Origin of the sequence: Pseudomonas sp. IT-P74 (genome assembly GCF_949768175.1) — a bacterium.
Classification (GTDB): Bacteria; Pseudomonadota; Gammaproteobacteria; order Pseudomonadales; family Pseudomonadaceae; genus Aquipseudomonas.
Map to the genome: position 1 here is coordinate 275,373 of NZ_CATKQD010000011.1, position 225,783 is coordinate 501,155.

The following is a 225,783-nucleotide window of genomic DNA, read 5'->3' on the forward strand; positions in this document are numbered from 1 at the left end:
GATCCAATATGTCAGTTAGTACCTGCGACAGATACTCTCATAAAGCAATGAACTTTTGAAACCCACCTTTGCGACTTTCTAGCAATAGCAAATGAAATAACGCTAAATTCCGCAGATCATTTCTTGACAGGAAGCGCAGTACATCCCTTAAGCCTGCTCAAATTTGATCAAAACAATCCGCCTAAAGTGGCAGGTTCCCAGTTCATGATCACCAGTTCAAAACTTACCTCAGATTGGGATTGCCGCTGGTTTGCTGTGGTATACCGAATATCCACGGTTTCAAGGTGAAAGCCCGCAAACACCCGCCGAATATCCGGGTGGTTGTTGATGCTGACCATCACCTTGCCCTTGCTGCGACGCATGAAATCGGCCATCCGCTCGTAGTTCTCAAACGAAAAATCCACCCCGTAGCCAGCAGTCTTCCAATACGGCGGGTCCATGTAGTGAAAGGTATGAGCGCGGTCGTAGCGTTCGACGCACTCGAGCCAAGGTAGGTTTTCCACGTACGTGCCAGATAGGCGCTGCCAGGCGGCCGAGAGGTTTTCTTCGATCCGTAGCAGGTTGATAGCCGGACCATTGGTCGTGGTTCCGAAGGTCTGCCTGTGACCTTGCCAGCGAAGGCATGGTGCTGCAGATAGAAAAATCGCGCGGCGCGCTGAATGTCGGTAAGGGTTTCGGGGCGGGTCACCTTCTGCCACTCGAACACCTGGCGCGAACTGAGTGCCCATTTAAATTGGCGCACGAACTCTTCGAGATGGTTCTGCACGACACGATACAACGTCACTAGGTCGCCATTGATGTCGTTGAGGACCTCAACGGGTGCCGCTTGGGGCCGCATGAAGTACAGCGCTGCCCCGCCGGCAAAGACTTCGACGTAGCTTTCGCGTGGCGGAAAAAGTGGAATGAGGCGGTCGGCCAGACGGCGTTTACCGTCAATCCAAGGAATGATGGGAGTAGACATAGAGAGCAAGATTTTTACTGTATGAATAAACAGGCGCTAGGCTCGCCGCGCTTCGTGCACGGAGTAAGAGCCTTGGCTGGACTTTCAGGGACAATCTACAGGGACGGCGTCCGATCCGCATGTTGGCGCATTCGGATTGGCCGCTCTTTTTCAAACATTCAAATAGAGGTTTTCCGTTCTCCATTTCCTTGCGATTTGCTGCTAGTGACCTAACATCAATCAGCCATCACACAGGAGTTCAGTAATGTCGAACGGAATATACGAAGTCAGATTCAAATCAAATCGCCCTGATAGTGGGGGCGGTCTAGTCGTAATCAAGGATGGATCGGTAAACGGCGGAGACGCCAATTACCTTTACCAAGGGAATGTTCCGACTGCGTCAGGAAAATTTTCGGAGCAATTCAAAGTATCACTTTGGAAACCAGGAAATACCAATGTCACTGGACACGATAATTTTATCCTAGATGCGACAGGCGAGATCAATTACGAAAACGGGACAATTTCTTTGTCCGGGACGGTTGTGGGCGATTCTCGTATGCGCGTGGAGCTCGCTGGCAACAAAATCGCTCCAGCTGTTTAACTCCACGCTTTAGTGAACTCGATAGCCGAAACATCAGCTATCGAGTTTTTCGTGACGACGATACTTCATTCGCGCAAGCCTGACAGGCCGCCTGGGCAATCAACTCTTGATCTCCGTTGTCGGTGATTCCGATAATTCGTTGAGCATGCGCTGGGTCAAGTTGGGTGCTTGTGGGGGCATGAACCAAGCCGCCAACTGGGGAACACCTGACTACACCGCCGAGGGCGGGATCAGTGGCAGTGCAGCCAGACGGCGCATTACGCCTCCGCTCAGATGCGCTAGCCAACATTGTGGAATCCAAGACCCTCTACCAACGCTCTTTTCCCGATTTGTCTTCACTCACTACCGGTCGAGTCAACATTATCCAGCGCCCGATTCACCAACAACTCCCCCACCACCGCCAGTTGCTGAATCGACAGCGCCAGACTGCGTGTTGAACCTTCGAGCTTGCAAGCCAGGTCAGTGGTCAAGACGTTCAACGATGCCAGGGTTTCGCAGGCGTGACACAGGAGCGTTTCAGTATCGACGTTGGGCAGAATGGTGAACACATGGCAGACGGGATCAGCGTGATTCGGGTTTCGCAGACGTTTGCTGACCACCCGCTGAGAATCAGCGGAGAGTTGACCAAGATCGAGAGAACCGGAAGCCGTTGCGGTTTCCGGAGGATCAGGCGTGATCTTTTTCATCGTGTGAGTTCCTAGAATTAACCAAAGGAACTGCCAGCATCACTTCCACATGATGGGGTGGCAGCTGTGCGCAGGTGTGGAAGACCGGGGATCTAGGAACCCGGCGCACCCGAAAGTGCCCCGCGCACAGCCGCCATAATTTAACAGCAGACATGAAAAAAGCGCCTGCCTAAATTCAGGTGGCGCCTGTGCGCCTAGATCTTGTGAAGGGCTTCCACACCCTTGTCGCTGAATTTGCAGCGACGGAGGGAGGTTAACTGGGTGATCAGAGTGAGGGCAATATGGGCAATGTGGACGCGATTTGAGGGAAATCTCCTACTTTTTCGTGATGTTTTCAACGCAATACCCATCACCGGCTCAATCGTCCTGAGGCACGCCCAAGTCCCGCCGCCCCATTCCTGATAAACTCCCCACCTCCCAGCCTCACCGATTCCATATCCCCCATGTCCGTAACCACCGCCACACCCGCCCCGCTCTCCCGCCGTTTCTCCGTCGCGCCGATGATGGATTGGACCGATTTATTGCCAAGCGCTAGAAAATAAAGACCCGTAATGACCACAAAAAACCTTCGTACCAGTTTCGTACCAACAGTATTTGCACACCATTGAATTCCGCTTCCTCCCTCATCACCCGTAGCAATTTTTAAGCAACCGTTTTCGGCTCCAATCATGAGCACTGTCGCTGCTGTCCAGTGCCCTGCTTGCATTTGGAACCAGCTTCCGTCAACCCATCCGTTCCGTGAAGCCTTCAAGCTGCTACGCTTTCCTTTTTCACAGAAGAAGCGCTATGCCGGACACAGACTTGCTCCCTTCCCTACTGTACAAAATCAATGAAAATCAGCTCGCCTTGGAAGCTGCCATTTTGGAGCTTTCAAATTGGGTTGAGGAGCGTGGCTCGACCGAGGTCGCCGACAATGTCCGCGGGGCTTTGGCGGCAATCGACCGCAATGAAGAGTTCATCAAGTTGACGCTTGCGGTGTTGATGACGCCAGAGTAAACCGCGACGGTACGGGACATCTTATAAATCACAGCTACTGAACCAAGAGGCGTGTCACCATGGACGAAATAATCCACCAAGTTTTTGCACTTGGCCGAATTCAACCACAGGGAATCCAATTTTTAGGCACGTGCTTCACCGTGGCTACGGATGGTAGACTTGCAACTGCAAACCATGTACTTGGCAATAACGCTCAAAACCTCGTAATCGCACTTCCGAAAATCAACAGTTTTAACGACTATCAGGATACTACAAACAACCGATTTGAAGTGGTACCTTTAGATATTGTAGAAGTAGACCCCACTCGTGACATTGCAATACTAAAGATAAGGGATGCATCCACCAAATTCGTTACACCAATCGGTTCTCTAGATGAAATAAAAATAGGAGAAAACCTTGAAATATATGGTTTCCCACACTGCCCAGATGGAAGGAACGTTTTAACCTTCCAAGCGACAACACTCGGAGCAAAAATACTATTAGAATCTAGCAGCATAAAATCAAAACATGCGGTTCTTAACGTTCAGGCGCGGCCAGGTCAATCGGGCTCCATGGTTCTATCGAGAGAGACTGGACGCATAAGCGGCATTCTGATTGGCGCATACATCCCAGGTGGCGGCGCCGTTATAATTGGAAACGTTAATCCATCTGCAATACATCAAACAACACACATCATTTCAGCCCATTACATAAGAGATATGCTATGAGCGAGCTAGTAGAGGTTTCGTTTAGCCTTGATGAAACTCTTGCAACTCTCAAACCATACCAGAAAAATACAATAGAACAGCTGATAGAGAAGTATGGAGAAGAAGGCGCAGCACAACAATGGCTTGCCGCCAGTGGCGTCAGTGGCACGGAGAAGTTTGGTGGCGAACGGTTAGACTCTCGCCCCTTCTGGGATAGCCTCTCGTATGAATTCCAGCTATTCATCTGCGGAGATAAGAAATACAAAAGCGACCGAGAGAAGCTAATGGAATACGGAAAGCCAACAGCCGCACTTGCAGTAACGTTCATTAGCGGCCTTATTGCTGGCACATTAGGAATTGCCGCTGCAGCAATAACCCCAGTCATTTCGATTCTGTTAGCAATTGTTTCAAAGATGACTGCCAACGCTTGGTGTGCAACTAGAGTGGGCAAGGAGGCCTGAATCTCCCAGGCTGGTTATCACCCCGATTGTGTTGGAGTACTAACGAAAAAAAGCCCTACAGCCCCTAGAATAAAGGGCTGTAGAGCTTTTTTGACATATCGCGATTATTGTTCATTTGGCATTAGATGGCATTGGTTGGCGTACGATTTGCCCCATTTTTGCCCCATAGAATTTTTGAGAGCAGCACCTCGTCACCTTCCACTTGCTCGATGATCAAAGCCTAACAAGCATTGAGTACTACGCAATTGTCCAACTATCTCCAGATCGTTCTGCCAATCTGCAAGCCCAGGTTCCTCTCAATTTCTGCTGTTACGCTGAAATCACCATGGAGGACTCCCGATGCCCAACTCTGACCTACTCCCTCCTCTTCAGCTCAAGATCAACGAAAATCAACTCGCTCTAGAAGCTGCCATCATGGAACTCACAAACTGGGTCGAGCACCAGGGAGCCGCAGATGTCGCCGAAAACGTTCGTAGCGCCCTGGATGCTATCGACCGCAATGAGTAGTTCATCAAGATGACGCTCGCAGTGATAATGACACCGGAGTAAAGGCATTCGACATCACAGACCTGAGATTTGCCCTGGCTAAGCCGTGCGGTGCCAGGGCGGTTCAACATCGTGGCGCGAGCTAGGTGACTTTGCTATCACATAGACTTAACAGATATCACTTCCACATATCTGAATTTTTTCCTCGCCACCTTTAAAGCTTCTTGCTCCGCCAGGAGGGTGCTAAGCGTATCGGCCTCATGGATAATCTCGTGTGTTTCACCTTCAAATACATTTCCCACCTTTAGGGTGACCCTTAGCCTCGGTGTGAATGCTTTCGAAACCCTCTTTTTCGTCACCGCCTTTGCTGGCGACACAATCACGACATCCGAGTGGATTTCTTGCACACCGGAGTTACTAGCCGGCATAGATACCTCGGCATTACCGAACAGCGCTCGGCGCATTTCATCTTCCGTCAGTTCTTTATTCATGCTGTGTCTCAGAGCGTTGATTTGTGCAACCTGTCCGATTCTATCAGCATGGCAGATGTCAGCAGTATCCAGCTGCGGGGATGGACTCGTAGCGACCTTGGCCCCGTAAAGCTTACGACTTGCCGTTTAGCATCAAGGCAGGTGTTCCCAACAGGCAAAAATCGGCCAACTTCTGCCTTTGGCCAACGGCAGTTATGGGTCGATTTTAGCCGGTCGTGGAGGACAGAAATCGGCTATCTCCGGTCATTTGTAGCGGACATAGAATCGCCAACGCGACTCGCTTCAGGTACAGATCCTTGCCATAAGAACGTACCCAAGCGTACAGGATTCAAACCTCCTCCGTCTCAATCCCACATCTGTCGCATTATATGTCGCTGATAATTGAACACCTGCGACAGATTCCCGCGAGACCGCAAAGCTGTTGCCACAAGACGCGAGTGAGTATTCGCGTAACTTTTGACACTAGCGACTGCAACCAAAACTCAAAGAACTCAAAGCAATTGCCAGCAGTCTGCGATCGCTACTATTGGCGGTAGTTGCGTTTGGCAGATCAAGATCCAATCTGATAGTATTTTTATCGCTAGCAATCAACCTTCCAATGTTAATTACACTTTCAAACTGACCACTTAGCTTCTCTTTATTTGCCTCGACCCCATTTATATAAGCTGTAACTAGCTGCTCACCTAAAGCCATTCCGCTAATTTTAACAAATGGATTACAGTTTTCAGGGATACTGTCTATTTTAAAAATAATGTTTGATTTATACCCTTCGGTCCATAAGCGCCCTTCCCCCCGCACTGACCACCCACTTGAAAATAAAACCTTATCGGTATCATAACGATAGCTCTCGCCAATGAAAACCGTTGATAGCTTTATATCGGACAACTTTTTAAAAGAACAAAGATAAGGACTATATTTAATATTAGTATGCACCTCTTTACAGCTGTAGATATCACCATAAAACAAACTATTTAGATAACTGATTTTAGCTCGAGGATCTACCTTAGAGTCTCGAGGATCTACTTTAGAATACTGTAAAAAATACACCTTTGATTTATCCGATATTTCAACCACCTTAGGATCAACTGGGATTGCATATGGCCTTATTACATACCATGGCTGAGAGTACAAACTCGCGAAACGAATATTTGACGATTTCAATTGCGGAGAAAGATAAGAAAGCTGAGGATCTACATAGAAAACAATATCCACGCTATCTTCACCAATCACATCGATTAAGTCACTCTTGTAAAAATCATCTTGCCATGCTCGCCTACCCCAATATGGGTACTCCGTGACGCAATACAATAACCACGCCGCCGCCACTATCGACAATAGTTTTAGAGAAAAGTTTTTTTGTCCAAAAAAAACTGAAACCCCAATTAGAAAAATCACTCCAGACAGCATCTCAAGAACAACAAGATATCGGTATATCCGAAAAATCAAAATCCATGTAAACCATGTCACCAAGAAAAAAAGCACTATGGAACATTGTTTTCTTGTGAGAAATCTCTTTCGAAGCGAGGCTGCAACAATTAATGCAAGGCCAATGTATGCCAACAAGAATCTTCCATCCCGAAGTTCTTTGGCTTCAGAGAAATCACTAGCAGTTAGCCAAACATATGGAAGCGATAAATAATAAGGAATTTGTTTAAACTCAAAAGAACCAAAAGACTTCCATTCGCTAGCGTAATATGGTGATTTAAAAATATTGTTTGCCAATGGAAATATTGGATTTCCAACTGATTCAAAACGCAAGATCATGAACAGGCCATCTGCAAGTAAAAAACCAAACCCAGCGCCTACACATGCAAAAATTATAATTCTTAAATTAAACTTGCCACATACAAATATTGTTACCAAGAGCCCAATTACATATGAAAAAGCGGTAAGCTTTAAGCCGGCAGCAAAACCAATAAAAATCCCTGCGGCAAAAAAAGCCCAGCCACCCCCAACCTCAATATTTTTCACGACAAGAAAAAGAGCAACCAATACTAATAAAGCTGTTACATGCTCATTTGAAAATAATCCAAACAAAGAAACGGTCATTGCGCCTGTGGCACCAATGGCAACAGCTGCAATGGCACTTAATTTATATCTATCTACCTCAAACGAAAAGCTGGCTAGCAAATAGCAAAAAAGGATCGCTAGAGAAAACAAGACAGCATGAAAGGTAGCGCCCACATATGGATGCACCGAAAAAGCCTTGTAGTTTACAATATCTATAAGTGGATTTAAATATGTATGGAACTGGGCCACCGCCCCAAAATCATATGATGAAAAATTTAAAGCGGCCCAACCTATAAAATAGTGATAGTTAATTGTATCAAAGAAGCCATCCATCCCAAGTGTGTAGTGCAAAAAAACAGCGTAAAAAAACCCCAGCACCAAGACAAATAAATAGCTTAACCGCTGCCCCGACTGCGCTACAATAACCGAATCAGTTTTCATTATAAAACCCAAAACATGCTTTCAATAAAACGGCAAGAACTTGAAAGTTACCCTTCACACCACTTATCTTAGTCGGCACTTCACCTTTTGGGTAACGTCGAACTGTCGCAAGTTCTATACAGTTATAGCCCAGCTTGGGTGCACGATAAGACAGATAAGCCAGCAGCTCGTAAGTCATAAACACATCACGAAACAGTGCGATTTTTGGGTCCAGCAACAGTTTACGACTATAGGCGCGAAAACCCTGTGTGGTGTCCGTCCATTTAAAACCAGACGAGATACTCAACATTGGAGCATGGATAAAACGAATCGCGAAGTCTCGCGATTTAGGGGTGTTCTCGGCCACACCTCCCGCGACGAAGCGCGAGGCCTGCACAAAATCAACGCCCTGTTTCAGCGCGTCAATAAAGCGTGATATAGCCTCAGGATCATCCTTGTCGTTACCATCAATAGTAACAATGCCCTCATAGCCCTGGTCGAGCGCAAAGGCATAAGCGCAGCGAAGCTGGGCACTCAGTTTTCCGGGGGCCGTCTTGACCAGCAACCCCCGTACACCGACCAGTTGTAATGCTTGCAACTCCAGCGAGCCATCCGTGGTGCCGCCATCAACAATGATGATGTCGGCAATACTTGCTATTTTGAGCGCCTCCATTCTAGCCAGTAGGCTCTTGATTCGGTCACCCTCATTGATGACAGGGATCACTACGCACCAGGAGTGCTGACGGCCAAGCCAGAGTCGAGTGTCAAAGGAGGGTACTTGCCAAGTTTCACGGGCCGCAGAAGCAATATCAGGAGAGGTCATTATGTTTACCGTCAAGCCACGCGAGCTGTAATCAGCCCTACGCCGGCGATTACCAATACGATCCCTGCCCCTGTAGTCCAGTGGAAGGATTCACGAAAAAAAACGACCGAAAACAGAGCAACAGTCGCCACAGCTCCGGCGGTCAGAACCGGGTGTGCCACATTCAACGGCAGACGCGCCAAGGCAGCGGCATAGAGCAAAAAGGCCGCACCGTAAAGCCCAAGCCCTAGCCAAAATGGCCAATTACTCAACGCCGTCATGGGGTCGTTGAGGGAGGGAAACTTGCGCGGGGGCATCATGGCCATCTTCACCAGAACGCTGGCGGAAGCATTGGAGAGAATGCCGAGAATGAGGATCAGCCACTTCACGCTCATACGCCCACCTCAACGTCGGTCCTGCGGTAATGCTGTGTCGCTATCCGAAGGGCTCGTTCAATCGATACCACGTGCGACTCATCCTTAGTCGCCACCATTTCAATAGATACAATATGAGAGGGCAGGTACTGAGACAGCGCGGCAGCCATCAGTCTGTGCTCGGTGCAACCATCGCCCAAAGGCACCAAATCTGGCTCGCTGGCATGTATATGCCCAATCAACGCGACGCTGCCGTGCAAGACCATTAGAGGATCTTCGCGGTTAATAGTGAGTGCTCCGGTATCTAATTGCATCTGAATGGCTGGATGCGCAACGCACCTCACCACCTGAGCAGTCTCCGCACTGGTGGTCATAAAATTTGCGCCGTAACAGGTGGGGTTGGGCTCAAGACAGATAGTCACCCCGGAATCCTGAGCGATATCCCCTAACTGCCGGAAAAAAGGAATCGCAATGTCCAAAGCCTCTTGATCATTCAACCCACTGCGATCACGATTCTTCGGTGAGCCAAAGACTACCCGAGTTGCCCCCAGGCCAGCGCCGATACGGCATACCGCCTCCAGATGCTTTAGTAGTGCCGCCTGGCTTTCTGCGGAGCCAAAAACATTTAGCCCCGTGGTGCCGAACAACAGCGCCTGCATGCCGGTGATCTCAATACCGCGCTCAGCCCACCAATCTTTGACTTCAGCAATATCCCCATTCGTAGCTTTGGCAGGTTCTGGAAAATACTTACCAGGCGCGATATCTATAGCATCAACCGCAAACCGCTGAAGCAGCGTAGCGACCGCTTCATCTTCGGCGGTGTCCCACGCAATATTGGAAATCGCCAACCTCATGCACTTATCCCCACATTGGCTTTAATCGTGAGCGGCTCAGACTGCGCGTAGGCCCTAACCGCCAGGATCGTTTCGCGGGCGCTGTATTGATAGCCGCCCGACGCACCAAATACTTGGGCGTGTTTGGTCTGCAGGTCATAGGTCGCAGCGGGGTTGGCCAAGGTAAGGGTGAAGGATTTACCGAACCCCTGTTGGGAAATGTCCTCTACACTAACGGGCTCTGCGGTGAGGTGAACCAATTTCAAACCAGCATTGAGTGCCGTTTGAATGTCAAACCAAAGGTTAACCATCGGGTAGAACTGGAACACCCCCCGGCTATCAATTGCCTGAAGGTTGTTGTCATTCAGAAAATCGAAGATGACGTTCTTGCGCAGACCTGGGCCAACCAACCCTGGCAGACGAACAATCAGGTGGTTCGGAAAATGCTCTTCAACGAATGTCTCCAGCAATCGACGATGCAGACCATAGGCATGCAGGCCCGACTCATCGACGGGGGTGTCCTCGTTAACGCCTATGGGATTCTTAAAGACATCCACCGTACTGATCAAAATAAAAGTTTTGCACTGGATAGTTTTGAGGTGCGCGATCAGCTCCTCAATTTTTTGTCGATCTGCTTCTGGCTCCCGGTTGGCGATCCACTTTTGCGCGGGAGCACCGGCACACACTACCGTATCAAATGATTGATTATCGATATCGCCAATATTGGTTGAGCGATAAAGCGATGTGAAAGTTTCCTGTTTAAGAAGGGTACCGCCCACGTAACCCGAATAACCAATAAGCGAATTAAACACTCACCCCTCCAAATGTAGGTTTTTCTTGATCACTGATACCGATAATATTTTCAGCTTCAAGCGTTTCAAGAACGTCATAAATATTGTCAATTTTACCGCCAAGCACCGAATAACAGCCTTGCAACTCTGCGTGCTTCTCAAAAAGGATCGGCCTTCCGTCATCGCCCTCGTTCTTGATCAAAACGGTTTTAATTTCGAATAACGAGTCGATGTGCTTGGCTTTCAATACTTCAGGAATATACCGTCCAACGTCTCTAACCATCCGATCCACGCGGGTATCGCGTTCGTAATGGTGCAGTTTTTCGTAAGGGTCAACACCTGGCTGGTCATTCCAGTGCATGTGCGGCGTATAGCGAACATGGGACAAGGTATGCAGTCCACGCGCGGGGAAAGGCATCATTGAGAAGAACGGGCCATCCATCACAGTGATACCCAACCCACTGAGTGATTCGGGCATCTGCATCAGGGCCATTTCTGTAATTTCTTGCTTGAGACCGGTACTAACACCGGGGAAATCGCCCCTAATCTGATTAAGGCCGCTATAGGTGCAGTTGAATACATAGCGACAGTTGATTACTTCCTGGTCCCCCTGTTTCATCTCGGCCACAACCTGCAACGGCAGTTGTGCCCCTTTCAAGATCGCGGTCACCCGTGTTTGATAGCGGATCTGCACCCCGCTTTCTTTCAGCTCGCGCTCTGCCCAGCTCGCTAGCTGTGTGGTGTCAAATGCATATTCTCTGACCAGGTACACATCTTCGATAAGACGGGGTTCAAATAAGGACCGCAACACAGGATCTGCTGGCTCGAAATCCGCCCCAATTTCCCGACAAAAACGTTCGAACTGTTTGGCCGTGACTTTCGAGTTTCGCCGGGCAATAGCGTAGAGCTTGGTGAAGTCTTGCTTCACAGCGAGCGGCCAGTCCCGTACAAATTTTGGTAGGTTTACCCGACTTCGATAAGCGGTCGTGAAACTGCGCGGGTAGTGATAGCCGTTATGCACACGCGCCTGATTGTTGTAAGAGGCACGCATCAGCAGCGCCGGTTCTCGTTCAATCAGCAGGATGCGCTTAAGGCCACGTTGCTTGGCCAAATACACAGCGATAGCCGCACCGTAGAACCCTCCCCCAATTATCACTGCATCCTGACTGGATTGGCTTGGATCGAGGCGTAACATCAGGAAACACGTTCAATGGTCGGGGGTATCGCCTTTGCTGAATCTGACACAACTTCTTCGATGTTCAGCTTTTCAAGCCGGGTCATGCGGGCACTGGTGAACTCTTGGCCTACATGATAAAGCGGGCCCTCATTCGACAGGCTGGCCATGTTCAGAATGTATTCACCTAATACCAGCAGAACGAGCGAGATCAGAAAGAACATGCCCGAGTGTTGCAGCGAAAAGCTGATCCAGCCTGGCGCAACATCGGTTTTTAATATGCCAACCGCGAGTACATAAATGCAGTACACCAGGTTGGCAACGGCTCCAAACAGGGAGAGCGAGGTCACCAAACGCATCGGCGCACGCGTAGTCGAGACCAGCAAGCGCATGCCACGGTCGATGCTCTCGCCCAATCGCTTGGGCCGAGATGCCTGCGGCGTGGAACTGTAGTTCAGGTAAGCACGCGCGAATCCACCCGTTGCGGGAAGGTGCCTATAAGTCATCGCCGGTTGTGGATGCTGCAGGATGAAATTGATCACCCGCTTGCTTAGAATGCGGTATTGCGGCGCTTCTTTGGCCAGATGGACACCATTGAAGCGATTGTAGAGGCTATGAAACACGGCGTTAGCCCCACGATAAGCAAGGCTCTGCGCGGGCTTTTGCGCATTATTAGCAAAAACCACATCAGCCCCCCTGACCGCTTCATCTAGCATATTAGGGACAAAGCTAATGTCATCGGCCAACGGATCGACAACGACAACGAAATCACCAAGCGCATTCTCCAGCCCAACCCACGAGGCGGTATCCGCATCTACCTCTTTGGTCAGGGCATACACTTGTAAATTGGCCAATCCGTTTTCAGCGGTCAGCCGCTTCAACACTAAAATGCTGTCGTCATCTGAGGCGTTATCCACCACAATCAATTCATAATCATCGACGATGCCCGCAATGACAGCCACCGCATTAGACAGGATACTTTCAATACTTGCTGACTGGTTTCGTACTACAAACACGGCAGACAAAAAACAGGGAAACAAGGGCATGTCTGTACTCTTAAAATGGATTACTTAAAATCTTGCCCTGTTAAAATAGAAAGCGGAGCCATTCCGAGCAAAAAATGGGCTCCATTTTATCGCGGGCATGGACAAAGGGCCAGTATTATCTGACCTCATAGTGATATCATTGCGAGCTTGGCTCTAGCGTTCTAGGAAAATACCAAGGGACACTCAGAACAAACCACCCAACGCCGCCGGCTCCCAGTTCATGATTACCAGTTCCCCGCTCACCTCAGCTTTCCCTTGCCGCTGATTGGTGTTGCAGTAGCGGATGTCCAGCGTTTCAAAATAAAAGCCCTCGAACACCCGCCGGATGTCCGGGTGGTCGTTGATGCTGACCATCACCTTGCCTTTGCAGCGGCGCATGAAGTCAGCCATCCGCTCGTAGTTCTCGAATGGGAAATCCACGCCATAGCCGGCGGTCTGCCAATACGGCGGGTCCATGTAGTGGAAAGTGTGCGCCCGATCGTAGCGTTCGGCGCATTCGAGCCAGGGCAGGTTTTCCACATAGGTGCCGGACAGGCGCTGCCAAGCAGCCGAGAGATTTTCCTCGATGCGCAGCAAGTTGATAGCTGGCCCGGTAGTCGCGGTACCGAAGGTCTGCCCGGTGACCTTGCCGGCAAAAGCATGGTGCTGCAGGTAGAAGAATCGGGCGGCGCGCTGTATGTCGGTAAGGGTTTCGGGGCGGGTCATCTTCTGCCACTCGAACACCTGGCGCGAACTAAGCGCCCATTTGAATTGGCGCACGAACTCTTCGAGGTGGTTCTGCACGACGCGGTACAGCGAGACCAGGTCGCCGTTGATGTCGTTCAGCACTTCAACGGGCGCGGCCTGGGGTCGCATGAAGTACAGCGCGGCACCACCGGCAAAGACTTCGACGTAGCATTCGTGTGGTGGGAAAAGCGGAATGAGGCGGTCGGCCAGGCGACGTTTGCCGCCCATCCAAGGGATGATGGGTGTGGACATAGAGAGCAAGACCTTTACTGTATGGATAAACAGGCGCTAGGCTCGCCGCGCTTCGTGCACGGAGTAAGAGCCTTGGCTGGACTTGCAGGGACGATCTGCAGGGACGGCGACCGGGCTGGATGTTGACGCATCCAGACCGGTCGCTCTTTTCACTTCGGTGCTGAGACTTCTTTGGCATAGGCCTGACAGGCTGCCAGGGCGATCAATCCTTGGTCGCCGGCATCGGTGATGCCGATAATTCGTTGAGCATGCGCTGGGTCAAGTTGGGCTCTTGTGGGGCCATGAACCACGCCGCCGATGGCGGGGGTGGCTGACATTGCGCAGCCGCTGGCTGAATCGGTGGCGTCGAGTAGGACTGACAGGCGCAGATCAGCAGTGGCAAGGCGGTCGCGCAGGCGACTTTGATCACGTTGGGCATCACTCAAGACTCGGTAATGGGTTTGTTCACTGGCGGAAAGTCGCTGCTCCAGGGCCAGACGCTTGTCCTGCTCGGCACGCTGTTGCGCGGTCGAGGCCAGGGTCAATTGGTTGAGGGTCTCGGTGTGCAGCCGGGCCTGTTCGGCGAGTTGCTTACCATAGCGCCAAGCCTGGACCTGCCAGGCCGACGCGGCAGCGCCACCCGCGACTGCAACCAGGACGCTGCCGACTACCAACACTCGATACGGTGCCGGGATCAGGTCGACGAGACGCATAACACCGCCCTCGCCCGCTCCCACAACTGCTGTCGATCCGCCAGGCCATTGAGGCCGCCGTTGATCTTGCGGGTGATTGCCTCGAACTCGTCCCGATCCGCCAGCGTACTCAGTTCACGTATCCACCAGAACCACGCGGCTGACTCGGCCGCCCATTGCGGCAGTTCCAGCAGCTCAGGGGTGCGCAGTAGGCGTTCATCACCGAACAGCGCCAAGCTGCAGCGCAGGTAGTTGCTGTGGCCGGTGATCTGGATCAGGCCGCGACCGCGATAGCGCTGGCCATCGCCGTCGGCTTCCGGGGTGTTGCCCAGCCTGACGGCCAGATTGCCGGTGTCGTATTTGCTCAGGTACTGATCGCCACCCAGTTCACGCACGTACTGCAGTTGACCGGATTCGTGCCCGACCTGCGCGAGAAACGCCGCCTGACGTTTCGGCGTGTTGATTTGCCGGTGGATCATGGCGGCATTTAGCGCGGATACAAAAACGCCCGCTTGGCGGCGGGCGTTGGGCATGATGCGTTGGAGTTGTTGTTCAGTTAACGGCATTCGCTTGCTCCTGTTTCTGTGACGGAGAACACTGCTATTGATCCAGTTGCACGACCTTCAGGTCTTGTGGTGGTTTTTTCTTGTTGCCCTTGGCCTTGGCTTTGCCCTGCTTGCCGCCATTGCACTCCACCGTGGTCGACCAGCCGGACTGGGTGTAAACCTGCTCGACCGAATCCGTCAGGTACTCGCCGTCGAGCCCGTCCTTGAAGCCCTGGGCATTGATCGACCGTTCGGCGAAGATGTCCGTACGCCCGGGCATCTCCAGACGCACACCGGCGCCGGAGCGATTGAACGCGGCCAAGCGGGCCTTGGCCGCCGCCTCGGCAGCGGTTTTGTTGGGGTAGATATGCCGGTCGGTGTGCACCGCCGGCAGGCCGTTGGGCACGTCGTCGTTGTCCAGCGAGACCACCACCAGCTTTCCGTTTTTTTTGTCCTGATGTTTGGTCGCCACCGCTTTGTGTGCATTGCGATCCCCCAACCGAAACTGCCAGCGGCTGACATCGCTGCGCGTCAGGGTGATGGCGCCGAAGGCCTTGCCGCTGGCACTCTGGCCACCTTGGCGTGGCATCACCAGCAGCTTGCCCTCGGCCACCTTGGCGGTACAGTCGTACTGTTTGGCAAGGCGGGTGAGGAAGTTAAAATCGGACTCGTTGAGCTGATCCGCCCGGACCACTTTGGTCGACACCGGACACCCCGGCTGCCAGCCGTTGCGCGCAGCAATGTCGGTCACGATGGTCGACAGCGGCACGTTCTCCCAACTGCCACTGCGGATGGTCTTTCCGGTGCCGCGCATGTCACTGGCCTTGCCCTTAATCACCAGCGTGTCCGGCGGTCCTGAGATCTCGATCTCGTCGACCACGTAACGCCCTAGACGGGCCAGCGCCGTTTCGGCGTAGCCGAGGTAGACCTCGATGGCGCTGCCGCGTGACGGCAACGTCACCTGGCCATCGCGATCATCGATGCGCAGTTCGAACTCGTCGGATTCCATCCCGGGCTTGTCCAGAGTGCGCAGCTGGATCAGCCGGTCATTGATCAAGGCCGTGATGTCGGCGCCATTGGCGACGATGCGAAACCTGGGGGTCATGGAATTTTTCCAAAAAAAAACCCGCACAGGGCGGGTATGAAAGTAAGGAGCTTGAGTTATCAAGCGGCCGGAGTGTAGACCATCAATCCCATAGCGTGACCTGATCCTGCACAGGTGTAGCCAATTCCGGCAGGGTGATCACCACGCCGGCGCGATAGGGTTGCGGCTCATCGGCCAAGCCCTGATTGGCATCCAGCACCGCCTCAACACTGCCGGTCAGATGGCCATAAAAGTTATGGCAGATGGTGTCCAGCAGATCCCCGTCAGACGTTCTGCATGTCGTCGCCATAGCGTACAAACTCCAGAGTGAACCCTTGTTTACGCGGAATCCCGCCGTGCATCAGCGCCCCCTGCTCTTCCGAGATGGTCTTCAGGCACCAGGTACCCATGACATCGCCATAGCCCGTGGTCAGGGTTAACGGCTTCAATTGCGCGCCAATGCTGCGCAAGGTGTCGAGCTGCTTCAGCCCCCCCTTGAAGCCCGGATAAATCGTGCCCTTCAGGGTGATTTTCTCTTCACCGATGCCCACCGCCTGCTGCGCCGGCCGACGCGACAGCCGCTCTTGCGAGGCCCAACGAAAGTCGGTCGACCGCGACAGCTCGTCGAAGGCCGCCGTGTCCAGGTTGAAGTAGTACGGTTGCGCTTTGGGATCCTGCGGCTGAATGATCAGCAAGTGCGGAAACGGTTTTACTGCTTCCGGCGCCGGCGTGGCATCGGTGGCAAACGTACTGGTGGGCACGATGTTGGCCAGCGACGGGCTGACCTTGCCGGCGATCTTGTTAATCGCCGTTGCCGCCTTGCCCGCCTGCTCCTTCAGCGTGCCCATGCGTTCCTGCACTTCCGCGGCGGCCCGGGTAGCCCGCCCGTAGGTGGCCACCACCTGCCCAACTTTGGCTTGCGCCGCATTCACGCCACGCATCACCCGCTGCAGCTTGGCGCCGATTGCCGGCCCCACGAACGGAATACTCTCCAGCTCGGATGCGGCACCGGTAATTTCACTGATCGCACCATTGATCGGGCCGAGCATGCCGTCCGCACTGCGGCGTCCGGACTCCCCGGCTTCGACTAGGTACTTGAGGCCAGCCTGCAATTGCTCCATGTAAGCCATGGGTTCTCCTTACAAGTGCGGTTCATCGAACAACTGGCTCGACGCGTTCTGTTTCGCGGCGTCGGCCATCATTCGCTGCATGTGCGGCATCAGGTCCTGAGCCAGACGCTGTGGATCCTTGACGTCGCCTTGCACCGTGACTGGCATGCTCAGGGAGTACTGGAACTGCTGATCCACTTTGGTGGGTGCCGGTTTCTCTGGCTCTTTGGGCTGGATCGTCATCGCCGCTGGTTTGATCGGCGCCGGCGTCGCCAGTGCGCGGGCGACGTCACCCAAGGCCGGAGTGGGAGGTGCGGAACTGGGCGCCATCAGTAGCGCGCCGGGCTCGTTCGCCCCATTGAAAGATCGTCCCATGCTGGCCAAGCTCGGCACCACTGGTCCGGGCCTTGGCGCCATCAACAATGGCGTTGTCGGTGCTGCAGGCTTTTCGTCCTCGCCACCAAACCACGACTTGCCTACGACCCCACCCAATGCGGTGCCGCCCATGCTGCCCAAGTACGCACCGACCAAGCCACCAATCGCGGTACCAATAATGGGTACCACCGAACCGATGGCCGCCCCGGCAGCGGCGCCAGCCATGGTGCCCGCCAGTGAACCCGCTGCCGCACCGTAACCTTCGGCTTTTTGATCCTTCGTCTCGGCATTCAGGTAGGTGTCGACGGCCATGCTTCCCGCCTCCAATAACGAGCCGCCCGGGATCACTTTGCCCACCTTGCCGACCTTCCCCACCGTTCCGGCCACCGCCGCCACTTTGGCCAGCACCCCGCCGGTTGGCGGCAGCGGTACAGGAGGACGCGGCAAGGGAACAGCCGGCCGAGGCAACGGCACCGACGATGGCTGAACGGGTACCGCAGGTCGCGGCAATGACACCGACGCTGGAGGCACAGGCACCGGTGGCCGTGGCACAGGTACCGGCGCGAACGGCCTGGGCACGGACATTGGCGGTCGCGGTACCGGTGTGGCCGGTCGTGGCACCGGTACCGGTGGACGGGACGGACTGCTCGGCCTTGGCGGCGTGGCAACCCGACGCCGCCGCGAGGCAGTGCGAGGAGCCCCGCGAGCCCGGCGCCGAGTCTCAATCGCCCCCCCGCCACCGTCGCCCATGGCCGCCGCGTTCACTACAAACACTTTCCTGATGGTGCCGTCTTCCAGACCGGCTTGCACCCCACCGTCGCCGGTGGCCTCCTTGGCAAGTGACACCACCTTGAGCCCGGTCGCTACCAGATCGAGACCACCGGTTTTCTTGCCCTCTTGTCCGTCAGCGGTGTCACTGACCTCAGGCGCCCCCTTGAAGGCCGCGACCGCCTTTAACCCCGTCTCGACCAGGGACAGGGCCTTAGCCGCTTTGCCCTTGGGCTCCTTCCCTGTGGCGACTTGGTTGCCGTCCAACGAGTTGGTGACAAAGACCTTTTGCACCTCGCCGGACTTGCCTTTGCCCAGTGTCCCTCGCGCCAGGTTGAGCAATCCCTTGCCGATCTTGAACGAGCTGACAGCCGTCTGCAGCGCGAGCAATCCACCCCCGACCGCTGCAATACCGGTGACCACACCGGGCGAACTGTCCGCCAGCGCGGTGATGCCCCTGGTAACTTTGGTCAGCGCTTCCGCCACGGTATCCGTCACCGGCCGCAAGGCGTCGCCCACGCTGCGCATGGCATCGTCCATCGACTGCGCCATTTCCGCCCACTTCTGTGACGACGATTCACGCCGCTCGGCGAGGTTTTTGTCGAGGATGCCCGAGGCTTCGCGCGAATCGCTTTTCAGCTGGCTGTACAGCGCCTTGTTCTGCAGGTAGGCCGACAGCGCGGCCTTGACCTGCATGTCGGCGAACAGGTCGCCGGTGCGCAAGGCCTCCTCCAGCGACGCCATCATGGCCTTGGCCTTTTCCGGATCCGCCTCCTGGCTGATCTTCGACGTCGCTTCAGCCATCAATGCCGCCCGTTTCGGGTCGGTGGCCTGAATGTACTTCTGCGCCAACGCCATGCTCGATTCCAGCGTCGACATGCCGTTTTGCAAACCGGTCTGCATCGAGCCCTTGTAGTCGATGCCGGCCTTTTTGTAGGCCTCCACGGTGTCGGTCGAACCGATCTTGCCCATCCAGTTTTTGAGGTTGTTCGCCGCCTCATCGGCACCGCCGGCGGTTTTCATCTGCACCTGCAGCATGGCGCCCAGCTGCGTCACAGCGTCCATGCCCGTGATGTTCAGGTTGCCCATGTTCGACAACAGCTCGGGGAACCAGCGGGCCATATCGACCGCCTCGAAGCTGCCGGCCTGTCCCTGAAAGGCAATGGCTTCGAGCGCCTGCTGCATCTGTTTGGCGTCGGTGATCTTGGCGTTCTGCCCCAGGGCGTTGATCATCTTCGCCGTGTCGGCGCCGTTCGAGCCCTGGCCCACGGCAAACTTGGCCGCGACCGGTGCATATTCCAGCGCCTTGGCCAGGTCCATACCGGCCCCGACCAACTGGTTGACCACGTCGGCAACGTCATTGCGCGCCATGCCGGTGTCGCGCGAAGTCTCGATGATCTTCTGCGACACCTGCTTTTCTTTCGGATCGTTGGCAATCCCGGCTTTGATCGCGATGTCACGGACAATGGCCCCGAAGTCGGCACTGACCTTGGTCGCAATGCCCACCGTCGCCACGCCGGCCACGGCCTGACCGACCGTGCTTTTCATCCCGGCCTTGCCGGCATCGATCTGCTGGTAACCCTTGGCCTTGAGTTCCGCCTTGTTCGCGGATTGCCCCAAAGAGCGGTAGGCCTTTTCTAGACGACCGACCTCGATGCCCTGTTTCTTCAGGCTGTCGAGGTTGGAATTCAGGCGACCCAACAGTTTGGATGCCCCAGCGGCACCGCTGTCGTGGGCCTTTTTCCATTCATCGCGCAGGCGAATGGTGTCACCAATGGTGCGCTGCAGCACCCGCGCTTTGTTGCCTTCCGCTTCCAGGCGCTTGATGCGCCCGGTGACCTCATTGAACGCGGCGCCGACCGTAGGACTGACGGCCCCGCCGATCACCAACCCGAGGGAGAGTTTGTTCGCCATGTCATGGCTCCCCTGTGCACAACATTACCGGAAGCGGCTCAATCCGTGAGCCACCAGACCATCTCGGAGAACGGCATCGACTGAATCTCGGCGGCGGAAAATCCGGTGTCCGCTGCGAGACGTTTCGCGACCATCTTCATCACCCCTGGATCAAACCCCGTCGTCTTGCTCCAGGCGAAAATAGCCGGCCTGCAGGCGGTTGTAGTCCACCACCTTCAGGCCCTCCAGATCGGCGATAGCCGCACCGGCCAGTTCGGCGAACAGCACCAGTTCGCGCTGCTCGTCGTCACCGCCTGCCGCCCGATCCGCCGCCCGCACTTCGCGCACCGTCGGAGAACGTAGGGTCAGCTTGTCGATCTGCACGCCGTTGATCTCGCTCGGGCAGGACAGGCTGACCACGGCGTTTTCGGCGGTGACCGACAACCAAGTGGGGAGCGCTTTCGAATAGTCGGCGTGCGGCACCAGGTTCGAATAGGCAGCCTGCAGGCGGCGATAGTCCACCACCTTCAAACCCTCCAGATCCTTGAGGCCCGCCTCGGCCAGGCTGGCGAACAGCTGCAGCTCGCGCAGTTCGTCATCGTCACCGGCGGCTCGGTCGGCGGCACGGACTTCACGCACCAGCGGCGCGCGCAGAGTCAACGTATCGACCTTGACCCCATTGACCTCGCTCGGCCGCGAGAGGGTAATCACCGCGCGATCCGTGGTGATCGACAGCCAGGCCGGCAGCTTATTTGCAGTTTGCATGGTCATCCGGTTCTATTCCCTTAGAGGCCGAGTGCGGAGCGCACTTCGGCGAGCTGGTCTATGCCGTCGATCACCTGAATACCGGCGATCATGTCGATTTCGTACATCACGCGGCCGTCGATTTCGAGCTTGTAATACACCGGCGCGATGGCGTGTTTGATCTCCGCCGGATCACCGGCTTTCCAGTCACCGAGGTCGACCTCTTTCAGCAGACCACGCAGGGTCGCCACGACCGCCGTGACTGCGCCCTTGTGGCCACGAAAGGCACCACGGAACGACGCGTTGAACGCCGAGCCATCGGCCAGACCGAAGTGCTTCAGCGACTCTCGGCGCACGCCCTTGGTGACAAAGGTCGCTTCCATCTTTTCCAGGCCCTGAGCCATCTCGATGGCACCGGCCATACCGCCGGCCCGGTACTCGTCGGTTTTCACCGTCAGCTTGGGCAGGGTCAGGCTCGGCACGTCACCGGCAAAGTTCACGCCGTCGACGAACAGGTTGGTGTTGAACAAGGTTTGAGGAATCATCTAGCGCGCTCCTTAAGCGTCGAGGACTTCGGTCAGCCACTGGTTGGTGACTTCGATCAGGAAGTTCGGGTTTTCCGCCGGCGGCACGTCGGTGAAGCGAATGCGCCAATACACCTTGCCCTGCTCGATCTGGCTGGCGGTGTTGAGTTCGGTGTCGGCGAACACTTCGAAGTTGATGATGGCGCCGGCGTTTTTCTGATCGCGCATAAACGCGTCCAGACCTTCGGTCACTTCCTTGACGTAGGTCTTGGTGATCGAGCGGTCGACCGCCCATTTGTGCCCTGCCTGGATTGCATCCATGAGGATGTCGCAGGTGCGCACTCGGGTGACAAACGACCATTTCGGGTCGCTGGACAGCGTACGGTTGCCCCACAGGCGATAACCGCCGTCGCGAATGATCGTCGCGATGAATGCGTTGTTCAGCAGGTTGGCCCGGCACGTCTCGTCGCCGTCCAAGTATTCGATCGGCCGCGTGGTGCCGGTGATGCCGACAAACTCCTTGTTCGACGGCGACGCCCAGTAGCCGTAGTTGGCATCGGTCCAGGCGAACAACCCAGCGACCCAGGCCGAGCCCGGGGCATCGACTGTCGCACTCACGATCGCGTCCCAGAACTGCACACCCGGATCGACCATGTAAATACGCTTGCTGCCGAAGTTCTCGGCATATTCCATCGCCGCCTCATCGGTGGTGTTCGGGCCATCCACGATGGCGATTGCGCGCAGCTTGCCGGCCAGGGCATCCATGGCAGTCGCCACCGCCTGGGTGGCGGAATGCCCCGGAGCAATCAGCAACTTGGGCTGGGCGTTGTGCACGCTCTTGCCGTCGAGCAGCGCCTGCAAACCAGTCCGCTGACCGGAGGCCAACACGCCACCGATGATGGCCGACGTTTGCAGCGCTTCGTCTTCAAGCTTGGGTACGCCCACCGCGACGATCACCGCCTTGGCGCGCACGTAGATGGCCGCTGCCGCCTTGGCGATCGCCGAGCCGGCACCGAAGGCGGCAATGGCTTCGCGCTCGGTGGTGATCAACACCAGGTCGCCGGCCTTGGCCGTGCCGCCGCCGAGCACGCCCGGGGTGAAGGTGTCGCACAGGCCAATGATCGAGGACGACGGCAGCGAGATAGTGCGCGCCCCCGTGTCGATCAGCGAAGTCGTGACGCCGTGAAAAAAGGAACCACTCATAGTCAATCTCCAGATACGAAAAAGCCCCGCATGAGCGAGGCTGTTAGGGGTGATCGTGTGTCGCGTAACGGAAAAGAAAACGCCCCGTCAGTGCGGGGCGTTTATTGGGTTTGCTCGACCAGCCAGGGCGGCGCGATCGGGCGATGATCCACCATGGGGAACTCGGTGCCTTGCGGCCAGTCGCGCAACTGTCGGCGATACGTCAACAGCTCGCTGTACTGCTCGGCCGTGAGGGTGGTCGCCAGTCCTTCCTCGATCTCGTCACGGTGCCGGGTCGCGACGCCATCCGTCTCCGACAGCAGCCCGTCACGCCAGGTGCGCTCGGTGGCGGCCTGTTCCTCCAGCGACGGCGGCGGCGGATCGATCAGCACCGGGTACCCATCGGCGTCAGGGTAGACCAGCTTGCTATCAGCTCGGGGTGCCGTTAACTCAGCATACCGCTCATCCGTAAGCTCTTTTGCGCCCTCCGGAATGGTGCAATCAGGGCTGCCGATTTCACCGTGAGAATTAGTATCAAAAAAACCGCCCCGCGTTTCGTTGACGCGACAGTAGAACCAAGTCATTGATTAATACCCCACAGCCACATAATCGAACTGATAGTTTGCATTGGTGCCTCTTATAACCTGCGCACCCGTCCGATCTTTCCCCTGATGGGAGTAAGTCGCTGCCATCCCACTCGACCCGGTAAAGATCAGGGCGACACAGGCCACCGGGAAGGCGGTGGGAAGCGTCAAAGGAATTGAAGTCGCCGTCGAGGCGTTGCTGACACTGCCAACTTTGATCGACAGACCTGGGAGTTGTTGGCTTGAAAACGTCGCCCCAAGGAGATAGATGAAATCGGCGTTTTGCCCAAGACCACATGTTGACAATGTGACCTGCCAGATAAGGCTGGAGATCGCCACCAGCGTCAGGCTTTGCCCCTGAAGAAGTGCGACAGAACCAACGTTCCCGGTTGCAACGTGGTTAAGTGTTGCGCCAGCGCCCGGCGCTATCGTCATAGGGTTACTTGCTGCGAAAACTCCAATCGCTGTGCCGTTTCTAATGCCCAGGCTCGCTGGCGTCGGAAGCGTGAATGTCATCCCGACACCCGTAACAAACAAAAGATTTCCGGCATCCGCAGCCGTGGCGGAGCGAGAAGCCGCTATCGCGCCAAAACCGCTATAGCTGCCCAGCGCGCGCTGCACAAACTCCGTGGTGGCGAGCAACTTGCTGCTATCGAACTGCGCTGGCGTGCTCGTCGCCGTGGGACTGATCAGGGCCGGCGCGTTGATCGGCGCAAAGCCTTGCGTCACGTTCTGAAAGGTCAGCGACGTGGTGCCGACCACAATCGCGCCATCGGTGGTCAACTGCCAACGGGTGTCAGCTTGCGTGGTGCCCTGCTCGACCGACGTCAGCAGCGCCGAGGTCACTTCGGCGTTGCTGTCGGCATCAGAAGCGCGCTTCCACGCTAGGCCCGCCACCAGCCAAATGCCATTATCCTTGGCCACGACCTGGTTTTTCACCAGCACGCGATCACCGGCCGCTAGGGCCACGCCGTCGACGGTCTGAAGCCCCGACAGCACGATGTTGGCCGTGGTGGCCACGCGCACCGATTGCTTGCTGTCGAGCTTATTCAGCTCTTCCATGATCCGCGTGTCGACGTAGTCGCGGGTCGCCAACACCACCGCCGGGTCAATCTTCAGCGTGATGTTGCCGGTGCTGGCCACGATGAAATTCATCCGCACCACTTGCGTGCGACCCGAGCCTTGCGAGAGCACCGGCTTGAAGCTCGGCGCACAGTTGGCCACCGCCACCAGATCACCGTCCGCGTCGTAAAGGCCGATTTCGCGAATCCACCACCCGCCCTCATCAGCCGGGATAATCTGCTCGGCGATGATCACCGCCGCATTGTTTGGATCGACGCGCACCTGATTCAGCGGCCGGCGCCGGCGCTCATTGATCAGGCTGGTTTGCGCCGCGCTGGGGATAGGGTCCGTATTGTTGGCATCCCCCACGCCCATTTGAGCAAACGTCCAGGCAACGCCGAGCGCGTCGGCATTCGCCTGCTTGGCCATCCCCACATTCGTGAGGGTGGCGAAAAACTGCGAATTCGCATCAATCATAATAAACGTCCAGGGTGTCTATGGAGTGTTCGCGGCCAACCATGCCGAGGGTGCCGCTGACCTCGATGTCATGCGCAACCGGTGGGTAAACGTCGATTTCGTCGCCTTCGTAAACGCTGACCGCGACGTTCAAAACGCCTTGGCTTTCGAGGCTGATCGCCAAGCCCGTCAGATGGCGGGTCACCGGCTTGGCGTCGTCAATCAGGCGTTCCAGCTCCTGATACATTTCCTCGGTGATCCCGGTGTCCAGCACGCCGACCTTGAGCGCGAAGGTGCCCGGCACCCCCTCCGGCACCATGTTGAACCACTCGATAATCTCGATCAGGTAGCCCAGGGGCTCGACAACCCGGCGCATCGCGCCGATGGTGCCCTTGTGGGCATGGATGTAATAAGACGCCTTGATGGCCGCGCGTTTGGTCGCCTCGCGCCACCGGTAATCCCAGCGATCGACCGACCAGGCCCACGCCAAATACGGCAGCAAATGCACCGGGCAGGTGTCGGCGTTGTAGAGCGTGCGCAGCGGGACAATCGTTTTTTCGTAGAACGCCGCCTCCAGGGCGCGCTCCAGTTGCGTGCTATTGCTCGGCAGTAGGCTGTTCATGTCAGACCGCCAGATTTACGGTGACTTCAGTGCAGTACGCCGCCTGGGCCTTGGTCGGGGCCAGGTCCACCCAGCCAACCAGCTCAACCCGAGACACGCCGGCGATATGCAGTTGCGCGTCCACCGCCGAACGCGCCACCTCGACCCCCAGGCGCTTGCGCGGATTGATCCAGGCGTTAACGCGACTTTTGGCCTCCGCCAGACTGGCGTCCGCCTCAGGCCCGACACTGCTCATGTGCAAAATGGCATCAATGCGATAGTCGATAATCTGCGCGCTTTGCACGGTCAGACGATCGCCCAACGGCCTGACGTCCTCGTCACTCAACTCCGCCGTGACCGTGTCCAACAGCTCAGGACTGGCCACGCCTTTGCCCTCGGAACTCAGCACCGTTACCGTAACGTTGCACGGCGCTGGGCTTTCCGCCGAGGCATCAGCCACCAGGCCAGACGCATTGCGCGCGTGCAAGATGTAGCTGGCACGCGGGCCGGCGGTAGTCAGCCCCTCGAAGGCCAATTGAATGCGCTCGCGAAACGGGTCGTCCTGCTCCTTGATTTCCGGCACTGGCGGCACGGCCAGCAGATCCTCGGTCTGAATAACCAGGCGCTTCAGGTTGTAATTGGCCCCGAGCTGATCGAGGTCGCCGCCAATGGCATGTGCCAACAGTAAGGCCTTCGCCCCATCGTTGACCCGGGCGCGGTTGCCGACCTTCTGGTAAGCCGCCACCTCCAGCACCTTGATGACCGGATCGCTTTCCAGCGCAGCACTCCAGTTGTCGCCCATGTAGCCGCGAAAGACCCCCAGGCCTTCCTCATACATTGTTTCGAAATCCAACGGTTCCAGCACGCTCGGCGCAGGTAGCGACGACAGATCAACGATGCTCATACGCCCACCTCCAACAGCACGCCGTCGCCTTGATACTTGCCGGCGATTCTCAGATTGATTTTCCCGCCGATCACCGAAATGACCCGCACCTGGTCCAGCTTCAAACGCGGCTCCCAGCGCCCCAAGGCCCTGGCGGCTTCCGCCTGCACGGAGCTTTTCCAGCCTGCGTTAACCGGCAGGTCGACAAAGCGCGGGAGCGTGCTGCCGTACTCTGGCCGATGCCGCCGGCTGCCCAGTGGCGTGCCCAGAATGTCGCCGATGGACTGCCGCAAATGCTCGATGCCGGAAATGGGCTGGCCGGTGTGGCGATCCATTCCGATCATCGCGTTACTCCTTCAGCAGTTCGAAATCGTCATGGGCTTTCAGAAACTTGATCGCCTCGATGTCGGAGCCCGGGATCTCGACCAGGCCCTTCGTCACCGGCAGGCTGCGCTGGCTCTCCGACAGGATCAATTGACGGGAGGTATAAACTTTGTCGCGAAACTTCATCGACGTCGAAACCGGTACCGATGCCGGCTGCGGCAACGGATCAGGGCTCGCTGGTAAATCGGTTAAAGGTGTATCGCTCTTGGCCATGTGTTTGCTCCAGGCGTAAAAAAGCCCGCACGGGCGGGCTGTCGTGGGTTGAAATTAATGCGTGTGGTGGTTGCTGTTGCCGGTGGCGTCGATGATTGCGCCGGCACTGGTGATGCCCTTCGTGACGTGTAACGCGCCGTCGATCAACACTGCTGCCTTCAGGTTGATGTTCCCGGCGGTCACGTTGACGGCGTTGTCCGTGACGACCACCTCCGTGCTGGCGACTTTGATGGTCACCGTGCCGCTCGGCAGGGTGATGCTGTAACTCTTGGCCGCCCAGTCGTAGATCAGCGAACCGCCATCATCAAAGCGCCAGACTGCCACGTGATCGCGGTTGTCCGGCTGGCCACCGGCATCGCCGTAGAGCCCAGGAATGAAGGTGCCCATGCCGGCCTGGCCGCTTGGGTTGAACAGCACCCCCTGCTCGTTCAGGCTCGGTGCCCGCCAATGCCGTGCCTTGCCGGCCGCCAGACTATGCCAGCGCACCCAAGCGCTGACCCAATCACCGGACTGCACCCGAACAGTGGCGGTCGCCAAATCCACACCGACCACCACGCAAGGCATCAGCATGGCGGCAATCATGCGGTCATGTTCAGCAAGAGCGAAACTCATGGCACGTCATCCGCGGGAAAGAACTGCTCTTTGGTGTCGTTATTCAGACCAAACCACAGTGAACCCGGTTGCTCATCGGGCCACGGCCACTGCTGCGGGCCGAGGTAAATCTGCTGACTCCATTCCACCAACCAAACGGTGTAGCCGTCCAGTTCGGGCCGGGTCCAATCCTGCCCGCCCTGAATGAACACCGCCGGTTCAACCGCAAGCCCCCAGGTCTGCGCCCGCAAAATCACCGCAAGCTGGGTTGCCAGTTGCACGGCCTGCTGATGATGGAGCAGCTTGATTGGATCGACGACGATGCGTGCCTCGAACCTGCACACCAAGGTCGTTTCCCCGGTGCCGATATCGACGCCCGGTTCAATCTCGGCCATCTCCAGAAACACCGCCGGCAACGCCACACGATCTTTAATGTTCGGCCAGGCTGTCACCGCACACACTCCCGGTAACCTCGCCAGCAGTTGTTGCTCAATGGCCCGGTAAAGCTGATCCAGGCTAAAAGGCTCTTCCGACACGGCGCTAACTCCTCAGGTACTTTTGCAGCTCGAAATTGAGTTCCTGCTGCAGGATCTGCAGCAATCGTTCGTCCGCCTTGCGCACCCAGCTTTCGAAATGGGGACGCGCCTGCTCCAGGGACACCTTGGCCTTGGCCAATGGAAACCGGCTGCCATTTTCAGCGACCCACCCCGAACTCGGCCCGCGCCCTGAGGACACCGTACTGTCGGGATAGTCGTCCGCATCGAAGTGTTTGCTCGCCGTGCGGATCCAGATGTCAGGTTTGTTGCCGTAGACCTGTTTGAGGAACGCACCCTGGTAACGGCGCCCGGCCACTGACACACCGCTGCTGGTCTGCCGCGCGCGGCCGATCCGGCTGGACTCGATGGCGTTCAAGCCAAACCACAGCTTGCCGCTCATGGCCCCGCCGGTGACCGGGTAGCTGCGCAACCGTTGACGCACCGCCGCGACAGCGATGCGCTCCTGCCGACTGACTGCCCGGGCGATATGCGTACGCAACCAACCCAGCGTCTTGTTGATCGCTCGACGATGTGCGGCGGCGGCCGCCTTGGGCACCACTTTGGCGAAGTCCTGGAACGCTTTCAGATCCGTCGACGAAGACTGAAGGGTGACCATTCCACCGCCGGACGACGACTTGTAATAGCTACCAATGCTCATGCACGCATCCTCAGGATCAAAGCGACCAAACCGTCACCGCTCGGTTCCAGCTGCAGCAGGTCGTAGTCACCACCACCGTCCAGGGCCGGTAGGTCGATACTGACCAACAGGCCCGGCTCCAGGCCGAGGGAATCGCTGACCCTGATTTCAAACCGAGGCTCACGCAACCCGGTGTTGAGCTTGCCGAACTTCGGCTGCAGCCAGGGCGCCGCGAACATGCCAAGCACCGGCTCATCCCGGCCTTCGATCCGCGCACTGTCGCCCAACGTTTCGAACACCACCGCGTCGACCTCGGCGACCAGGTCGCGAAAGGCCACGGTCAGAGTTCCAGGAGGATCTGCGCGAGCGGGCGCGTGCACAGGTGCAGCGGGTTGGACTGAGCTTCACCGGCCATGCCTTTGTTGAACGGCAGCGGCTCGATCTTGCTGTAGTACGGCACGCCTTCTGTGTTGACCGTTTCCATGTAGTCCGCCGGCGCAAACACCGAGATGTACAGGTCCGGCACACCTTCGGGAATCAGCAGCGCCTTGTCGTCGTGGATGAAGGTCACACCGGCGATCTTGCCGCGATAGCGCTCCCAGACGATGCCGCCGAACTCGAAACTTTCGCGGGCATCGCCACGCAAAGCAGCGGCCTGCTGACTGTTGAGGTAAGTCTCTTTGACCGACTTGTGGACCAGCAGCTTGTTCCAAAAATTCTTGCCGCACAGCGCACGCGAGCCCGTGCTGGTGATACTGCCCAGGGCTTCCTCCTGCAGGTCCAGCGCATCACCACACTTGACGCGAAGTTCGGTGTCCGGACTGTTCAGCCCCATGGACATTTTCTTGCGGGTCACACCAAAGGTTTTGTAGATGTCGAGCAAGACGGTGGTGCCGTCCGCGTCGAGGATTTGGCCGTTCAGCGCACCCATACGCTGGAATTCGTGCGTGGCATCGAGCTGTCGACGCGCTTTGGCCAGGCGCTTGTTGACCACGTCCTGCACTGCCTGCAATTCAGAACGGGTACCGAAGGCTCGAATGCCCTGGATCTCGTCGGCCTTGATCGCAAAGCGCTGCGGCAGGTGCACGGTGTTGAACGGAATCAGGTTGCGCTTGGTTCCGCTGACCACCAGGCCGGAGGTGCCGCGTTCACCGGCTGGCACCAAAGCCAGGGTGTCGCCGTCTTTTTCGATCTGTACCGTCAGGGTGGTGATGCCCTCCTCCTGGAACAGGCCCAAGCTGCTGATGCGGCCCGGCAGATATTCCTGTTCGTTGATGGCGGCGGTCAGCGAGGAGACCGAAAACGCATCGTCGTTAAAGATTTCAATGTCAGCCATGAAGCAATCTCCAGAATGCAAAAACCCGCACTCGGCGGGTTGGGTCATCAGGTTGACCGTCTTAACGAACGATCAGGAAGTGAGTGGCCAACGCCTTTTCAGCAGCAGGATCCAGCCCCGTCAGATGGGCTTCGCTGACTTCAGCCAGCCGCACCACTGCCCGCCCGCGTCGGACCACATCCGACTCGCCCAACGGGCCGTAGAGAATGGCGATCGCGTTTTCACTGCCGTCTTCCGCGGTCGGGTTGTAGGGAGCGAACTCGCCGGTCAAGCTGACCAGGCCGAGGATCTGCCCCGGTTCCAATGCAGGACCGGCAGCGACATTGATGGCTTCGCGGGAAATGGTGCCCGCCGCTTCGGACAGGAGAAATTCGCCTGCATGCATCGGCTCTCGTTGGATACTCATCGTCTTGCTCCTGTTGCGGGTCGGGATTGACCGGCCTGCGCGGCTTGGCGCGCGGACCAGATGGAAGGTTGATCAAGTTGTTTGGCCTGCACTTTAGGTGCAGGGTCATTGTCCAGCGGCAAGCTGTTGTCAATTTCAAAGCCCTTGCCGCTGCTGACGATTTTGTCGAACAGACGCGCTCGGACCGCCGCCACGTCCAGGCCCGCCGCGACATACTCGACACTGAACTCGGGTAAGCGTGCAGCCACACAAAGGTCGTTCACAGCCTTGGCCCGCGTCAGGCCGGCCTGGACGATTTCTTCGCTTTCAAGCCGGGTGGAGCTGAGCAGCGGCTCGACCAGGTTGCTGATACCCGACTCGGTGCATCGCTGGGTGATCATCAGGGCCAGCTTGGCCGAGTCGACCACCGGCGGTACCAAGGGCGGATCGGCGGGCTCCAACTCGGGATCCGGTTCGGGCGGCTCGTCCAACTGGGCGAGCAATTCGGCTGGCGCATGCTGGTAACGCTGCAGCACGGCCCCTTGGCCGAGGCAAGCCTTTACCTTGACACCGTCACCGACTTCATCGGCCAACCCCAGGGCCACCGCTTCATTGGCGGTCAACCAGGTTTCGGCAGCGACCAGGCGCCGCAACTCCTCCTCATCGATGTCCGGCGCCTTGGCTTTGTAGGCCGCAATGATGGCTTCCATCGTCTGATCGAGGACGTCGGCCACCTTGCGGAAGTCTTCGGCATCGCCGGCGGCGTAGGTCCACGGGTTGTGAATCATCAGCATGGCGTTGGATGCGATCACCACGCGGTGCGCACCGCACACCGCCACGCTGGCGGCACTGGCCGCCAACGCGTCGATGCGACCGGTGCAGCGCTCGCCCAAACGCGACAACGCGTTGTGCATCGCCAGCCCGTCGAACAGGTCGCCGCCGATGCTGTTGAACGCAGCGATCACCGGCGAAACGCCGTCGTCCATGGCGCGCAGGTCTTGCACAAATTGATTGGCGGTAATGCCCCAGGCGCCGATCTCGCCGTAGACGAAGACCTCGATCACCCGCTCGGTAGCCTCGCCGCTGGCCTGCAGCGCGTACCAGGTCTTGTCCTGCACCTGCACGCGTTTGCCCGCCCGGTTATAAACGCGTGGCCGCGCCTTTTTGCTCATGGTTGCTCCTTGTCGTCGACGGGGACGAACGCTTCAAGAGTGGTGTAATTGAGGCCAAGGGCTGTAGCCCTGGCCAGATCGGCGGCGTTTTCGGCGTCGACCGTTTCAGCGTCATAACCGGTGCGCAAGACCATCTCACTGCGCGAAGCGAAGCCGGCCTGCACTTCCATTCGGCGCGCCTGTACGTCCTGCACCGGTTGGATGTAGGCCCAGCCTTGCGGTACCCAACGGGTGCGCAGGTATTCACGGCGCCGCTGGGCGTAGTCATCCAGCTGGAGGACACCTGACAGCACCGCCATGTCCATCCACGCCGCCCGGACCGGACGGCACAGCTGATGCACGTACACGCTGAACTGCAGCTGCTCCAAACGACGGCGAAACTCGTTGAGTACCACCCGCAGCGCCCGGTCGTTGACCTCGCGCATGTCGCCAGTGAGGATTTCGTATGGCGTCCCGGTCCCTGCTGCAGCTGCCATCAGCTGCTGACGCATGAAGTCGGGATAGTTGTTGCCGGCGTCCGGTGGTTTGGAGAACTCGACCTCTTCACCCGGCCCCAGTTCCTGCATGGTGCCGGGCTCCAACGCGACCATCGGCGTGAAGCCGTCGCGGTCCAGGCTCAGCGGCTGGCCGGTGACCGGGTCCCTTGGCACGGGGCCGGAGTCCGGGGCTGGCCGGCTGATAAAACCGGCAAACAGGTTGGCCACCTCCTGACGAAACAGCACCGCGTCGTCGTAGTTGTCGAGGCTGCGCAGGCGCTTCAACACCGGCGACAAGCGCGGTACGCCGCGCAACTGGCCCGGTTCGACCGGTTCAAAGATGTGCAGCACCTGCGCCGCCGGCACTCGCACAAGTTGGTTGTAGCCGGCGTTCAGCGACGAGGCATCGCGTGGATGCGCCAGGTACATCCAGTACGCCACGCGCTTGCCTCCGGGCGTGAATTCGATGCCGGCCCGGATGAAGTTGCCGTCACGGGTGGTCTCGAACTTGTCATGCGGAACAAATTCCGGGGCCAGGATTTGCAGCTGCAACGGCACCGCGAGGCCTTCGTCTAGGCCACGCGGACGCAACCGAACAAAACACTCGCCCGAGGTTTCCACCGTGCGGGCCACCAACGCCTGCTGACCGTTGAAGTCAGTGCGCTCATCGGCATCCGACTCATCGACCCAGTCGTCCCAGAGTTCCTGCAGCAATTTGCGCAGGGCTTCGTTGTCGGTTTTCGGTCGCGGTGTGATACCGGTACCGATCAAGTTGCTGACACGCTTGTCGATCACGTTGTAGGCATACGGGTCATTGCGAACCGCTGCCCGCGACCGTGAGCGCAGATTGCGCAGCGCCGGGGTATTGATGCTATTGATCCCGTTGTCCGGCGCATCCCAGCCAGTGGAGCGGCGGCCCTCTCCGGCGCCTTCGTAACTGGCCTTGATGTTCGACGGCAACACGAATCCGTTACGGGTGAGCGTCGGATAGCGGGCCATTAGAGTCCTTTGCCTCCGTGGCAAAGCCGAACGACGCGAGAGCGCGGCCCGACGGAGTTCACCAGTGAAGTGCGGATCTCGTCGCGCGCTTTGAGCAGCTCGTCGACAGAGCGGTATTCCACGGTACGGTCGGTGTAACGCACGGTTTTTTCACCGCGCGCGATGGCTGCCTCAACCGCATCGAGGTGCTTTTGGGTAAATGACATATCAGCGTCTCTTCAGGTAACCGCTGCTGGAACTGCGGCGTTGAGGTGGCGATGCTGCAGGTCGTGATGGCACGACGGGAGCAGCGGGTTGCGGAGCCGGTTGTGGTACGACAGCGGGTGTCGTCTGCCCGGTATTGCTGAGGCGCTCGCCCTGAACGGGCTTAATACCCATGGCCTCATCGAACAGACCGGACTGCGCCAGGGACTGACGCACCCGCTCCCAGTCGTGTTCCTTGTACCGATTGAGGCCCAGGTAATGCGCCATCGCCAGGCAATACACCATCAGGTCGAGCGCTTCGTTGCGCTCGGCCTTGCCTTTGACCCATTCGATACGTTTGTGGCCACGGATGTAGCGCGCCACCTTGCGCTCCGCGACGCACTGATCGAAGAAGTCGTCGGGCAGGTCATTGGCGAAGTGCAAGGCACCCGGGCCGGCTTCGAATGGATAGCGGTTGTAGATCCAGTCCTTTGCCGTGTCGGTACCGACGAACCACAGCTCGGCGCCGTTGCGTTCGGTCTGGCCCTTCCAGGTCACGTCGACCATGGACGGGCGCTGAGCAATGACCGGTTTGCCGGGTTTGCTCGCCCCCTTGATGGCGAACACATTGCGCCAGCGGCGCACGCGGCAAAACTGGTACACCTCGTCAGTGTGGTGGCCACCGGAGTCGACCGCCACGGCGAGAATGCCGAGACCGACACCGCATGGATGGCGGTACTTGGCCTTGAGTAGTTCATCCAGTGCGGCCCAGGTGCGCTCATCGGCGGGGTCGCCCGAGACAATCTGGTAGTCGATGACCCAGCGCTCCATGCCGACGCCCCAGCCCATCGCCATGAACTCCAGGCGATTGGCCTGCACGTCGACGGCACCGGTGATCATCAGCACCGCCGCCGGCATCGACCCCAGTCCGAAGAGTTCCAACCGTGCCCGTTTGCGCAAGGTGTCGGCCTTGGTTTGCTCCTGCGCGCTGTCCCACACTTTGGCCAGACGGGTGTTATAGAACACCTGCATGGGTTCCAGATCGCCTTTGGCCTGGGCCTTTTTCGCCTTTTCAAACTGCTTGGCCAGCGACTTCCAGTCCATCCAACCGAGGGGCGAATACAGCGCGTTGAGGTGGAAGCCTACCGTCTCGCCGTCGCCTTCGGCATGGCCACGCCACTCGCCGTTGGCGAGCATTTCGCCCTTGTGGAACTCCTCAATCAGCACGTCGCAATCAGGACCGACGCACTGGTAGTGCACCACGCTGAAATCCTTCGAGTAATGCAGGCGCTCCCATTCCAGGGTTTGCATGTGGCCGCAGCTCGGACACGGCACGTAGTAGTGACGCTGGTCACTGCCATCGAACAGGTCGGAAATTCGCGACGCACCCTTGATCGTGGGTGAGCTGGAAAAGTAGAACTTGGCGTTGCGACCGAAGGTACTGCCCCGGGTTTCGGCCAGCTCGATGGGATCGCCCTCCTCGCCAATGTCCACTTCCCAACGGTCGATCTCGTCGCCGTACACGTAGCGCGCCGACAGCTCCGACAAGTTGGCCGCCGAGCCGGCGGTGGTGACGTACAACGTCCCGCCCTCGAACTCCTTGGTGTCCATGGTGTTGCGCGAGTCGCGGGAGCGGTTAGCCGCGACACGCTCGCGCAATACCGGTGTTGCCTTGATTGTTTTGCCGATCCGAGACGACACCCGCTTGGCCAGGCCCAGACTGGGCAACAGCGCCAGGATGTTCGACGGCGCCATGTGCATCAGGCCACCGATCCAGTTCAGACCAATCTGGGTTTTCATCAGTTGCGACGCGACCATGGTGATCACGCGCTTGCACGGGTGAGCCGGCGACAGGCAACGCATGGGTTCGCGGGCATACGGTGTGCGCGAGGTCCGGTACTGGCCGGGCTCAGCGGCGCCGGTGTCACGCGGGATCCGCATGTACTCATCGGCCCACTGATCGATCCAAACATCCGGGTCGGGCCGCAGCCCACGGAAATACGCCTCGCGGTACACCTCTGCACCGTCCGGAATGTCCGTGGGCATAGGTCAACTCGTAGTCAGTGCGTGTTCAAGGTCCGCTGAGGACATGCGCTCGGCATCCTCCAGCGAGCGACGGATCGCCGCCGTCAGGTGCTTTTCGATTTCCCAAGGGTCTGTCATGGACGCCAGTTCGGGAGCCAGCTGCGGCGGCATGCCCAGCAATTGATCGCGCAGCATGCGGCCAGCGTTGTAGGCGCCCGTCTGGACCGCCGTCGCGAACACCAGTGAGCCTTTGGCCTTGTGCAACTCGATCTCGGCGAGCTGGGCCAGGTTGTGTTCGCGCAGGGCACGCGCTTTCTGGAAGTCCGGCAACTGCCCGGACGGGGTAATCACTGGCGGCGCAGCCATTGAAGTTGGTTCGACCTGGCTGGACAGCTGACTGTACACGTCACGCTGCAGCCGATCCTGGTGGTGCCGATCAGCAACGGCGGCCTTGCTGGGGTCAGCGGTGTCGCGAATCAACGCTTCGCTGGCCGTGACATCGACCTGTTTACCGTCGGCGGTGAGCACCAGACGGTTGTTGTTTTTCAACCAGGTGATGTAGCTGGGTGCCCTGCCGATCCGAGCCGCGAAGGCGCTCTTTGACAGGTAAATTGGTTCTGTCATAAGCCCTCCTTTTCAACGGCTTTTCAATGCAAACCTTTCAATTTCAATGGATTGAATTTCAGTAAGCTGGCAACCCTGCCGCTAACACTTTCCCGCGGGTTTCCGACCCCGTACCCGCCGGATAACCCCAGGGTCCCCGGTGACTTTCGGGCGACCCGGGCGGGAAACCTCACCCCTGTTCGCCACCCGCTGGCGGCACCTCGCAGACCCCCAGCCGCTTGGCCGCCCAGCGTTCGTACAACCCGATGGCGACATCGGCGCCGGCCATCGCGGTCAGGCAACCCAAGCTGCCCGCCGCCCAGATTGACATGCCGGCAGCGATCATCAACATCATCGCCGACACCCCGCAGGCAATGCAGGCACCGGACCGCAGCGCCAGGCGTCGCAACAATACCCAGCCCCGCGCCCCATCCTTGTCCGCCCGCCACATCTCGCCCGACACGCCGCCGACCAAAGCCAGGACGATCACTAACCAGATTGGCATCTCTGCCAGCGCTTGCTGCTCGTTCGTCATCGCCCTACTCCATAAACGCAAAAACCCGGCGCAATGGCCGGGTTTGGTGTGAGGTGCCTGCCGCTCTTTGCGGTCGCACCTATCGAAGATGGGTACTTTTTACAGGTGGATTCCGGTGGCAGCAAGCGAGTTTTAATGCCATGGATCAATATGGGTACAACACGGGTATAACGCGGGTACAACGGAGGGACAACGCATTCATTCGGCTATTGCTTCTGGTGCCCGGTCCTACTTGTCCCACTATCTTAAGTCGAAGTAGGACAGCTACAAGCGCCTAAATTCGGGGCTCTGCCCTACTGTCCTACCTTATTTAACTTTTCCTTGTGTATAGAGAGAAAGCTAAAAGCACGCATGCGCGCCATGGGCGCGGCTACGTGCCCGCTATGCTTACGTGTGCATGGTGCGGGCAAAGGTTGGACAGTAGGACAGCCCAACAACGGCGCGGTCTGCACCTGTCCAACTGCCTTAAATGGCAGTCGGACAAGGCCGGACAGTAGGACAAAGGCACACGGAGCAACGCCAGGGGTCATGCAGCCTTCCCCATCAACAGACCAGCGATATGCAGATGCGCTTCATGCAGACGCTGATAATAGGTATCGCGACTGCAACCACAGTGGGTGTACTTCTGTGACAGAAAGCTTTCGTGGTTGCAGTAATGCTCCCACACCACCACCGACAGCTGCGCCGGCAGATGCTTGTTGACGATCAGCTCAATATCCGCCGACTCGTCCAGCAGCACCCGACTCCCCCGCGTGCCACGTATCAGCTCGCCCTTGCACTCCATCAACATGGCAATCATGTTGCCGCCACTCGCCCCACCATAGGTTTCAGGAATTGGCGAATGCAGATCCTGCGCCCAAAGCTTGAGCATCTCATCAATTCGCTTAATCAAAGCAAGGCTCCTCTACCACCGCCTGCTGCAATGCGGACGCTCGCCCCCACGTTGCGGGCTTCTGATAGGCCCACTGGCGGACACCGCTTTTTGCCAACGCAGGCATACGCTTCTTGCGCCAGCCCAGCCGGTGCATAATCGCGCCGACTCGCATCTGTTCAGGCTTACCCCAATGGCCGAAGTCCAGTTTGAGGGCCTGCGTTAGGATCTCGTTGCCGGTAGCGGTCTCGCCGAGCTGCGACTCTTCCAACCAGGTCAGAATTGGCCCTTCCCACTCGTCCACCACAAAGCGCTCGTCCTGTGCCTCGGCGAACATCCACGACTCGTCCTTGGTCACCCACCAGATATCGCCGGCCTCGAAACAGAACACCGCCTCTGCCCACAGCTGATCGCGGATCTCACGCAGCTTTTCCAGATCGACCTTGTTGCAGAACACCGGCCAGTAACGCCGGTTGCCCGTGGCGTCCTTGAGGTATTCCTCTTGGTTGGTGGTACCCACGAATACACACTGGCGTGGCACGTCGTTCGTTCTGCGGCCGTAGCTCTCTCGGTAGGTGTCGGTGGAGGCCGAGAAGAACTGCTTGGCCTTGGTGCTTTCGGCTTTGTTGAAGCTGTCCAGCTCCCCCAGTTCGACGATCCACTTACCGCGTATCGCCTGGAAACTGTCCTTGTCGCCAAGGGCAAACGGCGTGTCCATAAACCACTCGCCACCGAGAATGCCCATGGCGGTGGACTTACCCTCACCCTGTCCGCCTTCGAGGATCATCACCGAGTCGGCCTTGCAGCCTGGGCGCATGACCCGAGCCACTGCCGAGATCGGCCAACGCTTACCAACCTTGGCTGAATATTCACTGGCTTGGACCCCCAGCACATCGGTCAACCAGCTTTCCAACCGAGGCACGCGGTCCCACTCCAGCTTCTCCAAATACTCGCGCACCGGGTGAAACGAATGGTCGTGGGCAACCACGCTGACCGCTTCGATCACATGGGACGCCTTGACCCGCAGGTTGTATTGCTGCGCGAGCCACTTCATCACCCGCATGTCATCGATGTCTGCCCAATCGCCGGCACCGCCTCCAAAAGGGGCTGACCGCAGTTTGACGATCTTGGAGCTGAACACGCTGTAACCGATCACACCGGCCCAGCGCTCGTCATTGCCTAAGATCAGCTCGACATTCTGCATGTGTGCGATCAGGGAGCCGTTTTCAGTGCGAGCCAGTTGATCCTTCCAACCACCAGCTGCAGGAGGTTTGACCACCGCCAACACCTGACGGCGGACAGCCTCCAAACCTTCGGCAATGTGCAGGTCGTTAAAGTCGGTCCACTTGATCTCACGCTCGCCCGAGAAGACGGGCCCGACCACCTGGCCTCCGACGATCAACGCCGCGTTGTTGGCCTTTTCTTCACCTGGGTTCCAAGGCTCGCCATTGGGGCGTTTGGTTTTCCAGTCATCGTCCCGGCAGAGGATCAACGGACAACCGGGGAAACGCTCACGCATGGCCTTGGAGACCGGTAGCAGGTTGCCCGCATCGAAGGCGATAGCGACTGTCAGCGACGTCGCCATGTGCAGGCTAGCGCCCGTGGCGTAGCCCTCACATACCAGCACCGGCTCCCCCGGTTCAGGGTGCGGGCCGATCAGATGGAATGCGCCCTCCTTCGACATACCAGCGGGCCAATAGGCCTTGTCGCGCCCGGTGTCTTCTTGCTTTTCCGGGAAGATTACCTGCAGGCCAACGATCTGATCCCGCACGTTGCACATAGGCACTAAAAATGCGCCAGTACGGGGCGCATAGCGAACTTTGAAGCCGACGATCTGCTTTCGATCTAGGTAAGCACTTTTGCCCTTTTCTGGCATGCGCTTGAACAGGCCTGCTGCACGGTTGGCCGCTCGACGTGCAGCGTTGGCCGCGATCTCAGAGGCCTTACGCTTGGCCTCTTCCTGACGCGCGCGCATAACCTCGCGCTCTTCGGGACTCATACGACCGGCCTTGACCTTGATTTTCTGGGTCTCTCCGGAGCGCCAGTCGCCGAAACTGCCGAAGATCAGTGTTTCGTTCTTTTCGGTGCGGTGCTCATGGACCACATACCAACCGTTTTTTTCCTTGCCCTTGTCCTGGGAGGTTTTGCAGCGGGTCAGTTTGCCGAATACCAACGGTTGCTCAGGTTCGAGGCCGTAGTCTGCGAATTGCCCCAATACCTCATCGAGCATGGCGGGCCTCCCGCGCTTCGTCGATGGACTGACAGCTCAAGCACTGAGTGCAACCCAGTTGAGCCAACCGGCGTGGCTCAGGAATAGGCTCGTCGCAGCTCTCGCAGAACAGAAACGAATGCGCCGCCAAGGCAGGCTTGGCGGCGTTACGTGCAGCAAGGGCCTGATCAAGACGCTCCTGCACCAGGTCATTGGCAAAATCAGCGATATCAGCCAAGGTCTGCACCCCGCGTTTTCTGATTGACGTACGCGGCGCGGTTGAACATTCCTAGAAGCCCTTGGATGCCGCGAAATACCTGCTGACGTATCTCGGCCAACTCACCATCATCCACCTTGCCGTCGCCAATGCTTTTGGCCCAAACCACAGTCAGATCGGCCACTTGGCGAAGGTATACAGCGATACCAGTGGTCAAGGTCTCGGGCATATCGTTGGTGTAGGCTTCGGCCAATTCCTGCCAGACCGTGTCGCCGACCAGCGCATGCACGGCATCGAGAATACGGCGGTCCTTGGTCAGCTCCAGGATCTCGCCGAACTCCTGAATGTTCACGGAGTGGCTGGGATGCGTGGGAGATAGCTTGTGCTGCAGCGTGGTGGCGTTTCTGCCGGTGGTGGCGGCAATTGCAGCGGCGCCGCCGGGATAGTCCCGAGCAGCATGGTAAAGCGCTAGATCGAGCGGCAATATTTCCCGCTGTGCCCGGTCTACTGAACTCAGAGCGATTCGGCTCATGGCATTAATCCTTGAAAGTTGCCAGTGCCGCGCGACATGCAGTGGTGATACATTTGCCGCGTGGCTTGAAAGGGCCCAAACGCCGGCTAGATCTTCAGGATCAATACCGGCACCGTGCCGGGGCGAACAATCCGTTGTTCACCCCTGGCGCAACAGCTGCCCAATCTGTGGTGGAAAAGGCAGCAACACCAAGGCTTCCGAGCCTTGGAAAGCGCGGTAAAAATCGACGGTTTGCATGTGGTGTGCCCGTCTATCTTTATCGCGACCCGACAGCGCTGTGGTGGTGCGTGCCGGGAGGAACTGGGCGGCCCTTGGGTCGCCTTTTTTCTAAGCAGCTTGTACAACACTAATGTTTTCAGGAGCCGGGAATATCTCTGGCAAATCCGGCCGCAACTCATGAGGCAGAAGAGCCCCTAAAAGCGCTTTCGCAAGTGGACGAACCTGAGCAACCGGTACTCCCCTACGTCGCCAATTAAAAAAGCGCTGAGGGCTAACCCCACATTCTCGGGCTAATTGCGATGGACTTTTACCGGTCCCCTCTGCGACCCGCACTATCAAATCGAACACCTGATCAGGCGTACTCATGACGTCACCTACACAAACAAAATGAATGACACAACCAAACAATACGTTTGTTATCATTTTTATGCAAGGGCTGTAACATTCTGTTTATGAGCAAACAATCGCAACTCCTAAAAGGGCAGCGTTTCCGTCAGGCACTGGATGATTCCGGACTCTCCGGCGCGGAACTCGCCCGAGTGCTTGACCTGGAAAACGACCAGAACATCACAAACTGGAAAGCTAGGGGCGTACCTGCATATATGGTGGGCGAAGTCGCGCTTACTTTGGTCGTGGAACGAGAATGGCTGGAAGGAAAAGATGTTCCTATGAGGACCGCCACCACGGAACGTTCCAGCCCGCCGCGCACCGCCAATGGCTCCCCCCTTTACGTCCTCGAGCCGCTGGCCCCTTGGGACTCCGACACACCATTAGATGACGACGAGGTCGAGTTGAGGCTTTACAAGGAAGTCGAACTGTCCTCCGGACCAGGGAAGGTTGCGCGCACAGAAGTCCAGGAGATCACGGGACCAAAGCTCCGTTTTTCGAGGGCCACCATGAGGACCTGCGGAGTGGACCCTTCAAATGCCGTGTTCGCAACCAATAGCGGCAACAGCAACCACCCGCTGATTCTTTCGGGCGCAACCGTCGGTATCGATACAGGCATGACAAGGATCATTGACGGGGAAATTTACGCTATCGATCATGACGGCCATTTCCGCATTAAATTTCTTCAGCGCACCCCCACTGGATTAAAAATGAAGAGTTTCAATGCTACCGAGTATGCTGACGAAGATTACGACTTCGATCAGATCATGGCTCAACGAGTGTTAATTCTGGGTCGAGTTTTCTGGTGGTCATCCATCCGGCCTTTGAAGGGACCATCTTTAATCTGAAACCAAACAAAATGTGTTGACCAAAAACCAAACAAATTGTTTACTTGCCTCACTCTTCCACCACAGAGCGAGGCAACACCATGCACACCACAGCCACCCTGCACGTCCATCCAGCCGCTGCTAGCCCATCCCGCATCATGGAAGTCCGCCGCCTAGCGCAATACCTGGGATGCGCGTTCATTCCCCACAAACCCAAGCTGGCGGCCCGCGCCGCACCTGCACCGTTTGATCCGAACGGCGGAGGGCACGCAGCATGAGCAAGTTCAAACTCGACAACCGCACGCTGCAACTGCTCAACGCCCAGGTCAATCTGAGCGAGACGTTCAATCACACTCTGCGGTCGACGCCACAGCGCGAAGCACTGGTGTTTCGCCTGAAGGTTGAGCGCAGCACAATTGACACCCTCTTCACCGTAGAACTGGGCAGCGAGCGCCACACGCTGACCTTGCAGAACGAAAAAAAGATGCACCTCAAGCTGGCCGACTTTATCGAAGAGATTGCCAACGGCCCTATCGACCCCAGCGATACCGCCGACCTACTGAGTATCCCCCACGCTAGTCGCCAATACGCACAGTTTGATGTCGAGCACCGGCAGCAGGTGTTCGAGCTTGTGCGTACCGGCGGCGCATTGAGTCTCGACATGGGTTTCGATCTCCCCATCCACGTCGCCATCCATCGCACCCAAACGCGCCCAGGCGTTACCACCATCATGAGCATCGGCGTAAAACGTCCGCGCACGAAGTGCTTCACCGTGTGCGGTAGCGATGTCGAGATCTACGAGCAAGTAGCCGAATCCATCAACCATTTGGCTGCCGTGGCGACGCCTGCCGCGCATGCAGCCTAGGAGGCCGAGATGGAACGTAGCCTGGAAAAAGCCGCGAAGTACTTCGGCCTCACTCGACCCAAACTGATCGCGCTCATGCGCGAGAAAGGCCTTCTCAACGACCGCCGCCTGCCGGCATTCCCGGTTCGCGACCGCGAGTACCTGCGGATCAAGGACGGCACCTGGTACCACGAAACCGCTGGCATGCAATACAGCCAGTCGACCAAGGTCCGGCAAGCCGGCATGCGCTGGCTAGCCGAGCAACTGGGCCTCGAACTGCCCGCGATTCCGGTCGACAACCGTGACGTGGCCTAGGGAATACGCCCGCCAGATCGTCGCCATGCGCACACGCGAGGAGCGCAACGCCGCGCTCCTCGAAGTGCCTGAACATCTGCGGGAGCTAACCAAGCGCCACTGCCTGAATGCCTGGAATCACCCATCACGACTCAAACGCAAGGAGGCCGAGCTAGCCCATGAGTAATGCCAACCAAACACCGCTGCGACTACTTCCCGCACCGGACAGCTCCACCGTCGAGATGCTGCACCAAATCTTTGGCGATGTGCTTATCCCTCTTGAAGAGCTGCGCGAACGTTACTTCAGAAACCTCAACGAGAAGACGTTTTCGGAGGCCATCAACAGCGGACGGATTCAACTCCCGGTGACGACCATCGACGAAAGCGTGAAGGCTTTGAGGTATGCGCATATCAAACACGTTGCCGCCTTGATCGACATCCGCGCCTACAAGGCAGATGAAGACATGCCGCGACCATCAACCAGCAAACCGGAGGCGTGACATGTCACTTCTCAGCCAATGCCGACACTGCCGAGCGCCACTATCAGCAGAGGAAACAGCGAACCGCCTTTGCGGTGAGTGCTGCTTCCTCGCGGTCGACTACCGGCGTTACGACGCCTTACTCGATGAAGGTTACATGCAGTACCAGGCCAAGCTGATGTGCGGGTTGGCCGACCCACCCGATCCTGACGACGAATAGACAACCCTCAAGAGCTGCCACCACCAGCCAAGCGAAACAACTAGGAGCACACCACATGACTGCAATTCAGATCTGCGCACTGATCATTCTTATCCTGCTCGTTGGCCTCACCTACTGGGCCGGCTATCGCGGCGGCCTGATCGACGGCCGCGTCGAGGGTATCGATGAAGGTATGGCCATTCAGCAATCCGACAACTCGCAAACCGTCCGCAACTTGGAGCTTTCGCTCGACCAGGCAAGGGATCACCACAAGCAACTGTACATCCATTATGAGCGTGCGCTGGCCGCATCGAAACTGGGTGAATCAGAACGGCAAACCCTGTTGGCCATCGCCGAAAAACTCAGGATCGCCGCTGAGACATTCGCTGCATTTCGCACCGGTAAAAAACTGGAACGAGACGCTATTGCTCTACGTGAGCAAGCGCTAGCCATGGCCGCCTTGCTGGAACCAACAGAGCAGGAGGCCGCAGCATGAACCGCCCCCTCCTACGCCTCACACCTCAAGCGGCCGGTGAACTGGAACAACAGCTGACCAAGGCCTCGACTGAGCTTCGTGAAGCGACACGCTTCCGAAAAGAGTTCAACCGACAGCTGTCCACGCTGATCGGCCATGACGCCCTGCGCAAACTGAACAAAGACACCAAGAACGCTTTGCTATTGGCGGACCTGGTCAAGGAGGCCGCATGAGCCAGATTCTCACCGCCACCGGCAAGCGCTTTGACCTGTACGAACCAGATGCCGACTTAATCGACCCACGTGACATCGTCCATTCGCTGGCTCACCTGTGCCGTTTCAACGGCCACACTCGTGAGTTCTACAGCGTGGCGCAACACAGTTGCATGGTCGCAGACCTGGTGCCCGAACAGGACAAGCTGGCGGCCCTCCTCCACGACGCGGCCGAGGCCTATATCGGCGACATGGTGCAACCGCTGAAGCAATGGATGCATGCATACCAGGACGTCGAGCAATGGATCTGGGAGCGCATCTGCACCCGCTTCAACCTCGACCCAGAACTGCCAGCCTCTGTCCGCCACGCCGACCTAGTCGCCCTAGCAACTGAGCGCCGCGACCTGATGGCTGCCGACCCGACCACCTGGGATTGCCTGATCGGCATCGAACCCACGGCCGAAACGATCCGCCCATGGTCAGCCACCGAAGCCCGGCTCACGTTTCACCAGCGCCTGATGGACCAACTCGCTATCGAACACCGGAGGAAAGCGGCATGAAGATGGAACAGAACACCATCAAGACATCGACCGCTTTGCTCCGCAACGCCAATGGAGTCGACGCACCAGACACAAACAGTCTCTGCTGCGCAGCAGCAGGCATTATTGCCTCTTTCAGCGCCACTGCCGAGGCACTTATACCCCACGAAAAGCTGCGCGGGGCAGCGCTCGCTGATGCAACGCTAACCGCTCAGCAACGCCCGCCCGCGCAGCCTGTCGTGGGGTATATCCACGTTTCAGGCTACGCGGATGCCTTGCCTGAATCGGAAGCTGGCCGGCGGTACTGGACTGTGAGCCCGCATGCAGGGAGCAAATCATGACATCGATCTTCACCCCCACTCCAATCGTCATCTCCGTGACCACCCAGTTCGGCCTTGATCTTGCCGGCGAGATCCGCGTCGACCTGTTCGCAGGCGGTGGAGGCGCAACCATGGGTCAGGAAATGGCAACAGGCAAGACGGTCGACATCGCGATCAACCACAACCCCAAAGCCATCAGCATGCACAAGCGCAACCACCCGAGCGCAGAGCACTACATCACCGACGTGTATGAAGTTTGCCCACGTAAGGCCACGCGCAACCGCCCTGTAGCACATCTACATGCAAGCCCCGAATGCACCCACCACAGCCTTGCAGCAGGGGGCCAGGCACGTAGCAGCACCAGCCGCTCGCTATCGTGGGTAATCGTCAAATGGGCAGGACAGGTCAAGCCGCGCATGATAACTATGGAGAATGTCTGGCAGATCCTGCAATGGGGGCCGCTGATAGCCAAACGATGCAAAGTGACAGGGCACGTGGTCCGCCGTGATGGAAGCGTGGCAGTCGCAGGCGAACGTGTTCCGGTACAGGACCAGTATTTGGTGCCCGATCCGAAGCGCAAGGGTCAGACCTGGCGCCGCTTCTTGCAGATCCTCAAAGGCATGGGTTACGACCTGATGCACGGAAAGCTCAAGGCTTGCGATTTCGGGGCCGCAACCACCCGCGAACGACTGTACATGATCGCTCGATGCGACGGCACACCACTTCGCTGGCCAGAGCCGACTCACTTCAAGACCCCGGCCAAGGGCCAGAAGGGCTGGCGGACAGCCGCCAGTTGCATTGACTGGTCAATCCCTTGCCCGAGCATCTTTCTCAGCAAAGAAGAAGGCCGTGATGCAGGTGTACGTCGCCCGCTGGTGGCCAAGACCATGGAGCGTGTGCGTAAAGGCGCACGCCGCTATGTCCTTGAACACACCGATCCGTTCATTGTGAGCGTCAACCATTCAGCTAACGATTTGGCGCGCTGCCAGTCGGTTCAAGATCCGACCAAGACCATAACTGGCTCACACGGCTTCGCTCTGGTAACGCCACAACTGGCACCATTCCTCACCGAACACGCCAATGCGACCACCCAACGCAATATGTCAGCCGACGCACCACTGGGCACCATCTGCGCCAAGGTAAAAGGCGGGCACTTCGCGTTGGCGGTGGCCTACATCGCGCAGCACAACGGAGGGTTCAACGAAACACTGGGCCGACACCCGAAACAACCTCTGACCGCCATCACTACCACAGGCAGCCAACAGCAGCTGGTGACCGCGAACCTGCTGACCTTGCGAAAAAATTGCGTAGGCATTCCGATGAACGAGCCGGTCTCAACCATTTGCGCGGGTGCTGAGCACCACGCACTGATCGAGTATGCACTCGCACCGGAAGCTGAAGAAGGCGCTCTACGTGTAGCCGCGTTTCTTATGGGCTACTACGGCAGCGACAATATCTATGACTTGCGTGACCCGGCCGCAACAATCACCACACGGGATCGGCTGGCTCTTGTGACTGTCATGATCCGGGGAACGCCATACGTGATCGTCGACATCGGTATGCGCATGCTCACGCCTCGGGAGCTGTACCGCGCCCAAGGCTTCCCCGATAACTACGTGATCGACCATGGGCACGATGGCGTCAGATTCAGCAAGAAGGACCAGGTGCTAATGGTTGGCAACTCAGTATCACCATGGCCGATGATGGCCCTGATCAACGCTAACGCAGATCAGGACGAAGATGAGTTGCTGGAGGTGGCAGCATGACCAGACTCCGCCGAACCGTTCGAATCCGCCGCGGGCAAATGCCGCCTCTCGATCTACCAACCATTTGCGACAAGTGCAACAAGTCGCGGGCGCACGGTAACCATGAACAATGCAGCAAATTGCGCCAGGCCGAAGGCATCACACGGCGTGCAGGAGGCAACTCATGAACACCGCCTTCATCCTGATGGCGCAATACAACGGCAGGGCGATCATCCCGCTGGAACAGGTGTGCAAGGATTACTTCACACACCTAACCACTGATATGTTCCAGCGCAAGGTTATGGCCGGCCAGATCAAGATCCCAATCACTCGCCTCGAATCGAGCCAGAAAAGCGCGAAGGGAATCCACATCACCGATCTTGCAGCCTACCTCGATCTGCAAAGGGAAGCCGCAGTCAAGGAATGCAACCAACTCAACGGATACCGCCGAGCCAGTTAACTTACTGCTTGCCCCAGGCGCCCAGCTTTACGGGCGCCTGAATGATTTTCTCTAACCACGGCCATTCGGCATAGTGGTCACCCCTCCCACGTAGATGTGTGTATCTACGCAACGAGTTCCAATCCCGATGTCCGGAAACACTGGCCACTCGGGGGATATCCCAATCCATTTCAAATAACCGACTCACGCCATCGTGCCGCAGATCGTGGAAGTGGAGATCTTCTATCTCCAGAAACTTGCATGCCTTCGCCCAAGCCGTGGAGATTGATGACGAGTTGTACGGGAAAATTTCCGCACGTTCTTTTGGCATGCTCTGCAGAATTCGCCAGGCTTCATCCGGAAGATTGCACCAAACATCGTTGCCGATTTTCTGGCCGGGGTTCTTCATGTCTCGCACCATCACCCGCTGACGCTCGTCATCGACGTCTACCCACAGAGCTCGGCTGATTTCATCCTGCCTACGAGTGGAAAATAACGCGAAACCGATGACCTTAAGCATGTTGATCGAACTGGGGCGGCGCTGCTGCATGCCGACGAAGTACTCCAGCAGCTTATCCAGTTCGTCCTTGGTCGGTCGCCGGTCACGCTCTCGGCTCTTCATGTTGTAGCCCAATTTCCTCAGGACTTTTCGAGCATCCGCCATTGCGTGGGGGTCTACCTCATATCCCCAAGCGGGCCGAGCAATCGACAGGACAGCCCCAAGATGGGCCAGATCATTGCCGGCGGTCTGTGGCTGAACGCCACCGCCCTCTTTGCTCATTCGCCAGAGCGCAAAGTCAACCAACCGCTGGCTGCTGATATCGGAATCAACGGTTTGGCCAAACTCCGACGCTGCAATGGCATTGAGAGTGGCTTCTTTGGTTTTACCCAACGGTCGAACTTTCTCCATCTCATCCAGATACTGCTTGATCATGTCCTGGACGGTGACACCCTTGCGGTTCGCTCGCTCAATTGCACCAGGTTGATCCAGCTCGGCCTCACGTCGCCGCACCCAGGCTTGAGCAGCCTGTTTCCGGGCGAAGGTCTGGCTCTCTTGGTAGACTTGCGCTCCGTCGCGGAACAGGCGTATTTGTGCCGTGTAGCTGACTGAGCCATCGGTGCGTTTTCGTGCTCTGATCGTTGCCATAGTCGACTGGTACAATTCCGAAAGTGATTGGTACATTGTACCAGCGCTCTCGAAAAAACGCCTGAAAACGCCTAAAAACACGCTATAAACACGTTGAGCAAAATGGTACTAAACGCCCACTCCAGCCCAGTAAACTCAAGCCCTGCGCTATCTAGGCGGTTCTCCGTTGCCCCCATGATGGATTGGACCGACCGCCACTGCCGCTTCTTCCTGCGCCTGCTGTCGAAAAACGCCCTGCTCTACACCGAAATGGTCACCACTGGTGCCCTGCTCAACGGTGATCACGAGCGTTTTCTGCGGCACGACGAAGCCGAGCACCCGCTGGCCCTGCAACTCGGCGGCAGTGTCCCGCTGGACCTGGCCGCATGTGCGCGCATGGCGCAGGAGCATGGTTACGACGAGGTGAACCTGAATGTCGGATGCCCGAGTGATCGGGTGCAGAACAATATGATCGGCGCGTGCCTGATGGGGCATCCGCAGTTGGTGGCCGATTGTGTGAAGGCGATGCGGGATGCGGTGTCGATTCCGGTGACGGTCAAGCACCGTATCGGGATCAACGGGCGGGACAGTTACGAGGAGTTGTGTGATTTCGTCGGCACGGTGCGCGATGCCGGGTGCACCAGTTTTACCGTGCACGCGCGGATTGCGATTCTGGAGGGGTTGTCGCCGAAGGAAAACCGCGACATCCCGCCCCTGCGTTATGACGTGGCGGCGCGGCTGAAGGTGGATTTTCCCGAGCTGGAGATCATTCTCAACGGCGGGATCAAGACGCTGGAGGCCTGTCACGAACATTTGCAGACGTTCGACGGTGTGATGTTGGGCCGCGAGGCGTATCACAACCCTTATGTGATGGCCGAGGTGGATCAGCAGCTGTTCGGCAGCACGGTGCCGGTGATCACCCGTGCCGAAGCACTGGCGCAGCTGCGGCCGTATATCGCTGCACACATCGACGCTGGCGGTTCGATGCACCACATCACTCGCCATGTGCTGGGGCTGGGCACCGGGTTCCCGGGGGCGCGCAAGTTTCGGCAGTTGTTGTCGGTGGATATCCACAAGGCCAAGGAGCCCCTGGCCTTGCTGGATCAAGCTGCGGAGCTGCTTGAAGGGCGCTAATGCCCGGTTGTTCTCGTCACTTCAGCCAGGCGGTTTGATCCGCCTGGCTCGCCTGTCAGCCGGCGGTCGCCGCCGTCCAGTTCACCCATCCGAATGCCCAGGTTGCCAGGATCAACAATCCGAAAACGATCCGGTACCACGCGAAGGCGGCATAACTATGGTTCGCAATGAACTTGAGCAGGCCGCGTACGGCGATCATGGCGAAAAAGAACGCCGTGACGAAGCCCAGGGCGAAAACCGGCAGGTCGCCAGCCTGGAACAGCTCTCGGTACTTGTAGCCTGAATACACCGCCGCACCGACCATGGTGGGCATCGCCAGGAAGAACGAGTACTCGGTGGCTGCCTTGCGCGACAGGCCAAACAGCAAGCCGCCGATAATGGTCGATCCGGAACGGGAAGTGCCCGGGATCATCGCCAGGCATTGCGCAAAGCCTACCTTCAGTGCATCCGACCAGCGCATGTCGTCGACATGGTCCACGTGCACCACGTGGTCCCTCTGCTCCGCCCACAACATGACAATACCGCCCACGACCAATGCGACTGCCACGGTGATCGGGTTGAACAGATAGTGATGAATCTGGTCGGCGAACAAGACACCCAGAACCACGGCCGGAAGAAAACCGATCAGCAAGTTCAGGGTGAATCGTTGTGCATTGCGTTGGGTCGGCAGTCCTTTGACGATCTCTGTAATCTTGCGGCGAAACTCCCAGACAACGGCAAGGATTGCGCCCAGCTGAATAATGATATTGAACGCCATGGCGCGTTCACCGCCAAATTCCAGCAAGTCCGCAACAATAATCTGGTGGCCCGTACTGGAGATCGGCAAAAACTCAGTCAGGCCCTCTACCGCGCCCAGGATCAACACTTTGAAAAGGGTCCAGAAATCCATCAATCCTCCGTCAGACCGTTCTGCGGGAACGATCCGTCAACTGCACTCAGATATTGAGTAGCTCAAGCAAAACATTCGAGACATCCACACCCATTACCTGATGTAGCAAGGGAGAATATGTCTTATCAAAAGACACACTCAAGCCATGTTAATAATCGTCCGGGTACGAACAGCTCGGAAATATATTTAGCTATTTAGTAGAAAAAAGTCTCGCCACTCAATAAAGTGTGATCGCTCTCACACTAATTATGTGTCTTACTGGATTCAGCACCTTGGCATGAATGGTGGCACGCAGTGGGCCAAACAGTGGCAAAAGGACACAAAAAACAAATCGCCATCGTTTCAAAATAGTGGCACAATTCCATATTGCCACCATCTAACGATGATATTTCACTAGTTCAGCTCGCCGAGAAAATCAACTAAAAGCTTGAAAAGCTTAAATATTGTTAAAAAACTCGGGAGCCACGTCTAAAATTCGCGTAAATGTTACCAATTGTCAGTCACAGATGAGAACCGGTGCTTTAACATCCCGATGTCAGCACCTATTCGAGTCAATGCATGATGCTTACAGGGAACTTAGCGACTAGAAGCCAGCGCCAGACAAACGATGAACCCGGAGTTCTCACTCTGGGTCGTACCCGTGGCGTGGCTGAACATTTTAGAGCGCTAGTCGCAAGGCATGTGCGGACCGATATGGCACTAGAGGCCAACTCCTACACTAGTTCATTCAAGAAGAATGAACGCTCTGGTTCGTATCGCGCCATCTTCATCATCATCGACAGCCCCCAGGCCCTCGAGGAAAGCCTCGCGCTAGTGGAAAACCTGCGCACCGGCAACTTGAAACCCATCATTTGCGCGGTCATCACGGGCCGGGGCGCCTACAACAAGATCAAGTACTATCTTGCGGGGGCCGACTACTGCATCAAGTTCAATACCCTTTCCGATGAAAGCTCTGAGTTGCTTACCGAGTTCTTCAACAGTGAAGAATGGCAAAGAGATATCAATTTGATATTGGACCCGACCCGTATTTGTCTACTGGGTACCAACAAGAAGCTGGACATCTCCTTTGCAGAAATGAAGATCCTCGAAGCCTTCGCGCAAACCAGTAACCACATACTAAGTCACGATGAAATCGCCAACATCATGGGGCTCAACACCAACTTTTATGACCCCAGGGCACTGGAAAAGTCGATCAGCCGCCTTCGTGGAAAAATCAAGGACATGTATGGCACAAACGCCATCCAGAGCATCCGAGGGCATGGTTACCGGTTGATGAGGGGGCTGATCTCAACCCCCTGATACACAGAAGAGATGGCGCTTTAGTATCAACTAATCAGGCGATTTCCTTAACGACAAAAGTCTAGACTTCATCGTTTTTTTTGTATTTCATACCAAAGGCATTTATCGATTCCATGACCGTGGCAACATCGAACCATAACAATAAAAGTTTATTCTATAGCAGCAGATCGAGTGGAACCTATCGAGGGCCAAATTTGGGCCCAGACCCTGCCTTTCGACCACTTCCCAGGGAGTCATTGCTCCCCTGCCGATCATCTTTTCGCCAAATTTGGTGTGTACTTCAGGAGAGAGACATGGAAACTAGTACAACCCTCCCAAGGAAATACTTTGTCGTCGTGACCCACAGCACTACGTCGCAGCGTGAACTTGAAACCATCCTGTCCAGTGAGCGCTTCAACTCGTTTGGCACCTCCCAGGCACAAATGTTTATTGAAGGTGCTGCGTCGCCCTCTTCCGCTCCCGTGCTGATGGAGTTCCGCTACCCAAGCGTTTCAAGGAAAAACGTTGCGCGCAGTATCGAGCATGATACACAGCGACTATTGGCCACCCTGGAGTCCGAATGGCTGGCAGCGCAATCGACGAATCCATTCCACAGCATGCCGACAACAGCCGGGGCAGCCAACGATATTGCGCAAACAATCGAGGGCGACACGCCATACAGCGAAGCCTGGCAACTCGACAAGGATCAAAGCGTATTGGTAAAAGAGGGCGTCGAGATCAGCCTGACCGGATTGGAAGCTGCACTGGTAAAGAAAATGCTGCACCATGAAGAGCGTGTCGTCAGTCGAGACGAACTGATCCTCAGCATCGGCAGGGAGCCGGAACAATACCGCGGCCTGGAAATGTGCCTGAGTCGTCTGCAAGACAAATTCAAAAGTGCCAGCAATGGTGAACGGCTGTTTCGTGCAGTAAGAAATCGCGGCTATTGCCTGATCCAGGAAGTCGTGGCGTAAACACCTCCACCTTTAACGAATAAAACAAACAGAAACAGTGCGATTACAACAATAAAAAAGCACTCTGTTTGGTTTCAACCTCCGCGCCAGTCAGACCGCCCTCATCCCCACCCCTCCTACAATACCAAAGACCACTCTAATTATTCACCCCCTTCCATTCGACCTTTTCTAACGCTCGGCTTTTTCTAAAATACTGATAGTTGGCACTTTGCCATCTTGTTAGAACTCGTCAGACAGCATCTCCGCCAATAACTTAGTCTATTGACTGACGACAGTTCGGCATATCGACGTTGTTGCCTCAGGACACTCGCTCTAACAACAATAATAAGTCTGTTTAACAACTCGGATTTCAACTGTCGAAACCTGAATGGACGTCTTTTGGGGATATTGTATGGATCTTACTCTTGGTATCAATCGAAACACCGGCCTCAAGGGACTTACCTTTTGGGGGCAATGGGCGCTGGCACAGGGCTTTGTAGTTTCCCTGTTGTTCATACTTGCCGAGCGGCACACTGGAACGGTCGAGTTCTATTACAGAATGTGCGCAACGCTCGCCGTACTGGCCTCGGTTCCGGCTTATACGTTCAGTGGTGTGTACCGCAAAAGAGACAATTATCTGTCAGGGCTGGGACGCCTGTTCATGGGCTGGTCCATGACGATGGCGGCACTGGCCTGCATCGCGTTTATCTGCAAGGCCGATGAGCTGTTTTCCCGACAAGTCATCCTGGGTTGGGCGGTGTACGGCTTCCTCGGCCAGGCGTTGCTGTATGCGCCGCTGCATGCGTTCTCGAAGTTCTACCAGCGGTCACGTAAAAGCGAGCATAAAACCCTGATCGTCGGCACCGGTGAACTGGCGCTGGGATTGGCGAACAAGCTGAGCGACCTCGAAAACCTGCCGTTGGTGGGCCTGGTCAGCAACGGCGCCCTTCCTGCCCTGGAGCCGGGCGCACCGCGCATCGTCGGTGCCCAGGAGGACTTGCTGGAACTGATCAAGACCCATGACATCCGTCGTTTGTACATCACGCTGCCCCTGTCGGAAGCGGCAAAAATCGAAGCCCTGTACGTCGATTTGCTGGATGCCAACGTTGACGTGGTCTGGGTGCCGGACTTGAACAGCCTGACGCTGCTCAATCACTCGGTGAAAGTCGTGGACGGCCTGCCGGCGATCTACTTGAACGAAAGTCCGCTGACCAGCCGGCCCACTGCCGCGCTCAGTAAAAGCCTGGTGGAAAAGAGCGTGGCCCTGCTGGCCATTATCCTGTTGAGCCCGGTGTTGCTGGTCATTGCCCTGGCCGTAAAGCTCAACTCCCCCGGCCCGGTGTTCTTCAAGCAGGACCGCCATGGCTGGAACGGCAAGGTGATTCAGGTCTGGAAGTTCCGCTCCATGCGTGTGCACGACGACCATGAAGTCAAGCAGGCCAGCCGTAACGACTCGCGTATCACCGCCGTCGGACGCTTCATCCGTCGCACTTCGCTGGACGAGTTGCCGCAACTGTTCAACGTGCTGCAAGGACAAATGGCGCTGGTCGGCCCGCGCCCTCATGCCATCGCGCACAACAACTACTACTCCGGGAAAATTCTCGCCTACATGGCGCGCCACCGAATCAAACCGGGCATCACTGGCCTGGCGCAGATCAACGGTTGCCGTGGCGAGACCGACACCATCGACAAGATGCAGAAGCGTGTCGAGATCGACCTCAAGTACATCAACAACTGGTCGTTGTGGCTGGACCTGAAGATTCTGGTGAAGACGCCGTTCACCTTGTTGTCGAAGGACATCTACTGACGGTTTAGGGCTGCACAAGGCAACACCGCAAGGGGACGCAAGTCCCCTTTTTCGTCGCTGTGAATCGGCAGATTTTTTCTCCCTGCTACCAGAGCAAGAGCATCCAGCGACCAATCGTCTCAGGCAAACCCGGTGAAACAGGATTACAGTTAGAGCACACCGTCGGACAAGAACGGTGGCTTTAAACCGGACCTCTGAGGAACACCGTATGCCGTGGAAAAACTCCAAGTCGCGCTACAGCACCGTATCGATCGCGCTGCATTGGTTGATGCTGGTCCTGCTGGTGCTGGTTTACGCCTGTATCGAGTTTCGCGGGCTCTTTCCCAAGGGCAGTGGTGGGCGCACGCTGATCGTAGAATCACACTTCATGCTCGGCCTGACCGTATTCGTTCTGGTCTGGCTGCGATTGTTCGCGCGCAGCCTCGGCCCGGCGCCGCAGATCTTCCCGGCCTCGCCGCACTGGCAAACGACGCTGGCCAGGCTGATGCACTGGGCGCTGTACATTTTCATGATCGTCACGCCGATTCTCGGCTGGCTGGTCACCAGCGCCAAAGGCAATCAGGTGATGTTCTACGGTTTCGACCTGCCGATGCTGGTAGCGGAAGACAAGGACCTGGCCAAACAACTCCAGGACTGGCATGAGCTCGGCGGCACTATCGGCTATTGGCTGATCGGCCTGCATGCCGCGGCCGGGCTGTATCACCACTATGTAGTGGGTGATAACACCTTGCTGCGGATGATGCCCAAGCGGGTGAACCGCGACGCCTGAGACCAATGAACTCCAATGTGGGAGCGAGCTTGCTCGCGATGAGGGTGTTGCATTCGGCGCATTTGTCGACTGATACACCTCCATCGCGAGCAGGCTCGCTCCCACATTGGTTTTCGGTGACTTTCAGACTTGTGAGTTGAACCCCCGCCGCCCTTGCAAGCCGCCCGTGTGGACGAATATCAGCCGAGTGCCCCGGGCGAACTTCCCCGCCTCGACTTGTTGCTTGAGGGCCATGAGTGCCTTGCCGGTATACAGCGGCTCCAATGGAATGCTTCCCGCCTGCTCTGTCTGTTCGATAAAGTCGAGCAGCAGCGGATCAACCTTGGCAAACCCGCCGCGACTGGCCTCGAACAGCTCATACACTGCATCGATCAGCCCCGCTTCCTGCACGATCCTCTCGACCTGCTGCGCCACCCCGTGGTCGTCAGGCACCGCCAGGGCACCGTACACCGGATGATCCCCCGCTTCGGCCAGCACCAGGCCGGCCAGGGTTGTGCCGGTTCCGCAGGCCAGCCACCAGCCGTCGTAGTCACGCCAACCCAAGCCCTCCAGTTGCGCGCAAACGCTGGCCCGCAGTTGCATGCAGCCCAGGGCGCCAGGCAAACCGCCTCCCCCTTCAGGCACCGGATGCAACGTCGGGTAGCGGGTTTGCCAGGGTTGCCAGAAACCCTCTTCATGCCTGGCTCGATAGCCTGCGTAACCGAGCCAGTGCAACTCCATGCCGAACGCCTGCAAGTCCTTGACCGTCGGGGTTTGCTGCGGATGCCCGCGCAACAGGCCGACAGTGGCAAAGCCCAGGCGCTTGCCCGCCGCCGCCAATGCGTGGAGGTGATTGGAGTGCGCACCACCGAGACTGATGATGCCCTCGGCACCCAGGCGTTCGGCGGTCTTCAGGTGTTCGATGAGCTTGAACCATTTGTTGCCACTGATCAGCGGGTCGATCTGGTCCAGACGCAGTACCGCTACTTCGATGCCGGCTTGAGTGAGCCAGTCGAGATCAAGGCGTTGGAGGGGAGCCTGGGGTAGCCAGGTGGAGAGAGGGAGAAGCATTGGCGCCTGATTGAGCTAAAAAAGAATTTACATTCTAGTCGCTCAAAGACAGCCATCGCGAGCAGGCTCGCTCCCCCACTGAATCTGTGTCGTTCAGCAGATCGAAGGTGGGAGCGAGCCTGCTCGCGATAGCCATTGGTATGCTGAGCCTGCTATTACAACTGCGCCGCCAACCGCGAACCCTGATTGATCGCCCGCTTGGCATCCAGTTCTGCCGCAACATCCGCGCCGCCGATCAGGTGCACACTCTGCCCCGCCGACACCAGACCGTCATGCAATTCGCGCAGCGGATCCTGCCCGGCGCAAATCACGATGTTGTCCACTGGCAGCACCTGCGGCTCGCCGGTTTCGCCGATGCGGATGTGCAGGCCTGCGTCGTCGATCTTCAGGTATTCGACACTGTTGAGCATCTGCACCTGCTTGTTCTTAAGGCCCGTGCGATGAATCCAGCCGGTGGTCTTGCCCAGGCCGTCGCCGACCTTGGACGTCTTGCGTTGCAGCAGGAATACCTCGCGGGCCGGCGCATGGGGTGCCGCCTTGATACCCGCGACACCGCCGCGCGCTTCAAGATGCGTATCGATGCCCCATTCTTTCCAGAACGCGGCGCGATCCTGACTGGTGGCGACACCTTCATGCACCAGGAACTCGGAGACGTCGAAACCGATACCACCGGCACCAATCACCGCGACACGCTTACCGACAGGTTTGCGCGCCAGGATCACGTCCAGGTAGCTCAGCACCTTGGCGTTTTCCACCCCTGGAATGGCCGGCACGCGCGGCGCAATGCCGGTGGCCAGAATGATCTCGTCGTAACCGCCCTCGACCAGCCCGGCCACGTCGACGCGGGTGTTCAGGCACACCTCGACATTGGTGGTCTGCAACTTGCGGTTGAAGTAGCGAATGGTTTCGTAGAACTCTTCCTTGCCCGGAACGCGCTTGGCAATGTTGAACTGACCGCCGATCTCGCTGGCCGAATCGAACAGCGTCACCTGATGGCCACGCTCGGCGGCCACGGTCGCTGCAGATAAACCGGCCGGACCGGCACCGACCACGGCAATTTTCTTCAACTGCTGCACCGGCAGATAGTTGAGCTCGGTTTCGTGGCAGGCACGCGGGTTGACCAGGCAACTGGTCAGCTTGCCGCCGAAGGTGTGGTCGAGGCAGGCCTGGTTGCAACCGATGCAGGTGTTGATTTCATCGGCACGGCCTTCAGCGGCCTTGTTGACGAAATCCGGGTCGGCGAGGAACGGCCGCGCCATGGACACCATGTCGGCATCGCCGTCGGCCAGGATCTGCTCGGCCACTTCCGGGGTGTTGATACGGTTGGTGGTGATCAGCGGAATATTGACCGAACCTCGCAGCTTGGCCGTGACCTTGCTGAAGGCCGCGCGTGGAACTTTGGTGGCGATGGTCGGAATCCGCGCTTCGTGCCAACCGATACCGGTGTTGATGATGGTCGCGCCGGCCTGCTCGATGGCCTTGGCCAGTTGAACGATCTCTCCCCAGGTGCTGCCGCCTTCGACCAGGTCGAGCATCGACAGGCGGAAAATGATGATGAAGTTCGGACCTACCGCTTCACGCACGCGACGCACGATCTCCACCGGCAAGCGCATGCGGTTTTCGTAGCTGCCGCCCCAGCGGTCGGTACGGTGGTTGGTGTGGGCGGCGAGGAACTGGTTAATGAAATAACCTTCGGAGCCCATGATTTCCACGCCGTCGTACTCGGCGGTTTGTGCCAGTACCGAGCAGGTAACGAAATCGCTGATCTGCTTCTCGATGCCTTCCTCGTCCAGTTCCTTGGGCTTGAACGGGTTGATCGGCGCCTGGATCGCGCTGGGCGCAACCTGTTTCGGGCTGTAGGCATAACGACCGGCATGGAGGATCTGCATGCAGATCTTGCCGCCCGCGTCATGCACGGCACGGGTGACGATACGGTGCTTGAGCGCCTCTTCTTCGGTCGTCAGCTTGGCCGCGCCGGAATACACGCCACCCTCGTCGTTCGGGCCGATACCGCCGGTAACCATCAGGCCGACACCGCCACGGGCACGCTCGGCGAAGTACGCCGCCATGCGCTCGAAGCCACCCGGTTTCTCTTCAAGGCCAGTGTGCATCGACCCCATCAGGGTGCGATTGCGCAGCGTGGTGAACCCCAGGTCCAGCGGAGCCAGCAGGTGCGGGTATTGAGCGGCGGTCATCGGTAACTCCACATCGAGCGATCACGGAAAGTGCAGGGGCTCTGTGGCCCCCATCAGTCATGTTCGACAGACTAAGAGTCGCACCGCCATCGCTCAATGACCGTAAGTTACAACTTATTGATCAAAATGAGCAGAAACTCAGTACCGGCCTAGCATGCGCTTGCTACTGCCCGCGCAGGCGCAACGTAGTCGTCCTGTTGTTTCGCTCGCTGGGTCAACACCAGCATCGTCAGGAACCCGAGCGCAATCAGCAGCGGATAAGCCATCAACAGTTCGGAAAGGGAATACTTCCAGGCCAAAGGGCGCCCGACTCCCAGCATGGCGGCATACAGCCAGGACACTGCCGACAACGACCCGCAGGCCAACGCCATCATCCGTGCACTGAATCCGAGATTGAGCAAGGAGCCTGCCTTTTTCAGGGCCGGCAGTACCAGGCGATGCAACAGGACGCCGTTGTAACTAAGCAACGCCACAATAATGACTTTGGCTTGAAGCTTTGGATTCAAAAAGTAATCGGCTCCTTTACCCAGGTAATCGATACCGACGACAGCGACACCCGTTACCCATAACGCTATGAGTGCAACGATGACAGACTTCTGAAGACTTTCCATGTGAGCATTATCATGCTCAGTAAATACTTTCCGTTTTAAAAGGTCCCTGACCATCGCAACATCACTGGTCAGCACCAAACCGATGGCCACACAACACGCCACCAAATGAACGTAAATAACGCCCAGACGCAAAAACTCCAGGAATTCCTTATTTTCCAGCAGACTCATAATGGTATTTATCGCCACGGTAATTTCTCCACCTTATTCGAGAGTACGGATCGACCACTTGACAGAATCTTTAATTATTAAAAACCCTGTACGACCTTACTTCTAAAAGATAAGCCAAATCATGGACTCGGCACTGTCAACCTCATTGACGCACTTGGAAAATCAATGACCGGTTGGTTTATTGCCTCCCTGAGTTTCAGATAAAAAATCCCCATTTGCTTTCACTGCATTTGAGATTCCATTTCCACTTCTTTTTTTGCAATCGCGGAGGCAAGTCATGGCTGACGTGCTCAAGGATCAGAGGCCGCAGACGCTGCAATGTTCATTTTTCGCACAAACCACCGACAAACGGTGCACAGCGCAAGTTCGCCTGACGCTTCAGCAATGAGTAAACTTCCGCGCTATTGCCCACGACAACTGGCCTGCTTGACTAGATGCACTTCGACAATTGAAAATTGGATCCGCTAGTTGTTATACATCTCACAACTCGCGCTATAGCGAGCGACTCTCATCCAGAGCAAACTTCAACTGCGGATTCACCGTGATCCAGCCACCCTTTCAGGTAGACGGCAACGCAGGATTAACTGAAACAGACAGGATGCCAATCAGGTCAGTTAATTGTCAGCGAATAAAACTGTGCACAGTCAAACCCTATCGAATGGAAAGTACATTAAAACGGAATACCCGCCAGTTGTGGTTACGCTCAAAACCCGAAGTAGATAAATGCCGTAGCTGCCACGATACCCCATGCGACCAACGCCATTACCGTTGAGTTTTGCGTCGACCAGGATTCGTCCAATCGCTGCAAGCCGAACTTCGAAAATCCGGCCTGGTCATAACAGTAATGCATGATCGCCCGGTAGGTATATCGCAGGCCGGCCAACAGAAACAGGGTAATCAGGCCAAGGAAAAGTGCATGCCTGAAAGCCGGTTTAACCAATGGCGCAAGGTGATCCTGTTCGCAAGCAACGCTATCGACTTCCACAACGGTTATTCGCTGATAGTCCGCCGAAGACCGCTGTTGGCCAATCTGAATCACCGCCTGTTGCTCCAGATCCAGCGCCTGGTACTTCCAGAGCGTTGATGATCCTTCCCGGCAGTAGGTAAACGCAGCAGGACTTGAGACGGCGATAATACAGGCGTCGTTGATGCCCATTTCTTTGAGCGTTTGCGTGGCTGATCGGGTGAAGTCCAGGTCGAAGAGCGGAGTGACCCCGCTGGCAGATGCCGCGACCGAAACCAATAGGCTGCTCAAGAGGCAGATGGCTGAAATGTTCAAGGCCGGGTTTCCTTTTTCCATTGTTTCTTTGATTTCGCAGTTCGGTTCCAACCTGCTTTGATGAGTTCCAGTACGCTGCTGGCACCCCGATAGCTAATGGGCAATCGAATGGAAGGAGAAAGGGAGGGCATCCATTGCCCTCCCCTGCGCTGTCCATGCTCCCTGCGACAGTACTGACCAGGACCTCAAGTGGCCAGAATGAAGTCCGTCTGATCAACGGCCGCGCTGGCGACACCCACAAGGCGGATGGAGTCCGCCCCGATCCCCACCATCGTGTCCGCCCCGTCAGCCGTTATGCTCACGTTGGCCGCGAACGTCGCACTGGTGATCCCCAACCCCGTGATGTTGAGCAAGTCGTGCCCTGCGACCAGATTGGCTCCGAAGTTAAAGATCGCATCGGTGCCGAAACCCGCGGCAGCAAACACGAAGGTATCGTTGCCGCCGATACCGCTACTCAACAGGTCGTTACCACCACCACCGGTGAGCACGTCGTTACCCGCACCACCCACGATCGTGTTGTTGAGCGTGTTACCCGTGCCCGCGAAGTTGCCGCTGCCGCCGAAGAACAGACTCTCGACATTGGCACCCAGGGTGTAGCTCGAGAGCGAGGTCCAGACCGTATCGTTACCGGCACCGGCGGCCTCGGTCACCACGTCCCCAGCGGAGGTGACTTCGTAGACATCGTTGCCGATACCGCCGGCCATCGTGTCGTTGCCGTTACCACCGATGAGAGTGTCGTTACCCGCACCGCCCACGAGCGTGTTGTCGAGCGCGTTACCGGTGGCCCTGAAATTGCCGCTACTGCCGAAATACAGATTCTCGACGTTGGCACCCAGGGTGTAGGTCGCGAGCGAGGTCCAGATCGTGTCGCTACCGGCACCGGCGAGCTCGGTCACTACGTCCCCAACGGAGGTAACCTCGTAGACATCGTTGCCAATACCGCCGGCCATCGTGTCGTTACCGTTACCGCCGATGAGAATGTCGTTACCCGCACCACCCACAATCGTGTTGGCGAGCACGTTACCGGTGCCCCTGAAATTGCCGCTTGCGCCGAAATACAGATTTTCGACGTTGGCACCCAGGGTGTAGGTCGCGAGCGAGGTCCAGATTGTATCGCTGCCGCCACCGGCAAGCTCGGTCACCACGTCCCCAGCGGAAGTGACTTCGTAGATATCGTTGCCGATACCGCCGGCCATCGTGTCGTTACCATTACCTCCGATGAGAATGTCGTTACCCGCACCGCCCACGAGTGTGTTGGCGAGCGCGTTACCGGTGCCCCTGAAATTACCGCTACCGCCGAAATACAGATTCTCGACGTTGGCACCCAGGGTGTAGGTCGCGAGCGAGGTCCAGATCGTGTCGCTGCCGCCACCGGCGAGCTCGGTCACCACGTCCCCGACCGAGGTGACTTCGTAGATATCGTTGCCGATACCGCCGGCCATCGTGTCGTTACCGTTACCACCGATGAGAATGTCATCGCCCGCGTCACCATTGATGATGTCGTTGCCACCCTGGCCGTTCATGAAGTCGTTGCCGTCACCTCCGCTGGCCACATCATTGCCCGCCGTGCCGATCCATGTGTCGGCACCGACGGTACCGGCAAACACAGTACCGACGAGTACCGGGGCCGTGGCGTCGGATGCGATGCTTTCGGTCACACCGAAGTCATCCACGAAACTGACCACCACGCGCACTTGATCGCCGACCTGAGCCTGACCAAGCGTGAACGTGCTACTGGTGGCTCCGGCGATGTTGACGAAGCTGACCCCGTTGGTCTCCTGCCACTGGAAGGTGAACTGCGGATTGCTGAGGCCATCGACGTCGACGAGGGTCGACAGGTTGGCGGCCAGCACTTCGTTCAGGAACGCAAACCCGAGGATGCCCGGCCCTGCGATCGGTGCGTTGTTCGCCGACGAGTCGACGATCTCCAGCGTACCATTGGCATCCTGATACACCGCCCGAACACGGATGTTCAGACCGGCGACATCGTCCGCCACCAGATAGGAGGCGCCGGTCGCCCGTGAAGCCTCGCCTGCGGCGATAAAGGTGATGTCCTCAAAGATGCCCGAACCCGGGACGTTTTCGACCTGCCAGTAGTAAGACACGGCCCCGGTAATCGCACCGGTCACATTGGCCACGCCCTGGTTGTTGGCGTCGCGTACCGTCTGGCTGCTGACGCGCAGCAGCTGGCCGGCGACAGGCGCATCGACACGAGCACCGGTGGTAGCATCGAGGATCGCCAGACGCCCCACAGGAGCGCTGTTCGTGGCGGTGCCAACACCGGAGGCCTGCGCCTGGTCAGCGAACTGCAGGCGCTCGATGCCCGTCAGGCGATCGACGCCATCACGCCCTGCAACCAGGTCGGTCACGATGACAGCGTTGCCATCGACAGTGACGGTGTACTCCGACGCATTACCGGAGAACACCGCAGTGTCGAAGTCGTCAGTGCCGGTCAGGATCTCCCGCACGATGACCAGTTGGCCCGGGTTGTAAGTACCGTTCAACATCGCCTGGACCATCGGCCCCATGCTGTCGAACGTGGCGATTTCCGCACCGGTGCCATCAGCATTTGCCCGTACGCTGATGCGTACGTTCAGCCACTTGTCACCGTCGATGATGTCGTCGCCACCGCGACCTTCAATGAGGTCGCTGCCGCTGCCACCGAGGATGATGTTGCCGCCGTCGAAGAACGTCGCTCCGACCGGCAGCAGACCCGCCAGACCGTTGATCAGGCTGATGTTGGTCAGCACACTGCCGGTTGCACCCGCGGTGGGTAGCGATGTCGCATCTGTGCTATCGCCGCGCAGGAAGTCACCGTGGGACGAGCCCGACAGACCTTCCATGATGTCGAAGCGCACCAGCGCCGAGGCTCCCGAACCCGGCATCGGTGGCACATCGAAGAAGCGGTCGCTGAAATCGATGCTAACGCCTTGGGCGAGATCCTTGAAGGTCGCCCAGTCATAGCCCGAGCCGCCGATATAGCGGTCACCAAAGCCGAGACTGCCGACCATGATGTCGTCACCGCCTTCGCCGTTGAACTTATCGTTCTCGCCGCCGCCGATGTAAACATCGTGGCCGATCACAGGGTCGTTGCCCAGCGGGTCGAAGTTGTCGCCAGGCGCACCGTCCGAGGTGCCCTTCTCGATCCAGTCGTCGCCTTCGTTACCCATGTCCTGTTCGTTGGCTTTGCTGCCCAGGATGAAGTCATTGCCCTGGCCACCAATGGCCTCGGAGGCGTCCTCACCGGTAATGATGAAGTCGTTGCCGAACCCGCCAATGATCAGGTTGACGCCGTTGCCTCCGTGCAGCACGTCGTTGCCGTCGCCACCCTGGAGGTTATCGTCGCCGCCGGTGTCGGTGATGATGTCGTCGCCGTCGCCACCGCGCAGTTGATCGTTGCCGTCACCGCCGTCGATGCGATCGTTGCCGCCATCACCCCAGACCGTGTCATCGCCTTCACTGGAGATGAGGATGTCTGCGCCGTCTGTGCCACCCAGCACGATGTGCTCGGCACCTGTGTACTTGATGTAGTTGGTGTCCGCCCCCACGGTCAGCGGGTTGTCGCGGAACACTACCTGCTCGCCGTTCGGGCCGAGCGGGTCGGCGGTGAGCAGGCCTTCGTTGAATTGCCTGCCCTGGTCCACTTCCAGATAGAACCCCGGATCCGAGAACACCAGGCCCGGCAAGTGAGTGGCCGACGTGTTGGCCATGATCAGCTTGGCGAACGAGTTGCTTTCAAGTTCGGCATTCATCGACAGGCCAGAGGTACGCTCCAGGTAGTAGAAGCGGTCGCCGTCCTGCAGTTTTTCCAGCTGGTTCTCGAACACGAAGTTGAAGGTCGAGCCGAGCATGCCGCCGAACGGGGTTTTCGCTTCGGCCAGACCGCCGATCCAGAGATCGATGGCATCGACGCCAGTGACCGTCACGTTCCTCAGATCGTCGGTGGTGCCCAGCACGCCATCCGTGCCGGCCAGCGTTACGTTGGCAAAGGCACCCGTGCTGTTGAGGAAGTCCAGACGGTCAGCCGGTGCGCCCACACCACCGAATACCAGCGCCAGAGCTGCCGCGCGCTTGCCTTCCAGTGTGGTCGCCGCCGTGATCGTGTCATGCGTGCCATAGGCCGCGATGAAGTTGATCAACGACTCCGGGTGTTTGAGGTACTGCACCAGATCGACCCAGCTGGTGTACGGCTTGAGTTGGGTATCACCGGTCTGGCTGTAGATGTCGCGGCGGATCGCGTTGAGTGAGGGAATCCCCACGTCGCGGCCACGGGCGATGTTGATCGCCGGCAGGTCGAGCGGTAGGCCGAGCAGGTTATTGCGCAGCGCCTCGGTGACGAACTCGTCGATTTCGTTACCGGCTTGCCGAGTCACCCCACGTATGATCGCACTGGTCGCATCCTCTGGCGACACGCCACTGGCGGCGTACGCCAACGGGTTAAGGAACGCCGCGATCAAGCCCAGTTGCTGATCGGGATTAGCGCTGGCCGGATCGCCTATCACGTTGAAGTCGATATCGAAGCGATCGACGGTCTCGGTCAGCATCGAGTGGCCAAACCGGTACACGGTGTGGGCGAACTCGGCGACGATCGAGGCATCGAGGTCGACGTCGTAGACCTGGGTCGGTGCGAAGAACAGGTCGACTCTAGGCTGGATGGTCCGCGCAAACTCCTCGAACACCAGGTGCTGATACTGCATTTCGGTGCCGAACTTGGCCGCCTGGAACAAGCGCTCGCCATTCCACTGCAGCGCATCGAACTCGGCCTGGGTGGTTGGCAATGCCGCCACCGGATTGAGCAGCCACTCGTTGAGGAAGGCCACGTCACCCGAGTCGAGCACGGTGTCCTTGGTCTGCTGGACCAGGCGGTTGTGCTCGGAGTGGAAGATCGCATGCACCGCGGTCAGGCCGATGTTCTCGTTGACCCGGCCGTCGCCGGCGATGTAGTGAGCGTCGAGCAGTTCGTTGTCATAGGTCAGGTTGTTGCCGCCTGGGCCAACGGGCTGAGCATTCCCGACAAGGGTGTCGGCATCCGCCTGCAGAACCCCGCCGGTAACGACCGGCACGGCGTTGTGGGCGATGTCGTTGAGGAAGGCATGGCTGGTGCGCACCGCGTTCACGAGGCTTACCGGACTGGCCGGATTGCCTTCGACAAGCGTAGTGACGTCATCGGCGTTGCCGGCAATGCCGTCCGCCCCGTTGTTGACCCGAATGACAACCTGCGGGAAGCCGTTCGGCCCTTTGATGAAGTTGCCATAGGCGTCAGTCGCCAGCAGCGGGCCGCTGTCGATATCGGCATCGGTAAGGTTGATACCCAGGATGTCGCGGGCTTGCGCCTTGACCACCTTCCAGGTTGCCATGCCACCGATTTCGACGTCGTCCGCGGTACCAAACGTGCCATCCACACCCAGATCACGGTTGGTGATCAACCGGCCAGTCGCTACGGGGCCGTTGGCGGTCAGTTCATAACCGCGCAAGAACACCTGATGCGACGGGTGCGAGCTATAGGTCTGGTTCTGGTCCACGAACGGCGAGGTGGTGTTGGTGTGCTCATGGATGTCGTCGGCCGTACCAAGAACGCCATCCGCCCCTGGCTGGTTGGTCGCGCGAGTGAGGACCATGAAGTTCGTCGGGCTACCTGGCACAAACAGCGGATCATCCGGTTGCAGCGGGATAAACACGGTACCCGAACCGCCTTTGGTCACCAGGTCCAGACCATGATCGAAGAACTGCCCGAAGAAGGTCATCCAGGCGTTGAACGGCGCGGACAATCCCGCATCCGGCGCGGTGTTTTCGATCAGGTACACATCGCGGTCGTCGGCCGTACCGAACTGTCCATCCAGCCCGGGGCTGGCAACAATCTGTACGCCGTCCTTGAGCACGTCGTCGTTACCCACTGCACCGAAGTTGAGCACACCGTCCAGGCCCGGGTTGAATGCCGTGGCATAGGCCGCCGGGTTGTTCGCCGTCTGGTCGACGATCAGGTTACTGATGGTGCGCGGCTGCGAGTCAGTCACAAGGCCGCTGCTCTGCGCATACGACGTTCCCCCTTCCGCCGGATTGAAGACCGGATCGGTCAAGCGCGGAAAGAGGTTATCGGCGGCACCAAACTCGGTGTGGTTGTTGCCGTTGAGGTTCATCAGGTTGTTGTTCGACCCGTCGACCGTACGCAGTCCCAGCGGCGCGCGGATGTTCGGGATCAGCGAGAGGATGTCCTGGCCGGCCGCATCCGCCTCGGCAATCCTGATCTGGTCAAGAATGAAGTTGAGGTCGGAGCGGACCATGTGCAGGCCCGCGCCACCCGCGGTGGCATCGACTACAGGTACCAGTGGCGTTGGCGTAACCGGTGCACCGGCAACGATGGCAGCCGTCGGCGTGGAGAACAGGATCTCCGTGGTGCCGTGACCGTCCTGATAGATCGCCTTGACCCGCAATGACAACCCGGCGAGGTCAGGAGAGACCTTGAACGCAGTGCCGTCGGCACTCTGGAACGCCAGGTCGCCAGCCGGCAACAGGATGATATCCTCAAATACGCCGCTGCCTGGAGTGGCCTCGAACTGCCAGACGTAGGACACAGAGGAGTTGGTGATCAATCCCTGCGGATTGCCCGCCGCGACGTTGTCGCCATCGCTCACCCCGGCCACGCTGACCGTCAGTAAATCGCCCACGGTAATCGCGCCGCCGTTGCCATCCGCGACAGTCGGACTGCCATCCGGTTGGGCATTGAGACCGTCCACCAGCACTTGCTGGTTATCGGCGAACTGCAGGCGTTCGATATGCAGCAGCGTATCGATGCCGTCTCGACCCGCGACGCTATCGGCCACTGTCCAGACATCGTCCGTCACATCGTTCGTGCCACGATCGTCGACAGTGACCGCATACTCGGCTTCAAGCCCGGAGAAAATGGCGGTGTCGAAGGCCGCCCCGCCAGTCGAGGTGCCAGGCATGATTTCCCGCACGGCCTTGAGCTGACCAGGGTTAAAGGTGCCGTCCAGCATGAACGGGATCATATCGACCATGCTGTCGAAGGAGGCGATCTCGGGGCCGGTATGGTTGACATCACCAGCGGCATAAACGGCAATCCTGACGTTGATCCATTTGTCGCCATCGATCAGGTCATCGCCGCCACGGCCTTCGATCAGGTCACTGCCATCACCGCCGAGGATGATGTTGCCGGTGGCAAAACCGGTGACCGGCAATCCGGCATCGGCCAGGAACTGGTCCAGTCCGCGGATCAACGCGACATTGGTCAGCGCACTGCCCGTGGTACCACCGTGGTTGATGATGGTGTCCGCATTGACATCATCGCCCTTGAGCACATCGCCGAAGCTCGAACCGGACAAGCCTTCGACCTCGGCAAAACGGTCGAGAATCGAGGCTGGCGAGGCACCGACCGGATTGAATACGCCGGCATTCTGGTTTGGTGTATTGCCGTGGGGCTGCGCCAGCGCGGCCATGCTCAGGTCAGCCGTCACGCCGACCCGGTCATTCTTGTAGCTGATCCAGTCGAAACCGGACATGCCGTCCATCTTGTCCTGGGCATCGCTGCCGATAAAGATGTCGTCGCCACCCTCGCCGATCATCTCGTCAAAGCCGCCACCACCGACAAAGATGTCGTTGCCGATCACATCGTCAGTGAGCAGTGGCGCGAAGTTATCGCCAGGCGCACCGTCCTGGGTGCCCTTCTCGATCCAGTCATCACCTTCGTTGCCGGTCGGTGGCAGGTTGGTCTTGGCACCGAGGATGAAGTCGTCACCCTGGCCGCCGAAGGTGGTGGTGATGTCTTCGGTGGTGATGATGAAGTCCTGACCATCGCCACCCAGGATCAGGTTGCCTGCAGCAAGCATGCTGCCGGCCACGATCACATCGTTACCGGCATTGCCTTCCAGACGGTTGTCACCGAACGAGTCGCTGATGATGTCATCGCCATCGCCACCCAGTACCGCATCGTTGCCCGCACCGCCTTCGAGGCGGTCGTTGCCTGCGTCGCCGTAAAGGGTGTCATCGCCGTCACCGGAAATGATGATGTCATTGCCGGCGGTGCCACCCATGACGATATGGTCTTCACCGGTGTACTGCAGATAGTTGGTGTCCGGACCCACGGTGTCGGGGTTGTCGCGAATCACAAGGGACACGACTTCGACGCCGTTGATCAGGATGCCGCCAATCGGGTCGGCACGGCCATCCACGCCAAGGCCGGTGAACTGAGAGGCCTGATTCACTTCGAGGGTGAACGTCGGCGTCAGGAACACGGTGTTCGACAGGTGGGTGACATCGGTGTTGAGCATGATCAGCTTGGCAAAAGAGTTGTTTTCCAACTCGGTGCCGAAGTTCAGGCCCGCGGTACGCGACAGGTAGTAGAAGCGGTCGCCGTTCTGCAACGCCTCCATCTGGGTTTCAAACACGAAGTTGAAGGTCGAGCCGAGCATGCCGCCGAACGGCATCTTCTGTTCGGCGAGGCCACCGACCCAGAAGTCGATGTCGTCGACGCCCGTGACCGTCACACCGGTCAGGTCATCGGCAGTACCCAGTACCCCATCCCTGCCGGCCGTCGTTACGTTGGCGTAGGCACCGGTGCTGTTGAGGAAGTCCAGGCGGTCAGCCGGCGAACCCGCAACATTGAATACCAGCGCAAAGGCTGCAGCGCGTTTGTCTGCCAGCGTGAGCGCCGCCGTGATCGTGCTATGGGTGCCATAGGCCGCGATGAAGTTGACCAGCGACTCGGGGTGCTTGAGATGGTCAACCAGGTCAGCCCAACTGATGTACGGCGTGAGTTGGCTGTCACCGGTCGATGCGTACATCTCCCGACGCGCTTCATTCAACGTGGGGATACCGGTGTCGCGACCGCGCGCCAGGTTCAGGGCCGGCAAATCGAGCGGCAGACCTAGCAGATTGTTGCGCAACGCTTCGGTGACGAACTCATCGAGTTCGTTGCCGACCTGGCGGGTCACACCGCGAACGATCGCCCCTGCCGCCTGGTCCGCAGTCACCCCGCTGCCGGCGAACGCCAGCGGGTTGAGGAAGGCCGCGATCAGACCCAGTTGCGAGTCCGGATTGGCCGGGTCAGTGAGCAGCGGATTGAACGCGGGATCGAAGCGATCGACGGTCTCGGTCAACATCGAGTGACCGAAGCGGTACACCACGTGGGCGAACTCGGCGAGGATTGCCGGGTTGATCGAGGTGTCATAGCCGCTGGGCGCAAGGAACTCGTCGACCTGCGGCTGAATGGTCCGCGCAAACTCCTCGAACACCAGGTGCTGGTACTGCATCTCGGTGCCGAACTTGGCGGCCTGGAACAGGCGTTCGCCATCCCACACCAATGCCGCGATCCCGGCAGGTGTAGTCGGTATCGCGGTCACGTCGACCGCCAGCCACTCATTGAGGAAGGCCAGGTCGCCGGCGGCAATGAGGGTGTCCTTGGTTTGCTGGACCAGGCGGTTGTGCTCGGAGTGGAACACATGGTGCACGGTGGTCAGGCCGATGTTCTCGTTGACCCGGCCGTCGCCGGCAATGTAGTGGGCGTCGAGCAGTTCGTTGTCATAGGTCAGGTTGTTGCCGGTAGGGCCAACGGGCTGCGCATTGCCGACAGCGATGTCGGCGTCCGCCTGCAGAACCCCGCCGACGACGACCGGCGCGGCATTGTGGGCGATGTCGTCGAGGAAACCATGCCCGGTACTCACGGCGTTGGCCAGACTGATGGGAGCTGCCCGGTTGCCTTCGACCAGTTGAGTGACGTCGTCAGCCGTGCCGGCGATGCCGTCGGCACCGTTGCTGATACGAATCACCACCTGCGGCATGCCGTTCGGCCCGCGGATGAAGTTGCCGTACGCATCGGTTGCCAGCAATGGCACGTTGTGCACGTCGGCGTCGGTCAGGTTGATGCCCAGAATGTCACGGGCCTGGGCCTTGACCACTTTCCAGGTCGCCATGCCGCCATTTTCGCTGGCGCCATCATCGGCGGTGCCGAACAGGCCATCGGCGCCGAGGTCGCGATTGGTAATCAAGCGCCCCGTTGCAACAGGATCGCCTGCCGCGTTGAGCACGTATTCACGCAGGAACACCTGATGCGAGGGGTGCGAGCTGTAGGTTTGGCTCTGGTCGACGAACGGCGAAGTGGTGTTGGTCTGGCCATCATCGACCGTGCCGACGACTCCGTCCGCGCCCGCGGTACGCACTGCACGTGACAGCACCATGAAGTTGGTCGGGCTGCCCGGTACGAACAACGGATCGTCCGCCTGCAGCGGAATGAACACGACGTCGGTCGCGCTCTTGGTGACCAGGTCGAGACCGTGGTCGAAGAACTGGCCGAAGAAGGTCATCCACGAGTTGAAGCTGGCGGTCAGGCCGACGTCCGGCGACACGTTGGGATAGAAGAACACATCCTTGTCATCGGCCGTGCCGAACACGCCATCGAGCCCGGGGCTGGTGACTATCTGTACGCCTTCCTTGAGTACGTCGTCATTACCCACCGTGCCGAAGTTGAGCACACCGTCCAGGCCTGGATCGAACGCTGAGGCATAGGCCGCCGGGTTGTTGGCGGTCTGGTCGACGACCAGGTTACTGATAATCCGTGGTTGCGGATCGATCACCGTGCCTGTTCCGGCGTATTGCGGCGATAGAAAGGAAGGATCGAGCAGGCGCGGGAAGTCAGCGTCCGCGGCGCCAAAATCACTCTGGCCGGTGACCAGGTTGTTAAAGCTGCCATCGACGGTACGCAGGCCGAACGGCACCTGAGAATTGGGAAGCAAATCAATGAGGCTGGTGCCGGCGGCATTCGCTTCGGCGATAAAGATTTGCTTGAGGATGAACTCCAGGTCCGACTTGCTGAAATTGGCCATTTTGGATTGCCCTCGATCTGTCTGGGTAAAGGCGCGGGACGAGAAAATCCTCCCGCGCCAAGTCAAGTGCTGGCTTGCGCAGTTTGTTGGTTGTGTTTTTTTGCGAGAGCTGGCGTTACCCGGGACCCGGGATCAGCGCCTGGAATTCGCTATATGAATTGCTCGCCGGGCGATCAGGCAGAGCGGATTCGAGCCCTGGGCGGGCCATGGAATCTGGAAGTGAAGGCAAACGTCCTGGAAAGCCCCTTCCCTCTGCAAAAGAACGAAATGATCGACATGATTCTGCTCCTCTCGGGAAAATCACCGCGCCTTGCGCTGCCAAAGCGATGGCAGGCTTCAGGCGGGCGGGCCCCCCGATAACTAAGACTAAAGTTCCATAGCAAATCTTTGTCAATATTACGTCGTTAAAACTGACGACTGGTGGTAGGCATCCCAACTAGCTGTTTTTAAAAGATATATAGAAAGTTGTGTGTTGGTATAGAGCGAAATGTTATTTCAGACTGTTTCACCGCCACCTACGCTGCTGCATGAGGGAGCAACGCAGCGATTTCGGAAGACTCGCCAACCCTAGAGCGACCAGCCTGCGTGTCCATAAGCTGTTTACAGGACTACATTTACTGTTAGCTGTTGCGCCCCAGGGGCAATCGGCTTTTCGCAGTGGGAGGATCAACATGCCCAAGCAGTCGAGCATCCGTTCCGAACTGGCCGACGCGCTCTTTCGCCTGCGCCGCAGTTTTTATTCGCTGGCAGCATTCAGCGGCGTCATAAACGTCATGATGTTGACGCCAGCTATTTATATGCTGCAGGTCTACGATCGAGCCCTGGTCAGTCGCAACGTTACGACGCTGGCGATGTTGACGGTCCTGGTGGTGGGCCTGTTCCTGCTGATGTCCACGCTGGAGATGGTCCGCACCCGCGTGCTGATCCGGGTCGGCAACTGCCTCGACATGGATCTCAACCGACGCATTTTCACCGCTGCATTCGAGCGCAACCTGAGCCGCGCCGGAGGTAACCCGGCCCAGGCCCTGCAAGACCTCGCCCAGGTTCGTCAGTTCGTCACCGGCAACGCCCTGTTCGCTTTCTTCGATGCACCGTGGACGCCGATCTACCTGCTGGTCGCCTATCTGATCCACCCGATACTCGGACTGATCACGCTGATCGGCTCGCTGATTCTGGTGGCCCTGGCCTGGCTCACCGAGAAGGCGACACAGAAGCCGCTGGCCGAAGCCAATCAGGCCGCCATGTCTTCCTCCCTATACGCCAACAACAACCTGCGCAACGCCGAGGTCATCGAGGCCATGGGCATGCTGCCGTCGATCAGCAAGCGCTGGTTCCAAAGCCATTTGCGCATCCTGGAAATGCAGACCCTGGCCTCCGACCGCGCCGCCTTGATCAGCAGCACCGGGCGCTTCGTGCGGATCACTTTGCAGTCGCTGATCCTCGGCGCCGGTGCGCTGCTGGCGATCGAAGGCAAGATCACCCCGGGGATGATGATTGCCTGCTCGATCCTCTCCGGCCGCGCACTGGGTCCGGTGGAACAGGTCATCGCGTCGTGGAAGCAATTGCTCGGCTGCCGCTCGGCCTGGGGCCGGCTCAACGAGATGCTGCAGGACTATCCGCGCCGGCCACCGAGCATGTCGCTGCAGCGGCCAATGGGCATGCTGGCGGTTGAGAATGTGTATGCCGGCGCCCCGGCTACCAACAACACGATTCTGCGCGGCGTGAGCTTCAGCCTTGTCCCCGGCGAAAGCCTTGGCATTATCGGCCCGTCCGCCTCGGGCAAATCCACCCTCGCCCGCCTGCTGGTCGGCGTCTGGCCGGCGCAGGCCGGAAAGGTGCGCCTGGACGGTGCGGACATATTCAACTGGAACAAGGGCGAACTTGGCCCCTGGCTCGGCTATCTGCCACAGGACGTGGAGCTGTTCGAGGGCAATATCGCCGACAACATTGCGCGCTTTGGCGAAGTGGACAGCGAAGCGGTCATCCGCGCCGCCAAGATCACTGGCGTGCACGAGATGATCCTGCGTTTTCCGCAGGGTTACGACACCCGCCTGGGTACTGATGGCAGCCCGCTTTCCGGCGGCCAGAAGCAACGCATCGCCTTGGCCCGCGCGTTGTATGGCGAGCCCAATCTGATCGTGCTGGACGAGCCGAACGCCAACCTCGACGACGTCGGCGAAAAGGCCTTGGTCGATGCTCTGGCCGAACTCAAGGGCCGTGGCGCGACCGTCATTCTGATTTCTCACCGTCCCAACGTACTCTGTGCCGTCGATAAGGTACTGATGCTGCGCGACGGCAGCGTGCAGATGCTCGGCACGCGCGATGAAGTATTCGCAGCGCTGCGCAAGGCCAGTGTCATCCCTGCAGGCGCGTCGACTCCGCTGGCCTCCGTCAAAGCACGGGAGTGACCGATCATGCAAATGAGCCAACATACCGAGATGATTACAGCCGGTTCCAGGAGCGTGGTAGACCTGGACGTTGGCAAACCCGCGCGGTGGGGCGTGTGGCTGGTGCTTGCCGGCTTCGGCGGCTTCCTCCTGTGGTCATGGCTGGCGCCGCTGGATGCCGGCGTGGTAGCGACAGCCACGGTCAAGGTCACCAGCAATCGCAAAGCCGTGCAGCACCTGAGCGGCGGCACCGTGGAGGCCATTCTCGTTCGCGAAGGCGATCTGGTGACAAAAGGCCAGGAGGTGGTCCGCCTCGATTCGTTGCGTGCCCTTGCCGAACAGGGTGCGGTCAGCGCTCAGTACATCGTCAGCAAGACGGTGGAAAACCGCCTGGAAGCGGAACGTGACGGTCGCGATGTAGTGAACTTCGATCCTGAACTGCTCAAGCGCTTCCAGGATGACCACCGCCTGGAAGCCGCCATGGACCTGCAACAGCGTCTGCTCGACACCCGGCGCGCCGGTCTCGCCGGCGAAATCAGCATCCTGCAGGAGAACCTGGCGGCGTCGGCCGTGCAGCTCAAGGGCCTGCAGCAGGTCTATAGTGCCCGCGCCTCGCAGATCAGTTTCCTCAACCAGGAACTGCAAGGCACCCGCGTGCTGACGGCCGAAGGCTATGTGCCGCGCAACCGCCTGCTTGAGCTGGAACGCAGTAATGCCGACCTCTCCGCCGGCCAGGCCGAGAACCTCAACAACATCGCCCGCGTGCGCAGCCAGACCACCGAAATCAAGCTGCGCATCCTGCAGCGCCAACACGACTACCTGAAGGAAGTCGAATCGCAGTTGACGGAAACCGCCAAGGAAAATACTACCCTGGCCGACCGCTTGCGCGCGCTCGACTATGAAGTGACACACACGGTGATTCGGTCACCGATCGATGGCATGGTCCAGGCTTTGAGCATCGCCACCGTCGGCGGGATCATTCAGCCCGGCTTCAAGATCATGGAGATCGTTCCAGTCAACGAACCCTTGCAGGTCGACGCGATGATTCCTGTGCAGGCCATCGACAAGATGGTCCCCGGCCTGCCCGTGGACATTTCCTTCCCGGCCTTCAACCATGCCAAGACACCAAACATCCCCGGCCGTGTGATGACCATTTCCGCCGACCGCCTGATGGACGAGGAAAGCAAGCAGCCGTTCTATCTGGCCCAGGTGGAAGTCACCCCCGATGGCATGGGTCTGCTTGGCACCAATCACATTCGCCCCGGAATGCCCGCCAGCGTCACCATAAAGACCGGCGAACGCAATATGTTGAGCTATCTTCTTAAACCAATGCTCGAACGTGTGGACAGCTCATTCAAGGAACAATGAAATGGATCGTCATTGCCTGCTCTTCTGCCTGATGGGGTTGGCCTTGCCGGCCAACGCCATGGACCTCAAGCAAGCCTGGGACCTGTTGCAGTTCCAGGGCCCCATCTACCAGGCCGCCATGCATGAAAAGGAGGCCGGTGGGGAAAACCGCGCCATTGGCACGGCCGGCCTGCTACCGCAGATCAACGCCTCGGCCTACGACAACAAGGTCAATGGCACGCAACGCCAGAGCGGTATCGAAAGGGATCTCGACTACGACTCCAAGGGCGCCAACGTGCGCCTGCGCCAGCCGCTGTTCAACAAACAGAAAATGGCCGAATACCGTCAGGGTCAGCAGCGTGCCGACTACAGCAATGCGGTATTCGATGCCAAGAGCCAGGATGCCGCGGTGCGCCTGGCCGAAAGCTATTTCGACGTGCTCCTGGCCAGCGAAACCATCACCCTGGCCAAGTCCAAGCTGACCGCCTTCGAAGAGCAACTCGCCTCGGCGAAACGGCGCCTGGAACTGGGGGCCGGCACCGTCACCGACGTCGACGAATCGACCGCTCGCCGTGACCTCGCCGAAGCCGAATTGATCGAAGCGCAAGACAACCTGGTCAACGCGCGTCGCAAGCTCGAAGAATACATCGGTGAAACCCCCGAATCGCTGACCACCTTGCGTCCGAGCTTCGATACACCACCGCTGCTGCCGAGCAACCTGCAGGACTGGCTGGTCAAAGCCCAGGTCGATAGCCCGTTGCTCCATGCGCGCCGGTACAGCCGCGACCTCGCCGAAGAAGAAGTGAACCGCGCCAGGGCCGGCCACTGGCCAACCCTGGATTTCGTTGCCGGCTACACCGCGGGTGAGAGCCAATCCCTCTCCGAGCTGAATCAACGCAACCGCTACGGTTCGATCGGACTGGAAGTCAACATCCCGATATTCGCCGGTGGCGGCGTCAGCGCGTTGACACGCCAGGCCAGTGCCAATAGCGACAAGGCCACGGACGAACTCGACGCCGCGCGACAGGAGGTCATCACCGGAACCACCCGCGAATATCAAGGCATCCTGAGCGGAGCCAAACGCATCCGTGCCCTGGAGAAGGCCGTGGCGTCCAACGAACGCTCACTGGCATCGTCACGCAAGGGCTTCAAGGAAGGCGGCACCAGCACCAACTCGGATGTCCTCAATGCAGAAGAACTGCTCTTCGTTGCGCGCCACGATCTGTTCGATGCCAAGTTGCGCTATTTGATGTCACGCCTTCGCCTGGCCTCCTCGGTAGGCAGCCTGGGCGACGACGATATCGACCAGATCAACAACTACCTCGGCCCGGAATTGCTGGTCACCAATTGACGCTCACTTGCCGGCCGGTCGCGCAAAATGATGGCTGACCGGCGTTCCACTAAGCTCTTGATTCCCTTTATGCTCGATCCGGTTCCAAATCAAAAGCCACGCCCGGCTCCAGGCTGTAAACTGTTTCCCCATGCGCAAACTTTTGTACCTGACATTTTCCATGGCGTTGCTCGCCGCCCTCACGACCTACGCGATGTGGGCCGCAGACCGGCCGGTGGGTCATTACCTTTCGGACCTGCGGATCAGCCTGGCTGTCGACCAGGGCACGCCCGCGGACCGAGGCAATCTGTTGGGCATCCAGCCCGAACTGTTTCCTACCGACTATCAAAGCCCCGAGCGTTTGCACCGCAAACTCGCGGCCTATCTGCAAGCAGCCCGGGACCAGGGTTTGCTGAACGGCAAGACCGTCGTTGTGTTGCCGGAGCACGTCGGTACCTGGCTGATGGTCAGCGGCGAGAAAGATGAGCTGTATCAGGCCAGCACCCTCAAGGAGGCCATGAACTGGCTGGCGGTGAGCAATCCCCTGAAGTTCGCCAAGGCGTTGATCGGTGCCGAAGGCGGCAATCGTCTGGACGATGCCCACCTGCGCATGAAAGCCAAGGCAATGGCCAGGGACTACCAGGCATTGTTCGGAGGTCTGGCCAGGGAGTTCCACGTGACACTGGTGGCGGGCTCCATCGTGTTGCCCGAACCGAGCATCATCGACGGCACCTTGAGAATCGGCCGCGGCGCGCTGTACAACAGCAGCGTGGTGTTCAACAGCGAAGGCCTGCCGATCGGCCAGCCCCAGCGCCAGATACACCCGTTCTTCGCGGAACAGAACGGGATCAAGGCGAACGGCGAGCACTCGCTCAATGTCGTTGATACCCCCGCGGGAAGGCTGGGCGTATTGATCGGCCACGACAGCTGGTACCCGGAAAACTACCTCAAGCTCAACGACCAAAGCGTGCAGCTGGTTGCGGTACCGGCCTATGTTGCCGGCCGTGGCACCTGGGATCAACCGTGGCGCGGCTACAGGGGCTCGTCGGCGCCGGCGTCGGTCAACTTGAAGCCAGGGGACGTCAGTGAAGGCCAGGCCTGGCAGCGCCTGACCCTCACGACCCGGATGCCGGCCAGTCAGGCGGTCGCTGGCATGAGTGTGTTCCTGCGAGGTCGGTTCTGGGACCAGGGCAGCGCCGGGCATAGCTTCCTCAGCAGCAATGGCCAGCACTTTGCCGATGGCAACGCCCATGGTGCGCGCTTGCTGAACCTCTGGTTGTAAGCCATGAATCCACAGCCGATGCGCCTCGGCGATCTGTCGGTGGGCTTTGTTCATAGCCTGGCCGATGCCGTGCGCAGTCATGGCGTCGATCCGCAGCCGCTGCTCGATCAATACGGTCTCGATGCCGCGCGCCTGAGCGAAGCCGGTGCCCGGTTGTCGATACCGCGCTACATGCGCCTGGGCCACAGCGCCATTCAACTGACCGATAACCCTGCCCTTGGCTTGCGCATGGGGCGGCTCAGTCGCCTGAGCCAGGCAGGCCTCGCCGGGGTCACCGCCGCCCAGGCGCCGACGGTACGTGAAGCCGCGCGTTGCCTGATTCGATTCGAAGCCTTGTACGGCTCCAATTATCGGGGCCAATCAAGCTTTCACGAAGACGCCCAGGGCGCCTGGCTGCGCTTCTATTCGATCAGCCCCTACAATGCCTATAACCGCTTTGTGGTGGATTCGATCATCGCCGGATGGTTGCAGCAATTATCCAGTGTCAGCCCTGCCCCGCTGCACGCCGAACGCATCGAGATCGAATTCGAGGAGCCCGGTTACCGTGCGGCCTATGACGTGCTGGGTGATTGTCCGATTCAGTTTGGCGGCGAGCGCAATCAACTGCGCTTGAGCCTGGCAAGTCTCGCCCAGCGCAATCCCGAGCATTGCCCGAGTACCTGGAGGCATTTGCTGCAACTGTGCGAGCGGGAACTGGAACAACTGACACGCACCCGCAGCCTGCGTGAACGCATCATCGCGCTGCTGGGACCCTTGCTCAATGGTGGCCGGGAGCCCGACCTGCAGGAGGTGGCGGCACGCCTGAAGCTGCCCACCTGGACCTTGCGCCGCAAGCTCGCCGATGAGGGCACACAATTTCGTGCGATTCTCAACGACACCCGTCGCGACCTGGCCATGACTTACATACGCGACACCGAACTGGCGTTCGGAGAGATCGCCTACCTGCTGGGTTTTGCCTCAGCCGAAGCCTTTCAACGCGCATTCAAACGCTGGAACGGGCAGACACCCGGCGAATTTCGCCGCAGCCATCGCCAATCCGCCTGATGCCTACAACTCGGTAGCGTCTTCCGCTGGCTCCAGTGGATCCAGTTCAAACGCTTGGTACTCGAGCAGCTCTTCTTGATAATCGTCCATTTTTGAATCTCCCAACCCATACTGAAAAAACGTCTGAATTAATGACCAGTTCCCTGAGCATAAAGTGCCCGCGTGAAAGAAAAATGACGCGGACACGACACTCTGTCGCTACTGAATAAAACGTAGCAGCTGGTCAGGAATTTATCATTGGTTTTTTTAGCGCAAGGCCGCAGAACAGCGGACCTCGTTGATGAGGGTCAATCTTTTGGCTGGCCACGGGATCGGGTCATCTGACCCGATCCCGTGACGTTTCCATCACTGGCCGGAGGCAGGCATCGCCGGGATGGGTTCGCTCGGCGGTGGCAAGTCACTCGGGTTCGACGGTGGCGTGACGATTTCCTGGAACGATGCAGGCTCTACGTGCTCGGTCGGCGTGATCGGCGCCGCTTCAGGAGGCGGGGCAACCGGCTCGGAGGCCGCTGGAACGGCTTCAACGGGTGCTGGTGCAGCAGGCTCTACAGCGGGAGTCGCTGCCGGGGCAGGTACCAACGGTGCCGGTGCTGCCTTGGCTTCAGGCATGCCCAGGTCCGTTTTCGGCTTTTCGGGGATGTGCGCAGCCTTTTTCGCTTCCGGCGGCAGGAACAGCTCGACCAGTGCGAAGAAACGCTCGTAGAACTTGGCAGACGATACGGTTTCGCTGGCGACCTTGACCATCGAGTCATCGGAGGAGCCGATCGGCATCGACACCGAGCCCAACACACCGACACCGAGACTGGCGGAGTTGTTGGTCTTCTTCAGCGCATAACGATCCTGCAGGGCATTGGCGAACACGGTCGCGTGGTGCCCTTCGCTGCCGTCATCGGCGCAGACCACACTGAAGCTGATCTCCATGTGATTCTCGCCGGTCTGCTGGAAACTCTTGTGACCGCTGACCAGCTTCGGATCGTTGCTGGTGATGATGTAACCCTGACTGAGCAAGGCGCGACGGGCGGCTTCACAGCTCTGGGTATCGGTGACCGGATAGTTTCTGGAAAAGGTACCTGAGTCGTCGAAATTCTCATGCTCATAGATGGCAGCCTTGTTCGATGAACAACCAGCCGCAGTGGCAAACACGGCTGCCAGCCCGACAACCCGCATGGGAAGTGATTTAAACATTGAACATCCTGAGGAAAACGGTTCGGGGCATATTGTGCAACAGATCGATGCTCAGCGGAGCATCGATCTGTCTTATTACGGTTACAGGCTGATTGACCCCGGTTTTGCGTAAAAGTCACCGCGGCAAATGACGTACGGCGCACAACAAAAAAAAGACCCCGGTCTTTCGGCCGGGGTCTTCTGTGCAGCGCTAAACCTGGTCAGGCATCAGTAACGCTTGATCTCCGCCTGGCTTTCCAGCTGCTTGCGATAGGCCGCGAAGTCTTGCTGGCCGATGCGCGAAGCGAGGTAGCGACGATACTGTGCTTTCTCTTCTTCAGTCGGCGCCGCGGCTTCGTTCACGCCATTGAGGCGCACGATCATCAGGCTTCCATCAGCCAGCGTCACGCTGGTGAAGGTCGGCTTGTCCTTGGCCACAGGCTTCGCCATGCGGAACAGCGCTTGCAGCACCGCCGGGTCGACACCTTCCTGAGCACGGGTCGCCGCCTCGGTGACTTTCCAGGTCTGGCCGTCGATCGCCTGATCCAGCGGGGTCTTGCCGTCGCGCAGACTGGCAATCAGGGCGTCAGCCTTGGTCTTGGCATCGGCGCTGGCGTGTTCCTTGGCCAATTGCACACGGATCGCGGCAGAAACGCTTTCCAGCGGCAATTGCGAAGGCTTCAGGTGCTCCTTGGCACGCAATACGACCACGGTTTCCGGATCCAGCTCGATGGCGGTGCTGTTCGCACCCTCATCCAGCACTTCCGGGCTGAACGCAGCCGTGATCACGGCACGGTTGGCGGCAATACCCTCACCGCCTTCACGGCCGAACGGCTTGGACGTATGGACGGTCAGTTTCAGGTCCTGCGCCGGCTGAGCCAGATCGGAGGCTTCGAACGAGGCGTCTTCCAGTTGCTTGGTCGCCTCGACAAACCGCTGTTCGACCTGCTGGGCCTTCATTTCGCGGGTCAGCTTGTCTTTCAGGCTGGCGAATGTCGGAACTTCTGGCGCTTCCACGCCCAACAGCTTGATCAGGTGGAACCCGAAATCGGTACGCACCGGCGCGGAAACCTGATCCTTGGTCAACGAATACAGGGCTTTCTCGAACGCAGGGTCGTAGACGCCAGGACCGGCATAACCCAGGTCACCGCCGTTGTTCGCCGAACCCGGATCCTGGGAGAATTCCTTGGCCAGCGCCTCGAATTTCTCGCCCTTGGCCAGACGGGCCTGGATCTCTTCGATCTTCGCCTTGGCTTGCGCCTCGGTGGTCTTGTCGTTCACTTCAATCAGAATATGCGCCGCCTGACGTTGCTCGGACAGGTTCGCGATTTCTTTCTGATAGGCCGCCTGCAGGTCTTCGTCATTGACGCTGACCTGATCGAAGAAGGAAGCCTTCTTCAGCTCGAGGTAATCGATGACCACCTGATCCGGCGTCATGAATTCCTTGGCGTGCTCGTCGTAGTAAGCCTTGACCTCATCGTCGGTCAGCTTCACCGCTGCCGGGTCGGTCTTGATGTTCAGGGAGGCAAAATCGCGAGTCTGTTTTTCCAGACGGGCAAAGGCCAGTACCTGTGCGTCGGTCACGAAACCGCTACCGGCCAGGCCGGCACGCAGCTGACCGATCAGCATTTCCTGAGCCATCAGTTGGCGGAATTGCATGCGGGTGTAGCCGAGTTGGCGAATCACCTGGTCGAAACGCTCGGAACTGAACTTGCCATCCACCTGAAAGTCAGGCGTTTGCAGGATGACCTGATCCAGAGCCGCTTCGGAAAAAGCGAATTTCGAACTTTCTGCGCCTTGCAGCAGCAGCTTGCGATCGATCAGGCCCTTGAGAGCTGACTCGCGCAGCATTTTTTCATCGAGCAAGGAAGCATCGAAATCCTTGCCCAGCTGTTGCATGAGCTGGCGGCGTTGCATATCGACCGCCTGGCTCAGCTCGTTCTGGCTGATTTCTTCGCCATTGACCTTCGCCGCTTCATTCTTGTTCGTCGTGGCCTGAAAAATGGCGTCGAAACCGGTCAAAGCCATCAGTGCAACGATGACCCCGATAATAGTCTTGGCAATCCAGCCTTGTGAATTGTCCCTGATATTCTGCAGCATGCGTCCCCCAGAAACGGTTGAACTTCAAAAATTAGGCAACCGTGGAGCGTGGGTAGAATCCGGATAGAAGAAAGGCGCATCCGAGGATGCGCCTTCTCGTAACTGGCGGAGCGGATCGAGGGGCTCGAACTGGCGACCCTCGGTGTCTTGAACCGGCGACCTGCAGACAGGACTGCCGCTCCGCTGCCAAGTCAGGCATGACCCCGACCCGGATGGGTAAAAACCTGAATCGAACTTAGTTGACAGCTTCTTTCAGTGCTTTACCGGCTTTGAAACCTGGTTTTTTGGCTGCTGCGATTTCCAGCGTCTTACCGGTCTGTGGGTTACGACCAATGCGAGCCGGACGATCAGTTACGGAGAAGGTACCGAAACCAACCAGAACAACAGAGTCGCCAGCCTTGAGAGCGCCAGTGACGGATTCGATTACAGCGTCCAGCGCACGGCCAGCAGCAGCTTTCGGGATATCAGCGGATGCAGCGATAGCATCAATCAGTTCCGACTTGTTCACTCTAAGTCCCCTTATATCTATTTGAGTATGATTCTAAGTTTTTTTGGTGAAAGCAAAAACGAGTGCTGAATGGCCTACAGACACTTAAGAGCCGCTTTATAACAAGGGCTCTAAAAAGCTGTCAAGAAAGCCCCCCAGGCAAATACGTACTAATGCGTGCTAATTCTTTCCTTAGAATCTGCGTCACGTTTCTCATCCTTCGCGACTATCTCCGGAGCCACGTCCGGCAAGGGCTCCGGCGCGTATTGCAACGCAATTTGCAGGACCTCGTCAATCCATTTAACCGGTTTAATCTGTAGATCCTGCTTGATATTGTCCGGAATCTCTTTGAGATCGCGCACATTCTCTTCAGGAATGATCACCGTCTTGATTCCGCCGCGATGGGCAGCCAGCAGTTTTTCTTTCAAGCCACCAATGGCCAGGACCTGGCCACGCAGCGTGATTTCGCCGGTCATGGCGACATCCGCGCGCACCGGAATGCCGGTCAATGCCGATACCAGGGCCGTGCACATGCCCACGCCGGCGCTAGGGCCGTCCTTGGGCGTCGCCCCTTCCGGCATATGGATGTGCGTGTCGCGCTTCTCATGGAAGTCCAGGGGAATGCCCAGGCTCTTCGCCCGGCTGCGAACTACGGTCAAGGCAGCGGTGATCGACTCGACCATCACGTCACCCAGAGAACCGGTCTTGATCAACTGGCCCTTGCCCGGCACTACCGCGGCTTCAATGGTCAGCAGTTCGCCGCCCACCTGAGTCCACGCCAGCCCGGTCACCTGACCGATCTGATCCTGCTGCTCGGCCAGGCCGTAGCGGAATTTGCGCACGCCCAGGAAGTGCTCCAGCATGTCTGCGGTGACCTTCACCGAAAAGCGTTTTTCCAGCGCATGCTCCTTGACGGCCTTGCGGCAAACCTTGGCAATCTGGCGCTCCAGCCCACGCACACCGGCTTCACGGGTGTAGTAGCGGATGATGTCGCGGATCGCTTCCGCATCAAACTCCAACTCGCCTTTCTTCAGGCCGTTGGCCGTAATCTGCTTTGGCGAAAGGTATTTGACGGCGATGTTGATCTTCTCGTCTTCGGTGTAGCCCGGCAGACGGATCACTTCCATCCGGTCCAGCAACGCCGGCGGGATATTCATCGAGTTCGAGGTGCACAGGAACATCACATCGGACAGGTCGTAATCGACTTCCAGATAGTGATCGTTGAAGTTGTGGTTCTGCTCGGGATCGAGCACTTCCAGCAACGCCGATGCCGGATCGCCACGCATGTCGCTGCCCATCTTGTCGATTTCGTCGAGCAGGAACAGCGGGTTGCGGACACCCACTTTTGTCATCTTTTGAATCAATCTTCCTGGCATCGAACCGATGTAAGTACGGCGATGACCACGAATTTCCGCCTCGTCACGCACACCACCGAGGGCCATGCGTACGAATTTACGGTTGGTGGCGTGAGCAATCGACTCCGCCAGGGACGTTTTACCCACCCCGGGAGGACCGACCAGGCACAACACCGGACCACGAATCTTCTTCACGCGCTTTTGCACGGCGAGGTATTCAAGGATGCGTTCCTTGACCTCTTCGAGGCCATAGTGGTCGGCATCCAGAATGTCTTCTGCACGCGCCAGGTCCAGGCGTACCTTGCTCTGAGCCTTCCACGGCACCTGAACCAGCCAGTCGATGTACGAACGCACCACAGTCGCTTCCGCGGACATCGGCGACATCTGCTTGAGCTTGTTCAGCTCGGCCGTCGCCTTGGCCAGTGCGTCTTTCGGCAGGCCGGCAGCATCGATACGCTTTTTCAGCTCTTCGACTTCGTTGTGACCTTCGTCGCTGTCGCCGAGCTCTTTCTGAATGGCCTTCATCTGCTCATTCAGGTAGTACTCGCGCTGACTGCGCTCCATTTGTTTTTTGACGCGGCCGCGAATGCGTTTTTCGACTTGCAGCAGATCGATCTCGGCATCCAGCAACGCCAGGACGTGCTCGACCCGGGCCGACAAATCGATGATTTCGAGGATTTCCTGCTTCTGTTCGATTTTCAATGCCATGTGCGCGGCCATGGTGTCTACCAGGCGGCCTGGCTCATCGATGCTGTTGAGCGACGACAGGACTTCAGCCGGGACTTTCTTGCCCAACTGCACATATTGCTCGAACTGGGACAGCAAGCTGCGAACGAACACTTCCGACTCGCGCTCTGGTGCTTCGACTTCGTCGATCAGGGAGACTTCGGCACGGCAGTGGCCGTCCACTTCGCTGAAGCGCTCGACAGCGCCCCGCTGCTCGCCTTCGACCAGAACCTTGACCGTTCCGTCAGGCAGCTTCAGCAGCTGCAGAACGGTGGCAATCGTACCAACGCGGTACAGGGCCTCTTCACCGGGATCGTCGTCAGCCGGGTTTCTCTGGGCCAGCAGAAGAATCTGCTTGTCACCCGTCATCGCAGCTTCGAGGGCTTCGATGGATTTCTCGCGCCCCACGAACAGCGGGATAACCATGTGCGGATAAACCACGACATCACGCAATGGCAGGAGAGGCAATTCGATGGTTGTCTTCATGATTTCGCCTCTACGGCGGCCATAAGGCCGGAAACAGATGGAAGTAAGCTTGAAACCAAGATGGGGGCTGCTCTGGAAAAAAACAAGCGGATAAAAGTACGACTTAAAAGATTGCCGCTGATGGCAGCGTTTGTGATGGTCCGGACACATCCGAAAATCAGATGGGTTGTCAGCTCGCCTTCGCCGGCAGGCCAGCTCCCACAAAAGCAAAGGGGCCCGAAGGCCCCTTCTTTGTACCGGCTGCGCGACGCTTAAGCGTCTGGCGCTGCCTTGGCAGCAGGCTCACTGTTTTCGTAGATATACAGTGGCTTGGACTTGCCCTCTATCACGCTTTCATCGATCACTACTTTGCTCACCTCCGATTGCGAGGGGATTTCATACATAGTGTCGAGCAATACACCTTCGAGAATCGAACGCAGGCCACGGGCACCGGTTTTACGCTCCAGGGCGCGCTTGGCGACCGATTTCAGAGCGTCGCTGCGGAATTCCAGATCCACGCCTTCCATCTCGAACAGCTTGGCATACTGCTTGGTCAGGGCATTTTTCGGCTCGGTGAGGATCTGCATCAATGCAGCCTCGTCGAGCTCGTCCAGCGTGGCAAGTACCGGCAGACGACCAACGAATTCCGGGATCAGACCGAACTTGACCAGATCGTCAGGCTCGACTTCACGCAGGGACTCACCGACTTTCTTGCCTTCTTCCTTGCTGCGCACTTCTGCGTTGAAGCCGATGCCGCCCTTGGTGGAACGGTTTTGAATAACCTTTTCCAGACCAGAGAACGCACCACCACAGATGAACAGGATGTTACGGGTGTCGACCTGCAGGAACTCCTGCTGCGGATGCTTGCGACCGCCTTGTGGCGGAACGGAAGCGACCGTGCCTTCGATCAACTTGAGCAGGGCCTGCTGCACGCCTTCACCGGAAACGTCCCGGGTGATCGACGGGTTGTCAGACTTGCGCGAAATCTTGTCGATTTCATCGATATAGACAATGCCCATCTGGGCTTTTTCCACGTCGTAATCGCACTTCTGCAACAGCTTCTGAATGATGTTCTCGACATCTTCACCCACGTAACCCGCCTCGGTGAGGGTGGTTGCGTCGGCGATGGTGAACGGAACGTTCAGCAAGCGGGCCAGTGTTTCGGCAAGCAGGGTCTTACCCGAGCCTGTCGGGCCGATCAGCAGGATGTTGCTCTTGCCGAGTTCGACGTCGTCATTCTTTTTGTCACGCTGGTTCAGGCGCTTGTAGTGGTTGTACACCGCTACGGCCAGAACCTTTTTCGCACGCTCCTGACCAATCACATACTGATCAAGGATGCCGCTGATTTCTTTAGGCGAAGGCAATTTATGCGCGCTGCTTTCGGCCTGTGCTTCCTGCACCTCCTCGCGGATGATGTCGTTGCACAGGTCGACGCACTCGTCGCAGATAAAGACCGAGGGGCCGGCAATCAATTTGCGTACTTCATGCTGGCTTTTGCCACAGAAGGAGCAATAGAGCAGCTTGCCGTTGTCCTCGCCGTTGCGGGTGTCAGTCATTCGTTCGATCCAAATCCGATAGGCTTGCAACACAAGATGAAGGCTATTGCGGGCTTTTTCAAGCCCGCAGGTGTCGGACCCGCCGACCAACCTTATTTTGAGCTGCTTATTTTAAGCAGGACGCTGGCTGATCACTTCATCGATCAACCCGTACTCACGCGCGGCTTCTGCACTCATGAAATTGTCGCGATTGGTATCACGCTCGATTTCTTCGAGAGTGCGCCCGCTGTGCTGGGCCATCAGCGTGTTGAGACGCTCACGAATGAAGAGAATTTCCTTGGCATGGATTTCGATATCCGACGCCTGGCCCTGGAAACCGCCCAGTGGCTGGTGAATCATCACACGCGAGTTCGGCAGGCAGTAACGCTTGCCTTGTGCACCGGCCGTCAGCAGGAACGCACCCATGCTGCACGCCTGACCGATACAGGTGGTCGCCACGTTGGGTTTGATGAACTGCATGGTGTCATAGATCGACATGCCCGCCGTCACCGAACCGCCCGGGGAGTTGATATAGAGATGGATGTCCTTGTCCGGGTTTTCCGCTTCAAGGAACAGCAGTTGCGCACAAATCAGGTTGGCCATGTAGTCCTCTACCGGACCAACCAGAAAGATCACCCGCTCCTTGAGGAGACGCGAGTAGATGTCGTAGGCGCGCTCGCCACGAGCGGACTGCTCGACAACCATCGGGACCAGGCCGCCTGCGGCCTGGATATCAGAGTTCTGCTGAATATACGAATTACGGAACATGCTCTGCAGTCACTCCCAAATAGTTATGTCTTGAATACGCATAAGCCAGCTCGAAGGCTGGCTTATGGTGTTTGCTTCTTACCGCAAAAGTGATCAGTCGGCTTGTGGAGCTTCTACCGGCTTGACCGCTTCTTCGTAAGAGACCGATTTGTCGGTCACGCTAGCTTTCTGCAGAACAGTATCCACAACTTGCTCTTCCAGCACAACCGAGCGAACTTCGTTCAGTTGCTGGTCGTTCTTGTAGTACCAGGACACAACTTGCTCAGGCTCCTGGTAGGCCGAAGCCATTTCCTGAATCATCTCGCGAACGCGGGTTTCGTCAGGCTTGAGGTCGAATTGCTTGACCACTTCAGCCACGATCAGGCCCAGCACTACGCGGCGCTTGGCTTGCTCTTCGAACAGCTCGGCCGGCAGTTGGTCAGGCTTGATGTTGCCGCCGAACTGCTGGACAGCCTGCACGCGCAGACGGTCAACTTCGTTGGACAGCAGAGCCTTTGGCACTTCGATCGGGTTGGTGGCCAGCAGACCGTCCATTACCTGATTCTTGACCTTGGATTTGATCGCCTGACGCAGCTCGCGCTCCATGTTCTTGCGAACTTCGGCGCGGAAGCCTTCCAGACCGGTTTCCTTGATACCGAATTGAGCGAAGAACTCTTCGGTCAGCTCTGGCAGCTTTGGCTCGGAAACGGTGTTGACGGTCACGGTGAACTCGGCGGTTTTGCCAGCCAGGTCCAGGTTCTGATAGTCCTCTGGGAAAGTCAGGTTCAGAACGCGTTCTTCACCGGCTTTTGCGCCAACCAGGCCATCTTCGAAACCAGGGATCATGCGGCCGGAACCCAGAACCAGCTGAGTACCCTTGGCGGAACCGCCAGCGAACACTTCACCGTCGACCTTGCCGACGAAATCGATATTCAGCTGGTCTTCGTTTTGAGCGGCGCGATCGGCCACTTCGAAACGGGTGTTCTGCTTGCGCAGGATGTCCAGCATCTTGTCCAGATCGGCATCAGACACGTCAGCGCTCAGGCGCTCTACGGTGATACCTTCGAAACCGGCAACGGTGAACTCAGGGAACACTTCGAATACGGCTACGTATTCCAGGTCCTTGCCCGCTTCCAGGGATTTTGGCTCGATCGAAGGCTGACCAGCCGGGTTCAGCTTCTGCTCAACCACAGCTTCGTAGAAGGAAGACTGGATCACGTCGCCTACCGCTTCCTGGCGAGCGTCGGCACCGAAACGGCGCTTGATTTCGCTCATTGGCACTTTGCCTGGACGGAAGCCAGCAATCTTGGCCTTTTGGGCGGTCTGCTGCAGACGCTTGTTGACCTGGCTCTCGATGCGCTCAGCCGGCACGGTGACGCTCATGCGGCGCTCAAGAGCAGTAGTATTTTCAACAGAAACTTGCATGGATATTCCTCGTTGCACAGACGTTAGCCGGCCGTTTCCGACCCCAGAATCAAGGGCATGCATTCTAGTGGGTCAAACTCAAGAAGTCACCCTACTGAAAACGGGTAAAAACGCAGCAGGCAATTTATAGGTGCGAATGCACGAATGCACCTCGCCCCGATGGCAAATACAACCAATCACGCCAGGGCTCTGCGCCAACCTTTCCATATATAGAGGAGGTCGCCAATCATCTCCCTGACAGCCGAACTCGCAAGCAAGGCCGGCGGGCAGGACCGCATCATCGAGAAACATAAATACGACGAAACGCCCTGCCCCTGCGACCCGGAACCTGCGGCCGCTGAAACAAAAAAGGCGCCAGACTTTTCAATCTGGCGCCTTTCGAAATATGGGGTGGACGATGGGGATCGAACCCACGACAACGGGAGTCACAATCCCGTGCTCTACCAACTGAGCTACGCCCACCATATTGCCTGTTAAAGAAGCCAAACAACTTCTTTATCAAGCTCCAGCCAGGCCAACGACCTGAGTGAAGCTTTAATTGGTGCGGATGAAGAGACTCGAACTCTTACGCCTCGCGGCGCTGGAACCTAAATCCAGTGTGTCTACCAATTCCACCACATCCGCGGGTGAAGCCTTTAAAGCAAAGGCGCCAGACTGTTAATCTGGCGCCTTTCGAAATATGGGGTGGACGATGGGGATCGAACCCACGACAACGGGAGTCACAATCCCGTGCTCTACCAACTGAGCTACGCCCACCATATCGCGTTACTTGTGCCAAAGCTGCCTAATGGCGCACCCGGCAGGACTCGAACCTGCGACCATCCGCTTAGAAGGCGGATGCTCTATCCAGCTGAGCTACGGGCGCCTTGTTAGCTGTAACCTTGGAGGACTACAAACTAAGTGCTTTCCAGTCTCGCAGAACCGTAATCCCGCTCAACCTTCCTAACCAGTGCTAGGCTGTGCCCGACAAGTGCGACGAATAGTATAGAGCCACCCGAAGGTCGTCAAATCCTTTTTAAAAAAAATTCATTTAATTAAAGGAGTTAGGGGAATTTGCAGACCAAGCGCCTTTGCCCTCACCGCATGACATGCGAGAATGCGTTCTCTTTTTTTCCCCTCTCGATGGTTAATCACGCGCAATGACTGCACAACTTATCGACGGCAAATCGATCGCCGCCAGCCTGCGCCAGCAGATCGCCCAACGTGTCACCGAGCGTCGCCAGCAAGGCCTGCGCACGCCCGGCCTTGCGGTGATCCTGGTCGGCAGCGATCCTGCCTCTCAGGTTTATGTCTCGCACAAGCGTAAAGACTGTGAAGAGGTCGGCTTTCTATCCCAAGCCTATGACCTGCCTTCGGAAACCACTCAAGAAGCGCTGACCGAGCTGATCGATCGCCTGAATGACGACCCTGCAATCGACGGCGTCCTGCTTCAGCTTCCGCTTCCCGAACACCTGGACGCGTCCAGGCTGCTGGAACGCATTCGTCCGGACAAAGACGTCGACGGCTTCCATCCTTATAACGTCGGTCGCCTGGCCCAGCGTATCCCGCTGCTGCGCCCATGCACCCCCAAAGGCATCATGACCCTGCTGGAAAGCACCGGTGTCGACCTTTACGGGATGGATGCCGTGGTTGTCGGCGCGTCCAATATCGTTGGCCGTCCGATGGCCATGGAATTGCTGCTGGCCGGTTGCACCGTGACGGTCACCCACCGCTTTACCAAGGACCTGGCCGGCCATGTCGGCCGTGCGGACCTGGTCGTCGTCGCCGCCGGCAAGCCGGGCCTGGTCAAGGGCGAGTGGATCAAGGAAGGCGCGATCGTGATCGATGTCGGCATCAACCGTCAGGAAGACGGCAAGCTGGTGGGTGACGTGATCTACGAAACCGCCTTGCCCCGCGCCGGCTGGATCACTCCTGTACCGGGCGGCGTAGGCCCGATGACCCGTGCCTGCCTGCTGGAAAACACCCTGTATGCCGCCGAAACCCTGCACAGCTGAGTTACACCGCGGACGCTGACAGCGTGACAAGGAACCCCGCCCTGGCGGGGTTTTTTTTGCCTGCGAGAAACACCGACCGCCCGCCGGAAAATGACTTTTTTTTCATGTTTCTCAGGACTTTCACCCGTTACTTGAACAACCATCGACAGTTATTCAGCCATACTCCAGAATGTCGCGCTTTTTACGAAATAGCCCGTTACAAAACGGCTTATCAACACCTTACGAGTCTGCCAGCGTGAAAATCCGTCTTTCCATCCTGAGCCTATTTTTTGCAGTTACAGGGACTTTCATCACGCCAATCGCCAGCGCTGGCGAAACCACCGCCGCGCCTCGGGATACCTCGCAACTCAAACTCGCTTCCGGCAGCTCTTTACTGCTGGATATGCAGACCAACAAAGTCATCTATGCCAGCAATCCGGACGTTGTCGTCCCCATCGCGTCCGTCAGCAAACTGATGACCGGCCTGGTCGTGGTTGAAGCCCGACAAAACATGGATGAATACATCAACATCAACATCAGCGACACACCGGAAATGAAAGGTGTGTACTCCCGGGTCAAGCTCAAGAGCGAACTGCCGCGCCGGGAAATGCTGCTGATTGCCCTGATGTCATCTGAAAACCGGGCCGCCGCAAGCCTGGCCCACCACTATCCGGGTGGTTATGCCGCGTTCATTGCTGCAATGAACGCCAAGGCCCGGGCCTTGGGCATGACCAATACCCATTTCGTCGAACCGACAGGTCTCTCGCCGCGCAACGTTTCGACCGCTCGTGATTTGAGCAAACTGTTGATCGCCGCGCACAAGTACCCGCTGCTGACCGAGCTGAGTACAACCAAGGAAAAGACCGTTTCGTTTCGCAAACCGAACTACAGCCTGGGTTTCCGCAACACCGACCATTTGGTCCGCAAGCCGGACTGGGACATCCAGCTGACAAAAACCGGTTTCACCAACGAAGCAGGTCACTGCCTGGTGCTGGTGACCCGAATGAGCAACCGCCCGGTGGCCCTGGTGATCCTTGATGCCTATGGCAAGTACACCCACTTCGCCGATGCCACGCGCATGCGTAATTGGGTAGAGAGCGGAAAGAGCGCGGAGGTGCCTTCCGTGGCCTTGCAGTACAAGGCAGACAAGAACCTCAAGCAGCGCCAGAGCGGCGTGGTTGAAGCCTCGAAGTAACCTTGCTGCAAACCCATGAAAAAGCCCCGAACATCCGGGGCTTTTTTTCGTCGCAACGTCAGTCGTTGGGCAGCGGCATCTGGTCGTCATCCGGGATGCCGTCGCCAGCACTTGGATCCCTCCACCCCTTCGGCTTTCCAGTGGGCACCACCGTTGGCCGCGCCAGGGGATCCCTCAAAGGGCTGTCGGGGTCCATCACCGGATCGGTGCTTTGCTCGGGAGTCGTGGGGACGGTTTCCGGACGTTTGTCGTCGAAACTGGAATCGGTAGACATACACACCTCCATTGAACCTAAGGCTTCAGGTTGCCCAGTGGATCATAGGGCTTGGCCGGTGCCTTGGGGTTGTCACCCGGCTTCACGTCCCTCGGTGCCTTGGCGGGCCCGATCGGGTCGACCTGAGGATCGGCAAGGTCCGGAGAATCGGGATCGAAACCCAACTCATCGCCAGACGAATGTTCAGACGAGTGCGGACCGACGGGGGTTGTGGAATCAGCCATGGGAGCCTCCTGATCTTGGCCCGAAGTGATGTTGCGGGCCCTTTAGATCAGAGGCTGGCGGTGGACAATGGTGCCCGGCGGGTGACCAACGGACTTACTGGCTGGCCAAGGCTTTTTTCGCCCTGGCGGCGGCCTGCTCCTGACCGGCCTGGGCCAGATCGTTGGCGGCCTTGAGCCATCGCTGCTGATCGACCTGGGCCGGGATTTGCGTCGGTTTCTGGATCAGCACCGCCCAACCACCGGCGTCCTTGAACGCCGACTCGAAGGAGCTGAAGCTCATCAGTTCGCGGCGGTTCATCCCGGCACGCAGCAGCACGGTCTGCTTCTGACGGTTGTAGCCGGCCAGAATGGCGTATCGCGGTTCGGCCCACATGGCCGAGCCTTCGGTAAAGCGCACCATCACCGGATAACCGGCGGCGACTTGCGTCAACAACGCCGCCAGGTTGCTGTCGAGGGGATAAACGACCATCCCGTACTCCCGGGCCAGGTTCTGCATGTTCTGTTGTAATTGGGCTTCGCCCCCTGGCAAATGCAAGGGTTTGTCGAGCAGTCCCGGGGTAATCACGATGCCCTGCTGGGACAGCATGCTGGCCAGCACCTGCGGCCCGCTTTGATACGCATCGCCCCGGTAGAACCGGCCACTGAGCTCGACACGCTCGGGCAAGCGCTTGATCTCGGGCGCAACGCTCCCGGCACAGCCCGCCAGGCTTGCCACGCAACCAGCGATCAGCATGCTCGACAAAATTCGAGAAAATCCCCGCACCATCATCTCTCTCTTGTTCAGGTTCAGACGCCAGGCAATCCCATTCCCGGCTTGGTCGTCGATCATAGGTCGCCGCGCCGCTACGGTATAGCTCTAAACGGTAGTGGAGTGAATTCGATAGAGCGAACTGGTTGGTGACAGGCGACTTTCGGTCAATAGCCTGAAATGCAGCAACGGCTAGACTGTTCCCTGAAGAGACGACAGCGAAGCGTGAGTGCCCAAAGAAGGGCAAAGAGGAGGCACAGATGAGCCTGACCATGATCATTGTAATGTTGGTTTGCGGCTGGCTGGCGGTCGCCGCCGCCATGCTGTGGGGCGTGCTGCGCATTACTCGCCGCCACCATCACCCTGTCCGGCCGGCCCCTGCGCCTGAAGCAGACAAGACGCCGAACCAGCCCGCCAACGCTCACTGACCACACCTTTACCCCAAACCAACAAAAACGGCCGCCTGCACTCCTTCGAGTTCAGGCGGCCGTTTCCTTTAGCGTGGGTCAGGCCTCAGTGGCTGCCCGCTTCTCCCTGGACCGACGGGACATCATGTTCAACACCTCGATCGCAGCCGAGAATGCCATGGCCGCATAGACGTAACCTTTCGGTACATGGGCGCCAAAGCCTTCGGCAATCAGCGTCATGCCGATCATGATCAGGAAGCCCAGGGCCAGCATCACCACCGTCGGGTTGTCGTTGATGAACTTGGCCAGCGGATCAGCCGCCAGCAACATCACCAGTACCGACACCACCACCGCGATGACCATGATCGGCAAATGCTCGGTCATGCCGACAGCGGTAATGATGCTGTCGATGGAGAACACCATGTCCAGCATCAGGATCTGACCGATCGCGGCAGCGAAGCCCAGGGTCACGGTCGAGGTCGCCGACTTCGGATCTTCCGGCGCCGGGTCCATGCTGTGATGGATCTCGGTGGTCGCCTTCCACAACAGGAACAGGCCACCGGCAATCAGGATCATGTCTTTCCAGGAAAACGCGTGGCCCAGGATCTCGATCACCGGCGCAGTCAACTGCACGATGAACGCGATGGTGCTCAGCAAGCCCAGACGCAGGATCAACGCCATACCGATACCAATGCGCCGTGCGCGCTGGCGATTGTGCAAGGGCAACTTGTTGGTCAGGATCGAGATGAAGATCAGGTTATCGATGCCGAGCACGATCTCCATCACGATCAGGGTGGCAAGGGCGACCCAGGCGGTGGGGCTGGCGGCAAGTTGTAAAAGGTAGTCCATGGGTCAGTCCTGACTCGTTGTAATACGGTTTAGATTTCCTGGGAGGAAGATTCGGTTTTTTCCGATTCTTTTTCCGATGATTCTTTTTTGCTGATCAACCCGCTGGTGGCGTCACTGAGCGCTTGCTCGGCGGCCTTGTGGGTATCGTCAATCGCCTGTTTGGCGCTTTCGGCAGCCTTGCCCATCAATTGTTGCGCGCTTTTCTCGGCCTGGTCGCAACCGGCCAGTACCAGTAAAGACGTGATCAGCAGTGCCGTGGCTTTAAGCTTCATGATGCTTTCCTCGATAGAACGAACGGGACCTAAACGATGGCCCGTTGATAGCGATGCATTCTAGGGAAGCAAACACTTCAGGAAAATTCGTATTTTCAGCGGTTATACTTCGTTTTTTACGAAGTGTTAGAGATCATGCTCAACTATCGGCAATTGCATTACTTCTGGGTGGTGGCCAAGACCGGCAGCATCGTGCGCGCCTGCGAGCAGCTCAATCTCACGCCACAAACCATCAGCGGGCAGATTTCATTACTGGAACAGACTTTTGGCATCGAGTTGTTTCAGCGCGTGGGACGTCAACTCGAACTGACCGAGGCCGGCCGCCAGGCCCTGCCCTACGCCGAACAAATGTTTCAGCTGGGTGGCGAACTGGAACTGATGCTGCGGGCACAGCCCAATGAACAGCAGATCCTGTTTCGCGTCGGTGTGGCCGACGTAGTGCCCAAGTCCATTGTCTATCGCCTGATCGCACCGACCATGGAACTGAGCGAACCGCTGCGCATCACGTGCCGCGAAGACAAGCTTGAACGTTTGTTGGCCGACCTGGCGATCCAGCGCCTGGACCTGGTGATATCCGACAGCCCGATGCCGTCGCACCTGGACATCAAGGGCTACAGCCAGAAACTCGGTGAGTGCGGGATCAGCTTCTTCGCCACCCCTGAGCTGGCGGCCCGTTACGGTCGCGACTTTCCGCGCAATCTGCACGGTGCGCCGCTGCTGATTCCCGGCCCGGAAACCGTGGTGCGCAGCCGTTTGCAACGCTGGTTCGCCGAGCAGCAGATCCAGCCAAAAATTGTCGGAGAGTTCGACGACAGCGCCCTGATGCAGGCCTTCGGCCAATCCGGCAGCGGGATCTTCATCGGCCCGAGCGTGATTGCCGATGAAGTGCAACGCCAATATGGCGTGGAGGTGATTGGCCAGACCGACGCGGTGAGCGAGTCGTTCTATGCCATCTCAGTGGAACGCAAGGTCAAGCACCCCGGCATTGTCGCCATTACCGAAGGTGCCCGACGCGAGCTGTTTACAGCGCTGTGATTTCTTCGCGCGGCTTGAGGGTCATCAGGGCGATGGCCAGCAGGATCGACGCCAGAATGAAAGCGGCGGCTGCAAAGCCAAGGCCTTGCAGACCGACGCTGTCGATCACCCGACCACCGATCATCGCGCCCAAGCCAATACCGAGGTTGGCCCCGGCAATGTTCAGCGACGCGGCGAAGGCCGGCGCTTCGGGCGCTGCTTTCATCAGGCGCACATGGCTGACCAGGAACAACGCCGCCTGGGTCACACCCCAGATGCCCATCGCCGCCGCCAGACCGAGGGGCGAATGGATGTTCGGCACCAGCGCCACCAGGCCGGCAATCATGAATGCACAGAACATCATCGACGCCATCAGCGGATGACGATCCACCGCCCGGCCGCCCAGGGAGTTGCCGATCAACCCCACCGCGCCAAAGCCCATCAAGCACCAGCCGACCACGGTGCCGTTGAAGCCGGCCAGCCGCTCGAGAATGTCCGCCAGATAGGTGTAGGCGGTGAACATGCCGCTGAACACAATCACTGACAGCAGCACATGACCGAGCATAAGCGGGCTGCGCAGGATCTTGAACTGCGAGCGAAAGCTCACCTGATGCTGGTGCAGGTGGGTCCTGGGCAGATAGATAAACAGCAACAACGCCTTGGCAAAGGCGATGACCGCCAGAATCGCGAAGGCACTGCGCCAGCCGAACGCATCGGAAATCAGCGTGCCTACGGGAATGCCAAACACCGTGGCGCAGACGATGCCGAAGCCGATCTTGGCGATGGCGCGACCGGCGTAATCCGGCCCAACGATGTCCACCGCCGTTTCGCTGGCCAAGGCCCAGAACACCGGCAGCCCCAGCGCCGGGATCAAGCGGGCGAACGCCATCACCCAGATATTCGGCGCCAGCGCCGCGAGCGTGTTGGCCAGGCCAAACATGATCAGCACCGAGATGAACAGCTTGCGGCGCTCGAAACGGGCGAAATACGCCGTCAGGAACGGCCCGAACGCGGCCACGGTGAAGGCGAACAGGGTCACCAGCAGGCCGGCCTGCGGGATGCTGACCTCCAGATCCCGGGCGATGGCCGGCAACAGGCCAACGATGACGAATTCCGTGGTCAGCACCGTGAAACCGGCGGCAGACAACAGAAGAATGGGCAACAGCATGCAGAACTCCAGAAAACGACGACACCAGCGATAGCCCGAAGGCCCACTGGCAGACATGAAAATGAGGATGGCGAATCTTAACAGAGTGTTTTCGGATGCGGTTGCACGAACCTGCAATTCGCGTTGAATGCCAGGGTGGCAGTTCGTCACAGGTCTGAAAGATCGTTCCTGCGCTGTGATAAAGTCCGCGCCCTGTAAAACGTACACCCAGTGTTCGTCGGCCATTTTTGGCGTCGATGTCACGATCCTCTTCGGTTTCCTGCGGGCTGCATGCGCGGTGAAACCTTGCACTTATAAAAAATCAGAGATGCCGTTTTATGACTGCTTCATCCCCTTCTCTATTGCACCGCCTTAAACGCTTGAGCCTGGTCACACAGATCGTGATCGGCCTGATCGCCGGTATTGCCCTGGCGCTGATTGCCCCCGACATGGCGAAGTCCACGGCGTTCATCGGCAAAGTGTTTGTCTCGGCACTCAAAGCCGTCGCGCCGATTCTGGTGTTCGTGCTGGTCATGGCGTCGATTGCCAACCATAAGCACGGTCAGGAAACCCATATCCGGCCGATTCTGTTCCTGTATCTGCTGGGTACTTTCGCCGCGGCCGTGGTCGCGGTGGTTGCCAGCATGACGTTCCCGTCGAACCTGGTGCTGTCGACCCAGGACGTTGCGGTCACAGCGCCAGGCGGGATTGGCGAAGTGTTGCAAAGCCTGTTGCTGAGTGTGGTCGACAACCCGGTCAGTGCCTTGATGAACGCCAACTTCATCGGCATCCTGGCCTGGGCCATCGGTATGGGCATTGCCATTCGCCATGCTGGCAACACCACCCGTGAAGTACTGGGCGACCTGTCCAACGGTGTGACTGTGATCGTGCGAGTGGTGATTCGCTTCGCACCGCTAGGCATCTTCGGCCTGGTGGCCTCGACCCTGGCCACTTCCGGTTTCGGCGCCTTGATCGGTTACGCGCACCTGCTGGCCGTGCTGCTGGGCTGCATGCTGTTCGTGGCACTGGTGATGAACCCGCTCATCGTGTTCTGGAAGCTGCGCCGCAACCCATACCCGCTGGTGCTCACCTGCCTGCGCGAAAGTGGCATCACGGCGTTCTTCACCCGCAGCTCGGCAGCGAACATTCCGGTCAACCTGGAGTTGAGCAAGCGACTGGGCCTGCACGAAGACACCTACTCGGTATCGATCCCGCTGGGTGCGACCATCAACATGGCCGGCGCGGCAATCACCATCACCGTGCTGACCCTGGCGGCGGTGCACACCCTCGGTATCGCCGTGGACATCCCCACCGCGATCCTGTTGAGCGTTGTCGCGGCGATCTGCGCTTGCGGCGCCTCGGGTGTGGCCGGTGGTTCGCTGTTGCTGATTCCGCTGGCGTGCAGCCTGTTCGGCATCCCGAGCGAAATCGCCATGCAGGTGGTGGCGGTCGGTTTCATCATCGGCGTGTTGCAGGACTCGGCGGAAACCGCGCTGAACTCCTCCACCGACGTGCTGTTCACCGCGGCGGCCTGCCTGGGTGAAGAGCAGAAAGCCGAACGTCTGGCCTGACACTCACCCGCTGTAGGAGCGAGCTTGCTCGCGATGGACGTTAACGATAACGCTGGCAGCCTGACACCCCGCGGCGTTCTCTGGCTCATCGCGAGCAAGCTCGCTCCTACAAGTACCTGGCCGGTTTAGAACGCGCCCATGTAGTCGCGCTTGCCCACTTCCACGCCGTTGTGGCGCAGCAGTGCGTAAGTGGTGGTGACATGGAAGAAGAACTGCGGCAGGCCGTAGGTCAGCAGGTAGGACTGGCCGCTGAAGCGCTTCTCTTTAGGCGTGCCCGGACGGGTGACGATCTCGATGCCTTCCTTGCCGTTGATCTGCTCTGGCGTGAACTCGCCGATGTAGGCCAGAACCTTGGCGATCAGTGCTTGCAGCTCGGCGAAGGTGGTTTCAGTGTCGTCGTACTTCGGCAGTTCGACTTCGGCCAGACGCGAAGAAATGCCTTTGGCGAAATCAACGGCGATCTGCACCTGACGCACCAGCGGGAACATGTCCGGGAACAGGCGCGCTTGCAGGAAGGCGTTAGGGTCGATGTTTTTTTCGGTGGCGTGGGCTTCGGCCTTCTTCAGTACATCGCTCAGGGCGTTGAGCATTTGCTGGAAAACAGGGATGGAAGCGTCGTACAGGGAAATGGTCATGACAGGTCTCGTGTGGTGACTGGAGGGAAACGTCGGCCACCTGTAGGAGCGAGCTTGCTCGCGATGGACTCAAGCGCAACGCGTTTATCCAGAATCAACGCGTTATCGTTAACGTCCATCGCGAGCAGGCTCGCTCCCACAGGTGGTCGGTTTTGGAGCGTGGGCCGATTATAGCCATGCACGCCCCTCCCCGGACCGGACTTTTTTAGCTGCCGTAAACCTTCGCCGCCGGAACGGCCTGAGTCATCAGTTGCGCAATCGCCTCACCCATCTCGCCGACCGCCCAACGGCCCTGGCGATCCAGTTGCGGGCCACGACGCCAGCCGTCGGCAATGGACAACTTGCCGCCCTCGACTTCGAACATCTGCCCGGTCACCTCGGCGGAAGCCTCGGAGCCCAACCACACCACCAGCGGCGCGACGTTTTCCGGGGCGAAGTAATCGAAGCCCTCTTCAGGCTTTTTCATGGTGTCGGCGAACACTTGCTCGGTCATCCCGGTGCGCGCGGCCGGTGCCAGGGCGTTGGCGGTGATCCCGTAACGGCGCAGTTCAGCCGCCTGCACCAACGTCAGCGAGGCAATACCGCCCTTGGCCGCCGCGTAGTTGGACTGACCAATGGAACCCTGCAACCCGGCGCCGGAACTGGTGTTGATGATCCGCGCATCGACCTTGGCGCCGCCCTTGGCCTGCTCGCGCCAGTACTTCACGGCGTGGCTGGAAATGCAGAAGTGGCCCTTGAGGTGCACGGCCACCACGGCATCCCAGTCGGCTTCGCTGAGGCTGGCGAACATGCGGTCGCGGCAGATGCCGGCATTGTTGACCACCACGTTCAGGTCGCCGAAGGTTTCGATGGCCTGGCGCACGATCAGCCCCGCCGAGTCATAGCGGGTGATGTCGTCGCTGTTGGCCACGGCACTGCCGCCCTGGCCGAGGATTTCACCGACCACGGCCAGCGCCGCTTCGCGGTTGATGTCGTTGACCACCACTTTCGCGCCTTCGGCGGCGAAAGCCAGCGCGTAGGCGCGGCCCAGACCACCGCCGGCACCGGTGATGATCACCACGCGGTTTTCACAGGTTTTCATGTTCTACATCCTTCAAATTCATCACGGGTCGACACAATCCCCTGTAGGAGCGAGCCTGCTCGCGATGGTCGTTAACGAATACGCGGGGGTATCTGGATAACCGCGTCGTTCTTGAGTCCATCGCGAGCAGGCTCGCGCCCACAGGCTCGGTGTGCATCCTGGGTTACAAGCGTTCGATGATGGTCACGTTGGCCTGCCCGCCGCCTTCGCACATGGTCTGCATACCGAAGCGACCGCCGCTGCGTTCCAGTTCATGCAGCAAGGTGCACATCAAGCGGGTGCCGGTGGCGCCTAATGGGTGACCAAGGGCAATCGCGCCGCCGTTGACGTTGGTTTGTTCATGGGGATAACCAGTCTCTTTGAGCCAGGCCATGGCCACCGAGGCGAAGGCTTCATTGATCTCCACCCGGTCGATGTCTTCGAGCTTCATGCCGGCGCGCTTGAGTGCGTAAGCGGTAGCCGGGATCGGCGCGGTGAGCATCCAGATCGGGTCTTCGGCGCGCACGCTCAGGTGATGAATGCGTGCCCGTGGCGTCAGGCCGTAACGCTTGAGCGCCGCCTCCGAGACGATCAGCATCGCGCTGGCCGCGTCGCAGGTCTGGCTCGACACCGCGGCGGTCACCCGGTCACAGCCGAACAGGAATTCCAGCTCCGCCATTTTTTCCAGACTGGTCTGGCGCGGGGTTTCGTCATGCATCACTCCGGCCAGTGGCACGATCTCGCGGTTGAAACGGCCTTGCTCGATGGCCTGCAAGGCACGTCGATGGGACTCCAGCGAATAGGCTTCAAGCTGGGCCCGGGACAAGCCCCACTTTTCGGCAATCATCTGCGCCGAACGGAACTGGGTCGGCGGTTGCGCGCCATAGCGCCGCACCCAGCCTTCAGAACCGCTGAACGGATCGGTGAAGCCCAGGGGCTCGGCAGCGATCATCGCCGAGGAAATCGGGATCTGGGTCATGGTTTGTACACCACCGGCGACGACCACGTCCTGAGTGCCGCTCATCACCGCCTGGGCGGCGAAGTGCACCGCTTGCTGGGACGAACCGCACTGGCGATCGATGGTGGTGCCCGGCACCGCTTGCGACAGGCCGGCCGCCAGCCAACTGGTGCGGGCGATGTCACCGGCCAGCGGGCCGATGGTATCGACACAGCCGAAGATCACGTCGTCGTAATCCTCGTCGGGAATGGCGTTGCGCTCGACCAGCGCGCGCAACACATGGGCGCCCAGGTCGGCGGCGTGGATCTGGCTCAGACCACCCTTGCGCCGCCCGGTGGGCGTGCGCAGGGCGTCGACGATATAAGCTTCAGGCATGGTCTACCTCGGTGAAGAAATTGAAATCTGGTATTGAAAGTGCCGAAAATCCTGTGGGAGCGAGCCTGCTCGCGAAGGCGGTGTATCAGGCAACATGAATAGTGAATGTGCCGGCCTCTTCGCGAGCAGGCTCGCTCCCACAGGGATATAGTCACCCTTAATGACTGGTTAGAACGTACTACCCGCTCCCAGCGCGAGCTTGCCGTCAAACAGCGCCGCGCGAATTCGCCCTTTGTGATACCCGCGATCACCCCAGACCTTGTCCAGGGCCCAGGCGCGTTTCATGAACAGATGCAAGTCGACTTCCCAGGTGTAACCCATGGCGCCATGGGCCTGGATGCTGTTCTTCGCCGCGAGCATCGCCGCTTCCGCCGTCGCCAGCTTGGCGTGGGACACCAGCACGTCCTGCCCCGGCTGCTGCTCGGCCAGCGCATAAGCGGCGCGGTACAGCGGGCCTTTGGCGAACTCGATCTGCACCGCGACGTTGGCCATCAAGTGCTTGACCGCCTGGAACGAGCCCACCGGTTTACCGAACTGTTTGCGCTCGAAGGTGTAGTCCACCGCCAGGTCGACCATGCGTTTGGCCAGCCCGAGCAATTGCGCGGCACTGGCGAGGGCGCCACGGTTGAACGTGGCCGTCCACAAGCGTCGGCCCTGCTCACCGCAGGCAACGCAAGTGGCGGGAGTTGGCGTCCACTCGACCTGGAACAATTGACGGCTCGGATCGACCGACTCGTTGCGGGTCAGGCGCACGGCATCACGCTCCAGCGCATGCACCTCATCGCCATGGGCCAGCAACAGCAGATCGGCGACATGGGCATCGCTGACCAGCGGATTACCCGGCTCGGCAACCGCGAGACGCGCACGGCCCTCGGCCACTCGCGACAGCCATTTTTGTTTGAGTGGCGCGTGTTGCTCATCGAGAGCGGCGAGCATCGGTACGCCGATCAGCATGGTGTCCACCAGCGGTTCGGGCAGCCCGGCGTAACCGCATTCCTGGGCGATCAGCACGACGTCCAGCTCATTCATGCCCATGCCGTCCTGCGCCTCGGGCACGGTCAGGGCGGTCAGGCCCAGTTCCACCAATTGCGCCCAGAGCTGATCACTGCGCCCGCTGTCGCTCTGCCACAGTTCGCGGATGCGTTCCGGGGTGACTTCGTTGATCAGAAAGCTGCGGACGTTGTCCTGAAACAGCAGTTGGTCGCGGCTGAAACTAAAGTCCATGGTCTATTCCTCAGGCACGCGGCATGCCGAGCATGCGTTCGGCAATGATGTTGCGCTGGATCTCGTTGGTGCCGGCGTAGATCGGCCCGGCCTGGGCAAACAGGAAACCTTCCAGCCAATGGCCGACGTCACCAGCGGCCGGGGCTTGCGGCAGCAGTTCGCCGCGCAGGCCAAGAATGCTCATGGCGGTGTCGTGCATGCGCTGGTCGAGTTCGGACCAGAAGATCTTGTTGGTCGACGACTCCGGCCCGATCTTGCCGCCCTGCACCAGTTGCGAAGCGGTCATGTAGGTGCTCAGGGTGTAGGCCTCGGCATCGAGCCAGGCGCGCATCACCGCTTCAACGATGGCCGGGTCGCGGTCGGCCTGCTCACGATTGGCCAGGTACAACTGCACCAGGCGCTTGGCGGTTTCCTGGAAGCGCGCCGGAGAACGCAGCAACAAACCACGCTCGAACCCGGCAGTGGACATCGCCACGTGCCAGCCCATGCCTTCGCCACCGAGGGCGTTTTCCACCGGCACCTTGACGTCGTCGAAGAAAATTTCGGCGAAACCCGGCAAGCCGTTGAGCTGCGGAATCGGCCGCACGGTAATGCCCGGCGTGTCCAGCGGCAGCAGGATGAAGGTCAGCCCGTGGTGACGCTGGGACTGCGAGTCGGTCCGGAAAATGCCGAACGCCCAATCGGCCCACACCGCGCGGGTCGACCAGGTCTTCTGGCCGTTGATCACGTAGTGATCGCCCACCCGCTCTGCCTTGGAACGGATCGCCGCCATGTCGGAACCGGCGCCCGGCTCGGACCAGGCCTGGGCCCAGATGTCTTCGCCGGTGGCCATGCGCGGCAGAAAGCGTGCCTTTTGTTCAGCGCTGCCGTACTCCATCAGGGTCGGGCCGAGCAGGAAAATGCCGTTCTGGTTGACCCGTGCCGGCGCTCCGGAGCGGTAGTATTCCTCTTCGAAAATCAGCCACTCGATCAGGTCGCAGCCGCGCCCGCCAAGTTCGGTCGGCCAGGTGACCATGCCCCAACGGCCTTCATTGAGCCTGGCTTCCCAGGCGCGGTGCTCGGCAAAGCCCTGTTCGGTGTCGAACGATTGCAGCGGTTCACTCGGTACATTGGCCGCCAGCCAGGTCCGTGCCTCGGCACGAAAAGCCTGCTGGGCCGGGGTATAGGTCAGGTCCATGGATATGCCTTCAGCCGTTGAATCGGGCATCGCGTTTCTCGACGAACGAGTCGCGTGCTTCCTGAGAGTCCAGTGAGCGGTAGGCTTCGAGGGTGAAGCCCTGCTCCCAGCGGTATTTGTCTTCCAGATTGCCGTCTTCGATGCCGCTCAACGCCTCCTTGGCCAGGCTGATCATGCCGGGGCTCTTGGCGGCGATGGTGCGGGCGATCTGCAACGCGGCTTCACGCAGGTCTTCGCGCTTGACCACCCGCTCCACCGCACCCAGGCGGTAAGCCTCGGCGGCGTCGATGGCCTCGCCGGTGAAGTACATGTGGCGGACTTTCTGCACCGGGAACAGGCGCTGCAAATGCGCACCGCCGCCCATGGCCCCGCGATCCACTTCCGGCACGCCGAAGGTGGCGCACTCGGACGCGACAATGATGTCGGCGGCGCCGCAGATGCCGATGCCGCCGCCCAATACGAAGCCGTGCACGGCCACGATCACCGGTTTCGGGTTGCGGTGGATGGCCTTGAAGCTGTCGTAGTTGCCCTTGTTCACCGCGACGATCAGGTTGCCGTCGGCGGCCAGTTCCTTGATATCGACCCCGGCGCAGAAGCCGCGACCTTCGGCACGGATCACGATCACCCGCACCTCGCTGTTGCGGCCCAGGCCCTCGATCTCGCTGGCGATATCGGCCCAGCCCTGACTGCTGAAGGCATTGACCGGTGGCCGGTCGAACACCAATTCTGCAATGCCGCTATCAATACTCACGCTAAATGGTTTCATGCCTTTCCCCTTCACGACACACGGCGGCACAGCTCGCCCAGGCGCGTTTCGGCGTCGCGGACGATCTGTTCAATCAATTGGGCGCAGCTGGGCAAGCTGTCGATGGAGGCGGCGATCTGCCCGGCAGGCAACACGCCGGCAGCCGGCTGCCCGTCGACCATGGCTTTCTGGATCACCATCGGTGCGTTGGCGGCCATGATGCTTTGCGCGGCGGTCAACTCTCCGGCACCGCGCATCTTCAGCGCGCTGGTCAGCAGTTGGGTCAGGCTCATGCCGGTGTGGCGGCGGTAGGCCAGGCCACTTTGCAAGGCCAGCAACAGGTGCTTGAGGCCGCCGCTGTTTTCCAGCTGGTTGAGCAATTCGTTGCGGATCATCCGTTGCGGCATGCCGTCGATGGCGCGGCTGATGATGATCGCCGCCGGGTCCTTGACCGCCAGGTATCGGGCCAGGGTCGCCTGGGGCACCGGGCTGTCGGCGCACATCAGGAAACGCGTGCCCATGGCGATGCCTTCCGCGCCATAGGCCAAGGCCGAGACCAGCCCCTTGCCATCCTTGAAACCACCGGCCGCCACCACGGGCACCGACACGGCATTGACCACTTGATCGAGCAACAACGAAGTCGGCACGGACCCGGTGTGACCACCGCCCTCGCCGCCCTGCACGGTTACCGCATCGGCGCCCATTTCCACGGCTTTCTGCGCATGCTTGAGCGCGCCCACGGTAGGAATACACACCACCCCGGCATCCTTCAGGCGGCTGATCATTTGCTTGCCCGGCGAACGGCTGTAGCTGACCGCCCGGACTTGGTGGCGCAACACCAGCTCGACGATCTCGCCGGCATTGGCCTGGTACATGTGGAAGTTCACCCCGAACGGCTGATCGGTCAGGCGTCGGGTTTCGATAATCGCCGCTTCCATCTGCTGCGGTTCGATGGTCGCCCCGGCGAGAAAACCGAAGCCACCGGCATTGCCCGTGGCCGCCACCAGTTTCGGGTCGGCGACCCAGCCCATGGCGGTCTGGATGATCGGATAACGGCATCCGAGCAGTTGTGTTAAACGGGTATTCAACGAGATCGCCATGTTCACGCCTCGCCCGTTTTGCGCTGGGAACTGGCCATGGCCTTGGCGTCGTAGCCGCCGAGACGGTCGCCGGACACCAGTTCATTGTGGGCATGGGCGAAGTGATGCAGGCCGAACACCATGTCCATGGTCGCGCGCTTGCCCATCAGGTCTTCGGCGTTGTTCACCGCTTGCTTGCTCAGTTGCAGGCCCAGGCGCGGCATCTGGGCGATGCGCCCGGCGATGTCCAGGGTCTGTTGCTCCAGCTCGTCGCGAGCGACTACCCGGTTGAGCATGCCCATCTGATAGGCACGCGGTGCCGGCATGCGCTCGCCAAGGAACAGGAATTCCTTGGCGATACGCGGATTGAGTTCATGCACATGGGCGAAATACTCGACCCCGGGAATGCCCATGCGCACCACTGGATCGGCGAAGTAGGCATCCTCGCTGGCGACGATCAGGTCGCAGACCCAGGCCAGCATCAGCCCACCGGCAATGCACGCGCCCTGGACCATGGCGATGGTCGGCTTAGGGATTTCGCGCCAGCGGCGGCACATGCCCAGATAAACTTCATGCTCCCGGGCATAGAGAAACTCGCCGCCCGGTTTGTTTACATGGTCGTACCACAGGCTGACGCGGTCGAAGGTCTTGTCGACGTCGCGGCCCGGGGTGCCGATGTCATGCCCGGCGGAGAAATGCTTGCCGGCGCCACGCAGCACAATGACCTTCACTTCATCGTCATCGCAGGCCCGGCGAAACGCCGCGTCCAGCGCATAGGTCATCTGCGAGTTCTGCGCGTTGTGGAACTCGGGGCGGTTCATGGTGACCAGGGCCACCGCGCCACGCACCTCGTACAGCACCACCTCGGCCTGATTGTTATCGTTATCTTCAGCCATCACTTTTCTCCGCAACGCGTTGCTCAGCGTTGGCCTGGCGGGTTGTCTTTGAGTTGCAGGGCGCGCAGGTTGTGCGGGTCCAGACGCTGGATCAGCTGCAACTGCTCGGCCGTCGGTGCTGCCGTGATCGGGCAGTCGTCCGGCACGTGCAGTTCGAAGCCGGTGTTGTCCTGGACTTGCGCCGCCGTCACGCCGGGGTGCAGTGAGCGGATGCGCATCTGCCGCTGCGGGCCCTGGAAATCCAGGACGCAGAGGTCGGTGATGATCAGGCGGATATCGATGTCGTCCAGCGACCAGCCCCGAGCCAGGCGGGCCGGGTTGTAGCCGACCGAGGCGACCATATCGACCTCGCCTTCGACGAACACCCGACGGTTATGGCTCGGCACGCAAAACGAGTTGGCGTGGCTGATCGAGTTGCCGGGAAAACCGCGCACACCGAGCATCTGCGCCTTGGGTTTGGCGTAGTCGCCGATGCAGGAAATGTTGGCCTGACCGTAACGGTCGATCTGGGTCGGGCCGACCAGGGCATGGCGCTTGCCGCCCCAGACGTTGTCGAAAATCCGCGAGAAACCCATCCAGCTGTCGCGCTTGGGTTCATAGCCTTTGCGCGCGCCCAAGGGCACCGGCTCGGCAACCATGTAGGCTTCGGAATCGGTCATCAGCAGCTGCGGGTTGCTGGTCAGCATGGCCAAGGACGCGGCCAGACGCGGGATCACGCCGATGCCAGAGGCCAATACTTCGCCGTCTTCGCGCCAGGCTTCGCAGGCCGCGCAGATCATCAACTCAGCGAGGCTGTAATCAGTAGTGCTCATCGAAAGGCTCCTTAGAAAATCGGCAACGGCAGTTCACGGATCGCAGCCAGGCCGCCAACCTTTTCCAGATACTGTTCGTGGGTGCAGTCGACGTAGTCGCGGACATAGCCCTGCCAGCCATCGGCCGCCTGGACCGTGGCGTTGTAGGCCTTGAAGTGCGCGACATCGAAACCGTACAGCGGCGCGCAGGACGACGGATGCGCCCCGCCCGGCACGTGGGCCACGGCGGTGGTCAGGTTGCGTTCCCAGAACACTTGGTGGACGTGGGCACTGTCCTGATGGAAGTAGTCGCTGTCGACCAGCTCATCGCAGGTTACGTAGCTGTGGGTCGCGGCACGTACGAACAGGTCGTCCATGTAGTGATCCGGACCGCTGATCTGGCACACGCCGCGTTTGTCGGCGCGGTCGACATGCACCAGCGCCGCGTCGAGCTTGAGCGCCGGCATGGCCACCCAATCCTTGCCATCGGCGTACGGCGAGGCAATCAACTTGATCTGGCGGTTGTGGCGCAGCACGTCAGTGCCCAGGCCCACGGCGGTCGGAGTGAACGGCACATTCATCGCCGCCGCCCGCAGGCCGAGCAGCAGCATGCCTTCATCGATCTCCATCACTTCCAGCGCCGCTTCCTGGCGCACCTTGCGGAAGTACGGCTCCAGCGGAATGAAATCCAGGGACACGAAGGCGAATATCAGTTTCTTGATCTTGCCGGCGGCACAGAGCATGCCGACATCGGCACCACCGTAGGCGACCACGGTCAGGTCCTTGAGGTCCGAGCGCAGAATCTCGCGCACCAGCGCCATTGGCTTGCGACGCGGACCCCAGCCACCGATACCGATGGTCATGCCGTCACGCAGTTGGCCGACGATCTCGGCGGTGCTCATTTGCTTGTCCATCGTCTTGTTCCTCATTGGCGACCGACACTGAAGTCGTGGCCCCAGTGGCTGACCACGGTGCTTTCGAACGGCGTGTGGCGATCCCAGTCGACCACCAGGCCATCGCAGCCGTACTCCAGGTCAAACCCGGACGGGGTCTTGATATAGAAAGAAATCATCTGGTCGTTGGTGTGCTGGCCGAGGGTGGCCGACAGCTTCACGCCATTGGCGTGGACGCGATCCAGGGCGCGGCCGACTTCGTCCAGCGCGTTGACCTCGACCATCATGTGCACGCAACCGTGGGGCATCGGGCACTCGAAAATCGCCAGCGAGTGGTGGCGGCCGTTGTTGCAGTGCAGGAAGTGGATGCGTTTTTGCGGCTCGGCCGGGTCCGGGGTGAAGCGGACTTTCATCAGGTCCGACAGGCCGAAACCCATCACCTGTTCGTAGAAATCGCGGCAGCGTTCGAAGGCCGGGGCTGGCAATACAACGTGGCCCATGCCGAGGTCGTTGGTAACGAACCCTTTGACGCCAACCGGCGAAACGAAACGGGCGAAGTCCTGCAGCGGGCCCCAGAAAATTTCGTGGCGATTGCCATCCGGGTCGCTGAAGTGCACCAACTCCTGGACCTTGCGCAGCTCGGCCTCGGCCGCTGTGCCACGGGTCACTTGCACGTCGGCCTGTTGCAACTCGCTGACCGCCTGTTCCAGCGCCGCCTTGCCGGCCACTTCCCAGCCGCAGGCACCGAAGCTGTTTTCGGCATTCTTCTGCACGAGGATGCGGTAATGACGTTCGTCCATTTTCAGGTACAGACGCTCATCATCGCCGCTGACCATCATGCCCAACACCTGGCTTGCGTAGTGGCGCCATTGCGCCAGGTCGCTGGACAGCAGGGTGACGTAACCCAGACCACGGATATCCATGGATGCACTCCTCGTTTTTCTCAGGCGGTGTCGCCCTTCGGCTGGTGCCGGGGGAGACTTTATGTAGGGCCTATTCAAACGGGTTCGGCGAGGGGCAACATCGTCCAATGGGACTAGCGGAAATGATGGCTTTTGATGCAAAAAAACCTGTGGGAGCCAGCCTGCTGGCGATAGCGGTGTGTCAGGCAACATGGATGTTGAATGTCAGGCCGCTATCGCCAGCAGGCTAGCTCCCACAGGGGGCAGTGGTATGGCGGGTTTATGCGGCTGGTTCGATTTGGTCCAGCACGCGGTTTGCCGTGATTTCGGCCAGCATCACGCTGTTTGAAATGCCTGGCAGGACATTGCGCGATGAACCTTCCAGATGATCGACCAGGTAATGAACCATCACATCCACCGAGGCCAGCGTCTCGACCAGATAGACCACCAGGGTTTCGGTCGTGGCCCCGGGGTCGACGATGAACAGCGTACTGATTGTTCGAGGGGTGGCGCGGATGTCGGCGTTTGAGGGGATGCGCTCGGTTTCCGGCGGATTAGGTGAAGGTTTGACCATAGTTGAATGCTCCAAAATGTGGAGCCGTCACCTACTTGCGACTAAACAAGAGGGGTGGCAGCTGTACGCAGGTTAGTCGACCGGCGGAGCACGAAACCGGCGCGCCCGAAGGCGCCCTGCGCACAGCTACCATGAAGTGCAGGGCATGAAATGGCCTGACTGTTTGGGATGCAAATGCGCTTCGTGTCACAACGGGCGACTAAACCCGATCACTGATGAGCAGTGACGCGAATCAAGTTACCGAGGGGGTCCAGGGCGCACAAGCCGGCGGATTCTGGCGTACCTGTAGGCAACGACGCAAGGCGTTGTAGCTTTCATCAAGTAACACTGACAGCCGTTAAACAGGCGCTATCTATAGGCCAAAAACCTGTAGGAGCGAGCCTGCTCGCGATGGTCGTCAACGATAACGCTGGAAACCTGACACCCCGCGGCGCTCTCCGGTTCATCGCGAGCAGGCTCGCTCCTACAAGGGGTATGCGGTGTTCAATCTTATTCGGCAGGCATAAAAAAACGGGCCTTGGGGACCCGTTGGAAAGTGGGCCTGACGTCCATGCCAGGCCTGAAATGCGATCAAACTGTGGGAGCCAGCCTGCTGGCGATGGCGGTGTGTCAGACAACATGGATGTTGAATGTAAGACCGCTATCGCCAGCAGGCTGGCTCCCACAGGGGTTGCGAGGTTTGACCCGCATCAACCCTTACGGAAGTGCGGAATCACCTTCTCGCCAATGTTCTTCAAAGTCTCCAGCTGCGCCCACTGCGGCACGGTGCCCATCTGGCAGATGAACAGGATTTCGTCGGCGCCGGCATCGATCAAGCGCTGCACGTAGCCGATGCAATCCTCGACGGTGCCGTAAGCATGGTTCGGGTTCATCATGGCCATGGTCGGGTCGGAGAAGTCGACGCTGACTTCTTCCGAGGCAAAGCGCGACTTGATTACGCTCTGGCCGTTGCCGTCGACGAAGGTGTCGTCCTTCCACTTCTCCGGGTCCGGACGCTCGCCACCGCCGTACCAGTAGCCCAGGGATTCCATGAAGTAACGCTGGCCACGGATACCGATGCGGCGCGCTTCTTCGTTATCTTCCAGCACGATGGCCGGGCACAGCGCGGCGATGTGACGGTTAGGGCGGAAGCCCACTTGCTTCTTCTCGTCACGGTTGTCGTAGGCCGTGTGATACACCTCGACCTTCTTGGCGATCTCTTCCGGGCCACCGAAGCCCAGCACCAGCGCGCCCATGCCACGACCGCCGGCATTTTTCAGCGACTCGGTGTTGGTGCATGCCAGGTACATCGGCGGGTGCGGATCCTGGTACGGCTTTGGATGGATCGGGCGCTTGGGGATCTGCACGAAGTCGCCGTTGTGCTCGATCTCGTCCTGCACGAACATTTTCGGAATCAGGTACATCATCTCGTCGATCTGCGGCTGCAAGGTCGCCAGGTCGTAGCCGAAGGTGCCGGCTTCCTGCTGAGTGCCGCCCTTGCCCACGCCGAAGTGCACACGGCCCTTGGACAACAGGTCGAGGGTGGCGATGCGCTCGGCGACTTTCACCGGGTGGTTCATCGCCGGCGGCAGACAGACCACGCCGTGGCCGATGCCGATGCGTTCGGTTTTACCGGCCACGAACGCCAGCATGGTTTCCGGCGCGGACATGTGCGAGTAGTTGCTCAGCGCGGTGTGTTCCACGCACCAGAAGGTGTCGAAGCCGAGCTTGTCGGCGAGCACGGCCTGCTCGACGGTGTCTTCGAAAATCTTGCGGTCGCCTTCGCGGCTGGAGTCCACCGTCTGGGCTTCGTAAATCAGGGAAAATTTCATGGTTGATCCTTGTGCTTATTTGGATGCGCAGTCGGCGCCGTAGACCTTCGCCTTACCGCCAATGCTCGTGCATCGACGGGGCGCTCGAATCACGCAAACGGACTAGCTGATTCATGCGTAACTGTCAGAGGAAAAAGTCGCTGCTGTCCTGACCCATGCTGACCCCGCCGAGGTTCCAGGCGTACTTCGCCGGACTGTTGGCGACGTGGGCGCGACCGGTGTGAATGTCGCGGAACGCACGGTTGATCGGATGGCTGCGGAAGATCGTCGAAGCACCGCTGTTGAACATCAGGTCGCCCACAGTCTTGGCGCACTTATCGGCCACCAGTGCCGAGTCGTATCGCATCTTCACCCGCTCGGGCATGCTCAACGGCTCACCCTTCTGCGCGCGCTCCAGCATCAGGGCGAAGTTGCGATGCAGCACGGTCTTGCACTCGTCGACGCAGACCATGGCATTGGCCAACGCCGATTGCGCAGCCGGGTCCTGGACCATCTTGCGCCCGTCATTGACCCCGACCCGGGCACGGTTGTGCTCGACAAACTGATCCACCGCGCCTTGCAGGGCACCGATGGCCGACGACGAAACCGCACGCACGAAAATCTGCCCGAACGGCAGGCGGAACAACGGTGCGGTGTTCACCGCATTGCCCGGACTGTTCTGCATGAATCCGTCGAACGCGCGATGGGTGCGGTACTCGGGAACGAAGGCGTCTTCCACCAGAATGTCGTGGGAACCGGTGGCTTCCAGACCCATGACGTTCCAGTTGTCGAGGATCTGGTAGTCGCTGCGCGGCACCAGGAACGTCCGATAATCCGGCGCCCCGCCCGCCTCTGCCGGCGGCACCAGCGCACCGAGGAACACCCAGTCGCAATGCTTGCTGCCGGAAGAAAAGCCCCAGCGACCGCTCAACTTGAAGCCACCCTCGACCCGCTCGACCTTGCCCACCGGCATATAGGAAGAGGAGATCAACACGCTGGAGTCGCTACCCCAGACATCCTGGGCCGCGCGGTCGTCGAACAACGCCAGTTGCCAGTTGTGGATCGCCACCACCCCCAGCACCCAGGCCGAGGACATGCAGCCTTCGGCAAGGGTCATCTGTACGTCGAAGAAATCCTTGGGCTCCAGCTCATAGCCTTCCCAACGGGACGGTTGCAGGATGCGAAAGAACCCGGCGTCCTGGAAATCCTTCAGGGTTTCTTCAGGCAACTGCCCGGCTTGCGCGGCATTCAGGGCGCGTTCACGCAGGATCGGCACCAACTCGCGGGCACGTTGGCTCAGACGCTGGCGAATCAGGTCTTGGTTGAGCATTTTTATTGTTCTCCTTTGTTCACCCCATCCGCCGGGGCGCGCGTGCAACGGGGCGGGTGTAGCGCCCCTACACTGGCATTCAAACAATGCGCAACGCGGCGGGCATCCCTCAAACGGACCATGTGGTTTTGGGACAACAGTTACTTGGGGTACATCTGAAAGAGGTGTGTTGGTTGGCAGGCCGCCATCGCCAGCAGGCTGGCTCCCACAGGGATTAGCGTCGTACACAAAATCAGTGAACAACCACCAACCCTGTGGGAGCCAGCCTGCTGGCGATGGGGCCGGCACATTCAACATTGAAATGGCCTGATGCCTAGTCCCCTCGGACGATGTTTGCGCTAGACGTCAGCGCAAGAATCCATCGCACTCCCCAACCAACAAAAAGGCCCAGTGCGATGAACGACGTCAATCTCAAAGCCGACATGCTCCAGGCCATGCGCCGCCTGGCCAAGTCAGTCACCATTATCAGCACCAGCAACGGCACCGAACGCTTCGCCATGGCCGCCACGGCCGTTGACTCCCTGAGCACCGAGCCGCCATCGCTGCTGATCTGCGTCAACAAGACCGCCTCGCCCCACGCCGCACTGGCGACCGGCGCCGACTTCTGCGTCAACATCCTCGGCGTCGAACAACAAGACCTGGCCAACCTGTGCAGCGGTGCAATCAAAGGCGAAGCGCGCTTCGACCGTGGCAACTGGCTGACCAGCCCCGGCGGTATTCCTTACCTGGGTGATGCGCAGTCGGCAATCCTCTGCCGCCAGGACGGCCACTTCAGCTACGGCACCCACACCGTGTTCATCGGGCGCATCCTGCAGATCCACACCACCGCCGAAATCACCCCGCTGGTCTACCTCGACGGCAGCTACACCACCACCGCCAAACCCGCACCTTCTCTCGCTGCTGCTGGCTGAGGCCCGAACATGGACAGCCTGAACCGGTTGACGGCGTTGCGAGTGAACAGCGCCGACCAGTTGCCATGGGACGACCGCTGCGACTTGCTGATCGTCGGGTTTGGCGGTGCCGGCGCCTGTGCCGCCATCGAAGCCAGCGCTCGCGGCTTGTCGGTGCTCGCACTGGATCGCTTCGAAGGCGGCGGCGCCACGGCACTCAGCGGTGGCGTGGTGTATGCCGGCGGCGGTACGCCGTATCAGCGTCAGGCTGGCTACGAAGACAGCAGTGAAGCCATGTTCAATTACCTGCGTCAGGAAGTCGGGGAAGCCGTCAGCGGCGAAACCCTAAAGCACTTCTGCGACGGCAGCCGCGAGCAACTGGCCTGGCTGGAGCGACAAGGCGCGGCCTTCGAGGCCAGCGTGCCACCGCATAAAACCTCGTACCCGAGCGACCAGTACTATCTCTATTTCTCCGGCAACGAAGCCGTGCCGGCCTATGCCGCCAGCGCCAGGCCGGCGCCCCGTGGCCACCGCACCCAAGGCCCGGGTATGTCCGGCGCCAGCCTGTTCGCCCCGCTCAAGGCCAGCGCCTTGCGTCATGGCGCACGCCTGCGCAGCCAGTGCGAAGTGCGGCGACTGGTGCTCGACCTCGACGACAAGGTCATCGGCGTCGAAGCCTGGCAACTGCCGTCGGGCAGCCGCGCCGCCAAACAACATGCGCGCCTGTCGCGCTGGACCGCTGCCATTCATATGTACGCTCCGGCATTGGCCGACCGCTTGCGCGCCCGGCAGCGTCGCATCGAACAGAGCAGCGCCATTCGGCAATTGATTCGCGCCGAACAGGCAGTGCTGCTGAGCAGCGGCGGCTTTATCTTCAATCGCGATCTGGTGCGCCAACACGCGCCGCAATACCTGGCCGGCCTGCCGCTGGGCGCCACCGGGTGCAATGGCAGCGGCATCGCCCTGGGCCAGAGCGCCGGTGGCAGCGTGGCGCGGATGGACAAGGTCAGCGCCTGGCGTTTCATCAACCCGCCACTGGCCTGGGCCCGCGGGCTGATCGTCAATGCCCGCGGACAGCGTTACGCCAACGAAGAAATCTACGGCGCGACCCTCGGCCACGCCATGGTCGAAGAGCAGGATGGCCGAGCCATTCTGGTACTCAACCGTGAGCTGGTGCGCGAAGCGCTGCGCCAGGTCGGCCCGGGCAAAGTCTGGAATTTCCAGCGCCTGCCGGTGCTGCTCAATCTGCTGTTCAACGCCAAGCGCAGCAACAGCCTGGCCGGGTTGGCCAAACGCTGCAACCTGCCGCCGGAACTGCTGCGCCAAAGTGTCGAACGCTACTCCCGAGCAGCACGCGGTGAGGTCGCCGACGAGTTCGGCAAGTCCGCCGCGATGCTCGCCAACCTCGACCAGGGTCCGTGGTACGCCCTCGACCTGTCTTTCGACAGCAAGCTCTTCCCCTGCCCGGTCATCACCCTCGGCGGGCTGAAGGTCTGCGAGGCCAGCGGACAGGTGCTGGACCACGCCGGCCAGCCAATAAACGGTCTCTACAGCGCCGGCCGTAACGCTGTCGGTGTCGCGTCCAACCTTTATGTCTCCGGCCTGTCATTGGCCGACTGCATCTTTTCCGGTCGCCGGGCTGCCGCCCACGTGGCCGACCAATTCGCACTTCAAACCGCACGATCAGGAGAACAACAATGCAACGTGTAGAAGGCAAAGTCTGCATCATCACCGGCGCCGCCAGCGGCATCGGTCGCGAAGACGCCCTGCTGCTGGCCCGCGAAGGCGCCAAAGTGGTGCTGACCGATCTCAACGAAGAGGCTGGCCGTCAGGTTGCCGCCGAGATCGGCAGCAACGCGCTATTCATCCGCCACGACATCGCCAGCGAAAGCGATTGGCAACACGTGGTCAAGACCACCGTCGAACACTTCGGCCGTCTCGATGTATTGGTCAACAACGCCGCGATCCTGGCCCTGGGCAGCATCGAAGACACCACGCTGGAACTGTGGCAGAAAGTGCAGAAGATCAACGGCGAAGGCTACTTCCTCGGCTGCAAGTACGCGATCCAGGCCATGAAGGAAACCGGCGGCGGCTCGATCATCAACATGTCGTCGGTGGCGGCCTTGGGCGCAATGCCGATGTTCTGTGCCTACTCGGCGTCCAAAGGCGCAGTGGCGGCGATGACCCGCTCCATCGCCTTGCACTGCAAGCAACAGGGTTACCGCATCCGCTGCAACAGCGTGCACCCCGATGGCGTGAACACGCCGATGACCCAGGCCCTGGCCGGTGGTCAACCGATCCCGCAGGAAGCGCTGGACCAGGACCCGATGAACCGAATGGCCGCGCCACGGGACATTGCCAACGTGGTGCTGTTCCTCGCCGCCGACGAGTCGCGATTCGTCAACGGTGCCGAGATCCGCGTCGACAACGCCCAGCTGATCAGCGGGCTCTGAGGTCGAGGTGAACATGGGCACGCAACAACAGAACCTGACCCCGGCCGAACACACGACGGGAAGTGTCTCATTGCAAGTGTGCGCGGTGATCGACGAGACCGCCGATGCGCGCTCGCTGGTGCTGGACGTACCGCCAACCCTGCGTGAGCGCTTTCGCTACAAACCGGGCCAGTTCCTGAGTTTTCGCGTGCCCTTGGCCGGCAAACTGTTGACCCGTTGCTATTCCATGGCCAGCTCGCCCCTCGCGGACGCGCTGCCCAAGGTCACGGTGAAACGGGTCGACGGCGGCCGGGTGTCGAACTGGATGAACGAAGTGCAGGTCGGCGACTGGCTGGAAGTACTGCCACCGGCCGGGTTTTTCTGCCTGGACCCGCAGGCGGACACCGAAAAGCCCCTGGTCCTGTTCGGGGGCGGTTCGGGCATCACCCCGGTGTTCTCGATTCTCAAGTCGGTGCTGCACAGCAGTCGGCGGCCGATCAAGTTGATCTACGCCAACCGCGATGAAGCGTCGGTGATTTTCAAGGACGAGCTGTGCCGGTTGATCAAGGCGCATCCTGATCAACTGCACGTGGTGCACGTCCTCGATTCGGTGCAGGGTTTCCTGACGGACCATCAGGTCCGTCATCTGCTGCGCGGGTCGGCCGGCGGCGACTACTTCATCTGCGGGCCGGGACCGTTCATGGACACCGTGGAGCGCGCGCTGCTGGCACTGGGCGAAGCGGCCGAGCGGATCCATGTCGAACGTTTCGTCTCACCGCCGGACCCCGACGAACTATTGGCCGAAGAAGCCCTCGCCCGCGAGGCAGCGATGGGTTCGCAGTGCAAAGCGCTGATCGTCGAACTCGATGGCCAGCAACACGAAATTACCTGCCAGCCGGGCGACACCCTGCTGCAAAGTTGCAAGGCCGCCGGCCTGGATGTGCCGTCGTCCTGTGAAGAAGGTTTCTGCGGCGCGTGCATGTGCGTGGTCAAGGAAGGTGAGGTTCAGTTGGCGCGCAACGATGTGCTGACGCCCAAGGAACTGGCCGACGGCTGGACCCTGGCCTGCCAGAGCCGACCAACCGGCGCCAAGGTACACCTGAAATTCCCCGATTGAAGATACTAATCCCCCTGTAGGAGCGAGCCTGCTCGCGATGGACGTCAACGATAACGCGCCCTGTCTGAATGACCGCGGTGCCCGGGCGATTTTCGCGAGCAGGCTCGCTCCTACAGTTGAAATGTGCCGGTCTTGAGATCTGTTGCTTAGTCTCATTGGACGATCACCCAGGCCCGGTCAGCGGTTAGACTCGGCCACAGCATTAGCCCACAACAATAAAGAGGTGCAGTTATGGCTCGTTTGCAGAATAAGGTCGCGGTGGTCACCGGCGGCGCTTCGGGGATCGGTCTGGCCTGCGTGCGCCGTTTCGCGGCCGAAGGCGCGCAAGTGGTCGGGCTGGACATCGGCAGCGCACCGGCAGACTTTCCCGGCCTGTTCATGACCCTGGACGTGCGCGACGAAGCGCAGGTGCAGCAGGTCATGCAAGAAGTCATCAACCGCTTCGGACGCATCGACGTACTGGTCAATGCCGCTGGCGTCGCCGACCAGGGCAGCGTGACCCAGACCACCACCGCCAACTGGCAACGGGTAATGGACATCAACCTGACCGGCAGCATGCTCACCAGCAAGTACGCGCTGGCGTCGATGGTTGAACAACGCAATGGCTCGATCATCAACGTCGGTTCGATCTTCGGCCTGCAAGGCTGCGACGGCAACGTGGCCTACAACGTGTCCAAGGGCGGCATCAACCAACTGACCCGCTCGATGGCCATCGACTACGGCTACGCCAACGTGCGCGTCAACGGTTTGTGCCCGGGCCTGATCGAAACGCCGATGACCAGCATGGTCCGTGACAACGACGCGTTCCACGCCTTCTTCGCCTCGCAGCATATGCTCAGCCGCTCCGGGCAACCGGAAGAAGTGGCCAACGTCGCGCTGTTCCTGGCCTCCGACGAAGCGTCCTTTGTCAGCGGCCAGATGATCGCCGTGGACGGTGGTTTCTCCGCCGGTCGCCGTTTCGCCCCGCCCGCCCAGTAATTCGTTATCCGGCCGGGCGCCCTGCCCGGCCTACTCCCTTTTTCGCAACTGTCTTCTAACCGGGGAGGCCCCATGCCGCCTGTCGCCACCGCACTGACCATCGCTCAACTGTTCGCCAACGCTGCCCAGGCCTACGGCGATCGCCCGGCCATCGAGGACGCGGGCCACGTCATCAGCTACCGACAACTGGACCAACTGCGCCGCCAGGCTGCCCGCGCACTGCTGGCCCTCGACGTACAGGTCGGGGACCGCGTGGCGGTCTGGGCACCCAACGTGTGGGAATGGATTGTCGCCGCCGGTGCCCTGCAAAGTGTCGGCGCCGCCCTGGTGCCGCTCAATACCCGGATGAAAGGCAGCGAGGCCGGCTACATCCTGCGAGAAAGCGGCACCTGCGTACTGTTTGCCATCGGCGAGTTTCTTGGTGCGGACTATCCCGGCATGCTGGCGTCCGAGGATCTGCCTGAGCTGCACCACATCGTCAGCGTACGCGGTGCCAACTCAGGCACCCTGGCCTGGGAACGGTTTATGGACCTGGGGATCGACGTGCCGCACCTGGCCCTGCGTACCCGCGAACAGAGCGTTGGCCCGCAGGCCTTGTCCGACGTGCTGTTCACCTCCGGCACCACCGGCAAACCCAAAGGCGTGATGACCAGCCACGGCCAGAACCTGCGCATCGTGCGTGACTGGAGCGATATCGTCGGCTTGCGCGAGAGCGATCGCTACCTGATCGTCAATCCGTTCTTCCACTCCTTCGGCTACAAGGCCGGTTGGCTGGCGGCGTTGATGCGTGGCTGCACTCTGCTGCCGCAGCAAGTGTTCGACGTGCAGGCCGTGCTCGAATGCGTGCAACGGGAACGCATCACCGTGTTGCCCGGGCCACCGACGTTGTATCAGTCGTTGCTGGCCCATCCGCAGCGCAACGAATTCGACCTGAGTTCCTTGCGCGTGGCAGTGACCGGGGCGGCGGCGATTCCCGTGGAGATGATCCACCGCATGCGCGACGAACTGGGCTTCGCCACCATCGTCACCGCGTATGGCCTGACGGAAGTCTGCGGTTTCGCCACGATCTGCCGCGCCGGTGACTCTGCGGAACGGGTCGCCAACACCAGTGGCCGGGCGATGCCGGGAGTTGAAGTGCGTTGTGTCGGCAGCAGCGGTCGCAGCCAGCCGGCGAGCGTTCCCGGTGAAGTGCAGATTCGCGGCTACAACCTGATGCAGGGTTATCTGAACAACCCCGAAGCCAGCCAGGAAATTCTCGACGCCGACGGCTGGCTGCACACCGGCGACATCGGCATGCTCGACGAGCAGGGTTACCTGCGCATCACCGACCGCCTCAAGGACATGTTCATCACCGGCGGCTTCAATGTGTACCCGGCGGAGATCGAACAGTGCTTGCTGACCTATCCGGGCGTGGCCCAGGCAGCGGTGATCGGCATTCCCGATGAGCGCATGGGTGAAGTGGCGATGGCGTTCCTGCTGCCCGCACCAGGTGTGGAAATCGAACAGGCGCGGTTCCTCGCCTGGTGCCGCGAGCAGATGGCCAACTACAAGGTTCCGCGCCGGGTGCAGGTGCTGCAGAAGATGCCGATCAATGCGGCGGGCAAAGTGACCAAGAATGTGTTGCGCGAGTGGGCACTGCAGCCCGCAGACTAAACGCAATCCCTGTAGGAGCGAGCCTGCTCGCGATGGTGTGTCAGTCGACATCAATGCAACTGATAGACCATCGCGAGCAGGCTCGCTCCTACAATGTTCGAGGGTGTACACAGATTTCGCGTCCGACACAGATCAACTGTGGGATCGAGCTTGCTCGCGATAGCGTCAGGTCAGTCAACATAGATGTTGAATGTTCTGCCGTCATCGCGAGCAGGCTCGCTCCTACAGATTTTTGTGTATGACTGGACGGCTCAGACCACCCGCGCCGGATGCTGCTGGCGCGGGTTGCCGAGCATGGCGCGGTGGGACGGTGGCTGGCGGCCTTCGGCTTCACTGATGCCGTAGCCGGGGGCGATTTCGGCGGTGATCAGGGTCTGCCCGGACAACGCCATCAACTGTGGATCATTGAGCAAGGCATGAATCACCCGCCCGTTGAACTGTGGGGTTTCAGCGTGAGCCAGGAACGCCTGGTACTGCTCGCCATGCTGCTCGCCGGCAATCTTCGTGCGTTCGGTCAGTTGCGGGCCGAGCCACAGCGATAACGCCGCCACACCCTGCCCTTCGAAATCGATCGCCATGTCCGCCGCCAGCTTGTCGACCCCGGCCTTTTGCGCGCCGTACGCCGGGCCATGCATGTAGCACCCGGCACCGAATGACGAGGTAAAGCAAATCAGCCCCTGGGCACTTTTCAGCAACAACGGTGCCGCGTAGAAGCTGGCGATGTAAGCCGAGCGCAGACCGACGTCGAGAATGCGCACCAGCTCCAGCGGTTTGGCCCAGAACGGCCCCGGTTCGATCAACCGGTCATGGATGAACGCGGCGTTGTTGACCAGCAAATCCAGATGCCCGCTCTCTGCTTCAACGCGGGCAAACAGTGCCTGAACCTGCGCGTCATCGGCGTGGTCACAGACCACCGCGATACCGCGTCCACCGGCAGCGGTAACCGCAGCGGCGGTGTCCTGCAACGAGCCGCGCAAGGCATGCCCATACAAAATCGACCCGCCTTGCGCCGGAGCACGACCGGTGACATACACTGTCATGCCCGCCGCCCCGAGGGCCAGGGCAATGCCCTGCCCGACTCCGCGACTGGCGCCGGTCACTACGGCGACCTGTGGATGCTGGTTGTTCATTCGACACTCCCGAACAAGGTTTTCGCCGACGCGGTTTCGCTCTGGCGTTTGATGTGATTGGCGGCCAGGTAACCGAAAGTCATGGCCGGGCCGATGGTCGAACCGGCGCCCGGATAGGTGCGGCCCATCATTGAGGCGGCGCTGTTGCCGATGGCGTACAGGCCGTTGATCGGTTCGCCGTCTTCATGCAACACGCGGGCGTGCACGTCGGTCAGCAGGCCACCCTTGGTGCCGATGTCGCCGGCGTCGATGCGCACGGCATAGAACGGTCCCTTGAGCAAAGGCGCCAGGCACGGATTGGGTTGCACGTTCGGGTCGCCGTAGTAGCGGTCGAACAGTGATTCGCCCTTGTGGAAATCCTCGTCGACGCCCTGCACCGCCATGCCATTGAAGCGCTGCACGGTGCGCACCAGCCCGCCAGCGTCGACACCGATTTTCGTCGCCAGTTCTTCCAGGCTCGACGCCTTCTGGAAGTAGTCGCGCAAATGCTCGGGCAATTGCCAATCGCGCTGGGCATAGCCCGGCAGCAACGCACCGCACGGGTATTTGCGGCGGAACTCGGCGTCAAACACCATCCAGCACGGCACGCTCGCGGCACCTTCGCGGTTATTGGCGTACATCGCGTAAACGATATCGGTATAGGGCGCGGCTTCGTTGACGAAACGCTCCCCCGCCGCGTTGACCATCACGCACCCCGGTAACGTACGTTCAACGAACAAGGCGCGCTGTTTTTCTTCCCCGCGCACGTAAGTGGTCGGCGCCCACCAGCTGTGCTCCATCAACGCGGTTCGTGCGCCAATGGCCTGACCCGCGCGGATACCGTCGCCGGTATTGTTCGGCGGCGTGGCGCTCCAGTTCACCTGGGACGGCTGCGGCAGGTACTGCTCGCGCATCGCCTGGTTACGCTCGAAACCACCGGCGGCAATGATCACCCCGTAACGCGCCTTGACGTTGAGCAACTGACCGTTGCGATTGACCCGCGCCCCGCCGACCCGGTCATCAACCAGCAATAGTTCTTCGAGCGCACAGTTGAGCCACAGCGACTTGCCGCGATCGAGCAACGAACAGCGCAAGGCGCCGATCAAGGCATTGCCCAAAGTCAGGAAACGGTCGCGACGGGACAAGCGTCGGCCTTCGCGATCACGCCAGTAGCGCCACATCACCCGCAGGGTCAGGCGCAACCAGCCGGGCCCACGGCACAACAGCACTTGCGCCTCTTTCATGGTCATCGCCATGCGCCCCATCATCAGGGTGCCGGGGGACGGTGCGCGCATGCGCAGGAATTCTTCGCCGAGTTCGGCGGCATCGAACGGTTGCGGATCCATCGAGCGATAGCCCGGTTTGCCGCCCTCGACTTCCGGGTAGTAATCGGCGTAGCGCGGTTGCGCCTCGAAGCGCACACGGGTGTGTTGTTCCAGGTACTCGACCATCTCCCGACCGTGCTCGACATAGGCTTCGATGCGCCCGTCATCGATCTCGCCATGGGTCACGGCGCGGATGTAGGCAATCGCTTCGGCCGCCGAATCACTGCCGCCGATCGCATTGATCCGGTGGTTGTTGGGGATCCAGATGCCGCCGCCGGACACCGCCGAGGTACCGCCGTACTCGCCGCTCTTTTCGATCAGCAGCGCATTGAGGCCCAGGTCGTGGGCGCGCAGCGCAGCGGTCATGCCCCCGGCTCCCGAGCCAATCACCAACACATCACAGCACTCATCCCATTTGATCCCGGCAGCGTTCATGCGATCACCCTTGTTCAGCGCCCATCAGGCAGAAACCGCCACCGCCGGATCTTCGCCCGGTGCAGTCGGTCTCGGGATTGTTCGCCGCGCGCGCCGGGTGTTCATCGTCCGATAAGACTAAGGCCAGGCCTGGGGCCGCCCCGTACAAATCGCTTAGTCCGCTTGGACGATGTTGCGCGCAAGTCGTGACTCCATAGTCGCCCACAGCACCAATCACCCCCCTGAAATGCAGGTCGGGCAGGTCTGACCTGGGCCATGAGGACGACATGATAAAAACAATAATCGCCCCACCAACACAGCACCCTCGCACACAGCTTGTTCTATTGATGCTGGCTGGTGGACTTAGCGCTCACGTTAACGCCATGAGCTTTCAGCCAAGCGAAGACTTGAGCATCGACTGGGACACCACACTGACGTACAGCCTCGCCTGGCGGACCGAGTCTCGCGATCACAAATTGACTGCCAATGCCAACGGCAACGACGGCGACAACGCGTTCGACAAAGGCAGCCTGATCAACAACCGCAGTGGCTTTCTCACCGAAGCCAACATCAAGTGGCAGGACGACTACGGCGTGTTCGTCCGGGCGACGGGCTTCTACGACAACGTCTACGATCAGGACAACGACAACACCACCGGCACTTCCAACTGCTTCGCCGGCGGCCATTGCAGCAAGCCTGACCGCTTCTCCCAGGACACCATCGACCAGCACCGCAATGAACTGCGCATGCTCGATTACTACGCCTATGGCACCTGGGACCTGGGCGGCCATGCCTTCAACGCGCGCCTGGGCAACCAGGTGGTGAGCTGGGGTGAAAGCCTGTTCTATCCGGGCATTTCCGCGGCCCAGAGCCCGGTGGACGCGACCAAGGCGACCACCCCGGGCGTCGAGGTCAAGGAAATCCTGCTGCCGGTCGGCCAGCTGTTCACCCAGTTCGCCCTGACCGAAAGCCTGGATATCCAGGCCTACTACCAATACAAGTGGGAAAAGACCGAGCTGTTCGGCGTGGGTAGCTACTTCTCCACCACCGACTTCATCGACGAGGGCGGTTTCAACGACGCCTCCGGTTTTGTCACCCGTCTGAAGGACGACAAGCCGAGCGACAGCGGCCAGTACGGTGTGGCCTTCACCTACGCCGCCGAGTCGCTGAACAACACCGAGTTCGGCCTCTTCTATTCGCGCTATCACGACAAGACGCCGTCGCTGGATTTCGCGACGAACCTGGGCCGCTACCAGGTGCGCTACTTCGACAACATCGACCTGTTTGGCGCGAGCTTCGCCACCGTGCTGGGCGACGTCAGTTGGGCCGGTGAAGTCAGCTACCGCGACGGCACGCCGGTGATGGTCGACAACGGTTTCTCCAGCCCCGTGCGTGGCAAGACCGTGCAAGCGCAAACGTCGATGATCTACGTGCTCGGCCCGACCGCCTTCGCCGACAACACCAGCCTGACCGGCGAGCTGGTCTACAACACCGTGGTCAGCAACGACAAGTCGCAGCCGGTGACCCTGGCGCCGGGCTTCGCGCTGCCGGGAACCGACAGCCTGGTCTACGACCGCGATGCCTGGGGCTACACGGTGCAGGCGAACTTTGACTACAACGACGTGTTCAGCGGATGGGACATGTCGGTGCCTGTCACCTTCAGCGCCGCCGCTCACGGCGACAGCTCGATGGTCGGCTCTATCAACGCCGGCCAGAACGATAACCGCGCCAGCATCGGCAGCTCGTGGCGCTACCTGGGCAACTTCACCGTCGAGGCCCGTTACAACGCCTACCTCGGCAGCGCCAACAACAGCCCGTTGGCCGACCGCGACAACGTCGCGCTCAACTTCAAGTACCGGTTCTGATTCCCCTGTCGGAGGAGCACAGCATGTCCAGATTCACCCAAACCTTACTGAGCACGGCATTGACCGTCGGCCTGCTCGGCAGTGGCCTGGCCTACGCCAAGGTCAGCCCCGAAGAAGCCGCCCGCCTGGGCCAGGACCTGACCCCGATGGGCGCGGAAAAAGCCGGCAACGCCGACGGCAGCATCCCGGCCTGGTCCGGCAAATGGCTCGGCCTGCCGCCAGGCCTCAAGTTTGACGGCCCCGGTACGCCATACCCGGACCCCTATGCCGCGGAAAAACCGTTGTTCGTGATCGACTCGAAGAACATGGACAAGTACGCCGAGAACCTCACCGACGGCCAGAAAGCGTTGCTCAAGCGCTACCCTGACACCTTCAAGATCCCGGTGTACCCGAGCCACCGCGACTTCCGCGTTGACCCGAAACTGGTCGAGGCGGTCAAGCACAACGCCGTCAACGCCGAGCTGGCCAACGACAACAACGACACGAAAAACGCCTGGGCCGGTTCACCGTTCCCGATTCCCAAGAACGGCAGCGAGTTGATGTTCAACCACACCCTCGCCGGCCGCGCCGCCGCCGAAGAGGCCAACTACCGGCAGGCCGTGGTGTACTCCAACAAGGAGCGGGTACTCGAAGAGGTCAACTACAAGATCTTCTCGATCTGGTCCAACCCGGACCGAACCCTGGAGACATCCAACGGCATTCTCACCAACTTCCTGATCACCACGCTGGAACCGGTGCGCAAGAAAGGCGAGATCGTCGTCGGTCACGAGTTCATCAACCCGACCGCCTCCCCGCGTCAGGCCTGGCAGTACAGCCCCGGTCAGCGCCGGGTGCGTCGCGCGCCGACCGTGGGCTACGACTCGCCGACCGGCGCCGGCGGTTTCCGCGTGTACGACGAAGACCGTTTGTTCAACGGTGCCCCGGACCGCTACAACTGGACCATCGTCGGCAAAAAGGAAATCTACATTCCTTATCACAACTACAAGATCGATGATCCGAGCGTAAGCACCGATCAGATTCTGGCCACCACCGGCCATATCGATCCGCAGTACATGCGCTATGAAAAACACCGCGTCTGGGTGCTGCAAGCCACCCTCAAGGAAGGCGCCCGCCACGTGTACGCCAAGCGTGTGATGTACCTGGACGAGGACACCTGGGCCGCGACCCTGGCCGACAACTACGACAGTCGCGGCCAACTCTGGCGCACCAACATGCAGACATCGATCTACGCCTACGAGATGCAGCGTTACCACGCTCGCCTCGGGGTCTATCACGACCTGATCGCCGGTTCGTATCTGGTGGACCGGATGCTGATCGATCAGAAACCGGCGAAGCTCAACGCCACCGCCTTCACCGAAGACGAGTTCACCCCTGGCAACCTGCGCAAACTCGGCACCCGCTAAAACCTCAGCGCCCCGACCGATTCATTCGGTCGGGGCGTTATGCTTTTCCAAATCTGTAGATTTCACGGAAGACTGCCCATGAACAAACTCCTCACCGGCGTCATCGCCATGGCCAGCGTTGGCCTGTCGATGCACGCCAATGCCCTGAACATCCTGCTGACCAACGACGACGGTTGCCGTGCACCCGGCATCGATGCGATGTACCGCGCCCTGACTGCTGCCGGGCATAAAGTCACCCTGGTCGGTCCGTTGAACGACAGCAGCGGCATCAGCGCCGCCAGCGTGGTCGTACCTGGCCAGGCCCTGGCGGTGACCGAACTGGCGCCGGGCAAATTTTGCGTCGGGCCACCGCAGGGCTACACCCCGCCAGCCGGCAAGACGTCCGCCATCGGCACGCCGGTGGATGCAGTCAACGTCGGCCTCGATGTGATCCTCAAGGATTCGCCGCCGGACCTGGTGGTATCGGGCAGCAACTTTGGCGAAAACGTCGGCCCGCTGACGCAGATGTCGGGCACCCTCAACGCCGCCGTTCGTGCCATGTTCAAAGGGGTTCCAGCCGTGGCGGTGTCAACGGCCATCGACATGGACCTGATCATCCGCGACCAGCAGGCCGGCTACCGCAAGACTCTTGGCGCCATGGACGACACGGCGCGCTTTGCCGTGAAGGTGATCGAACAGGCGAGCCTGACCGGCGCCGAAGCCAGACAGGCCTGCGCCAAAAGCAAACACTCGTGTGAGCTGAACGTGCTCGGCCTGCCAGGCGTCAACGGCCTGAACCTCAACTACCCGCCCCTGAAACCCGATGAAGTCAAAGGCGTGAGCTTTGCGCCGATCGGCAACTGGGATCGGGTGAACTTCACCTCACAGCGCGGCGCCGACGGCGTGGTCCACGTCAACCTGGCCCCACCGTCGACACCGACCGAAGTCCAGCAAAAGGCCGATGCCTATCAACTGTGGCAAGGCCACGCGGTCATCACCGTGATCGACGGCAACATGACCGCGCCGCAGGCAGTGCAGGATCAGGCGAAGGAGATGTTGCAAGGCATCAAGCCTTAAACCGACGCATATCGACCGGCAAGTTCAACTCGACGTCTCTTGTTTCTGAATGACTCGTAGGACATTTCCTGTTCGTACCCGGACACCTTGAATTCCGTCGCTGCCCCGTTAGTTTGCGCTAGCCCGGCTCACACCCGAGCCAGTGCAAACCATCGAGCAGCAGCGCCTCCCTCACCGGGGGTGCCAAGGACACGGAGTTCGAATCATGGCTGAAGGATATTTTATTTGTCTGGGCGACTGGACCAGCTGCGGTGGCAAGGTGCTGGACGCCAAAGCAGACGTCGCGATGTTCGACGTCGCCCTTGCGTGTGAGGGCGATCCGGTTTCCTGTGGCGCGAACAACAATATTTACGTGATCCTCGGCGGTGTCCCGAGTATCGACAGCGACGGAAGACTGGTGGCCGGTACTCTGGACAGCTACAGCAGTTGCCCCTGCAGCGCCAGGCTGATCCCTTCGATACTCGATACCACTTATGAGTCCAGCGATGACGCTGAGGCACTGACTTCCAAAACAGTCGCACAGCCGGCAACTTACGCTCCTGCCTATTATTCAACGACCGCACGGGCACCGGTCTCCCCAAAACCGCCATCGGGATGGGTGCAGAAACAGCCGACACCCAACAAAATCGGCATTGCACTGCGCATCGGCGTGTTTTTCGACGGTACTGGAAACAATGCCGACAACACCGCACTCGGGCTGGCTTGCGGGGCCCACCATGCCATCCTGCCTGAAGATCTGGAGGCCAGTTGCAAGCCGTATATGAGTGATCCGGGGAGTAGTTATGGGAATGATGTGACCAATGTGGCAAAACTCTGGGACCGCTACCTTGAGTCGAATGAGCTCCAGGATGATGCACGGAGCAGGTCGGTACAGCGCAAGCTTTATGTGGAGGGTATCGGTACGCGGGCCGGTGAAAAGGACAGCCTGATGGGTTCCGGAACAGGGCGAGGTGAGACTGGTGTTATTGGGCGAGTTCAGCAGTCGTTCGGATTTATCAGTACCTTTATCGATGAGGTTGTCAGGGAAAACCCGGACGGCGAAATCACCTCACTGACCTTCGACACTTTCGGCTTCAGTCGCGGTGCAGCCGCCGCCCGTCACTTCGCCAACGAGGTGGCGCTGGGCAGTCAGGGACTGCTGCAAAGGGTTCTGATCAACAATGCACAGGGCTTCAGTCGCCAGTTCCTGGGGCAGTATCACCGCGACATCCATATGGGTTTTATCGGCCTGTTTGACACCGTCGCCTCCATTGCCGGTATCAGCAACCTGGGCAATGTCCAGAGTTCGGTCGCTCCGGGTTTGCGCCTGCATCTGCCCCGCTCCCTGTTTTTCGATGTTGTACATCTGGTAGCCCGCGATGAGCATCGCGCCAATTTCCCCTTGAGCCGGGTCGCACCCGATCATCCAGAAATTGCCTTGCCCGGGGTGCATTCGGACATCGGTGGCGGCTACCTCGCCGAAGCCCAGGAACGCGTACTCGTTGGCCCGATGCAGGGTTTGACCGTAGCCCAGGGCACGGATGTCAGGAGCACGTCGATCTACCGTGTTGCGCGGCAGCACAGGGCCAACATGATCGCCCAGGGTTGGCCGGCCGACATGCTGGAAATTGTCACCCCCGAGCCAAGGCTGCTGCCCCCCGACCTGCAGGACCGTGCAAGCGCGCGGGAGCAACGGGTTTACGCTGGCTTGCAACTTACGCGCTCGGTCCGGGGCGAGCTGTCGCGTGTGTATTTACGAGTAATGCATGCGCTGGCAAAAAATACAGGTGTGCATTTCAAGGACTTCCCCGACACACCGGATTATCACATTCCACCGGAGCTACAACCGCTTTGTGACCGGTTTGTAGCGGGTGACTATCGACTCACTGCAGCCGAGGAAACGATGCTCAAGCGTCGCTACATCCACACATCGGCACACTGGAATCACCCGCTGGATAAAACCGGGCAACGCGAAGCCAGGCTTCTGTACATCAATGCGCCCACCGCCGATGCCGTACGTGTGCAGCACCCTCACGCACCACGCGGAGGTCAGGGATGATGAAAAAATGGATGACCCTCACGGGCCTTTTATTCCTCGGCGGCTGCCAGGCCACCGATCCGTTGTCAGCTGAACACGACCCGCACTCGCCTTGGTGGAGCATTGATTTTCAAGGGCCGTCGTACATGCTCGGCTGGGTCGAAAACAGTACTGCAGAAGATATAAACGGCAAATTCTTCAACAATCATATGGGAGGAGTAATCGGGACTGACACCGCATTGGAGGGCTCGGAGGCCGCTCGTGGCTGGCACCGGGCCGGAGGTAATGTCAGGCCCGTGACCGGCGCCGCACTGCCCAAGCGCATCTTTGTCCGCTGGCAATCGGTCGTCGAACCCCAAACCTACAAGGTCTGGGTCGACATCCCCGAGCAAGCACGCGAGATCATGCGCACATCCATCAGTCGACGCTGCCCGGACACCCTTCGATCTCCCTACCGGGCCTCGCTGACTCTGGGCCTGGCCCCGGGCGGCGTGGTGCAGGTATGGGTGCGTGACAGCTGTCATGACGCAATCAAGGTCGCCCGGGCTCAGGCCGAGGTCGAGCCCTTGGGTCCGCATCTGGGTAAGTCCAATGGACACTACTACCCACAATCCGAGAAATCGAAGCGCTACATCGAACGCTACGGCATCCCCTATGGCAGTTGGTAACCCTCCACTGCCACTCCGAGGCCAAGGATGATGAAAAGATTGATGGCCCTCATGGGCCTTTTACTCTTCGGCGGCTGCCAGGCCACCGACCCGCTGTCAGCTGAGCGCGACCCACACTCGCCCTGGTGGAGCATCGCATTTCAGGGGCCGTCATACATGCTTGGGGAGGTTGAGTTGCGTATTGTCGAAGATATCAACGGTCAATTCTTCCGTCGCCCCGGGGGAGGTTCCATAGGGACCGCTACTCCTGAAGACGGTACCGAATCCGCTCACGGTTGGCCGAGAGTGATTGCAGGAAGCGTCATGCCCGTGACCGGTGCCGCACTGCCCAAGCGCATCTTTGTCCGCTGGCAATCGGTCGTCGAACCCCAAACCTACAAGGTCTGGGTCGACATCCCCGAGCAAGCGCGCGAGATCATGCGCACATCCATCAGTCGACGCTGCCCGGACACCCTTCGATCTCGCTACTACGCCTCGCTGATTCTGGGCCTGGCCCCGGGCGGCGTGGTGCAGGTATGGGTGCGCGATAGCTGTCATGACGCAATCAAGGTCGCCCGGGCTCAAGCCGAAATCGAGCCCTTGGGGCCGAGCCAAGGCAAGAATGAAGGCCGGTACGCCTACACTCTCGACGAGAAAGTTCAGCGCTACATCGAACGCTACGGCATCCCCTATGGCAGTTGGTAACCCTCCACTGCCACTCCGAAGCCAGGGATGATGAAAAGTCTGGCAGACGACGCCCGGCGCACGCCCTCTCCCACCGGTTTATGGGCTTGCATTAGCCTATCGGTTGAAACGGCACGAATTCCGTCACTTCCAGGTCGAACCCGGACACGGCCTTGTACGGTACCGGCGAGCTCATCAGGCGCATTTTGCGTACATTCTGGTCGCGCAGGATCTGTGCGCCGATGCCCAGGGTCCGTTGTGGAAACTGCGGTGTGCGCTGCTTGCCGCCACTGCGCTGGCGCAACTGTTCAAGCACACCGTCGGCGCTTTCCTTTTGGGCCAGTAACACCAGTACGCCGTTACCGGCGGCGGCGATGCTCGCCAGTGAGCGATCCAGGCTCCACTGCTGCGCCCCGCTCTCGCTTTCACACCCCAGCACATCGCGCAGCGTCTCGATGCCTTGTACCCGCACCAGCACCGGTTGCGTGCTGTCGATCCGGCCCTTGACCAGCGCCAGGTGCAGCGCGCCCTGGTAGGTGTCCTGATAGGTCGTCACGCGGAACTCGCCGTGGCGGGTATGCAAGGGATATTCGCCGCCGCGCTCGATCGTGCCTTCATGCAGGATGCGGTAGTGAATCAGGTCGGCGATGGTGCCGATGCGCAGGCCATGCCGATGGGCAAATTCATGCAGCTCGGCACCACGGGCCAGTTCGCCGTCCTCGTTGAGAATGCCCACCAGGGTTGCCGCCGGTTGCAGTCCCGCCAGGCGCGTCAGGTCGCACGCGGCCTCGACATGTCCGGCCCGCTGCATCACGCCACCGGGCAAGGCCTGCACCGGGAAGATATGCCCCGGCTGCACCAGGTCCGTCGGGCCGCTGGCCGGGTCGACCGCGACCTGGATCGAACGCGCCCGGTCCGCCGCCGAGATACCCGTGGACACCCCGGTGGCGGCTTCGATCGAGCGGGTAAAACCCACGCCATGTTGCGCCCGGGAGTTGGGCACCATCAGGTCCAGGCCCAGCGCACGGCAGCGCTGCTCGGTCAGGGCCAGGCAAATCAGCCCGCGCGCCTGCACCGCCATGAAGGTGACGGCCTCGGCCCCGGCCCGTTCGGCGGCCATCAGCAATGAGCCTTCGCCGTTGTGTTCGTCGTCGGTGATCACCACCATCTGACCTGCACCAATGGCCTCGATCAGTTGCGGTACCGTGTTGAAAGCCAGGCCGCTCATTTGAGCGCCCCGCGCAGGTCGGTCGCCGCATCGGACAAGGCGCGTGCCGCCCCTTCGACAAATGCAGCCATGCTGATAAAACCGTGGATCATGCCGTCACAACGCTGTACCCGCACAGGCACACCGGCCTCGCGCAAGCACTCGGCCATTGCCTCGCCTTCATCACGCAACGGGTCGAATTCGGCGGTGATCAGGGTCGTTGGCGGCAATCCCGCCAAGCTCTCGGCGCGCAGTGGCGAGGCCAAAGGATCATCCGCCTGCCCGACGTCTTGCAGATATTGCTGCCAGAACCAGCGCATCATCCCGGCGGAAAGCAGATAGCTTTCGGCAAAGTCTTCGAAGGACTGAGAGTCGCAACCTGCGTCGGTAACGGGATAGAACAGACACTGATAGCTGATTTTCGGCCCCCGGCGCTGTACCGCCAACTGACTGACCGCCAACGCCAGATTGCCCCCGGCGCTGTCCCCGGCCACGGCCAGTCGACTGCCATCGACCCCAAGTTCGGCGGCATGTTCGACCAGCCAGCAGGTGGCCGCATAACAATCGAGGGGCGCCGCCGGGAACGGGTTTTCGGGGGCCAGTCGGTAGGCAACGGACACCACCACCGCCTCGGTCTGGCGGGCCAGCGAGCGGCAGAGATTGTCGTGGGTATCGAGATTGCCCATGACAAATCCGCCGCCATGGAAAAACACCAGCAATGGCAGATCAGGTTGTTCCGATGGCCGGTACAGGCGTGCGTCCAGTTCACCGTCCGCGCCGGCCACCCGCAGGTTGCGCACCTCGCTCATCGGTTCGCCGGGGATCGCCGGCAGCAGGTTGTCGGAGAACTGCCGGTACTGAGCCGCATCGACCAGACTGAAATCGGGCTCCGGGATGTCGCGAAACTGCTGGAGAACCCCAGCGATCTGCTTATCGAGCGGCATGGGCATCGTCCTCTATATCGGCCATTTGAAACTGCGGATTGGTCTCGCCCAGGATGCTTTGCACACGGCGCTCCAGAGCCGGCTTGAAACCCTTGTGGGGCAGGATCCAGAAACGCTTTTGCGCGACGGCGGCGAACACCTGCGCGGCCAGCTCCGCCGGGGTCATGCCCTGGCGAATGGTGCTGTCGAGCAGTTGACTGAAGTCGGATCCGGCAGTGTCCACCACCTGGTTCGAGGCCATGATTTCACTGGCCACCGGCCCCGGGCACAGCACCGACACCGACACCGGCGCACCGATCATTGCCAGTTCGTAATGCAGGGTTTCCGAGAGCGCGACCACAGCCTGCTTGGTCACGTTGTACGGTGCCATCAGCGGACTGCTGACCAGCCCGGCAAGGGACGCCGTGTTGATCACATGGGCCGCCCGGCCCTGGCTGAGCAACAGCGGCACAAAACTGCGAATGCCGTTGATCACGCCATTGAGGTTGACGTCGAGCATGCGCTGCCATTGCGCTTCGGTGATTTCCCAGCTGAAACCGGTCTGCATCACCCCGGCATTGTTGAACAGCAGGTCGACCCCGCCAAAGTGCTCGACAGCCCGATCACGCAAGCGCTCGACCTGCTTCGCATCACCGACATCGGTGACGCAGGCAATCGCTTGCACACCGCAAACCTTCAATTCGTCGCACAGGGCTTGCAGGCCCGCTGCATCCCGATCCGCCAGCACCAGGCGCATGCCCAGCGTCGCCGCGTGTTCGGCCAGGCCGCGGCCAATACCACTGGCGGCCCCGGTAATCACCGCTACCGGCCCTTGTTCATTACTCATCGCCAACTCCTGCCATGGGTCCAATGGCACCAGTAGAGCGGGCCTACTTAACGCAGCCATCGTCCATTCAGACGATGCCCGCTTTTACAGGGGCGGCAGAATCCGTTACATGCGCCAACCCCGTGATCCCTTGGGAGAATAATAAGATGAGTACCCTGCACCGCATCGAAGCCAAACTGCTGGAAGACCGCTACGCCCGCGGCTGGCATTGCCTGGGCCTGGCCGCGCAATACCGCGACGGCAAGGCCCACCGCCTGGAGGTGTTCGGCACCCGCTTGGTGGCGTTCCAGGGTGAAGACGGCGAACTGCATATCCTTGATGGCTACTGCCCGCACATGGGCGCCGACCTGAGCACCGGTTGCGTTGAAGGCAACTCGATCCGCTGCCCGTTCCACGCCTGGCGCTGGGGCGCCGATGGTGTTTGCGATGACATCCCTTATGCCAAGCGCATTCCGCCACGGGCCAGGATCAAGAGCTGGCCGATCATGGAAGAGAACCAGTTGCTGTTCGTCTGGAATGACCCCGAAGGCAACCCGCCGCTGCCGGAACAACGCATTCCGCGCATCGACGCCTGCTACAGCGACGAATGGGCGGCATGGGAAGTTGCCGAATTGCAGATTGGCACCAACTGCCGCGAACTGATCGACAACATCGCCGACATGGCGCACTTCGGCACCGTGCACGGCGCGCCGGTCGAAGAGTTCATCAACATCTTCCAGGGCCACCTGGCCACCCAGATCATGCGCGCCCGCAGTGAGCGCCTGTCCGGCGACAGCGTGCTGACCACCGAAGCCACCTATTTCGGCCCGGCCTATCAGATCACCGAGATGAACGGCGCCATGAACGGCCAGCCGATCCATTCGATCCTGCTCAACTGCCACGTGCCGATCGATCTGGACAGCTTCACCCTGCGCTACGGCGTGCTGGTGAAGAAGATCCCGGGCTTGAGCGAAGAGCAGAACCAGGCGATGGCCAAGGCCTACGTAGCGCAGGCGCAGGCAGCCTTCTACGAAGACGTGGCCATCTGGCACAGCAAGACCCGCGTCGACAACCCGTTGCTGTGTGACGGCGACGGTCCGGTCTACCAGTTGCGCCGCTGGTACGAGCAGTTCTACACCGACGTCCAGGCGCTGTCGGCGGACGTTGCCGAACACAAGAAGTTTGTCGTGCGCGCCAGCGAACGGGTCTGACGCCAGCGGCTTTTCGCCCGCCCCGGGCCTGACCGGCAGCCGCCGGTCAGGCCCTGAGCCCGAGCGTTGCAAGGAGTCGATACCGGCGCTTATTCTCGGCCACCGCCAACGCTAATAATAAAAACGGTTTTTCCCTATGCAGCAGAGCCTCAGCCTCGATACGTTCAGTGATTTGATCGGCAACCTCTATCAGGGTCCGCTGGAAACCATTCCCTGGGCGACTTTTCTCAATCAGCTCAATGTGCATCTGAACAGCAAGTACGTGACCTTCATCCTGCGTCCGCCCAGCGCCCATGTGGACGGCCTGATGGTCAACACCACCGGCACCTCGACCGAGGCGACCGCGTCGTACAACAAACACTTTTTCAGCCTCGATCCGTTTGTCGACCTGCCCAACCGCCAGGTCGTGACCCTCGCCGAGTTCGTCTCCAACGACGACTGGCAGAATTCCGAGTTCTATAAGAACTTCCTCGAACCGGTGGACGTGTTCCACATCCTCGGTGCCGACATCAACACCGTCGACGGCGCCCAGTGCCGCATTCGTATCAGCCGCGGACGTGACGACAAGCCGTTCGGCAATGAAGAAAAGGCCATGCTCACGCATTTCATTGCGCACCTGGAACGCTCGATCAAGATCCACATGCAACTCAACCGCATCGAAGCCGAGCGCAACCTGTACGCCGGCGCGGTGAACCAGATGGCGGTCGGCACGATCATCCTCGACGAGTCCGGCAAGGTGCTGCAGACCAACCAGGTCGCCGACCGGCTGATCCAGGAAAAGGACGGCATCAAACTGGTCAACGATGGCTTGCAGGTCGGTACGGCCCGGGATACCCAGGAATTCCGCAGACTGGTCAAGCAGTCGCTACTGTCGCAAAAGAGCGGCAACCCGTCAGTGGTCGAGGCCCTGCGCGTACAGCGGCCGTCGGGGAAAGCGGATCTGGGGATCATCGTGCGCTCGGTGCCCTTGAGCGACTGGAGCGAAGGCAAGCAGTGTCCGACCGTGGTGATTTTCATCAGCGACCCGGAGCAGCAGTCCACCGCACCGCAGGATATTGTCCGCGCGCTATTCGACTTCACCCCGGCGGAAACCCAGCTGGCGATGTTGCTGGCCAACGGCTTGACCCTCGACGAAGCGTCGGAAGAGCTGGGCATCAGCCGCAACACCTCCCGGGCACACTTGCGCTCGACCTTCTCCAAGACCGGCGTGACCCGCCAGACCATGCTGGTGCGCCTGATCCTGCGCAGCGTGGCGACCCTCGGCTAACCCTCATTGCTGCCCTCGTCCGCTCGGACGATGGCGGCTCCCGTTGTACAGCGCACAGTGTCTTTATCCCAAACAGGGGACTGCCCCATGCGCAACTGCCCAACCATCCTCAAGACTGAACTGCTGGCGCAAAGCGGCCACTTTCAGATCGAAGCCCTGCACCTGCAATTCAGCAACGGCCAGCAACGGGTCTACGAACGCCTGCGCGGCACCGGTTATCGCTCGGTGATGCTGGTGGCGATGCCCGATCCTGCGCATGTGCTGCTGGTGCGCGAATACGCGGTCGGTGTGGAAAAAACCATACTCGGCCTGCCCAAGGGCGGTGCCGAGCCCGATGAAGACTATTTGCAGGCGGCGCAGCGCGAGCTGAGCGAAGAAGTCGGCATGCGCGCCGAACGCCTCACCGAACTGGGCGAGCTGACCTTGGCACCGGGGCACTTGTGCCACCGCTACCGGGTGGTGCTGGCCGAACAATTGAGCCCCTGCCAACTGCAAGGCGACGAACCCGAACCCCTGGAATGCCTGCGTGTACCCCTGGCAGAGATCCCCGAACTGGTGGCCCGTGGCGAACTGCATGAAGCCCGGGCGATTGCGGCCCTGTTCATGGCCATGGGCGCCCTCGCCCGACGCACCTGACACCACACAAAACCTGTAGGAGCGAGCCTGCTCGCGATGAGGCCGGCACATCCAACATCCATGCCGCCTGACATACCGCCATCGCGAGCAGGCTCGCTCCTACAGGGGATCACGATCAGGCACAGATCCCGGGAACACCACAAGGAACGGGGAAGCTTCAATTTGAACGGATAGTCCATTCGGACGAAGCCACTCACGAACCGCCGCCATAACCTGTCTCTACAACAATAAAACCGTGTCGAGACTCACCATGCGCAAAACGACTTGTGCTCTGTTCATCATCCTCTGTGCGGGTGCTTCCACCAGCCTCTGCCAACTGTTCAAGAACGAAGCCTACCGACCGACCACCGCCTACTTCAGCTGTTCGAGCTCGGCGATCAATTGCTATCCGCCCGTGGTGCGCAATCTGCTGCCTTGAGCATGGTTTCCACCGGCCATAAAAAAACCACCGAATCATCGGTGGTTTTTTCGTTGCCGCAATAATCAGGTCGGCAGTGCACCCCTGGCCCGCGACAGGGTCAGTGCCAGGTCTTCGATCATGTCTTCCTGACCACCCACGGTTCCGCGTCGGCCCAGTTCAACCAGCAGCTCGCGAGCAGCAATACCGTACTTCTGCTCAGCCCGCTTGGCGAACAGCAGGAACGAACTGTAGACCCCGGCATAACCCAACGTCAGCGCATCGCGGTCGAGACGGATCGGCTGGTCCATCATCGGCACCACCAGGTCTTCGGCCACGTCCATGATCTTGTACAGGTCGACGCCACTGTTGACGCCCATACGTTCCAGCACCGCGACGAACACTTCCAGCGGCGTATTGCCCGCCCCCGCGCCAAGACCTGCAACCGATCCGTCGATGCGCGCGGCGCCGGCCTCAATGGCCGCCAGGGAGTTGGCGATGGCCATGCCCATGTTGTGATGGCCGTGGAAACCGACTTCGGTCCCGGCATTCAATCCGGCACGCAGGGCGCCGATCTTCTGCGTCACTTCATCGGGCAGCATGTAGCCGGCCGAGTCGGTACAGTAGATGCAATTGGCGCCGTAGCTTTCCATCAGGCGCGCCTGCTCCAGCAGCTTCTCCGGGCTGACCATGTGCGCCATCATCAGGAAGCCGACGGTGTCCAGGCCCATCTTCGCCGACATACCGATGTGCTGGCCGGACACGTCTGCCTCGGTGCAGTGAGTGGCCACGCGAATGGTCGATACGCCGTGTTCGTGGGCCATCTTCAGGTGGTCGAGGGTGCCGATCCCCGGCAACAGCAGGGCCGAGACCTTGGCCTGTTTCATCTGCGGAATCACCGCGGCGAAATACTCCTCGTCGCTGTGGGCCGGGAAACCGTAGTTCAGCGACGCACCGCCCAGGCCATCGCCGTGGGTGATTTCGATCAGCGGCACACCCGCCGCATCGAGGCCGGTGGCCACCGAGACCATTTGTTCAATGCTGATCTGGTGCTGTTTGGCGTGCATGCCGTCGCGCAGGCTCATGTCGTGCAGACGGACGCTCTTACCTTGCAAATTCATCGGAATTCTCCACTCAACGGACAGGCAGTTGCAGGGTGCCCTTGTGGGCTTCTTCGGCGAACATCTCGGCCGTGCGCAAACCGGCGGCGGTCATGATGTCGAGGTTGCCGGCGGACTTGGGCAGGAAATCGCCGAGGCCTTCGACCTCGATGAAAATCGACACCTTGCGCCCGTCGAACACCGGCCCGTTGATCAGTTTGTAGCCCGGTACATAGCGCTGAACTTCGCGGACCATCTCCAGCACCGACGTACGGATCGCATCCTGGTTCGGCTCGTCATCGGTCAGGCAGTGGATGGTGTCGCGCATCATCAGCGGTGGCTCGGCCGGGTTGATCACAATGATCGCCTTGCCGCGTCGGGCGCCACCGATCTTCTCCACCGCACCGGCCGTGGTGCGGGTGAACTCGTCGATGTTCTGTCGCGTACCCGGGCCGACCGAACCGGAAGAAACCGTCGCGACGATTTCGCCGTAGCTCACCGGTTGCACCCGCGACACTGCTGCCACCATCGGGATGGTCGCCTGGCCACCGCAGGTGACCATGTTGACGTTCATCGCCAGGCTCGACGCGTGCTCCTTGAGGTTGACCGGCGGCACGCAGAACGGGCCGATGGCCGCCGGCGTGAGGTCGATCATGATCACCCCCAGCTCGTTGAGCTTGCGGCTGTTTTCGGCATGCACGTAGGCCGAGGTGGCATCGAAGGCGATACGGATGTCATCGTCGAGTACATGGGGCAGCAAGCCATCGACACCGCCGGCAGTGGTCTTGATGCCCATTTCCCGAGCACGTTTCAGACCCTCGGATTCAGGGTCGACACCGACCATCCAGACGGGCTCGATCCATTGCGATCGGCACATTTTCATCAGCAGATCGGTGCCGATGTTGCCCGGGCCGATAATGGCCGCTCTGAGTTTTTTGCTCATGGGGTCAAACTCCAAAAGTCAGGCGCAGAAAGACACCCGGGCACTGCCCAGGCCATCAATGGTCAGTTCAAAACGGTCGCCGGCACGGGCCGGTTCCAGTGGCACCAGCGAGCCGGACAGGATGATTTCCCCGGCTTTGAACGGAATGCCGAAGGCACCCAGGGTGTTGGCCAGCCAGGCCACCGCCGTCAACGGGTTACCCTGCACCGCCGAACCCAGGCCTTCGCTCAGGGGCTCACCGTTCTTGAATACACGCATGCGCAAGTTCGGCAGGTCCAGCTCGCGGGGGGCGACCTTGCTGTCGCCCAGCACGAACACGCCGCAGGAGGCGTTGTCTGCGACCGTGTCCTGGATGCGGATGCGCCAGTCATGAATCCGCGAGTCGACGATCTCGAAGCACGGCATCACGTATTCGGTGGCGGCCAGCACGTCGGCCTCGGTAATGCCGGGGCCGACCAGGTCATGCTTGAGCTTGAAGGCGATCTCGCCCTCGGCGCGGGGCTGGATCAGTTTGTTGGCGGACAGGGAAATCCGGGCATCGTCATCGAACGACATCTGCCGCGTGATGAAGCCGAAATCCGGCTGATGCACGTTGAGCATCTGCTGCACCGCCGCCGAGGTCACGCCGATTTTCTTGCCGACGATCTGGTCACCCGCCGCCACCCGACGCTCAATGGCGTACAGGGAAATGTGATAGGCATCTTCGATGCTGATCGACGGCCAACGCTCGGTCAGCGGCGCCAGGGTGGAGCCGCTGAGCAGCGCCTGATAAAGCTCTTCGCCGAACTCTCGGCGCAATTGCACGCTCATCCGAGGGCCTCCTGAAAAAACGCCAGGCACTGGCGGTTGAAAAAGTCACGGTGCTCGACCTGGACCCAATGCCCGCACTCGCTGAGCATCACGAAACGGATTTTGCTGCAGTGCTCAAGCATGGTCTGGGCGCCGGAGGACGGGCAGAACTTGTCGTTCATGCCCCAGAAACCGAGGATCGGGCACTGCAACTCGCCCAGGCGTGACGTCATGTTCGGCACCTGCATGGTCGACAGCACGCACACCGGTTGCTGTTGCACCACAGCCACGCGTTCGTTGACCGTTTCGTCGCTGATCAGGCTTTCATCGAACAGTTGCAAGGCCAGCAGGCGACGCATGCCCGCCGCATCGTTCAGCTCACCCTTGGCGAAGGCCGCACCCATTTTCTGGATGCCTTCCATCTGCAGGTAGTACTGTTCCTTTTCCATCAGACCACCGGGCGCCATCAGCACCAGACGGCTGACACGCTGCGGTTGGTCGAGGGCCAGTTTGATCGCGATCGCGCCGCCCAGGGAGTTGCCGACCAGCACGCAACGCTGGATGTCCAGGGCGTCGAGCAGACCGTTCAGCGCTGCAACAAAGAAGTCCAGGGTATAGAGAGTGTCGGGTTTGTCCGAAGCGCCGTAGCCCGGCAGGTCCGGGACGATCACCCGGTAACCGGCCTCGGCGAACACCGGGTAGTTCTGCTTGAAGTTGCTGTGACCGCTGGCGCCCGGCCCGCTGCCATGGATGAAAATCACGGGTTCGCCGTTGCCGGTGTCATGCCCGCCGATGTCTTTGTAGTGCAGCTGCAAACCATCCGACAGCGTAACGAAGTGCCCTTGCGCTGAAGCGCCCATAAGGTGTCCTCCCGGCCTGTTGTTGTAGCCGGATTATTCCGAGGGGCCGGATGGTCAACATCGTCCGACAGGACTACGTGCCCCACCTGTAGGAGCGAGCTTGCTCGCGAAGGAGGCCAGGACAGCGCGGGGCATCAGGTTTTACGCGTTATCGTTGACGTCCATCGCGAGCAAGCTCGCTCCTACACCGTTCCTAGTCTCATCGGACGTTGGATTACAGGGACCACAGACCTAGCATCGATAGCATTCCCGAGCGACAAAAAGAGAATCCCCATGCTTGATCCGATGGACTTTCGCGGCAAAGTGGTACTGGTCACCGGCGGTGGCAAAGGTGTGGGGCGCGGTATCAGCCAGCGCTTCCTCGACTGCGGCGCCGAGGTGGTGATCTGCGGGCGCGAAGCACCACAGACCTTACCTGCCAGCGCCGGGCGCGAGGCGCTGTTCCTGCCCTGTGATCTGCGGGAAGTCGAGCAGTCCGGGCGTTTGATCGCACACATCGTCGAGCGTTTCGGTCGCCTCGATGTGTTGGTCAACAACGCCGGCGGTTCGCCGAATGCCGATGCCGCCACAGCTTCGTCGCGTTTCAGCGAAGCGATCATCCGCCTGAACCTGATCGCGCCGCTGAACCTCTGCCAGCAGGCCAACCAGGTGATGCAGGCCCAGGCCGATGGCGGTGCGATCATCAACATCTGCAGCGTCAGCGCCACCCGCCCTTCCCCCGGCACCGCCGCTTATGGCGCGGCCAAGGCCGGCCTGCTGAACCTGACCACCTCGCTGGCAGTGGAATGGGCGCCAAAGGTGCGGGTTAACGCCGTGACCGCCGGGCTGATTCTCACCGAGCAGGCGGCCATGCATTATGGTGACGACGCAGGCGTTGCACGGGTGGCGGCAACCATTCCGTTGCAACGCCTGGCGACCCCGGAGGACATTGGCGACACCTGCCTGTACCTGGCTTCGAAGCTGGCCCGTTACGTCAGTGGCGCGGATATCGCAGTGCATGGCGCGGGTGAGCGGCCGGCGTTTCTTGATGCCGCACAATCTCATTCATAAGAGGACATTCGAGATGCCCGCGATTGCCAGCCACAGCGTACTGCTTGACCTTTCACAGCCAGCCGCATGGGCCAAACTGCGCGACCTGAGCCTCGCTCCACACTACGTGCCGGGCCTGACCGGTTGCCAGTTTCATCCCGGCGCAACGCAAGGTGTCGGCGCCAGTCGCCGAGTGTTGCGCAAGAGTGGTCAGTATCTGGATGAAAGCGTGGTGCAGTGGCAGGAAGGCACAGGGTTCGTGTTGCGGTTGCACAAGGGCGGCAATGACTCGCCCTTTCCGTTTCGCGAGGCGAGTTTCAGTTATGCCTTGCAAGCCGAAGGCAACGCGACCCGCGTCACCCTGCAAATGCGATACAGCCTGCGCGGCGGCAGGCTGATGGAATTATTTTTGGGAAAAGCCTTCAACAAAGTCGTGCGGCAGATTGCCGAGAACCTCAAGGTTTACTACGAAACCGGCCGAACGCAGAATCCGGATATGGCTGTCAGCATATCCAACATCGATGTTGCCTGACACGCCGCCTTCGTCGGAACGCCGCCCGGGGCAAGCCCGCTCCCACAGGGGATTGGGGATACTCGCAATGTCGGCGTCACCACAAAAAACTGTAGGAGCGAGCCTGCTCGCGATGAGGCCGGCACATTCAACATTGATGTTGCCTGTCATGCCGCCATCGCGAGCAGGCTCGCTCCCACAAGGGGGATCGGGTTGTACGCTAATGCCAGGTTCACCACAAAAAAACTGTAGGAGCGAGCCTGCTCGCGATGAGGCCGGCACATTCAACATTGATGTTGCCTGTCATGCCGCCATCGCGAGCAGGCTCGCTCCCACAGTGTGGATGGGGTTGGGCCACCTCTGGGGCGAGCGGTCTTCAGGAACGCGCCACTTGCGAGTGAGCGGTAAAACGGGTGGCGACGATCTTCCATTGGCCGGCGATACGCTGGTAACGGTCCTGATAGAAGCCACCCAGCTGCCGCGTCGCCCCGCTCTCGCCATCCAGGTTGAAATACCACAGGGCCCAACGGCCCTGGGCCTGATCCTCGTTCAGCACCTCGATTTCCGGGTTGGCGCCGTGATGCAGGTCGATCACCCGCTCATGGCAAGCCAGTTCGCGGTACAGCGCGACAAAACTGTCGCGCTCACGAAAGATCCCCAACGGCCCGTAATCGATCAGCACTTCACCTTCGGCGAAGCAGTCGGCAATCACCTCGACCTGCTTGAGGTCACAGGCGTTGAGGTAGCGATGCTTGAGCTGGCGGATGTCCTCCAGCGCTTCCAGGCGGGCGATCCGCTGTTCCAGGTTCATGCTGCACCTCGCGCTGTTACGTTAACTTCACTCCAGAAGGCTTTCATCGAGCGGATCTTGCCGTCGGCGTCGAACTCCATCACGTCGATCACATGCAGTGAGCACGGTTGCCCGCCCCACTCCATATCGACCCGGAACGGCATCGCTCCGCAACCGTTGAGCGTCGCGCGCACCGGGCCGGTTTGCGTCGCAGAGACGTTCATCGCCCCCAACCCCTCACGGTAAAAGCGCGCGATGGCGTCGATGCCTTGCAACGGCGCCTGGCCGACCGGGTCTTCAACGGTGGCGTCTTTGGCGTAGAGCGCGAGGATGCCCTCAATGTCGCCGGCATCCACCAATTCCACGTAGCGTGCCATGGTCGCCTGAATCTGTTGAGCGCTGATCATTCAGACCACCTCGAACAGGGCAGCAGCGCCCATGCCGCCACCGATGCACATGCTCACCACCACGTAACGCAAGCCGCGACGCTGGCCTTCGACCAACGCGTGGCCGACCATCCGCGCCCCGGACATGCCGAACGGATGACCAATGGAAATCGCCCCGCCGTTGACGTTCAGACGCTCGGTCGGAATGCCCAGGGTGTCGCGGCAGTACAGCACCTGACAGGCGAACGCTTCGTTCAACTCCCACAGGCCGATGTGGTCCATGGTCAGGCCGTGGCGCTTGAGCAGCTTGGGAATGGCGTACACCGGGCCGATGCCCATTTCGTCGGAATTGCAGCCGGCGACGGCCATGCCGCGATAGATCCCCAGTGGTTCCAGGCCACGCTTCTCGGCCATTTTGGCGCTCATCAACACCGAAGCCGATGCGCCGTCAGACAGCTGCGAGGCGTTGCCGGCGGTGATGAATCGACCCTTGTCGCTCCACTGACCGCCGGGCCATACCGGTTCCAGGGCGCTCAGGCTTTCGCGAGAGGTGTCGATGCGGTTGCATTCGTCACGCAGCAAGGTGACGTTTTCATAGCTGGTTTCGCCGGTGGCCTTGTCGAACAGTGCCTTGCGGCTGGTCAGCGGCGTCAGTTCCCGGTCGAATCGCCCGGCGTTCTGAGCCTGCGCGGTACGCAGCTGGCTCTGGTAGCTGTATTCGTCCTGCTCGTCGCGGGAGATGCCGTAGCGCGCGGAGACGATCTCGGCGGTTTCGATCATCGGGATGTAGGCGTGCGGGTCCAGCTCGATCACCGAACCCGACTGGTTGCGATAGAGGTTCTTGTGCTTGTTCTGCACCAGGGATATCGACTCCAGGCCACCGGCCACGGCGATGTCGATTTCGTCGCACATGATGCCTTTGGCGGCCATGGCGATGCTCATCAGGCCCGACGAGCACTGGCGCTCGACCGCCATCCCGGCCACCGATGCCGGCAAGCCGCCGGCAATCGCGCACAGACGCCCCAGGTTATAGGACTGGGTGCCCTGCTGCGCAGCGGCGCCGATGATCACGTCGTCCACTTCACCCGGCTCGATGCCGGCACGGCGCACGGCTTCGCGCACCACGTGGCCGCCCAGTTGCGGCGCTTCGGTATCATTGAACGCACCGCGAAAGGCTTTGCCGATCGGAGTGCGGGCGGTGGAAACGATGACGGCTTCTTTCATGCTGGATTCCTCGAAAATTCTATTGAAGGTCAAGCCGGGTAATAGCGACTGATGGTGTCGACCACGCACCCGGGACGTCCCTCGCCGTCGATTTCGACGCTGACGCGGATGGTCGCCTGCACGCCGCCCTTCACTTCCTCGACCGCGATCAATTGCGCACTGCCGCGCACCCGCGAGCCGACGCGCACCACCGAAGGAAAACGCACCCGCTCACAGCCGTAATTGACGCCCATCGCCAGGCCACGGACCTCGACGATCTGCGGCAGGAACAGATTGACCAGCGACAGGCTCAGGTAACCATGGGCAATGCAGGTGCCAAACGGGCCGCTGGCAGCCTTGACCGGATCGACGTGAATCCACTGGTGATCGCCAGTGGCGTCGGCGAACCGATCGATGCGGTCTTGTTCCAGCAACAGCCAGTCGCTGGCGCCGAGTGATTCGCCCACGGCATCGAACAAGGCCATTGGCGTGTCGAAAATTCGTGGCATGGTCACGCCCTCTGGCTGGACACCGACAACACTTCGCCGGTCATGTAGGAGCTGTAGTCGCTGGCCAGGAACATCATCACGTTGGCCACTTCCCAGACTTCGGCGGCGCGGCCGAACGCTTCGTTGGCGGCCAGTTGATCGAGCACCGCCTGGGGCGCGGATTTGCGCAGGAAATCGTGCAGGGCAATGCTCGGGCTGACCGCGTTGATGCGGATGCCGTAGTCGGCGGCCTCGACCGCTGTGCAGCGGGTCAGCGCCATGACTCCGGCCTTGGCGGCGGCGTAGTGCGCCTGTTCTTTCTGCGCGCGCCAGCCCAACACTGAGGCGTTATTGACGATCACTCCGGCACGCCGCTCCATCATTTTCGGCAGCATGGCGCGGGTCATGCGCATGGTGCCGGTGAGCGTCACATCAATGACCCGATTCCACTCTTCATCGGCCATGTCCACCAGCAAGCGCGAGCCGCCGAGGCCCGCGTTGTTGATCAGCACATCCACGCCTTGCAAGTCACGTTCGGCGCAGGCGATCAGCTGCTGAACCTGGGCTTCGTCGGCAACGTTGCAGACCTGGCCGAACACGTGTTGCAGCCCGGTGGTTTCGCGGATTTTCAGCACCGCTTCGGCCAGCCGGCCTTCATGGATATCGCTGATCATCAGCGCACGGCAGCCTTCTTCGGCAGCACGCACGGCGGCGGAAAAACCGATACCGGCGCCTGCGGCGGCGGTGATCAGCACCGACTTGCCGCGCAGCAGGCCGCGACCTTCAACATATTGAGGTACAGACATGAACTCTCTCCTTTCAGGCACGCGGACGCGGCTCTTTGGGCATGCCCAAGGCACGCTCGGCAATGATGTTGCGCTGGATTTCGTTGCTGCCGCCGTAGAGGGTGTCGGCGCGGCTGAACAGGTACAGCGACTGCAAACGGGTCAGTTGGTAAGGTCCGGCTTCGAGCAATTCCGCCTCGGCGCCGAGAACGTCCATCGCCAACTTGCCGAGGCTGGCGTGCCAGGTCGACCAGAACAGCTTGTAGATGGTCGCCTCCTTGCGCAGCGATCCGTCCTGGCTACCCGAGAGCATGCGCAGCGAGTTGTAACGCATGATCCGCAGCCCGCTCCAGGCTTCGGCCAGGCGCTGACGCAGGATCGGATCGCGGTCGGCGCCATTGGATTTGGCGATGGCGATGATTTCGTTGAGTTCGTTCTGGAACTGCATTTGCTGGCCGAGGGTCGAGACACCTCGCTCAAAGCCCAGCAGCGCCATGGCGATCTTCCAGCCGTCGCCCGGCGCGCCGATGATGTTGGCGGCGTCGGTGCGGGCATCGTCGAAGAACACCTCGTTGAATTCCGAGGTGCCGGTCAGTTGCTCGATCGGGCGAACGCTGATTTCAGCCTGGGCCATCGGCACCAGCAGGAACGACAGACCGCGATGGCCGACGCTGCCCGGTTCGGTGCGGGCGATGACAAAACACCAGTCCGACTCGTGGGCCAGGGAGGTCCAGACTTTTTGCCCATTGATCAGCCATTGGCCGGTCGCTTCATCCAGCGTTGCACGGGTCTTGACGTTGGCCAGGTCGGAACCGGCGCCCGGCTCTGAATAGCCCTGGCACCAGAACGACGTACCGCTGACGATCCCCGGCAAAAAGCGCTGTTGCTGTTCGACCGTGCCGAATGCGGCGATGGTCGGCCCGGCCAGGCCTTCGCCGATATGGCCCATGCGGCCAGGGCCGCCGGCGCGGGCGTACTCTTCGTTGAAGATCACCTGCCGGGTGATCGACAGGCCGCGCCCGCCATGCTCCGGCGCCCAGCCGACGCAGGTCCAGCCGCCTTCTGCGAGCTTGCGCTCCCAGGCTTTGCGTTCTTCGGGAAACATGTGCTCATCGCCCGGACCACCGCGAAAACGCAGGGCTTCGAACTCGCCGCAGAGGTTGGCGCTCATCCAGTCGGCGACTTCCCGACGGAAGCATTCGTCCTGCTCGCTGAAACTGATTTTCATGGCTGCTCTCCCAGAATCACCGAAGCAATGCGCTCGCGATGCCAGGCCGGTAGCCCGAGGAAACTCTCGCTGGCGCGGGCGCGTTTGAAGTAGAGGTGCGGGTCGTATTCCCAGGTGAAACCGACGCCGCCGTGCAACTGGATGGACTCGGAGGCGCAGTGGAAATAGGTTTCCGAACACTGCGCCTTGGCCAGCGCCGCCGCCAGAGGCAGTTCGGCCGCGACCTGAGGATCACCTTGGGGATCGAGGACCTCTTGGGCCACGCACGCGGCGTAATAACTGGCGGATCGCGCGCATTCGACTTGCAGCATCATGTCGGCGGCGCGGTGTTTGAGGGCCTGAAAACTGGCAATCGGACGACCGAACTGCTGGCGCTCCTGCATGTAGGCCACGCTGAGGTCGAGCACCTGTTGCGCGCCGCCGGTCTGCTCGGCGGCCAGGCCGATGCAGGCCAGTTGCAGGACGCGTTCAAGGTGCGACCAGCCGTTCCCGAATTCTCCCAGCAGGCAGTCGGCTTCAAGGTACAGGCCCTTGAGCTGGATCCGCGCCTGGCGCCGGGTCTGGTCCATGGTCGGCAGCATTTGCCGTTCGATGCCTGCGCTTACGGCGTTCACGGCAAACAGACTGATGCCTTTTTCGCCGGTGGTTCCGGGTTGTCGTGCGGCAATGATCAACAGGTCGGCGCCATGGCCGTCGAGCACATGCTTGAGGGTGCCGTCGAGGACGAACCCGTCGCCTTCGGCCACCACCGTTGCCTGGACATCCTCGGCGGACCAACCGTTGGCACTGCTGAACGCCAGGGTCCCGGTCACGCTGCCGTCTGCAATCGACGGCAACCAGCGCTGCTTCTGTTCATCATTGGCCGCCAGCAACAGTGCTGGGGTGGCCATGCAGGCGGTGGCGAAAAACGGCGAGCACAGCAAGCGCCGGCCCATCTGTTCCAGCAGGATCGTCAGCTCGACAAAGCCCAGGCCCAGGCCACCATAGGTTTCGGGGATATGAATCGCCGGCCAGTACATTTCCTGGCACAGACGCTGCCAGAGGGCTTCGTCGAAACCCCGCTCGCTGACCATCGCCGCGCGCACGGCGGCTGAATCCGAGACATCGGCGAGGAAACCCTCGGCCGATGCGCGGATCATTTCCTGTTCGTCGCTGAATGCAAACTCCATCGCGGCGCCTTCTGCTCGTTTGGCGGGGCGCGCGTGGCGCAACACCCCTTTGAGCATGAAGTTTGGCGCTGGCCGGACGCGGCAGAATCGTTAGCCTTGCCTAGTCCGAACGGGCGATGTCAAAGTGCGCTTACGCAAGTGAAAAACATGAATCGGCTAAGGATGCAGAACCATGAGCACTGAGCAAGAGACGACTTTCGACGAGCCGCGGCTCAACAGCACGGAAATCCGCATTCTGGGATCGTTGATCGAGAAACAGGCCACCAGCCCGGAAACCTATCCCCTGACCCTCAATGCCCTGGTGATTGCCTGCAACCAGAAAACCAGCCGCGAGCCGGTGATGAACCTGACGCCGGGCCAGGTCGGCCAGAGCCTGCGCGCCCTCGAAGGACGCGGTTTCGCCAGGCTGGTGATGGGCAGCCGCGCCGACCGCTGGGAGCACAAGGTCGACAAGGCCCTGGAACTGGTGCCGGCGCAAGTCATCCTGACCGGGCTGATGTTTCTGCGTGGTCCGCAGACCGTCAATGAACTGCTGACCCGTAGCGGCCGCATGCATGAGTTCGAAGACACCGAACAGCTGGTGCATCAACTCGAACGCCTGATTGGCCGGGGTCTGGCGGTGCTGATTCCGCGTCAGGCTGGCCAGCGCGAAGACCGATACACCCACGCCCTGGGCGACCCGGCGGATATCGAAGCGATCATGGCGGCAAGGAACAACCCGGCCGAGCGTGGCAGCAGCGGGGTTTCGGTTGAGCGCATCGAAGAACTGGAAGCGCGGATTGCGGCGCTGGAAGAAAGGCTGGCTCGGCTCGAATAACCTGGATGTTTGCCTGGCAAAAAAACCTGTAGGAGCGAGCCTGCTCGCGAAAAACGTCCAGACGACGCGCTCATTCAGACAGCACGCGTTATCGTTGTCGTCCATCGCGAGCAGGCTCGCTCCTACAGTAGCTTGAGAGGCTGCGCCTATTCGCCGTCCCAGTAATCCACCCCATCGGCTTGCCGGGCAACGGCAACAAAGCCTGACGCATTACCCTCGGCATCCACCTTGAAATCATCCATCACGGCATACTTGCCGGAATCCGGGTACTCACAGATCTCCGGTGATTGCTGGGTGCTGACGGCCAGGTATCGCAACTCGCCGTTGCTGGTATTGATGATCTGGTGCGCCTTTTCAGGCCCGCCCGGTGGACAGGCGATCACATCACCGGTGCGGATCGGAAAACGTTCGGTTCCCAGGCGGACCTCTCCTTCCCCGGCCACAACGTAGAACATTTCCTCATTGACCCGATGACTGTGGAACGGGCTGCCGCGCATGCCTGGCTCCAGCGCATACAGGCGATAACCCAGCTTTTGCCCCCCCAATTGCTGACCGACTCGGGCCAGGCGCTGTTGATAGCGCCCGGCGGTTTCACCGCCCGGCGCAAACGCTTCGGGCAGCGCTTCAAGTTCGACCGAATCCAGATTGAGAATGGGGGGATGCATGGACAGCTCCTAGCTGCGGGCAAACGCCACGGCCTTGTGAAATTGCTCGTCCGTCGGACGTACGCCGGTATAGAGCACAAATTGCTCCAGTGCCTGGATCGCGATCACTTCCAGTCCGGTGATGACCCGCTTGCCTTCGGCACGAGCACGCACGATCAACGGTGTTTCCGAGGGAATCGCTACCACATCGAAGACAGTTTCCGCTTTTTCGATCACATCAGACTCGAAGGCCAGTTGATCGGCCTCAGGTCCTCCCGTCATGCCGATCGGGGTGACGTTGACCAGCATTTGTGGGCGACGATTCCCCAGCTCGGCCTGCCACTCATACCCCAACGACTGTGCCAGCGCCTGCCCGGCGCGCTCGTTGCGGGCCACGATCAGGCCGTTTTCATAGCCGCCATCGCGCAAGGCGCTCGCCACGGCCTTGGCCATGCCGCCGCTGCCGCGCAAGGCAAAGCTCGAGTCCTTGGGCACCTGGTGTTTTTCAAGCAATTGGGCCACGGCGATGTAGTCGGTGTTGTAGGCCTTGAGATGTCCGTCGGTGTTGACGATGGTGTTGATCGATTGAATGGCGGCGGCAGACGCGTCGAGTTCATCCACCAGGGCAATGCAGGCTTCCTTGAACGGCATCGACACGCCACAACCACGAATCCGCAGGGCGCGAATGCCGGCGACGGCACCCGTCAGGTCCTGGCTGGCAAAGGCCTTGTAGTAAAAATTCAGACCCAGCTGTTCATACAGATGATTGTGAAAACGCAGACCAAAGTTCCCGGGGCGTCCTGAAAGGGACATGCACAGCTGGGTGTCTTTGTTGGGGTTCATCTGCATGGGCAAGCTCCTTCAAATGCACTTTTCGGATGGACGGGATTAGCCCTCCATCGGGTTCTGATCGATCATATAAGTGTGTTAACGCGGCCTTACAGGGGACGGTAAGAAAGTCGGTACAGACCTTACACAAAATTTACCTCGCCGCCGTGCTGTTTTTCGAAAAAAAGCTGTCTTAGAAGTATCCCCGCGACAATCCCTGGGTCTATTGCAGATACAGGCGCCGGGTGGAAGAACCGAGGAACTATCATGATCCGTAAAGTCCCCACAGTAGCCTTGCTGATCGGCACCCTCGCTATCGCAGGACAGGCGCAAGCCGGTGGTGGTAATGACGCCGCGGTATTTGGAGCGATCGTTGGTACTGCCATCGTCGGCTCGGCTCTGATCAACGCCAACCGCCCGGTCTATGTCGCACCACAACCGGTCTACTACCAGCCCGCGCCGGTTTATTACGCACCACCGCCTCCGGTTTACTACCAGCCGGCCCCGGTCTACGTGCAGCAACCGATCTACTACCGTCCGGCCCCGGTGTACTACGGTCCACCCCGTGGTTACTATGGCCCGCCACGGGGCTACTACGGCCACGGCCATGGCCGCTGGTAACGAACTCATCAAGCCCCGCTGAAACTGCGTAATGCTGTTCACTTAAGGAAGTTGTAGGAGCGAGCTTGCTCGCGATGAACCTGAGAACACCGCGGGGTATCAGGTTTGCAGCGTCATCGTTGACGACCATCGCGAGCAAGCTCGCTCCTACAGAGGACCACATTCGCTTAACTGAACAGCATTACGCTGAAACAGCGGGGCTTTTTTATGCCCGTTTGTCGGTGCAGGTCTGAATAAATCTCGCCAAGGTCGCTATCGGGACAGTGCCCGTGGCTGAAACGGGCAAGATGAACTCGAGCCGATTTCTGCCGTGTGGCAAAAAACGGTCATATTTTTGTCATGACAGTTCCGCAAGCTCGCTGCTGTCCGTCGAAAACAGATTGATAACAACAAGGACGACCACATGCCAACGCAAAACCCGCACCGCATCGTCGGTCTGTGCACCTCCGGCAAGGTGTACAACGCACTGACCGAACTCAAGCACCTGGAAGGTCATCGCAGCGCCAAGTTTCTCTCGCTGCTGGCGCAAAGCCTGGTGCGCAAGGGCCTGCTCAACGAGCAGGAAGTGGTTCATATGCTTGATCAGGTGGTCAGCTGACCGTCCAAGGGTCGTTTACCCCCTCTGGCATCAATGACCACTATCGAAAGCGTTGATTACTCCTCAAGGCACCCGGACCTTACAGTAACTCCACAGATTGATGGAGGTACTTGTCATGTCAAAGGTTCAGATCATGTCCGTTATCGGCAGCGCCGTCCCCGCACAGCTCAGGGAGCTGGGCATGCTCGCCTGTTGGTATCTGGTGCAGGACGGCGTGCAGATCAGCGGCCCGCTCACTTCACTGCCCGCCGCCCGTGAACTGTCGCAACGCATCGGCACCGGCCAGTCCGGCAGGCTCAGCGCCTAAGGCAGCTGCATCCGCGGTTTGGTTTCAACGAAAATGGCCCAGCTCGACATGAACAGGGCCGCGATCAACGGGCCGATGACAAAACCGTTCAACCCGAAAATCGACAGGCCGCCGAGGGTCGAGATCAAGACCATGTAGTCCGGCATTCTGGTGTCCTTGCCCACCAGCAACGGCCTGAGCAGGTTGTCCACCAGCCCGATCACGAAGACCCCGAACAATACCAGCACCACGCCCTGCCAGATCGCCCCGGTGAACAGGAAAAACGCCGCCACCGGCAGCCAGACGATTCCCGCCCCCACCGCCGGCAGCAGCGACAGAAACGCCATCAACACCGCCCAGAGCAATACGCTGGGAATGTCCAGGAACCAGAAGATCAGACCGCCCAGCGCGCCTTGGGTAATGGCCACCAACAGGTTGCCTTTCACCGTGGCCCGCACCACATGATTGAGCTTGAGCTGCAAACGGCGTTTCTGCTGCTCCTGCAACGGCACCGCCTGGCGTACCTTGCGTGCCAGTTCCGCACCGTCGCGCAGGAAGAAGAACAGCAGGTACAGCATGATGAAGATACTGACGATGAACTCGAACGTACCCTGGCCGAAACTGAATGCATGAGAGGCCAGCACCTGTCCGCCGGTCATTGCGCTCTTGACGATTTTCTCTCGCAGCCCGCTCAACTCGCCCATGCCGAAGCGATCCAGCAGATACTGGAAATACGGTGGCAGGCTGTGCTTGAACTGCGACACGTACCCGGCGATGTCGAGTTCACCGCTCTCGACGCGTTTGTAGAGTACCGCCCCCTCCTGAACCAGCAAGGCGCTGATGGTGATCACCGGCAGAATCGCGATCACCAGGCAAATGCTCAATGTGCACAGCGACGTGAGGTTGCGTGGCCAGCCGAACTTCAGTTGCAGTCGACTCTGCAGTGGCGCAAAGACAATGCCAAGGATCACCGCCCAGAACGCTGCGCCGTAAAACGGCAGCAGGATCCAGATGAAGGCAGCGCTCACCAGCACCAGCAAAACCATCAAGGACTTGTCTTGTAGGGTCGTTTCGTTCATGTCCGATCCGTGCCAGCCAGTCAGGACGAAAAACTTTCGTCTTGATGTTTAGTCCGCCACGGCTCGCGCGAGTGCCATCGGTTTGTTGATCAGGCATAGATCCAGGTCAATAAACCCTTGGCACAGGGCATTTACCCTGTGCGGCTTTTGCGACCGACACTGCCATGAACCTCACCGCGCCAGAACTGCTCGCCCCCGCCGGCACCCTGAAAAACATGCGTTACGCCTTCGCCTACGGCGCCGATGCGGTGTACGCCGGCCAGCCGCGCTACAGCCTGCGGGTGCGCAACAACGAATTCGACCACGCCAACCTGGCCCTCGGCATTCGCGAGGCACAGGCCCGGGGCAAGCGCTTTTACGTGGTGGTGAACATCGCGCCGCACAACGCCAAGCTCAAGACTTTCCTCAAGGACCTTGAACCGGTGATCGCCATGGCCCCGGATGCGCTGATCATGTCCGACCCTGGCCTGATCATGCTGGTGCGCCGGCACTACCCGCAGATGCCGGTCCACCTTTCGGTGCAGGCCAATACGGTGAACTGGGCGAGCGTCGAATTCTGGCAGCTGCAAGGCTTGAGCCGGATCATCCTGTCGCGGGAGCTGTCCCTGGAAGAAATCGCCGAGATCCGCGAGCAAGTGCCCGCCATGGAACTGGAAGTGTTCGTGCACGGCGCGTTGTGCATGGCCTATTCCGGTCGCTGCCTGCTGTCGGGCTACATGAACAAGCGTGACGCCAATCAGGGCAGTTGCACCAACGCTTGCCGCTGGAAATACTCGGCGCAACCGGCCACGGAAAACCAGCTCGGCGAGATCGTCCAGACCTTCGATCCCGAACCGACCCTGGGCATCGGTACGCCCACCGATCAGGTGTTCCTGTTGCAAGAAGCCAATCGTCCCGGCGAACAGATGCCGGCCTTCGAAGACGAACACGGCACCTACATCATGAACGCCAAGGACCTGCGCGCCGTGCAGCACGTCGAACGCCTGACCCACATGGGCGTGCACTCCCTGAAAATCGAAGGCCGGACCAAATCGCACTTTTATTGCGCACGCACCACCCAGGTGTATCGCCGGGCCATCGACGATGCGGTGGCGGGCCGGGCCTTCGACCGCGCCCTGATGACCGACCTGGAGTCCCTCGCCCAGCGCGGCTACACCGAAGGTTTTCTGCGCCGGCATGTGCACGACGAATACCAGAACTACCAGAACGGCAGTTCGGTCTCGGAGCGCCAGCAGTTTGTCGGTGAGCTGACCGGGCAGCGGCGGGATCGACTGGCCGAGGTCAAGGTGAAAAACCGTTTCGGCCTGGGCGATCACATGGAACTGATGACGCCCAAGGGCAACTTCCACTTCGATCTGCATCAATTGCAAAACGCCAAGGGTGAAGCGATCGAAGTTGCACCGGGGGATGGGCATACGGTGTATTTGCCGATTCCGGATGCGGTGGATCTGGAGTTTGGGTTGTTGATGCGGGATGTGAACGTGAACTGATCTTCAAATACACACAAAGCCCTGTGGGAGCGAGCCTGCTCGCGATAGCGGAGTGTCAGTCACTTTCAACGTTGACTGATGCACTGCTATCGCGAGCAGGCTCGCTCCTACAAGGAAATGCGTCAGACAAATTCCTCGCGCAGCATCGCCACAAACGCCTCGCGCGCCGGGTGCACCCCGGCGTTTTCGTGCCAGTAAAACAGGTTGTCGACGGCGGTCAGTTCGGGGAACTCAAACCCCGCGCACCCGGCGCCTTTGGCGTATTGATCGAACACGCCTTTGGGCACCAGCGCCACGCCGGCCCCGGCGCTGACGCAACCGACAATTGCGCCATAGCTGGCCAGGCTGACAATCGGCAGCGCCTGCCCCTGTCGCAACAGCCAATGCTCCAGCGCCGCCCGGTACGGACAGCCCTGGGGCCACATGAACACGGTCTGGTCCTGCAAATCGCTGACGTCCCGCAGCGGCCCCAGGGAGGTCGAGGCGATCAGCAGCAGCTCTTCGCGGTACATCGGCGTGCGCTTGAGGTGCGCACGCTCGACGTCCACCGCCACGATGGCACCGTCGAGCTTGTGATTGAGCGTGTCATCGAGCAACTGCCCCCAGGAGCCGGTGCTCAACTCCAGCGCTACCTGTGGGAAACGCTTGTGGAATTTCGCCAGCAAACGCGGCAATCGCCCGGTGGCCGACGACTCGATGGCCCCGATGCGCAATGGCCCCGACGGTTCGGCCGAAGGGTCGACCGCACGCTTGGCCTCGGCGGTGAGGGCAAGAATTTTCGAGGCGTAGGCCAGAAAAGTCTGCCCCGACGGGCTGATGCGCAGCCCTCGCCCCTCACGCAGAAACAGCGCGACACCCAGTTCGGCCTCCAGGGCCTTGATCCGTGCCGTGATGTTCGACGGCACGCAATGCAGTAATTCGGCCGCGCGGGCGATGCTGCCGACATCGGCCACGGTCTTGAACATGCGAATCTGTGCCAGTTCCATACATCACCCACAGTGAACGGTTCGAGCATTATAAGTCAGTTGTGGCGAACGATCCGCTTTCCGATACTCGGTGCATCCACCACAGGTGCACGACCATGACGCCGCTCACACCCTCCCCCGTTTCACCCTGGAAAATCATCCTGGCCATGGCGTTTGTCGTGGCGTGCTGGGGCTATTCCCCGACCGGCATCCATATCGGCTTACAGGCCTACGACCCCGTGCATCTGGCACTGCTGCGCTTCCTGCTGGCTTCCGTATTCATGGCCGTGGTCGCGATGTTCAAGGGCATTCGCCTGCCGAGTCTGCGCGATCTGCCGCTGATGTTCGGCCTGGGTTTCTTCGCGGTAAGCCTGCACCACGTGGCGATCAACTTCGGACAGCAGGGTGTCAGCGCAGGTGCTTCGAGCGTGTTGGCGCAGACCACGCCGCTGTTCAGCACATTGATTGCACGCTTCGTGTTCAAGGATCAGGTGAGCCTGTGGCGCTGGGGGTGTGTGCTGCTCGGATTGTTTGGCGTGCTGGTTGTCGTAGCCGGCGATCACGGCCTGGGCAGCATCGACGCCCACGGCTTGTTGATCCTGCTGGCAGCGGTGTCCTGGAGCCTCTACTTTGCCCTGCAAAAGCATCACACCGGGCGTTACGACGGGCTGACGCTGGTGTGTTACACGGTGTGGTCCGGGACAGCGCTGTTGCTGGTTTTTTTGCCCGGCCTGGCGGATCAAGTCGCCCAGGCGCCGCTGCGCGTACAGTTTGCAGTGATTGCCCTGGGGATATTTCCCAGTGCCCTGGCGTACCTGGCCTGGGCCTATGTGCTGGCGCATGTCGATTTGAGCCGGGCGACGATGACCCTGTATTTGACGCCGCCGACGGCGATGGTCATTGCGTCTTATGCGCTTGGCGAGCGGCCGACGTCGATGATCGTGGTCGGCGGGTTGGTGGTGTTGGCGAGTGTGCTGGCGTTGAATCTGGAGCGGCAGCCGGTCGTTGCTCGGGTTGCCAGAATTTAATCTGATTTCTGCGCTGACTCGTCTGGCGTCATCGCGAGCAGGCTCGCTTCCACAGGGGTACGCATTCCAATGTGGAAGCGAGCCTGCTCGCGAAGAACGATGACGCGGTATCACTGACCATCAACTGGCCGAAAACCGGTCGCGACTGTTGGTCAGGTGCAGCCACATCGCCGCCCTCGCCGCGTCCGGATCCTGGCGTTTGATGGCGTTGAGAATCGCCTCGTGCTCCAGGTTGGCCAACTGACCGAGCTTGCTCAAATCCACCGCGCCACGCTCGGCGGCATTGACCCGGGTGCGCGGGATCATGGCACTGCCCAGGTGCTGCATGATTTCGGTGAAGCAAACGTTGCCGGTGGCTTCGGCGATCAGCAGATGAAAGCGCCGGTCCGCTTCGACACAGCTGTCGTTGTTGGCCAGCAGGCTCTGATAGTCATCCAGCGCTTTACGCATCTGCGCCAGCTGCAGGTCGGTGCGGCGCGTTGCCGCCAGCGCCGCCGCCTGGGTTTCCAGGCCCATACGCAACTCCAGAATGCTGCGCACCCCCAACGCGGTATCGACATTCAGCCGCAGCCCCTGCTCCGGCGCGCGCTCGATCACGAACGTGCCAATGCCGTGCCGGGTTTCCACCAGCCCCGAGGCTTGCAGCTTCGAGATCGCCTCACGCACCACCGTGCGGCTGACCCCGTGTTCCTGAACGATGGTGTTTTCCGACGGCAACTTGTCGCCGGGCAACATCTGGCCGAGCAGGATGCGCTGGGTCAGTTTCTCCACCAGGTCATGGGCCAGGTTGTGGCTGCGCTTGCGGGCGGGTACTTCGAGGTCTTCTTGCATGGGCGTGTCCGGAGATCAGGGCTATCGAATCGTAGCACCGCGCCGGGCGGGAATCCTGAAAAATCTCGCTAAACTTGTATGACAACACTCAACAAACAGCCCATATCGAGTCACTTCAATGACCATAAAGCACCATCAATAGAATAAAAAATCTCTGGATATGCGCCATTTCATTGGACAAACGTGGTTGCAAGATCAAAAAATCTAGTTGTATGATGTCTATCAACAACGCAACACCCAGCTTCACCCCGCATAAAAATAACGAGTGGGAGAAAACGCAGTGAATACATCCATCTCCGGGATGCACGACGACGCCAATTCAGCGCTGAAGTCCGCCATCGCCAAAGTCAAACGTCACGTCTTGCCGCTGTTCGTCATCATGTTCATCGTCAATTACATTGATCGCGTGAACATTGGTTTTGTCCGTGCCCACATGGAACACGACCTGGGCATTGGCGCGGCCGCCTATGGCCTGGGTGCCGGTCTGTTCTTCATCGGTTATGCACTGTTCGAAGTGCCTTCCAACATCCTTCTGCAGAAAGTCGGCGCACGCATCTGGTTGACCCGGATCATGCTGACCTGGGGCCTGGTCGCCGCGGGCATGGCGTTCATTCAGAACGAAACCCACTTCTACATCCTGCGTTTTCTGCTGGGCGTGGCCGAAGCCGGGTTCTTTCCCGGGGTGATCTACTACTTCACCCGCTGGTTGCCCGGCGTAGAGCGCGGCAAGGCGATTGCGATTTTCCTGAGTGGCTCGGCGATTGCCTCGCTGATCTCCGGCCCGCTGTCCGGGCTACTCCTGCAAATCAGCGGCCTGGGCATGCACGGCTGGCAATGGATGTACTTCATCGAGGGCATGTTCTCGGTCGGGTTGTGCGCCTTTGTCTGGTTCTGGCTGGACTCCAAACCCCACGACGCCAAATGGCTGAGCCGCGAAGAACAAGACGCGCTGGTCAAGGCCATCGACGACGAACAACTGGCCCGGGAAGCGGCCACGCCGATCAAGCCGTCACTGGGCAAGTTGCTCAAGGATCGCCAGATTATCCTGTTCTGCCTGATCTACTTCTTTATCCAGCTGACCATCTACGCCGCGACCTTCTGGCTGCCGAGCATCATCAAGAAGATGGGCGAGCTGAGCGATGTCCAGGTCGGGCTGTTCAACTCGATCCCGTGGTTGCTGTCGATTGTCGGCATGTACGCCTTCGCGTCCCTGTCGGCCAAGTGGAAACACCAGCAAGCCTGGGTTGCCACTGCCCTGCTGATCGCCGCGGCCGGGATGTTCATGTCCACCACCGGCGGGCCGGTCTTCGCCTTTGTCGCCATCTGCTTTGCTGCACTGGGCTTCAAATCGGCCTCGTCGCTGTTCTGGCCGATTCCCCAGGCCTATCTGGATGCGCGCATTGCCGCCGGTGTCATCGCGCTGATCAACTCGGTGGGCAACCTCGGCGGCTTCGTTGCGCCGACCACGTTCGGCCTGCTGGAAGAACGCACCGGTTCCATTCAGGGCGGGCTGTACGGCCTGGCCGCGACCTCGATCATCGCCGCCATCATCGTGTTTGCCGCCCGCAACAAACCCAAATCCGCGCCTGCCGTCGAATCGGCCAAAGCTGCGCCACGTCACGCCTGAAAGGATAAAAAAATGACTGCACAAGAAATCGCCAAGGCCCCGATCATCACCAGCATGCAGATTGTTCCGGTGGCCGGCCACGATGGCATGCTGCTCAACCTGAGCGGCGCCCACGGCCCGTTTTTCACCCGCAACATCGTGATCCTCAAGGACAACGCCGGCCATACCGGCGTTGGCGAAGTGCCGGGAGGCGAGCGCATTCGCCAGACCCTCGAAGACGCCCGCAGCCTGGTGGTCGGCAGCCCGATTGGCACTTATCAGAAGATTCTCAATCAGGTACGCCAGACCTTCGCCGACCGCGATGCCGGCGGCCGCGGTTTGCAGACCTTCGACCTGCGCATCACCATCCACGCGGTTACCGGCCTGGAAGCCGCATTGCTCGACTTGCTCGGCCAGCACCTGGACGTGCCGGTGGCCGCCCTGCTCGGCGAAGGTCAGCAGCGCGATGAAGTGAAGATGCTCGGCTATCTGTTCTATGTCGGTGATCGCAACGAAACCGACCTCGCCTACCGCAGCGAACCGGACGCCGACAACGACTGGTTCCGCGTGCGGCACGAGAAAGCCATGACCGCCGATGCGGTGGTGCGCCTGGCCGAGGCGGCCCACGCGCGTTATGGCTTCAAGGACTTCAAACTCAAGGGTGGCGTGCTCAGCGGCGACGCCGAAATCGAAGCCGTCACGGCCCTGGCTGAACGCTTCCCCGATGCGCGCATCACCCTCGACCCGAATGGCGCCTGGTCATTGAAAGAAGCCATCCGCCTGTGCCGCGATCAGCACCACGTCCTGGCCTATGCCGAAGACCCGTGCGGAGCGGAAAACGGTTACTCGGGACGCGAAGTCATGGCTGAATTCCGCCGGGCCACAGGCCTGAAAACCGCAACCAACATGATCGCCACCGACTGGCGGGAGATGGGCCACGCGATCCAGTTGCAGTCAGTCGACATTCCCCTGGCCGACCCGCACTTCTGGACCCTGCAGGGCTCGGTACGCGTGGCGCAGATGTGCCACGAGTGGGGCCTGACCTGGGGCTCGCACTCCAACAACCACTTCGACATCTCCCTGGCGATGTTCACCCATGTCGCGGCGGCCGCGCCGGGCGAGATCACCGCCATCGACACCCACTGGATCTGGCAGGACGGCCAGCGCCTGACCAAGGCCCCGCTGCAAATCGTCGACGGCTGCGTGCAGGTGCCACAGAAACCGGGGCTGGGGGTGGAGCTGGACTTGGACCAGGTCGCCAAAGCTCATGAACTCTACAAAGGCATGGGCCTGGGGGCGCGGGATGACAGCATGGCGATGCAGTTCCTGATTCCCGGCTGGAAGTTCGATAACAAGCGGCCGTGCCTGGTACGTTGAATCGACGGATGCGCATCTTGTAACAATAAACCCGACCCGCCTGTGGGCGGTCGGTTTTAAAAAACAGGGTTTCTTCCCCTAGAATGGCGCGCAACTAAATCAACGACGGACGAAACCAACATGGACAGGCTGAAAACCATCGTCGCTTGGATAGCGATATTCGCCGCGGGCCAGTGCGTGGCACAGGATCAAATCGAGACCGTGGTGAACGCCGCTGTACAACCGGTGATGCAGGCCGAGGGTATTCACGGAATGGCCGTGGCAGTCACCGTCAACGGCCAGGCGCATTACTTCAACTATGGCGTCGCCTCGAAAGAAACCGGCAACCCCGTTACGCAAGACACCCTGTTCGAAATCGGCTCTGTCAGTAAAACCTTCACCGCCACCCTCGCCGCCTACGCCCAGGCCACGGGCAAGCTGTCGCTGTCGGACAAGGCCAGTCATGTCCTGCCGGCCTTGCGCGGCAGTGCGTTCGACCACATCAGCGTGCTGCAACTGGGCACTTACAGCGCCGGTGGCCTGCCGCTGCAATTCCCTGCTGAATCTGATTCGGCCGACAAAATGCTCGGCTACTACAAACAATGGAAACCGCTCTACGCCCCCGGCAGCCACCGACTGTATTCGAACCCCAGTCTCGGCCTGTTCGGCTACCTCGCCGCCCAAAGCATGGGCCAGCCGTTTGATGAGCTGATGGAGAAAACCCTGCTGCCGAAACTGGGCCTCCAGCACACCTATGTGCACGTGCCGCAGGATCAGATGGCGCTGTACGCCCAGGGCTACAACAAGGATGGCCAACCGGTACGTGTCACTCCGGGTGCGCTGGATTCCGAGGCATATGGGGTGAAAACCAGCGCCGCGGACTTGCTGGGCTATGTCGGTGCAAACATGAAACCGGCGTCCCTGGAAAAGCCGTTGCAGCAAGCCATCGCCCTGACCCATAGCGGTTACTACACCGTTGGCGATATGACCCAGGGCCTCGGTTGGGAGATGTATCGCTACCCGATCACACTGGATCGTTTGCTGGAGGGCAACTCCACGCCGATGGCCATGCAGGCCCATGAAGTCCGGTGGCTGAACCCGTCACAAGCACAGCCGCAGAACGTGCTGATCAACAAGACAGGCTCAACCGGTGGCTTCGGGGCATACGTGGCGTACGTGCCATCGAAGGACATCGGCATTGTGATGCTGGCCAACAAGAATTATCCCAATGCAGAACGGGTCAAGATTGCCCATCAGATTCTGAGTACCCTTTCCCAATAGTGGCTGATCCATCTGTGGGAGCTCGCTCCCACAGCAAAACCTTCCATCGCCACAAGATTGAGGTTCAATCATCCGGCATTTCAGGCGGCTTGGCGGGCTTGGCCGGTTTTCCGGATTTTGTACCTTTGGCGCCTTTGGCCGCCGGTTCCGCTTCAGTGACGGGAGCGGCCACGGTCGCGGTAAATTCTTTCTCGGCCGCCGGCAACTGATCGACAGCGCTGAAAATCTCCTCCAGCTTGATGGCGTCCGACTGTTCAAGTTTCTTTTCGCCGTCCTTGCCGACCAGAATCACCTTGGTCTTGGCGCCGGCACCCAGTTTGAGCGAGCGGATCAGTGCCGCCGTGTCTTGCGGCCCCAGGTCCTTGCCGTCGCGCTGGCCCATCAGGTTCAGTACGGTGTAGAGCACCATGTTGCGGTCGGTGAAACCCTTGCGATTGGCCGGCTCATCCAGGGACTTTTTCAGGCTGACCCAGGCCGGATCAACCGTGCTCGGAGCGATGACGATCAGTGGCCGGGCCCTGCCCTTGTCCATGTCCAGTGGTGAGTCGCCATCGGCGGCGAACGAGGTGCCGGCAATCGCCAGCAAAGTAGCCAGGGTCAGTGACCTGATGAGCATGCGCATCTCCTTTTGATATCCACGCTCTAATGATTGCGCATTGCGGCGATCGTTCCGGGTGACGTACCGCAAATATGTCTCGCCTTGCCCCAAGCTTAGGTCAGGGCCGTCATTGCGCAACAGACTGGGCTAATCATGAGGGCTTATGACAGCCCGCTCGATCCGTGGCGCAGTGAGCAATGATTGAGGGAGGTCAATGATCAGACGGGAGGACGGCGGGTGTATTTCGATGACCCGGACGGGCATCTGCTGGAAATATTCACCCGCGAATGAAGCTTACGTGACGGCTTGAATCAGAACGCCAGTTTGTAGCCGATCATCAACAGCATGGTCGCCAGGCAAGGGCGCAGTACTTCGTCGGAGATACGCCCGGTCAGGTGGCTGCCCAGGTAAATCCCCGGCAACGAGCCCACCAGCAAGTAACCCAGGACGTGCCAATCCATGTTGCCCATGCTGGCATGGCCAAGGCCCGCGACCAGGGTCAGCGGCACGGCATGGGCGATTTCAGTCCCCACCAGGCGGCGGGTCGGCAGCATCGGATAGAGAATGAACAGTGCCACGGTGCCCAGCGCACCGGCACCGATGGACGTCAGCGCGACCACGGCGCCAAGGACCAGCCCGGTGATGACCGTCATCACGTTCAAGCGCAATCCGCTGGGGTTGTAGTTGCCGCCCGCACGTTTGTGGGCGAAGTCGAGCAGGCGCCTCTTGAACAGGATCGCCAATGCCGTGGCGAACAACACAAACCCGAGGGACTGCTTGATGATCGCGTTCATCGCCTCGGGGGCGCTGTGCAGTGTACTGAGGAACCACAGCGTCAACGCCACCGCGGGCACGCTGCCCAAGGTCAGCCAGCCGGTAATCGCCCAGTCGATGTTGTTGTTCTTGCGGTGAACCAGTACGCCGCTGGACTTGGTGATGGCGGCGTACAGCAGGTCGGTACCGACCGCCGTCGCCGGGTTGATCCCGAACCACAGCAGGATCGGGGTCATGAGCGACCCACCACCTACGCCAGTCATGCCGACGATGAAGCCGACGACCAGCCCGGCAACGACCAACCCGATGTTCAGTAAATCCATGAATACGTCCACAACAATCGCAGGGGAAATCCGGCCCGCAGCATAACGGCATTTCTTATAACCAGCTATATCGATGCGATCTATCTTTATACCCTGAGCTCAATCCCCCCTGTGGGAGCGGTGCTGAGTTCACTGCACCGGCAGGAAATTCAGGAACAGCAGGCTCTGGGCATAGTTCAGGCCGATGCGCCGGTAGCGTTCGTCGAGCATCTGGGTCAGCAGGTCCAGCCGGGCGACGATCTTGCCGAACTCGACGGCAAAGCTCAGGTTGCTGCCCTCCTCCGAGATTTCATTGGAGAACAGCAAGGGCTGGCCCTCTTTGTTCTGTCGCTGGCTGAGGATCCAGGTGGCGATCTCGATGTTGCGCGCGGCATTGCTGACGAATACCGGGTTGATCGTATCGGTCATGTAGAACTCGAGGCGATTGCCATGGGCGGTCACCAGCATGCTGCCGACGGCATAGATGAACGCGCCGACCCGATCGCCCAGAAACTCCGGGCTCATGGCAAAACGCAGGGCCGCAAGGTCCTTTTTGCCGCCCAGGGTCGGTAAGGGCTGCTGCAACTCGATGGCCATGCGCACTTGCTTGCCGGCGGTGCGGGCATCGAGGAAACCGGATTTTTTCAGTTCATCGGGGTTACGCAGGTAGAGCTTGCTCATCAACAGGTAAAGGCTGTCGAGGTTGTCGCGCATGGTCAGGGTGGCCATGCGGTCGACGCTGGTCTGCAGGAACTCCTGGGGTTTGCCTTCGCGCATCTGGTCGATGATGTCGCCGCCCTGTTGCTGGCTGCAACCGGTGACGAAGAATATCGACAGACCTGCCAGCAGCAGGCAATGACGGCGGATTTTAGTAGTGATCGCGGGTGAAACTCGAGCCATGGGTTCTTGGACTTGGGCATGGGCCGGCGGTGGGGATCGCCGCAGGCTGCCATGGATAGAGCCGGACATTTCGAAAAAGTGCAGTATCGGCACAGAGCAATCGATCACCGGCAAGGTGCAGCTCAAGAGATCACAGCCCGCGGCGGAACCGATGGACTATTCTGCTGCCCACAGAAATAGTCATCGGCATTCATAAAGGAGGTTTGCATGCGCACGCTTGAACTGGCTGGCACCAGGGTCCCGGTCATCGGCCAGGGGACCTGGCAGATGGGCGAAGACCGTTCACGGCACACGCAAGAAGTCGCTGCACTGCGCCTGGGTATCGAACTGGGCATGACCCTGATCGACACCGCGGAAATGTACGCCGAAGGCGGTGCCGAGGAAGTGGTCCGCGATGCCATTGCCGGCCAGCGCGACAGCGTCTTTCTGGTCAGCAAGGTGTACCCGCACAACGCCAGTCGCCAGGGCATTCCCCTGGCTTGCGAGCGAAGCCTGCGCAGGCTTGGCACCGATTACATCGATCTGTATCTGCTGCATTGGCGCGGCCAGTATCCGCTGGAAGAAACCGTTGAAGCCTTCGAACGCCTGCGCGAAGACGGCAAGATCGGGCGTTGGGGCGTGTCCAATTTCGACCTCGACGACTTGCTGGAACTGGACGCCCCGGCCTGCGCCACCAATCAGGTGCTCTACAACCTGGCACAACGGGGCATAGAATTTGATTTACTGCCCTGGAGCCAGCAACAGCGGTTGCCGGTCATGGCTTACTGCCCGATCGACCAGGGCGGAAAATTGCTCGCCAATGCCACCCTCAAACAGGTGGCCGCCCGACACGACGCGACGCCTGCACAAGTGGCACTGGCATGGATTCTGCGTAAGGACGGCGTGATCGCCATCCCCAAAGCGGTCCGCTCCGAGCATGTACGGCTCAATGCCCAAGCTGCCCGATTGCAGCTTGAAGCCGGGGATCTGGAGGCGCTGGACCAAGCGTTTCACGCGCCACAACGCAAACAGCGGCTGGCCATGGTCTGAACCACCGCAGTCAGTCAGAGAGCTTCACCATGAGAAGCACCGACCACCAGGACCCGTTCAATCTGCAACGTTTTCTCGATGCTCAAGACCCGGTGTTCGACCGGGTTCAAACCGAGCTGAACAACGGGCACAAGCGCAGTCACTGGATGTGGTTCATTTTTCCCCAGTTTGCCGGGCTCGGCGGCAGCGAGATGTCGCGCCGCTTTGCCATCCGCTCGCGGGAGGAAGCTCTGGCCTACCTTGAGCATCCGTTGCTGGGCGCCCGGCTACGCACCTGCACCCAGGAAGTACTGAACATCCGGGAGCGTTCGGTGGCCGGGATTTTCGGCCATCCCGACGACTTGAAGTTTCATTCCTCGATGACCCTGTTTGCCCAGGTCACCGATGCCGACAGCCTTTTCCAGCAAGCCTTGAATCAGTACTTCCATGGCATCCTGGATGACTGGACCTTGTCGCTGATGGACTCAAAACAGGCCCAGTTGCCCCCCAACCAGGGTTGAGAAGTCGTCGTGTACAAACGGCAGTATGGCGTCCGCCACCGGTTGCAGCTGTTTAGTGATGTAGTGGTCGTAATCGATGGGCGCGCTGCGCACTTCCAGCGGTTCAGGGCCGGCGACGGTGATCACGTAGCTGATCCAGCCGCCGTTCTGGTATTGCCGCGGGCGGCCCTGGCGGTCGTTGTACTCGTCGGCCAGGCGTGCCGCGCGCACATGGGGCGGCACGTTACGCTGATAGTCATCGAGGGTGCGGCGCAGGCGTTTGCGGTAGATCAGCCGGTCATCGAATTCACCGGCCAGGGTCTTGCGCACGTAGTCACGCACATAATCCTGGTAGGGCTTGCGCAGGAAGATCCGCGAATACAGCTCCTGCTGGAATTGCCGAGCCAGCAGCGACCAGTCGGTGCGCACGGTTTCCAGGCCTTTGTAGACCATTTCGTCGCTGCCATCCTCCCGGGTGACCAGCCCGGCGTAGCGCTTCTTGCTGCCTTCCTCGGCGCCGCGAATGGTCGGCATCAAAAAACGCTTGTAGTGGGTCTCGAACTGCAATTCGAGAACGCTCTGCAGGCCGTATTCCTGCTGCACGTGCTCGCGCCACCACTGATTGACGTGCGCCACCAGCGCGTGGCCGATCTGCGCCGCCTCCTGCTGGCCATGGGCGCGACGCAGCCAGACGAACGTCGAGTCGGTGTCGCCGTAAATCACCGCATGGCCCTGGGCTTCGATCAACTGACGGGTGCGCAGCATGATTTCGTGCCCGCGCAAGGTGATGGACGACGCCAGGCGCGTGTCGAAGAAGCGACAACCGCTGGAGCCGAGTACGCCGTAGAAGGCGTTCATGATGATTTTCAGCGCCTGGGACAGCGGCGCGTTGTGTTCGCGCTTGGCGGTTTCCCGGCCTTCGGCCACCCGGGCGACGATGGATGGCAGGCAATGTCGGGTGCGGGAAAAGCGCGCGCCACGAAAACCCGGCACCGACTCGCTGTCGTCCGGGTGCTTGAGCCCTTCAATCAATCCCACGGGGTCAATCAGGAAGGTGCGGATGATCGACGGATAGAGGCTTTTGTAGTCGAGCACCAGCACCGACTCGTACAGCCCCGGCTGCGAATCCATGACAAAACCGCCGGGGCTGGCTTCGGGTGGCTTGCCACCGAGGTTCGGCGCAACGAAACCCTGACGGTGCATCAGCGGCATGTACAGGTGCGTGAACGCGGCCACCGAACCGCCCATGCGATCGGCCGGCAAACCGGTGACGCTGGCCCGCTCCAGCAGGAAGGTGAGCAACTCGGTCCTGGCAAAAATCCGCGTAACCAGTTCGCAGTCCTTGAGGTTGTATTTGGCCAGCGCCGGTTTGTCCTCGGCGAACATGCGATTGATTTCGTCCATGCGCTGGTACGGGTTGTCGATGGACTTGCCCTCGCCGAGCAAGGTTTGTGCGACGTTTTCCAGGCTGAACGAGGGGAAACTCCAGGTCGCCGAACGCAGGGCCTCGATACCGTCGATGATCAAGCGACCAGCGGCTGAAGCGAAGTAGTGGTTGCCGCTGCCGTGTTCACGCCACTGCATTTCCTCGCCGCCACGCCCCAGTTTCAACGGCACCGCCAGGCGTCGGGCGTGTTCGTGGAGCACCCGCAAGTCGAACTGCACGACGTTCCAGCCGATGATCGCGTCCGGGTCGAACCGGGCAAACCAGTCGTTGAGCTTTTTCAGCAGCAGGGTTCTCGAATCGCAGTATTCGAGCTGGAAATCCACCTGGCTGGCGTCGCCATTGGGTGGACCGAGCATGTACACCTGACGCTCGCCGCAGCCTTCCAGGGCGATGGAATACAACTCGCCCTGGGCGGTGGTCTCGATGTCCAGGGATACGAGTTTCAGGCTCGGCCGGTAATCGGCATCCGGTTTCATCTGGGCGTCGAGCAGCAGGCCCTCGGCATTCGGCGTGCCACTGAAACGCACCGGCGCGGTGATGAAGCGTTCCATCATGTAGCGTTCCGGCGGGCGCACGTCGGCTTCGAACACCTCGACACCGGCCCGGCGCAGCGCGGTTTCCAGGCGCATCAACTGGCCATGTTGCTGGCAGTAAAGTCCGAGGACCGGGCGATGTTCGAAGTCCTGCAGGGCCAGAGGCCTGAGCTCGACGTTCTTCTCGCCATGCAAAACGCTTTCTGCGGGCTGACGCTGCGCAGCGGGGATGAACGCCACCGATGGTTGATGAGGCAAGCGCAGACGCCGGGGACCGCTGTCGGTCGCCAGCCAGAACTCGACCTCCGTACCGACCGGGGTGTCGCGCCAATGCCGGGTCAGGACGAAGCCCTGCTGTAGATCCACCACTGCAAACCTCGAAACTGATTCAGAGGGTGATTCTACCCGCCATCGGTGGCGATAGCGCGTTCGTCGCCGGTCTATCAGGCAGACACCGCTCCCACAGGTGGTTCGTTGGCCTTAAATGAGGGGTTTGCCGAAAAAAACCGCCGAATAACGTTTTTTGCGTGTTATCTGCCGCATTCGCCCTTGCCCAGAACGCTCGCGTCTACGATTCTTCAAGAACAACGACAACACCCGAGTAACCACCATGAAAACCGTCGCCCAACTGCTCAAGCTCAAAGATCAGAAGAATCAGGAAGTGCACCAGATCAAACCCGACCACATGGTGCTCGAAGCACTGATGAAGATGGCCGAGAAAAACGTCGGGGCCTTGCTGGTGGTGGATAATGATGAAGTGCTGGGCATTATCAGCGAACGGGACTACGCGCGAAAACTGGTGCTGCACGGCCGCTCTTCGGTGGGCACGCCGGTGCGCGACATCATGGTGTCACCGGTGATTACCGTCGACACCCATCAAACCGTGGATACCTGCCTGGGCATCATGTCCGATAAACGCCTGCGTCACTTGCCGGTGGTCGAAGGTGGCAAATTGATCGGCCTGCTGTCGATCGGTGACCTGGTCAAGGAAGCCATTGCCGAACAGGCGGAGCTGATCAAGCAGTTGGAGCAGTACATTCGCGGGGAGTGAATCCGCACACGCCGCCCCCCTGTAGGAGCGAGCCTGCTCGCGATGGCGGTATGTCAGTCACTTAGATGTTGAATGATAAGCCGCCATCGCGAGCAGGCTCGCTCCTACAGGGGGGGGTCAGGCCGGCCAATGCCGAGCGAACACCGGTGCCAGTGCCGGGTGGCGGTCGATGCGTTCCAGCCAGGCGAAAAAACCAGGCCGGGCGTTGCGCAAATGTTCCCGGCTGCCCGCCCATCGCGAGATCACCGCCGCCAGCACATCCAGGGCCCCTGGCTTCTCACTGCCCAGGTACAACTCGCCCGAAAACTGATCGGCAAACACCTCCCAACTCCAGTGCAGGCGCCGGCGGGTGCCCTCCATGAGGTTCTGCCTGGACGACTCATCCGCCTCGGCCAGCCAGCGTTCGGGGTAATCGATGATGCCGATGGCCGCATAGCAATTGCTGACGATGTAGGCCATGCCGCGAATGGCCTGGCCTCGCTCGGCCGGATCCTGCGGCAACAATCCCGATGCGGGAAAGGTCAACCCGAGGTGGATCAGGATCGCCGCGCTCTCGGTCAGGACAGCGCCATCGGGTAGCTGCAAGGTCGGAATCTGTTTGAGCGGGTTGAGTTTTTCCAGCGTCTGGGCCGCCTCCGCGGACGTCTCGACATCGATGAAGCGATAAGGAACATCACAGAGTTCAAGAGCAGCCTCGATGGCCGCCGCCCCGGAGTTCTGATGGCCGTAGAGCTGGTACATAAACGTCTCCTTGCATACCTCGACCTCTGCCGGGCCACATCGACCGTCGCGGCAGAGGAACGCGCCAGCTATCCAGTGTAGAAGCCGCCACCGACCACACCGTAGCCATCCGACGACCGCACCATCACGCTCACAAGAGGAGTGGCGTCGGTCCTATCATTGCCGTCGATGTTCACCATCACCTCAATGAAGTTCTCTTAAAAAATCCCCGGCGTAACATCTGCTCCATACCAACCCATAAGCACCCCGGAGCACACCATCATGAAACGCCAAACCCTCCTCAGCATCGCTTTCTCGGTTTTCGCCGTTAACGCTTTCGCCGCAAACTCTGCTCAACCTGTGGTCGCTGAAGGCGGCTCGGATCGTCTGATTGAAAGCCGTGTGGCCGAGGGTGGCTCCGATCGCCTGATCGAGAATCGCGTGGCCGAAGGTGGTTCGGATCGCCTGCTGGAAAAACGTGTTGCCGAAGGCGGTTCCGACAAGCTCCTGCAAAACCGCGTTGCCGAAGGTGGTTCCGACAAACTGCTGCAAAACCGCGTTGCCGAAGGCGGTTCCGACAAGCTCCTGCAAAACCGCGTCGCTGAAGGCGGTTCCGACAAACTGCTGCAAAACCGCGTTGCCGAAGGTGGCTCGGACCGTCTGATCGAAAGCCGCGCTGTCTGAATGCAGTGCTTGACCGCGGGACTCAATGAAAACCCGGCCTTACCCGCCGGGTTTTTTATGCTTTTTTGCGCCGCGATTACTTCCCCGCCCGCGCCATGCAGCGCTGGTAGCGTTCATCGACTCGCTTGGCGAACCAGGCGGTGGTGAGTTTGCGGGTGATTTTCGGGCTTTGCAGCACGATCCCCGGCAACACTTCACGGGGTAACGGCCGGCCCTCGGCCCGTTCGGCCAGTTCGAAAACCCGCCGATAGAGTTTACTGTCTTCGAACGCCAGGGTGTTCCCCTCTTCCAGTTGGTCGCGGATCGTCGGATTGCGCATGTCCAGTTGCTTGCCAAGGGTACGCACGGCCAGTTCCGTGGTGCCGGGCATGATCGAACCGTAGCGCACCAGGTCGCCATCCAGCGCCAACGGGATACCGGAAGCCCGGCTCACCGCGTTCTGGAATGCAGCGTTACGGCTGGCGTACCAACCCGCGTTGAAGTCCGCAAAGCGGTACAACGGCTGTGGGTAACTGACCGGATACCCGAGCAGATGCGCGATGCCGAAATACATGCCGCCGCGCCGGGTGAACACTTCATGACGAATCGAGCCTTTCACCGGATACGGATAGCCCTTGGCCTGCTGTTCGGCAAAATCAATGCTGACCTGCATCGGCCCGCCGGTATGCACCGGGTTGAAGCCGCCGAACAGCTTCTTGCCCATCGGCACCATGCCGATGAAGTCGTCAAAAACAGCGCTCAGTTCCTTTTCACTGCGCGCGGCATTCAGGCGGTTGCTGTAGCTTTTGCCATTGGGCGAATCGAGCATTAACGCACCGCTCACCAGCAGGCGGGGAATATGTGCCTTGGCGGCACGGCGGTCGATCTCGTCACGGGCGATCTTGCCAAGGCCCGGTACGTTCGGATCGACCTGAAAGGTCGACTCCTGTTCAGTCACCGCCAGCACCGAGCACAGGTTTTGCGTGGTCGGCGAGATGTCTTGCGCGGTAAACGCCACCTGGATATCCGTGGCCCAACCCTGGGGATCGGCGGCCTTGGCCGGCAGCAAACGAACAATCTCGGCCTTCACTTCGGCCGGGCTGCGCGCCGCCGGTTCCTGGGTCCGTTGGCTGCCGCAACCGGCCAATATCAGCAATACGGCAACGCTTGTGATCAATCTGATTTGCATGTCGTTCCATCTAATCCGTTTGTCCGGGCCAACCATACGACCAATGGCAGGTCAGCGGCTACGTCCGTGGCAGTCAGACGGTTGCCGCCCTCCCCGACTGGACCATACTTGATTCACACAGCGAGGAGGACAGGTCATGCACCGCAGCGACGTGTTGATCATCGGCGCCGGCCCGACCGGGCTGGTCCTGGCGTTGTGGCTAAGCAAACTGGGGGTGCGCGTGCGGATCGTCGACAAAACCTCGGCCCCCGGCACCACGTCCCGGGCGCTGGCCGTCCAGGCACGGACGCTGGAGTTGTATCGCCAACTCGGACTGGACGAGGCTGTGGTGCAACACGGCCATCAAGTAAAGGCCGGCAACTTCTGGGTCAAGGGTGAGCCCGTGGCACGCCTGCCTCTGTCCCGGATCGGCGAGGGCCTGACACCTTACTCGTTTCTCGAGATATTCCCGCAGGACGAACACGAACGGCTGCTGATCGAGCGCCTGCAAGCCTTCGGCATTACGGTGGAACGCAACACTGAACTGGCAGGCTTCGAGCAAACCGCAGACGGCATCACGGCCACGCTGCAGCTGCCCGACGGCCAGCAGGAAATCTGCCAGGCCTGTTATCTGGCCGGATGCGACGGTGCCCGGTCGATTGTGCGCAAGACCCTGGATACCGGGTTTCCCGGCGGGACTTACCAACAGATTTTCTACGTCGCCGACGTGCAGGCCAGCGGCCCGACATTCAACGGCGAACTGCATGTGGATCTCGACGAGGCGGACTTCCTCGCCGTGTTCCCGCTGGCAGACACGGGTCGCGCGCGCTTGATCGGCACGGTGCGCGACGAGCGCGCCGAACACGCCGAGACCCTGCGCTTCGAGGATGTCAGCAGCCGGGCCATCGAGCACATGAAGGTGCAGATCGAGCAACTGAACTGGTTTTCGACCTACCGCGTGCACCATCGGGTGGCGGATCACTTCCGCAAAGAGCGGGCGTTTTTGCTGGGTGATGCCGCCCATGTGCACAGCCCGGCGGGCGGCCAGGGCATGAACACCGGGATTGGCGATGCCATCAACCTGGCCTGGAAACTGGCGGCCGTGTTGAGCGGCGGTGCCGAGGCCAGGCTGCTCGACACCTATGAAACCGAGCGCATTGCGTTTGCGCGCAAACTGGTGGCGACCACCGATCGGGTCTTCACGTTCGTCACTGCCGACGGGCCGATTGCCGATTTGCTGCGTACGCGCCTGGCCCCGTTCTTGTTACCGAAAATGACCGCGTTCGAAACCTCCCGCCAGTTCCTGTTTCGCACGGTGTCGCAGATCACCCTGAATTATCGTGGAATGCCGCTGAGTACCGGCGTTGCCGGGCATGTGCATGGCGGTGATCGCCTGCCCTGGGCCCATGACGGCGAGGGGGATAATTTCGAGTCGCTCAAGTGCCTGACCTGGCAGGTGCATGTCTATGGCGACACCAGCGACGAGATGATCGCCTGGTGCCACGAGCACCACCTGCCGCTGCACGTATTCGACTGGCGACCGGCGTTCGAAGCAGCGGGTCTGGGGCGCAACGGCTTTTATCTGTTGCGACCCGATACCTATGTGGCAATTGCCGAAACCTGTTCGGACCCGAAAGTGATCGAACGGTATTTCCGTGATCACGGGATCCGACCGTTTTTTGGCGCGCCCTGAGAACACCATATCCCCTTGTGGGAGCGGGCTTACTCGCGAAAGCGGTGGGTCAGTCGATACAAATGCTGCCTGACACTACGCCATCGCGAGCAGGCTCGCTCCCACAGGTTATGCGGTGTATCAGCTCGCGACAGGACTTGGAATCTGCAACCCGCGCACCACCGCCGGCCGCGCCAGGAAGCGTTCCAGCACCCGCGTGACGTTAGGGAAGTTCTGGATGCCCACCAGATCGCCAGCCTCATAAAAGCCGATCAGGTTGCGCACCCACGGGAAGGTGGCGATGTCGGCGATGGTGTAGCGCTCGCCCATGATCCAGTCACGCCCTTGCAGCCGGCCGTCGAGTACCTTGAGCAGGCGCCTGCTTTCCTCGACGTAGCGGTCACGGGGACGCTTGTCTTCGTAGTCCTTGCCGGCGAATTTGTTGAAAAACCCGAGCTGGCCGAACATCGGACCAATACCACCCATCTGGAACATCAGCCACTGGATCGTTTCGTAGCGCGCTGCCGACTCCTGGGCCAGCAGTTGCCCGCTCTTGTCGGCCAGGTAGATCAGAATCGCTCCCGATTCGAACAGCGCCAGCGGCTGGTCATCCGGACCGTGGGGGTCGAGGATCGCCGGGATCTTGTTGTTGGGATTGAGGGAAAGAAATTCCGGGGACATCTGGTCATTGGTGTCGAAGCCTACCCGGTGAGGCTCATACGGCAGGCCGATCTCTTCGAGCATGATCGAGACCTTGACGCCGTTGGGGGTCGGCAAGGAGTACAGCTGAATCCACTCCGGATACTGGGCAGGCCATTTGCGGGTGATGGGAAATGCGGACAAATCGGTCATGGGCGGGATCCACGAAGACATTGAGAGTGACGATCATAATGTAGATATCCGCTCAGCGATCCCTTGAAACCATCGATCTCGCTGATAGAGGAGATCAAAAGAGATCACGACCGTTTCAACGCCATTGAGTGTAGGGTGTCCACAATTGTGCAACATCCTGTCGATAACCTTCGCTGCAAACCCGTGAAGGTTACCGGTACATTGCCGCCCACTCGGCCGGAATCGAACCAAACGGGTTCAGGGGACTCTGAGCACCACCCCCTTTGATAACGGACCGGCTTCAATGACATGGAAAACACCCGACGCAGGACAATCGTGGTGGAAAGGTTTGTCAGCCTTAACTGAATTACGCTGAAGACCCTTTACTCATGAACCTGTTCAATTTTGCCCAACGTTTCAGACATCGAGCTTACCTGCTGTTGCCCGCCTTGCTGGTGGTCAGCGCGTTGTTCCTGTCGCTGGAATCCGGTCTGAGTCGCGCCCAACCGATGGATGGCACCCAGACGCTGGTCTTCCTGCGCCACGGGGAAAAACCCGACGGTGGCCTGGGCCAGCTCAATTGCCAGGGACTGAACCGCGCCATCGACCTGGCCACGCTGCTGCCGGAAAAGTTCGGCAAGGCCAACTATGTGTTCGCGGCGAACCCGACCCGTAACGTCGAGGAAGGCGAGCTCGACAATTCCTACAGCTACATCCGCCCCCTGATGACCATCAGCCCCAGCGCCATCAAGCTGGGCCTGCCGGTGAACATCAATTTTTCCGCCAATGACACCAGTGACCTGGCCGATGAGCTGCTGCACGACAAGTACCACAACTCGATCATCTACACCGCCTGGTCCCACGGTTACCTGCCGGAGCTGATCAACAAGGTGGCCGGCGACGCTACCGGCAAGAAAACGACCATCACCGATGACTGGGAGTCCAGCGACTATGACTCGCTGTATGTGTTGACCCTGACCTGGCATAACGGCAAGGCCAGTTTGCAGAGCCATGTGTACAAACAGGGTCTGGATAATGGCGCTGAAACTTGCCCGACCTGAGGTTTTGCTTTGTCTGATTGGGCCTCATCGCGAGCAGGCTCGCTCCTACAGTAATCTTCTGTGAACACGGTTTTTGTGTACGGCGCAGATCCAGTGTAGGAGCGAGCTTGCTCGCGATGGGGCCGGCAAAAACACCCTCAACCTTTCTGTCTGCCCCGCTCGCGCAGATACTCGAGAACCGCCCCCCGCTCCCCGGCAAACTCGATCCGCGCGTCTTTCTTCTCCCGCTGAAACGCGTACATCGGATCGTAATACTCGCGCAGCAACCCTTCGATCCAGCCCCGGTGCAGATCCACCGCGCCACTGCGGGCCTGCTCCGCCAACGCATCCTCCATCAAAACCAACATGCGACGATGACGTTCGCCACCCAGGCGTTTCTGCACATTGTTCAGGCTCGCCAGCAAGCGTTCGGAAAACAACGCAAAGCCCTCCTCGCCATGCACGTCGATGAATTCGGCGCACAGATCCACCACGTAATCGCGCAGGATCCGCTCGACCCGACCTTCCAGGCTGTCTTCCAGCCAGACCATCGGGAACTGCTGCATGCCCTGGTACAGCGGCAACGGCAGCGCACAACTGCCCACCGCACGGCTTTCGTCTTCCAGTACGAACTGCTCGATGCCCCGGGCGCGTTTTTTCAGCACGTCGATGGCCAAGCGGTTTTCGAAGTCGATATTCGAGGGTTGGCCCGTTGCGCGCTTGCCGAAACTGGAGCCGCGATGGTTGGCATGGCCTTCAAGGTCCACGGCGTTGCCCAGTTGCGTGAGCACCTCGGTCTTGCCGGTGCCGGTCATGCCGCCCAGCAGGACGAAATCACACTGGGTCACGGCTTGATCGAGGGTGTCCAGCAGGAAGGTGCGCATGGCCTTGTAGCCGCCGCCCACCCGTGGATAGTCGATACCGGCCTCGTCCTTGAGCCATTGCTGGACTATCTGCGAGCGCAGGCCGCCGCGAAAGCAATACAGCAAGCCATCCGGATGCGCCCGGGAAAAATCGGCCCAGGCCTGGATGCGTTCGGCCTTGACCGCCCCCGACACCAGTTGATGCCCCAGCACGATGGCCGCTTGTTGGCCGTGCTGCTTGTAGCAGGTGCCGACCCGCTGGCGTTCATGGTCATTCATCAACGGCAGGTTGATCACGCCGGGAAACGCGCCCTTGTTGAATTCGACCGGCGCGCGGGCGTCCATCATGGGCCGATCGTTGAGGAAGATATCGCGGTAATCAGTGCAGTCGACGAACATCAATACACCTCGACCGCGTTGCTCTGTCGCTCGACCAGTTCACCGATCGGTTCCAGGCTCAGGCCCAGTTCGGCGGCCACTGAGAGGAATTGCTCGTTGCCTTGCGGCGTCACGGCAATCAGCAGGCCACCGCTGGTCTGCGGATCGCAGAGCACGCGTTTGTGCAGTTCCTGAAGGCGTCCGAGCTTGCTGGCGTAGCTGTCGAAATTGCGCAAAGTCCCGCCCGGTACGCAGCCCTGTTCCAGGTAATACTCCACCCCCGGCAGGCGCGGTACGCGTTCATATTCAATGCGCGCCGTGAGCTGGCTGCCGTCGGCCATTTCCACCAGGTGCCCGAGCAAGCCGAAACCGGTGACATCGGTCATCGCGGTCACGCCGTCGAGCTTGCCGAAACGGCTGCCGGGTTTGTTCAGGGTGCACATCCAGTCCCGGGCCAGGCCGATGTCGGCGTTGCGCAATTTGCCCTTTTTCTCGGCGGTCGTAAGGATGCCGATCCCCAGGGGCTTGGTCAGGTATAGCAGGCAACCGGCCGTGGCGGTGTCGTTGCGTTTCATGTGGCGCTTTTCCACCAGACCGGTCACAGCCAGGCCAAAGATCGGTTCCGGCGCGTCGATGGAGTGCCCGCCTGCCAGCGGGATACCCGCCGCGTCACACACCGCGCGGCCGCCGCGTATCACTTCCCGGGCAACTTCCGGCGCCAGCACGTTCACCGGCCAGCCCAGAATCGCTATCGCCATCAAGGGATCGCCGCCCATCGCATAGATGTCGCTGATGGCATTGGTGGCGGCAATTCGGCCGAAATCGAAGGGATCGTCGACGATCGGCATGAAAAAGTCGGTGGTCGAGACCACGCCGCGTTCCTCGTCAATGGCATACACCGCCGCATCATCGCGCGAGGCATTGCCGACCCAAAGCTTCGGGTCGAGGTTCTGCGCCCCGCTGCCGGCCAGGATCACTTCCAGCACCTGAGGGGAAATCTTGCAACCGCAACCGGCGCCGTGGCTGTATTGGGTCAGGCGAATCGGCTCGCTCATAGGGGTACCTCATTGGGTCAATGGGGCCGATTCTAGCAGAGCGAGGCATGCGCAAGGTGTTGCACAGCCACGGACTTTGTGGGAGCGGGCTTGCTCGCGAAGAGGCCATGTCAGTCGACATGGATATTGAATCTCACTACGCCTTCGCGAGCAGGCTCGCTCCCACAGGGGTTGGGTCAGGGCAGCAGAATCACCTTGTCGCCACTGCCCTGATTCACCTCGGCATAACGCTCAAGGCCTTCGGCCAATGGCGACTCGAACAAACCCTGGGGTAACGGCAACAGGTCCTGGTCGAAGAACCGGCCGAACTGGTCGAGCATCGCCGCACACGCCTGCACTCCGTACAGCAACGAGTTGATCCCCACCACCGAGCCACCCTTGCGATACAACGCCAGCGACGGCAACTGCACGTGACCGTCCACAGGCGCCGCGATGATCGCGATGCGGCCGAACGCGGCCAGGGCGGGTACCGAGGCCGGCAGCCAGAAACCGGTGGTGTCGAAAATCACGTCGGCGCCGTCGGCATAGACGGCGTTGACCTGAGCCCCGAGGTCTTCGGGTTTATCCAGTTGCAGGGTCTGATAACCCTGATCCTGCAAGTCCTTGACCTGCTCCGGACGCCGCGCGGCCGCCAGCACCCGGGCACCGCGCACCTTGGCCAAGGCCAGCGCGGCACTGCCGACTGCCCCGCCACCGATGACCAGCAATCGGGTTTCGGCCGTCACCAGGCTGCGTTCCAGAGCATCCCACGCCGTGGTGTAGGGCACACCAAGGCTGGCGGCCTGCGTGAAGCTCAAATGCGTGGGTTTGAGCGCCACGCCGTTGGCCGGCAGCTTGACGAACTGCGCGTGTGAACCGTCGGCGAAAAACCCCAGTTCCTTGCCCGTGCCCCAGACCTCCTGACCGATCAGCGCCTGCGGGCCGGCCACGACAACACCGGCAAAGTCACGACCGGGAATCCGCGGCAAGGTGGTGTAGGGAAAACGCCCCAGCACGTTCTTGACATCGCTCGGGTTGAGGCCGGCGGCCTTGATCTGGACCAGCACTTCATCGGTGCCTGGCACAGGTGTAGGCACCTCGACGTAGCGCAGGGCCGAGAGATCACCGGTTTTATCGAATTGCAGAGCTTTCATGGGCGTATCCATCGAGTCGAAAAGGGTTCAGGAGATCCAGCCAGCCACCAGCCCCCGCCCCATCGGCCAGAGCTTTTCGCCGGCAAGCATGCCGAGCAGGCCCACCAGCGCGATGGCCGGGGGTGCGGGGGAACGAAAGTCCAGGGCGCCGTAGAGCAAACCGACGCCCAGACCGATGGCCACTGACACGAGGTAGTTCATGGCAGACTCCGGGGGCAATTGAGGTATGCGCTGAGTCTAGAAGGCGATGCCTTTGAGCATCGGCCAAGTGCTTCTGAATTTCGGCCAAAGCCTGGCCTCGGCGAACTCAGTCCTGGCGTTGCGCCGCCGGAAACTGCGAAGGCGCAACGCCCAGTTCACGACGAAACATGTCGCTGAAGCTGCTCGGTGAATAGCCCAGCTCCCGGGCAATCGCGCTGACCGGTACGCCCTGGATCAACTCGGCCACCGCCGTCGCCAGTTGCACCTGACGCCGCCACTCGGCGAAGCCCATGCCCAAGCCGTCCTTGAACAGTCGCGCCAGGGTGCGCACGCTGGCTCCGGCGTTATCCGCATGTTGTTCGAAAGGAATATCCAGTGAAGGCGCGGCCATGACCGCCTGACACAAATTCATCAATCGCCTGTCGGAATCGTCTGGCAGCGGGATTTTCAGCAACGAGCGCCTGGCCCGCTTGAGTTCCAGCAGCGCCAGGCCCACCAGCGCATCGTAATACTCGGGCGCACCGTCGTTGCCCTGCTCCACCAGGCCGACGATCAGTTCGCGCAGCAAGCCGCCGACCTCGATCACCTGAACGCGGTCATCCAGGGTCGCGGCCAGGGACGGCCGCAGGTAGATGTTGCGCATTTGCAGGTCGGACACCACACGAATTCCATGAGGTACGCCGGGCGGCAACCACACCGCCCGCTGCGGCGGCACCACCAGCGCCTCGTGCGGCGTCTCGACCCACATCACCCCGCTCATCGCATACAGCAACTGGCCCCAGACGTGCTCATGGGGCTCGATGTACAACCCGCGCGGATAGGTGCGCGCCAGCGGCTGCACGGGCACATCGGTGTCACTCAGGTCAGGCGGTGCGGCGAGGGCCATGATCAATGTTCATTGGGGGTGCGGGAGGCTCAATGGTAACGGGGCGTAGAACTTGTCGCCAGCAATCGCCGCCGTCCGACAATCCGAATGAATTTTCCTGACGGCGCGCGATCCTTCTATGTACAACAGGGAGGAACCGGGGCTTTATGAACAGTGCAAAATTATTCGTCATCGAGTACACCCTCCATGGCGCTCCGAAATCATTCATCATCCGCCTGGACAAAATGGATAACGCAGAAGCCTGGCATTGGGCGAGCTGTGATGCGGGGGTGGGGCGAATCCCCCGCTTCGGACGCGAGAAGGTGCAAAAGACCAGCAAGCCGATGGCTGAAAAATTCGGCGTGGAAAACGTCAAGTGGCGACCGACGAACTAATATCCGGTAACCATCAGGTTCGGGGGGAAGGGATATGAGCGCAACATCCGTCAACAGCCCTGCGCAGCTGGACTACGGTCTGGACACACTGTTCGGCCGCATCACCAAAAGCGCCGAGTGCCGGATCGGGCTGGAACAGGTCGAAAATGACCCATTCTGCTTCGCCATACGCGTCCCGGCGCCACTGCCGGAAGATCTGGAGCAAGCCAGGACCCTGGTGCTGCGGGTCGAAGGGCGGCGCTTGCAAGGCACCGTGCGCCACAGCGAACGCCTGGAAGATGACAGCCTCAGGCTGGAAGTGGAACCGGATTAGGCTCCACTTTGGCGTGTGCCGTGGTTTTCAGTGGGCACACTTGCAGCCTTGGGATGCGCACTCCTCGCCGTGCTCGTGATGCTTGGCACAGGCTTCACAGCAGTAATGCTTGCCGTGACGCACGATCGGATGTTCACCGAGCTTGCAGTTACATTTCGGACAGTCGCAAGTACGTTCGGTCATGGGTTTGACTCCTTGGGTACTGATCTTCGGGGACGTAGAGGTACAACCCGTGTTGTCAGTGTAGGAGCTACCATCCAACGGAACCGGTCGGCTGTCGGATCGATTTGGCGTGAACCCTGTGGGAGCGAGCTTGCTCGCGATAGCGGTGGCTCAGCCAACATCAATGCTGAATGTGCTGCCGTCATCGCGAGCAAGCTCGCTCCCAAAGGTTTTGTCTCTGTTCTGTCAGATCCGGAACTGCCCCACCAGACCACCCAGGCGCTGACCGAGGTCGGCCAGGCTGCGCGAAGTCTGCGCGCCAAGCTGGGTTTCGTCGGCGACGTTATCCACCGCCACGGCAATCTGATGCACGCTACGGTTGATCTCCTCGGCGACGGCAGTCTGTTCTTCGGCGGCACTGGCGATTTGTGCGTTCATCGAGTTGATGGTCGCGATCAGCTGAGCCATGGTGTCCAGCGAAGCCCCCGCCTCATTGGCCTGGGCCGAGGTGCCGTCGCCGGCCTCGCTGGAGCGGCGCATCGCCTCCACCGCCGACTGGGTGCCGGCCTGCAAGCGGTCGATCATGCCCTGGATTTCCTGGGTGCTGATTTGCGTGCGGCTGGCCAGCGCCCGTACCTCATCGGCCACCACCGCAAAGCCGCGCCCGGCCTCGCCGGCGCGGGCGGCTTCGATGGCCGCGTTGAGGGCCAGCAGGTTGGTCTGCTCGGCAATCGAGCGGATCACCCCGAGCACGCTGACAATCGACGACACGTCTTTTTGCAGGCTGTCCAGGGACACGCCGCTGCTGCGGATGTCGTCCACCAGGGCATGAATTTTCTCGATGCTGCCGGCCACCACACGCTTGGCGGCCTGGCCTTCTTCGTCGGTCTGCTGGGCTGCCACCGCCGCGTTCTGCGCGCTCTTGGCCACTTCCTGGGCCGCCGCCGACATTTCGTTGATGGCCGTGGCCACCTGATCGGTCTCATGGCGCTGACGCTCCATGGCCTGGTCCGAGCGATTGGCCTGGTCGGACACCTGATTCACCAGTCCGGTCAGTTGCGAGGTCATTTCGGTGATCTGCCGCACCAGGCCATGGATCTTGTCGACGAAACGGTTGAACGAGCCGGCCAGTTCACCGAGCTCGTCCTGGCTGGTAATGGTCAGGCGGCGGGTCAGGTCGCCCTCGCCCGCGGCGATGTCGTCGAGGTTGGCTTTCATCAGATGCAGCGGACGCAGGATGGTGTTGGCCAGCAGCATCCCGGCAGCGGCGATCACCAGCAGCACCACGACTGCTACGCCAACAATGCTCAGCACCATGCCTTGCATGCGCTCCTGAACCTTGGCTTCGACCACCGCCACCTGTGCTTCAATGCCGTCGAGGTTGACCGAGGTGCCGACCGCCATGTCCCACTTGGGCAGGTATTCGGTGTAGCCGAGCTTGGGCACCAGCACCTGGGTGTTGCCGGGCAATGGCGAGCTGTATTGCAGGTAGTGCGTACCGTCCTTGGCGACTTTCACCAGGTCGCGGTTGACGTAGACACCGTTCGGGTCGCGGTTGTCCTTGAAGCTCTGGCCCACGCCTTCGGGGCTGTTGGCCTTGAACAGGCGCACGGTGTTGGAGTCGTAGCCGAAGAAGTAGCCGTCCTTGCCATAGGTGATGCTCGACAGCAGCTTGATCACCTGGGCCCGCGCCGCCTCATCGCCGGGGGCGGCCGCGTCGTAGAGCGGTTTGATCGTGGTCATGGCCACGGCCACGTAGCTTTGCAGGGTTGCCTTGGCATCACTGAGCAGGCGCTCGCGGGTCTGCTCGACTTCCTTGCGTGCCTGATCCTGCAGAATGAACAGCGTGGTCAGGCTGATGACCAGCGCAAACAGCAACACCGGGAGGACGGCAAGGGACAGGACTTTGGCCTTGAGGCTCATGCGCATGACGTTCACTCTTTTGATTTTGTTAGCGTGGTTAAAAGCTTTAACGGCACGACAAATCAAAAGTTGAATTCAGTCATCAGGAGCACTGAAGATCCCTTGTAGGAGCGAGCCTGCTCGCGAAGGTGTGTCAGCTACCTTGGTGTCGGCTGACACACCATCGCGAGCAGGCTCGCTCCTACAGGAGTATCGGGGTTACAGGACCATCGCCGCTACCCAGCCAAACACCAGTAGCGGCAGGTTGTAGTGTAGGAAGGTCGGGACCACGGTGTCCCAGATGTGATGGTGCTGGCCGTCGATGTTCAGGCCGGAGGTCGGGCCCAGGGTCGAGTCCGAAGCCGGTGAACCGGCGTCGCCCAGGGCACCGGCCGTGCCGACGATGCACACGATCGCCAATGGGCTGAAGCCCAGTTGCACGCACAGCGGCACGAAAATCGCCGCCAGGATCGGCACGGTGGAGAACGACGAGCCGATGCCCATGGTCACCAGCAACCCCACCAGCAACATCAGCAAGGCGCCAATGCCTTTGCTGTGATCGATGTACGCCGCCGACGACTCGACCAGCGTCTGCACCTCACCGGTGGCCTTCATCACTTCGGCAAACCCGGAGGCGGCGATCATGATGAAGCCGATCATCGCCATCATTTTCATGCCTTCGGTGAACAGGTCATCGGTGTCGCGCCATTTGACGATGCCCGACACCGAGAAAATCAGGAAGCCGGCCAGCGCACCGATAATCATCGAATCCAGCAGCAACTGAATGATGAACGCCGCCGCGATGGCCACGCCAGCCACCACCAGGCTCAACGGGTTGTATTGCACCGCCACTTGCTCGACCTGTTCGATCTTCGCCAGGTCGTAGACACGCTTCTTGCGGTAGCTGACAAACGCGATCAGCAGGCCCGCCACCATGCCCAGGGCCGGAATGCCCATGGCGTGGGTCACGTTGATGCCGCTGATGTCCACACCGCTGCGGGCGACGTTGGCCAGCAGGATCTCATTGAGGAAGATGTTGCCGAAGCCCACCGGCAGGAACATGTAGGGCGTGATCAGGCCGAAAGTCATGACGCAGGCGATCAGGCGGCGGTCCAGTTGCAGCTTGGTCAGCACATAAAGAAGCGGCGGCACGAGCAACGGAATGAACGCGATATGGATCGGCAAGATGTTCTGCGAGGCAATGGCCACGACCCAGAGCAGACCGATCAGTAGCCACTTGACCTGGCCACCGCCATTGGCGTGCTGGCGATCGACCATCGCCAGGGCCTTGTCGGCCAGCGCATGGGCCATGCCGGACTTGGCAATGGCCACGGCGAACGCGCCGAGCAAGGCGTAGGACAACGCCACCGTCGCCCCGCCGCCGAGGCCGCTGTTGAAAGCCTTGAGCGTCGCCTCGATCCCCAGGCCACCGGTCAAGCCACCGACCAGCGCACCGACGATCAGGGCGATCACCACATGCACGCGGGACAGGCTGAGGATCAGCATGATGCCGACCGCGGCAATTACTGCATTCATTGTCATACCTCTGGGCAAGCGAAAAGAGTCCGGCCGGCAGTCTGCGAGAGCCGCCAGCGGATAAAAGGAATGGGTTTTATTAGAGGGCGCGCACTTTGAATGAAGCGGCTTCAAGCTGCAAGCCTCAAGCGACAAGCTTTTACGCTTTTTACCTGAAGCTTGCCGCTTGCGGCTCAAGAATGCTGTCTGTTGGCCGCTACAGTGCAAAGTCTCAGATATTTATCGAATAAGGACGCCTCCATGTCGCTCAGACAACTTTCCATTCAATGGAAAATCACCCTGCTGGCCGGGCTGTGCCTGGCGGGCATCGTGACCCTGCTGGTGGGTCTTTCGCTGTACCGCATGGAGCACAGCTCCGAGTTGGTGAAAGCCTCGAGCATGGAGATGCTGACCGAAGCGGCCCAGGCCCGGATCGAGTCCCAGGGGGAAAACCAGGCGCTGGGGATTCGCCAGCAGTTCATGGACGCCTATCAGTACGGCCACGGCTTCTCCCGGCAGGTGCTGTTCCTGCGTGATCAGGCCGAGAAGCGCTTTCTCGATGCCTTCGACCTGCGCGAAGACCTGACCCGCCAGGTCAAGTCGGCCCTGCAAGCCAACCCGGAGCTGCTCGGTCTATCCCTGGTGTTCGAACCCAATGGGCTGGACGGCAAGGACGAACTGTTCGCAGGGCAGGCCGAATTGGGCAGCAACGACAAGGGCCGTTTCGCCCTCTACTGGTCGCAGCCGACGCCGGGCAAGGTAACCTCCATGGCGCTGCCGGAAAAGGACATGGCCGACACCAGCACCGGCCCCAGCGGCGAAGCGGCCAACGCCTGGTTCACCTGCCCGCGCACCGCCCTCAAGCCGTGCGTGATCGAACCCTACTTCTATGAGATCGACGGTCAGAACGTGCTGATGACCAGCATCGTTTTCCCGCTGATGGTCAACGGCAAGGTCATCGCCTCGCTGTCGGTGGACATCAACCTCAACAGCCTGCAAGCGGTCAGCCTGGGCGCGAGCAAGAAGCTCTATGACGGCCAGACCAGCGTCAGCATCATCAGCCCGGCCGGCCTGCTCGCCGGCTACAGCCCGGACGCCAGCAAACTCAGCCAGCGCCTGGACGTCGTGGACAAGGCCAGCGGTGCCGAACTGCTGAGCATGCTCGCCGCCGGCAGCAAAACCGCCAGCCTGCACAGCCATCAGCAACTGAAAGTGCTGGCGCCGTTCCAGCCGATTCCCGGCGGCAAATCCTGGGGCGTGCTGCTCGACGTGCCGGAGAAAGTCCTGGTCGGCCCCGCCGAAGCCCTGAAAAAGCAACTCGATGACAGCAACACCGCCGGTACGCTGGTCGAACTCGGCCTGGGCGTGCTCGCCGCACTGCTCGGCCTGGTGCTGGTGTGGTTGATGGCCCGCAGCGTCACCCGACCGATCCTCGGCGTGGCGCACATGCTCGAAGACATCGCCAGCGGCGAAGGTGACCTGACCCGCCGACTGGCCTACGACAAGCAGGATGAACTGGGCCAACTGGCCGGCTGGTTCAACCGTTTCCTCGACAAGCTGCAACCGATCATTGCCGAAGTGAAACGCTCGGTGCAAGACGCCCGCAGTACGGCTGACCAGTCGTCCGCCATCGCCGCACAAACCAGCGCCGGCATGGAACAGCAGTACCGTCAGGTGGACCAGGTGGCGACCGCCTCCCACGAAATGAGCGCCACCGCCCAGGACGTCGCCCGCAGCGCCGCGCAAGCGGCCCATGCAGCGCGGGATGCCGATCAGGCGACCCGTCAGGGTTTGACCGTGATCGACCGCACCACCGCCAGCATCGACAACCTCGCCGCCGACATGAGCGCGGCCATGATCCAGGTCGAAGGCCTGGCCGCCAACAGCGAGAAGATCGGCACGGTACTGGAAGTGATCCGTGCGATTGCCGAGCAGACCAACCTGCTGGCCCTCAATGCCGCGATCGAAGCGGCCCGTGCCGGTGAAGCGGGACGCGGGTTTGCCGTGGTGGCCGATGAAGTGCGCAACCTGGCCCGGCGTACCCAGGAATCCGTCGAAGAAACCCGTCTGGTGATCGAACAACTGCAAAACGGCACCCAGGAGGTGGTGGGTTCGATGAACAACAGCCATCGTCAGGCCCAGGGCAGTGTCGAGCAGGTTGGCCAGGCGGTGACGGCGCTGCGCCAGATCGGCGACGCGGTCACCGTGATCAACGACATGAACATGCAGATCGCCAGTGCCGCCGAAGAGCAAAGCGCGGTGGCCGAGGAGATCAACAACAACGTGGCGACCATCCGCGACGTGACCGAGTCGCTGTCGGGCCAGGCCAATGAATCGGCGCGGGTCAGCCAGTCGCTCAACAGCCTGGCGAACCAGCAGCAGAGCCTGATGGATCAGTTCCGCGTCTGAGCCTTGCAAGTCCCCTGTAGGAGCGAGCCTGCTCGCGATAACGGTGGGTCAGACAACATCTTTGTTGATTGACACTCCGCCATCGCGAGCAGGCTCGCTCCCACATTTTTCCCACATTTGATTCTGTGCCCGACTCAATCAAATAATGGCGAGTGGATATCTGCCGGACCTTGATTATGCTTCATGGAACCTTACAGCGTTTTCTGGCGTCAACCTGAATGCAAGCCACGTAATCCGATGACTTCAGCCCCAGGGCCTGGGTACGGTTAGTGATGGTGGGAACTCCGGCCTACAACAAGAGCAAGACGGAGAATACTCATGGCAACAATCGACACTACAGCCACCGGCAGCACGCCCAACCGCGGGCTCACCCGGGAGGAGCGCAAGGTCATCTTCGCCTCGTCCCTGGGCACCGTGTTCGAATGGTATGACTTCTACCTGTACGGCTCCCTCGCGGCGATCATCGCCAAGCACTTCTTCGCCGGTGTCAACGAAACGACCTCCTTCATCTTCGCCCTGCTCGCCTTCGCCGCCGGCTTCGCCGTGCGACCCTTCGGCGCCATCGTGTTCGGTCGGTTGGGCGATATGATCGGGCGCAAGCATACGTTCCTCATCACCATCGTGATCATGGGTATTTCCACGGCCGTGGTGGGTTTGCTGCCCGGCTATGCGACCATCGGCGTGGCCGCGCCGATCATTCTGATCAGCCTGCGCCTGTTGCAAGGCCTGGCGCTGGGCGGTGAGTACGGCGGCGCCGCGACCTACGTGGCCGAACATGCACCCAAGGGCAAACGCGGCTTCTTCACCTCGTGGATCCAGACCACAGCCACCCTCGGCCTGTTTCTTTCGCTGCTGGTGATCCTCGCCTGCCGTACCGCTTTGGGCACCGAAGCCTTCGAGGCCTGGGGCTGGCGGATTCCGTTCCTGCTGTCGATCCTGTTGTTGATCGTCTCGGTGTACATCCGCCTGCAGCTCAGCGAGTCGCCGGTGTTCCAGAAAATGAAAGCCGAAGGCAAGTCCTCCAAGGCACCGTTGACCGAGTCCTTCGCCCGTTGGGGCAATCTCAAGATCGTGATCATGGCCCTGCTCGGCGGTACCGCCGGTCAGGCGGTGGTCTGGTACACCGGGCAATTCTATGCGCTGTTCTTCCTGTTGCAGACGCTGAAGATCGACCCACAAACCGCCAACCTGCTGATTGCCGGCTCGCTGCTGATCGGTACGCCGTTCTTCGTCATTTTCGGCAGCCTGTCCGACCGCATCGGGCGCAAGGGCATCATCATGGCTGGCTGCATCCTTGCGGCCGTGACCTATTTCCCGATCTTCCATGCGTTGACCCAATACGGTAACCCCGACGTGTTCATTGCGCAGGAGAAGAATCCGGTCACGGTCATCGCCAATCCCGCCCAGTGTTCGTTCCAGTTCGACCCGGTGGGCAAGGCCAAATTCACCAGTTCCTGTGACCTGGCGAAGACCGTGCTGGCCAAAAAGGCCATCCCCTACAAAAACGAGAACGCCGAGCCGGGCGCCGTTGCGCAGGTGCGCATTGGCGAAAAAGTGATCGAAAGCTTCGAGGGCACCGGCATGCCGGCCGCCGACTTCAAGGCCAAAAACGACGCCTTTACCGCCACCCTGGTCACCGCCCTCAAGGACGCCGGCTACCCCGAAAAGGCCGACCCGGCCAAGACCAACTACCCGATGGTGTTGCTGCTGCTGACGATCCTGGTGATCTACGTGACCATGGTCTACGGGCCGATTGCCGCCTGGCTGGTGGAACTGTTCCCGGCGCGCATCCGCTACACCTCCATGTCGCTGCCCTATCACATCGGCAATGGCTGGTTCGGTGGCTTCCTGCCGACGGTGGCGTTTGCCATGGTGGCGGCCACGGGGGATATCTACTACGGGCTGTGGTATCCGATTGTCATCGCGGTGATGACGGCGGTGCTGGGTATCTTCTTCATGCCGGAAACCAAGGATCGGGAGATTCATCACACCTGACCGGCGCCGTCCCTGTAGGAGCGAGCCTGCTCGCGATAGCGGTGTGTCAGCCACAGTTAATGTTGACTGACATGGCCTCATCGCGAGCAGGCTCGCTCCCACAGGGTTCCTGGTGTGGCTTCAAGTGTGTTTTGGCAACTCGATGACGACCATCAGCCCGCCCCACTCGCTTTCGAGCAACGACAGTTTGCCGCCCCAGCTGTCGACGATGTCGCGCACGATACCCAGCCCCAAACCATGCCCATGGGTTTGCTCATCCAGCCGCGTCCCTCGACCGAACACCTGATCGCGACGCTTTTCGGGAATGCCCGGGCCGTCGTCTTCCACGCTGAGTTCAAAGCCCTCTGCATTCTCGGCCACGGTCAGGCGAACCTCGGCATCCGCCCATTTGCAGGCGTTATCCAGCAGATTGCCCAACAGTTCCAGCAAGTCCTCACGATCCCAGGGCAATTGCAGGCCGGTGGGTGCGCGGTAACTCAGCGCCAGGTGTTCGCCATGGATCATGTTCAGGGTGGCCAGCAATCCGGGGAGTTCGGCATCGCAATCAAACAGTGCGCCCGGTAAGGCATCGCCGGACAACCGCGCACGATTGAGTTCCCGATTGAGCCGTTGCTCGACCTGTTGCAGTTGTTCCTTGAGGGTCTTGCGCAGTTGCGGATGCGCGTCGAGTTGCTCGCTTGAAGCCAGGCTCAACAGCACCGCCAGCGGGGTTTTCAAGGCGTGGCCGAGGTTGCCCAGGGCATTGCGCGAGCGCTTGAGGCTGTCCTCGGTGTGGGCCAGCAGATGGTTGATCTGCGCCACCAGTGGCTCCAGCTCCACCGGCACCTGATCATCGAGTTGCGAGCGCTGGCCCTGTTGCAACTGCGCGATCTGCTCGCGGGCCTGCTCCAGCGGACGCAAGGCCCGGCGCACGGTAATCCGTTGCAGCAGCAGAATCAGCAACAGCGCTGTCAAACCCAGGCCGAACCCGAGCTGTTGCATGCGCCGGAAGCTCTCGCGAATTGGCGTGTAGTCCTCGGCGACGCTGATGGAGATCGGCACCCCCGAACGTCGATAGTCCGTACGCAGCACCAGCAACTGTTGCCCCTCCGGCCCCAGTTGCAGGTTGCCGTGCAGACCGGGTTGATCGAGCACCGGCAGTTCCTGATCCCATAGGGAACGGGAACGCCAGTGACCGTCGGTGAAATCAATGCGGAAATAATGCCCGGAGAACGGCCGCTGGTAGGCTGGTGACAGGCGTCGCTCATCCAGTTGCAAGCCTTGCGGCCCGCGCACCAGTGCCGCCAGCAGGTTCTCGCTGTCATTGCGCAACCCGGCTTCCAGGTAGCGCTGCAACCCCATTTCGAACAGCCACAGGCTGGTTTGCGCCAGCACCAGGCCAACGACCACCATCACGCTGATCAGGCCCAGGCTCAAGCGGCGCTGAATCGATTTCACCGGGCTTGCCCGCCGAACAGGTAACCCTGGCCGCGACGGGTTTCAATCACGCTTTTGCCGAGCTTGCGGCGCAAGTGGTTGACGTGGACTTCCAGCACATTGGAGTCGCGCTCGGTTTCACCGTCGTAGAGGTGTTCGGCGAGATGGCCCTTGGAGAGGATCTGCTCGGGGTGCAGCATGAAATAACGCAACAGGCGAAACTCCGCTGCGGTGAGCTGAATGTCGGCACCGTCGCGCACAACGCACTGGCGACCTTCGTCCAGATGCAGCCCGGCGGCCTTGAGCGTTGGCTGGTTGACCTGGCCATGGGAGCGGCGCAACAACGCCTGGATGCGCAAAAACAGCTCTTCGGGGTGGAATGGCTTGGTCAGGTAATCGTCGGCGCCGGCCTTGAGGCCCTCGATGCGTTCGGCCCAGGAGTCCCGGGCCGTCAGGATCAGCACCGGCGTGGCCAGCCCCGCCGCCCGCCATTGTGCCAGCACCTCAAGTCCCGGCACGCCCGGCAAACCGAGGTCGAGGATGATCAGGTCATAAGGCTCGGTGCTGCCCTGATACACCGCATCGCGACCGTCGGCCAGCCAGTCCACCGCATACCCTTGGCGATTGAGGCCGGCCAGCAGTTCATCGGCCAGGGGCACATGGTCTTCCACCAGGAGCAAACGCATGGATCAGTCTTCCTCGTCTTTCAATAATCGGCCGTCAGTCGCATCGATGTGCAGCTCACGGACCACGCCTTCGGGGGTCAGCAACTCGACATCATAAAGGTAGATGTTGTGCTTCTCTTCGAGCTCGGCTTCCAGCAGTTTCGCGCCGGGGTAGCGATCCATCGCCTGCTGCAGCAGTTGCTCCAGCGGCAGGATCACGCCCTGTTGACGCAGGCGCAGGGCTTCATCCTGATCCAGGTCGCGGGCCATCACTGCCGAGCAAAATGCCAGAAGCAGCAGCGCCATCCTGCGTGCGCAACATCGATTGAGTAGAAACACCTTCATTACCAATCCTGATGATCCTTGAGTCACTGCCCGCTGACCGGGTCTAATTCCATGCCCAGTGCCAGTGGTGTGAGCTTCTCGAAAGCCACAATGGTACCAGCGATGCGCTATCCCAGCGTTGCGTCGGGGGTCCAGGCGAGCCACCCTAACCCGCTGAACTTAATTGAAACTGAATTGCCATCATCGACAACCCCCCCCCCTCTGTGGGAGCGAGCCTGCTCGCGAAGGCGGCGGTACACCCAACTCAGCGGTGACTGACACACTGCTTTCGCGAGCAGGCTCGCTCCCACATAATCTGTCCGCTGGCCATACATCGAGAGCGCAATGACCGCCATCCACATCAAGTTCCCTTCCCTGACCCTCAAGGCCGGTCCGCGCGCCATTGCGCACATCCGCGCCAACGGCCTGAACGCCGCCGACGTCGGCACCCTGCCTGGCGCGGCCGGCGGTCCGAAGGCGCTGGGGATTCAGGGTCTGGACCTGGCGCTGTTCGGCGAGTGGCTGCCGGCGGCACCGCGGGAACGCTCGCTGATTGGCGCATCGGTGGGTTCCTGGCGCTTCGCCAGCGCCTGCCTGCCGGACGCCGCCGAGGGCATCCGGCGTCTCGGGCAACTGTACACCGAGCAACACTTCGCCAAGGGCGTGACCATGGCGCAGATCAGCCAGAGCTCACAGCGCATGCTCAATGACCTGCTCGACGGTCGCGATGCCTCGATCCTCGGCAACAACCATTACCGCCTGAACATCATGGTGGTCAAAAGCCACGGTCTGCTGGCCGACGATCATCGCGGCCGCCTCGGGCTGGGCCTGTCATCGGTCATCGCCGACAACCTGCGTGGCCGGGCACGGTTGGCACGGCACTTCGAACGCCTGATCATCCACGATCCGCGCCTGGCACCGCCGGTCAATGCCTTGACTGACTTCCCGTCGCGCTTCGTCGCCCTCAATACCGGCAATTTGCGCCAGGCCCTGCTGGCTTCGGGCTCGATCCCGATGGTGATGGAAGGCGTGCGCGACCTGCCCGGCGCCGGCACCGGGACCTTCCGCGACGGCGGTCTGCTGGATTACCACCTGGACCTGCCCTACAGCGGCAACGACATCGTGCTCTACCCGCACTTCACCGACCGGGTGATCCCCGGCTGGTTCGACAAGACCCTGCCATGGCGCCGCGCCTGCCCGGCTCGCTTGCAGAATGTGCTGTTGCTGGCGCCCTCGAAGGAATACCTGGCGCGCCTGCCCCACGGCAAACTGCCGGACCGTAACGATTTCAAGCGCTTCATGGGCGATGCCCCGAGCCGGCAGAAATACTGGCGCACGACCATGAACGAAAGCCGCCGCCTGGGGGACGAATTCCTCGAACTGGCCGCCAACGGTCGCCTCGGCGAGCGCTTGCTGACCCTTTAGTCAGGACAAACTGGTAAACTCGCCGCCTGCCCGAATCGCTGCGGCGAACGCCACCTGAACAGAGCTGAAAACACTGTGGAAATCTTCAAGGAATTTACTTTCGAATCCGCCCACCGCCTGCCCCACGTACCGGACGGCCACAAGTGCGGGCGCCTGCACGGTCACTCGTTCAAAGTGGCCATCCACCTGAGCGGCGACCTCGACCCGCACACCGGCTGGATCCGCGACTTCTCGGAAATCAAGGCGATCTTCAAGCCGCTGTACGAGCGCCTGGACCACAACTACCTGAACGACATTCCCGGCCTGGAAAACCCGACCAGCGAAGTGCTGGCCAAGTTTATCTGGCAGGAAATGAAGCCTCTGCTGCCAGAGCTGAGCGCGATCCGTATCCACGAGACCTGCACCAGCGGCTGCATCTATCGCGGCGAGTAAGCCAGGCAACACAAATAACCTGTGGGAGCGAGCCTGCTCGCGATGACGGCGGCACATCCAACATCAATGTGCCTGACCCACCGCTATCGCGAGCAGGCTCGCTCCCACAGGGGAACAGCGTTTTGTCAGAGAAAAAGAAAACAGCCTTCATCGGCTGTTTTTTTATGCCTATCCTTTTTGCCTCTTCCCCCCGCCAAGAGGACAAACCCATGACTGACTGGCCACTGGATCAGGTCTTCGACTTCAACGGACATCAGATACCCAACGCCGGTCATCTGGTTCAGGAAGATGCACCTGAAGCCATAGTCGCTGCGCTGCTACGGTTTTTGCCACTGCAGAAATCTTCCTGAATAAACCCAATCCCCTGTGGGAGCGAGCCTGCTCGCGATGACTCTGGCACATTCAGCACCAAGGTGACTGACACTCCGCCTTCGCGAGCAGGCTCGCTCCCACATTTTGAACTGGCGGGATTCGCCACAGGCGAGCTAACGTAAGGATATTGCCTACACGATTCACGAAAAGGACTCGCCCGATGCACATCATCAATGCCCGTCTGCGCAACCAGGAAGGCCTGCATGAGTTGAACCTGGAAAACGGCCTGATCAGCAGCATCGGCCGCCAGACCGAAGCCCGGACCCTGGGCCCTGACGATCTGGATGCCGGCGGCAATCTGGTGGTGCCACCCTTTGTCGAGCCGCACATCCACCTCGACGCCACCCTGACCGCCGGCGAGCCGCGCTGGAACATGAGCGGCACGCTGTTCGAAGGCATCGAGTGCTGGGGCGAACGCAAGGCGACCATCACCCACGAAGACACCAAGGCCCGGGCGAAGAAAACCATCCAGACCCTCGCCGCCCACGGCATCCAGCATGTGCGCACCCACGTCGACGTCACCGACCCGCAACTGACCGCGCTCAAGGCGATGCTCGAAGTGCGCGAGGAGAGCCGGCACCTGGTCGACCTGCAAATCGTCGCCTTTCCCCAGGAAGGCATCGAGTCCTACCACAATGGCCGCGAATTGATGGAAGAAGCCATCCGCATGGGCGCGGATGTGGTGGGTGGCATTCCACATTTCGAGTACACCCGCGACCAGGGCGTCAGCTCGGTGAAGTTCCTGATGGACCTGGCCGAACGCAGCGGTTGCCTGGTGGACGTGCATTGCGACGAAACCGACGACCCGCATTCACGCTTTCTCGAAGTGCTCGCCGAAGAGGCCCGCAGCCGCGACATGGGTTCGCGGGTCACGGCCAGCCACACCACGGCCATGGGCTCCTACGACAACGCTTACTGCGCCAAACTCTTTCGCTTGCTCGGGCATTCGGGGATCAGTTTTGTCTCCTGCCCCACTGAAAGCATCCACCTGCAAGGTCGCTTCGACAGTTTCCCGAAACGCCGGGGCGTGACCCGGGTCAACGAGTTGCTGGAAGCGGGCATGAACGTGTGCTTCGGGCAGGACTCCATCGTCGATCCGTGGTATCCGCTGGGCAACGGCAACATTCTGCGGGTGCTCGAAGCCGGCCTGCACATCTGCCACATGCTCGGTTATCGCAACCTGCAAAGTGCGCTGGACCTGGTGACGGACAATAGCGCCAAAGCCATGAACCTCGGCGATCGCTACGGCCTGGAGCGCGGGCGGCCGGCGAACCTGCTGATTCTGTCGGCGGAAAGTGATTACGAAATGATCCGCAGCCAGGGGTTGCCGCTGTACTCGGTGCGTGAGGGCAAGGTGTTGATGAAGCGGACGATGCCGGTGGTGGAGTTCAGTGGGCTGAACTGACTCCCGTGTCAGGCTTAATGACATCGGGGCTGTCAGGCAAAGATAATAGAAGGTAAAGTTCAAACAACAATAAGCCAGAAAAACAAACATCGAAAAATGCAACAATCCATGGCTAACAGCTCTAACCCGCCCTATCGCACTGGCAAGTCCAACATTTAACTTTCTCTATCAGACCACGCATCTTGTATGGGTGAGACATCAAGAACATCAACGCCATGGTTCGATTTTTACAGCCACTCAAAAAATCTTACAATTACTTGCAAAAAACTTACCCCAAAATCTCAACCATCAATACAGCAATCCCAAAAGAGGAAAGCAACATCCAGCACACCGCCTAAAATAACTTCGCAGCCAAAAAACTCGACATTACTTATTTTGTCGATCAAATAACAACAATTCGAAAAATAAACATCGAAAACAATGAAATCATACCTAGAATCCAAGGTGCTATCAGCTTTCGCTTAAGGTGCAATGGCAAATTCAACAACTCATCTTTTTCTATAAGACCTCGCCTTTCGCAAAGCCGGGGAATCAAGAACATTGATGCAATCAACCCACTCCTGAAAACCTTGCCAATTAGCCCCAAACCAGTGAATGCCTCACGATTATTCGCTACAAATCTACTTTTACTCAAGTATCCTTCTACTAACTCCGTGTACCTGAAAGAGAATACCAACAACCAGCATATCGCCACAAACGCTAGAAAAAATATAAATAGTATGATAACCAGAAGCACCATATTACTCATTGTAGTGAGTACTCGTAAAAAATTTCCCCACTCAACTCACCAGCATATCCACCAGACTCGCCTCCAACCCAACCACCGACCCCACCCCCAATAACTCCACAAGCCAGCGCCCCAGGACCGCCGGTAGCGACTCCAAAGACCACGGCACACCCCAGTGCAGCCCCTACACCTCCGGCCGTACCTCCCAAAGCTCCAAAAAAAAGGCTCCCGGACAATTTACCACCTTCAACATATTTAGCTTTTCTACATTGATCTTCACGCCCAGTTGAGCAGGCGGTATAGATAGAGGCGCCTGTCGCAGCTGCATTCAGACCGACACCCAAGTACGTACCTTTTTTAAGAAGACTCGACGCTTTCGCCACACCATTAATAGTTTCGGCATAGCCGGTTATGGTCCCTGTATGCAAATAACTTCTGGTGGATATGCCCAGCATTTCCTTGATGGAGCCTTGGTTACGCAAGCCGGATCCAAATCGGCCAAAATTTTTTAACTGGCCATCAAGCTTCTCAAATAAAACCTTTCGCTTTAAATAAAAAGAGTCTCGATTCTGAGTGCCGCCATTTCTGAGGAGATCACCGTGAGCGGCTTCAATGTCTTCAAGGGTTTTCTTGATACCATCAAGGTGCTTGCTCCAGGCGCCGCCCACGGTGCCGATCCCTAGAGATGTATACCCAAGAGCCTTAGTCAGAAATTCATGATTCTCTACTAAAAATCCGTCACTCTGCATCCCATTCGCCATTATGGCCAAATGGACTTGCGAAGCCTTCTGCATATAAAACGCTTCTTCGGCAGTACAGGATGATACTGACTCATCGCCTACAATTATTATTTCGCCCGGCAACACCACGGCATTGACAACATGTGCATTCAGCACATCAAACTTCACACTGGATTTTTGTCCAAGGTTCAAGTTCGTCTTCAAATATGAATATGGCTGCACGTGGGAATTTACAAAAATATATGCCTTTGACATGGAGGGAACCTCAGGAGCATTTGCTGTTACTGATTCGATCCCAACCGCCAGCTACGTTGCCGCCGCCAGCGCCATCCACGCGTTTCTGCAGGGTGTAAACCGTTTTTATGCGGCCGTAGTCAAGACTGATACTTTCAGAAGGAACACCATCACTTGCTGTTTGTGAATAGCTGGAAATAATGACCTCTTCCAGCCTGATTTCGAAATATTTGAGCTTGTCGCCGCCCGCGCGGTGCAAACTCAAAACAACTTCTTTCAGATGCTCACCTGCGCAGCTTGCCTCCATGAGCTTGCAGCTGGACTTATCCAGTTTTTTGGTAAACGTAAAGTCGGTAACGGTCGTTCGCCCAGTAGAAGCTCCCCCGGCTGAACTGGCAGTAGCTGAGGTTCCCTGGTGAGTGCCGAAGTGGTAGCCCGTAATTTCTATCCAGTCCCTGTGTTGCTCATCAAGAGCTTCACCCGGGATACCATTGATTTTGATAAATGCATCGAGTGCCATACAACCGCTCCTTGGCTTTGGGGAGTTTCTATAAAATCATCCATGGGCGAATGTACGGCTTTGTGAGCAAGTATTGGCTGATGCAGACTGCCAAACGGTGAATTCAGATCTTTCCTACCTATGCGCCGGTTTAGTTCTGTAGGACGCGCCACAAAAATTTGACAATCCCTCAACGCAGTTCCCAATTGCGGTAGAAAGCTTTAAGAGACTCAGCCCAGAGCAAAGATCAAGAAATCAGTTTCCTATCAATCCATCAACCGCGCCGTACCAAACAGACTGACCCGACTCAACTCCCCCGACTCTTCCTCCAGCAAGATCGGCGCCGTGCCACCCGGCATCGTCACCTTCACCTCCCCGGCGCTGACCCAACCTGCCCGCCAGGCCGCACAGGCCACTGCACTTGCACTGGTCCCCGACGACGCCGTCGGCCCCTCGCCGCGCTCGAATACCCGCGCGGCGATGTGCCCTTCGGACAAGCGCATGACCCATTGCAGATTGATTCCCGCCGGACAGGGTTTGCCTGCACCGACCGGCAGGGCGTAGGCGATTCGCGTCAGCCCCTCACCCAACGCCGGCTCGCGCATCTGTTCGTTGCTCGGCAGGTCCTCGGCACTGTCCACCAGCGTCACGCAATGGGGATTGCCGACCCGCACGAACTGGCTGCGCGACCATGGGTCATTGAGTGCCGACAATTGCACAACATGGCTGAGTTCGCGGCCATTCAACAGCACCGTTTCAACGCCGACTGCACTGACTGCCGTCGGTCCGAACCCGGGCTGGCCAAGGTCAAGCCAGAAACCCTGCACGCCCTCGACTTGAGCGGCTTTCACTGAAGTCTGCCCTGGCGAAGGCGTATCAGCCTTGTCGTGGTGAACCCTGAGCAGACAGGTTTCGTTCTGCGGTAACAACCCTTGATCGCTGAGGGCCTGGGAAAAAATCGTCAGCCCGTTGCCGCTGCGTTCGGCCAGGGTGCCGTCGGTGTTGACGATCAACAGATCAAAGGGTGACGAGGACTGAAACGGTCCGACCAGCAAACCGTCGCTGCGATGATCCTTGCTGCCGGACGGTTGGGTACCTGGCGCCCAGCTGCAGCAAGCCTCGACCGCCGCCATCGCCCAGGCTTCGAGGGTTTGCGCTGCCTGGCTGGCCTGATCGGGCAGGTCAATGCCCTGGCGGCGCAGTTCTTCGGGCGCTACCACGATGTAGATGTTGCCCCGTGCATCGTACCGCTGCGCCATGGCGCCCTCCGTGTGTCATTGAAATGGCTCAACATATCGCGAAAAGCAGCGGCGCTGTGCAACGATGTCGCTCTGTTTGACCGTAAACTTTCCGGGCACTGATCGAACCCTCACAGGCCGATCACTGTCCGTTGAGGACGCGACGCTTTTTGCCAAGGATTATTATGACCAGCCTCAACAGCCAGACCACCTTCGTTCCCGGCCGCCTGGAACAGATGTCCACGCGCATCGGTTTTTTCATCGCCGGAGCGGGCATCGCCGCATGGGCGCCGCTCGTGCCCTATGCCAAGGCCCGGGCCGGACTGGATGAAGGCACCCTGGGTTTGTTGCTGCTGTGCCTGGGGGTGGGTTCGATCCTGGCGATGCCGTTGGCCGGGATCCTGTCCACACGTTTCGGCTGCCGACGGGTGACGACCGGCGGAACCCTGCTGATCTGTGTCGCCTTGCCGCTGCTGGCGACGGTGTCGTCGATTCCGGCGCTGATCGCCGCGTTGTTCATGTTCGGCGCGGGGCTCGGCACCGTGGATTCGACGGTCAACCTGCAAGCGGTGATCGTCGAGCGCGCCAGCGGCAAAAACATGATGTCGGGTTTTCATGGCCTGTTCAGCCTGGGCGGGATTGTCGGTGCAGCGGGTGTCAGCGGCTTGCTTGGCCTGGGGATTTCACCCCTGGGAGCCACGCTGGTGGTGATCGTGTTGCTGCTGATCGCGCTGGCCAAGGCCGTGCCGCATCTATTGCCCTACGGCAGCGAGAGTTCGGGGCCGGCCTTTGCGGTGCCCCACGGCATCGTCCTGTTCATCGGCGGCATGTGCTTCATCGTGTTCCTCGCCGAAGGCGCGGCACTGGACTGGAGCGCGGTGTTCCTGACGCAGGAACGTGGCATCGACACGGCGTATGCCGGGCTTGGTTATGCGGCGTTTGCCCTGACCATGACGGCCGGGCGTTTGACCGGCGACAAAATCGTGCGACGCCTGGGCGCGACGCGGGTGATTGTGTTCGGCGGGCTGACAGCCGCTTCAGGACTGTTTCTGGCGACGTTCGCACCGAGCTGGGAGGCGGCGCTGGTGGGTTATGCGCTGCTGGGGGGCGGTTGCTCGAACATTGTTCCGGTGCTGTACACCGCCGTCGGCAAGCAGACGGTCATGCCCGAAAGCATCGCCGTGCCGGCCATTACCACCCTGGGGTATGCGGGCATCCTGGCAGGCCCCGCCGTCATCGGCTTCGTCGCCCATGGCAGCAGCTTGAGCTTTGCCTTTGCCTTGATGGCGTTGTTGCTGGTGGCGGTGGCGGTTGGCGGGAGAGTGTTGAAGGTCTGAAAAGCTTCCCGAGCAGGCACCCACAGGGATCACACGGAACCTGTGGGAGCGAGCCTGCTCGCGATGGGGTCCACTCGGTCTGTCAGAACCCGACACTGGCCTGCACGAAGAACGTGCGCGGCGCACCGACGTACATCCCCGAGTTGTTGTCGCTGGAACGGGTGAAGTACTGCTTGTCGAAGATGTTCTTCACCCCCGCCCCCAGTTTCAGGTTTGACACCTGCGGACCGAAGTCATAGCCGGCACGTGCGTTCCAGAGCACGTAACCCGGGATATCACCGAACTGGCCGTCAGCGCTGCCTTCGGTGATGTAGTTGCCGTTGAAGCTGCCATCGGCGTTCACGCCGGTGCCCGGCGAACGCTGCTTGGACTGGGCGAACGCATCGAGGTTGTAAGTCCAGCGGTTGACGTCGTAACGCAGGCCGGCGGTGGCAACCTGGCGGGAGTAGAACGGCAGGTCACGGCCCTTGAAGCCCGGGATCTCGCCTTCGTAGGTGGCGCGGGTGTAGGTGAAACCGGCGTTGGCGGTCAGGCCGTCCAGCATCGGGTTCAGCGCGGCCATGTCGTAGTGCACCGAGGCTTCGATACCCTGGTGCTTGGTCGCGCCGAGGTTGGTCCAGCCCACATCGTTGCTGATGTATTGCAGTTCGTCGTCGAAGTCGATGTAGAACAGCGTCACTTCGCCGCCCCACACGTCATCGTTGTAACGCGTACCGATTTCGTAGGTCTTGGCCTTTTCCGGCTCCAGTCCGTTGGCGGGCTCATTACCGATACCGCCCTGCCCCAGCTGGAAATACTGCAGCGCGCCGAACGAGGTTTCGTAGTTGGCGAACAATTTCCAGGCATCGGACAGGTGATACATCACGCTCAGGGCCGGCAGCGGCTCGTTGCTTTCGATGCTGCGTTTTTTCTCCGGCACCCGTTTACCGGCGGTATCGAGCACCGGGCGATCGTGCCAATCGGTGCTGATGTGCTCGAAGCGAATACCCGGCGTGACAGTCCAGTTGCCGACGTCGATCTTGTTGTCGACGTAGACCGAATTGGCCTCGGTGCCACCGGTGCGGTCCTGATAGACATGGCCGTCCGCTCCCGGACGCACGACTGGCTCGTTGTTGACCAGCCCCACACGACTGGCCTCTTCGTGCATGGCCTCTTTCAAGTAACGATAACCGACGCTGACTTCCTGGGTGGTCGGGCCCACATCAAACACATGGGACACCCGTGGTTCGATACCGTAGGTGTAGTAGCTGCGCGGATAGGAATTGAGTGTCTTCAGATCCCGCGAGGCAATGGTGCTGCCACGGAAACTGTCGGTGTAGTAGGTCAGCACTTCGGCCTGGGTGCGATCGTCGATCTGCCGCACCCACTTGAACGACACATCCTTGCGGCGGCCACTGAAGTTGTCGTGGTCGCGCACGGACTGGAACGGGTCGGCGTCGTATTGCACCTGGGTCAGGCCGCCGGGCATGTCGGCCTTGGCGTCGTAGTAGTGGAAGTTGAGGCTGAAATCGTCGACATCGGTCGGGGCCCAATGGGTCTTGAGGATCACGTCGTCAATGTCGTTGCCGTTGTTGCTTTCACGGTAACCGTTGCCGTTCACCCCGGAATACAACAGCGCCACGCCCATGCCATTGTCGGCGGTGCCGCCCATGAACGCGGTATCGATGTGCTTCCAGCCACCGTGCTGCGAGGTTTCCAGGGTGGTGCCGATTTCCGCCGAGGCTTTTTCCGGGATCGCGCGGGTCACGAAGTTGATCACGCCGCCCACGTTTTGTGGTCCGTAGCGTACGGAGCCGGCACCGCGTACCACGTCGATGCTGTCGAGGTTGCCGGAGGAAATCGGCGCCATGGACAGTTGCGGCTGACCGTAAGGCGCGAACGCCGCCGGGATGCCGTCGATCAGCACGGTGGAGCGAGGCGACAGGCGCGAAGTCAGTCCACGCACGCCCACGTTCAGGGAAATGTCGCTGCCACCGGTGCCGTTGGCGTCTTGGACTTGCACGCCCGGGACACGTTTAAGTACGTCGCCGACGTTCATCGCGCCCTGCTCGACCATGGCTTCGCGGCGCACCACCGTGCGTGCGCCGGGGTGGTTCTGCACCACGGCGGCATCGGCGTCGCCGAGCCAGTCGCCGACCACCTTGATGTCCGTCACGCCCAGCTCCAGCGGGCCGTTGGCCGCCGAAGTCGGTGCCGGCATCAACGTCACCGAACCTTCATCGATCTGGTATTGCAGGCCGCTGCCTTGCAGCAACTGGCGCAGCGCGTCTTCCGGGGAAAGGTTGCCATCCACCGCCGGGGCCTGCTTGCCGGCAACCAGTTCAGGGCTGAAGAACACCTGAAGCGAGGTTTGCTGGCCCAATTGGCTCAGGGCTTCTCCCAAGGGTTGCGCCGGAATGCGGATGCCGTCGGCGGCGAAGGCCTGGGGCAACGCAATATTGACCGCCAGCGCGAGGGCCAGCGGCAACCAGGGGAGTTTGTTGTTTTTAGCGGTGGAGTTTTTCACGTCGAACGTAATCCTGTGGATCGCAAGAGTGTGCGCTTGTTAATGCAAACCAGTTGCAGTTGAACAGGAAGACGATGAACTCGAAAAAAACCTGAATTTTATTTTGAGATTATTTCCTGGCTGCCATCGCCAAGGGTACGCACGGCCACCGGCAGGATGCTCGGCAAGGCCTTGAGCAGTGCGTCGGTATTGTCGGATTTGAACACGCTGGTCAGGCGCAGATCGCCCACTGCTGCGTTGGCGACCTTGAGCGGCTTCTCGCGATAGCGCGAGACCTGCTCGGCGACATCGGTCAGGCTGGCGTTGTTGAACACCAGTTTGCCATTGCGCCAGGCAGTCATTTCCGTCGGGTTGACGGCATAGGCGGCGGCAACTTTGCCCCGGGCATCGACGTGGGTGCCAAGGCCTGCCGTCAGATTGATGAAATCGTTATCGCTGGCATCGCGCCCTTGAACCTTGACGGTACCCTGCTCCACCACCACCCGGGTTTCGCTGGCGCCATGGCGTACATCGAATCGGGTGCCGGTGACCGTGACCTTGCCGCTGCCCGCCGCGACCACGAATGGTCGGCTGGTGTCGTGCTCGACACTGAACATCGCTTCGCCTTCGCTCAGCTCAACGTTGCGCCGACCCTTCTCAAAGCGCACCTGGATCCGGCTGCGACTGTCCAGATCGACCACCGAGCCATCGGGCAACGCCACTTGGCGTCGCTCATTCAGGGACGTTGAAAACTCGGCCGTGTAAGGCGCCGGATGATTCAGGCCGCTGAACAAACCCAGGCCGAGCGCCACGGCCAGCACGCTGGCGGCCACTGCGTAACGCAGCATCGGGCGAGGCTTTTTCAGGGCTGGCGGGGTTTCACACAGGGCCCGCAAACGCGTCGCCGGCACCAGGTCGGCGGCGCTCCACAAGCCCTGGAGTACTTCGAATTCGCTTCGGTGCTGGGGGTGCCGGTCCAGCCAGAGCTGAAACCGGCGCCGCACTTCGACATCCGCAACAGGCTCCTGCAAACGCACAAACCACTGCGCCGCGTCATCGCGAACCGCTGTTTGCCCGCACGCGCAATCACGAGTATCCATCATGGAAGTTCCTGTTTGGCTGGGGAGGAGAAGGCGCGGCCGGTCATGACTGCAACCCGTCCAGGCGATCACGCAGGTGCCGAAGCGTGCGGATCATATACTTTTCCACCATGTTCTTGGACAGTCCCAGGCGTTCGGCGATTTCGGCCTGGGTCAGGCCCTCGATTTTCTGCCAGACAAACACCTTGCGGCAGTTGACCGGCAGCTCGGTGAGTGCCCGTTCGATGGAATCCGCCAACTGGATCGCGTGCATGAAATGCTCCGGGTCGCCGGTCGGCGACTCACTGAGATCGATCGCCTCCGACTCCATGGCGCCCCGCCGGTCCTCGCGCCGATAACCATCCACGGCAATGTTGCGCGCGGTCTGGTGCAAATACGCCCGGGGCTGTTGCACCACCGCCGAATCGGACTCAAGCACCCGCACGAAGGTGTCGTGGGCCAGGTCCTCGGCCTGCTGACGATTCCTCAGGCGACGGGTCCAGGTACCAACCAACTCTTCGTAATGCTCGAAAAAGCCGTGTCTGCGGGGCAGCTTGAGGGTCATTGCGGTGTGCTGTGGAGACGGGGCGTGAATAGTAATGCTTCCTATTAACTTGAAGCAATGACTGCGCTCCAATGAACGAGCACTTTGTCCGCTTGCCAATGTGCCTTCCGTCAGGAAAGCTGGATCGCGGCACGGAACCCAAGAAATCTGGCAGGCATTCAAAAGCATCCATTGACGGGTTGTAACAAAGTGCAGGAGTGCCCGTACCCGGCTTTTCCCCAGGAATTCACCCATGTTCAGCCCCAAAGCGTCGCCCAAAAGAACACCGCTTGCCCGACTCGCCCTGGCCATCACCCTGAGCACCCTCGGCCTGCCTTTCTGGGCGGGCAATGCCCAGGCCCACGGCGGTCACGCCGACATGGTGCCGCTGCAAGCGGGTCTTGAGGAATTTGGCGCCACGGTGAAATGGGACGATTACGCCAATCTGTTCACCATCGCCAAGGACGGGGTCTACCTCAAGGTCAAGCCCGACAGCAAAGTGGCGATGCTCAACGGCAAGCGTATCGAGCTGACGGTGCCGGTGGTGTTCAAGGACCATACGGCGTTCATGTCCAAGGACTTTATCAACCAGGTGTTCCAATCCGGGCTGGACAAGACCTTCGTCGTCGAGACCCGCCCCAACCCGCTCAATCCCCTGAGCGCGGCCGAAATCACCACGGCCGTGGACATCGTCAAGAAATCGGAAAACTACAAGCCCGGCTTCCGCTTCACCGAAGTCTCGGTCAAGGAGCCGCCGAAGGATCAGGTGTGGAACTTCGTCTTTACCGGGCAGAACGTCGCCCAGCCGCGTGAGGCCTCGATCGTGGTGCTCGACGGCAAGCACGTGATCGAAGCCCTGGTCGATCTCGACAAGAAAGAACTCAAGTCCTGGAGGCCGATCGAAGGCGCCCACGGCATGGTCCTGCTGGACGATTTCGCCACGGTGCAAACCGCCGTGGAAACCAGCCCGGAGTACGCCCAGGCCCTGGCCAAGCGCGGCATCAATGACGTGAAGAAAGTCGTGGCCACGCCGCTGACCGTCGGCTACTTCGACGGTAAGGACGGCCTGGCTCAGGACAAGCGCCTGCTGAAAATCGTCAGCTACCTCAACACCGGTGACGGTAATTACTGGGCGCACCCGATCGAGGGCCTGGTAGCGATTGTCGACCTGGAACAGAAGAAACTGATCAAGATCGAAGACGAAGCGCTCATCCCGGTACCGATGAAGCCGACGCCGTATGACGGTCGCGGACGCCAGGGCGTGGCGGTCAAACCGCTGGAAATCATCGAGCCCGAGGGCAAGAACTACACCATCAGCGGCAACAGCATTCACTGGCAGAACTGGGACTTCCACGTTCGACTCGACTCGCGGGTCGGGCCGGTCCTGTCCACCGTCACCTACGACGACAAGGGCAAGAAACGCAAGATCATGTACGAAGGCTCGCTGGGCGGCATGATCGTGCCTTACGGCGACCCGGATATCGGCTGGTACTTCAAGGCCTACCTCGACTCCGGCGACTACGGCATGGGCACCCTGACTTCACCGATTGCCCGTGGCAAAGACGCCCCGCAAAACGCCGTGTTGCTGGACGCCACCATCGCCGACTACACCGGCGCACCGACCGCGATCCCGCGCGCCATGGCGGTGTTCGAGCGCTACGCCGGCCCCGAATACAAACACCAGGAAATGGGCCAACCCAACCTCAGCACCGAGCGCCGCGAACTGGTGGTGCGCTGGATCAGCACCGTGGGCAACTACGACTACATCTTCGACTGGGTCTTCCAGCAGAACGGCACCCTCGGCATCGACGCCGGCGCTACCGGCATCGAAGCGGTCAAGGGCGTGAAATCGAAAACCATGCACGAAGACACCGCCAGGGAAGACACACGCTACGGCACCCTACTGGACCACAACATCGTCGGCACCACGCACCAGCACATCTACAACTTCCGCCTCGACATGGACGTGGACGGCGAGCAGAATTCGCTGGTGGAAGTGAACCCGGTGGTGCTGCCCAACGACCGTGGCGGCCCGCGCACCAGCACCATGCAGACCGAAACCAGGGTAGTCGGCACCGAGCAACAGGCGGCGCAGAAGTTCGACCCGTCGACCGTGCGCCTGCTGACCAACTTCAGCAAGGAGAACAAGGTCGGCAATCCGGTTTCCTATCAACTGATTCCGTACGCCGGCGGCACCCACCCGGTGGCAAAGGGCGCCAACTTCGGCAAGGACGAATGGCTCTACCACCGCCTGAGTTTCATGGACAAGCAGCTATGGGTGACGCAATACAACCCGGAAGAAAAATACCCGGAAGGCAAGTACCCGAACCGCTCGGACAAAGACTCGGGCCTGGGTCAGTTCACCCAGGACAACCACTCCATCGAGAACACCGACGATGTGGTCTGGCTGACCACCGGCACCACCCACATCGCCCGCGCCGAGGAGTGGCCGATCATGCCGACCGAATGGGTGCATGTGCTGTTGAAGCCGTGGAACTTCTTCGATGAAACGCCGACCTTGAATCTCAGCTCACCGAAGTAACCAGGCCGAACGCAAAACCCTGTAGGAGCGAGCCTGCTCGCGATGGTCGTCAACGATAACGCGCCAATTCAATAGAATCGCGGTGTCCTTGAGTTCTTCGCGAGCAGGCTCGCTCCTACAGGGTTGGCCGGAACCGATCAGGCATACCGCTTGCGATACTCTCCCGGCGCAATGCCGAAGCGCGATTTGAACGCGGTGGAGAAGTAGCTCGAATCGGAAAACCCCCACGAATACCCCAGCACCGACAACTTCTCGTCCCTGCCTGACCGACGCAGGGATTCGGCGCACAGGTCCAGGCGACGGTTCTTGATGTAGCGCGCCACCACCAATCCCTTCTTGGCAAACATGCGGTACAGGCCGCGGGTGGACATGCCGACTTCCCGCGCCAGCCATTCCGGGCACAGGTCTTCGGAGCGAATGTTTTCGTCGATGCAGGTGAGCGTCTTGCGGAAAATGCGCTCGTGGGAATCGGTGCAGTCGTCGGTCTGGCTGATCGCCGGGCGCAGCAGGCTGACAATCGCCTCCAGGGTCGCTTCGCTTTCCTGGCGGGTCAGGTGCTGCTGGCGGGTGGCATCAAGGATCAGCCGGTGCGAGAGCATCGCAATGGGCGAGGTCGCGGCAATCCGGTGGCCGCACTTGACCTGATTGAAGCGCAGGGTTTGTTCGACCAGTTGATACGGCAGGATCAGCGACAACTGCCGGGAGTTTTCGCCGTAGGTGAAGTCGCTGGGCCGCGCGGCATCGATCAGCGTGATGTCGCCGGGGGACAGCAAGACCTTGTCGTCGCCTTGGGCCATGCCCGCCGTGCCGTCGAGCTGGAACACCGCAAAATACTTGCCACCCTCGCCCGCCGCGACTTCCTGGGGCGTACGGTACAGCCGCGCCTGGCACGCGTCGACGAAACTGAGCTTGAGCGCATCGCTCTGGTATTCGCGGATACGCCCGGCAAATTCGCTGCCCAGGGGTTGTGCGTTGAAGGCGCCACAGATCTGGTTGATCTGATGGATCCACTGGTCGAACCCATCATGGCGCTGTGCTGTTGTAGAAATCATGTCAGGCCTCACGCAGGCTTATTTTTATTGTCTACGTCAATCCACACGACATCGGATGCTTCGAGTCTCCTGAACCGCACCATTCCCTGAACAATGACGTGCTATTTCAGTCCGCCAAAACGCCGATAGAAGCTTTCACCCACATCCGGCAACGGGCCGTCGGCCGTTTCCAGCGCGGCGTTCAGCCATTCTTCGGCCTTGGCATAGATCAAACGGTAAATATTACGGCACAACTGCCGGGCCGCACGGCCTTCCCAATCGCCGGGCAACAATTCGTCCGGCAGCTGCGGGTCGCGCAGCAGCAGTTTGCGGTATTCATGAATAAGCAGGATCCGCGCCAGGAAGCAGTCGGACGGTTGCAGGTTTTCCTGCTCGCGAAGCGCCTGCCAGAGCGGCCGGAACAGCTGAATGAACTCGCTGTAGTGCGCCGCCAGCTCCTCGATGTTCCAGCTCTCGCGCACCTGCAGGCGCAGGGCCTTGGAGGCCAGTACGTCCTGGGCGGTGGTTTCGAAGACGATGGTGTCTTCCTGGGCGCCGAGGTCGAGCAGCGTCGCGTTGACATCAGAGCGGTCACTGCGCGGACAAGCCAGCACCACCGGCGAGATCGCACCAAAACCTTGCCACTCCAGCTCCTCGCGCACCTGTTTGCGTTTGTCCTGTGTCAGCTGCGAGAGCATCACCAGGCACCAGGAACCATCCCAGGCCGGCATCGTGGTGCTGTAGACCCGCTTGAAGGCCTTGTCGAAACGCCGGCGACCGGTGCCAGTCAGGCTGTAATAGCTACGACGACCGACTTTTTCGGCGGTCAGCCAGCCTTCCTTGGTCAGGCGAAAAATCGAGGTGCGGATCAGTCGTTCGTTGATGCCGATGGGCTCGAGCAACTGAATCAGGCTGCCCAGCCAGACGGTGCCGCCATGGGGTTCGATGGCATCCCCGTACAACGTGATGATCAAGGAACTGGCGCGGATTGGCGTCTGTTCCTGGAAGCGGGTAATCAGATGGTTCAAGGGAGTCAGGGACGACATGGGCGTTCCGTGCGAAAAAAGAAAAGGAATATACCGAAAGCCAACCGGTTAAGCCCAACCCCTTGTAGGAGCCAGCCTGCTGGCGATGGTGTGTCAGTCAACGCCAAGGTAGTTGACCCACCTTCGCCAGCAGGCTGGCTCCTACAAGGGGCCGTGTTCACAAGGCACTGCCTTTCGGGCGCAACCCGCTGTCACTGATACGCGGGCGATCCGGCTCCGGTTCGCTCAGTGGATCGCAGACCTGCATCTGCGTCAGACAACGCTGGGCCAGTTGCTGATATTCCCGGGTGCCGGCCTGTTTCCACGCCACTTCCTGATCGCTGAGGCTGCGCTTGACGCTGGCCGGTGCACCCATGACCAGCGACTGCTCCGGGCATTCGAAGCCGGCCTTGACGAACGCCGCCGCCGAAACGAATGAACGCGGGCCGATCCGGGCGTTGTCCATGACCACCGCATTCATGCCCACCAGCGCATCGGCGCCGATCCGGCAACCGTGCAGCACAGCGCCGTGGCCGATGTGGCCGTTGCGTTCGACCACGGTGTCGCTGTCGGGGAAACCGTGCATCACGCAGGTGTCCTGCAGGTTGGCGCCCTCCTCCAGCACGATCCGCCCGAAATCTCCGCGCAGGCTGGCCAGCGGACCGACATAGCAATGGGGGCCGATGATCACGTCACCGATCAATACGGCGGACGGGTGCACATAAGCGCTCGGGTCAACCACCGGAGTCAGGCCATCAAGGCTGTAGCAGGTCATGAACGCGTTCCTCACAAAGCGATGCAAATAATTACTAATTTTGTATCACATCAGTTTTAACAGCACAAAGACTAAAAACCGTATCACTTGAAATGCACCTTTCCGACGAATGCCAACGCGTCTCTAAAATCGCCGCAAAACCCAATGTTTTCTAGAAAAAACCCGCCATCAGCCCCCCTTCGGCAGAAAGCCTGAAAATCGAAACACTCACCAATAAGACACATTAAATCTATTTTCGTATTGCATTTACGTATCACGTTATAGCTATACTTGGGCAAAACCGGCCCCCGCGGCCGATCCAATAACGAGCCGGCACCACGCCGAGCGTGCACCGTGAGAGCATCCGCCATGCCTCTGACCCTTGCCGTCGAATTGATCGAGCCTGGCGTCCGTCTGATTACACTGCAGCGCCCGCAAGCCCTGAACGCCTTGACCACCGAGTTGCTGGGCGAACTGGCCGCCGAACTGAGCATTGCGCAAGCCGACCCCGACACCCGCGCCGTGGTCCTCACCGGCAGCCGCAAGGCCTTCGCCGCCGGCGCCGACATCAAGGAAATGGCCGAACGAAATCTGGTCGGGATCCTCGACGACCCGCGCCAGGCCTCGTGGCAAACCATTACCCGCTTCAGCAAACCGCTGATCGCCGCCGTCAACGGCTTCGCCCTCGGCGGTGGCTGCGAACTGGCGATGCACGCCGACATCATCATTGCCGGTGAAGACGCCCGTTTCGGCCAGCCGGAAATCAACCTCGGGATCATGCCTGGCGCCGGTGGCACCCAACGCCTGCTGCGCGCCGTCGGCAAATCCATGGCCATGCAGATGGTGCTGACCGGCGAGCCGATCGACGCCCGCCAGGCCCAGCGCGCCGGCCTGGTCAGCGACGTCACCCAACCGGAACTCACCGTCGAGCGCGCCCTGCACATCGCCCGCAGCATCGCGGCCAAGGCACCGCTGGCGGTGCGCCTGGCCAAAGAGTCGCTGCTCAAGGCCATGGACACCGACCTGGCCAGCGGCCTGCGTTTCGAGCGCCACGCCTTCACCGTGCTGTCCGGCACCCGCGACCGCGACGAAGGCATTGCCGCCTTCCAGGAAAAGCGCACGCCGACCTTCACCGGCCAGTAACCACTGAATTCGAACGACTGCCAAGAGAACGCCAAGACCATGAACTTCGAACACATCCTGTTTTCCATCGACGCCGGCGTCGCCCTGCTCAGCCTCAATCGGCCAGACCAGCTCAACAGCTTCAACACCCAGATGCATGGCGAAGTGAAGGAAGCACTCAAGCAAGTGCGGCAAAACCCGGACGTGCGCGTGTTGTTGCTGACCGGTGAAGGCCGCGGCTTCTGCGCCGGGCAGGACCTGAGCGACCGCAATGTCGCGCCGGGCAGCGCCGTGCCGGATCTGGGCGAGTCCATCGAGAGGTTCTACAATCCGTTGATCCGTCAGTTGCGCGACCTGCCGCTGCCAGTGATCTGCGCGGTCAACGGCGTCGCCGCAGGGGCCGGTGCCAACATTCCGCTGGCCTGCGACCTGGTATTGGCCGCGCGTTCGGCGAGTTTCATCCAGGCGTTCTGCAAGATCGGCTTGATCCCTGATTCCGGCGGCACCTGGACCCTGCCGCGCCTTGTCGGCATGGCTCGAGCGAAGGCCCTGACCCTGCTCGGCAACCGCCTGAGCGCCGAACAAGCCGAGCAATGGGGTTTGATCTACCAGTGTGTGGACGACGCCGATTTGCGCGACGAAGCCCTGAAACTGGCCCGCCACCTGGCGACCCAGCCGACCTACGGCCTGGCGCTGATCAAGCGCAGCCTGAATGCCAGCCTGAGCAACAGCTTCGACGAACAGCTTGAGCTGGAAAAAGATCTGCAACGTCTGGCCGGGCGCAGCGAGGACTACCGCGAAGGCGTCGGCGCCTTCATGGAAAAACGCACCCCAAGCTTCAAGGGACGCTGAGTCATGACCGCACTGAACACCAACGCACGCATCGCCGTGATCGGCGCCGGGGCCATGGGTGCCGGTATCGCCCAGGTCGCGGCCCAGGCCGGCCATCCGGTATTGCTGCTGGACAATCGTCCCGGCGCTGCCGCTCAAGCGATTGAAGGCATCGACCGCCAACTGGGCAAGCGGGTCGAGAACGGCAAACTGTCCGCCGACTTGCGCAGCGCGACGATTGCCCGCCTGCAAGCGGTAGAAGCCATCGAGACCCTGGCCGACTGCGATCTGATCATCGAAGCCATCGTCGAGAACCTCGAGGTCAAACGCGCGCTGTTCCGTCAGCTCGAAGGCATCTGCGGCACGCATTGCATCCTCGCCAGCAACACCTCGTCGCTATCGATCACCAGCATCGCCGCACAGCTTGATCATCCACAACGCCTGCTCGGCCTGCACTTCTTCAACCCGGCGCCGGTGATGGCGTTGGTGGAAATCGTCTCCGGCCTGGCCAGCGATCCGACACTCGCCGAGTGCCTGTACGACACCGCCAAGGCCTGGGGCAAAAAACCGGTGCACACCCGTTCGACGCCGGGTTTCATCGTCAACCGCGTGGCCCGGCCGTTCTACGCCGAGAGCCTGCGGATGCTGCAGGAAGGCGCGGCCGACTGCCCGACACTGGATGCGTTGATGCGCGAGGCTGGCGGTTTCGCCATGGGCGCGTTCGAGCTGATGGATTTGATCGGCCATGACGTCAACTACGCCGTAACCTGCTCGGTGTTTGACGCTTACTACCAGGACACGCGCTTCCTGCCGTCGTTGATCCAGAAAGAACGGGTGGACGGCGGGCGTTTGGGACGCAAGAGCGGTCGGGGTTTCTATAGCTACGCCCAAGGTGCGGAGCGCCCGCACGCCGCTGAAATCAGCAGCGATGCGAAGGTCGAGGTTTGTGCTGTGGAAGGCGACCTCGGTATCGCTAAAGGCTTGCTCGCACGCTTGCATGAACAAGGCGTCGAGATCATCCAGCGCGACGGCCAAGGTTTGCTGCGGGTCGGTGATGCCGTGCTGGCCCTGAGCGACGGGCGCATGGCCTGCCAGAGGGCTCACGAAGACGGGCTGCGCAACCTGATCCTGCTGGACCTGGTGTTCGATTACTGTCATGCCAAACGCATCGCCATCAGCCATGCGGCAGGCATTGACCCGCTGGCACTCGAACAAGGCGTTGCCCTGCTGCAACGGGCCGGCCTGAAGGTCAGCCTGCTCAGCGACAGCCCCGCCCTCGCCGTCCTGCGCACCGTGGCCATGCTCGCCAACGAAGCCGCCGACGCCCTGCTGCAAGGCGTGGCCTCGGCCGCCGACATCGACCTGGCCATGCGCGCCGGGGTCAATTATCCGCAAGGGCCGCTGGCCTGGGCCGATGCCATTGGCCTGGCGCACATGCTTGAAACGCTGGAAAACCTGCAAGCCAGTTATGGCGAAGAACGCTACCGGCCGTCGCTGCTGCTGCGCCGTCGCGTCGCCGAAGGGAGAAACTTCCATGACTAACCATGAAGCCATGACCCTGGCCAGTGAATGCACGCAATCGCTGTTCCAGCGCGACGCCGCCAGCCAGGCCATGGGCATGCGCCTGCTCTCGGCCGGCCCCGGCTGCGCGCGAGTGGGCATGACAGTGCGCGCCGACATGGTCCAGGGCCACGGCACGTGCCACGGCGGCTACCTGTTCGCGCTGGCCGATTCGGCATTCGCCTTTGCCTGCAACAGCTACAACGAAGCCACCGTGGCCATCGGTTGCAGCATCGACTACATCGCCCCGGCGCGCCTGGGTGACACGCTGAACGCCGACTGCATCGAGCAGAGCCGCTCCGGTCGCACCGGCAACTACGACGTGCGCATTGAAAACCAGCAGGGCCAGTTGATCGCCCTGTTCCACGGCAAATCCTACAAAGTGCGCGGCCCGGTGCTGACGCAGGAGACCCCCAATGAATGACGCCCTGATCATCGACGCCGTCCGCACCCCGATTGGCCGTTACGCCGGTGTCCTGAGCAGCGTGCGCGCCGACGACCTCGGCGCGGTACCGTTGCGCGAACTGCTGCGCCGCCACCCGCAAGTCGACTGGAACACGGTCGACGACGTGATCTACGGCTGCGCCAACCAGGCCGGCGAAGACAACCGCAACGTTGCGCGCATGTCGGCGCTGCTGGCCGGGTTGCCGGTCAGCGTGCCGGGCACCACCCTCAATCGCCTGTGTGGCTCCGGGCTGGATGCCATCGGCACCGCCGCCCGGGCCATTCGCAGTGGCGAAACCGGCCTGATGCTGGTCGGTGGCGTTGAATCCATGTCCCGCGCGCCGTTGGTAATGGGTAAGGCCGAGCAGGCGTTTTCCCGGTCGGCCGAAATCTTCGACACCACCATCGGCTGGCGCTTCGTCAATCCGCTGATGAAAAAGGCCTACAGCATCGACTCCATGCCGGAAACGGCGGAGAACGTCGCCGAACAGTTCAACATCTCCCGGGCCGACCAGGACGCCTTCGCCCTGCGCAGCCAGCAACGCGCCGCTGCCGCCCAAGCCAATGGGCGCCTGGCCAAAGAAATCGTTGCGGTGCAAATTCCCCAGCGCAAAGGCCCGGCCAAAGTGGTCGAGCACGACGAACACCCACGCGGCGACACCACCCTTGAACAGCTGGCCAAACTCGGCACGCCGTTCCGCGAAGGCGGCAGCATCACCGCCGGCAATGCCTCCGGGGTCAACGACGGGGCCTGTGCGCTGTTGCTGGCCAGCCCGGAAGTCGCCAAGCGCCACGGCCTGAGCGCCCGAGGCCGGGTCGTGGCCATGGCCACCGCCGGCGTTGAACCACGGATCATGGGCATCGGCCCGGTGCCGGCCACCCGCAAGGTGCTGGAGGTGGCCAACCTGAGTCTGGCCGACATGGACGTGATCGAGCTCAACGAAGCCTTCGCCGCACAAGGCCTGGCGGTGCTGCGCGAACTGGGCCTGAGCGACACCGACCCGCGGGTCAACCCCAACGGCGGCGCCATCGCCCTGGGCCATCCACTGGGCATGAGCGGCGCCCGCTTGGTCACCACCGCCCTGCATGAACTTGAGGAACGCAATGGCCGCTACGCCCTGTGCACCATGTGCATCGGCGTTGGCCAGGGGATCGCGCTGATCATCGAGCGTCTATCCCACTAAAGAATCGCGATTCCCAAGGAGCCGAGAGGTATCCTTGGGGCATGCACTCAAAGCCCTTGTGCAAAAGGGCTGGAACACAAAAACAATTCGAGTGAACACATGAACATGCCAATTGCCAAAGCCGTGCTGGACCCTGTGCTGGACCCGCTGGAAACCGCCAGCATCGACGAGCTGCGCCAGCATCAGCTGGAGCGCCTGCGCTGGAGTCTGAACCACGCCTACAACAACGTGCCGCTGTACCGTCAGCGTTTCGATGCGCTGGGCGTGCACCCGGACGACATCAAGTCCCTCGACGACCTGGCGAAATTCCCCTTCACCACCAAGTCCGACCTGCGAGACAACTACCCCTACGGCATGTTTGCCGTGCCGATGCACGACATCGTGCGCCTGCACGCCTCCAGCGGCACCACCGGCAAACCCACCGTGGTCGGCTACACCCAGAACGACATCGACACCTGGGCCAACGTGGTGGCGCGCTCGATCCGCGCCGCCGGTGGCCACCGTGGCGACAAGGTGCACATTTCCTACGGCTACGGCCTGTTCACCGGCGGCCTCGGCGCGCACTACGGTGCCGAACGCCTGGGTTGCACGGTGATCCCGATGTCCGGTGGCCAGACCGAAAAACAAGTGCAACTGATCAAGGATTTCCAGCCGGACATCATCATGGTCACGCCGTCCTACATGCTCAACATCGCCGATGAAATCGAGCGCCAGGGCATCGACCCGCACAAACTGGCCCTGCGCCTGGGCATCTTCGGCGCCGAGCCGTGGACCGCCGAACTGCGCAGCGCCATCGAGGCGCGCCTGGGCATCACCGCCCTGGACATCTACGGCCTGTCGGAAATCATGGGCCCGGGCGTAGCGATGGAATGCGCCGAAACCAAGGACGGCCCGACCATCTGGGAAGACCACTTCTACCCGGAAATCATCGACCCGGTCACCGGCGAAGTGCTGCCGGACGGTCAGATGGGCGAACTGGTGTTCACCTCCCTGAGCAAAGAAGCCTTGCCGATGATCCGCTACCGCACCCGCGACCTGACGCGCCTGCTACCGGGCACCGCACGGCCAATGCGGCGCATCGACAAGATCACCGGGCGCAGCGATGACATGCTGATCATCCGCGGGGTCAACGTGTTTCCGACGCAGATCGAGGAGCAGGTTCTCAAAGTCAAACAACTTGCCGAGTGCTATGAGATTCATCTGTATCGCAATGGCAACCTGGACAGTGTTGATGTGCATGTCGAGTTGAAGGCTGAGCATCAGCACCTGAGTGATGAACAGCAGAAGGCTGTTTGCGGGGAGTTGAGCAAGCACATCAAGACGTATATCGGGATCAGTTCGCGGATTGTTTTGCAGCCGTTTCATTCGATCAAGCGGTCGGAGGGCAAGGCTTGCCACGTGTTGGATAAACGTCCGAAAGCATGACCTCCCAAAGCATGACTGCTGCACCCCTTATGGCCCCGCTTTTGCGGGGCTTTTTTTTTGGTTTTGGGTGCACACCCATCAGCTTTTCTGTGGGAGCGAGCCTGCTCGCGATGGCGGTCAACGATGACGCGCGCTGTCTGGAGGTATGCGTTGTCTGGAGGTTTTTCGCGAGCAGGCTCGCTCCTACAGTTGATCCGAATATGCCTGTAAGGGATTGGTTGGCTGTCAGGCCGTCTTCGCGAGCAGGTTCGCCCCACAGGTGGCCGTTACCGCAGAAATGGATATGCACACCGACCATCCTGCACCCCCCAAAAACAGCCCGCCCACCCAAAGCGATACAAAAAACAAATACGACACGTCATTTTGTGTTTGATATTAAATTCTGTATCGCTTATAAAGTTCCCCATGCCCCAGAACAGATTCAAGGCGGGAACTCAAAAATGTACGCACAGCTCGTAGAAACAGGCGTCAAGCGCATCAAGGACCTCTCGGAGATGTCCGAACAGGAACGCGCCTTCCAGGAAAAAATTGATTCAGAAATCAAGATCGAAGCCAAGAACTGGATGCCAGATGCCTATCGCCAGACCCTGATCCGGCAGATTTCCCAGCACGCCCACTCCGAAATCGTCGGCATGCTGCCCGAAGGCAACTGGGTCACCCGCGCGCCGTCGCTCAAACGCAAACTGCAACTGATGGCCAAGATCCAGGACGAAGCCGGCCACGGCCTGTACCTGTACAGCGCCATGGAAACCCTCGGTGCCGACCGCGATGAAGAAGTCGCCAAGCTGCACAGCGGCAAGGCCAAGTACTCGAGCATCTTCAATTACCCAACCCTGAACTGGGCCGACATGGGCGCGGTGGGCTGGCTGGTGGATGGTGCGGCGATCGTTAACCAGGTGGTGCTGCAGCGCACCTCCTACGGCCCCTACTCCCGGGCCATGGTGCGCATCTGCAAGGAAGAGAGCTTCCACCAGCGCCAGGGCTACGAAATCCTCCTGACCATGATGCGCCACGGCAATCAGGCGCAAAAAGACATGGTCCAGGACGCGATCAACCGCCTGTGGTGGCCGTCGCTGATGATGTTTGGTCCGAGCGACGAACACTCGCCGAACAGCGCCCAGTCCATGGCCTGGAAAATCAAGCGCCAGAGCAACGACGAACTGCGCCAGCGCTTCATCGACCAGACCATCCCGCAGCTTGAGCTGCTGGGCTGCACCTGCCCCGACCCGGACCTGAAATGGAACGCCGAACGCGGTCACTACGACTTCGGCGACATCCAGTGGAACGAATTCTACGAAGTGCTCAAGGGCAACGGCCCGTGCAACCAGGAACGCGTCGCCACCCGCCGCAAGGCGATGGAAGACGGTGCCTGGGTCCGTGAAGCCGCCGTCGCCCACGCCCGCAAAAAACAAAACAAGAACGCCGCCTGATCCGGCCACCTGATGTGGAGTAACTGAAATGTCCGAGTGGACCCTCTTCGAAGTCTTCGTGCGCAGCAAGCACGGCCTCAACCACAAGCACGTCGGCAGCGTGCATGCTGCCGATACCACCATGGCCATCGAGAACGCGCGCGAGCTCTACACCCGTCGCAGCGAGGGCGTGAGCCTGTGGGTGGTGCCTTCGGCATTGATCACTGCCTCGTCGCCGGATGAAAAAGACCCGCTGTTCGACCCGTCGGACGACAAGGTCTACCGCCACGCCAGCTTCTACGAGCTGCCGGCCGAAGTCGGGCACATGTGAGGTCGACCATGAATAACAAGACCGATCTGATCGAATACCTGCTGCGCCTCGGCGACAGCGCCCTGATCCAGGGCCAGCGCCTGTGCCAGTGGTGCGGCAAGGCCCCGGCGCTGGAAGAAGAGCTGGCGCTGATGAACGTCGGCCTCGACCTGGTGGGCCAGGCGCGTAACTGGCTGGAATACGCCGCCGAACTGCTGGACGACGGCCGTGATGCCGATCACCTGGCGTTCCGTCGTGACGAGCGCGCCTATCGCAACCTGTTGCTGGTGGAACAACCCAACGGCGACTTTGCGGTGACCATGCTCAAGCAGTTCCTCTATGACGCCTGGCATTTGCCGGTGCTGCAGGGCCTGAGCCAGTCGAGCGATGAACGCATTGCCGGGATTGCCGCCAAGGCGGTGAAGGAAGTGACCTATCACCTGCGCCGCTCCGGCGAATGGATCGAGCGTATGGGCGACGGCACCGAGGAAAGCCACAAGCGCATGCTCGCGGCGATCCCCGAAGTCTGGCGCTTCACCGTGGAACTGATTGCCGCCGATGACAGCGAACAACGCCTGTGCGAAGCCGGCATCACCCCGGACATCGCCAGCGTGGCCGCCCAGTGGCAGGCCAAGGTCGAGCAGATTTTCACCAGCGCCACCCTGCCCGTGCCGGCCAAGCCGAGCTACTTCTACCTGAATGCACGCAAGGGCCTGCACACCGAACACCTGGGCATCCTGCTGGCCGAAATGCAGTTCCTGCCACGAGCGTACCCCGATGCAACCTGGTGAGCTGATCGCCAGCGACCTCGGCGCCCGGCCGGCTCAACCGACCGACCTGGCAGCCGCGTGGGCGATTCTGACAGAGGTCATGGACCCGGAAGTGCCGGTGGTCAGCGTGGTTGACCTCGGCATTGTCCGCGATCTGGATTGGCAGGCCGGTCACCTTCACGTGGTGGTCACGCCGACCTACTCCGGCTGCCCGGCCACCGAAGTGATCGAGAGCGACATCCGCGAAGCCCTGGAACTGGCTGGATTCAAGGCGCCGCAATTGGAGCGCAAGTTGACCCCGGCCTGGACCACCGACTGGATCAGCGACAGCGGCCGCGAACGCCTGCGCGCCTATGGCATCGCGCCGCCCGAGGGCAGCACCAGCAAACGCAGCCTGCTCGGTGAGAGCCCGCAGGTTGTGTGCCCGCAATGCGGCAGCGCCCACACCGAGGTCCTCAGCCAGTTCGGCTCCACCGCCTGCAAGGCGCTGTACCGCTGCATCGATTGCCGGGAACCGTTCGACTATTTCAAGTGCATCTGAGCGGCGAATCGGCCGTCCCAGCTGGAGAACAACAATGAGCAAATTTCACAGCCTGACCATCAAGGACGTGCGCACCGAGACCCGTGACGCGGTGTCCATCGCCTTCGAGATTCCGCAGCACTTGCAGGACAGCTTCCACTTTACCCAAGGCCAGCACCTGGTGATGCGCACCCAACTGGACGGCGAAGAAGTACGCCGCTCCTATTCGATCTGCACCGGGGTCAACGACGGTGAACTGCGTGTCGCCATCAAACGTGTGGCGGGTGGGCGCTTCTCGGCGTTTGCCAACGAACAGCTGAAAGCCGGGCACACCCTGGAAGTGATGCCACCGGCCGGGCACTTCTGCGTCGAGCTCGACCCGGCGCGCCATGGCAATTACCTGGCTGTGGCGGCGGGTAGCGGCATCACGCCGATCCTGTCGATCATCAAGACCACCCTGCAAACCGAGCCCCACAGCCGCGTCACCCTGCTGTACGGCAACCGCTCCAGCTCCGGTGCGCTATTCCGCGAACAGCTCGAAGACCTGAAAAACCGCTACCTGCAACGCCTGAACCTGATCTTCGTGTTCAGCCGCGAACAGCAGGATGTCGACCTGTACAACGGCCGGATCAACGCCGAGAAATGCGAGCAACTGTTCAGCCGCTGGCTCGACGTCAAGGCCCTCGACGCCGCCTTCATCTGCGGCCCGCAGGAAATGACCGAGACCGTGCGCGACAGCCTCAAGGCCAAGGGCATGCAACCAGAGCGCATCCATTTCGAACTGTTCGCCGCCGTCGGCAGCGAGCAAAAACGCGCCGCCCGTGAAGCCGCCCGCCAGGTGGATGCGGCGGTCAGCCAGATCACCGTGATCAGCGACGGCCGCGCCCTGGCGTTCGACCTGCCGCGCAACAGCCAGAGCATCCTCGAAGCGGGTAACGAGCAAGGTGCGGAACTGCCCTACTCGTGCAAGGCCGGCGTGTGCTCGACCTGCAAGTGCAAGGTCATCGAAGGCGAAGTGGAAATGGACAGCAACCACGCCCTGGAAGACTACGAAGTGGCGGCCGGTTATGTGCTGTCGTGCCAGGCGTTCCCGGTCAGCGACAAGGTAGTGCTGGATTTCGATCAGCTCTGAATCAACACAAAACCCTTGCAGGAGCGAGCCTGCTCGCGATGGACCCGAGATCGCCACGGGGTATCAGGCACCCAGCGTTATCGTTGACGACCATCGCGAGCAGGCTCGCTCCTACAGGGGCCGAGCCGTAGTTTCACCCAAAACAAAAACAACAAAGGAGCGCGCGTCATGACACCCCATGAAGTAGAACTCATCCGCCAGCACCCGGATTTCATCCAGCTGGTTCGCCGCAAACAGAAGCTGTACTGGTCACTGAGCCTGGCCATGCTGGTGATCTATTACGGCTTCGTGCTGCTGGTGGCGTTTTCGCCCAGCACCCTCGGTCAATCCCTCAGCGGCGGCGTGACCACCGTGGGCATGCTGGTGGGTGTCGTCATCGTCGGGCTGGCCTTTGCACTGACCGGTTTCTATGTCTATCGCGCCAACAACGTGATCGATCCGCTGAATGAAAAACTCAAGCAGGAGTGCGCCCGATGAACCGCCTTCTTGCGTTGTTCCTGCTGCCGCTGGCGGCTGTCACTGATGTTGCGATGGCCGCCGACGGCGCGTCCCGACCATTGAACTGGAACGCCATCGGCATGTTCCTGGTGTTTGTGCTGTTCACCCTCGGCGTGACACGCTGGGCGGCTCTTCGCACCCGCTCCACCAGCGACTTTTACACCGCTGGCGGCGGCATGACCGGTTTCCAGAACGGTCTGGCGATTGCCGGCGACATGATCTCGGCCGCCTCGTTCCTCGGCATCTCCGCGATGATGTTCCTCAATGGCTACGACGGTTTGCTCTACGCCCTGGGCGTGCTGGCCGGCTGGCCGATCATCCTGTTCCTGATTGCCGAACGCCTGCGCAACCTGGGCAAGTACACCTTTGCCGACGTGGTTTCCTATCGCCTGGAACAGACCCCGGTGCGCCTGACCTCGGCCTTCGGCACCCTGACAGTGGCCCTGATGTACCTGGTGGCGCAGATGGTCGGCGCCGGCAAGCTGATCGAGTTGCTGTTCGGTATCGACTACCTCTACGCAGTCATGCTGGTCGGCGTGTTGATGGTGTTCTACGTGACCTTCGGCGGCATGCTCGCCACCACCTGGGTGCAGATCATCAAGGCGGTGATGCTGTTGTTCGGCACCAGCTTCATGGCGTTCATGGTGCTCAAGCATTTCGGCTTCAGCACTGAAGCGATGTTTGCCGGCGCCACCGCCGTGCACGCCAAGGGCAATGCGATCATGGCCCCCGGCGGCTTGCTGTCCAACCCGATCGACGCGATATCCCTGGGGCTGGGCATGATGTTCGGCACCGCCGGCCTGCCGCACATCCTGATGCGTTTCTTCACCGTCAGCGATGCCAGGGAAGCGCGTAAAAGTGTGTTCTACGCCACCGGTTTCATCGGCTACTTCTACTTGCTGCTGATCATCGTCGGCTTTGGCGCCATCGTCATGGTCGGCACCGATCCGGCGTTCCGTGACGCCAGCGGCGCGATCATCGGCGGCGGCAACATGATCGCCGTGCACTTGGCCCAGGCAGTAGGCGGCAACCTGTTCCTCGGCTTCATCTCGGCGGTCGCCTTCGCCACCATCCTGGCGGTGGTTGCCGGGCTGGCGCTGTCCGGCGCCTCGGCGGTGTCCCACGACCTGTATGCCTGCGTGATGCGCAAAGGCCAGGCCAGCGAGCAGCAAGAAATGCGCGTGTCGCGCATCGCCACCCTGTGCATCGGTGTGCTGGCGATCATCCTCGGCCTGCTGTTCGAGTCGCAGAACATCGCCTTCCTCTCGGGTCTGGTGCTGGCCATCGCCGCGTCGGTGAATTTCCCGGTGCTGTTTCTCTCGATGTACTGGAAAGGCCTGACCACCCGTGGCGCGGTCCTCGGCAGCCTGTCCGGACTGGTCTCGGCGATTGTCTTGCTGGTGCTGAGCCCGGCGGTGTGGGTCAACGTGATGCATCACGACAAGGCGCTGTTCCCGTACTCCAACCCGGCGCTGTTTTCCATGAGCCTGGCGTTCTTTAGTGCATGGCTGTTTTCCGTCACCGACACCTCGCCTCGTGCAGCTCTTGAGCGTGGCCGTTATCTGGCGCAGTTCATCCGCTCGATGACCGGCATCGGTGCCACCGGCGCCAGCAAACACTAAATATTGGCAGGGAATAAAAATAATGAAGCCCGCACGTACCACGTCTTACCCATCACTGTTTTCGCTGGCCGCCGCAATGAGTCTGCCCATGATCGCCCCCAGCGCCATGGCCGACTTCATCGGCGACAGCAAGGCCCGCATTGATATGCGCAACCACTACATCAACCGCGATTTCCGTCAGGACAACGCGCCGCAATCCAAGGCCGAAGAATGGGCTCAGGGATTCACTGCGCGCATCGAATCCGGGTTCACCGACGGCACCTTCGGTTTCGGTCTCGACGCACTGGGCGAACTGGGGCTCAAGCTCGACTCCAGCCCGGATCGCCGTGGCACCGGCCTGCTGCCGTTTGGCCCGCAGAGCCATGAGCCCGACGACGAGTACAGCGAACTGGGCCTGACCGGCAAAGTGCGGGTCTCCAAAAGCATGTTGAAACTCGGCACCCTGCAACCCTTGTTGCCAGTGGCGACTTACAACGACACGCGCCTGCTGGGCTCGACTTTTGAAGGCGGCTTGCTGACCAGCCAGGAAATCGACGGCCTGACGGTGAATGCCGGGCGCCTGACCAAGGCCAACCTGCGCGACTCCTCCAGCAACGATGACATCGGCTTCGGCGCCGCCACCAGCGATCACTTCGACTTCGGCGGCGGCAGCTACGCGTTCAGTCCGCAACTGAACCTGAGCTACTACTACGGCAAGCTCGACCAGATCTATCGCCAGCAATTCGCCGGACTGGTGCATACGCAACCGTTGGGCAACGGCTTCAACCTGCGCAGCGACCTGCGTTATTTCGACAGCCGGGGTGACGGCGCGGAAAAGGCCGGGCGCATCGACAACCGTAACTTCAACGGCATGCTCACGGTGTCCCACGGTGCCCACAAGGTCAGTGCCGCCTACCAGCAATTGTCCGGCGACAGCGCCTTTCCGTTCCTCAACGGCGGCGATCCGTATGTGGTCAACCTGGTGACGTTCAACACCTTTACCCGCGCCGACGAGGATTCCTGGCAGCTGCGTTACGACTATGACTTCGCGGCGCAAGGCATTCCCGGCCTGACCTTCATGACTCGCTACACCGACGGCACCCATGTCAAGGCCGGCACCGTCGACAACGGAAGCGAATGGGAGCGCGACACCGATATCAGCTACGTCATCCAGAGCGGTGTGTTGAAGAACGTCAGCCTGCGCTGGCGCAACGTGACCTTCCGATCCGGCAATGGCTTGACGACCGACCTGGATGAAAACCGGCTGATCGTCGGCTACACCCTGGCGCTTTGGTAATCCCTGAATGGCGCGGTCGCGACCGCGCCACAACCCTTCAAAACCAGGAGCAATCGTGATGTCCTCTTCACCTACACTGCATGCCCCTACCCTGCAGAGTTTCATCGCCGGTCGCTGGATCGGTCAACAGGGCGCACAAGTGCTGCGCAGCGCCATCGACGGCCATGAAATCGCCCGCACCCATGAGGAGCGCCCAGACTTCGCCGAAGCCATCGAGCACGGCCGTCGCCAGGGCATCAGTGGCTTGATGGCGCTGGACTTCCAGCAGCGCGCTCAGCGTCTCAAGGCCCTGGCCCTGTACCTGAGCGAGCGCAAGGAACAGCTCTACGCGATATCCCACCACAGCGGCGCGACCCGTGCCGACAGCTGGATCGACATCGAAGGCGGCAACAGCACGCTGTTCACCTACGCCAGCCTCGGTTCCCGCGAGCTGCCGTCGGGCAACATCGTCCACGAAGGCCCGGCCATGCAGCTGAGCAAAATGGGCACCTTCGCCGGTACGCACATCCTGGTGCCTCGCGGTGGCCTGGCAGTACACATCAACGCGTTCAACTTCCCGATCTGGGGCATGCTGGAAAAGTTCGCCCCGAGCTTCCTCGCCGGCATGCCGTGCATCGTCAAGCCCGCCAGCGCCACCAGCTACCTGACCGAAGCCGTGGTGCGCCTGATCGATGAATCCGGCCTGTTGCCGGCGGGCAGCCTGCAGCTGATCATCGGCGGCACCGGCGACCTGCTCGACCGCCTGCAAGGCCAGGACGTGGTGACCTTCACCGGTTCCGCCGACACCGCGGCCAAGCTGCGGGTCAACCCGAACCTGATCCGCAATTCGGTACCGTTCAACGCTGAAGCCGACTCGCTGAACTGCGCGATCCTCGCCCCGGACGTGACCCCGGATGACGAAGAGTTCGAGCTGTTCATCAAGGAAGTCGCCCGGGAAATGACCACCAAGGCCGGGCAGAAATGCACCGCCATCCGCCGCGCCATCGTCCCGGCCAAACACATCGATGCCGTTGCTACCCGCCTGCGCGATCGCCTGGCCAAAGTGATGGTCGGCGACCCGTCGGTGGAAGGTGTGCGCATGGGCGCACTGGCTTCCCACGACCAGCAGAAAGACGTGGCAGAACGCCTGGAAGCGCTGTTGCAGAGCAGCGACATGCTGTTCGGCGCCCGCGACGGTTTCGAACCCCGTGGTGTAAATGTCGACAAAGGCGCGTTCTTCGCCCCGACCCTGTTGCAGGCCCGCGACCCGCACGCCGAGGGCGGTGCCCACGATATCGAAGCGTTCGGCCCGGTCAGCACCCTGATGGCCTACGACGATCTCGACGAAGCGCTGGCCCTGGCCGCTCGCGGCAAAGGCAGCCTGGTGGCCAGCCTGGTGACCAAGGATCCGCAAATCGCCGCCAAGGCCATCCCGGTCGCGGCTGCCTGGCACGGCCGTTTGCTGGTGCTGGATCGCCATTGCGCCGGCGAATCCACCGGCCACGGCTCGCCGCTGCCACAACTCAAACACGGCGGCCCGGGGCGTGCTGGCGGTGGTGAAGAACTCGGCGGCCTGCGCGCGGTGAAGCACTACCTGCAACGCGCGGCGGTGCAAGGTTCGCCGACCATGCTGGCGGCGGTCACCGGCGAATACGTGCGCGGCGCCAAGGTCATCGAAACCGACGTGCATCCGTTCCGTCGTCACTTCCAGGACCTGCAGATCGGCGAATCGCTGCTGACTCACCGCCGCACCGTCACCGAAGCGGACCTGGTGAACTTCGGCTGCCTGTCGGGTGATCACTTCTACATGCACTTCGACGAGATCGCGGCCAAGGAATCGCAGTTCGGCAAGCGCATCGCCCACGGTTACTTCGTGCTGTCGGCGGCGGCCGGTCTGTTCGTCTCCCCTGGCGTCGGCCCGGTGCTGGCCAACTATGGCCTGGACACCTTGCGCTTCATCAACCCGGTAGGCATCGGCGACACCATCCAGGCGCGCCTGACCTGCAAGCGCAAGATCGATCAGGGCAAGAAGAGCCCTCAGGGCATCCCGCAAGGGGTGGTGGCGTGGGATGTGGAAGTGACCAACCAGTTGGGTGAGCTGGTGGCGAGTTATGACATTCTCACCCTGGTCGTAAAACGCGAAGACTGACGCAACACCTGCTCGCGATGGACGTGAATGATGGCATGCGCTTTCTGGATGAACGCGGTGCTCTCAGGTTTTTCGCGAGCAGGCTCGCTCCTACAGGGTTCCGGGTTGGTCAAAAAATCTGTGGCCGATCAATTACACCTGTAGGAGCGAGCATGCTCGCGATGCTCGTGAACGATGAAACTGGCTGCCTGACACCCCGTGGCGATCTCAGGTTTTTCGCGAGCAGGCTCGCTCCTACAGTTGATCTGCGTTGTCTGCTAATGCTTGCGCAACCACTCGATAAACAGCGCAAACAACTCCGACTGCGACCCCACCTCCAATTTCAGGTACAGGTTCTTGCGATGCATGCGCACGGTTTCCGGTGAGATGTTCATCTGGCTGGCCGTGGATTTCACCGAATGCCCGCGCAACACCATATGCGCCACTTGTCGCTCACGTTCGGTGAGCAGGTCGCTGCCGAAATGCTCGAACGCCGACTGCACCCGGTGCTTGAGATCATCGCGCAGGCCCTGGTCTTTATCGCACTGGATCTCACTACTGCGCAGCATTCCCCGTTGACTGAATTCGCTGATGAATTCGCGCACCAATGGCTCTACGGCACGCAGCAGATTCAGCTGTTCGGCGCTCAGGCATTCGCCGCCGAAACCCTGATAGAGGCTGACGGAAATCTTCGTGTCATTGCCGATATCGACGATGTAGTAACTGTCTTCCGAGCAACCCGCCTTCAGGTAATAGGACTTGTAGTAGTCGCTGTCGAAGAAGTTGTCCGGGGCAATCTCCTCCAGATGATAGAAGCCTTGCGCCAAGCCCTGCTCCACCGCCAGGCAGAATGGGTCGAGCAAATAACCACCGGCAAAATAGCGCTCCAGAATCGAGACCTGATACTCCTGGGCAATCCCGCGCTGATGCAGCAGCTGCGGTGCGCGGTCCTTGCGTTCCAGGCTGATCATCATCGACTCGACGGACACCAGCTGCGCCAACGCCGACGCCAGGTGTTGCAGGGCGTCGGGCTCATCGATATGGGCGAATGCCTCGCGCATTCCCCCATGCCATTTGTGCAATGCCCCGAAGGGCACCGCGATCAGCGTATCGTCGTCTGGTTTGCTCATGCCCCGCAGTCTAGCGGCTGGACACGCCCTTGGTAACAGCCTGACTGACGAAATCATTGGCCCGCGTACTGTCCGCTCGCTTCAAGCTCGGCGGCCACTTGCAGAATGCATTCGCGCAAGGTCTCGACGATTTCATCGACCTGGGCAAAGGTCAGGATCAACGGTGGCGACATCACGTTGAGGTGCATGATCGGCCGCACCAGCAAACCCCGGGCCTGGGCCCGCACGTGGATCTTCTCGCCGATGTTGATCTCGTCGGGGAACAGCGCCTTGGTGCG

General features: G+C 60.1%; 212 protein-coding genes, 4 tRNA genes and 9 pseudogenes (1 of these 225 cut by a window edge). 92 read left to right on the top strand and 133 right to left on the bottom strand.

What is annotated here, in order from left to right:
- Window positions 1-167: 167 nt before the first annotated feature.
- Window positions 168-961 (bottom strand): annotated as a pseudogene (locus ACM6J5_RS10290) (DNA adenine methylase).
- 244 nt (window positions 962-1,205) lie between these two features.
- Between ACM6J5_RS10290 and ACM6J5_RS10295 the strand changes: the two are divergent.
- A complete protein-coding gene (locus ACM6J5_RS10295) occupies window positions 1,206-1,541 on the top strand; it encodes a GrlR family regulatory protein (RefSeq protein ID WP_414928408.1) in 336 nt (111 codons plus the stop codon).
- A gap of 37 nt (window positions 1,542-1,578) precedes the next feature.
- On the opposite strand, the pseudogene ACM6J5_RS10300 reads toward ACM6J5_RS10295, so the two are convergent.
- Together ACM6J5_RS10300 and ACM6J5_RS10305 are read right to left on the bottom strand one after the other, a co-directional pair.
- Window positions 1,579-1,734: pseudogene (locus ACM6J5_RS10300) on the bottom strand (lysis protein); the annotation flags it as partial.
- Window positions 1,735-1,876: 142 nt separating this feature from the next.
- Window positions 1,877-2,227 carry a DUF6124 family protein gene (locus tag ACM6J5_RS10305; protein WP_414928409.1) on the bottom strand — a complete coding sequence of 117 codons (351 nt, stop codon included), beginning with the start codon at window positions 2,225-2,227 and terminating at the stop codon, window positions 1,877-1,879.
- Between the two features lie 786 nt (window positions 2,228-3,013).
- On the opposite strand from ACM6J5_RS10305, the gene ACM6J5_RS10310 reads away from it, so the two are divergent.
- The 4 genes from ACM6J5_RS10310 to ACM6J5_RS10325 all read left to right on the top strand — a co-directional run bounded on the left by ACM6J5_RS10310 (window position 3,014) and on the right by ACM6J5_RS10325 (window position 4,877).
- Window positions 3,014-3,223, top strand: coding sequence for a hypothetical protein (locus tag ACM6J5_RS10310; RefSeq protein WP_414928410.1), 210 nt, complete (start codon window positions 3,014-3,016; stop codon window positions 3,221-3,223).
- A gap of 59 nt (window positions 3,224-3,282) precedes the next feature.
- Window positions 3,283-3,930 (top strand): S1 family peptidase, encoded by a 648-nt coding sequence (locus tag ACM6J5_RS10315; RefSeq protein WP_414928411.1) that lies wholly within the window; start codon window positions 3,283-3,285, stop codon window positions 3,928-3,930.
- The gene (locus ACM6J5_RS10320; RefSeq protein ID WP_414928412.1) at window positions 3,927-4,370 is read left to right on the top strand and encodes a hypothetical protein; all 444 of its coding nucleotides are present in this window, start codon (window positions 3,927-3,929) and stop codon (window positions 4,368-4,370) included. Before ACM6J5_RS10315 ends, ACM6J5_RS10320 begins: the two co-directional genes overlap by 4 nt.
- 339 nt (window positions 4,371-4,709) lie before the next feature.
- Window positions 4,710-4,877 (top strand): hypothetical protein, encoded by a 168-nt coding sequence (locus tag ACM6J5_RS10325; RefSeq protein ID WP_414928413.1) that lies wholly within the window; start codon window positions 4,710-4,712, stop codon window positions 4,875-4,877.
- A 137-nt stretch (window positions 4,878-5,014) separates the two neighbouring features.
- On the opposite strand, the gene ACM6J5_RS10330 is transcribed toward ACM6J5_RS10325, so the two are convergent.
- From ACM6J5_RS10330 to ACM6J5_RS10530, 41 genes and pseudogenes are all read right to left on the bottom strand, one after another.
- The gene (locus ACM6J5_RS10330; protein WP_414928414.1) at window positions 5,015-5,347 is read right to left on the bottom strand and encodes a hypothetical protein; all 333 of its coding nucleotides are present in this window, start codon (window positions 5,345-5,347) and stop codon (window positions 5,015-5,017) included.
- 462 nt (window positions 5,348-5,809) lie between these two features.
- Window positions 5,810-7,798, bottom strand: a complete 1,989-nt coding sequence (locus tag ACM6J5_RS10335; protein ID WP_414928415.1) for a hypothetical protein — start codon at window positions 7,796-7,798, stop codon at window positions 5,810-5,812.
- Window positions 7,788-8,600, bottom strand: a complete 813-nt coding sequence (locus ACM6J5_RS10340) for a glycosyltransferase family 2 protein (RefSeq protein ID WP_414928416.1) — start codon at window positions 8,598-8,600, stop codon at window positions 7,788-7,790. Before ACM6J5_RS10340 ends, ACM6J5_RS10335 begins: the two co-directional genes overlap by 11 nt.
- Window positions 8,601-8,611: 11 nt before the next feature.
- On the bottom strand, window positions 8,612-8,968 hold the full coding sequence (locus ACM6J5_RS10345; RefSeq protein ID WP_414928544.1) for an SMR family transporter: 357 nt from the start codon (window positions 8,966-8,968) through the stop codon (window positions 8,612-8,614).
- A 2-nt stretch (window positions 8,969-8,970) separates the two neighbouring features.
- Window positions 8,971-9,807 (bottom strand): sugar phosphate isomerase/epimerase family protein, encoded by an 837-nt coding sequence (locus tag ACM6J5_RS10350; RefSeq protein WP_414928417.1) that lies wholly within the window; start codon window positions 9,805-9,807, stop codon window positions 8,971-8,973.
- Window positions 9,804-10,598: a pyridine nucleotide transhydrogenase gene (locus ACM6J5_RS10355; RefSeq protein ID WP_414928418.1), complete on the bottom strand. Its 795-nt coding sequence runs from the start codon at window positions 10,596-10,598 to the stop codon at window positions 9,804-9,806. Before ACM6J5_RS10355 ends, ACM6J5_RS10350 begins: the two co-directional genes overlap by 4 nt.
- The gene (locus tag ACM6J5_RS10360) at window positions 10,591-11,772 is read right to left on the bottom strand and encodes an NAD(P)/FAD-dependent oxidoreductase (RefSeq protein WP_414928419.1); all 1,182 of its coding nucleotides are present in this window, start codon (window positions 11,770-11,772) and stop codon (window positions 10,591-10,593) included. Before ACM6J5_RS10360 ends, ACM6J5_RS10355 begins: the two co-directional genes overlap by 8 nt.
- Window positions 11,772-12,797, bottom strand: a complete 1,026-nt coding sequence (locus tag ACM6J5_RS10365; RefSeq protein WP_414928420.1) for a glycosyltransferase — start codon at window positions 12,795-12,797, stop codon at window positions 11,772-11,774. Before ACM6J5_RS10365 ends, ACM6J5_RS10360 begins: the two co-directional genes overlap by 1 nt.
- Window positions 12,798-12,980: 183 nt before the next feature.
- A complete protein-coding gene (locus tag ACM6J5_RS10370; RefSeq protein WP_414928421.1) occupies window positions 12,981-13,775 on the bottom strand; it encodes a DNA adenine methylase in 795 nt (264 codons plus the stop codon).
- 149 nt (window positions 13,776-13,924) lie between these two features.
- Complete coding sequence (locus tag ACM6J5_RS10375) at window positions 13,925-14,467, bottom strand: lysis protein (protein ID WP_414928422.1); 543 nt, start codon at window positions 14,465-14,467, stop codon at window positions 13,925-13,927.
- The gene (locus tag ACM6J5_RS10380) at window positions 14,449-15,012 is read right to left on the bottom strand and encodes a glycoside hydrolase family 19 protein (protein ID WP_414928423.1); all 564 of its coding nucleotides are present in this window, start codon (window positions 15,010-15,012) and stop codon (window positions 14,449-14,451) included. The genes ACM6J5_RS10375 and ACM6J5_RS10380 overlap by 19 nt, the downstream gene beginning before the upstream one ends.
- 34 nt (window positions 15,013-15,046) lie before the next feature.
- The gene (locus ACM6J5_RS10385; protein ID WP_414928424.1) at window positions 15,047-16,096 is read right to left on the bottom strand and encodes a phage late control D family protein; all 1,050 of its coding nucleotides are present in this window, start codon (window positions 16,094-16,096) and stop codon (window positions 15,047-15,049) included.
- Window positions 16,097-16,178: 82 nt separating this feature from the next.
- Window positions 16,179-16,385, bottom strand: coding sequence for a tail protein X (locus tag ACM6J5_RS10390; RefSeq protein WP_414928425.1), 207 nt, complete (start codon window positions 16,383-16,385; stop codon window positions 16,179-16,181).
- On the bottom strand, window positions 16,360-17,205 hold the full coding sequence (locus ACM6J5_RS10395; RefSeq protein WP_414928426.1) for a phage tail protein: 846 nt from the start codon (window positions 17,203-17,205) through the stop codon (window positions 16,360-16,362). The genes ACM6J5_RS10390 and ACM6J5_RS10395 overlap by 26 nt, the downstream gene beginning before the upstream one ends.
- A gap of 9 nt (window positions 17,206-17,214) precedes the next feature.
- Complete coding sequence (locus ACM6J5_RS10400; RefSeq protein WP_414928427.1) at window positions 17,215-20,241, bottom strand: phage tail tape measure protein; 3,027 nt, start codon at window positions 20,239-20,241, stop codon at window positions 17,215-17,217.
- A gap of 150 nt (window positions 20,242-20,391) precedes the next feature.
- The gene (locus ACM6J5_RS10405) at window positions 20,392-20,703 is read right to left on the bottom strand and encodes a phage tail assembly protein (RefSeq protein ID WP_414928545.1); all 312 of its coding nucleotides are present in this window, start codon (window positions 20,701-20,703) and stop codon (window positions 20,392-20,394) included.
- Window positions 20,701-20,985: pseudogene (locus tag ACM6J5_RS10410) on the bottom strand (phage tail assembly protein); the annotation flags it as partial. The pseudogene ACM6J5_RS10410 and the gene ACM6J5_RS10405, both read right to left, overlap by 3 nt.
- Window positions 20,986-21,005: 20 nt before the next feature.
- On the bottom strand, window positions 21,006-21,509 hold the full coding sequence (locus ACM6J5_RS10415; protein WP_414928428.1) for a phage major tail tube protein: 504 nt from the start codon (window positions 21,507-21,509) through the stop codon (window positions 21,006-21,008).
- A 12-nt stretch (window positions 21,510-21,521) separates the two neighbouring features.
- Complete coding sequence (locus tag ACM6J5_RS10420; RefSeq protein ID WP_414928429.1) at window positions 21,522-22,691, bottom strand: phage tail sheath subtilisin-like domain-containing protein; 1,170 nt, start codon at window positions 22,689-22,691, stop codon at window positions 21,522-21,524.
- Window positions 22,692-22,792: 101 nt separating this feature from the next.
- Window positions 22,793-23,254 carry a phage tail assembly chaperone gene (locus tag ACM6J5_RS10425; RefSeq protein ID WP_414928430.1) on the bottom strand — a complete coding sequence of 154 codons (462 nt, stop codon included), beginning with the start codon at window positions 23,252-23,254 and terminating at the stop codon, window positions 22,793-22,795.
- Between the two features lie 3 nt (window positions 23,255-23,257).
- The gene (locus ACM6J5_RS10430; protein ID WP_414928431.1) at window positions 23,258-24,793 is read right to left on the bottom strand and encodes a phage tail protein; all 1,536 of its coding nucleotides are present in this window, start codon (window positions 24,791-24,793) and stop codon (window positions 23,258-23,260) included.
- Complete coding sequence (locus tag ACM6J5_RS10435) at window positions 24,786-25,394, bottom strand: phage tail protein I (protein ID WP_414928432.1); 609 nt, start codon at window positions 25,392-25,394, stop codon at window positions 24,786-24,788. The genes ACM6J5_RS10430 and ACM6J5_RS10435 overlap by 8 nt, the downstream gene beginning before the upstream one ends.
- 1 nt (window position 25,395) lies before the next feature.
- Window positions 25,396-26,277 carry a baseplate J/gp47 family protein gene (locus ACM6J5_RS10440; RefSeq protein WP_414928433.1) on the bottom strand — a complete coding sequence of 294 codons (882 nt, stop codon included), beginning with the start codon at window positions 26,275-26,277 and terminating at the stop codon, window positions 25,396-25,398.
- Complete coding sequence (locus tag ACM6J5_RS10445; protein WP_414928434.1) at window positions 26,274-26,600, bottom strand: GPW/gp25 family protein; 327 nt, start codon at window positions 26,598-26,600, stop codon at window positions 26,274-26,276. The genes ACM6J5_RS10440 and ACM6J5_RS10445 overlap by 4 nt, the downstream gene beginning before the upstream one ends.
- Before the next feature lie 4 nt (window positions 26,601-26,604).
- A complete protein-coding gene (locus ACM6J5_RS10450; RefSeq protein WP_414928435.1) occupies window positions 26,605-26,853 on the bottom strand; it encodes a hypothetical protein in 249 nt (82 codons plus the stop codon).
- Between the two features lie 54 nt (window positions 26,854-26,907).
- Entirely contained in the window at window positions 26,908-27,465 is a 558-nt protein-coding gene (locus ACM6J5_RS10455; RefSeq protein WP_414928436.1) for a phage baseplate assembly protein V, read from the bottom strand.
- On the bottom strand, window positions 27,462-27,980 hold the full coding sequence (locus ACM6J5_RS10460; protein ID WP_414928437.1) for a hypothetical protein: 519 nt from the start codon (window positions 27,978-27,980) through the stop codon (window positions 27,462-27,464). Before ACM6J5_RS10460 ends, ACM6J5_RS10455 begins: the two co-directional genes overlap by 4 nt.
- Before the next feature lie 4 nt (window positions 27,981-27,984).
- Complete coding sequence (locus tag ACM6J5_RS10465) at window positions 27,985-28,638, bottom strand: hypothetical protein (RefSeq protein WP_414928438.1); 654 nt, start codon at window positions 28,636-28,638, stop codon at window positions 27,985-27,987.
- Window positions 28,635-28,955, bottom strand: coding sequence for a hypothetical protein (locus tag ACM6J5_RS10470; protein WP_414928439.1), 321 nt, complete (start codon window positions 28,953-28,955; stop codon window positions 28,635-28,637). Before ACM6J5_RS10470 ends, ACM6J5_RS10465 begins: the two co-directional genes overlap by 4 nt.
- A 2-nt stretch (window positions 28,956-28,957) precedes the next feature.
- The gene (locus ACM6J5_RS10475; RefSeq protein WP_414928440.1) at window positions 28,958-29,953 is read right to left on the bottom strand and encodes a major capsid protein; all 996 of its coding nucleotides are present in this window, start codon (window positions 29,951-29,953) and stop codon (window positions 28,958-28,960) included.
- Window positions 29,954-30,014: 61 nt separating this feature from the next.
- On the bottom strand, window positions 30,015-30,359 hold the full coding sequence (locus ACM6J5_RS10480) for a head decoration protein (protein ID WP_414928441.1): 345 nt from the start codon (window positions 30,357-30,359) through the stop codon (window positions 30,015-30,017).
- Complete coding sequence (locus ACM6J5_RS10485; protein WP_414928442.1) at window positions 30,356-31,510, bottom strand: head maturation protease, ClpP-related; 1,155 nt, start codon at window positions 31,508-31,510, stop codon at window positions 30,356-30,358. The genes ACM6J5_RS10480 and ACM6J5_RS10485 overlap by 4 nt, the downstream gene beginning before the upstream one ends.
- Window positions 31,507-32,985 carry a phage portal protein gene (locus ACM6J5_RS10490; RefSeq protein WP_414928443.1) on the bottom strand — a complete coding sequence of 493 codons (1,479 nt, stop codon included), beginning with the start codon at window positions 32,983-32,985 and terminating at the stop codon, window positions 31,507-31,509. The genes ACM6J5_RS10485 and ACM6J5_RS10490 overlap by 4 nt, the downstream gene beginning before the upstream one ends.
- Complete coding sequence (locus ACM6J5_RS10495; protein ID WP_414928444.1) at window positions 32,985-33,191, bottom strand: phage head-tail joining protein; 207 nt, start codon at window positions 33,189-33,191, stop codon at window positions 32,985-32,987. The genes ACM6J5_RS10490 and ACM6J5_RS10495 overlap by 1 nt, the downstream gene beginning before the upstream one ends.
- Before the next feature lies 1 nt (window position 33,192).
- Window positions 33,193-35,214, bottom strand: coding sequence for a phage terminase large subunit family protein (locus ACM6J5_RS10500; RefSeq protein ID WP_414928445.1), 2,022 nt, complete (start codon window positions 35,212-35,214; stop codon window positions 33,193-33,195).
- Window positions 35,215-35,217: 3 nt separating this feature from the next.
- Window positions 35,218-35,817 carry a terminase small subunit gene (locus ACM6J5_RS10505; protein WP_414928446.1) on the bottom strand — a complete coding sequence of 200 codons (600 nt, stop codon included), beginning with the start codon at window positions 35,815-35,817 and terminating at the stop codon, window positions 35,218-35,220.
- A 169-nt stretch (window positions 35,818-35,986) separates the two neighbouring features.
- A complete protein-coding gene (locus tag ACM6J5_RS10510; RefSeq protein WP_285682295.1) occupies window positions 35,987-36,331 on the bottom strand; it encodes a phage holin family protein in 345 nt (114 codons plus the stop codon).
- Window positions 36,332-36,857: 526 nt separating this feature from the next.
- Complete coding sequence (locus ACM6J5_RS10515; RefSeq protein ID WP_285682297.1) at window positions 36,858-37,223, bottom strand: hypothetical protein; 366 nt, start codon at window positions 37,221-37,223, stop codon at window positions 36,858-36,860.
- Window positions 37,216-39,432 carry a VapE domain-containing protein gene (locus tag ACM6J5_RS10520; protein WP_414928447.1) on the bottom strand — a complete coding sequence of 739 codons (2,217 nt, stop codon included), beginning with the start codon at window positions 39,430-39,432 and terminating at the stop codon, window positions 37,216-37,218. The genes ACM6J5_RS10515 and ACM6J5_RS10520 overlap by 8 nt, the downstream gene beginning before the upstream one ends.
- On the bottom strand, window positions 39,422-39,649 hold the full coding sequence (locus tag ACM6J5_RS10525; RefSeq protein ID WP_285682301.1) for a TraR/DksA family transcriptional regulator: 228 nt from the start codon (window positions 39,647-39,649) through the stop codon (window positions 39,422-39,424). Before ACM6J5_RS10525 ends, ACM6J5_RS10520 begins: the two co-directional genes overlap by 11 nt.
- Complete coding sequence (locus ACM6J5_RS10530; RefSeq protein WP_414928448.1) at window positions 39,642-40,160, bottom strand: phage regulatory CII family protein; 519 nt, start codon at window positions 40,158-40,160, stop codon at window positions 39,642-39,644. Before ACM6J5_RS10530 ends, ACM6J5_RS10525 begins: the two co-directional genes overlap by 8 nt.
- A 671-nt stretch (window positions 40,161-40,831) precedes the next feature.
- Here ACM6J5_RS10530 and ACM6J5_RS10535 point away from each other — a divergent pair.
- The 11 genes from ACM6J5_RS10535 to ACM6J5_RS10585 all read left to right on the top strand — a co-directional run bounded on the left by ACM6J5_RS10535 (window position 40,832) and on the right by ACM6J5_RS10585 (window position 47,160).
- The gene (locus ACM6J5_RS10535) at window positions 40,832-41,614 is read left to right on the top strand and encodes a S24 family peptidase (protein ID WP_414928449.1); all 783 of its coding nucleotides are present in this window, start codon (window positions 40,832-40,834) and stop codon (window positions 41,612-41,614) included.
- A gap of 253 nt (window positions 41,615-41,867) precedes the next feature.
- Window positions 41,868-42,458: a hypothetical protein gene (locus tag ACM6J5_RS10540; RefSeq protein ID WP_414928450.1), complete on the top strand. Its 591-nt coding sequence runs from the start codon at window positions 41,868-41,870 to the stop codon at window positions 42,456-42,458.
- 9 nt (window positions 42,459-42,467) lie between these two features.
- Window positions 42,468-42,752: a phage antirepressor KilAC domain-containing protein gene (locus ACM6J5_RS10545; protein ID WP_414928451.1), complete on the top strand. Its 285-nt coding sequence runs from the start codon at window positions 42,468-42,470 to the stop codon at window positions 42,750-42,752.
- A 158-nt stretch (window positions 42,753-42,910) separates the two neighbouring features.
- Window positions 42,911-43,231, top strand: coding sequence for a pyocin activator PrtN family protein (locus ACM6J5_RS10550; protein WP_414928452.1), 321 nt, complete (start codon window positions 42,911-42,913; stop codon window positions 43,229-43,231).
- A 1-nt stretch (window position 43,232) separates the two neighbouring features.
- Complete coding sequence (locus ACM6J5_RS10555; protein ID WP_414928453.1) at window positions 43,233-43,430, top strand: hypothetical protein; 198 nt, start codon at window positions 43,233-43,235, stop codon at window positions 43,428-43,430.
- A gap of 55 nt (window positions 43,431-43,485) precedes the next feature.
- Window positions 43,486-43,905: a hypothetical protein gene (locus tag ACM6J5_RS10560; protein ID WP_414928454.1), complete on the top strand. Its 420-nt coding sequence runs from the start codon at window positions 43,486-43,488 to the stop codon at window positions 43,903-43,905.
- Window positions 43,902-44,117, top strand: a complete 216-nt coding sequence (locus ACM6J5_RS10565; RefSeq protein WP_414928455.1) for a hypothetical protein — start codon at window positions 43,902-43,904, stop codon at window positions 44,115-44,117. The genes ACM6J5_RS10560 and ACM6J5_RS10565 overlap by 4 nt, the downstream gene beginning before the upstream one ends.
- Window positions 44,114-44,656: a phosphohydrolase gene (locus ACM6J5_RS10570; protein ID WP_414928456.1), complete on the top strand. Its 543-nt coding sequence runs from the start codon at window positions 44,114-44,116 to the stop codon at window positions 44,654-44,656. Before ACM6J5_RS10565 ends, ACM6J5_RS10570 begins: the two co-directional genes overlap by 4 nt.
- Complete coding sequence (locus ACM6J5_RS10575) at window positions 44,653-44,976, top strand: hypothetical protein (RefSeq protein WP_414928457.1); 324 nt, start codon at window positions 44,653-44,655, stop codon at window positions 44,974-44,976. Before ACM6J5_RS10570 ends, ACM6J5_RS10575 begins: the two co-directional genes overlap by 4 nt.
- A complete protein-coding gene (locus ACM6J5_RS10580) occupies window positions 44,973-46,721 on the top strand; it encodes a DNA cytosine methyltransferase (RefSeq protein WP_414928458.1) in 1,749 nt (582 codons plus the stop codon). The genes ACM6J5_RS10575 and ACM6J5_RS10580 overlap by 4 nt, the downstream gene beginning before the upstream one ends.
- 163 nt (window positions 46,722-46,884) lie before the next feature.
- On the top strand, window positions 46,885-47,160 hold the full coding sequence (locus ACM6J5_RS10585) for a pyocin activator PrtN family protein (RefSeq protein WP_414928459.1): 276 nt from the start codon (window positions 46,885-46,887) through the stop codon (window positions 47,158-47,160).
- A 1-nt stretch (window position 47,161) separates the two neighbouring features.
- On the opposite strand, the gene ACM6J5_RS10590 is transcribed toward ACM6J5_RS10585, so the two are convergent.
- Window positions 47,162-48,286, bottom strand: coding sequence for a site-specific integrase (locus tag ACM6J5_RS10590; protein ID WP_414928546.1), 1,125 nt, complete (start codon window positions 48,284-48,286; stop codon window positions 47,162-47,164).
- 102 nt (window positions 48,287-48,388) lie between these two features.
- Here ACM6J5_RS10590 and dusA point away from each other — a divergent pair, with 102 nt between their 5' ends.
- Window positions 48,389-49,399, top strand: a complete 1,011-nt coding sequence (gene dusA / locus ACM6J5_RS10595) for a tRNA dihydrouridine(20/20a) synthase DusA (RefSeq protein ID WP_414928460.1) — start codon at window positions 48,389-48,391, stop codon at window positions 49,397-49,399.
- A gap of 55 nt (window positions 49,400-49,454) precedes the next feature.
- Here the strand turns inward: dusA and ACM6J5_RS10600 are convergent, their stop codons facing one another.
- Window positions 49,455-50,288, bottom strand: a complete 834-nt coding sequence (locus ACM6J5_RS10600) for an undecaprenyl-diphosphate phosphatase (RefSeq protein ID WP_095946169.1) — start codon at window positions 50,286-50,288, stop codon at window positions 49,455-49,457.
- Between the two features lie 558 nt (window positions 50,289-50,846).
- Here ACM6J5_RS10600 and ACM6J5_RS10605 point away from each other — a divergent pair.
- From ACM6J5_RS10605 to ACM6J5_RS10620, 4 genes are all read left to right on the top strand, one after another.
- Window positions 50,847-51,587 (top strand): winged helix-turn-helix domain-containing protein, encoded by a 741-nt coding sequence (locus ACM6J5_RS10605; protein WP_414928461.1) that lies wholly within the window; start codon window positions 50,847-50,849, stop codon window positions 51,585-51,587.
- A gap of 293 nt (window positions 51,588-51,880) precedes the next feature.
- Complete coding sequence (locus tag ACM6J5_RS10610; protein WP_414928462.1) at window positions 51,881-52,540, top strand: winged helix-turn-helix domain-containing protein; 660 nt, start codon at window positions 51,881-51,883, stop codon at window positions 52,538-52,540.
- 391 nt (window positions 52,541-52,931) lie between these two features.
- Window positions 52,932-54,326: an undecaprenyl-phosphate glucose phosphotransferase gene (locus ACM6J5_RS10615; protein ID WP_414928463.1), complete on the top strand. Its 1,395-nt coding sequence runs from the start codon at window positions 52,932-52,934 to the stop codon at window positions 54,324-54,326.
- Window positions 54,327-54,534: 208 nt separating this feature from the next.
- On the top strand, window positions 54,535-55,095 hold the full coding sequence (locus ACM6J5_RS10620) for a cytochrome b (RefSeq protein ID WP_414928464.1): 561 nt from the start codon (window positions 54,535-54,537) through the stop codon (window positions 55,093-55,095).
- A gap of 123 nt (window positions 55,096-55,218) precedes the next feature.
- Here ACM6J5_RS10620 and ACM6J5_RS10625 read toward each other — a convergent pair whose 3' ends face one another.
- From ACM6J5_RS10625 to ACM6J5_RS10645, 5 genes are all read right to left on the bottom strand, one after another.
- Complete coding sequence (locus tag ACM6J5_RS10625) at window positions 55,219-56,145, bottom strand: 1-aminocyclopropane-1-carboxylate deaminase/D-cysteine desulfhydrase (RefSeq protein ID WP_414928465.1); 927 nt, start codon at window positions 56,143-56,145, stop codon at window positions 55,219-55,221.
- Between the two features lie 155 nt (window positions 56,146-56,300).
- Window positions 56,301-58,340, bottom strand: a complete 2,040-nt coding sequence (locus ACM6J5_RS10630; RefSeq protein ID WP_414928466.1) for an FAD-dependent oxidoreductase — start codon at window positions 58,338-58,340, stop codon at window positions 56,301-56,303.
- A 149-nt stretch (window positions 58,341-58,489) separates the two neighbouring features.
- Window positions 58,490-59,137 carry a hypothetical protein gene (locus tag ACM6J5_RS10635; protein WP_150673480.1) on the bottom strand — a complete coding sequence of 216 codons (648 nt, stop codon included), beginning with the start codon at window positions 59,135-59,137 and terminating at the stop codon, window positions 58,490-58,492.
- Between the two features lie 685 nt (window positions 59,138-59,822).
- Complete coding sequence (locus tag ACM6J5_RS10640; protein WP_191628408.1) at window positions 59,823-60,398, bottom strand: hypothetical protein; 576 nt, start codon at window positions 60,396-60,398, stop codon at window positions 59,823-59,825.
- Window positions 60,399-60,583: 185 nt separating this feature from the next.
- Window positions 60,584-71,233 (bottom strand): peroxidase family protein, encoded by a 10,650-nt coding sequence (locus ACM6J5_RS10645; protein WP_414928467.1) that lies wholly within the window; start codon window positions 71,231-71,233, stop codon window positions 60,584-60,586.
- 671 nt (window positions 71,234-71,904) lie between these two features.
- Between ACM6J5_RS10645 and ACM6J5_RS10650 the strand changes: the two genes are divergently transcribed.
- From ACM6J5_RS10650 to ACM6J5_RS10670, 5 genes are all read left to right on the top strand, one after another.
- Window positions 71,905-73,641 carry a type I secretion system permease/ATPase gene (locus ACM6J5_RS10650; protein WP_095944375.1) on the top strand — a complete coding sequence of 579 codons (1,737 nt, stop codon included), beginning with the start codon at window positions 71,905-71,907 and terminating at the stop codon, window positions 73,639-73,641.
- Window positions 73,642-73,647: 6 nt separating this feature from the next.
- Window positions 73,648-74,988, top strand: a complete 1,341-nt coding sequence (locus tag ACM6J5_RS10655; protein WP_414928468.1) for an HlyD family type I secretion periplasmic adaptor subunit — start codon at window positions 73,648-73,650, stop codon at window positions 74,986-74,988.
- Window position 74,989: 1 nt separating this feature from the next.
- On the top strand, window positions 74,990-76,318 hold the full coding sequence (locus ACM6J5_RS10660; protein ID WP_095944373.1) for a TolC family outer membrane protein: 1,329 nt from the start codon (window positions 74,990-74,992) through the stop codon (window positions 76,316-76,318).
- Window positions 76,319-76,448: 130 nt separating this feature from the next.
- A complete protein-coding gene (locus ACM6J5_RS10665; protein ID WP_414928469.1) occupies window positions 76,449-77,579 on the top strand; it encodes a carbon-nitrogen hydrolase family protein in 1,131 nt (376 codons plus the stop codon).
- A gap of 3 nt (window positions 77,580-77,582) precedes the next feature.
- Window positions 77,583-78,623 (top strand): AraC family transcriptional regulator, encoded by a 1,041-nt coding sequence (locus ACM6J5_RS10670; protein WP_095944371.1) that lies wholly within the window; start codon window positions 77,583-77,585, stop codon window positions 78,621-78,623.
- A 345-nt stretch (window positions 78,624-78,968) separates the two neighbouring features.
- On the opposite strand, the gene ACM6J5_RS10675 is transcribed toward ACM6J5_RS10670, so the two are convergent.
- The 11 genes from ACM6J5_RS10675 to ACM6J5_RS10725 form a co-directional block, all read right to left on the bottom strand.
- Window positions 78,969-79,808, bottom strand: a complete 840-nt coding sequence (locus ACM6J5_RS10675; RefSeq protein ID WP_414928470.1) for a DUF2242 domain-containing protein — start codon at window positions 79,806-79,808, stop codon at window positions 78,969-78,971.
- Between the two features lie 207 nt (window positions 79,809-80,015).
- Window positions 80,016-81,887 carry a SurA N-terminal domain-containing protein gene (locus tag ACM6J5_RS10680; protein WP_150673474.1) on the bottom strand — a complete coding sequence of 624 codons (1,872 nt, stop codon included), beginning with the start codon at window positions 81,885-81,887 and terminating at the stop codon, window positions 80,016-80,018.
- Between the two features lie 235 nt (window positions 81,888-82,122).
- Window positions 82,123-82,395 carry an HU family DNA-binding protein gene (locus ACM6J5_RS10685; RefSeq protein ID WP_002552737.1) on the bottom strand — a complete coding sequence of 91 codons (273 nt, stop codon included), beginning with the start codon at window positions 82,393-82,395 and terminating at the stop codon, window positions 82,123-82,125.
- Between the two features lie 149 nt (window positions 82,396-82,544).
- Complete coding sequence (gene lon / locus ACM6J5_RS10690) at window positions 82,545-84,941, bottom strand: endopeptidase La (protein WP_008048849.1); 2,397 nt, start codon at window positions 84,939-84,941, stop codon at window positions 82,545-82,547.
- A 251-nt stretch (window positions 84,942-85,192) separates the two neighbouring features.
- Entirely contained in the window at window positions 85,193-86,476 is a 1,284-nt protein-coding gene (clpX, locus tag ACM6J5_RS10695; RefSeq protein WP_095167797.1) for an ATP-dependent Clp protease ATP-binding subunit ClpX, read from the bottom strand.
- A 111-nt stretch (window positions 86,477-86,587) separates the two neighbouring features.
- On the bottom strand, window positions 86,588-87,223 hold the full coding sequence (gene clpP, locus ACM6J5_RS10700) for an ATP-dependent Clp endopeptidase proteolytic subunit ClpP (RefSeq protein ID WP_095944368.1): 636 nt from the start codon (window positions 87,221-87,223) through the stop codon (window positions 86,588-86,590).
- Window positions 87,224-87,316: 93 nt separating this feature from the next.
- Window positions 87,317-88,627, bottom strand: a complete 1,311-nt coding sequence (tig, locus tag ACM6J5_RS10705; RefSeq protein ID WP_057714092.1) for a trigger factor — start codon at window positions 88,625-88,627, stop codon at window positions 87,317-87,319.
- A 386-nt stretch (window positions 88,628-89,013) separates the two neighbouring features.
- Window positions 89,014-89,089 (bottom strand) — tRNA-His (locus tag ACM6J5_RS10710).
- 77 nt (window positions 89,090-89,166) lie between these two features.
- A tRNA-Leu gene (locus ACM6J5_RS10715) sits at window positions 89,167-89,251 on the bottom strand.
- A gap of 56 nt (window positions 89,252-89,307) precedes the next feature.
- Window positions 89,308-89,383 (bottom strand) — tRNA-His (locus ACM6J5_RS10720).
- A 32-nt stretch (window positions 89,384-89,415) separates the two neighbouring features.
- A tRNA-Arg gene (locus ACM6J5_RS10725) sits at window positions 89,416-89,492 on the bottom strand.
- A 274-nt stretch (window positions 89,493-89,766) separates the two neighbouring features.
- Between ACM6J5_RS10725 and folD the strand changes: the two genes are divergently transcribed.
- Window positions 89,767-90,621: a bifunctional methylenetetrahydrofolate dehydrogenase/methenyltetrahydrofolate cyclohydrolase FolD gene (folD, locus tag ACM6J5_RS10730; RefSeq protein ID WP_095944367.1), complete on the top strand. Its 855-nt coding sequence runs from the start codon at window positions 89,767-89,769 to the stop codon at window positions 90,619-90,621.
- Between the two features lie 235 nt (window positions 90,622-90,856).
- Window positions 90,857-91,795, top strand: a complete 939-nt coding sequence (pbpG, locus tag ACM6J5_RS10735; RefSeq protein WP_095944366.1) for a D-alanyl-D-alanine endopeptidase — start codon at window positions 90,857-90,859, stop codon at window positions 91,793-91,795.
- A gap of 58 nt (window positions 91,796-91,853) precedes the next feature.
- On the opposite strand, the gene ACM6J5_RS10740 is transcribed toward pbpG, so the two are convergent.
- From ACM6J5_RS10740 to ACM6J5_RS10750, 3 genes are all read right to left on the bottom strand, one after another.
- Window positions 91,854-92,069 carry a hypothetical protein gene (locus ACM6J5_RS10740; protein WP_095944365.1) on the bottom strand — a complete coding sequence of 72 codons (216 nt, stop codon included), beginning with the start codon at window positions 92,067-92,069 and terminating at the stop codon, window positions 91,854-91,856.
- A 17-nt stretch (window positions 92,070-92,086) separates the two neighbouring features.
- Complete coding sequence (locus ACM6J5_RS10745) at window positions 92,087-92,293, bottom strand: DUF6021 family protein (RefSeq protein WP_095944364.1); 207 nt, start codon at window positions 92,291-92,293, stop codon at window positions 92,087-92,089.
- Between the two features lie 94 nt (window positions 92,294-92,387).
- Window positions 92,388-93,122, bottom strand: coding sequence for a peptidase C39 family protein (locus ACM6J5_RS10750; protein ID WP_095944363.1), 735 nt, complete (start codon window positions 93,120-93,122; stop codon window positions 92,388-92,390).
- A gap of 179 nt (window positions 93,123-93,301) precedes the next feature.
- On the opposite strand from ACM6J5_RS10750, the gene ACM6J5_RS10755 reads away from it, so the two are divergent.
- Entirely contained in the window at window positions 93,302-93,469 is a 168-nt protein-coding gene (locus tag ACM6J5_RS10755) for a hypothetical protein (RefSeq protein WP_172435357.1), read from the top strand.
- A 78-nt stretch (window positions 93,470-93,547) separates the two neighbouring features.
- On the opposite strand, the gene ACM6J5_RS10760 is transcribed toward ACM6J5_RS10755, so the two are convergent.
- Entirely contained in the window at window positions 93,548-94,297 is a 750-nt protein-coding gene (locus ACM6J5_RS10760; protein WP_095944362.1) for a TerC family protein, read from the bottom strand.
- 29 nt (window positions 94,298-94,326) lie between these two features.
- On the bottom strand, window positions 94,327-94,569 hold the full coding sequence (locus ACM6J5_RS10765) for a hypothetical protein (RefSeq protein WP_008048837.1): 243 nt from the start codon (window positions 94,567-94,569) through the stop codon (window positions 94,327-94,329).
- A 135-nt stretch (window positions 94,570-94,704) separates the two neighbouring features.
- Between ACM6J5_RS10765 and nhaR the strand changes: the two genes are divergently transcribed.
- Entirely contained in the window at window positions 94,705-95,604 is a 900-nt protein-coding gene (gene nhaR, locus ACM6J5_RS10770; RefSeq protein WP_095944361.1) for a transcriptional activator NhaR, read from the top strand.
- Here nhaR and ACM6J5_RS10775 read toward each other — a convergent pair.
- On the bottom strand, window positions 95,591-96,751 hold the full coding sequence (locus ACM6J5_RS10775) for an MFS transporter (RefSeq protein ID WP_095944360.1): 1,161 nt from the start codon (window positions 96,749-96,751) through the stop codon (window positions 95,591-95,593). The genes nhaR and ACM6J5_RS10775 overlap by 14 nt on opposite strands.
- 317 nt (window positions 96,752-97,068) lie before the next feature.
- On the opposite strand from ACM6J5_RS10775, the gene sstT reads away from it, so the two are divergent.
- A complete protein-coding gene (gene sstT, locus ACM6J5_RS10780; protein WP_095944359.1) occupies window positions 97,069-98,301 on the top strand; it encodes a serine/threonine transporter SstT in 1,233 nt (410 codons plus the stop codon).
- 125 nt (window positions 98,302-98,426) lie between these two features.
- On the opposite strand, the gene ACM6J5_RS10785 is transcribed toward sstT, so the two are convergent.
- The 12 genes from ACM6J5_RS10785 to ACM6J5_RS10840 all read right to left on the bottom strand — a co-directional run bounded on the left by ACM6J5_RS10785 (window position 98,427) and on the right by ACM6J5_RS10840 (window position 109,610).
- A complete protein-coding gene (locus tag ACM6J5_RS10785) occupies window positions 98,427-98,936 on the bottom strand; it encodes a DUF1993 family protein (protein ID WP_095944358.1) in 510 nt (169 codons plus the stop codon).
- Window positions 98,937-99,141: 205 nt separating this feature from the next.
- Complete coding sequence (locus ACM6J5_RS10790; protein WP_095944357.1) at window positions 99,142-100,017, bottom strand: SDR family oxidoreductase; 876 nt, start codon at window positions 100,015-100,017, stop codon at window positions 99,142-99,144.
- Window positions 100,018-100,180: 163 nt separating this feature from the next.
- On the bottom strand, window positions 100,181-101,329 hold the full coding sequence (locus ACM6J5_RS10795) for an acetyl-CoA C-acetyltransferase (protein WP_150673469.1): 1,149 nt from the start codon (window positions 101,327-101,329) through the stop codon (window positions 100,181-100,183).
- Window positions 101,330-101,497: 168 nt separating this feature from the next.
- Window positions 101,498-102,553: an acyl-CoA dehydrogenase family protein gene (locus ACM6J5_RS10800; protein WP_414928471.1), complete on the bottom strand. Its 1,056-nt coding sequence runs from the start codon at window positions 102,551-102,553 to the stop codon at window positions 101,498-101,500.
- Between the two features lie 10 nt (window positions 102,554-102,563).
- Window positions 102,564-103,730, bottom strand: a complete 1,167-nt coding sequence (locus ACM6J5_RS10805) for an acyl-CoA dehydrogenase family protein (RefSeq protein ID WP_095944354.1) — start codon at window positions 103,728-103,730, stop codon at window positions 102,564-102,566.
- Between the two features lie 10 nt (window positions 103,731-103,740).
- Window positions 103,741-104,496 carry an enoyl-CoA hydratase family protein gene (locus ACM6J5_RS10810; protein WP_414928472.1) on the bottom strand — a complete coding sequence of 252 codons (756 nt, stop codon included), beginning with the start codon at window positions 104,494-104,496 and terminating at the stop codon, window positions 103,741-103,743.
- 11 nt (window positions 104,497-104,507) lie between these two features.
- A complete protein-coding gene (locus ACM6J5_RS10815; protein ID WP_414928473.1) occupies window positions 104,508-105,575 on the bottom strand; it encodes an NAD(P)H-dependent flavin oxidoreductase in 1,068 nt (355 codons plus the stop codon).
- 2 nt (window positions 105,576-105,577) lie between these two features.
- Window positions 105,578-106,450, bottom strand: coding sequence for an enoyl-CoA hydratase (locus ACM6J5_RS10820; protein ID WP_414928474.1), 873 nt, complete (start codon window positions 106,448-106,450; stop codon window positions 105,578-105,580).
- A gap of 23 nt (window positions 106,451-106,473) precedes the next feature.
- Window positions 106,474-107,262: a CoA-transferase subunit beta gene (locus ACM6J5_RS10825; protein ID WP_414928475.1), complete on the bottom strand. Its 789-nt coding sequence runs from the start codon at window positions 107,260-107,262 to the stop codon at window positions 106,474-106,476.
- Window positions 107,263-107,273: 11 nt separating this feature from the next.
- Entirely contained in the window at window positions 107,274-108,155 is an 882-nt protein-coding gene (locus ACM6J5_RS10830) for a CoA transferase subunit A (protein WP_414928476.1), read from the bottom strand.
- An 11-nt stretch (window positions 108,156-108,166) separates the two neighbouring features.
- The gene (locus ACM6J5_RS10835) at window positions 108,167-109,057 is read right to left on the bottom strand and encodes a VOC family protein (protein WP_150673464.1); all 891 of its coding nucleotides are present in this window, start codon (window positions 109,055-109,057) and stop codon (window positions 108,167-108,169) included.
- A 259-nt stretch (window positions 109,058-109,316) separates the two neighbouring features.
- A complete protein-coding gene (locus tag ACM6J5_RS10840) occupies window positions 109,317-109,610 on the bottom strand; it encodes a DUF6124 family protein (RefSeq protein WP_095944347.1) in 294 nt (97 codons plus the stop codon).
- Between the two features lie 390 nt (window positions 109,611-110,000).
- Between ACM6J5_RS10840 and ACM6J5_RS10845 the strand changes: the two are divergent.
- Window positions 110,001-110,078 (top strand): annotated as a pseudogene (locus ACM6J5_RS10845) (outer membrane lipoprotein carrier protein LolA); the annotation flags it as partial.
- Between the two features lie 221 nt (window positions 110,079-110,299).
- Here the strand turns inward: ACM6J5_RS10845 and ACM6J5_RS10850 are convergent.
- Window positions 110,300-111,421: an LLM class flavin-dependent oxidoreductase gene (locus ACM6J5_RS10850; protein ID WP_095944346.1), complete on the bottom strand. Its 1,122-nt coding sequence runs from the start codon at window positions 111,419-111,421 to the stop codon at window positions 110,300-110,302.
- 124 nt (window positions 111,422-111,545) lie between these two features.
- Window positions 111,546-112,730 (bottom strand): flavin-dependent monooxygenase, encoded by a 1,185-nt coding sequence (locus tag ACM6J5_RS10855; protein ID WP_150673463.1) that lies wholly within the window; start codon window positions 112,728-112,730, stop codon window positions 111,546-111,548.
- Window positions 112,731-113,125: 395 nt separating this feature from the next.
- Here ACM6J5_RS10855 and ACM6J5_RS10860 point away from each other — a divergent pair, with 395 nt between their 5' ends.
- The 6 genes from ACM6J5_RS10860 to ACM6J5_RS10885 all read left to right on the top strand — a co-directional run bounded on the left by ACM6J5_RS10860 (window position 113,126) and on the right by ACM6J5_RS10885 (window position 119,800).
- Window positions 113,126-113,641, top strand: a complete 516-nt coding sequence (locus ACM6J5_RS10860) for a flavin reductase family protein (RefSeq protein ID WP_057714069.1) — start codon at window positions 113,126-113,128, stop codon at window positions 113,639-113,641.
- A 9-nt stretch (window positions 113,642-113,650) separates the two neighbouring features.
- The gene (locus ACM6J5_RS10865) at window positions 113,651-115,330 is read left to right on the top strand and encodes an FAD-binding protein (RefSeq protein WP_414928477.1); all 1,680 of its coding nucleotides are present in this window, start codon (window positions 113,651-113,653) and stop codon (window positions 115,328-115,330) included.
- Window positions 115,318-116,073: a glucose 1-dehydrogenase gene (locus ACM6J5_RS10870; protein WP_414928478.1), complete on the top strand. Its 756-nt coding sequence runs from the start codon at window positions 115,318-115,320 to the stop codon at window positions 116,071-116,073. The genes ACM6J5_RS10865 and ACM6J5_RS10870 overlap by 13 nt, the downstream gene beginning before the upstream one ends.
- A 13-nt stretch (window positions 116,074-116,086) precedes the next feature.
- On the top strand, window positions 116,087-117,169 hold the full coding sequence (locus tag ACM6J5_RS10875) for a 2Fe-2S iron-sulfur cluster-binding protein (RefSeq protein WP_414928479.1): 1,083 nt from the start codon (window positions 116,087-116,089) through the stop codon (window positions 117,167-117,169).
- Window positions 117,170-117,400: 231 nt separating this feature from the next.
- A complete protein-coding gene (locus ACM6J5_RS10880) occupies window positions 117,401-118,147 on the top strand; it encodes an SDR family NAD(P)-dependent oxidoreductase (RefSeq protein WP_095944341.1) in 747 nt (248 codons plus the stop codon).
- Between the two features lie 72 nt (window positions 118,148-118,219).
- Window positions 118,220-119,800, top strand: a complete 1,581-nt coding sequence (locus ACM6J5_RS10885) for a FadD3 family acyl-CoA ligase (protein ID WP_414928480.1) — start codon at window positions 118,220-118,222, stop codon at window positions 119,798-119,800.
- Window positions 119,801-120,051: 251 nt separating this feature from the next.
- On the opposite strand, the gene ACM6J5_RS10890 is transcribed toward ACM6J5_RS10885, so the two are convergent.
- Both ACM6J5_RS10890 and ACM6J5_RS10895 read right to left on the bottom strand, forming a co-directional pair.
- A complete protein-coding gene (locus ACM6J5_RS10890; protein WP_414928481.1) occupies window positions 120,052-120,930 on the bottom strand; it encodes an SDR family NAD(P)-dependent oxidoreductase in 879 nt (292 codons plus the stop codon).
- Window positions 120,927-122,669, bottom strand: coding sequence for an FAD-binding protein (locus ACM6J5_RS10895; protein WP_414928482.1), 1,743 nt, complete (start codon window positions 122,667-122,669; stop codon window positions 120,927-120,929). The genes ACM6J5_RS10890 and ACM6J5_RS10895 overlap by 4 nt, the downstream gene beginning before the upstream one ends.
- A 326-nt stretch (window positions 122,670-122,995) precedes the next feature.
- On the opposite strand from ACM6J5_RS10895, the gene ACM6J5_RS10900 reads away from it, so the two are divergent.
- From ACM6J5_RS10900 to ACM6J5_RS10925, 6 genes are all read left to right on the top strand, one after another.
- Entirely contained in the window at window positions 122,996-124,513 is a 1,518-nt protein-coding gene (locus ACM6J5_RS10900) for a DUF1302 domain-containing protein (protein WP_414928483.1), read from the top strand.
- A gap of 23 nt (window positions 124,514-124,536) precedes the next feature.
- A complete protein-coding gene (locus ACM6J5_RS10905) occupies window positions 124,537-125,916 on the top strand; it encodes a DUF1329 domain-containing protein (RefSeq protein WP_095944336.1) in 1,380 nt (459 codons plus the stop codon).
- 78 nt (window positions 125,917-125,994) lie between these two features.
- Window positions 125,995-126,972, top strand: a complete 978-nt coding sequence (surE, locus tag ACM6J5_RS10910; protein WP_414928484.1) for a 5'/3'-nucleotidase SurE — start codon at window positions 125,995-125,997, stop codon at window positions 126,970-126,972.
- A 205-nt stretch (window positions 126,973-127,177) separates the two neighbouring features.
- The gene (locus tag ACM6J5_RS10915) at window positions 127,178-129,010 is read left to right on the top strand and encodes a phospholipase effector Tle1 domain-containing protein (protein ID WP_414928485.1); all 1,833 of its coding nucleotides are present in this window, start codon (window positions 127,178-127,180) and stop codon (window positions 129,008-129,010) included.
- Window positions 129,010-129,657, top strand: coding sequence for a DUF2931 family protein (locus ACM6J5_RS10920; RefSeq protein WP_414928547.1), 648 nt, complete (start codon window positions 129,010-129,012; stop codon window positions 129,655-129,657). Before ACM6J5_RS10915 ends, ACM6J5_RS10920 begins: the two co-directional genes overlap by 1 nt.
- A 30-nt stretch (window positions 129,658-129,687) precedes the next feature.
- Window positions 129,688-130,341: a DUF2931 family protein gene (locus ACM6J5_RS10925; protein WP_150673458.1), complete on the top strand. Its 654-nt coding sequence runs from the start codon at window positions 129,688-129,690 to the stop codon at window positions 130,339-130,341.
- A 91-nt stretch (window positions 130,342-130,432) separates the two neighbouring features.
- Here ACM6J5_RS10925 and ACM6J5_RS10930 read toward each other — a convergent pair whose 3' ends face one another.
- The 3 genes from ACM6J5_RS10930 to ACM6J5_RS10940 are packed head-to-tail and all read right to left on the bottom strand — an operon-like array spanning window position 130,433 to window position 133,297.
- Entirely contained in the window at window positions 130,433-131,548 is a 1,116-nt protein-coding gene (locus tag ACM6J5_RS10930) for a 3,4-dihydroxy-2-butanone-4-phosphate synthase (RefSeq protein WP_414928486.1), read from the bottom strand.
- Window positions 131,545-132,471 carry an alpha/beta hydrolase gene (locus ACM6J5_RS10935; protein ID WP_414928487.1) on the bottom strand — a complete coding sequence of 309 codons (927 nt, stop codon included), beginning with the start codon at window positions 132,469-132,471 and terminating at the stop codon, window positions 131,545-131,547. The genes ACM6J5_RS10930 and ACM6J5_RS10935 overlap by 4 nt, the downstream gene beginning before the upstream one ends.
- Window positions 132,458-133,297: an SDR family NAD(P)-dependent oxidoreductase gene (locus ACM6J5_RS10940; protein ID WP_414928488.1), complete on the bottom strand. Its 840-nt coding sequence runs from the start codon at window positions 133,295-133,297 to the stop codon at window positions 132,458-132,460. Before ACM6J5_RS10940 ends, ACM6J5_RS10935 begins: the two co-directional genes overlap by 14 nt.
- A 146-nt stretch (window positions 133,298-133,443) precedes the next feature.
- Between ACM6J5_RS10940 and ACM6J5_RS10945 the strand changes: the two genes are divergently transcribed.
- The 4 genes from ACM6J5_RS10945 to ACM6J5_RS10960 all read left to right on the top strand — a co-directional run bounded on the left by ACM6J5_RS10945 (window position 133,444) and on the right by ACM6J5_RS10960 (window position 136,808).
- Entirely contained in the window at window positions 133,444-134,487 is a 1,044-nt protein-coding gene (locus ACM6J5_RS10945) for a Rieske 2Fe-2S domain-containing protein (RefSeq protein WP_414928489.1), read from the top strand.
- Between the two features lie 136 nt (window positions 134,488-134,623).
- Window positions 134,624-135,754, top strand: a complete 1,131-nt coding sequence (locus ACM6J5_RS10950) for a helix-turn-helix transcriptional regulator (protein ID WP_095944329.1) — start codon at window positions 134,624-134,626, stop codon at window positions 135,752-135,754.
- Between the two features lie 87 nt (window positions 135,755-135,841).
- The gene (nudE, locus tag ACM6J5_RS10955; RefSeq protein ID WP_414928490.1) at window positions 135,842-136,390 is read left to right on the top strand and encodes an ADP compounds hydrolase NudE; all 549 of its coding nucleotides are present in this window, start codon (window positions 135,842-135,844) and stop codon (window positions 136,388-136,390) included.
- Between the two features lie 250 nt (window positions 136,391-136,640).
- Window positions 136,641-136,808, top strand: coding sequence for a hypothetical protein (locus ACM6J5_RS10960; protein ID WP_167362873.1), 168 nt, complete (start codon window positions 136,641-136,643; stop codon window positions 136,806-136,808).
- 65 nt (window positions 136,809-136,873) lie between these two features.
- On the opposite strand, the gene dmpG is transcribed toward ACM6J5_RS10960, so the two are convergent.
- From dmpG to ACM6J5_RS10980, 4 genes are read right to left on the bottom strand one after another with little or no spacing between them, the layout of a single operon-like run.
- Window positions 136,874-137,908 (bottom strand): 4-hydroxy-2-oxovalerate aldolase, encoded by a 1,035-nt coding sequence (gene dmpG / locus ACM6J5_RS10965; protein ID WP_414928491.1) that lies wholly within the window; start codon window positions 137,906-137,908, stop codon window positions 136,874-136,876.
- A 13-nt stretch (window positions 137,909-137,921) separates the two neighbouring features.
- A complete protein-coding gene (locus ACM6J5_RS10970; RefSeq protein WP_095944326.1) occupies window positions 137,922-138,830 on the bottom strand; it encodes an acetaldehyde dehydrogenase (acetylating) in 909 nt (302 codons plus the stop codon).
- 18 nt (window positions 138,831-138,848) lie between these two features.
- Window positions 138,849-139,640 (bottom strand): fumarylacetoacetate hydrolase family protein, encoded by a 792-nt coding sequence (locus tag ACM6J5_RS10975; protein ID WP_150673452.1) that lies wholly within the window; start codon window positions 139,638-139,640, stop codon window positions 138,849-138,851.
- Window positions 139,637-140,479, bottom strand: a complete 843-nt coding sequence (locus ACM6J5_RS10980) for an alpha/beta fold hydrolase (protein WP_414928492.1) — start codon at window positions 140,477-140,479, stop codon at window positions 139,637-139,639. The genes ACM6J5_RS10975 and ACM6J5_RS10980 overlap by 4 nt, the downstream gene beginning before the upstream one ends.
- A gap of 273 nt (window positions 140,480-140,752) precedes the next feature.
- On the opposite strand from ACM6J5_RS10980, the gene ACM6J5_RS10985 reads away from it, so the two are divergent.
- Together ACM6J5_RS10985 and ACM6J5_RS10990 are read left to right on the top strand one after the other, a co-directional pair.
- Window positions 140,753-141,529 (top strand): SDR family oxidoreductase, encoded by a 777-nt coding sequence (locus ACM6J5_RS10985; RefSeq protein ID WP_414928493.1) that lies wholly within the window; start codon window positions 140,753-140,755, stop codon window positions 141,527-141,529.
- 13 nt (window positions 141,530-141,542) lie between these two features.
- On the top strand, window positions 141,543-142,040 hold the full coding sequence (locus tag ACM6J5_RS10990) for an SRPBCC family protein (protein ID WP_414928494.1): 498 nt from the start codon (window positions 141,543-141,545) through the stop codon (window positions 142,038-142,040).
- 355 nt (window positions 142,041-142,395) lie between these two features.
- Here the strand turns inward: ACM6J5_RS10990 and ACM6J5_RS10995 are convergent, their stop codons facing one another.
- Genes ACM6J5_RS10995 through ACM6J5_RS11025 form a run of 7 tightly spaced genes read right to left on the bottom strand, consistent with a single transcriptional unit; the run spans window position 142,396 to window position 148,068 of the window.
- Window positions 142,396-142,830: a nuclear transport factor 2 family protein gene (locus ACM6J5_RS10995; protein WP_414928495.1), complete on the bottom strand. Its 435-nt coding sequence runs from the start codon at window positions 142,828-142,830 to the stop codon at window positions 142,396-142,398.
- The gene (locus ACM6J5_RS11000; RefSeq protein WP_414928496.1) at window positions 142,827-143,216 is read right to left on the bottom strand and encodes a steroid Delta-isomerase; all 390 of its coding nucleotides are present in this window, start codon (window positions 143,214-143,216) and stop codon (window positions 142,827-142,829) included. The genes ACM6J5_RS10995 and ACM6J5_RS11000 overlap by 4 nt, the downstream gene beginning before the upstream one ends.
- Window positions 143,217-144,419, bottom strand: a complete 1,203-nt coding sequence (locus ACM6J5_RS11005; protein ID WP_414928497.1) for an acetyl-CoA C-acyltransferase — start codon at window positions 144,417-144,419, stop codon at window positions 143,217-143,219.
- Window positions 144,420-144,448: 29 nt separating this feature from the next.
- Window positions 144,449-144,907, bottom strand: a complete 459-nt coding sequence (locus ACM6J5_RS11010) for a MaoC family dehydratase (RefSeq protein ID WP_414928498.1) — start codon at window positions 144,905-144,907, stop codon at window positions 144,449-144,451.
- A 2-nt stretch (window positions 144,908-144,909) separates the two neighbouring features.
- A complete protein-coding gene (locus ACM6J5_RS11015; protein ID WP_414928499.1) occupies window positions 144,910-145,692 on the bottom strand; it encodes an SDR family oxidoreductase in 783 nt (260 codons plus the stop codon).
- Between the two features lie 13 nt (window positions 145,693-145,705).
- Window positions 145,706-146,899, bottom strand: coding sequence for an acyl-CoA dehydrogenase family protein (locus ACM6J5_RS11020; RefSeq protein WP_414928500.1), 1,194 nt, complete (start codon window positions 146,897-146,899; stop codon window positions 145,706-145,708).
- The gene (locus tag ACM6J5_RS11025; RefSeq protein ID WP_414928501.1) at window positions 146,896-148,068 is read right to left on the bottom strand and encodes an acyl-CoA dehydrogenase family protein; all 1,173 of its coding nucleotides are present in this window, start codon (window positions 148,066-148,068) and stop codon (window positions 146,896-146,898) included. Before ACM6J5_RS11025 ends, ACM6J5_RS11020 begins: the two co-directional genes overlap by 4 nt.
- A 172-nt stretch (window positions 148,069-148,240) precedes the next feature.
- Between ACM6J5_RS11025 and ACM6J5_RS11030 the strand changes: the two genes are divergently transcribed.
- Window positions 148,241-148,885, top strand: coding sequence for a YceH family protein (locus ACM6J5_RS11030; protein WP_414928502.1), 645 nt, complete (start codon window positions 148,241-148,243; stop codon window positions 148,883-148,885).
- 146 nt (window positions 148,886-149,031) lie between these two features.
- Here ACM6J5_RS11030 and ACM6J5_RS11035 read toward each other — a convergent pair whose 3' ends face one another.
- The gene (locus tag ACM6J5_RS11035) at window positions 149,032-149,550 is read right to left on the bottom strand and encodes a cupin domain-containing protein (RefSeq protein ID WP_414928503.1); all 519 of its coding nucleotides are present in this window, start codon (window positions 149,548-149,550) and stop codon (window positions 149,032-149,034) included.
- Window positions 149,551-149,559: 9 nt separating this feature from the next.
- Window positions 149,560-150,378, bottom strand: coding sequence for a shikimate 5-dehydrogenase (locus ACM6J5_RS11040; RefSeq protein ID WP_095946370.1), 819 nt, complete (start codon window positions 150,376-150,378; stop codon window positions 149,560-149,562).
- 246 nt (window positions 150,379-150,624) lie between these two features.
- On the opposite strand from ACM6J5_RS11040, the gene ACM6J5_RS11045 reads away from it, so the two are divergent.
- From ACM6J5_RS11045 to ACM6J5_RS11055, 3 genes are all read left to right on the top strand, one after another.
- Window positions 150,625-150,978: a hypothetical protein gene (locus ACM6J5_RS11045; protein WP_095946371.1), complete on the top strand. Its 354-nt coding sequence runs from the start codon at window positions 150,625-150,627 to the stop codon at window positions 150,976-150,978.
- A gap of 403 nt (window positions 150,979-151,381) precedes the next feature.
- On the top strand, window positions 151,382-151,576 hold the full coding sequence (locus ACM6J5_RS11050; RefSeq protein WP_095946372.1) for a hypothetical protein: 195 nt from the start codon (window positions 151,382-151,384) through the stop codon (window positions 151,574-151,576).
- A gap of 115 nt (window positions 151,577-151,691) precedes the next feature.
- Complete coding sequence (locus tag ACM6J5_RS11055; RefSeq protein WP_008004165.1) at window positions 151,692-151,883, top strand: hypothetical protein; 192 nt, start codon at window positions 151,692-151,694, stop codon at window positions 151,881-151,883.
- On the opposite strand, the gene ACM6J5_RS11060 is transcribed toward ACM6J5_RS11055, so the two are convergent.
- Window positions 151,880-152,941: an AI-2E family transporter gene (locus tag ACM6J5_RS11060; protein WP_150673438.1), complete on the bottom strand. Its 1,062-nt coding sequence runs from the start codon at window positions 152,939-152,941 to the stop codon at window positions 151,880-151,882. The genes ACM6J5_RS11055 and ACM6J5_RS11060 overlap by 4 nt on opposite strands.
- A gap of 164 nt (window positions 152,942-153,105) precedes the next feature.
- On the opposite strand from ACM6J5_RS11060, the gene yegQ reads away from it, so the two are divergent.
- Complete coding sequence (gene yegQ, locus ACM6J5_RS11065; protein ID WP_414928504.1) at window positions 153,106-154,431, top strand: tRNA 5-hydroxyuridine modification protein YegQ; 1,326 nt, start codon at window positions 153,106-153,108, stop codon at window positions 154,429-154,431.
- A 122-nt stretch (window positions 154,432-154,553) separates the two neighbouring features.
- Here yegQ and ACM6J5_RS11070 read toward each other — a convergent pair whose 3' ends face one another.
- Window positions 154,554-155,417 (bottom strand): LysR substrate-binding domain-containing protein, encoded by an 864-nt coding sequence (locus ACM6J5_RS11070; protein WP_150673436.1) that lies wholly within the window; start codon window positions 155,415-155,417, stop codon window positions 154,554-154,556.
- Window positions 155,418-155,512: 95 nt separating this feature from the next.
- On the opposite strand from ACM6J5_RS11070, the gene ACM6J5_RS11075 reads away from it, so the two are divergent.
- Window positions 155,513-156,424 (top strand): DMT family transporter, encoded by a 912-nt coding sequence (locus ACM6J5_RS11075; protein ID WP_095946141.1) that lies wholly within the window; start codon window positions 155,513-155,515, stop codon window positions 156,422-156,424.
- A gap of 120 nt (window positions 156,425-156,544) precedes the next feature.
- Here ACM6J5_RS11075 and ACM6J5_RS11080 read toward each other — a convergent pair whose 3' ends face one another.
- Window positions 156,545-157,255: a FadR/GntR family transcriptional regulator gene (locus ACM6J5_RS11080; RefSeq protein ID WP_095946140.1), complete on the bottom strand. Its 711-nt coding sequence runs from the start codon at window positions 157,253-157,255 to the stop codon at window positions 156,545-156,547.
- Between the two features lie 280 nt (window positions 157,256-157,535).
- Between ACM6J5_RS11080 and ACM6J5_RS11085 the strand changes: the two genes are divergently transcribed.
- The 3 genes from ACM6J5_RS11085 to ampC all read left to right on the top strand — a co-directional run bounded on the left by ACM6J5_RS11085 (window position 157,536) and on the right by ampC (window position 161,498).
- On the top strand, window positions 157,536-158,882 hold the full coding sequence (locus tag ACM6J5_RS11085; RefSeq protein WP_095946139.1) for an MFS transporter: 1,347 nt from the start codon (window positions 157,536-157,538) through the stop codon (window positions 158,880-158,882).
- Window positions 158,883-158,894: 12 nt separating this feature from the next.
- Window positions 158,895-160,238 carry a glucarate dehydratase gene (gudD, locus tag ACM6J5_RS11090; RefSeq protein WP_150673434.1) on the top strand — a complete coding sequence of 448 codons (1,344 nt, stop codon included), beginning with the start codon at window positions 158,895-158,897 and terminating at the stop codon, window positions 160,236-160,238.
- Window positions 160,239-160,358: 120 nt separating this feature from the next.
- A complete protein-coding gene (ampC, locus tag ACM6J5_RS11095; RefSeq protein WP_414928505.1) occupies window positions 160,359-161,498 on the top strand; it encodes a class C beta-lactamase in 1,140 nt (379 codons plus the stop codon).
- Between the two features lie 64 nt (window positions 161,499-161,562).
- Here ampC and ACM6J5_RS11100 read toward each other — a convergent pair whose 3' ends face one another.
- Entirely contained in the window at window positions 161,563-162,114 is a 552-nt protein-coding gene (locus ACM6J5_RS11100; protein ID WP_095946136.1) for a DUF4174 domain-containing protein, read from the bottom strand.
- A 189-nt stretch (window positions 162,115-162,303) separates the two neighbouring features.
- On the opposite strand from ACM6J5_RS11100, the pseudogene ACM6J5_RS11105 reads away from it, so the two are divergent.
- Window positions 162,304-162,387, top strand: a pseudogene (locus ACM6J5_RS11105) (VOC family protein); the annotation flags it as partial.
- Window positions 162,388-162,407: 20 nt separating this feature from the next.
- Here ACM6J5_RS11105 and ACM6J5_RS11110 read toward each other — a convergent pair.
- Both ACM6J5_RS11110 and ACM6J5_RS11115 read right to left on the bottom strand, forming a co-directional pair.
- The gene (locus ACM6J5_RS11110; protein ID WP_095946135.1) at window positions 162,408-163,193 is read right to left on the bottom strand and encodes a sulfite exporter TauE/SafE family protein; all 786 of its coding nucleotides are present in this window, start codon (window positions 163,191-163,193) and stop codon (window positions 162,408-162,410) included.
- 129 nt (window positions 163,194-163,322) lie between these two features.
- Window positions 163,323-164,072: a hypothetical protein gene (locus ACM6J5_RS11115; protein ID WP_095946143.1), complete on the bottom strand. Its 750-nt coding sequence runs from the start codon at window positions 164,070-164,072 to the stop codon at window positions 163,323-163,325.
- A gap of 207 nt (window positions 164,073-164,279) precedes the next feature.
- On the opposite strand from ACM6J5_RS11115, the gene ACM6J5_RS11120 reads away from it, so the two are divergent.
- Window positions 164,280-165,101 (top strand): aldo/keto reductase, encoded by an 822-nt coding sequence (locus ACM6J5_RS11120; RefSeq protein WP_414928506.1) that lies wholly within the window; start codon window positions 164,280-164,282, stop codon window positions 165,099-165,101.
- A gap of 29 nt (window positions 165,102-165,130) precedes the next feature.
- Window positions 165,131-165,601 (top strand): DUF1810 domain-containing protein, encoded by a 471-nt coding sequence (locus ACM6J5_RS11125; RefSeq protein ID WP_095946133.1) that lies wholly within the window; start codon window positions 165,131-165,133, stop codon window positions 165,599-165,601.
- On the opposite strand, the gene ACM6J5_RS11130 is transcribed toward ACM6J5_RS11125, so the two are convergent.
- A complete protein-coding gene (locus ACM6J5_RS11130; protein ID WP_414928507.1) occupies window positions 165,566-167,926 on the bottom strand; it encodes a DNA polymerase II in 2,361 nt (786 codons plus the stop codon). The genes ACM6J5_RS11125 and ACM6J5_RS11130 overlap by 36 nt on opposite strands.
- A 244-nt stretch (window positions 167,927-168,170) precedes the next feature.
- Between ACM6J5_RS11130 and ACM6J5_RS11135 the strand changes: the two genes are divergently transcribed.
- Complete coding sequence (locus tag ACM6J5_RS11135) at window positions 168,171-168,611, top strand: CBS domain-containing protein (protein WP_057397016.1); 441 nt, start codon at window positions 168,171-168,173, stop codon at window positions 168,609-168,611.
- 117 nt (window positions 168,612-168,728) lie between these two features.
- Here the strand turns inward: ACM6J5_RS11135 and ACM6J5_RS11140 are convergent, their stop codons facing one another.
- On the bottom strand, window positions 168,729-169,352 hold the full coding sequence (locus tag ACM6J5_RS11140) for a glutathione S-transferase family protein (RefSeq protein WP_414928508.1): 624 nt from the start codon (window positions 169,350-169,352) through the stop codon (window positions 168,729-168,731).
- A gap of 261 nt (window positions 169,353-169,613) precedes the next feature.
- Between ACM6J5_RS11140 and ACM6J5_RS11145 the strand changes: the two genes are divergently transcribed.
- Entirely contained in the window at window positions 169,614-170,015 is a 402-nt protein-coding gene (locus ACM6J5_RS11145) for a hypothetical protein (RefSeq protein WP_414928509.1), read from the top strand.
- Between the two features lie 76 nt (window positions 170,016-170,091).
- Here the strand turns inward: ACM6J5_RS11145 and ACM6J5_RS11150 are convergent, their stop codons facing one another.
- Window positions 170,092-171,183, bottom strand: a complete 1,092-nt coding sequence (locus ACM6J5_RS11150; RefSeq protein WP_414928510.1) for a DUF1615 domain-containing protein — start codon at window positions 171,181-171,183, stop codon at window positions 170,092-170,094.
- A 136-nt stretch (window positions 171,184-171,319) separates the two neighbouring features.
- Between ACM6J5_RS11150 and ACM6J5_RS11155 the strand changes: the two genes are divergently transcribed.
- Complete coding sequence (locus ACM6J5_RS11155; protein WP_095946128.1) at window positions 171,320-172,855, top strand: FAD-dependent oxidoreductase; 1,536 nt, start codon at window positions 171,320-171,322, stop codon at window positions 172,853-172,855.
- A 120-nt stretch (window positions 172,856-172,975) separates the two neighbouring features.
- Here the strand turns inward: ACM6J5_RS11155 and ACM6J5_RS11160 are convergent, their stop codons facing one another.
- Window positions 172,976-173,686: a glutathione S-transferase family protein gene (locus ACM6J5_RS11160; RefSeq protein ID WP_150673426.1), complete on the bottom strand. Its 711-nt coding sequence runs from the start codon at window positions 173,684-173,686 to the stop codon at window positions 172,976-172,978.
- Window positions 173,687-174,054: 368 nt separating this feature from the next.
- Between ACM6J5_RS11160 and ACM6J5_RS11165 the strand changes: the two genes are divergently transcribed.
- Window positions 174,055-174,726: a histidine phosphatase family protein gene (locus tag ACM6J5_RS11165; protein WP_095946126.1), complete on the top strand. Its 672-nt coding sequence runs from the start codon at window positions 174,055-174,057 to the stop codon at window positions 174,724-174,726.
- A 137-nt stretch (window positions 174,727-174,863) separates the two neighbouring features.
- On the opposite strand, the gene mnmH is transcribed toward ACM6J5_RS11165, so the two are convergent.
- The 5 genes from mnmH to ACM6J5_RS11190 form a co-directional block, all read right to left on the bottom strand.
- A complete protein-coding gene (gene mnmH / locus ACM6J5_RS11170; RefSeq protein ID WP_414928511.1) occupies window positions 174,864-175,967 on the bottom strand; it encodes a tRNA 2-selenouridine(34) synthase MnmH in 1,104 nt (367 codons plus the stop codon).
- Window positions 175,967-177,001, bottom strand: coding sequence for a selenide, water dikinase SelD (gene selD, locus ACM6J5_RS11175; RefSeq protein ID WP_095946124.1), 1,035 nt, complete (start codon window positions 176,999-177,001; stop codon window positions 175,967-175,969). The genes mnmH and selD overlap by 1 nt, the downstream gene beginning before the upstream one ends.
- A gap of 176 nt (window positions 177,002-177,177) precedes the next feature.
- Window positions 177,178-178,134, bottom strand: coding sequence for a quinone oxidoreductase family protein (locus tag ACM6J5_RS11180; protein ID WP_414928512.1), 957 nt, complete (start codon window positions 178,132-178,134; stop codon window positions 177,178-177,180).
- A 27-nt stretch (window positions 178,135-178,161) separates the two neighbouring features.
- The gene (locus ACM6J5_RS11185; protein WP_008049832.1) at window positions 178,162-178,335 is read right to left on the bottom strand and encodes a DUF1427 family protein; all 174 of its coding nucleotides are present in this window, start codon (window positions 178,333-178,335) and stop codon (window positions 178,162-178,164) included.
- A gap of 106 nt (window positions 178,336-178,441) precedes the next feature.
- Window positions 178,442-179,221: an AraC family transcriptional regulator gene (locus ACM6J5_RS11190; protein WP_095942593.1), complete on the bottom strand. Its 780-nt coding sequence runs from the start codon at window positions 179,219-179,221 to the stop codon at window positions 178,442-178,444.
- Between the two features lie 146 nt (window positions 179,222-179,367).
- Between ACM6J5_RS11190 and ACM6J5_RS11195 the strand changes: the two genes are divergently transcribed.
- A complete protein-coding gene (locus ACM6J5_RS11195) occupies window positions 179,368-179,595 on the top strand; it encodes a DUF6555 family protein (RefSeq protein WP_095942592.1) in 228 nt (75 codons plus the stop codon).
- Window positions 179,596-179,629: 34 nt separating this feature from the next.
- Window positions 179,630-179,908: a hypothetical protein gene (locus ACM6J5_RS11200; protein ID WP_414928513.1), complete on the top strand. Its 279-nt coding sequence runs from the start codon at window positions 179,630-179,632 to the stop codon at window positions 179,906-179,908.
- A 27-nt stretch (window positions 179,909-179,935) separates the two neighbouring features.
- Here ACM6J5_RS11200 and ACM6J5_RS11205 read toward each other — a convergent pair whose 3' ends face one another.
- From ACM6J5_RS11205 to ACM6J5_RS11220, 4 genes and pseudogenes are all read right to left on the bottom strand, one after another.
- Window positions 179,936-180,091: a metallothionein gene (locus ACM6J5_RS11205; protein ID WP_007998919.1), complete on the bottom strand. Its 156-nt coding sequence runs from the start codon at window positions 180,089-180,091 to the stop codon at window positions 179,936-179,938.
- Between the two features lie 225 nt (window positions 180,092-180,316).
- Complete coding sequence (locus tag ACM6J5_RS11210) at window positions 180,317-181,138, bottom strand: methyl-accepting chemotaxis protein (RefSeq protein WP_414928548.1); 822 nt, start codon at window positions 181,136-181,138, stop codon at window positions 180,317-180,319.
- Between the two features lie 36 nt (window positions 181,139-181,174).
- Window positions 181,175-181,999: pseudogene (locus ACM6J5_RS11215) on the bottom strand (cache domain-containing protein); the annotation flags it as partial.
- A gap of 192 nt (window positions 182,000-182,191) precedes the next feature.
- Complete coding sequence (locus ACM6J5_RS11220) at window positions 182,192-183,508, bottom strand: Na+/H+ antiporter family protein (protein ID WP_095942589.1); 1,317 nt, start codon at window positions 183,506-183,508, stop codon at window positions 182,192-182,194.
- A 459-nt stretch (window positions 183,509-183,967) separates the two neighbouring features.
- Here ACM6J5_RS11220 and ACM6J5_RS11225 point away from each other — a divergent pair.
- From ACM6J5_RS11225 to ACM6J5_RS11235, 3 genes and pseudogenes are all read left to right on the top strand, one after another.
- A pseudogene (locus ACM6J5_RS11225) lies at window positions 183,968-185,038 on the top strand (HAMP domain-containing protein); the annotation flags it as partial.
- A 264-nt stretch (window positions 185,039-185,302) separates the two neighbouring features.
- Window positions 185,303-185,896, top strand: a pseudogene (locus ACM6J5_RS11230) (methyl-accepting chemotaxis protein); the annotation flags it as partial.
- 318 nt (window positions 185,897-186,214) lie between these two features.
- Window positions 186,215-187,891: an MFS transporter gene (locus ACM6J5_RS11235; RefSeq protein WP_095942587.1), complete on the top strand. Its 1,677-nt coding sequence runs from the start codon at window positions 186,215-186,217 to the stop codon at window positions 187,889-187,891.
- 120 nt (window positions 187,892-188,011) lie between these two features.
- Here ACM6J5_RS11235 and ACM6J5_RS11240 read toward each other — a convergent pair whose 3' ends face one another.
- The 3 genes from ACM6J5_RS11240 to ACM6J5_RS11250 are packed head-to-tail and all read right to left on the bottom strand — an operon-like array spanning window position 188,012 to window position 190,317.
- Window positions 188,012-189,328 carry a sensor histidine kinase gene (locus ACM6J5_RS11240; RefSeq protein WP_414928514.1) on the bottom strand — a complete coding sequence of 439 codons (1,317 nt, stop codon included), beginning with the start codon at window positions 189,326-189,328 and terminating at the stop codon, window positions 188,012-188,014.
- Entirely contained in the window at window positions 189,325-189,993 is a 669-nt protein-coding gene (locus tag ACM6J5_RS11245) for a response regulator transcription factor (RefSeq protein ID WP_095942585.1), read from the bottom strand. Before ACM6J5_RS11245 ends, ACM6J5_RS11240 begins: the two co-directional genes overlap by 4 nt.
- A 3-nt stretch (window positions 189,994-189,996) precedes the next feature.
- Window positions 189,997-190,317, bottom strand: coding sequence for a PepSY domain-containing protein (locus ACM6J5_RS11250; protein ID WP_095942584.1), 321 nt, complete (start codon window positions 190,315-190,317; stop codon window positions 189,997-189,999).
- A 324-nt stretch (window positions 190,318-190,641) separates the two neighbouring features.
- Between ACM6J5_RS11250 and ACM6J5_RS11255 the strand changes: the two genes are divergently transcribed.
- The 4 genes and pseudogenes from ACM6J5_RS11255 (at window position 190,642) to codA (ending at window position 193,930) form a co-directional block, all read left to right on the top strand.
- Window positions 190,642-191,721, top strand: a complete 1,080-nt coding sequence (locus tag ACM6J5_RS11255) for a patatin-like phospholipase family protein (protein ID WP_414928515.1) — start codon at window positions 190,642-190,644, stop codon at window positions 191,719-191,721.
- A gap of 75 nt (window positions 191,722-191,796) precedes the next feature.
- On the top strand, window positions 191,797-192,153 hold the full coding sequence (queD, locus tag ACM6J5_RS11260; RefSeq protein ID WP_008049817.1) for a 6-carboxytetrahydropterin synthase QueD: 357 nt from the start codon (window positions 191,797-191,799) through the stop codon (window positions 192,151-192,153).
- A gap of 251 nt (window positions 192,154-192,404) precedes the next feature.
- Window positions 192,405-192,503, top strand: a pseudogene (locus ACM6J5_RS11265) (alpha/beta hydrolase); the annotation flags it as partial.
- A gap of 182 nt (window positions 192,504-192,685) precedes the next feature.
- A complete protein-coding gene (codA, locus tag ACM6J5_RS11270; RefSeq protein ID WP_414928516.1) occupies window positions 192,686-193,930 on the top strand; it encodes a cytosine deaminase in 1,245 nt (414 codons plus the stop codon).
- A gap of 744 nt (window positions 193,931-194,674) precedes the next feature.
- Here the strand turns inward: codA and ACM6J5_RS11275 are convergent.
- The 3 genes from ACM6J5_RS11275 to ACM6J5_RS11285 form a co-directional block, all read right to left on the bottom strand.
- A complete protein-coding gene (locus ACM6J5_RS11275; protein WP_150673414.1) occupies window positions 194,675-195,652 on the bottom strand; it encodes a hypothetical protein in 978 nt (325 codons plus the stop codon).
- Window positions 195,653-195,662: 10 nt separating this feature from the next.
- The gene (locus ACM6J5_RS11280; RefSeq protein ID WP_414928517.1) at window positions 195,663-196,151 is read right to left on the bottom strand and encodes an Hcp family type VI secretion system effector; all 489 of its coding nucleotides are present in this window, start codon (window positions 196,149-196,151) and stop codon (window positions 195,663-195,665) included.
- A gap of 245 nt (window positions 196,152-196,396) precedes the next feature.
- Entirely contained in the window at window positions 196,397-197,389 is a 993-nt protein-coding gene (locus ACM6J5_RS11285) for a diaminopimelate epimerase (RefSeq protein WP_414928518.1), read from the bottom strand.
- Window positions 197,390-197,553: 164 nt separating this feature from the next.
- Here ACM6J5_RS11285 and ACM6J5_RS11290 point away from each other — a divergent pair, with 164 nt between their 5' ends.
- On the top strand, window positions 197,554-198,705 hold the full coding sequence (locus ACM6J5_RS11290; protein ID WP_095942579.1) for an MFS transporter: 1,152 nt from the start codon (window positions 197,554-197,556) through the stop codon (window positions 198,703-198,705).
- Window positions 198,706-198,787: 82 nt separating this feature from the next.
- Here ACM6J5_RS11290 and ACM6J5_RS11295 read toward each other — a convergent pair whose 3' ends face one another.
- From ACM6J5_RS11295 to ACM6J5_RS11305, 3 genes are all read right to left on the bottom strand, one after another.
- Window positions 198,788-201,211 carry a TonB-dependent siderophore receptor gene (locus ACM6J5_RS11295; protein ID WP_414928519.1) on the bottom strand — a complete coding sequence of 808 codons (2,424 nt, stop codon included), beginning with the start codon at window positions 201,209-201,211 and terminating at the stop codon, window positions 198,788-198,790.
- A 98-nt stretch (window positions 201,212-201,309) separates the two neighbouring features.
- The gene (locus ACM6J5_RS11300) at window positions 201,310-202,293 is read right to left on the bottom strand and encodes a FecR family protein (protein WP_414928520.1); all 984 of its coding nucleotides are present in this window, start codon (window positions 202,291-202,293) and stop codon (window positions 201,310-201,312) included.
- Between the two features lie 40 nt (window positions 202,294-202,333).
- Window positions 202,334-202,834, bottom strand: coding sequence for a sigma-70 family RNA polymerase sigma factor (locus tag ACM6J5_RS11305; RefSeq protein ID WP_057713991.1), 501 nt, complete (start codon window positions 202,832-202,834; stop codon window positions 202,334-202,336).
- A gap of 232 nt (window positions 202,835-203,066) precedes the next feature.
- On the opposite strand from ACM6J5_RS11305, the gene tynA reads away from it, so the two are divergent.
- Entirely contained in the window at window positions 203,067-205,355 is a 2,289-nt protein-coding gene (gene tynA, locus ACM6J5_RS11310) for a primary-amine oxidase (RefSeq protein ID WP_414928521.1), read from the top strand.
- 137 nt (window positions 205,356-205,492) lie between these two features.
- Here tynA and feaR read toward each other — a convergent pair whose 3' ends face one another.
- From feaR to paaY, 3 genes are all read right to left on the bottom strand, one after another.
- Window positions 205,493-206,407: a transcriptional regulator FeaR gene (feaR, locus tag ACM6J5_RS11315; protein WP_095942574.1), complete on the bottom strand. Its 915-nt coding sequence runs from the start codon at window positions 206,405-206,407 to the stop codon at window positions 205,493-205,495.
- 101 nt (window positions 206,408-206,508) lie between these two features.
- Window positions 206,509-207,432 (bottom strand): phenylacetic acid degradation operon negative regulatory protein PaaX, encoded by a 924-nt coding sequence (gene paaX / locus ACM6J5_RS11320; RefSeq protein ID WP_095942573.1) that lies wholly within the window; start codon window positions 207,430-207,432, stop codon window positions 206,509-206,511.
- Window positions 207,433-207,589: 157 nt separating this feature from the next.
- Complete coding sequence (gene paaY, locus ACM6J5_RS11325; RefSeq protein WP_095942572.1) at window positions 207,590-208,186, bottom strand: phenylacetic acid degradation protein PaaY; 597 nt, start codon at window positions 208,184-208,186, stop codon at window positions 207,590-207,592.
- Window positions 208,187-208,534: 348 nt separating this feature from the next.
- On the opposite strand from paaY, the gene paaF reads away from it, so the two are divergent.
- The 15 genes from paaF (at window position 208,535) to paaZ (ending at window position 224,396) form a co-directional block, all read left to right on the top strand.
- Window positions 208,535-209,308, top strand: a complete 774-nt coding sequence (gene paaF, locus ACM6J5_RS11330) for a 2,3-dehydroadipyl-CoA hydratase PaaF (protein WP_095942571.1) — start codon at window positions 208,535-208,537, stop codon at window positions 209,306-209,308.
- Between the two features lie 39 nt (window positions 209,309-209,347).
- Window positions 209,348-210,139 (top strand): 2-(1,2-epoxy-1,2-dihydrophenyl)acetyl-CoA isomerase PaaG, encoded by a 792-nt coding sequence (gene paaG, locus ACM6J5_RS11335; protein ID WP_414928522.1) that lies wholly within the window; start codon window positions 209,348-209,350, stop codon window positions 210,137-210,139.
- Between the two features lie 3 nt (window positions 210,140-210,142).
- The gene (gene paaH / locus ACM6J5_RS11340; RefSeq protein ID WP_414928523.1) at window positions 210,143-211,660 is read left to right on the top strand and encodes a 3-hydroxyacyl-CoA dehydrogenase PaaH; all 1,518 of its coding nucleotides are present in this window, start codon (window positions 210,143-210,145) and stop codon (window positions 211,658-211,660) included.
- Window positions 211,653-212,102, top strand: a complete 450-nt coding sequence (paaI, locus tag ACM6J5_RS11345) for a hydroxyphenylacetyl-CoA thioesterase PaaI (RefSeq protein ID WP_414928524.1) — start codon at window positions 211,653-211,655, stop codon at window positions 212,100-212,102. The genes paaH and paaI overlap by 8 nt, the downstream gene beginning before the upstream one ends.
- Entirely contained in the window at window positions 212,095-213,306 is a 1,212-nt protein-coding gene (pcaF, locus tag ACM6J5_RS11350) for a 3-oxoadipyl-CoA thiolase (protein ID WP_414928525.1), read from the top strand. The genes paaI and pcaF overlap by 8 nt, the downstream gene beginning before the upstream one ends.
- Before the next feature lie 99 nt (window positions 213,307-213,405).
- Window positions 213,406-214,731, top strand: a complete 1,326-nt coding sequence (gene paaK, locus ACM6J5_RS11355) for a phenylacetate--CoA ligase PaaK (RefSeq protein ID WP_414928526.1) — start codon at window positions 213,406-213,408, stop codon at window positions 214,729-214,731.
- A 440-nt stretch (window positions 214,732-215,171) separates the two neighbouring features.
- Window positions 215,172-216,161 (top strand): 1,2-phenylacetyl-CoA epoxidase subunit PaaA, encoded by a 990-nt coding sequence (gene paaA / locus ACM6J5_RS11360; protein WP_095942565.1) that lies wholly within the window; start codon window positions 215,172-215,174, stop codon window positions 216,159-216,161.
- A 28-nt stretch (window positions 216,162-216,189) separates the two neighbouring features.
- On the top strand, window positions 216,190-216,471 hold the full coding sequence (gene paaB, locus ACM6J5_RS11365; RefSeq protein ID WP_007943393.1) for a 1,2-phenylacetyl-CoA epoxidase subunit PaaB: 282 nt from the start codon (window positions 216,190-216,192) through the stop codon (window positions 216,469-216,471).
- Window positions 216,472-216,479: 8 nt separating this feature from the next.
- Window positions 216,480-217,241, top strand: a complete 762-nt coding sequence (paaC, locus tag ACM6J5_RS11370) for a 1,2-phenylacetyl-CoA epoxidase subunit PaaC (protein WP_414928527.1) — start codon at window positions 216,480-216,482, stop codon at window positions 217,239-217,241.
- On the top strand, window positions 217,228-217,761 hold the full coding sequence (paaD, locus tag ACM6J5_RS11375; RefSeq protein WP_414928528.1) for a 1,2-phenylacetyl-CoA epoxidase subunit PaaD: 534 nt from the start codon (window positions 217,228-217,230) through the stop codon (window positions 217,759-217,761). The genes paaC and paaD overlap by 14 nt, the downstream gene beginning before the upstream one ends.
- Before the next feature lie 34 nt (window positions 217,762-217,795).
- Entirely contained in the window at window positions 217,796-218,872 is a 1,077-nt protein-coding gene (gene paaE / locus ACM6J5_RS11380) for a 1,2-phenylacetyl-CoA epoxidase subunit PaaE (RefSeq protein WP_095942562.1), read from the top strand.
- A gap of 168 nt (window positions 218,873-219,040) precedes the next feature.
- Window positions 219,041-219,349, top strand: coding sequence for a DUF485 domain-containing protein (locus ACM6J5_RS11385; protein WP_095942561.1), 309 nt, complete (start codon window positions 219,041-219,043; stop codon window positions 219,347-219,349).
- Entirely contained in the window at window positions 219,346-220,992 is a 1,647-nt protein-coding gene (locus tag ACM6J5_RS11390; RefSeq protein ID WP_056722557.1) for a cation acetate symporter, read from the top strand. Before ACM6J5_RS11385 ends, ACM6J5_RS11390 begins: the two co-directional genes overlap by 4 nt.
- Window positions 220,993-221,014: 22 nt before the next feature.
- Entirely contained in the window at window positions 221,015-222,268 is a 1,254-nt protein-coding gene (locus ACM6J5_RS11395) for an OprD family porin (RefSeq protein WP_150673402.1), read from the top strand.
- A 58-nt stretch (window positions 222,269-222,326) separates the two neighbouring features.
- Window positions 222,327-224,396, top strand: coding sequence for a phenylacetic acid degradation bifunctional protein PaaZ (gene paaZ, locus ACM6J5_RS11400; protein WP_414928529.1), 2,070 nt, complete (start codon window positions 222,327-222,329; stop codon window positions 224,394-224,396).
- 257 nt (window positions 224,397-224,653) lie between these two features.
- Here paaZ and ACM6J5_RS11405 read toward each other — a convergent pair whose 3' ends face one another.
- On the bottom strand, window positions 224,654-225,562 hold the full coding sequence (locus tag ACM6J5_RS11405; protein WP_150673999.1) for a LuxR C-terminal-related transcriptional regulator: 909 nt from the start codon (window positions 225,560-225,562) through the stop codon (window positions 224,654-224,656).
- On the bottom strand, window positions 225,559-225,783 hold the final stretch of the coding sequence (locus ACM6J5_RS11410; RefSeq protein WP_095942557.1) for an aminotransferase. 1,194 nt of this gene lie beyond the right edge of the window; the window shows 225 of its 1,419 coding nt (coding positions 1,195-1,419); its start codon lies off the right edge, out of view — the gene reads right to left on this strand; it ends in the stop codon at window positions 225,559-225,561. The genes ACM6J5_RS11405 and ACM6J5_RS11410 overlap by 4 nt, the downstream gene beginning before the upstream one ends.

What these genes read in the sequence shown, in the direction of transcription:
- ACM6J5_RS11150 (WP_414928510.1), bottom strand. Translation starts at nt 171,183, where the DNA reads ATGCAAATCAGATTGATCACAAGCGTTGCCGTATTGCTGATATTGGCC.
- ACM6J5_RS10655 (WP_414928468.1), top strand. Translation starts at nt 73,648, where the DNA reads ATGCAAATGAGCCAACATACCGAGATGATTACAGCCGGTTCCAGGAGC.
- ACM6J5_RS10415 (WP_414928428.1), bottom strand. Translation starts at nt 21,509, where the DNA reads ATGATTCCTCAAACCTTGTTCAACACCAACCTGTTCGTCGACGGCGTG.
- clpP (WP_095944368.1), bottom strand. Translation starts at nt 87,223, where the DNA reads ATGTTCCGTAATTCGTATATTCAGCAGAACTCTGATATCCAGGCCGCA.
- ACM6J5_RS11395 (WP_150673402.1), top strand. Translation starts at nt 221,015, where the DNA reads ATGAAGCCCGCACGTACCACGTCTTACCCATCACTGTTTTCGCTGGCC.
- ACM6J5_RS10600 (WP_095946169.1), bottom strand. Translation starts at nt 50,288, where the DNA reads ATGGATTTCTGGACCCTTTTCAAAGTGTTGATCCTGGGCGCGGTAGAG.
- ACM6J5_RS11100 (WP_095946136.1), bottom strand. Translation starts at nt 162,114, where the DNA reads ATGCTCATCAGGTCACTGACCCTGGCTACTTTGCTGGCGATTGCCGGC.
- ACM6J5_RS11030 (WP_414928502.1), top strand. Translation starts at nt 148,241, where the DNA reads ATGAGCACTGAGCAAGAGACGACTTTCGACGAGCCGCGGCTCAACAGC.
- ACM6J5_RS10920 (WP_414928547.1), top strand. Translation starts at nt 129,010, where the DNA reads ATGAAAAAATGGATGACCCTCACGGGCCTTTTATTCCTCGGCGGCTGC.
- ACM6J5_RS10350 (WP_414928417.1), bottom strand. Translation starts at nt 9,807, where the DNA reads ATGAGGTTGGCGATTTCCAATATTGCGTGGGACACCGCCGAAGATGAA.
- ACM6J5_RS10835 (WP_150673464.1), bottom strand. Translation starts at nt 109,057, where the DNA reads ATGGATATCCGTGGTCTGGGTTACGTCACCCTGCTGTCCAGCGACCTG.
- ACM6J5_RS11135 (WP_057397016.1), top strand. Translation starts at nt 168,171, where the DNA reads ATGAAAACCGTCGCCCAACTGCTCAAGCTCAAAGATCAGAAGAATCAG.
- ACM6J5_RS11390 (WP_056722557.1), top strand. Translation starts at nt 219,346, where the DNA reads ATGAACCGCCTTCTTGCGTTGTTCCTGCTGCCGCTGGCGGCTGTCACT.
- ACM6J5_RS10995 (WP_414928495.1), bottom strand. Translation starts at nt 142,830, where the DNA reads ATGAACCTGGAACAGCGGATCGCCCGCCTGGAAGCGCTGGAGGACATC.
- ACM6J5_RS10870 (WP_414928478.1), top strand. Translation starts at nt 115,318, where the DNA reads ATGCAACGTGTAGAAGGCAAAGTCTGCATCATCACCGGCGCCGCCAGC.
- sstT (WP_095944359.1), top strand. Translation starts at nt 97,069, where the DNA reads ATGACTGCTTCATCCCCTTCTCTATTGCACCGCCTTAAACGCTTGAGC.
- ACM6J5_RS10760 (WP_095944362.1), bottom strand. Translation starts at nt 94,297, where the DNA reads ATGGACTACCTTTTACAACTTGCCGCCAGCCCCACCGCCTGGGTCGCC.
- ACM6J5_RS11185 (WP_008049832.1), bottom strand. Translation starts at nt 178,335, where the DNA reads ATGAACTACCTCGTGTCAGTGGCCATCGGTCTGGGCGTCGGTTTGCTC.
- ACM6J5_RS10505 (WP_414928446.1), bottom strand. Translation starts at nt 35,817, where the DNA reads ATGACAGAACCAATTTACCTGTCAAAGAGCGCCTTCGCGGCTCGGATC.
- lon (WP_008048849.1), bottom strand. Translation starts at nt 84,941, where the DNA reads ATGAAGACAACCATCGAATTGCCTCTCCTGCCATTGCGTGATGTCGTG.
- ACM6J5_RS10875 (WP_414928479.1), top strand. Translation starts at nt 116,087, where the DNA reads ATGGGCACGCAACAACAGAACCTGACCCCGGCCGAACACACGACGGGA.
- ACM6J5_RS10860 (WP_057714069.1), top strand. Translation starts at nt 113,126, where the DNA reads ATGAACGACGTCAATCTCAAAGCCGACATGCTCCAGGCCATGCGCCGC.
- ACM6J5_RS11385 (WP_095942561.1), top strand. Translation starts at nt 219,041, where the DNA reads ATGACACCCCATGAAGTAGAACTCATCCGCCAGCACCCGGATTTCATC.
- ACM6J5_RS11080 (WP_095946140.1), bottom strand. Translation starts at nt 157,255, where the DNA reads ATGCAAGAAGACCTCGAAGTACCCGCCCGCAAGCGCAGCCACAACCTG.
- ACM6J5_RS10745 (WP_095944364.1), bottom strand. Translation starts at nt 92,293, where the DNA reads ATGGCTGATTCCACAACCCCCGTCGGTCCGCACTCGTCTGAACATTCG.
- ACM6J5_RS10675 (WP_414928470.1), bottom strand. Translation starts at nt 79,808, where the DNA reads ATGTTTAAATCACTTCCCATGCGGGTTGTCGGGCTGGCAGCCGTGTTT.
- ACM6J5_RS11060 (WP_150673438.1), bottom strand. Translation starts at nt 152,941, where the DNA reads ATGAACGAAACGACCCTACAAGACAAGTCCTTGATGGTTTTGCTGGTG.
- ACM6J5_RS10865 (WP_414928477.1), top strand. Translation starts at nt 113,651, where the DNA reads ATGGACAGCCTGAACCGGTTGACGGCGTTGCGAGTGAACAGCGCCGAC.
- ACM6J5_RS10905 (WP_095944336.1), top strand. Translation starts at nt 124,537, where the DNA reads ATGTCCAGATTCACCCAAACCTTACTGAGCACGGCATTGACCGTCGGC.
- ACM6J5_RS10765 (WP_008048837.1), bottom strand. Translation starts at nt 94,569, where the DNA reads ATGAAGCTTAAAGCCACGGCACTGCTGATCACGTCTTTACTGGTACTG.
- ACM6J5_RS10950 (WP_095944329.1), top strand. Translation starts at nt 134,624, where the DNA reads ATGCAGCAGAGCCTCAGCCTCGATACGTTCAGTGATTTGATCGGCAAC.
- gudD (WP_150673434.1), top strand. Translation starts at nt 158,895, where the DNA reads ATGACTGCACAAGAAATCGCCAAGGCCCCGATCATCACCAGCATGCAG.
- ACM6J5_RS10605 (WP_414928461.1), top strand. Translation starts at nt 50,847, where the DNA reads ATGATGCTTACAGGGAACTTAGCGACTAGAAGCCAGCGCCAGACAAAC.
- ACM6J5_RS11055 (WP_008004165.1), top strand. Translation starts at nt 151,692, where the DNA reads ATGTCAAAGGTTCAGATCATGTCCGTTATCGGCAGCGCCGTCCCCGCA.
- ACM6J5_RS10755 (WP_172435357.1), top strand. Translation starts at nt 93,302, where the DNA reads ATGAGCCTGACCATGATCATTGTAATGTTGGTTTGCGGCTGGCTGGCG.
- ACM6J5_RS10940 (WP_414928488.1), bottom strand. Translation starts at nt 133,297, where the DNA reads ATGAGTAATGAACAAGGGCCGGTAGCGGTGATTACCGGGGCCGCCAGT.
- ACM6J5_RS10335 (WP_414928415.1), bottom strand. Translation starts at nt 7,798, where the DNA reads ATGAAAACTGATTCGGTTATTGTAGCGCAGTCGGGGCAGCGGTTAAGC.
- paaE (WP_095942562.1), top strand. Translation starts at nt 217,796, where the DNA reads ATGAGCAAATTTCACAGCCTGACCATCAAGGACGTGCGCACCGAGACC.
- ACM6J5_RS11140 (WP_414928508.1), bottom strand. Translation starts at nt 169,352, where the DNA reads ATGTACCAGCTCTACGGCCATCAGAACTCCGGGGCGGCGGCCATCGAG.
- paaG (WP_414928522.1), top strand. Translation starts at nt 209,348, where the DNA reads ATGAACTTCGAACACATCCTGTTTTCCATCGACGCCGGCGTCGCCCTG.
- ACM6J5_RS10915 (WP_414928485.1), top strand. Translation starts at nt 127,178, where the DNA reads ATGGCTGAAGGATATTTTATTTGTCTGGGCGACTGGACCAGCTGCGGT.
- paaB (WP_007943393.1), top strand. Translation starts at nt 216,190, where the DNA reads ATGTCCGAGTGGACCCTCTTCGAAGTCTTCGTGCGCAGCAAGCACGGC.
- tynA (WP_414928521.1), top strand. Translation starts at nt 203,067, where the DNA reads ATGTTCAGCCCCAAAGCGTCGCCCAAAAGAACACCGCTTGCCCGACTC.
- ACM6J5_RS11040 (WP_095946370.1), bottom strand. Translation starts at nt 150,378, where the DNA reads ATGCAGATGAACCCCAACAAAGACACCCAGCTGTGCATGTCCCTTTCA.
- ACM6J5_RS10400 (WP_414928427.1), bottom strand. Translation starts at nt 20,241, where the DNA reads ATGGCGAACAAACTCTCCCTCGGGTTGGTGATCGGCGGGGCCGTCAGT.
- ACM6J5_RS10430 (WP_414928431.1), bottom strand. Translation starts at nt 24,793, where the DNA reads ATGATTGATGCGAATTCGCAGTTTTTCGCCACCCTCACGAATGTGGGG.
- ACM6J5_RS10620 (WP_414928464.1), top strand. Translation starts at nt 54,535, where the DNA reads ATGCCGTGGAAAAACTCCAAGTCGCGCTACAGCACCGTATCGATCGCG.
- ACM6J5_RS10740 (WP_095944365.1), bottom strand. Translation starts at nt 92,069, where the DNA reads ATGTCTACCGATTCCAGTTTCGACGACAAACGTCCGGAAACCGTCCCC.
- mnmH (WP_414928511.1), bottom strand. Translation starts at nt 175,967, where the DNA reads ATGTTCGTCGACTGCACTGATTACCGCGATATCTTCCTCAACGATCGG.
- ACM6J5_RS11000 (WP_414928496.1), bottom strand. Translation starts at nt 143,216, where the DNA reads ATGATCAGCGCTCAACAGATTCAGGCGACCATGGCACGCTACGTGGAA.
- surE (WP_414928484.1), top strand. Translation starts at nt 125,995, where the DNA reads ATGAACAAACTCCTCACCGGCGTCATCGCCATGGCCAGCGTTGGCCTG.
- ACM6J5_RS10990 (WP_414928494.1), top strand. Translation starts at nt 141,543, where the DNA reads ATGCCCGCGATTGCCAGCCACAGCGTACTGCTTGACCTTTCACAGCCA.
- nudE (WP_414928490.1), top strand. Translation starts at nt 135,842, where the DNA reads ATGCGCAACTGCCCAACCATCCTCAAGACTGAACTGCTGGCGCAAAGC.
- ACM6J5_RS11125 (WP_095946133.1), top strand. Translation starts at nt 165,131, where the DNA reads ATGAGAAGCACCGACCACCAGGACCCGTTCAATCTGCAACGTTTTCTC.
- ACM6J5_RS10390 (WP_414928425.1), bottom strand. Translation starts at nt 16,385, where the DNA reads ATGGCGACGACATGCAGAACGTCTGACGGGGATCTGCTGGACACCATC.
- ACM6J5_RS10785 (WP_095944358.1), bottom strand. Translation starts at nt 98,936, where the DNA reads ATGACCATTTCCCTGTACGACGCTTCCATCCCTGTTTTCCAGCAAATG.
- ACM6J5_RS10960 (WP_167362873.1), top strand. Translation starts at nt 136,641, where the DNA reads ATGCGCAAAACGACTTGTGCTCTGTTCATCATCCTCTGTGCGGGTGCT.
- ACM6J5_RS10370 (WP_414928421.1), bottom strand. Translation starts at nt 13,775, where the DNA reads ATGTCCACACCCATCATCCCTTGGATGGGCGGCAAACGTCGCCTGGCC.
- paaF (WP_095942571.1), top strand. Translation starts at nt 208,535, where the DNA reads ATGCCTCTGACCCTTGCCGTCGAATTGATCGAGCCTGGCGTCCGTCTG.
- ACM6J5_RS10550 (WP_414928452.1), top strand. Translation starts at nt 42,911, where the DNA reads ATGAGTAATGCCAACCAAACACCGCTGCGACTACTTCCCGCACCGGAC.
- ACM6J5_RS10665 (WP_414928469.1), top strand. Translation starts at nt 76,449, where the DNA reads ATGCGCAAACTTTTGTACCTGACATTTTCCATGGCGTTGCTCGCCGCC.
- ACM6J5_RS11250 (WP_095942584.1), bottom strand. Translation starts at nt 190,317, where the DNA reads ATGAAGGTGTTTCTACTCAATCGATGTTGCGCACGCAGGATGGCGCTG.
- ACM6J5_RS10830 (WP_414928476.1), bottom strand. Translation starts at nt 108,155, where the DNA reads ATGGACAAGCAAATGAGCACCGCCGAGATCGTCGGCCAACTGCGTGAC.
- yegQ (WP_414928504.1), top strand. Translation starts at nt 153,106, where the DNA reads ATGAACCTCACCGCGCCAGAACTGCTCGCCCCCGCCGGCACCCTGAAA.
- paaK (WP_414928526.1), top strand. Translation starts at nt 213,406, where the DNA reads ATGAACATGCCAATTGCCAAAGCCGTGCTGGACCCTGTGCTGGACCCG.
- ACM6J5_RS11070 (WP_150673436.1), bottom strand. Translation starts at nt 155,417, where the DNA reads ATGGAACTGGCACAGATTCGCATGTTCAAGACCGTGGCCGATGTCGGC.
- ACM6J5_RS10330 (WP_414928414.1), bottom strand. Translation starts at nt 5,347, where the DNA reads ATGAATAAAGAACTGACGGAAGATGAAATGCGCCGAGCGCTGTTCGGT.
- ACM6J5_RS11165 (WP_095946126.1), top strand. Translation starts at nt 174,055, where the DNA reads ATGAACCTGTTCAATTTTGCCCAACGTTTCAGACATCGAGCTTACCTG.
- ACM6J5_RS10985 (WP_414928493.1), top strand. Translation starts at nt 140,753, where the DNA reads ATGCTTGATCCGATGGACTTTCGCGGCAAAGTGGTACTGGTCACCGGC.
- selD (WP_095946124.1), bottom strand. Translation starts at nt 177,001, where the DNA reads ATGAGCGAGCCGATTCGCCTGACCCAATACAGCCACGGCGCCGGTTGC.
- ACM6J5_RS11075 (WP_095946141.1), top strand. Translation starts at nt 155,513, where the DNA reads ATGACGCCGCTCACACCCTCCCCCGTTTCACCCTGGAAAATCATCCTG.
- ACM6J5_RS11035 (WP_414928503.1), bottom strand. Translation starts at nt 149,550, where the DNA reads ATGCATCCCCCCATTCTCAATCTGGATTCGGTCGAACTTGAAGCGCTG.
- paaX (WP_095942573.1), bottom strand. Translation starts at nt 207,432, where the DNA reads ATGTCGTCCCTGACTCCCTTGAACCATCTGATTACCCGCTTCCAGGAA.
- ACM6J5_RS10560 (WP_414928454.1), top strand. Translation starts at nt 43,486, where the DNA reads ATGACTGCAATTCAGATCTGCGCACTGATCATTCTTATCCTGCTCGTT.
- ACM6J5_RS10385 (WP_414928424.1), bottom strand. Translation starts at nt 16,096, where the DNA reads ATGACCCCCAGGTTTCGCATCGTCGCCAATGGCGCCGACATCACGGCC.
- paaA (WP_095942565.1), top strand. Translation starts at nt 215,172, where the DNA reads ATGTACGCACAGCTCGTAGAAACAGGCGTCAAGCGCATCAAGGACCTC.
- ACM6J5_RS10520 (WP_414928447.1), bottom strand. Translation starts at nt 39,432, where the DNA reads ATGCTCGATGAGGTATTGGGGCAATTCGCAGACTACGGCCTCGAACCT.
- ACM6J5_RS10930 (WP_414928486.1), bottom strand. Translation starts at nt 131,548, where the DNA reads ATGAGCGGCCTGGCTTTCAACACGGTACCGCAACTGATCGAGGCCATT.
- ACM6J5_RS10535 (WP_414928449.1), top strand. Translation starts at nt 40,832, where the DNA reads ATGAGCAAACAATCGCAACTCCTAAAAGGGCAGCGTTTCCGTCAGGCA.
- ACM6J5_RS10885 (WP_414928480.1), top strand. Translation starts at nt 118,220, where the DNA reads ATGCCGCCTGTCGCCACCGCACTGACCATCGCTCAACTGTTCGCCAAC.
- ACM6J5_RS11210 (WP_414928548.1), bottom strand. Translation starts at nt 181,138, where the DNA reads ATGACCTCGCAACTGACCGGACTGGTGAATCAGGTGTCCGACCAGGCC.
- ACM6J5_RS10890 (WP_414928481.1), bottom strand. Translation starts at nt 120,930, where the DNA reads ATGAACAACCAGCATCCACAGGTCGCCGTAGTGACCGGCGCCAGTCGC.
- ACM6J5_RS10935 (WP_414928487.1), bottom strand. Translation starts at nt 132,471, where the DNA reads ATGCCGCTCGATAAGCAGATCGCTGGGGTTCTCCAGCAGTTTCGCGAC.
- ACM6J5_RS10310 (WP_414928410.1), top strand. Translation starts at nt 3,014, where the DNA reads ATGCCGGACACAGACTTGCTCCCTTCCCTACTGTACAAAATCAATGAA.
- paaH (WP_414928523.1), top strand. Translation starts at nt 210,143, where the DNA reads ATGACCGCACTGAACACCAACGCACGCATCGCCGTGATCGGCGCCGGG.
- ACM6J5_RS10545 (WP_414928451.1), top strand. Translation starts at nt 42,468, where the DNA reads ATGGAACGTAGCCTGGAAAAAGCCGCGAAGTACTTCGGCCTCACTCGA.
- ACM6J5_RS10895 (WP_414928482.1), bottom strand. Translation starts at nt 122,669, where the DNA reads ATGAACGCTGCCGGGATCAAATGGGATGAGTGCTGTGATGTGTTGGTG.
- ACM6J5_RS10970 (WP_095944326.1), bottom strand. Translation starts at nt 138,830, where the DNA reads ATGAGCAAAAAACTCAGAGCGGCCATTATCGGCCCGGGCAACATCGGC.
- ACM6J5_RS10465 (WP_414928438.1), bottom strand. Translation starts at nt 28,638, where the DNA reads ATGAGCATTGGTAGCTATTACAAGTCGTCGTCCGGCGGTGGAATGGTC.
- paaZ (WP_414928529.1), top strand. Translation starts at nt 222,327, where the DNA reads ATGTCCTCTTCACCTACACTGCATGCCCCTACCCTGCAGAGTTTCATC.
- ACM6J5_RS10670 (WP_095944371.1), top strand. Translation starts at nt 77,583, where the DNA reads ATGAATCCACAGCCGATGCGCCTCGGCGATCTGTCGGTGGGCTTTGTT.
- ACM6J5_RS10590 (WP_414928546.1), bottom strand. Translation starts at nt 48,286, where the DNA reads ATGGCAACGATCAGAGCACGAAAACGCACCGATGGCTCAGTCAGCTAC.
- ACM6J5_RS11120 (WP_414928506.1), top strand. Translation starts at nt 164,280, where the DNA reads ATGCGCACGCTTGAACTGGCTGGCACCAGGGTCCCGGTCATCGGCCAG.
- ACM6J5_RS10540 (WP_414928450.1), top strand. Translation starts at nt 41,868, where the DNA reads ATGAGCAAGTTCAAACTCGACAACCGCACGCTGCAACTGCTCAACGCC.
- ACM6J5_RS10975 (WP_150673452.1), bottom strand. Translation starts at nt 139,640, where the DNA reads ATGAGCGTGCAATTGCGCCGAGAGTTCGGCGAAGAGCTTTATCAGGCG.
- ACM6J5_RS10420 (WP_414928429.1), bottom strand. Translation starts at nt 22,691, where the DNA reads ATGAGTGGTTCCTTTTTTCACGGCGTCACGACTTCGCTGATCGACACG.
- ACM6J5_RS10380 (WP_414928423.1), bottom strand. Translation starts at nt 15,012, where the DNA reads ATGCCGTTAACTGAACAACAACTCCAACGCATCATGCCCAACGCCCGC.
- ACM6J5_RS10395 (WP_414928426.1), bottom strand. Translation starts at nt 17,205, where the DNA reads ATGGCTTACATGGAGCAATTGCAGGCTGGCCTCAAGTACCTAGTCGAA.
- ACM6J5_RS11290 (WP_095942579.1), top strand. Translation starts at nt 197,554, where the DNA reads ATGACCAGCCTCAACAGCCAGACCACCTTCGTTCCCGGCCGCCTGGAA.
- clpX (WP_095167797.1), bottom strand. Translation starts at nt 86,476, where the DNA reads ATGACTGACACCCGCAACGGCGAGGACAACGGCAAGCTGCTCTATTGC.
- ACM6J5_RS10645 (WP_414928467.1), bottom strand. Translation starts at nt 71,233, where the DNA reads ATGGCCAATTTCAGCAAGTCGGACCTGGAGTTCATCCTCAAGCAAATC.
- ACM6J5_RS10480 (WP_414928441.1), bottom strand. Translation starts at nt 30,359, where the DNA reads ATGAGTATCCAACGAGAGCCGATGCATGCAGGCGAATTTCTCCTGTCC.
- paaY (WP_095942572.1), bottom strand. Translation starts at nt 208,186, where the DNA reads ATGACCTGCTACAGCCTTGATGGCCTGACTCCGGTGGTTGACCCGAGC.
- ACM6J5_RS10530 (WP_414928448.1), bottom strand. Translation starts at nt 40,160, where the DNA reads ATGAGCCGAATCGCTCTGAGTTCAGTAGACCGGGCACAGCGGGAAATA.
- ACM6J5_RS11245 (WP_095942585.1), bottom strand. Translation starts at nt 189,993, where the DNA reads ATGCGTTTGCTCCTGGTGGAAGACCATGTGCCCCTGGCCGATGAACTG.
- ACM6J5_RS10295 (WP_414928408.1), top strand. Translation starts at nt 1,206, where the DNA reads ATGTCGAACGGAATATACGAAGTCAGATTCAAATCAAATCGCCCTGAT.
- ACM6J5_RS10575 (WP_414928457.1), top strand. Translation starts at nt 44,653, where the DNA reads ATGAAGATGGAACAGAACACCATCAAGACATCGACCGCTTTGCTCCGC.
- ACM6J5_RS11025 (WP_414928501.1), bottom strand. Translation starts at nt 148,068, where the DNA reads ATGGAGTTTGCATTCAGCGACGAACAGGAAATGATCCGCGCATCGGCC.
- ACM6J5_RS11200 (WP_414928513.1), top strand. Translation starts at nt 179,630, where the DNA reads ATGAGCGCAACATCCGTCAACAGCCCTGCGCAGCTGGACTACGGTCTG.
- ACM6J5_RS10580 (WP_414928458.1), top strand. Translation starts at nt 44,973, where the DNA reads ATGACATCGATCTTCACCCCCACTCCAATCGTCATCTCCGTGACCACC.
- ACM6J5_RS11180 (WP_414928512.1), bottom strand. Translation starts at nt 178,134, where the DNA reads ATGAAAGCTCTGCAATTCGATAAAACCGGTGATCTCTCGGCCCTGCGC.
- tig (WP_057714092.1), bottom strand. Translation starts at nt 88,627, where the DNA reads ATGCAAGTTTCTGTTGAAAATACTACTGCTCTTGAGCGCCGCATGAGC.
- ACM6J5_RS10555 (WP_414928453.1), top strand. Translation starts at nt 43,233, where the DNA reads ATGTCACTTCTCAGCCAATGCCGACACTGCCGAGCGCCACTATCAGCA.
- ACM6J5_RS10805 (WP_095944354.1), bottom strand. Translation starts at nt 103,730, where the DNA reads ATGGACCTGACCTATACCCCGGCCCAGCAGGCTTTTCGTGCCGAGGCA.
- ACM6J5_RS11145 (WP_414928509.1), top strand. Translation starts at nt 169,614, where the DNA reads ATGAAACGCCAAACCCTCCTCAGCATCGCTTTCTCGGTTTTCGCCGTT.
- ACM6J5_RS11110 (WP_095946135.1), bottom strand. Translation starts at nt 163,193, where the DNA reads ATGGATTTACTGAACATCGGGTTGGTCGTTGCCGGGCTGGTCGTCGGC.
- paaC (WP_414928527.1), top strand. Translation starts at nt 216,480, where the DNA reads ATGAATAACAAGACCGATCTGATCGAATACCTGCTGCGCCTCGGCGAC.
- ACM6J5_RS10475 (WP_414928440.1), bottom strand. Translation starts at nt 29,953, where the DNA reads ATGGCTGACATTGAAATCTTTAACGACGATGCGTTTTCGGTCTCCTCG.
- dusA (WP_414928460.1), top strand. Translation starts at nt 48,389, where the DNA reads ATGGTACTAAACGCCCACTCCAGCCCAGTAAACTCAAGCCCTGCGCTA.
- ACM6J5_RS10320 (WP_414928412.1), top strand. Translation starts at nt 3,927, where the DNA reads ATGAGCGAGCTAGTAGAGGTTTCGTTTAGCCTTGATGAAACTCTTGCA.
- ACM6J5_RS10855 (WP_150673463.1), bottom strand. Translation starts at nt 112,730, where the DNA reads ATGCTCAACCAAGACCTGATTCGCCAGCGTCTGAGCCAACGTGCCCGC.
- ampC (WP_414928505.1), top strand. Translation starts at nt 160,359, where the DNA reads ATGGACAGGCTGAAAACCATCGTCGCTTGGATAGCGATATTCGCCGCG.
- paaD (WP_414928528.1), top strand. Translation starts at nt 217,228, where the DNA reads ATGCAACCTGGTGAGCTGATCGCCAGCGACCTCGGCGCCCGGCCGGCT.
- ACM6J5_RS10375 (WP_414928422.1), bottom strand. Translation starts at nt 14,467, where the DNA reads ATGCGTCTCGTCGACCTGATCCCGGCACCGTATCGAGTGTTGGTAGTC.
- pcaF (WP_414928525.1), top strand. Translation starts at nt 212,095, where the DNA reads ATGAATGACGCCCTGATCATCGACGCCGTCCGCACCCCGATTGGCCGT.
- ACM6J5_RS10650 (WP_095944375.1), top strand. Translation starts at nt 71,905, where the DNA reads ATGCCCAAGCAGTCGAGCATCCGTTCCGAACTGGCCGACGCGCTCTTT.
- codA (WP_414928516.1), top strand. Translation starts at nt 192,686, where the DNA reads ATGCACATCATCAATGCCCGTCTGCGCAACCAGGAAGGCCTGCATGAG.
- ACM6J5_RS11205 (WP_007998919.1), bottom strand. Translation starts at nt 180,091, where the DNA reads ATGACCGAACGTACTTGCGACTGTCCGAAATGTAACTGCAAGCTCGGT.
- ACM6J5_RS11115 (WP_095946143.1), bottom strand. Translation starts at nt 164,072, where the DNA reads ATGGCTCGAGTTTCACCCGCGATCACTACTAAAATCCGCCGTCATTGC.
- ACM6J5_RS10325 (WP_414928413.1), top strand. Translation starts at nt 4,710, where the DNA reads ATGCCCAACTCTGACCTACTCCCTCCTCTTCAGCTCAAGATCAACGAA.
- ACM6J5_RS10810 (WP_414928472.1), bottom strand. Translation starts at nt 104,496, where the DNA reads ATGAAACCATTTAGCGTGAGTATTGATAGCGGCATTGCAGAATTGGTG.
- ACM6J5_RS10510 (WP_285682295.1), bottom strand. Translation starts at nt 36,331, where the DNA reads ATGACGAACGAGCAGCAAGCGCTGGCAGAGATGCCAATCTGGTTAGTG.
- ACM6J5_RS11020 (WP_414928500.1), bottom strand. Translation starts at nt 146,899, where the DNA reads ATGAAAATCAGTTTCAGCGAGCAGGACGAATGCTTCCGTCGGGAAGTC.
- ACM6J5_RS10360 (WP_414928419.1), bottom strand. Translation starts at nt 11,772, where the DNA reads ATGTTACGCCTCGATCCAAGCCAATCCAGTCAGGATGCAGTGATAATT.
- ACM6J5_RS11280 (WP_414928517.1), bottom strand. Translation starts at nt 196,151, where the DNA reads ATGGCACTCGATGCATTTATCAAAATCAATGGTATCCCGGGTGAAGCT.
- ACM6J5_RS10680 (WP_150673474.1), bottom strand. Translation starts at nt 81,887, where the DNA reads ATGCTGCAGAATATCAGGGACAATTCACAAGGCTGGATTGCCAAGACT.
- ACM6J5_RS10315 (WP_414928411.1), top strand. Translation starts at nt 3,283, where the DNA reads ATGGACGAAATAATCCACCAAGTTTTTGCACTTGGCCGAATTCAACCA.
- ACM6J5_RS10820 (WP_414928474.1), bottom strand. Translation starts at nt 106,450, where the DNA reads ATGGCTGAAGATAACGATAACAATCAGGCCGAGGTGGTGCTGTACGAG.
- ACM6J5_RS10980 (WP_414928492.1), bottom strand. Translation starts at nt 140,479, where the DNA reads ATGGGCGCTTCAGCGCAAGGGCACTTCGTTACGCTGTCGGATGGTTTG.
- ACM6J5_RS11305 (WP_057713991.1), bottom strand. Translation starts at nt 202,834, where the DNA reads ATGACCCTCAAGCTGCCCCGCAGACACGGCTTTTTCGAGCATTACGAA.
- ACM6J5_RS10840 (WP_095944347.1), bottom strand. Translation starts at nt 109,610, where the DNA reads ATGGTCAAACCTTCACCTAATCCGCCGGAAACCGAGCGCATCCCCTCA.
- ACM6J5_RS10750 (WP_095944363.1), bottom strand. Translation starts at nt 93,122, where the DNA reads ATGATCGACGACCAAGCCGGGAATGGGATTGCCTGGCGTCTGAACCTG.
- ACM6J5_RS11005 (WP_414928497.1), bottom strand. Translation starts at nt 144,419, where the DNA reads ATGAAAGAAGCCGTCATCGTTTCCACCGCCCGCACTCCGATCGGCAAA.
- ACM6J5_RS10880 (WP_095944341.1), top strand. Translation starts at nt 117,401, where the DNA reads ATGGCTCGTTTGCAGAATAAGGTCGCGGTGGTCACCGGCGGCGCTTCG.
- ACM6J5_RS10790 (WP_095944357.1), bottom strand. Translation starts at nt 100,017, where the DNA reads ATGAAAACCTGTGAAAACCGCGTGGTGATCATCACCGGTGCCGGCGGT.
- ACM6J5_RS11155 (WP_095946128.1), top strand. Translation starts at nt 171,320, where the DNA reads ATGCACCGCAGCGACGTGTTGATCATCGGCGCCGGCCCGACCGGGCTG.
- feaR (WP_095942574.1), bottom strand. Translation starts at nt 206,407, where the DNA reads ATGATTTCTACAACAGCACAGCGCCATGATGGGTTCGACCAGTGGATC.
- ACM6J5_RS10800 (WP_414928471.1), bottom strand. Translation starts at nt 102,553, where the DNA reads ATGGACTTTAGTTTCAGCCGCGACCAACTGCTGTTTCAGGACAACGTC.
- ACM6J5_RS10565 (WP_414928455.1), top strand. Translation starts at nt 43,902, where the DNA reads ATGAACCGCCCCCTCCTACGCCTCACACCTCAAGCGGCCGGTGAACTG.
- ACM6J5_RS10365 (WP_414928420.1), bottom strand. Translation starts at nt 12,797, where the DNA reads ATGCCCTTGTTTCCCTGTTTTTTGTCTGCCGTGTTTGTAGTACGAAAC.
- ACM6J5_RS11255 (WP_414928515.1), top strand. Translation starts at nt 190,642, where the DNA reads ATGACCGCCATCCACATCAAGTTCCCTTCCCTGACCCTCAAGGCCGGT.
- ACM6J5_RS10925 (WP_150673458.1), top strand. Translation starts at nt 129,688, where the DNA reads ATGAAAAGATTGATGGCCCTCATGGGCCTTTTACTCTTCGGCGGCTGC.
- ACM6J5_RS10445 (WP_414928434.1), bottom strand. Translation starts at nt 26,600, where the DNA reads ATGATCGGAATGGATCGCCACACCGGCCAGCCCATTTCCGGCATCGAG.
- ACM6J5_RS10585 (WP_414928459.1), top strand. Translation starts at nt 46,885, where the DNA reads ATGAACACCGCCTTCATCCTGATGGCGCAATACAACGGCAGGGCGATC.
- nhaR (WP_095944361.1), top strand. Translation starts at nt 94,705, where the DNA reads ATGCTCAACTATCGGCAATTGCATTACTTCTGGGTGGTGGCCAAGACC.
- ACM6J5_RS10450 (WP_414928435.1), bottom strand. Translation starts at nt 26,853, where the DNA reads ATGGCCAAGAGCGATACACCTTTAACCGATTTACCAGCGAGCCCTGAT.
- ACM6J5_RS10495 (WP_414928444.1), bottom strand. Translation starts at nt 33,191, where the DNA reads ATGTCATTTACCCAAAAGCACCTCGATGCGGTTGAGGCAGCCATCGCG.
- ACM6J5_RS11405 (WP_150673999.1), bottom strand. Translation starts at nt 225,562, where the DNA reads ATGATTTCGTCAGTCAGGCTGTTACCAAGGGCGTGTCCAGCCGCTAGA.
- ACM6J5_RS11235 (WP_095942587.1), top strand. Translation starts at nt 186,215, where the DNA reads ATGGCAACAATCGACACTACAGCCACCGGCAGCACGCCCAACCGCGGG.
- ACM6J5_RS11285 (WP_414928518.1), bottom strand. Translation starts at nt 197,389, where the DNA reads ATGGCGCAGCGGTACGATGCACGGGGCAACATCTACATCGTGGTAGCG.
- ACM6J5_RS10625 (WP_414928465.1), bottom strand. Translation starts at nt 56,145, where the DNA reads ATGCTTCTCCCTCTCTCCACCTGGCTACCCCAGGCTCCCCTCCAACGC.
- ACM6J5_RS10850 (WP_095944346.1), bottom strand. Translation starts at nt 111,421, where the DNA reads ATGAAATTTTCCCTGATTTACGAAGCCCAGACGGTGGACTCCAGCCGC.
- folD (WP_095944367.1), top strand. Translation starts at nt 89,767, where the DNA reads ATGACTGCACAACTTATCGACGGCAAATCGATCGCCGCCAGCCTGCGC.
- ACM6J5_RS11300 (WP_414928520.1), bottom strand. Translation starts at nt 202,293, where the DNA reads ATGATGGATACTCGTGATTGCGCGTGCGGGCAAACAGCGGTTCGCGAT.
- ACM6J5_RS11010 (WP_414928498.1), bottom strand. Translation starts at nt 144,907, where the DNA reads ATGCCACGAATTTTCGACACGCCAATGGCCTTGTTCGATGCCGTGGGC.
- ACM6J5_RS10340 (WP_414928416.1), bottom strand. Translation starts at nt 8,600, where the DNA reads ATGACCTCTCCTGATATTGCTTCTGCGGCCCGTGAAACTTGGCAAGTA.
- ACM6J5_RS10425 (WP_414928430.1), bottom strand. Translation starts at nt 23,254, where the DNA reads ATGACTTGGTTCTACTGTCGCGTCAACGAAACGCGGGGCGGTTTTTTT.
- ACM6J5_RS10570 (WP_414928456.1), top strand. Translation starts at nt 44,114, where the DNA reads ATGAGCCAGATTCTCACCGCCACCGGCAAGCGCTTTGACCTGTACGAA.
- ACM6J5_RS11015 (WP_414928499.1), bottom strand. Translation starts at nt 145,692, where the DNA reads ATGTCTGTACCTCAATATGTTGAAGGTCGCGGCCTGCTGCGCGGCAAG.
- ACM6J5_RS10490 (WP_414928443.1), bottom strand. Translation starts at nt 32,985, where the DNA reads ATGGCCCGCTATCCGACGCTCACCCGTAACGGATTCGTGTTGCCGTCG.
- ACM6J5_RS10630 (WP_414928466.1), bottom strand. Translation starts at nt 58,340, where the DNA reads ATGACCGCCGCTCAATACCCGCACCTGCTGGCTCCGCTGGACCTGGGG.
- ACM6J5_RS10795 (WP_150673469.1), bottom strand. Translation starts at nt 101,329, where the DNA reads ATGCCTGAAGCTTATATCGTCGACGCCCTGCGCACGCCCACCGGGCGG.
- ACM6J5_RS11050 (WP_095946372.1), top strand. Translation starts at nt 151,382, where the DNA reads ATGCCAACGCAAAACCCGCACCGCATCGTCGGTCTGTGCACCTCCGGC.
- ACM6J5_RS11220 (WP_095942589.1), bottom strand. Translation starts at nt 183,508, where the DNA reads ATGAATGCAGTAATTGCCGCGGTCGGCATCATGCTGATCCTCAGCCTG.
- ACM6J5_RS10610 (WP_414928462.1), top strand. Translation starts at nt 51,881, where the DNA reads ATGGAAACTAGTACAACCCTCCCAAGGAAATACTTTGTCGTCGTGACC.
- ACM6J5_RS10815 (WP_414928473.1), bottom strand. Translation starts at nt 105,575, where the DNA reads ATGGCGATCTCGTTGAATACCCGTTTAACACAACTGCTCGGATGCCGT.
- ACM6J5_RS10500 (WP_414928445.1), bottom strand. Translation starts at nt 35,214, where the DNA reads ATGCCCACGGACATTCCGGACGGTGCAGAGGTGTACCGCGAGGCGTAT.
- ACM6J5_RS10945 (WP_414928489.1), top strand. Translation starts at nt 133,444, where the DNA reads ATGAGTACCCTGCACCGCATCGAAGCCAAACTGCTGGAAGACCGCTAC.
- ACM6J5_RS10485 (WP_414928442.1), bottom strand. Translation starts at nt 31,510, where the DNA reads ATGAGCAAAAAGGCGCGGCCACGCGTTTATAACCGGGCGGGCAAACGC.
- dmpG (WP_414928491.1), bottom strand. Translation starts at nt 137,908, where the DNA reads ATGAATTTGCAAGGTAAGAGCGTCCGTCTGCACGACATGAGCCTGCGC.
- ACM6J5_RS11160 (WP_150673426.1), bottom strand. Translation starts at nt 173,686, where the DNA reads ATGACCGATTTGTCCGCATTTCCCATCACCCGCAAATGGCCTGCCCAG.
- ACM6J5_RS10660 (WP_095944373.1), top strand. Translation starts at nt 74,990, where the DNA reads ATGGATCGTCATTGCCTGCTCTTCTGCCTGATGGGGTTGGCCTTGCCG.
- ACM6J5_RS10775 (WP_095944360.1), bottom strand. Translation starts at nt 96,751, where the DNA reads ATGCTGTTGCCCATTCTTCTGTTGTCTGCCGCCGGTTTCACGGTGCTG.
- ACM6J5_RS11190 (WP_095942593.1), bottom strand. Translation starts at nt 179,221, where the DNA reads ATGGCCCTCGCCGCACCGCCTGACCTGAGTGACACCGATGTGCCCGTG.
- ACM6J5_RS10825 (WP_414928475.1), bottom strand. Translation starts at nt 107,262, where the DNA reads ATGAGCACTACTGATTACAGCCTCGCTGAGTTGATGATCTGCGCGGCC.
- ACM6J5_RS11195 (WP_095942592.1), top strand. Translation starts at nt 179,368, where the DNA reads ATGAACAGTGCAAAATTATTCGTCATCGAGTACACCCTCCATGGCGCT.
- ACM6J5_RS11045 (WP_095946371.1), top strand. Translation starts at nt 150,625, where the DNA reads ATGATCCGTAAAGTCCCCACAGTAGCCTTGCTGATCGGCACCCTCGCT.
- ACM6J5_RS10455 (WP_414928436.1), bottom strand. Translation starts at nt 27,465, where the DNA reads ATGAGTTTCGCTCTTGCTGAACATGACCGCATGATTGCCGCCATGCTG.
- paaI (WP_414928524.1), top strand. Translation starts at nt 211,653, where the DNA reads ATGACTAACCATGAAGCCATGACCCTGGCCAGTGAATGCACGCAATCG.
- ACM6J5_RS10305 (WP_414928409.1), bottom strand. Translation starts at nt 2,227, where the DNA reads ATGAAAAAGATCACGCCTGATCCTCCGGAAACCGCAACGGCTTCCGGT.
- ACM6J5_RS10440 (WP_414928433.1), bottom strand. Translation starts at nt 26,277, where the DNA reads ATGAGCATCGTTGATCTGTCGTCGCTACCTGCGCCGAGCGTGCTGGAA.
- ACM6J5_RS10615 (WP_414928463.1), top strand. Translation starts at nt 52,932, where the DNA reads ATGGATCTTACTCTTGGTATCAATCGAAACACCGGCCTCAAGGGACTT.
- ACM6J5_RS10900 (WP_414928483.1), top strand. Translation starts at nt 122,996, where the DNA reads ATGCTGGCTGGTGGACTTAGCGCTCACGTTAACGCCATGAGCTTTCAG.
- ACM6J5_RS11275 (WP_150673414.1), bottom strand. Translation starts at nt 195,652, where the DNA reads ATGTCAAAGGCATATATTTTTGTAAATTCCCACGTGCAGCCATATTCA.
- ACM6J5_RS10435 (WP_414928432.1), bottom strand. Translation starts at nt 25,394, where the DNA reads ATGAACAGCCTACTGCCGAGCAATAGCACGCAACTGGAGCGCGCCCTG.